The following is a 228,579-nucleotide window of genomic DNA, read 5'->3' on the forward strand; positions in this document are numbered from 1 at the left end:
CGGCATCGAATACTCTGCCATGATCCCCGCGACCCGCAGGTAACATTTCACATCAGCAAGACTACTACCACCAAACTTGTGCAGCTGGCGACCCTTCGCCCCTGCCTGCGCTATCACACTCATGATTACCCCTTGGCTGCGATCCGGAAGCCATTTTCCAGATCGGCAATTAAATCTTCACAATCTTCAATACCGGTTGAGATACGCAACAGCGTCTCGGAGATCCCGGCGGCGGCACGCGCTTCTGGCGCCATGCCCGCGTGCGTCATGGTGGCGGCGTGGGAGATCAAACTTTCAACCCCACCTAAAGATTCCGCCAGCGTAAACAGTGACAGCCCGCTCAGGAAGCGACGTAGCGTCTGCTCATCGCCATCCAGCTCAAAACTTAACATCGCGCCAAAACCCTTTTGTTGACGCGCAGCAATCTCGTGTCCCTGATTCTCCGGCAGCGACGGGTGATAGAGCTTTTTCACCAGCGGCTGGGTCTTCAGGAAATCGACAATCGCCTGGGCATTACGCTGCGCCACATCCATACGCGGCGACAGGGTACGCAGACCACGCAGCAGCAGATAGCTGTCGAACGCGCTGCCGGTGACGCCGATGTTATTCGCCCACCATGCCAGTTCAGTGACAACCTCTGGATCTTTCGCAATCACCACCCCGGCAACCACGTCCGAGTGGCCGTTCAAATATTTGGTGCATGAATGCAATACCAGGTCTGCTCCCAGTGCCAGCGGGTTCTGTAGCGCCGGACTGAGGAACGTATTATCCACTACACTTATCGCTCCCGCATCCCTTGCAAGCTGACAAATTTTTGCAATGTCCACGACGCGCAGCAATGGATTGCTCGGACTTTCGATTAATACCAGCTTCGGTTTTTCTGCCAGCGCCTGTTTCAGCGCCTGCTCATCACCCTGATCGACAAACAGCACGCGATAGCAGCCACGCTTCGCCAGGCTGTCAAACAGGCGGTAGCTGCCGCCGTAACAGTCGTGTGGGGCCACCAGCAGATCGCCAGGTTTCAGGAACACCGTGGTCACCAGGTGAATAGCCGACATGCCGGTATTGGTCATCACCGCACCTGCGCCACCTTCCAGCTCCGCCAGCGCGCGCTGGGTGACATCACGCGTAGGGTTACCACGGCGCGAGTAGTCATGGGCGCGTGGTTCATTAAATCCGGTGAAGTTATAGGTACTGGAGAGGTGAATCGGCGGGACAACGCAGCCGTACTGTTCGTCATCATTCAATCCGCTACGCACTGCGATGGTGGCCTGTTTACGCGTCATGGTGAAGGCTTCCTGGCTTAATGGATGAAAAGTCAGGCACCAGAGTAAACATTGATTATATGGACGTCAATACATCTGGACATCTAAACCTCTTTGCGTATAGATTGAGCAATGCGCAAATAGCCGTTAAAATTATATGCTTTAGCGCATACCGCAGAGGCAATATCCGTGTCACAACGGCATCTCTACGGTAAACTACGCGCGATTATGGCTAGAACCCCGGCGTATCGCTGCGGTGTCAGCCTCATATTAATGACAGAGAGGATTAAAGGTATCTCATGGCTGAATGGAGCGGCGAATATATCAGCCCATACGCTGAGCACGGTAAGAAGAGTGAACAAGTAAAAAAAATTACGGTTTCCATTCCTCTGAAGGTGTTAAAGATCCTCACCGATGAACGCACGCGTCGTCAGGTGAATAACCTGCGTCACGCTACCAACAGCGAACTGCTGTGCGAAGCGTTCCTGCACGCGTTTACCGGTCAACCGTTGCCGAACGATGAAGACCTGCGCAAAGAGCGTAGCGATGAAATTCCGGAAGAGGCAAAGGTGATCATGCGTGAGCTGGGTATCGACCCGGAGACGTGGGAATACTGATTTACAGATACAAAAAAAGCGCCTTGCGGCGCTTTTTTTTCGGGAAACTTACTTGGAACCCGGGATGCTGAAACGCTTGTTGAAGCGGTCAACACGGCCACCGGTTGCAACGTCACGCTGCTTACCAGTGTAGAACGGGTGGCACTGGCCGCACACGTCCAGGTTCAGATCGTGACCCACGGTGGAGCGGATCTGGATAGAGTTACCGCAAGAGCAGTTTGCAGTAATCATTTCGTATTTAGGATGGATATCTTTTTTCATGGGAGAACCTCAGTTAAGGCCGCGTCGCTCTTCCAGCCCTAACGCCAGACACCACGCGATGTTGAATGTAAGTTCTTTGATGCAAAGTGCACCAAAGGCGGCGAATCATACAGAATTTAACCAGGGTATGCAAACTGATCCGCACGCCGCCTTTCACTAATGTGTATACTAACGCGCCACTTTTCAAGTCAGGAAGATTCGATGCCCGTTGCTCACGTTGCCCTGCCCGTTCCGCTTCCCCGTACCTTTGACTACCTGCTGCCAGACAACATGCAGGCTGAGGCGGGCTGTCGCGTGAATGTGCCGTTTGGCAAACAGCAGCGGGTGGGTATTGTCGTCTCCGTAAGCCAGCACAGCGAGTTGCCTCTCAGTGAACTCAAAAGCGTGGTCGAGGTGCTGGACAGCGAGCCGGTCTTTTCCGCCAGCGTCTGGCGACTGCTGCTGTGGGCGGCCGACTATTATCATCATCCCATTGGCGATGTGCTGTTTCACGCCTTACCCATTCTGCTGCGACAGGGCAAAAGCGCCAGCCATGCGCCGATGTGGTACTGGTTTGCCACCGAGCAGGGCCAGGCGGTAGATATTAATAGCCTGAAACGTTCCCCGAAACAGCAGCAGGCGCTGGCGGCGTTACGCCAGGGCAGGATCTGGCGGCATCAGGTTGAGAGCCTCGACTTTAACGACGCGGCGTTGCAGAGCTTACGTAAAAAAGGGCTGAGCGAACTGGCCTGCGAAGCCCCAGCGCTTATCGACTGGCGCGACGGTTTTAGCGTCGCGGGCGACCGTCTGCGGCTCAATACCGAACAGGCGACCGCCGTTGGGGCGATCCACAGCGCGTCCGATCGCTTTTCAGCCTGGCTGCTGGCGGGCGTGACCGGTTCCGGTAAAACTGAAGTCTATCTGAGCGTACTGGAAAATGTGCTGGCTCAGGGCAAGCAGGCGCTGGTGATGGTGCCGGAAATCGGTCTGACCCCGCAGACCATCGCCCGTTTTCGCGAGCGCTTCAACGCCCCGGTCGAGGTGCTGCACTCCGGCTTAAATGACAGCGAGCGCCTGAGCGCCTGGCTGAAAGCGAAAAATGGCGAAGCAGCAATCGTGATTGGCACCCGCTCATCCCTGTTTACACCCTTTAAAAATCTCGGGGTGATCGTCATCGACGAAGAGCACGACAGCTCTTATAAACAGCAGGAAGGCTGGCGCTATCACGCCCGCGACCTGGCGGTCTATCGCGCCCACAGCGAACAGATCCCAATCATTCTCGGCTCCGCGACCCCTGCGCTGGAGACGCTGCATAATGTGCGCCAGCGAAAATACCATCTATTACGCCTGACGCGGCGGGCGGGTAATGCCCGTCCTGCCATGCAGCACGTACTGGATCTGAAAGGTCAGCCGGTGCAGGCCGGGCTAGCCCCGGCGCTGATCGCCCGCATGCGCCAGCATCTGCAGGCCGACAACCAGGTGATTCTGTTTCTCAACCGTCGCGGCTTTGCCCCGGCGCTGCTGTGCCACGACTGCGGCTGGATCGCTGAATGCCCGCGCTGCGATCACTACTATACCCTGCATCAGGCCCAGCACCATTTGCGCTGTCACCACTGCGACAGCCAGCGACCGGTGCCGCGCCAGTGTCCTTCCTGCGGCTCGACCCATATGGTGCCGGTCGGTCTGGGCACCGAGCAGCTGGAGCAGGCGCTGGCCCCCTTCTTCCCGGGCGTGGCTATCTCACGTATCGATCGCGACACCACCAGCCGCAAAGGTGCCCTTGAGCAACAGCTGGCGGAAGTGCATCGCGGCGGGGCGCGTATTCTGATCGGTACCCAGATGCTGGCCAAAGGACACCACTTCCCGGACGTGACCCTGGTGGCGCTGCTGGATGTCGACGGGGCGCTCTTCTCGGCTGATTTCCGCTCCGCGGAGCGCTTTGCCCAGCTCTATACCCAGGTGGCAGGCCGTGCCGGGCGCGCCGGTAAACAGGGCGAGGTGGTGCTACAAACCCACCACCCCGAGCATCCGCTGCTGCAAACCCTGCTGCATAAAGGCTACGACGCCTTCGCCGAACAGGCGCTGGCGGAGCGTCAGACCCTGCAACTCCCACCGTGGACAAGCCATGTGATTATCCGCGCCGAGGATCACAACAACCAGCAGGCGCCACTGTTCCTCCAGCAGCTGCGCAACCTGCTGCAGGCCAGCCCGCTGGTGGATAATCAGCTGTGGATTTTAGGTCCGGTTCCGGCCCTGGCCCCCAAGCGCGGCGGACGCTATCGCTGGCAAATCCTGCTGCAACACCCTTCCCGGGTGCGGCTACAGCATATCGTCAGCGGCACGCTGGCGTTGATTAATACCCTGCCGGAAGCGCGTAAAGTGAAGTGGGTCCTGGACGTTGATCCTATCGAAAGCTAAAAAAGGGTGGGAGGCGGATCGAAAAATTAAACACGACTCACACTTTTTATGAAAATTCTGTAACCGCTTCCATTCGCAATCTGATAAAACTGACACAGTCAGAAGTGCGGTGATACGCCTGCGAGGAGAAGAAGTTGAAGTCCAGGAAAGAGGTTGCCTCGGCGACCATGAAAGATGTTGCCCTGAAAGCAAAAGTCTCAACGGCAACGGTATCCCGAGCATTAATGAATCCCGACAAAGTCTCTCAGAGCACGCGTAACCGTGTTGAGCAGGCTGCGCTGGAGGTGGGTTATCTGCCCCAGGCTATGGGCCGTAACGTCAAACGGAACGAATCCCGCACCATTCTGGTCATTGTGCCCGACATCTGCGATCCCTTTTTCAGCGAAATTATCCGCGGTATCGAAGTGACCGCCGCCGCGCAGGGCTACCTGGTGCTGATTGGCGACTGCGCGCATCAGAATCAGCAGGAAAAGACCTTCATTGACCTGATTATCACCAAGCAGATCGACGGTATGCTGCTGCTCGGTTCGCGCCTGCCCTTTGATGCCAGCATTGAAGAGCAACGCAATCTGCCGCCGATGGTGATGGCCAACGAGTTTGCCCCTGAGCTGGAACTGCCTACCGTCCATATTGATAACCTCACCGCCGCCTTTAACGCCGTGAATTATCTCCAGGAGCTGGGCCACAAACGTATCGGCTGTATCGCCGGACCGGAAGAGATGCCGCTGTGCCACTATCGCCTGCAGGGCTATGTTCAGGCGCTGCGCCGCACCGGCGCGACGGTGGATCCGCACTATATCGCCCGGGGCGATTTTACCTATGCCGCAGGCGGCCTGGCGCTGGAAAAACTGCTGTCGTTGCCGCAGCCGCCGACCGCGGTGTTCTGTCACAGCGACGTGATGGCGCTGGGCGCGCTCTCCTATGCCAAACGGCGCGGTCTGAAAGTGCCGAAAGACCTCTCAATCATCGGCTTCGATAATATTTCTCTGTCTGAATTTTGCGATCCTCCGCTCTCGACGGTGGCACAACCCCGCTATGATATTGGCCGGGAAGCGATGCTGCTGTTACTGGATCAGCTGAACGGACAAACAGTTAGCAGCGGCTCCCGTTTACTGGACTGTGAATTGATCGTCAGAGGTTCAACCCAGGCCCTGACTTAAAGTAAACGCCTTTCAGACGTCCTCATCTGGTCAAAGGCCCGTCGCTTAAGTAACATGACGGGCTGACAAACGAAAAAATACAGCGAAACGATAGTGGCACAACGAGATTATGTACGTCGCGGCCAGCCGGCACCTTCGCGACGCAAAAAGAGTAGCTCACGGAAACCGCAACGCAGCAGCCTGCCCGCAGTCTCACCGGCTATGGTGGCGATCGCGGCGGCGGTCCTGGTGGCATTTATCGGCGGCCTCTGGTTCATTACGCACCATAAAAAAGAAGAAGCAGAAGCGCTGCAGGGCAATAAAGTGGTCGGCAATGGCTTGCCCCCTAAACCGGAAGAGCGCTGGCGCTATATTAAAGAGCTTGAGAGCCGCCAGCCGGGCGTGCGTGCGCCTACCGAACCCTCTGCGGGTGGCGAAGTGGTGGATCCTAACCAGTTAACCAACGAACAACGTCAGCTGCTGGCACAGATGCAGGCCGATATGCGCCAGCAGCCTACCCAGCTCAACGAAGTGCCGTGGAATGAGCAGACGCCAGCACAGCGTCAGCAAACGCTGCAGCGCCAGCGCCAGGCGCAGCAACAAATTCAGCAGCAACAGCAGCAGCAGTGGGCGCAGTCCCAGACGGTACAGCAGCCGAAAACACAGCAGCGGGTGACGGAACAACCGTACCAGCAGCCTAAGGTGGCACAGACGCAACCGGCGCAACCGGCGCAACAGCCGAAGACGCAGCCTGCGAAGCAAAATAGCAACACGCAGCCGTATCAGGATCTGCTGCAAACCCCTGCGCATACCACCGCGCAGCAGCCGAAAGCCGCGCCGGTCACCAAAGAGACCGAGGCGCCGAAGCAAACGGCTGAGAAGAAAGATGAACGTCACTGGATGGTGCAGTGCGGTTCCTTTAAAGGCGCAGAGCAGGCGGAAACCGTACGTGCTCAGCTGGCCTTTGAAGGCTTTGACTCACGCATTACCACCAATAACGGCTGGAATCGCGTAGTGATCGGCCCGGTTAAAGGCAAAGACAATGCCGATGGCACCATCAGCCGTCTGAAGATGGCAGGTCACACAAACTGCATTCGACTCGCTTCCGGGGGTTGAAACCCCCAAAATCCCCCCCATCTATCATTCTATTCAGCCCTGAGCACTGGCTCAGGGCCTCTATTTTCCGAATGTGTAACCAGGGGGTCTGCTCGTGACAACAATAGTAAGTGTACGCCGTAACGGCCAGGTGGTGATTGCCGGTGATGGCCAGGCCACGCTGGGTAATACCGTCATGAAAGGCAACGTGAAAAAAGTGCGTCGTCTGTATAACGACAAAGTGATCGCCGGTTTTGCGGGCGGTACTGCGGACGCCTTCACGCTGTTTGAGCTATTTGAACGTAAACTGGAAATGCATCAGGGCCATCTGGTGAAAGCTGCCGTTGAGCTGGCGAAAGACTGGCGTACCGACCGTATGCTGCGCAAGCTGGAAGCACTGCTGGCGGTGGCCGATGAAAATGCCTCGCTGATCATCACCGGTAACGGTGACGTGGTGCAGCCAGAAAATGACCTGATTGCTATCGGTTCCGGTGGCCCGTACGCCCAGGCCGCCGCCCGCGCGCTGTTGGAAAACTCCGATCTGGGCGCACGCGATATCGCTGTGAAGGCGTTGGATATTGCAGGTGATATCTGCATCTATACCAACCACTTCCACACCATCGAAGAATTGCCGTCTAAGGCGTAAGGATTTCTCATGTCTGAAATGACCCCACGCGAAATTGTCAGCGAACTGAACAAACACATCATCGGCCAGGATAACGCCAAGCGTTCTGTGGCAATTGCCCTGCGTAACCGCTGGCGTCGTATGCAGCTGGATGAAGTGCTGCGCCATGAAGTGACGCCAAAAAACATTCTGATGATCGGCCCAACCGGTGTTGGTAAAACCGAAATCGCCCGTCGTCTGGCTAAACTGGCCAACGCGCCATTCATCAAAGTCGAAGCGACTAAGTTCACCGAAGTGGGCTATGTCGGTAAAGAAGTGGACTCTATCATCCGCGATCTGACCGACTCTGCCATTAAGATGGTCCGCGTCCAGTCCATCGAAAAAAACCGCTATCGCGCTGAAGAGATGGCGGAAGAGCGCGTGCTGGATGTGCTGATCCCACCGGCGAAAAACAACTGGGGCCAGGCAGAACAGCCTGCTGAGCCATCCGCTGCGCGCCAGGCGTTCCGCAAAAAACTGCGTGAAGGCCAGCTGGATGACAAAGAGATTGAGATCGAGCTCGCCGCCGCGCCAATGGGCGTGGAAATTATGTCTCCGCCAGGTATGGAAGAGATGACCAGCCAGCTGCAGTCCATGTTCCAGAACCTGGGCGGGCAGAAGCAAAAGCCGCGTAAGCTGAAAATCAAAGACGCGATGAAGCTGCTGATTGAAGAAGAAGCGGCGAAGCTGGTAAACCCGGAAGAGCTGAAGCAGGACGCTATCGACGCGGTTGAACAGCACGGTATCGTGTTTATCGATGAGATCGATAAAATCTGTAAGCGCGGCGAATCCTCCGGCCCGGACGTTTCCCGTGAAGGCGTACAGCGCGATCTGCTGCCGCTGGTTGAAGGCTGCACCGTCTCCACCAAGCACGGCATGGTGAAAACCGATCACATTTTATTTATCGCCTCTGGCGCGTTCCAGGTTGCCAAGCCGTCGGATCTGATCCCGGAACTGCAGGGCCGTCTGCCGATCCGCGTTGAGCTACAGGCGCTGACCACCGAAGACTTCGAGCGCATCCTGACCGAACCAAACGCCTCCATCACCGTGCAGTACAAAGCGCTGATGGCGACCGAAGGGGTGAACATTGAGTTCACCGAAGACGGGATCAAGCGTATCGCCCAGGCCGCATGGCAGGTTAACGAAACCACCGAAAACATCGGTGCGCGTCGTCTGCATACCGTGCTGGAACGCCTGATGGAAGATATCTCTTATGATGCGAGCGACCTGAATGGTCAAAGCATTAAAATTGATGCCGACTATGTGAGTAAGCACCTTGATGCTTTAGTAGCAGATGAAGATCTGAGCCGTTTTATCCTATAATCGCGGCAATTGCATTTTCATCACAAATGATGGGGCTGAAAGGCCCCATTTTTATTGGCACATAATTACTATGACTGAAATCAGCCGTACGCAGGCCTGGCTGGAAAGCCTGCGTCCTAAAACGCTCCCTCTCGCTTTCGCCGCCATTATTGTTGGCACTACCCTCGCGTGGTGGCAGGGGCATTTCGACCCGCTGGTGGCTGCCCTGGCGCTGCTGACCGCCGGGCTTCTGCAAATCCTCTCTAACCTCGCTAACGATTACGGGGATGCCGTCAAGGGCAGCGATAAGCCCGACCGCATCGGGCCATTGCGCGGAATGCAGAAAGGGGTGATCACCCAGGAGGAGATGAAACGGGCGCTGATTATCACCGTCGCGCTGATCTGTCTTTCCGGGATTGCGCTGGTGCTGGTGGCCTGTAAAACCCCGGCGGATGCGGTCGGCTTCCTCGTGCTCGGTCTGCTGGCGATTGTCGCGGCCATCACCTATACCGTCGGCACCCGCCCTTACGGTTACATCGGGCTGGGGGATATCTCCGTGCTGGTCTTCTTCGGCTGGCTGAGCGTGATGGGCAGCTGGTATCTGCAGGCGCACTCGTTAATTCCTGCCCTGTTCCTGCCAGCCACCGCCTGCGGCATGTTGGCGACAGCGGTGCTGAATATCAACAACCTGCGCGATATCGACAGCGATCGTCAGAACGGTAAAAACACCCTGGCGGTGCGGTTAGGCGCGGTGAATGCGCGCCGTTACCATGCCTGCCTGCTGATGGGCGCCCTGCTCTGTCTGGCACTGTTTAACCTGCTTTCCCTGCACAGCCTGTGGGGCTGGCTGTTTGTACTCGCCACGCCGCTGCTGGTTAAACAGGCGCGCTACGTGATGCGCGAGCAGAGCGCCTCGGCCATGCCGCCAATGCTGGAACGCACGGTAAAAGGCGCACTGCTGACTAACCTGTTGTTCGTGATAGGGATTATTCTTAGTCAGACGCTAAATTAGCTGACAAATATCAATTAACAATTGATGATTTTGCCAACAATGCAATTCGCGCGATATACTGAAAACACTCGCAGCAACTGAACTTAAGCCTATGAAATACGATACCTCCGAGCTTTGTGACATCTACCAGGAAGATGTCAACGTCGTAGAACCGCTGTTTTCCAACTTTGGAGGACGGTCGTCGTTTGGCGGACAAATCATTACGGTGAAATGTTTTGAGGACAACGGGTTGCTGTACGATCTGCTCGAACAGAACGGCCGTGGACGCATTCTGCTGGTTGATGGCGGCGGCTCCGTGCGTCGCGCGTTAATCGATGCAGAACTTGCCCGTCTCGCCACCCAGAACGAGTGGGAAGGCATTGTGGTCTATGGCGCGGTGCGTCAGGTGGATGACCTCGAAGAGCTGGATATCGGCATTCAGGCGATTGCGGCCATTCCGGTTGGCGCAGCAGGTGATGGCATTGGCGAAAGCGACGTGCGCGTCAATTTCGGCGGGGTGACCTTCTTCTCCGGCGACCATCTCTATGCCGATAACACCGGCATTATCCTCTCTGAAGATCCGCTGGATATTGAGTAGAAAAAAAGGCCATCTGTTATGTAGATGGCCTTTTTTTAATTATCTTTATTCGTATCGTAATGAGTAATGCGGAGTTCAAACACCCCCTTCTTTTCCTCTACCGCTATGCTCATTGTTGCATGACGATCCGGATAGTTATCAATCCAGGTTTCAAGCTTTTCGTGCATCCTCTGAAGATCACTCTTTTGGATACCGGTGAAAGTGAGTGTACTGATCTGCAAACCACTCCCTTCAACGGTTTGCTTCGTGAAATACCAGTTTTCTGTGATCCTTGGTGCATCCTTGAGTGGTTTGGGCGTTAATAAGTAATATTGAATTAGATTGCCTTGTTTATAATATTCATCAGAAAAGATTCTGGTCATTATTACGCAATAGAGCACGGCCACCAGAACGAATAGAAAAATGATGACATGCCTACATTTCATATACGAACCTCCCTGACGACGGAAGGATCAGATACTGGCACAATAGAATCCATAAATGCAGGCAAATGGCCCGGGAATGGTTGGTGTTTTAGGCGCTTATCCTTAGGGTCTGGAAACAGTAAGGGAAGGACACTTTTATTTTTAAATTGCCCAACGGGGCCATAGTAGTCCCAGATGCGATAAGCTTTCTCTTTGGAACAAATGTCCAGGAAAGGTGTGTAATCTGCATAGTTAACGGCCTGGCAGAAACCAAAAAGATTAGAAACTAAATCTTCTGCGCTGTAACCGCTATCCGTAATCAGAATATAGGGCCAAAAACCCTGCAAGGATTCAAAGCTGTGAGAAGTACTCATAAAAATGGATAAGGCGACTCCTCTTAAGACCTCTTCGCTTAAGCCTCTCCGCACTAAAAAACGTCTGTATATCCCGGTTGTCGTATTTAATCCTGCGATGTTCCTGGACATGCTTTGATGATAATGGATTTCAAACCAGTCAGCGCCTCCTGCGCCAGGCATTATCATTTGTTGCCATAATCGTTCAGCACCGAAGGGATTTGCGTGCCCTAAGTCTATCCATCCCAGATTTTCTGTATAAATGAGGCCAGAGGGAGTATTACGGGTAATATATCGGTCAGAATTATCAATAATATCGCTTCGCTTTGTCATCTCGCATTCCTTATGAGTAACATGTTGAGCGATCTTATTCCTGCAAAATAAAAAAGGCATCCATTGTGGATGCCTTTTTCAGGAATTCGGAATCAGACCTCTTCCATGCGCCCGAGCAGAGCATGCAGACGATCCTGCCAGCCGTTCTGCTGTTCGCGCAGCTGGTGGTTTTCACGCTCCAGCTCTTCACGACCATGCTGAGCAGTCTGAATTTCCTGCGACAGCGCGTTGTTTTTTTCTTTCAGCTCTTCGATTTCCATCTGCAGCAGGGTGATGGTATCAATCGCCTGCTGTACTTTCGATTCCAGTTTCTCAAACACTTCTAACGACATAATGCTACCTCTCCTGAATTTGCAAGGCGACGCTTGACGTAAACGCGCACAACACCTGGTGTCGATTGTATGGAGCCCCGCCCTCCCTGTCCAGCGGCAGACCGCGCAGATTGCGGTTTGCAACACTTTTCAGTCTCCTCCTGGTGCATTCGCGCCATATACCCCTAAATTGTTAACACTTTAGTTAATAGAAAGCTTACTCCCCCTTTCGCTTACAGCAGTTCTCGCCCGCTTCATGGCGCGTTATCGCTCATTTTGTTGACGCGGCACACACATTTTAAGTTCGATATTTCTCGTTTTTGTTCGTTAACGATAAATTAACACTATGTCTACAGGACATCGTGCCGGTCATGGCGACCGTCGCGCCAACAATAACCATTAATCATTTTTCAGGATCCGATTATGAGTGAAACATCAACCTTAAAAGGCCAATGCATCGCAGAGTTCCTGGGTACTGGGTTGTTGATTTTCTTTGGCGTAGGATGTGTGGCTGCACTGAAAGTGGCGGGTGCCAGTTTCGGTCAGTGGGAAATCAGTGTGATCTGGGGTCTGGGCGTGGCGATGGCTATCTACCTGACGGCGGGTGTTTCGGGTGCGCACCTCAACCCTGCGGTCACCATCGCGCTGTGTCTGTTTGCCTGCTTCGACAAACGCAAGGTTGTGCCTTTTATTGTGGCGCAGTTTGCTGGTGCGTTTTGTGCAGCGGCGTTAGTTTACGGGCTCTATTACAATCTGTTTATCGACTTCGAGCAGACGCACCATATGGTGCGTGGCAGTACCGAAAGCCTTGAGCTGGCGGGGATCTTCTCCACCTATCCTAACCCGCACATTAACTTTGTGCAGGCCTTCGCGGTGGAGATGGTGATCACCGCCATCCTGATGGGTACCATCCTGGCGCTGACCGATGACGGCAACGGCATTCCGCGCGGTCCGCTGGCGCCGCTGTTGATTGGCCTGCTGATTGCGGTGATCGGCGCATCGATGGGACCGCTGACGGGCTTCGCCATGAACCCGGCCCGCGACATCGGACCGAAAGCTTTCGCCTTTATTGCCGGCTGGGGCGACGTTGCCTTCACCGGCGGCAAGGATATTCCTTACTTCCTGGTGCCGCTGTTCGGCCCTATTGTAGGTGCTGCGCTGGGAGCATTTGGCTATCGTAAGCTGATTGGCCGCCACCTGCCGTGCGACACCTGTGTCACAGAGGAGAAGGACGCCACCTCTGCCACACAACAAAACGCTTCGCTGTAATCTGACTACGGGACCACAACTATGACCGACAAAAAATATATCGTTGCGCTCGACCAGGGCACGACCAGCTCCCGCGCTGTCGTTATGGATCATGACGCGAACATCGTCAGCGTATCGCAGCGCGAATTCGAGCAAATCTATCCTCGTCCAGGCTGGGTTGAACACGACCCGATGGAGATCTGGGCCTCGCAAAGCTCGACGCTGGTTGAAGTGCTGGCGAAAGCCGATATCAGTTCCGATCAGATTGCGGCAATTGGCATCACCAACCAGCGTGAAACGGCCATCGTCTGGGAACGCGAAACCGGTAAACCGATTTACAACGCCATCGTCTGGCAGTGCCGCCGCACAGCGGACATCTGCGAGAAGCTCAAGCGCGACGGCATGGAAGAGTACGTGCGTAGCGCCACTGGCCTGGTGGTGGACCCCTACTTCTCCGGCACCAAGGTAAAATGGATCCTCGACCACGTCGAAGGCTCTCGTGAGCGTGCCAAACGCGGTGAACTGCTGTTCGGCACCGTGGACACCTGGCTTATCTGGAAGATGACCCAGGGGCGCGTCCACGTCACCGACTACACCAACGCCTCGCGCACCATGCTGTTCAACATCCACGATCTGGACTGGGATGACAAAATGCTGGACGCGCTGGACATCCCGCGCGCCATGCTGCCGCAGGTACGTAAGTCGTCTGAAGTGTACGGTCAGACCAACATCGGCGGTAAAGGCGGCACCCGTATTCCAATCGCCGGGATCGCCGGTGACCAGCAGGCGGCGCTGTTTGGCCAGCTGTGCGTGAAAGAAGGGATGGCGAAAAATACCTACGGCACCGGCTGCTTTATGCTGATGAACACCGGCGAGAAGGCAGTGAAATCGGAGCATGGCCTGCTGACGACTATCGCCTGCGGCCCGCGCGGCGAGGTGAATTACGCGCTTGAAGGCGCAGTGTTTATGGCCGGAGCCTCTATCCAGTGGCTGCGCGATGAGATGAAGCTTATCAGCGACGCCTTCGACTCGGAGTATTTCGCCACCAAGGTGAAAGACACCAACGGCGTGTACGTCGTGCCGGCCTTTACCGGGCTGGGCGCGCCCTACTGGGATCCCTATGCCCGCGGGGCGATTTTCGGCCTGACGCGTGGGGTAAACTCTAACCACATCATCCGCGCCACGCTGGAGTCGATTGCCTATCAGACCCGTGACGTGCTGGAAGCGATGCAGGCTGACTCCGGCATTCGTCTGCACGCCCTGCGCGTGGATGGCGGCGCAGTGGCAAACAACTTCCTGATGCAGTTCCAGTCCGACATTCTGGGTACCCGCGTGGAACGCCCGGAAGTGCGTGAAGTGACGGCGCTGGGTGCGGCCTATCTTGCCGGCCTGGCGGTTGGCTTCTGGCAGAACCTGGACGAACTGCAGGAGAAAGCGGTCATCGAGCGCGAATTCCGTCCGGGTATCGAAACCACCGAGCGTAACTACCGTTATAGCGGCTGGAAAAAAGCCGTGAAACGCGCGCTGGCCTGGGAAGAGCACGACGAGTCATAATACCTCCCCCTCACCCCGTCGGGGTGAGGGGTCCAAACCGCCTCTCCCACTCTGTGATAAACTTCGTGCAATTCCTTTTGATTGCACGAGTATCTGATGAAACGTGAACTTGCTATCGAGTTTTCCCGCGTAACCGAGGCCGCCGCTCTGGCAGGCTACAAGTGGCTTGGCCGTGGTGATAAAAATACTGCTGACGGCGCAGCCGTCCATGCCATGCGCATCATGCTTAACCAGGTCAACATCGATGGCACCATCGTGATTGGTGAAGGTGAGATCGACGAAGCCCCCATGCTATTCATCGGTGAAAAAGTCGGTACCGGTAACGGCGATGCGGTGGATATCGCGGTAGACCCCATTGAAGGCACCCGCATGACGGCCATGGGCCAGGCTAACGCCCTGGCAGTACTGGCGGTGGGCGATAAAGGCACCTTCCTCAACGCGCCCGATATGTATATGGAGAAGCTGATTGTCGGCCCAGGCGCAAAAGGGGTCATCGACCTCAATCTGCCGCTGGCGGAAAACCTGCGTAATATCGCCGCCGCGCTTAATAAGCCCCTTGGCGAACTGACGGTCACCATTCTGGCGAAACCGCGTCACGATGCGGTCATCGCCCAGATGCAGCAGTTAGGCGTGCGCGTCTTTGCTATCCCCGATGGCGACGTGGCGGCCTCCATCCTCACCTGCATGCCGGACAGCGAAGTCGACGTGCTGTACGGTATCGGCGGCGCACCGGAGGGGGTGGTTTCTGCCGCGGTGATCCGCGCCCTCGACGGCGATATGCATGGCCGTCTGCTGGCCCGTCATGACGTAAAAGGCGATAGCGAAGAGAACCGCCGCATCGGTGAGCAGGAGCTGGCCCGCTGCGCGGCGATGGGGATTGCAGCCAATACCGTGCTGCGTCTGGATGATATGGCGCGCAGCGATAACGTTATCTTCTCGGCGACCGGCATCACCAAAGGCGATCTACTGGACGGCATCAGCCGCAAAGGCAATATGGCAACCACCGAAACGCTGCTGATCCGCGGTAAATCACGCACCATTCGCCGCATCCAGTCGATTCACTATCTCGACCGTAAAGATCCGGACGTGCAGACCCACATTCTGTAAAACCGTTTGATCAATAGAGCTTTCCGGCCCGCCTGGGCTGGAAATCTCCCTCTCAGGTAAGGAAGATAGAACCCGAGATCAGTACAGGAGAACATCATGGCAGACTGGGTAACAGGTAAAGTCAAAAAGGTAGAGTTCTGGACCGATGCGCTATTTAGCCTCACCGTACATGCGCCCATCCAGCCTTTCACGGCCGGGCAATTTGCCAAGCTGGGGCTGGAGATCGACGGCGAACGCGTGCAGCGCGCCTACTCCTATGTCAACGCGCCGGATAACCCGGATCTCGAGTTCTACCTTGTCACCGTTCCCGATGGCAAACTCAGCCCGCGCCTGGCGGCACTGAAACCCGACGATGAGATCCAGATTGTCAGCGAAGCCGCAGGCTTCTTCGTGCTGGATGAAGTGCCAGACTGCGAAACGCTGTGGATGCTGGCAACCGGTACCGCCATCGGCCCTTACCTGTCGATCCTGCAATACGGGCAGGACCTGGATCGCTTTAAAAATATCGTTCTCGTGCATGCCGCGCGCTACGCCGCAGACCTGAGCTACCTGCCGCTGATGCAGGAACTGCAGAAGCGTTATGAAGGGAAAGTGAAAATCCAGACGGTAGTGAGCCGTGAAACGGTGCCGGGGTCACTCCACGGGCGCGTACCGGCCCTGATTGAAAATGGCGAGCTGGAAGCCGCCGTGGGTCTGAAGATGGAGGCCGACACCAGCCACGTGATGCTGTGTGGCAACCCGCAAATGGTGCGTGATACCCAACAGCTCCTGAAAGAGACCCGGCAAATGACCAAGCATTTACGCCGTCGGCCGGGCCATATGACCGCAGAACACTACTGGTAATTAGCGGTACTTTACGTCGATCGTATCTTTACCATATTTATTCTCGCCCTGGGTGCCCACAAACGCGCCCAGGTCGACAATGATCATCACAAAAATAATGGTAGGGATCAGCCTGCCCACTACCCACGGCAGCATGGAGGGCAGCATCGACCAGTTGCCGGCCAGCAGCATCCACGCCAGTATCACCAGTAGCGCCCACAACCCTGAACGCCCACGATCGTGCAGCCGTTTTACTAACACCGCCGCGGTCGGCCACAGCAGCGACACCAGCGCGAAGGCCGCCGTCTGGGTGCTCAGCCAGGCGTTATTGGCAGAAATAAACAGAGCCAGCATGGCGACAATCCATACGCCAATCCAGATCCAGAAATCACGGCGTCCAATACGCCCTTTGAATGAAAACAACCACTGCTGTATGGTCATGTCAGGTTCCTAAAAGTCATCGCGGCGCGTAGTTTACCCTGGAGTCGCCTCCTTTTGACAAGCCAGCCGGATCCCGTTTTAATCGTGGGCAGTAACATTCAGAGACTTTATTGATGAAGATGTGGTTTCACCTTATTTGGCTGGGTTTAACACTGTTGGGTGCAAGCGCACCTCTGCATGCTGCTGAGACTTCCGTATCGGCTACCGCACCCTATGTGATGCCGGGCGCGCCGACCTTTGATCAGTCTATCAGCCTGTTCCGTGAAGCTTTCAATCAGGATAATCCAAAGCTGCCGCTCAATGAGTTTCGCTCCATTGATGGCACCCGCGACACCCCGAACCTGACCCGGGCTGCCAGCAAAATTAATGAGAATTTGTACGCCTCGACGGCGCTTGAGCGCGGAACCCTCAAAATCAAGAGTATGCAGATTACCTGGCTGCCGATTCAGGGGCCGGAGCAGAAAGCCGCCAAAGCTAAAGCGCTGGAGTATATGAGCGCCATTTTACGCGCCTTTACCCCTGCCCTGACCAAAGCCCAAAGCCAGCAAAAGCTGCAAAAGCTCCTCACAGCTGGTAAAAACAAGCGCTATTACGCCGAAACGGAAGGCGCGGTTCGCTATGTCGTGGCAGATAACGGCGAAAAGGGGCTGACCTTCGCTGTTGAACCGATTAAGCTGGCGCTATCTGAGGCACTCGGCGGGTCGAATTAATGACAAAAAGCAAAGCCTTTCGAGGGAAAATCTCTATACTGATTCACAGACCATGCTGCCCTGTTGGGCGGCCATATTCCTTAATTCGCTCTTGAGCGTGGAGAATTGAAATGCGACATCCTTTAGTGATGGGTAACTGGAAACTGAACGGCAGCCGCCACATGGTAAACGAGCTGGTAGCTAACCTGCGTAAAGAGCTGGCTGGTGTGACTGGCTGTGCTGTTGCTATCGCTCCGCCGGATATGTACCTGGATATGGCTAAGAAAGCGGCTGACGGCAGCCACATCGTTCTGGGTGCCCAGAACGTTGACGTTAACCTGTCTGGCGCGTTCACCGGTGAAACCTCCGCTGAAATGCTGAAAGATATCGGCGCAAAATACATCATCATCGGCCACTCTGAGCGTCGTACCTACCACAAAGAGTCCGACGAGTTCATCGCCAAGAAATTCGCTGTGCTGAAAGAGCAGGGTCTGATCCCGGTTCTGTGCATCGGTGAAACCGAAGCAGAAAACGAAGCGGGCAAAACCGAAGAAGTCTGTGCACGTCAGATCGACGCAGTCCTGACCACTCAGGGCGCAAGCGCGTTCGAAGGTGCGGTCATTGCTTACGAGCCAGTATGGGCGATCGGTACCGGCAAATCTGCCACCCCAGCACAGGCTCAGGCCGTTCACAAATTCATCCGTGACCACATTGCGAAAGCAGACGCGAAAGTTGCTGAGCAAGTGATCATCCAGTACGGCGGTTCCGTAAACGCATCTAACGCAGCAGAACTGTTCACCCAGCCGGACATCGACGGCGCGCTGGTTGGCGGCGCATCCCTGAAAGCAGACGCTTTCGCGGTGATCGTTAAAGCAGCAGAAGCAGCGAAACAGGCGTAAGAGCATCTGTGGCGGGTGGCGCTTCGCTGACCCGCCCTACGATACTCCAGGCCCGGTAAGCGCCAGCGCTACCGGGCTTTTTTACAGCCGTCCCAGCAGGCTAAACCACAGATAATCCAGCGGCAATAGCACCAGATAGGTTGCCACCGCCAGCGCCAGACAGAGCAGCATCCCCGCCCGCGCAGGCACTCTTCCCAGCCCCATCGCCACCACAATCGGCGACGCCTGATACGGCAGCAGCGGCGTGGAATACCCCAGCACCTGAATCATAATCACCGACAGCAGCGGAAAGCCGGTGGCGTCCGAGAAGCTTTGCGCCAGGGTGGTATACAGCGCCGGTACGCCGTTGGCGGTCATAATGAAATTCAGGGCGGTGGTGATGCCGGTCAGGGCCAGGAAACTGGTGAACGGCGCATCGGCATCCAGGGGCATTACCCGCATCAGTGCCTCGCCCACGGCACTGCCAATACCGGTTTGCGTCACGGTGATCGCCAGCCCGAGAATACCCGCCACATAAATACAGGTGCGCATATTCACCCCCGCCGAGAATTCATCCCCGGTGATAAAGCCAACCCGCGGCAGCATCACCACAATCGACGCCGCAAGCCCGGTCCATGCCGGTCCAATGCCGTGCCAGCTTTCGGTTACCCACATCACCAGCACCACCGCCAGCAGCCAGGCGAGGCGCTTTTCGTCGCGGCCCATCGGCTCTGGCGGGGTCAAATCCTTCACCGGTTTTGGCGCGCCGGGGAACAGCCAGCAGATCAGGCCGATCAGGACCAGACCCTTGAGAATACCCAGCACCGGAGTATGCAGCAGCAGGTACGGAACATAGTTAAGATGGATGCCGTAAGAGCCTTCCGCCGCCCCGCTCATCACCAGGTTAGGAACGTTGGCCGGAAGGATGGTGGCCGAAAGCTGGAAGGTGCCAAACCCCACCGCCAGCGCCAGGCCGAACCACGCCCGGGAGCCGTCGGCAATGCCCGCCCGCTTCGCCATCGCCGCCACGATGGGCATCAGCAGCGCAATACGCCCCATATTGGAGGGCATCACAAACGCCAGCGCATAGGTGAGCAGCACTACGCTTGCCACCATCAGCGGCCAGGAGTCGGTCAGCCTGGCCGACAGCGCCCGCGCCGCCCTGTCCGCCAGCCCGGTTTTGCGGATCGCCACCCCCAGCACAAATCCGCTGAACACCAGCCAGAACGCTGACGAGGCAAAACCGCCAAAAATCACCTCCGGCGGGGCGATACGCGCGATCATCGCCGCGGTAAAGAACAGCAGCGCAGTGAGGAATTCCGGCAACAGCGAGGTGGCCCACAGGATGATGGTGACGACGATAATCAGCGAGGGCAGAAACAGCGGGTGAGTGAACCAGAGCGACATGCCTGTCTCCTGTAGAATTTTTCAGCAAGTCTACGGCGACAGGCAGGGCGAGTAAACGCTATTTATGGTGGGGTTCATTCAGGATAGTGCATTGATGATCCTGCAATTCCTCAGCAGAAGCGCGGTTAAGCGCCAGCAAATTGCGCGCCGTTGCCAGTAATACAAACGATCCGTCCGCCTGCTGCGCCATCGCCAGCGCAAAACGCCCCATATGGTCGCGCGCTTCCGGCAGCTCTTCTGCCAGCATCATAAACGGGCTGCGTTTCACCAGCTCCGCTTCCGTCACCCGACGCGCCAGGTATTCATGCCCCTCCAGCCCACCGGGGAACGGCAGCCACTGGGTGCTGATTTGCCCCTGACTAACATTGAGCTTCTCGCGCACGTCCGGGCGCAGGCAGGAGATATGGATATGAAAATGGTTTTGCGTGCGGCCGGTCGGGGAGTTGATGGTCAGTGAAACTGCACTGTCGGGCACGTTGCTCCCCCGCTTCATGCTCATAAAGTGGCGCGACTGCCACGCCAGCCAGAAGAAATTGGGCGTATGAGCCTCGGTCAGGAGCGGGCTTTCGGTACCGTTGATGCGGTACGTGGGCATCAGCAGATATTGCAGCGGCCCGTTGCGATCTTTAAACACCACATATCCCGCATCCGTTTTTACCAGCGCACAGGGCGCCGGGTTACGGTTCTGCATCTGACCAGGCACACACTGGTCGAGAACGATATGCCGCAGCGCGTTTGGGTTACCCGCTTTCAGCCAGAACCCGCCACCTGCCGCGAGCGCAATCACAACCAGTACCAACACGATTATTTTTTTCACAGCGCATTCCCTGTATCCACCTGACGCCAAAGAGTAACGCATAAAAGTGACCAAATAAAAAAACCGGTGGATTTCTCACACCGGGTCCCGTGTCGTTCTTCAAAAAAATGCTTAACGCTTGCTGATCTGATCGAAGGTGCCGCCATTCGAGAAGTGATCTTTCTGCGCTTTCGTCCAGCCGCCGAAGACCTCATCGATAGTGAAGAGCTTCAGTTTCGGGAATGTGTTCTCATATTTTTTCGCCACCGCCTCATCACGTGGCCGGTAGAAATTCTTCGCGGCAATCTCCTGGCCTTCCGGGGAGTAAAGGTATTTCAGGTAGGCTTCCGCCACGGCCTGGGTGCCTTTCTTATCCGCCACTTTATCGACCACAGAGACGGTTGGCTCAGCCAGAATGGATTCGCTTGGGGTGACAATTTCAAATTTGTCTTTACCCAGCTCGTTCGCCGCCAGCAGCGCTTCGTTTTCCCAGGCAATCAGCACGTCACCAATGCCGCGTTCAACGAAGGTGTTGGTTGCGCCGCGTGCGCCGGAATCCAGCACTTCGACGTTTTTAAACAGCGCTTTCACGAAATCCTGCGCTTTAGCCTGATCGCCATTGTTCTGGTGCAGGGCGTAACCCCAGGCTGCCAGGTAGTTCCAGCGTGCGCCGCCAGAGCTTTTTGGGTTTGGAGTGATGACCGATACGCCCGGCTTAACCAGATCGTTCCAGTCATGGATCTGTTTCGGGTTACCTTTGCGAACCAGGAAAACGATGGTGGAGGTATACGGCGCGGAGTTATCCGGCAGGCGTTTGATCCAGTTTTTATCGATACGGCCGCGTTCCGCGATGGCGTCCACGTCATACGCCAGCGCCAGGGTCACGACGTCGGCTTCAATGCCGTTAATCACCGAGGTCGCCTGCTTGCCGGAGCCACCGTGGGACTGGCGGATCACGACGTTATCGCCGGTTTCCTGTTTCCAGTGTGCGGCAAACGCTTTGTTGTACTGCTCGTACAGTTCACGCGTCGGATCGTAAGACACGTTCAGTAGCTGAATATCCTTTGCCAGAACGCTGGTCGATGCCAGCAATAACGTTAAACCCACGCCCCATTTATTCATCGCCCAACTCTCTTAATGTTGTGTTTGATGAGTGCAGGGTGCCAGAAAGCGAACCAATGATTAAAGAATAAAAAAAGATTGGCTATAACACAGGGGAATAAAAAGAGGGTGTGAGCGCACAAAAAAGCCGGGTGGCAGCTACGCCTTACCCGGCCCACGAACCATGCTTTTGTAGGCCCGGTCAGCACAGCGCCACCGGGCAACAGCCGCCGATCAGTACAGCTTTTTCGCGCACTCCAGCCAGTCACCTTTGAACGGACGCTTCATGTTTTCAATAGCGTCGATGATGTCATGGTGAACCAGTTTTTCGTTCTGAATACCGACGCAACGACCGCCAAAGCCCTGCTGCAGCAGTTCAATCGCGTAAGCGCCCATACGGGATGCCAGGATACGGTCGTAAGGACCCGGAGAGCCGCCACGCTGGATGTGACCGAGAACGGTCGCGCGGGTTTCGCGTTTGGTTTCGGCTTCAATGTACTTCGCCAGCTCGTCAACGTCACAGATGTGCTCGGTGATGGCTACGATGGCGTGTTTTTTACCTTTAGCGATACCGGCTTTGATCTCGTTAACCAGATCTTCACGGCTGAATTCCACTTCCGGCACCACGATAAACTCACAGCCGCCGGCAATCGCCGCCGCCAGGGTCAGGTCGCCACAGTAGCGGCCCATCACTTCGACGATGGAGATACGCTGGTGAGAAGAAGAGGTGTCGCGCAGACGGTCAATCGCCTCTACCACGGTGCCCAGCGCAGTGAAGTAACCGATGGTGTAGTCGGTACCTTTGATGTCGTTGTCGATGGTGCCTGGCAGACCGATGCATGGGAAGCCCATTTCGGTCAGGCGTTTTGCCCCCATGTAGGAACCGTCACCGCCGATAACAACCAGCGCGTCCAGGCCGCGTTTTTTCATGTTCTCGATAGCCACTTCACGGATGCGCTCATCGCGGAATTCCGGGAAACGCGCGGAGCCCAGGAAGGTACCGCCACGGTTAATCATGTCGGACACGCTGTAGCGGTCGAGCTGCACCATGCGATCTTCATACAGGCCCAGATAACCGTCATAGATACCAAAAACTTCCAGACCTTCCGTCAACGCTGCGCGCACTACACCACGAATTGCTGCGTTCATGCCGGGCGCATCACCGCCGCTTGTCAACACACCGATTTTCTTAATCATGACTACCTCTGAACTTAGGAATGCAAAAATGAAATCTGTTGCCGGAAGACGTCCTATCGACCAACGAATAGTGCAAATAGTATATCAATCACTTCCCGCTGAATTGATTCAGGTCAGACCAAATGGCGGTTATTTTTCCACAAAATGCTGCCCCGGTTCACTTTTTTACAACGAATTACGAAAGCTCAAAATGTCCATTACCTGGCTTAGGTACGACTGAGCAGGGATCCTGGTGAATAATGACATCTGACCCCGGGAAACGCTGCAAAATCGCCTGCTCAACCTGTTCCGCCACCAGATGGGCCTGAACGAGCGGCAGGTTATCTTCCATTTCTAAATGAATCTGAATAAAGCGGGTCGGCCCTGACTGCCGCGTGCGAAGATCGTGAGCGCCGCTGACACCGGGCCAGGAGGTCACAATTTCAAAGATTTCATGCCGTTCTGCGTCTGGCAGTGCGCGATCGAGCAGGGATTGCACTGCATCGTACCCCATACGCAACGCACTGTATAAAATATAGAATCCAATCCCTAACGCAAATAACGCATCGGCCCGGTGCCAGCCATACCAGGCCAGACCGAGCGCAATAAGAATCGCACCGTTCATCATAACATCAGACTGATAATGAAGCATATCCGCCCGTACCGCCTGGCTCTGCGTTTTACGCACCACCCAGCGCTGGAACGTTACCAGAATTAATGTGCTTATAAGTGCAATAACGGTAACGACCACGCCGACGCCGGGATCTTTCATCGGCGACGGGGTATACAGGTGCTGAATGCCAGTCAAAAAGAGGAACAGCGCCGAACCGGAAATAAACATGCTTTGCGCCAGCGCCGCCAGCGACTCCGCTTTGCCATGACCAAAGGTATGCTCTTCGTCCGCCGGCTGTAACGAGTAACGCACCACCCACAGGTTCGTCACCGAGGCGGCAATATCCACAAGGGAGTCCACCAGCGCCGCCAGAATACTGACCGAACCGGTATACCACCACGCGAAGATTTTAATGACTAACAGGCACGACGCCATGACCGTCGCGGCGATTGCCGCCCGGCTCACCAGCCGTCCATAGGATTGATTCATAAACACTCCTGTCACGCTATGCCGCTAGTATAACGGATGCGGAGGAGTCAATAAGATGAATAAACGGTTAACGCATTTTAATGATGGGCAAAAAAAACCCCCACATCATGTGGGGGAAGACAGGGATGGTGTCTATGGCAAGGAAAACAGGGTTTACTGGTTACTACGGGTGTTGCTACTAAAAAGCGTCGATTCAGCGTTCTTCTGCATCCGGGCAACCTCGCGCAACTGGTCCATACGTTGCTGGTGTTTCTGGTTCAAAACCGCTTGCTGCTCTGGCGTTAGCAGGTGAAACATCTGGTTGCGGACCCGGGCCATTTCGACCTGGCGGGCAACCTGTTCCTGCGCCATTTTGTTTGCCTGAGCGCGCACAGCGTTTTCGTCAAAATTTTCTGCGGTGACAAGGCGGTGCATTGTCTCCATTTCGCTAACATTAACAGGGGGCTGGTCATGACGAGCCCGCTGCATCAGATCTCGCATCTGTTGACGCTGATGTTCGGTTAAACTTATGCCGTCAAACATGTGGCCCTGGCCGTTTTGCTGCGCAATGCCCTCTGCTGAGGAACGGTTATCGCCGGTGATAGCTCCAGCAGCCTGGCTAAATGCACTAAACGCCAGCGTTGAGGCCATGACGGCAGCGGTAACTATGCGCATCACTTACTCCCAAAATCTTTCGTGTCGCGATTCAACGAGAGACAGTCTACGATTCAGGCTGCAAACATGCGTCAGGGGGTGTAAAACAACGTAAAGTCATGGATTAGATAGCCTTGATGACGTAATTTCTGCCTCGGAGGTATTTAAACAATGAATAAAATCCTGTTAGTTGATGATGACCGAGAGCTGACATCCCTTTTAAAGGAGTTGCTCGACATGGAAGGCTTTGACGTGTCGGTTGCCCATGATGGGGAGCAGGCGCTGAGTCTACTCGACGATAGCATCGACTTGCTTTTGCTCGACGTCATGATGCCGAAGAAAAACGGTATCGACACCCTTAAAGAGCTGCGCCAGACACACCAGACCCCCGTTATTATGCTGACCGCGCGCGGCAGCGAACTTGACCGCGTACTCGGCCTTGAGCTGGGCGCTGATGACTATCTGCCAAAACCGTTTAACGACCGCGAGCTGGTGGCGCGTATTCGGGCGATCCTGCGCCGTTCCCACTGGAGCGAGCAGCAGCAAAACACCGACAACGGTTCACCGACGCTGGAAGTCGACTCCCTGAGCCTCAATCCAGGCCGCCAGGAAGCGAGCTTTGACGGCCAGGCGCTGGAGCTGACCGGCACCGAATTCACCCTGCTTTATCTGCTGGCGCAGCATCTGGGCCAGGTGGTGTCGCGTGAACATCTGAGCCAGGAAGTGTTGGGTAAACGCCTGACGCCGTTCGACCGCGCCATCGATATGCACATCTCGAACCTGCGCCGTAAGCTGCCGGAGCGCAAAGATGGTCACCCGTGGTTTAAAACCCTGCGTGGACGCGGCTATCTGATGGTTTCCGCTTCATGATAGGTAGCTTAACCGCCCGCATCTTCGCCATTTTCTGGCTGACGCTGGCACTGGTTTTAATGCTGGTATTGATGTTGCCAAAACTCGACTCACGCCAGATGACGGAGCTCCTCGACAGCGAGCAACGTCAGGGTGTGATGATCGAGCAACACGTAGAAGCAGAGCTGGCCACCGATCCGCCCAATGATTTGATGTGGTGGCGCAGGCTGTTTCGCGCTATCGAAAAATGGGCGCCTCCCGGACAACGCCTGCTGCTGGTGACCAGCGAAGGTCGCGTGATTGGTGCGGACCGCAATGAAATGCAGATCATCCGTAACTTCATTGGCCAGGCGGATAACGCCGATCACCCGCAAAAGAAAAAATATGGTCGGGTGGAGATGGTGGGGCCGTTCTCCGTCAATGACGGGGAGGATAATTACCAGCTCTACCTGATCCGCCCGGCGAGCAGCTCCCAGTCCGACTTTATCAACCTGCTGTTTGACCGCCCGCTGCTACTGCTGATTGTCACCATGCTGGTGAGTTCACCGCTGTTGTTGTGGCTCGCATGGAGCCTGGCGAAGCCGGCGCGCAAACTGAAAAACGCCGCGGATGAAGTGGCGCAGGGCAACCTGCGACAGCACCCGGAACTGGAAGCCGGGCCGCAGGAGTTCCTGGCGGCAGGGGCCAGCTTCAACCAGATGGTGACGGCGCTGGAGCGGATGATGACGACCCAGCAGCGTCTGCTCTCTGATATCTCGCACGAGCTGCGTACCCCGCTGACGCGCCTGCAGCTGGGCACCGCCCTGCTGCGCCGCCGCAGTGGTGAGAGCAAGGAGCTGGAGCGTATCGAAACAGAAGCCCACCGTCTGGACAGCATGATCAACGACCTGCTGGTGATGTCACGCAATCAGCAGAAAAACGCGCTGGTCAGCGAAACGATGAAGGCTAACCACCTCTGGGGCGAAGTGCTAGATAACGCCGCCTTCGAAGCGGAGCAGATGGGTAAATCGTTCACCGTTAATTTCCCGCCGGGCCCGTGGCCGCTGTACGGTAACCCGAATGCGCTGGAAAGCGCGCTGGAGAATATCGTCCGTAACGCCCTGCGCTACTCGCATACCAAAATCGAGGTGGCGTTCTCGGTGGATAAAGACGGCATCACTATTAACGTGGATGACGATGGTCCTGGCGTCAGCCCGGAAGATCGCGAGCAGATTTTCCGTCCGTTCTACCGTACTGACGAAGCCCGCGACCGTGAATCTGGCGGCACCGGACTGGGTCTGGCGATTGTCGAAACCGCCATTCAGCAGCATCGCGGCTGGGTGAAAGCGGACGACAGCCCGCTGGGTGGATTGCGTTTAACCCTCTGGCTGCCGTTGTATAAACGTTCGTAGTTGTCGCCTGTTATGCCGGGTGGCGGCTTCGCCTTACCCGGCCTGGTTTCCCCACAATCTGCGGGAATTATTCTCGATCTTCCCGCTTAAACGCCGTTTCTGCATGGTTCTGGTCCAGCTTGTTGACAGGCCCGCCGCCGCCAGCAGACGCTGATACTGTTCGTCGTCAAACGGCATATGCCAGGCGATAGCGCAGGCGTCATGTACCGATACGTCGCTCAGGCGTGACACCAGCTTCAGGGGCGCATCCGCCGATACCTGCCCTGCCAGCACCACCCGATAGAGCCAGCCGGTTTTCGCCGCGTTCTGCATCTGCGTAGCCATATCGCTGATGCCGAAATGGAAGTTGAGTTTGAAGCACGGCGAGCGCGGCTGGGTCACCTGGATCAGGGCATCCCCCCAGCGAAAGATGTCGCCGATAAAGACGTTCTCCTCCGTCAGCCCCTCGGTTGAGAGGTTTTCGCCAAACGCCGGGGCGACAAACAGATCGGCCTGAGCGGGAAATTCCCTTGCCCAGTGCTGATAGTGCTCCCGCGGATAGTGGCACAACGCGCGGTCGGGCCCGCCGTGGATCTTCTTTTCCGCCTGCTCGTCACCTGCCAGTCCAAGGTCGGTTAAGGTCAGCTCACCGTCGACCTGCACTTTAGCAATTGCGCTCGGGCGGCTGCCGTCGTAGTCCCTTACCTTGCCTGTAAACACATTCACCGGGTAATGCATCTCTACTCCTTCAGATACAAAAAAAGCGAGTCATCAGACTCGCTTCTCACAGAAGGCTTTGCAACCTTATTTTTTAGCAGCGAAACGTGCCGCAGCTTCGTCCCAGTTGACGACGTCCCAGAAGGCTTTGATGTAGTCCGGACGACGGTTCTGGAATTTCAGGTAGTAAGCGTGTTCCCACACGTCCAGACCCAGGATTGGGAAACCGGATGCGCCAGAGATCGCTTCACCCATCAGCGGGGAGTCCTGGTTAGCCGTAGAGACTACCGCCAGTTTGTCGCCTTTCAGAACCAGCCACGCCCAGCCGGAGCCGAAACGGGTAGCAGCCGCTTTTTCAAACTCAGCTTTGAAGTTCTCAACGGAGCCGAAGTCGCGCTCAATAGCGGATTTCAGGTCGCCCTGCAGAGTAGTACCGGTTTTCAGGCCTTTCCAGAACAGGCTGTGGTTAGCATGGCCGCCCGCGTTGTTGCGCAGTACGGTTTTCTTGTCGGCTGGCAGCTGATCCAGTTTGGTGATCAGCTCTTCAACCGGCAGGCTCGCGAATTCTGGCAGGCTTTCCAGCGCCGCGTTGGCGTTGTTAACGTAAGTCTGGTGGTGTTTGGTGTGATGGATTTCCATCGTCTGCTTGTCGAAATGCGGCTCCAGGGCGTCGTAAGCGTACGGCAGGGATGGCAGGGTATAGCTCATAATCATCTCCATTATTGTCGGGCGGCAAACGTGTTAATGCCGCGTAAGCAGTTGGTTCATTATAGTTAATTAAATGATATTGAAAATGTTTATCAATGCCGTAGTTTTAATAAGGTTATAACTTTTCGTTATGTCACTGATCTGGCGGGGGCTGCGGAGAAGTCAGGGGTAGAGCCGGGATTCTATTACGCGGCGTTATGGCTGCGGTGGCGCCACTGAACCGGGGTCATCCCCACTTCGCGGTTAAACACCACCGAGAAGTAGTTGCTGTCCTCAAAGCCGCACTGCATCGCCACTTCGCTCACCATCAGCTCGGTATGCTGCAGCAGATACTGGGCGTGGCAGATCCGCAGCTGACGCAGATAGTGGTTCACCGTCATGCCGGTCTGGGTTCGGAACTGCTGGCGCAGGGCGCGCTCGCTGCACTGCTCCTGCTCGCAAAACTTCTCCAGCACAAAGCTGCGGTTCAGGCTGCCAGACAGCGCGGTGATGAGCTTATCCAGCAGCGCTTCCGGCTCGCTGGCGGTCGGGTTGTCCGGGGCGTAGCGGTAGCGTTTGAGCATGATCACCAGCTGGGCAAACAGCAGCTCCGCCAGGTCATAGCCGTGGGGATCGTCCTTCAGGCTCTCCTGCTCCAGTTGGGCAATGATCTGGCGCACCTGAGTCATACCGTTGCTGCCAAGCCGCCAGTGCGGTGCTCCGCGGGCGTTCATAAAGCCGGGGATGTTGGCTCCCCAGTCCACGTTGAGCTTCAGCCGGTCGGGGCAGTAGATGATGTTCTGCAGCACCAGATCGTTCACCGAGGCGTAGGCGTGTTTGTCTTCCGCGCGGATGTAAAACAGGTCACCGCGGGTAATACGGTAGGGGCGATCGTTGAGGATATGCAGGCCGTTGCCGCGCCACACCAGCACCAGCTCGCAGAAGTCGTGGGTATGTTCGGCAAAGACATTCTGCGGATAGCGGTCCGCCACCGCGACGGCCTGAGCAGCGGATGCAAAAAAATCGGCTCTGCGAAGAATCAACTGTCCTGCCACGTCACAACCTCACCGGGGAATAACCTGACATTATTACCCGCTTTGCGGCAATAAAACGGTGATTTTCCTCGCGTTACTGAAGTGAAGCATCCCGGCCCTGGCGAATATCGCGCGGCGACCAGCTAAATTCCCGGCGAAACAGGGTCGAAAAGTGGTTACTGTCGCCGAAACCGCAGCGATAGGCGATATCCGTGACGCTATCATCGGTATGGCGCAGCAGATGCCGCGCTTTAATCAGCCGCAGACGGTTCAGGTAGCGCTGCGGCGTCTGTCCGGTGTGCTGTTTGAGCTGGCGATGCAGGGTGCGCAGCGAGAGAGAAAAGTTATCCGCCAGCGTCTCCCAGCAGACATCCTCCGCGTAGTGATCTTCCAGCCAGGCCATCAGCTGGTTGAGGCGGGCGTCGTTATCCGCCGCCCCTTCGACCAGGCTGCCGCGGCGCAGCAGCACCAGCAGCTGCATAAAGAGGATTTCACGGCTGGCGAGGGCGTGGGTCTCCTGCCCCTCTTCAGCCTGCTCCATCTGGCTCACCAGCTGGCGCACCTGTTGCAGCGTGGCCTGGTTCACCCGCCAGTGCGACGGATAGTGCCCGTCCAGCTCCTGGGGCAGGAGCTGGTTCAACCCCGACAAAAACTGGAACGCCTCCGGGGAGCGATAGAGCACGTTGGTCAGGCACAGGTTATCGGTATGTTCATACATGTGCCGGTCATGATCGCGCACGAAGCAGACCGTTCCGCCGCTGATGGTGTACGGCTGGCCGTTGAAGACGTGGATACCCGTACCGTGCTCCACGATCACAATCTCATGAAAATCATGATGATGTTCCGGAAAGGCAGCCTGGGGCAGCCGCGGCTCAATCGCCACAGGCGAGTGGCCTGAAGGAAAAAAATCCACGCTGTGCAGTACGGTCATAACGGGTCACCAGATGATAAGAGTTCTCAAAATAGTAATTTAGGGTTCCCCGCCTCACCTTAAATTTTCGACAGCAAATGGCGCAAACCCTGTCGCTTTTTCAAGAAGCGGCGGGAAAGATCTGGAAATGCGGTCACCGTCACATCGCCTGCAAGTGCCGTTAAAAACGGAAAATGTGAACTCTCTCACGTTCATCTTTGCTTTCTTGCCAGCGCCTGAAATGCGCTGTCAGTAGCAAGAAGGTCGCCTTCCCTTCCCTTTTTTACACTGTCCGGCAATGACTTCAGGAAGGACCGGACCATGACTTTTCGCCATTGTGTGGCTGTCGATTTAGGCGCATCCAGCGGCCGGGTGATGCTGGCAAGCTACCACCGCGAGGCGCGCACGCTTCAGCTTCGCGAAATCCACCGTTTCGTTAACTGTCTGCAAAAGCGGGACGGCTTTGACTGCTGGGATATCGACACCCTGGAAGCGGAGATCCGCACCGGGCTGAATAAGGTTTGTGAAGAAGGCATTCGCATCGACAGCATCGGGATTGATACCTGGGGCGTGGATTATGTGCTGCTGGACAGCAACGGCCAGCGTGTGGGCCTGCCGGTCTCCTACCGCGACAGCCGCACCGACGGGGTAATGGCGCACGCGCTGGCGCAGCTGGGCAAAGCGGAGATCTATGGCCGCAGCGGCATCCAGTTCCTGCCGTTTAATACCCTCTATCAGCTGCGTGCCCTGGTTGAACAGCAGCCGGAGCTGGTGGCGAAGGTCGCCCACGCCCTGCTGATCCCGGACTACTTCAGCTACCGCCTTACCGGCCAGATGAACTGGGAATATACCAACGCCACCACCACCCAGCTGGTGAACATCAATTCCGATACCTGGGACGAGAACCTGCTCAACTGGACCGGCGCGCCGCGCGACTGGTTTGGCACGCCGACCCATCCGGGCAATGTAATCGGTCACTGGATTTGCCCCCGGGAGAATGCCATCCCGGTGGTGGCCGTCGCCAGCCATGACACCGCCAGCGCGGTGATCGCCGCCCCGCTGGCCTCAAAGGATGCAGCGTATCTCTCCTCCGGCACCTGGTCGCTGATGGGCTTTGAGAGCAAAACCCCCTACACCAGCGATAGCGCGCTGGCGGCCAACATCACCAACGAGGGCGGCGCAGAGGGCCGCTACCGGGTGCTGAAAAACATTATGGGGCTGTGGCTGCTACAGCGGGTGCTGAAGGAAAAAGGTATCAGCGACCTGGCTGCCCTGATCGCTGAGACGGAAATCCTGCCGTCGTGCCGCGTCCTGATCAACCCCAATGACGACCGCTTTATCAATCCGGCCAATATGAGCGCCGAGATCCAGGCCGCCTGCCGCGAAAGCGCGCAGCCGGTGCCGGAGAGCGCCGCCGAGCTGGCGCGCTGCATCTTCGACAGCCTCGCCCTGCTCTATGCCGAGGTGCTGCACGAGCTGGCCACCCTGCGCGGGATGCCGTTCAGCCAGCTGCACATCGTGGGCGGCGGCTGCCAGAACCAGCTGCTCAACCAGCTGTGCGCCAACGCCTGCGGCATCACGGTGTTAGCCGGGCCGGTCGAGGCCTCCACCCTCGGCAATATTGGCATTCAGCTGATGACCCTCGACGAACTGAACAACGTCGACCAGTTCCGCCAGGTGGTGACCGGCAACTATGGCCTGACCACCTTTACCCCTCATCCCGATCATGAGATTGCCCGCTACCGAGCGCAGTTTCAGCAACAACGACCGACAAAGGAGCTTTGCGCATGACCACTCAACTTGAACAAGCCTGGGAACTGGCTAAACAGCGTTTCGCCGCCGTGGGCGTGGATGTCGAGGAGGCTCTGCGTCAGCTCGACCGTCTGCCGGTCTCTATGCACTGCTGGCAGGGTGATGACGTCGCCGGTTTTGAGAACCCGGGCGGGGCGCTGACCGGCGGTATTCAGGCCACCGGTAACTATCCGGGCAAGGCGCGTAACGCCGCCGAACTGCGGGCCGATCTGGAGCTGGCCCTGAGCCTGATCCCGGGCCCTAAGCGCCTTAACCTGCACGCCATCTATCTGGAATCCGACGAGCCCGTCGAGCGTAACGCCATCAAACCAGAACATTTTAAAAACTGGGTCGAGTGGGCGAAAGCCAACAAGCTGGGGCTGGATTTTAACCCCTCCTGCTTCTCGCATCCGCTGAGCGCCGACGGCTTTACCCTCGCCCATGCCGACGACGAGATCCGCCAGTTCTGGATCGACCACGTGAAGGCCAGCCGTCGCGTGTCGGCGTACTTTGGCGAGCAGCTTGGCACCCCATCGGTGATGAATATCTGGATCCCGGACGGGATGAAAGACATCACCGTGGACCGCCTCGCCCCACGTCAGCGCCTGCTGGCGGCGCTGGATGAAGCCATCAGTGAAAAGCTCGACCCGGCGCACCACATCGATGCCGTGGAGAGCAAGCTGTTCGGCATTGGCGCCGAGAGCTACACCGTGGGCTCCAACGAGTTCTACATGGGTTACGCCACCAGCCGCCAGACCGCGCTGTGTCTGGACGCGGGTCACTTCCATCCGACTGAAGTCATCTCCGACAAGATCTCCGCCGCGATGCTCTATGTGCCGCACCTGCTGCTGCACGTCAGCCGTCCGGTGCGCTGGGACAGCGACCACGTGGTGCTGCTGGATGACGAAACCCAGGCCATCGCCAGCGAAATTATCCGCCATGACCTGTTTGACCGGGTACATATCGGCCTCGACTTCTTTGATGCCTCCATCAACCGCATCGCGGCGTGGGTGATCGGCACCCGCAACATGAAGAAAGCCCTGCTGCGCGCTCTGCTGGAGCCCACCGCCGAGCTGCGCGCGCTGGAAGCCGCGGGGGATTACACCGCGCGTCTGGCCCTGCTGGAAGAGCAAAAATCACTGCCGTGGCAGGCGGTATGGGAGATGTACTGCCAGCGCAACGACGCCCCGGCGGGCAGCCAGTGGCTGGATAACGTCCGGGCGTATGAGCAGGACGTATTAGCCAGTCGCACGTAAATAACATTGCCGGGTGGCGCTTCGCTTACCCGGCCTACGTTTAGCTGTAGGCCCGGCAAGCGAAGCGCCGCCGGGCGTTTTCAAAGGAATCAAAAAATGCAGACCATCACCCAATCCTGGTTCGTCCAGGGCATGATCAAAGCCACCTCCGACGCCTGGCTGAAAGGCTGGGACGAGCGCAACGGCGGCAACCTGACGCTGCGCCTGGATGACGCGGATATCGCCCCGTTTGAAGCGGATTTCCACGCCAAACCGCGCTATATCGCCCTGAGCCAGCCGATGCCGCTGCTCGCCAACACGCCGTTTATCGTCACCGGTTCCGGCAAATTCTTCCGCAACGTACAGCTCGATCCCACCGCCAATTTAGGGGTGGTAAAAGTGGACAGCGACGGCGCGGGCTACCACATTCTTTGGGGGCTGACTGACGAAGCGGTGCCAACATCTGAACTGCCGGCCCACTTCCTCTCCCACTGCGAGCGCATCAAAGCCACGGGGGGAAAAGACCGCGTGATCATGCACTGCCACGCCACCAACCTGATCGCCCTGACCTTTGTGCTGGAGAACAACTCAGACGTCATCACCCGCCAGCTGTGGGAAGGCAGCACCGAGTGCCTGGTGGTGTTCCCGGATGGCGTGGGCATTCTGCCGTGGATGGTGCCGGGTACCGACGAAATCGGCAGCGCCACGGCGGTGGAGATGCAAAAACATTCGCTGGTGCTGTGGCCATTCCACGGCGTGTTCGGCAGCGGCCCGACGCTGGACGAAACCTTTGGCCTGATCGATACCGCCGAGAAATCGGCGGAAGTGCTGGTAAAAGTTTATTCAATGGGTGGCATGAAGCAGACCATCACCCGGGAAGAACTGATTGCGCTGGGTAAACGCTTTGGCGTTAATCCTGTGCAGTCAGCGTTAGATCTCTACAAATAAGAACATCGCGCCCCGCTCATTGAGACGGGGCGAATCTACACCTGCAAACCCTACAAAACTCAATTAAGTGGAGTAAAAGCAATGAAAATAAAGACAAGCTTGATCCTCACCGTTGCCGCCCTGGCGTTGTCCGGTTCTGCTTTAGCTGAAGTGAAAATCGCCCTGGTGGCGAAATCCTTAGGTAACGGCTTCTTTGAAGCGGCAAACGTGGGTGCCCAGGAGGCAGCTAAAGAGTTGGGGGATGTCAAAGTCATCTATACCGGGCCGACCACCACCACCGCCGAAGCCCAGATCGAAGTCCTCAACGGGTTGATCGCTCAGGGTGTCGATGCGATCGCTATCTCCGCCAACGATCCTGACGCCGTGGTGCCGGTGCTGAAAAAAGCGATGCAGCGCGGGATCAAAGTGGTCTCCTGGGATTCCGGCGTGGCGAAAGCCGGGCGCCAGATCCACCTCAACCCTTCTAATAACGCGCTGATTGGCGAGACCAACGTCAAGCTGGCGGCCGACGCGCTGAAAGCGCTGAATGTGGAGAAAGGCGACGTGGCGGTGCTGAGCGCTACCCCTACCTCTACTAACCAGAACACCTGGATTGCCGAGATGAAAAAGGTGCTGCCGCAGTACCCGTCCGTCAATCTGGTGACCGTGGCCTATGGCGACGATCTCTCTGACAAGAGCTACCGCGAAGCGGTTGGCCTGCTTAAAACCTACCCGGATCTGAAAGTGATCGTCTCCCCGTCGTCAGTCGGTATCGTGGCGGCGGCGCAGGCGGTGAAAGATCAGGGCAAGATCGGCAAAGTGTACGTCACCGGCTTAGGGTTGCCGTCTGAAATGGCGGGCGCGGTGAAATCCGGCGCCAGCAAGAGCTTCGCCATCTGGAACCCGATTGACCTCGGTTATGCCGCGACTTACTTAGCGGATGATCTGGTGAAAGGCACGGCGACCAAAGACGAAGCCAGCATGGGCAAACTGGGCAAAGTGAAACTGGATGCCGACGGCAACGGCGCGATGGCTGAGCCGTTCGTTTACGATGCCAGCAACATTGATAAGTTCTCGAAAATCTTCTGATGCGTTTTGTAGGCCGGATAAGCGTAGCGCCATCCGGCCTACAAAATCCCCTATGGTGGAGAACTATCATGACCCCATTACTGGCACTCAACGGCATCACCAAGGTTTTCCCTGGCGTGCGTGCCCTTGAAAACGTGCAGCTTGAACTCTGGCCCGGCAAAGTCACCGCCCTGATCGGTGAAAACGGCGCGGGCAAATCGACGCTGGTGAAAGTGATGACCGGCATCTACCAGCCCGACGAGGGCGAAATCCTCTATAAAGCGATCCCCATCCAGCTGCCGACCCCTGACGCGGCGCACAAGGTGGGTATTACCGCCATCCACCAGGAGACCGTGCTGTTCGATGAGCTGTCGGTCACCGAAAATATTTTTGTCGGTCAGTATCTCTATAAAGGCTTTTTCAAAAAGCTCGACTGGCCGGAGATGCACCGCCGGGCGCAGGCGATCCTCGCCCGTCTGGAGGTGCAGATTGACCCGCGCGCGACGCTGAAAACCCTGAGCATCGCCCAGCGGCATATGGTGGCGATTGCCCGTGCGCTGTCGTTTGATGCCCAGGTGGTGATCCTCGATGAGCCCACCGCCGCCCTGTCACAGCATGAAATTCTCGAGTTCTATCAGATTGTCGAACGCTTAAAGCAGGAGGGAAAAGCCATCCTCTTTATCTCCCACAAGTTCGACGAGATTTTTGAGCTGGCGGATCACTACACCATCCTGCGCGACGGCGTATTTGTCGGCGCCGGGGCCATCAACGACATCACCGAAGAGCGGATGGTGGCGATGATGGTGGGGCGCGCCATTACCCAAACCTTCCCGAAGGTGGAATGCGAAAAAGGCGACACGGTGCTGGAGGTGAAAAATCTCTGCCACCCGACCGAGTTCGCCAATATTTCCTTTACCCTGCGCAAAGGCGAAATCCTCGGCTTCTATGGCCTGGTAGGCGCCGGGCGTACCGAGCTGATGCAGGCGCTCTCCGGCGTCTCGCGCCCCTCCTCCGGCAGCATTGTGCTGAACGGCAAAGCGCAGCATTTCCGCCAGCCGGCGGACGCCATCAGAGCCGGGATCGTCTGCGTGCCGGAAGAGCGCCAGAAGCAGGGGGCGATTATCGAGCTGTCGATTGCCCAGAACATCAGCCTGCCCCAGCTTGGCAAACTCAACGCCAGCGGCGTGCTGAACGACGCGCGCGAGTGGCAGCTGGCGGATGAATATGCAAAGCGGCTGCAGGTGAAAGCCTTTAGCTGGAAACAGGCGGTGGAAACCCTCTCTGGCGGCAACCAGCAGAAAGTGGTGATTGGCAAATGGCTGGCGACCCATCCTGACGTCATCATTCTGGATGAACCGACCAAAGGGATCGATATCGGCTCCAAAGCGGCGGTGCATCAGTTTATGTCCGAGCTGGTCGGTCAGGGGCTGGCGGTGATCATGGTCTCCTCTGAACTACCGGAAGTGATGGGCATGGCCGACAGGATCATCGTCATGCATGAAGGGTTAATGGTGGCGGAGTATCAGGCGGGGGGCGCGACGGCGGAAACCATCGTCAGCGCCGCCAGCGGTGCCAGACAGGAGGCCGCATAATGGTGCAACAACTGCTTAAACACCGCGAGGCGCTGCTGGCGGCGGTGATTGTGCTGATGGTGATCGCCATCGGCACCCGCGTCCCGTCGTTTATCGCGCCGGGCAACCTGGTGGAGATGTTTAACGACACCTCGATTCTGATCATCCTCGCCCTCGGCCAGATGATGGTGCTGCTCACCAAAGGCATCGACCTGTCGATGGCGGCGAACCTGGCGCTGACCGGGATGATTGTCGCCCTGATTAACTTTCATTACCCCGAGGTGCCGGTCTGGGTGCTGCTCATTCTGGCGACGGCCCTGGGCCTGCTGATGGGCGTTATCAACGGTCTGCTGGTGTGGAAGATGGGCATCCCGGCGATTGTGGTAACGCTCGGCACCATGAGCATCTACCGCGGGATTATCTTCTTGCTCTCCGGCGGGGGCTGGGTCAACTCCAACCAGATGGGGGCGGATTTCCTCGGCCTGCCGCGTGCGTCGGTGCTGGGTTTACCGGTGCTGAGCTGGTGCGCCATCGCCGCCCTGCTGCTGGTGGGCTATTTCCTGCGCTACAGCCGCACCGGGCGGGCGCTCTACACCGCAGGCGGTAACGCCACGGCGGCGTACTACACCGGGATCAACGCCGGCAAAATGCAGTTTGTCAGCTTCTGCCTCTCCGGGGCGCTGGCCGGGTTCTGCGGCTATCTGTGGATCTCGCGCTTCGCGGTGGCCTATGTCGATGTGGCGAACGGCTTTGAACTCCAGGTAGTGGCGGCCTGCGTGATCGGCGGCATCAGTACCATGGGCGGCACTGGCCGGGTGTTAGGTTGCCTGTGCGGAGCGCTCTTCCTCGGCGTCATCAACAATGCCCTGCCGGTGATCGGCGTATCGCCGTTCTGGCAGATGGCGATTTCCGGGACGGTGATTGTGATTGCGGTGCTGCTCAATGAACGCGGCAACAAGCGCAAAGGACGGCTGATCCTGCGCGATGCGGCGCTGGCACGTCAGAAACAGGCGGTAAGATCATGAGTAAAGTGATGACCTCTGAAGAGATGAAAAATACCCCGGCTCCGGCGGGCATTTTCCAGCGCCTGCTGTGCTGGGAGGGTTTTCTGCTGGCGGTCACCCTGGCGGTGTTCGTGGGCAATGCCCTGGCCTCCCCGTACTTCCTGAATATCTGGAACCTGTCGGATGCGACCTTCAACTTCACCGAAAAGGCGATCATCGTGCTGCCGATGGCGATGCTGATTATCGCCCGGGAGATTGACCTGTCGGTGGCCTCCACTATCGCCCTGAGCTCCACGGTGATGGGCTTCTGCGCGGCGGCGGGGCTGGATACACCGTGGCTGGTCTGCGTGGGGTTAGGGGTTGGCCTGCTGTGCGGGCTGTTCAACGGCCTGCTGGTGACCCGCTTTAACCTGTCGTCGATTGTGATCACCATCGGCACCATGAGCCTCTACCGCGGCATCACCTACATTCTGCTGGGTGACCAGGCGCTTAATACCTGGCCGGAGAGCTTCGCCTGGTTCGGCCAGGGATACGTCTGGGGTGCGCTGTCGTTTGAGTTCGCGCTGTTTATGGTGCTGGCGGTGGTGTTTGCCTTCGTGCTGCACAAAACCAACTTCGGGCGTCGTACCTACGCCATCGGCAATAACCCCACCGGGGCATGGTATTCCGGCATCAACGTCAAGCGTCACAATCTGATCCTCTTCGCCCTGGTGGGGCTGATGGCCGGGCTGGCCTCGGTGCTGCTCACCTCGCGTCTGGGCAGTACCCGCCCGACGATTGCGATGGGCTGGGAGCTGGCGGTGGTGACCATGGCGGTGCTTGGCGGGGTCAATATTCTCGGCGGTTCCGGCAGCATGGTAGGCGTGATTATCGCCGCCTTCCTGATGGGGCTGGTCACCTTCGGCCTGAGCCTGCTCAACGTGCCGGGCATCGTGATGTCGGTAATTATCGGCGCGATGCTGATTGTGGTGATCTCCCTGCCGATCATCACCCGCCGCGTGATGCAGCGAAGACGGATCTAGTGCCGGGTGGCGCTGTGTACAAGCGCAGCGCCGCCGGGCATAAAAATCACCGTAATTAAGGAGAATTATCATGAGCTTTATGTTGGCGCTGCCGAAAATCAGCCTGCACGGCGCAGGCGCAATCGGCGATATGGTTAAGCTGGTGGCAAACAAACAGTGGGGCACCGCGCTGATTGTCACCGACGGTCAGCTGGTAAAAATGGGCCTGCTCGACAGCCTGTTTACCGCCCTCGACGCAGAGCAGATGTCGTATCATCTGTTTGACGCGGTCTTCCCGAATCCGACGGAAGAACTGGTGCAGCAGGGCTTTGCCGCTTTCCAGGATGCGCAGTGCGATTACATCATTGCCTTCGGGGGCGGCAGCCCGATCGACACCGCCAAAGCGATTAAAATTCTCACCGCCAATCCTGGCCCGTCTACCGCTTATTCCGGCGTCGGCAAAGTGCTCAACCCCGGCGTGCCGCTGGTGGCCATCAACACCACCGCAGGTACGGCGGCAGAGATGACCAGCAATGCGGTGATCATCGACTCTGCCCGTCAGGTCAAAGAGGTGATTATCGACCCGAACATCATCCCGGACATTGCCGTGGATGACGCCAGCGTGATGCTCGATATTCCGGCCTCCGTCACCGCCGCCACCGGGATGGACGCCCTGACCCACGCCATCGAAGCCTATGTCTCCGTCGGCGCTCACCCCCTCACCGATGCCAACGCGCTGGAGGCGATTCGCCTGATCGCCCACTGGCTACCGGAGGCGGTCGACAACGGACATAACCTGGAGGCGCGCGAGCAGATGGCCTACGGCCAGTATCTGGCAGGTATGGCCTTTAACAGCGCCGGACTGGGACTGGTGCATGCCCTGGCCCACCAACCGGGGGCCACGCACAACCTGCCGCACGGCGTGTGCAACGCCATCCTGCTGCCGATCATCGAAAACTTTAACCGCCCGAACGCCGTGGAACGCTTTGCCCGCGTGGCCCAGGCGATGGGCGTGGATACCCGCGAGATGAGCGACGAAGCGGCCAGCATGGCGGCGATCAACGCCATCCGCACCCTGAGCAGTCGCGTCGGTATTCCATCCGGCTTCAGCAAGCTGGGCGTCACCAAAGCCGACATCGAAGGCTGGCTCGACAAAGCCCTCGCCGACCCCTGCGCCCCCTGCAACCCACGCAGCGCCAGCCGCGACGAGGTGCGCGAACTCTATCTGGAGGCATTATGATCCGCAAAGCCTTTGTGATGCAGGTGAACCCTGACGCACACGAGGAGTATGAACGTCGCCACAACCCCATCTGGCCCGAGCTGGAAGCGGTGCTGAAAGACCACGGCGCCCACCATTACGCCATTTATCTCGATAAAGAACGTCACCTGCTGTTTGCCACGGTGGAGATCGAATCGGAAGAGCGCTGGAACGCGGTGGCGAATACCGATGTCTGCCAGCGCTGGTGGAAATATATGGGGGAGGTGATGCCCGCTAACCCGGACAACAGCCCGGTGAGCACCGGGCTGAAAGAGGTGTTTTACCTGGCCTGATGTGTTAACGCTGCCGCGCTCGCGGCAGCGATCTCCCGCTTACTGCTCAACGTAAACGCCGACAACACCGTCACCGCCAGCACAAAACAGCCCAGCATCAGGTAGGTATCCTGGAAGCCGATCCGGTCATACATATTCCCGGCAAAGGCGGAGAGAAAAATCGCCGCCAGCTGTTTGGCGAAGTTGAAGCCAATCAGGTAGATGGTTGCGGACAGCCGGGTATCGAACACCCCCGTGATGTACTTGAACGCCCCCACCAGCAGGAACGGGACTTCCAGCGCGTGGAGCATCTTCAGGGCCACCACTTCGACGGCGGTGGTGGCAAATGACGAACCGATAATACGCGTCGCCATGATCACCCCGGCAATCAGCAGCGTATTTTTCGCGCCAATGCGGTTTATGATCCACGGTGAGCAGAACATGATGATGGCGTTGCAAATCTCTCCGGCAGTGGTCGCAAAACCGAACGCACGCGTGCCCTCCTCCGGCGTGGCGAAGAAGGTTTTAAAGAAGGTGGCGAACTGCTGATCGAAGACGTCATAGACGCAGGCCACGCCAATCACGTACAGAATAAACATCCACATTTTGCGCTGGCGGAACAGGTTGATGACGGTTTTGACGGTGATCTGCGGCTGGTTCGCGCCAAGGGCATTCATCACCTGCGCGGTCTGGTTCGGCTTCGGTTTAGCCACCACCAGCAGCAGCATCAGGACCAGCGCCGCGGCGGAGCCCATCCAGAAGACATACGACGGATCGATGCCAAACAGGATGCCGCCCGTCGAGGCGCACAGCCCCCAGCCGAGGCAGCCAAACATGCGCGCCTTGCCGTACTCAAAGAAGCTGTTGCGGCTTACGCGCTCAATATAGGCCTCAATGGCGCCCGATCCCGCCGAGAAGACAAAGCCGATATAGACCCCACCGCTCAGCGCCCCGAGCCAGATGTTGGTCTTCAGCAGCGGGGCGAAGACGTAGAGGAAAAAGGGCGCGAAGAGAAACAGCAGGACCGCGATGATCCACAGCAGATGTTTTTTCAGCCCCAGCTTGTCCGACACCACCCCCAGCACCGGCTGGAATGAGATGGCAAACAGCGAGATGCAGGAGAAGACGATCCCGGTATGGGTTTTATTCAGACCAATGATATCCGACAGCCAGATCGGCAGGAACGGAAAGCAGGTGGCCATGATGAAGAAGTAGAGAAAGAAGAACGACCCGAAGATCCAGAAGTTCGGATTGTCTTTATGGGTACAGGCAGTCGTGTTCATTATTTTTATCCTCAACTCAGGGCCGGTTGCCCGGCCCGTTACCCTTATACGCGTTCAACGCCAATCAGAATGGCGGTTTCCGGATCCAGAACCGGCAGGGCCAGCCCCGCCTGCATCAACCATTCGCCGCTCACCGTTTGCGGCGTCTCCATCCAGGCCGGCAGCTTGCGCATGGTGTGCCCTCCCTCCCCGGTCAGGCGGATATTGGGGTGATCGAGCAGCGTGATGCGGTACCGGGCGTTGGCCGCCAGCCCCGGCATACGCAGCGGCATCATCAGGGTGTAGTCCGGCATCGCCATCTGGCTGACAATAAACAGCCCCTGACGCTGATCCGCGCTCACAATTCCCTGCGCCAGGGTGGTGCTGTCCGGCATATCCACCCGCCACTGGGTGCCGTGGTGGATCACCTCGCGCCACTGCTTATGCAGGGCCGCGTAGTGCCGGTAGCCTTCACGCTCCTGCTCATCCACGGCGAGGGGATCCAGCTCCAGCCCCATATGGCCGAACAGCGCCGTCAGGCCCCGGAAGGCGATGCTGTGCTGGCGGAAAGTGGCGTGACATTTATGATGACCGATGTGCGCGCCCATCACCTCCGGCGGGAAGAAGTAGCTCATGCCACGCTGGATAGTATTACGTTCCAGCGCGTCGTTGTTATCCGAGGCCCAGAAGCGATGGCAGCGGGTCAGCACTTCATAGTCAATACGCCCGCCACCCGAGGAGCAGGATTCAAACTCCACGTGCGGGAAGCGCTCGCCCAGGATATCCAGCAGGCGGTAGAACCGGCGGGTCTGGGCATCGGCCGCGGCCTTACCGTTATGGCCCGGCTGCACCAGCTCGCGGTTCATGTCCCACTTCACATAGTCAACCTGATGCTCACCCAGCAGCCAGCTCATGCGCTCCAGCAGGTAGTCGAAAGCGGCAGGAATGTTGAGGTTCAGCACCCACTGGTGGCGGCCGGTGGCCTGTTCATACCCCGGCAGGGCCAGCACCCAGTCCGGGTGGGCGCGACAGAGATCGGAGTTCGGGTTAATCATCTCCGGCTCAACCCAGATGCCAAACTCCATCCCGAGATCTTTGACGTGGTTGATCACCGGCGTCAGGCCGTTGGGGTATTTCTGCTCGTCGAGATACCAGTCCCCCAGCGCGGCATGGTCGTCGTTGCGGCCTTTGAACCAGCCGTCGTCGATGATAAAGCGCTCCACCCCCAGCGAGGCCGCTTCATCCGCCATCCGCATGATGTATTCCGGGTCGTGGTTAAAGTAGATCCCCTCCCAGGTGTTGAGATGCACCGGGCGCGGTTTGTTCTCCGGAAAGCGGATGATGTTGGCGCGCAGATAGCGGTGGAACTGCTGGCTCATGCCGTTCAGCCCGTGCGCGGAGTAGCTGGCATAAAGGCGTGGCGTCCACAGGGTTTCCCCCTCCTCCACCGCCATTTCCCCCGGCAGGTAGAGCGCTTCGGCCTGCAGATAACGGCGGCCATCGGTTTTGGCCTCCACGCGCAGGCGGTGGTTGCCGCTCCAGCCCAGATGCACGCCCCAGACGTCACCCTGCATTTCGCTAAAGCCCGGCGTGCCGCCGATCAGCGCCGGGAAATGCTCGTGGGAGCTGCGGCCCCGGCGGTTCTCAATCACAAAGCTGTCATGCTCCAGCAGCAGGCGATGCGGCTGAAATTCGCGGATCCAGCGGCCATGAAAGGCCATCACTTCGCGGGCACGCTCCGCCAGCGGCAGGGTGACGGCCAGGCGCTCCACCTGCCACGGCTGGCTTTTGAGGTTAGTCAGGCCGTGACGAACCGCCAGCACGCCGCTGTCATCAAGGGCTATCTCGCTGGTCAGACGCAGGCCAGCGATCTCATCTTCGGCGGTGAGGATCAGACTTTGCCCCTGCTGCGCGACTGCCACGGTCCGAAACCGTGGCGAACCATCCAGACCCTGACGGTGGCCTTCAATGCCCGGCGCGCCAAACAGGCCGTGGGCAAGCTCCGCCATCAGCGTCACCGGCGAGTCAACGTCAAGCCGGCCGTTAGCAATCGGGCGGGAAAGCGTGGCCGCATCCTGCGGCGAAAAGTGGCGAAGGTGTGGCCCCCAGTAAAGAATTTCGGCGAACGGATGGGTTTTGATCACCACATCCACCGTTTCGCTCGCGAGTCGTAAAATAGCCTCTTGCATCGGACATCTCCTGTCATCGGGATATCCTGAGTGTTGATCCGAAACGTTTCGGATACAAACCAAAACGTTTCGGATTTGTGATCGGGTTTAGAAATTAGGGAGAATTATGCCGTCTGGCCCGGAGAGAATTCCGGTTGCCATAACACCTGAAGCTGGCTTATTTCGCTGCCATTAATCAGTTGCAGCACCATATCGGCGATCTGCTTACCCACGCCCTGACGGGTGGACTGGATCACCGCCGCCACGTCGATATCGACAATGCTGTCCTGCGGCAGGCCGTCATACACCACCAGCGACACGGCATGCTCGCCGGTTAAGCGTCCCATCTGCGCCAGCGCCATCGCCGCACCGTCACCGTGAGTGTTGCAATCGGTGACGATCGCTGTCGGGGGCGCATCCAGCGCCAGCAGTTGTTGGGTAGTGGTATAGCCTGCGCGGCGTGAAGGCGGCATGGTGCGCAGCCATTCGCTGGAGAGTCCGGCCTCTTTCAGGGCGTCAAGATAGCCCTGACGGCGCTGAGTGATAAAAGCCTGATTGTGGCTTTCGCCCAGGTACGCGATGCGTTGATGCCCGCGCGCAATCAGGTGCTGGGTGGCAGTATGCGTGCCCGCATAGTTATCAAAGTCGAACCAGGCATAGGGCTTTGGCAGATGGCTGCGCCCGAGCGCCAGGAAGGGGAACCCGGCGGCCTGCAACTGCTCCAGACGCGGATCGTTATCCAGCGTATGGGCCACAATCAGCGCATCCACACGACGGCTCTGCACCATCCGCATATAGCTGTGTTTATCAGCCAGATCGTCATCGGCAATGAGCAGTAAGTCGATCTCATGACGCGCTAATTGGTGGCTAATTTCGCCGACCATGTCCATAAAGACGCTGTTATTGAGCGGAACAGGATGAACCGGAAAGACCAGCCCCACGGCGTCGATCTTGCCCATCTTCAGACGCCGGGCAAAAGTGTTCGGGCGATAGCCGCGCCGCTGCGCTTCAGCCTCCACGCGGGCCCGCGTCTCGCTGGAAACGTCATAATAGCCGTTGAGGGCGCGGCTTACCGTCGTTACCGACAGTCCCAGTTCTTTAGCAATGGCTTTAAGCGACATGATTATCCGTGTCTTTGGGTTAGTTTTGTTCCGCCACCATGAGCGCATACGTATCGGGCTCAAGGGCTTTGAAGAGATGCGGCTGGTCGGCAGGATAGCAAATATAGTCCCCTGGCCCCAGCTCCTCGGGCGATTCGGTCAGGCCAATCAGCGCCCGCCCCTTCATCACAATAATATGCTCAACCGAACCCGGCGGGTGCGGATGGGAGATACGATCCGCGCCGGGCTGGGCCATCAAAATATAGATATCGCGTCGGGCGCCCGGCGGGCATGCCGCCAGTAAAATGGCCTCATAGTTTGCCTGTTCCGCCACCACTTTTGTGCCTTCACCCAGGCGGATCACCTGGGTGGCAGGCTGCTGCGGTTCAAGCAGGCGGGCAAACGGAATATCCAGCGCCACACAGAGCGACCATAACGTTTCGAGGCTGGGGTTGCCGTTACCGGACTCCAGCTGGGAGAGCGTGGATTTGGCGATCCCGGCACGGCGGGCGATCTCCGCCAGTGAAAGCCCGGTCCGCGTGCGCTCTCGCACCAGACTTTTGGCGATCACGCTAATTGGCTGCGTCATAAAACGATCTCACACACTGTTAAAACGAACGAATCGTTCATCTTGATAAACGATCTTATTGCGTTCATTATAATGGATACTCGTTCGATATGGCTAAATTTGTATGAAGCACACATTCTCTTGTCTCAATGGCGACACGGTCAAAGCCATCATCCTGGTCTGTCTGGCGGTGGGCGTCGTGGGGATGTCCTACGGCTCGCTGGCGATGGCGTACGGTTTTCCGCTGTGGGTGCCGTTTGTTCTCTCCATTTCGGTGCTGGCGGGCGCCTCGGAATTTATGTTTATCGGCATTGTCGCCAGCGGCGGTAATCCCCTTGCCGCGGCCGCCGCCGGGCTGCTGGTCAATGCCCGCCACGTACCATTTGGCGTAACGGTGCGTGAGCTGGTGGGCAAACGCGGCGCCAGCTTGCTGGGCTGTCACATTATGAATGACGAAAGCGTGGTCTTTGGCCTGTCGCAAAAAACGCCGGAACAGCGTAAAGCCGCCTACTGGCTCTGCGGCCTGGGGGTGGCCATCATCTGGCCGCTGGGCACCCTGCTGGGAGCGATGGTCGGCAAACTGCTGCCGGAGCCGGAGACCATCGGGCTGGATGCGGTCTTCCCGGCCATTTTGCTGGCCTTAGTCGTGCCCGCCTTTAAAAACCGCACCACGCTGATTCGCGCCTGTAGCGGGGCGGCGTTGTCCCTGGCCGCGGTGCCGTTTGCGCCGGTGGGGCTGCCGGTGCTGCTCTCCCTGCTTGGCCTCGCGGCGAGGAAGAAATAATGGAAAATATAACCGTCTTTATTCTCGGCATCGCCCTGCTTTCCGCAGGCACCTACCTGATGCGTCTCGGCGGGGCGAAACTGGGCAGCCGGTTAGCGCTGTCTGAACGCTCCCAGGCGCTGCTCTCGGATGCGGCAACGGTGTTGCTCTTTTCGGTGGCGCTGGCGACCACCTTCTATGAAGGAGAACATTTCGCCGGGATGGCGCGGGTGTTGGGTGTGGCCTTTGCGGTGTTCCTCGCCTGGCGCAAGGTGCCGTTGATTTTCGTGATTGTCGCGGCGGCGGTGGTTACGGCGCTATTACGTCTGGCGGGCATAAACTAAAAAAGCGCCCCGGGGGCGCTCTTTCGACAGATGCTGTGTGCTTATTTGTTCAGTTCAGCGGTCATGTGTACACGGTTACCGGAGAAGGCCTGGGTAATGGTGTAAGAGGAAGCGCCTGCCTGCTCAGCCTGAGCGGCAATTTTCGCTTCCGCGCCATCAATGGTGCTGGCGGATGCGGTGACGGACTGGGCAGCGAAAGAACCGAAAGAAGTAGCCAGAGCGATAACAGCGACAAAAATTTTGATGCTTTTCATGATAGTGACCCTTTCAATAAGTTGTTGGTGTAAGGCGTCGTGCCTTGATGTGATAAATAATAGGCCTCATCACCAACAACTGATAGCGGAAGGATTTGCTTACTTAATTCAAAATTACTGATTTAAATACCTGCTTTTAATCCCACACAAAATTCCCGGCGATCGGGATCACATTCCAGCCAAAACAGGGTTTCATTTTCGTGTCACGACGGGGAAAGTAATCAGTGTCGAATCATAAAGTTAGTGTCTAGTGTCTAACTACTTTCGACACTTTTTTCTACTCTACGCAGGACAATAACTGATGGCTCTGTCAGCGAAAGAAAAGCTATTCCATAAAATTTTAACGCATTATGCTGCCAGCCCTTCTGGTTTCACGGCTCAGGACTGTGCTGACTTTATGCCAGTTAACCGCAGCGTACTTAGCCATTACCTGAACAGGCTTTGCGATGATGGTCAGTTAAGTAAGGAAAATACCCGCCCCGTCCGCTTCTATGTCCGCCAGAACAACACCGAAACGCTATCATCTTCTCATTTAGTGTCGAAAAGAGAGGACGTCTTTCAGACGCTGATTGGCGCAAAAGGAAGTCTGGCAGAGGCGGTGGCACTCTGTCGTTCCGCAGTGGATTACCCAGGCGAAGGTTTGCCGGTACTGATCTCCGGTGAAAGCGGCGTGGGGAAAAGCCATCTGGCGATGCTTATTCACCGCTATGCGGTGGAGCGTGGCGTCGTGGCTGCGGAGAAACCTTTTGTTGAGCTGAACTGCGCCGATTACGCCAACAACCCTGAACTGCTGTCAGCCACCCTTTTTGGCTATACCCGTGGCGCCTTTACGGGGGCCGATCGTGAAAAGCGCGGTGCTTTTGATGAGGCCGATGGCGGTTTTCTGTTTCTGGATGAAGTTCATCGTCTGTCGGCGGAGAATCAGGAGAAACTCTTCCTGTTTATGGACAAAGGCTATTTCTACCGTCTGGGGGATAACCGAACCCGTCACCCTGCCTCGCTGCGCTTTATCTTCGCCACCACGGAAAATATCGAGACGGTATTACTTAACACCTTTCGCCGACGGATCCCGGTCCGCGTGACGCTGCCCAACTATTTATCGCGTTCGCTAACCGAACGCGTTGCTCACGTCAGCCATTTTCTCCAGCAGGAAGCGCGCAGCTTGCGGCGGGACATTCACCTCGACAATTTGCTTATGCACCAGCTGGTGACCTCTCCGGTGCGCGGCAATATTGGCGAACTTAAAAACCAGATCAAAGTCATGTGTGCCAGCGCGTGGAGCGATCGCCGCGATGCGGCGGTCATCTTGCTACGGAGCGCGCAGACCAGCGGTGAAACCCTGGTGATTTCTGCACGCCAGCCTGGCGATACGCCCGATGCCAGCATAGTCATCCCAAAGGCGATGCACGATGCAGTGATCTTCCGTGAGTTCTGCCATAGCGGCAACGTCCTGCTACTGAACCGTAAGATGGAGCAGCTGCTGACCTCAGTGAGTGGCATCATGGCTCCGGAAGCCATTTATAGCGGCTATCTGTGGCAAAACACCATGCACGCGATAAATGAACTCGAGATCCAGACCGGTGTTCCCTGTGGGCAGGAGATCCGTAAAGCGGTCTGGCTCTGTCTGAACTATGCGTTGAATACACCTCAACAACCAGACGCGGTTAGTGAGTTGCAAAACATCTCAGATTACGTCTCCGGCAAAGCCCGGCTGCTGGCGGAAGAGTGCCTCGCGCTGCTGGCAAAGCACGTGGTTAACCAGCCCCTGCCCTTGCTTATGCCGCTGCTGAGCTGCGCGTTTCACACCCAGGCCGGAGAAGATGATCTTATCCAGGGCATCATTGTCTCGCATGGCCGCTCTACCGCCTCCAGCATTGCTGGCATCGCCAACCAGCTGACCGGCGGCTATTACTTCAAAGCCTTCGATATGCCCAATGCGACATCCACCCGGGAAATTATCGATTTACTGATTACGCATCTTTCCCGCCTCAGACAAGGTGCCGGATTAATCATCCTGGTGGATATGGGGTCGCTAAAGGAGATCTACGAAGAGATTAAGCTTCATCTGCACGGCGAGCTGCTGGTGATTAACAATGTCAGCACCGCGATGGCGCTGGATATTGCCTCCAGAATTCAGGAACAGCAGTCGATGGAGGCCATCATCGAAGGCACCAAAGGCGCTTATGAGGTGGAAGCACGCTACTACGCGGGGATGCAGCCCGGCAATAAAATCATTATCTCCTGCATCTCTGGTGAAGGCATCTCACGAAAGTTGAAAGATATCGTTCAGCGTTACCTTGCCCAGGAAAGCATCGACATCATTACGATGGAATATGACGATCTGAAATGGAAAATTACCCGCGCCGACCCTGCCCTGAACGGTACGCGTCTCATCATCACCACCACCGATCTGGAGGCGGGCTATATACCGCTGATTAGCGTCGAGCAGTTGATTAAAGAGAAAACTCAAATCCTGAAACGTGACTACTTCCACGGGCTGCTGACGGACGGCGGCCTGGAGCCGATGGTGGAAGAGGTAGTGAAACTCTTCACCGTAGAAGGCGTTGCCAGCCGCCTGAACTTCCTCAATCCGGTGGTCATCATCGATGAAGTGGAAGCGGTGATTAAACAGTACGAAGCATTCTATAAAATCCATTTCGAGAGCTACCTGCGCATCAATCTCTTTATGCACATTGCGCTGATGATTGAACGGGTAATGGTGAATAACGGCGTGCGCCAGCGCGAAGAGGCGCAACTTACACCCGAGCAGACGGCCTTCGTTGCCGTACATGACACCTTTTTCCAGGCGCTAAATCGCAAATACAACATCACTCTCCCTCTCACTGAAGTGTTGATGATTTACGAAATTATGGAGCCGTGGATTGCCACTGATGCCCTTTCGTAATCCGTGACGCCAGCGCAGGCTGGCGCACGCTTCGACACTGCATAAACGCCCTTCCCGACACTAAAATCAGCGTCCAGAATTACCAATTAAATCAATAAAATCAAACCATTAAAAACATGGCACGGGCTTTGCAAATTATCGTCAGACACCCAGAAAAGCGTAAGGAATACCCCATGCGAGAGATGTATGTCGCAACCCATGGCCGCTATGCCGAAGGCATTATTTCGGCCCTGAATTTATTAATTGGCGAGGATCACGGCGTCACGCCCGTTTGTGCTTACTGCGGCGAGATCGGCTCCACAGCAGAGCTGGGCGTTCGCTTTGATGCTATGGCCAGGGAGGCAGCCAGTCGGGGAAATGAGCTGGTGCTGTTTACCGATATGCCTGGTGGAAGCGTCAATAACACGGCCATACAGATGATGGTCAGATACCCCCACGTGCATGTTGTCAGCGGGGCAAACCTGATCATGCTGATGGAATTCTGTATGTCCGAACATGACGAAACGGCTCTGCGCCTTCAGGACGCGATAGCGGCGGCCAGCGGGGCAATGCAATACATGAACGTCTTACCTGAGATTGCGTCGGCTCGTCAGCCACAACATGCTGATAGCCGGGATGGCGTCGACGATTTCTTTACCCTGGAGGATAGCCAGTGAAGATCGCCCTCGAAACCCTGGATGCTCGCTATAGCCTGCCGCACGCCGGGCTGGATGCCCGCTGGTTGCAGGAGGCTATCGCAAAAGTCATTCGCCAGATCGACGCCATGCTGCCACGATTTACCACCACCTTCCCGGCAGCCAGCGCCACCGAAGGCCGCTATCCGGCGGTCGAAAAGGTCGACTGGACAGAAGGGTTCTGGACCGGAATGCTGTGGCTGGCCTGGGAAGTGACCGGCGATAACAAATATCGTGCGGTGGCAGAAAGCCTCCTCGACAGCTTTGAGGAGCGCCTCGATAGCAGAATCAAGGTCGATACCCACGACCTGGGTTTCCTTTACTTGCTCTCCTGCGTAAATGCCTGGAAGCTCACCGGCAATACCCGCGCCCGCAGCCTGGCATTACGCGCCGCAGAGTTGCTGTATCAGCGCTTTAACGCCACGGCAGGCGTGATTCAGGCATGGGGCGATCTGAGCGACCCCGCGCGTCAGGGGCGAATGATTATTGACTGCAACCTCAACGTTCCCCTGCTGTTCTGGGCTGCCGATGAGACGGGCAACCAGACCTGGCGTGAAGCAGCTACCCGGCATCTGGCGCAGGCGGCACGCTACCTGGTGCGTGATGACGCGTCAACATTTCACACTTTTTATATGGATATCCACAGCGGCAAACCGCTGCGCGGGGATACCCATCAGGGCTTTAGCGACAGCTCATGCTGGGCCCGCGGCCAGGCGTGGGGCATTTACGGTTTTGCTCTGAGCTTCACCCACACGGGAGACGCCACCCAGCCTGAGCTTTCTCGCCGTCTGGCCCACTATTTCCTTAACCGCTTGCCCGAAGATTATGTCTGCTACTGGGATCTTATCTTCACGCCCGAGGATAAAGCCTGGCGCGATACCTCAGCGGCAGCGATTGCCGTTTGCGGGCTGGCAGAGCTGCTTAAACAGCTGCCGCTGACTGACCCACTACGCCCTGCTTATGGCAATGCCATCGCACTGATTATGCAAAATTTGCATCAACACTACTTCGCGGATCCGCAAGACGGCCTGCTTCGCGAAGGCGTTTATAACTTTGGCCGCAACATGGGGATTAACGAACCCAATTTGTGGGGCGACTACTTCTATTTTGAAGCCCTGGTTCGCCTTTCCCGCGTCTGGACACCCTACTTCTGCTAACCGGAGCTACACCATGATTTCTTTAGTTCGTATTGATGATCGTTTGATTCACGGCCAGGTCGCCGTGGTCTGGACCAAACATCTGGGCGTGAACCGCATTCTCGTCGCTAACGACCAGATCGTGAATAACGACGTGCAGAAAATGTCGCTACGCATGGCGGCACCCGACACGGCTAAATGCGCCATTATGGCGGTCAAAGACGCTGGCGATGTGCTGAATGACCCGCGTTCAGAAAGCATGAAAATAATGGTGATTGTGAATAACGCAGTGGATGCGTGTCGTCTGGTAGAGCAGGTTCCGGGCATTAAAACCCTGAACGTCGCCAACTTTGGGCGCATTACCGACAATCTTGCGGCAAAAACCCGTATCAGCGATACCGTCTATGTCACACCGGAAGATGTGGCAGACCTCCAGGCCATCGCCGCACGCCATGTCGCCGTTGAATATCAGGTTCTGCCCTCTCATCCGGTGAAAAACCTGATTGAGATGCTGGCAAGCGCCGTCAATTAATCGAGGTCGCTATGTTAACGTCCGCATTTCTTGTCGCGTTGATTATGTTCCTGGTGAAAACCGCTGACCATACGCTGGGCCAGCCTCTTATTGAGCGTCCTCTTGTCTGTGGCGCGCTGGTCGGTCTGGTGCTGGGCGACCTTGAACAGGGCATTATTATCGGGGCCACGCTGGAGCTGATTTTCCTCGGCACCATCACCATCGGAGGCTCCGTTCCGGCCGATCTGGCGGTGGGCTCCGTACTGGCGACGGCCTTTACCATCCTGACCCACGCCGAACCCCCGATCGCCGTGGCGCTGGCATTACCTATCAGTCTGCTGGCGGTCTTCGTTTATCAGGTGCTGAAGCTGGTCTACACCGGTCTGGTCGAAAAATATGACGCCCTTCTCGATCAAGGTCGGGACCGTGCCGCCCTGGCTCTAACGCTGGGCATGACGTTGTTCTACGGCGTTCCCTTCGCCCTGATTGCCTTCTTTGGCGTGCTGTTTGGCACCGATGTCATCCGTAGCCTGGTCGAAAGCATTCCTGGCACCGTAATGCGCGGTATGACGGCCGTCGGCGGCATTTTGCCTGCACTGGGCTTTGCCATTTTGTTGAAAGCGCTGTGGAATCGAAATATTGCCGCCTTCTTCTTTATTGGTTTCGCCATGGCGGCCTATTTAAAACTGCCGATTATGGGCATCGCGATTATTGCCGCCTCGGTCGCGGTCTATCTCTGCTTCAACGAGTTCAACCAGCTGAAAGCTAACAAACAGGCAGGGGCAGCCGCGCCAGCTTCTGTTGATGATAAGGATGGGTTCTTCAATGACTGATATCCAGATGAAAGACGTTACGCTAAGTCGCGAAGACAGAGGCGAAAAAAGATTATTCCGTCAGCTTTTTATTCGTCAGTTCCCGCTGCTGGGCACCATGAACTTCACCCGTATGGAGGGTCTGAGCTACGGGTGGGCGCTGGCACCGATGTTAAAAAAAATCTATGCCAACGATCCGCATCGCTATCTTGAAGCGCTTAAACGCAACAGTCAGTTTTTCAATACCAACCAGCATTTCGCGCCCTTTATTATGGGCCTGACGCTGTCGATGGAAAAAGAGAACGCGACCAACCCGAACTTCGATACCTCCAGTATTAACGGGATTAAAGTTGCGCTGATGGGGCCGTTTGCTGGCGTCGGTGATTCGTTTTTCTATGGCGTACTGCGTATTATCGCCACCGGTATCGCCATAGGTCTGGCATCGCAGGGTAACCCATTGGGCCCTCTGTTATTCCTGCTGATTTATAATATCCCCAGTTATCTTCTGCGTTATTATGGTGGTGTGATGGGTTATCGCCTCGGCTCAAAATATATTGCCGAAGCCACGCAGTCTGGATTATTAAGCTGCATTACCAAAGCGTCGTCGATAATGGGTTTAATGATGGTGGGCGCCATGAGCGCCAGTATGGTGAAGTTCACCACCACTTTCCAGACCACTATTGCCGGGCAGCCTTTTGTATTACAGGATATTCTCGATAAAATTTGCGTGGGTTTAATACCACTGGTACTGGTATTAGGATGTCTTAAGCTCCTCAATAAAAAAGTCAGCCCAAATAAAGTGCTGCTGCTGTTAATTGCCCTTGGCTTTGCGGCTGCGGGTATTGGAATAGTCTAAACTTCTCCGCCCCTTCCTCTGGAAGGGGCTATTTCTCTGGAGTGAAAATGACCTGGCAAGCCGCGTGTTTTTCTAATCAGCCTGATAAGTTTCATCAGGTTTTCCTTCCTCTTCATCTCGATCACATCCGCTCCCGTATTAATCTTTTCCCGGACATTATTTCAACAGATAACATCGACACTTTTTTGCCTGGGCTGAAATCGATTGAAGTGATATTTGCAACATGGGGGATGTTAAGTTTATCTGAGGAGCAGCTTGACCAACTGCCCAACCTGAAGGTGATATTTTACGCCGCAGGTTCTACGGATTATTTTTCTGCGCCTTATCTCGGCCGGGGCGTAAAGATTGTCAGCGCTTGGCAAGCCAATGCCATTCCGGTGGCAGAATTCTGTCTCGCGCACATACTGCTGGGGTGTAAAGGCTATTTCCGGAATCAGCGGGAATATACGGCACCCGATCGTTTGTCTCTCTCTCCCAACATCACCCTGCGCCCGGCAATTATCAGGAGTGCGTGGCGCTGATTGGCGCAGGGGCCATTTCGCAAGCGTTACAGCGCCTGCTGCAACCCTTTTATCTTGATGTTCTTGTTGTACCTTCACGGCCAGAAAGAAGAACATTGACGCTCGAAGAGGCCTTCTCACGCGCCTGGGTCGTCAGTAATCATCTTCCTGCCCGGCCAGATAACCAGGGTATTCTTAACGGCGAACTTTTTTATCGAATGCGAGAGGGTGCCGTATTTATCAACACTGGGCGCGGTTTGCAGGTCAACGAACCCGAGCTTATTGAGGTGTTACTCGCGCGTCCTGACCTGACGGCAATACTGGACGTCACTAAACCAGAACCGCCCGTCGCAGGTTCGCTTCTTTATACGCTACCGAATGTACAACTTACCAGCCACATTGCAGGTTCGTTGAATAATGAAACGCGTCGCCTGGTCAATTATATTCTTGACCAGTTTCAACAGTGGCTAAAAGCCCCTGAGTGCTTTAATTCAGGCACGAAATAATGTGATGGCATTCTCAGCCAGTGTATACATTGCGTCTAAAAAAACGAAATTATCGCCTTTATTTATAAAGTGTCGAACTGCCTGATGGTAACCCCTTATAATTTATAGACATTATTTCTGGCATACTCCTTGCTATTTATAAAGGGTCTCACCCTATTTTTAAATTATGACAGGATTAACAATGAAAAAATTACATGCATTACTGCTCGGATTTCCGCTTGCCTGTTTTTCACTGAACACGCTGGCCGCCGCCACCTGGATTGATAATCGTTATGCCCATACAACCGCTTCTGAAAAGAATCAATATAAAATCGGCCTTGGGCATATATTTGATAATGGTGCAGGGGTATTAGCCTCCGCGATGTACGATTTAGGTCAGGATTTCGACCAAATGAAGAGCACCTTTCAGGAGTTTGAAGGCTGGTATCCTGTTCCTTTAGATGAAAAATGGTCCGTAACACCAGGCGGCTTGACGGATATTGATTCAAACGGAACCAAGCTGGCGCCCTATATCAGTCTGGATTATAAATTCAGTAAACAGTTAAGTTTTAGCAGTCGTTATCGTTATAACCATATGACCCATAAAGAGCGAGATTATAACGGTGAGATGGATTATAACGACAGCCACCAGTTCGATTTATTTATGAACTATCAGGCAACAGAAAAATTATGGTTACAACTCAACCCTGAGTTTTTTGTTAATACCAGTGATTTTAATGCAGCCAACGGCAGAAAAACCCACTGGGAGCCGAGTATCGTTGCCCGCTACCGCGTAGATAAACACTGGCTACCTTACGCAGAAATTGCCTGGCTGGATCAGGACCAAAATCATGACGATCAGGTTCGCTTCCGACTTGGTATTCGTTACTACCTGGACTAAGTGCTTTGGGGCAGCAACGCTGCCCCTGTTTCAATGCGTAGCGACCGTAAAGCGGGAAAAGCGCACATAGCCAGGGTGATCGCTATTCTGACCGCGGGCGTAAATCCCCATCCTGGCACCAATCCATTTTCCAGCTCCTGCTGAAAACTGCGGGGCAATGTTATGCCATTCCTCGCCGGGAAGTTGATAACCAAAATGGACGATGCCGTCGTAATCTACCCGCAAACCGAGCACCACCTGCTTTTCATCAAACAGATCGACAACAGGTAGCGACGTCAGATTCAGCTCGCCTCGATCGTCTATCCAGCCGTGATCCAGACAGAGTTGTGCCCCCGTATTGCCCTGAACGGCGCGCAAGGCAGCAAAGCGCTGACCATACACCACCAGCCCGCCCTCCTCTTTAGCATGACGAAACGCAAGTGAAAGAGGAGTACGAACCGTAAAGCGTTCGGCCGGGAAGTTCTGTAATAAAAGCTGGGGCAGATGATAAATAGCATGTTTGTTTTCTGCCGGTGAACAGGTTAAATGCAGGCCTGTCTCCCCCTCGGTTAACCATTCTTTTTGCGGATTCCCCTGCCATTGCCACTGTAACCCGGGTTTCCCGTTGGCAAAGTCATCACTGGTTTGTGGCGCACAGGGCGACAGGGGAAGTTGCGGCAGCGGATGAACCGAAACGGGCTGTCCTTTATGCGTGCCATGAAGAGATTCCCCAATGTGTGGCCAGCCGTCGCTCATCCAGCGCAGCGGCTGAAGATGAATAATGCGCCCATAAACGCCTTTATCCTGAAAGTGGAAAAACCAGTTTTCGCCATTTTCCAGTTCTATCCAGGCTCCCTGATGTGGGCCATTGACGGCAGTGTTCCCCTGGTGCAGCACATCCCTACTTTGCCACGGCCCGTTCAGGGTGGTAGCACGGAGTACCGTTTGCCAGCCGCGTTTAACTCCCCCCGCCGGGGCAAAAATCCAGTATTCACCGTGACGTTTATACAGTTTCGGCCCTTCTAAAGTAGGATGCGTAGGCGTGCCATCAAAAATAATGCGGCCATTGTCGAGTAGTCGGGTGGCATCGGGTGACATTTCGAAAAGCTGCAGCTTGTTTTTCACGCCGCTGCGGCTAAAAGCAAAAGCGTGAATCAGCCACGCGCGGCCATCATCGTCCCAGAACGGACAGGGATCTATCCAGCCAGGTTCCGCTTTAAGGCAGTAGGGTTCACTCCACTCACCCAGCGGATCATCGGCATGAGAAACGTAAATCCCTTCATCCGGTAAACTGTAAAACACCCAATAGCGGCCATTATGGAAACGGATCGCCGGGGCCCAGACACCTTTGCCCGGCTGGGGAGTATCGTATTCAGGTGATGGGAGGGTTTTTACGATGTGGTTGACGATTTTCCAGTGAACGAGATCGCGGGAATGGAGCAGCGGTAAACCGGGTAACAGATGAAAACTGGACGCCACCATCCAGAAGTCGTCACCCTGTCGAATGACATCAGGATCGGCAAAGTCAGCATGGATAATCGGGTTTTGGTAGAGCAGGGGCATATCAGGAGCCTTATGTTATTAAACTCTCCCTGCGCTGCAATTTTTAGACCACTCAAAAAAAGCGATAATAAACAAACAAGTAAAAGTTTTTTAGACACAAAAAAAGCGCCCCGGGGGCGCTCTTTCGACAGATGCTTTGTGCTTATTTGTTCAGTTCAGCAGTCATGTGGACACGGTTGCCGGAGAAGGCCTGAGTAATGGTGTAAGAGGAGGCGCCTGCCTGCTCAGCCTGAGCGGCAATTTTCGCTTCCGCGCCATCAATGGTGCTGGCGGATGCGGTGACGGACTGGGCAGCGAAAGAACCGAAAGAAGTAGCCAGAGCGATAACAGCGACAAAAGTTTTGATGCTTTTCATGATAGTGACCCTTTCAATAAGTTGTTGGTGTAAGGCGCCGTGCCTTGATGTGATAAATAATAGGCCTCATCACCAACAACTGATAGCGGAAGGATTTGCATACTTCATTCAAAATTACTGATCAACAATCAACCGCTGCGGATGGGTATAGACCGTGGCTCTTCCCGGCTTGCAGAATCCCACCAGCGTCAGGTTGCAACGCTCTGCCACCTCAACCGCCAGCGTGGTGGCTGCGGATACCGCAAAGAGGATCTCTACGCCGCACATCGCCGCTTTTTGCACCATCTCGTAGCTGGCCCGGCTGGAGACCAGCGCGGCCCCCTGCTGCCAGGCGACGCTTTCTCCCGCCCGGCGGCCCAGCAGTTTATCCAGCGCCACATGGCGTCCGACATCTTCATGCCCGCCAGCAATCTCACCCGACGGCAGAACCCAGGCGGCGGCGTGCGTACATCCACTCAGATTGCCCACCGGCTGTACCGAGTTGAGATTTTGCAGCGCGATATCGAGGTTCGCCAGGGTGAAAGTCTGGCTGAAGGGCAGCGGCGTGATGGGCTTACCGATGTCGTTCAGCTGCTCCACGCCGCATACGCCGCAGCCGGTGCGCCCGGCCAGCGCGCGACGGCGCTCTTTAAGAGCCATAAAGCGTCGGCTGGAGAGTTCAATCTGCACTTCGAGACCATTGCACACAGATATCACCTCCATGCCGTAGATCTCACGCGGGTGCTCAATGATGCCTTCAGACAGCGAAAAGCCGATGGCAAACAGCGCCAGATCTTTGGGGGAGGCCATCATCACCACATGGGAGATACCGTTATAAACCAGCGCGACGGGCACCTCTTCCGCCAGAAAATCGGGAGTCGGGAGGCTAATCTGAGGGGGTCTGTGTACCCGGCGTTCTGCCACACCGGCAGGCAGTGACGTAAGGTGGGTATCACCATTTTGTTTCAACACAACGCATTTCCTGAGCAACCACGTGGGGAGGCCTGCTATTGCACCATACTTTTCCGGCCTGGCGCATAGTATGGATCAATTTTTACCGCTCTGTCCGCGCAACTTTACCTGAGGGACAAACCCGACGCATGAACAGGTTTGTAACAGTTCGGGGGCACCATGTGATCAATATCACATTTTATAATCATCACCGTGATAATACGTTCACTTTGTTTTAACGCCGTTGGAACAAGCGTACCGACATTGTGGTATTCTGGCATACCCCTCGTGGAAATGAGGGTTTAACGCAAATTTTCAACTTTGCGGTCAAAAAATCAACCGTGAAGTAAAACAATAATGACCCCAAATAATTCGCGCAGGCGTGAAGAGTGAAGGGTAGCAATGTCGAAACAAGGAGTGACCCATGCAGGTCAGCAGAAGGCAGTTCTTTAAGATCTGCGCTGGCGGTATGGCAGGCACCACGGCAGCAGCACTGGGCTTTGCGCCCGGCGTCGCGCTGGCGGAAACGCGGCAGTATAAACTGCTGCGCACCCGCGAAACCCGTAATACCTGTACATACTGCTCCGTCGGCTGTGGGCTGTTAATGTATAGCCTCGGCGACGGCGCGAAAAACGCCAAAGCATCTATTTTCCATATTGAAGGGGACCCGGATCATCCGGTTAACCGCGGCGCGCTCTGCCCGAAAGGGGCCGGTCTGGTGGACTTTATTCACTCCGAAAGCCGCCTGAAATATCCTGAGTATCGCGCGCCAGGTTCAGATAAATGGCAGCAAATCAGCTGGGAAGAGGCATTTGACCGCATCGCCACACTGATTAAAAAAGATCGCGATGCCAACTTTATTGCCCAGAATGCAGATGGTGTAACGGTAAACCGCTGGCTCTCCACCGGCATGCTGTGCGCCTCGGCCTCCAGCAACGAAACCGGCTATTTAACCCAGAAATTTACGCGCGCACTCGGTATGCTCGCGGTCGACAACCAGGCGCGTGTCTGACACGGACCAACGGTAGCAAGTCTTGCTCCAACATTTGGTCGCGGTGCGATGACCAACCACTGGGTCGACATCAAAAACGCCAACCTTATTGTGGTGATGGGCGGTAACGCCGCTGAAGCGCACCCTGTTGGGTTCCGCTGGGCGATGGAAGCCAAAATCCACAACGGTGCGAAACTGATTGTGATCGATCCCCGCTTTACGCGTACAGCGTCGGTGGCGGATTTCTACACCCCTATTCGTTCAGGTACTGACATCACTTTCCTGTCAGGCGTACTGCTGTACCTGATGACCAACGAAAAATATAACCGCGAATACACCGAAGCCTATACCAACGCCAGCCTGATCGTGCGTGAGGATTACCACTTCGAAGATGGCCTGTTCAGCGGTTATGACGCCGAAAAACGCAAGTACGACAAGACCAGCTGGAACTACGAGCTGGACGAGAATGGCTTTGCGAAGCGCGACACCACCCTGCAACACCCGCGCTGCGTGTGGAACCTGCTGAAAGAGCACGTTTCCCGCTATACGCCGGAGGTTGTCGAAAACATCTGCGGGACGCCGAAAGCGGACTTCCTGAAGGTGTGCGAGATGATCGCTGAAACCAGCGTTCACGATAAAACCGCGTCGTTCCTGTATGCCCTCGGCTGGACGCAACACTCCATCGGCGCGCAGAACATTCGTACCATGGCGATGGTTCAGCTGCTGCTCGGCAACATGGGGATGGCAGGCGGCGGCGTGAACGCCCTGCGCGGCCACTCCAACATTCAGGGTCTGACCGACCTCGGCCTGCTGTCGCAGAGCCTGACCGGTTACATGAGCCTGCCAAGCGAAAAACAGACCGACCTGCAAACCTACCTGACGGCCAGCACCCCGAAACCGCTGCTTGAAGGCCAGGTGAACTACTGGAGCAACTATCCGAAGTTCTTCGTCTCGATGATGAAAGCCTTCTTCGGTGACAAGGCGACGGCGGAAAACAGCTGGGGCTTTGACTGGCTGCCGAAGTGGGACAAAGGCTACGACGTACTCCAGTACTTCGAGATGATGCACCAGGGCCAGGTCAACGGCTATATCTGCCAGGGCTTTAACCCGGTGGCATCCTTCCCGAACAAGAACAAGGTTGTGGCATCCCTGTCGAAACTGAAGTTCCTGGTCACCATTGACCCGCTCAATACCGAGACCTCGACCTTCTGGCAGAACCACGGCGAATCGAACGACGTCGATCCGTCGACGATTCAGACCGAAGTGTTCCGTCTGCCATCCACCTGCTTCGCGGAAGAGAACGGCTCTATCGTTAACTCCGGTCGCTGGCTGCAGTGGCACTGGAAGGGTGCAGACGCCCCGGGCATCGCCATGAACGACGGCGAGATCCTGGCCGGTATCTTCTTACGTCTGCGTAAGATGTACGCGGCTGAAGGCGGCGCGAACCCGGAACCGGTGCTGAACATGACCTGGAACTACTCGACGCCGGAGAATCCATCCCCGGAAGAGGTGGCGATGGAGAGCAACGGTAAGGCGCTGGCAGACGTTATCGACCCGGCCACCGGGGCGGTGCTGGCGAAGAAAGGCGATCAGCTGAGTACCTTTGCCCATCTGCGCGACGACGGCACCACCTCCAGCGGCTGCTGGATCTTTGCCGGTAGCTGGACGCCGAAAGGCAACCAGATGGCTAACCGCGATAACGCCGACCCGTCGGGCCTCGGCAATACGCTGGGCTGGGCATGGTCGTGGCCGCTGAACCGCCGCATTCTCTATAACCGTGCCTCTGCTGACCCGCAGGGCAACCCGTGGGATCCGAAGCGTCAGCTGCTGAAGTGGGACGGCGCGAAGTGGGGCGGCGTGGATATTCCGGACTACAGCACCGCGCCTCCGGGCAGCGATGTCGGGCCGTTTATCATGCAGCCTGAAGGGATGGGACGCCTGTTTGCTATCGATAAGATGGCGGAAGGGCCATTCCCGGAACACTACGAGCCGTTTGAGACGCCGCTGGGCACTAACCCGCTGCACCCGAACGTGGTCTCTAACCCGGCCGCCCGTATCTTTAAGAGCGATTTCGAGGCGTTGGGCAAAAAAGACAAGTTCCCGTATGTGGGCACCACTTACCGTCTGACCGAGCACTTCCACTACTGGACCAAGCACGCGCTGCTGAACGCCATCGCGCAGCCGGAGCAGTTTGTGGAGATCGGCGAGAAGCTGGCGAACAAGCTCGGCATCGCCCATGGCGATACCGTGAAGGTCTCCTCTAACCGCGGCTACATCAAGGCCAAGGCAGTGGTGACCAAGCGTATTCGCACGCTGAACGTTCACGGTCAGGAGGTGGATACCATCGGTATTCCGATTCACTGGGGTTATGAGGGCGTGGCGAAGAAAGGGTTTATTGCCAACACCCTGACGCCGTTCGTCGGCGATGCGAACACGCAGACGCCGGAGTTTAAGGCCTTCCTCGTGAACGTGGAAAAGGTGTAACGGAGACGACTTATGGCTTATCAATCGCAAGACATCATTCGTCGTTCCGCGACTAACGGGTTCACCCCCGCGCCCCAGGCGCGGGACCACCAGCAGGAAGTGGCGAAGCTTATCGACGTAACCACCTGTATCGGCTGTAAAGCCTGTCAGGTGGCCTGTTCAGAGTGGAACGACATCCGTGACGAAGTGGGTCACAACGTCGGGGTTTATGATAACCCCGCCGACCTGACCGCCAAGTCCTGGACGGTAATGCGCTTCTCGGAAGTGGAGCAGAACGACAAACTGGAGTGGCTGATCCGCAAAGATGGCTGTATGCACTGTGCGGATCCGGGCTGCCTTAAGGCGTGTCCGTCGGAAGGAGCGATCATTCAGTATGCCAACGGCATCGTCGACTTCCAGTCCGAGCAGTGCATCGGCTGCGGCTACTGCATCGCCGGCTGCCCGTTCGACGTGCCGCGCATGAACCCGGAAGACAACCGCGTCTACAAATGCACGCTGTGCGTTGACCGCGTGAACGTCGGCCAGGAGCCGGCGTGCGTGAAGACCTGCCCGACCGGCGCTATCCACTTTGGCTCCAAAGAGGATATGAAAACCCTGGCGGGTGAGCGCGTAGCCGAGCTGAAAACCCGCGGCTACGACAACGCGGGCCTGTACGATCCGGCCGGTGTTGGCGGCACGCACGTCATGTACGTGCTGCACCACGCCGACAAGCCGAATCTGTACCATGGCCTGCCGGAGAACCCGGAGATCAGCGCCACCGTGAAGTTCTGGAAAGGTATCTGGAAGCCGCTGGCAGCGGTGGGCTTTGCTGCCACCTTCGCCGCGAGCATCTTCCACTACGTGGGTGTCGGTCCGAACCGTGCGGAAGAGGAAGAGGACAACCTGGATGAAGAGAAAGACGAGGTGCGCAAATGAAAAGACGTGACACCATCGTGCGCTACACGGCACCGGAACGTATCAACCACTGGGTCACCGCCTTCTGCTTCATGCTGGCGGCGATAAGCGGGCTGGGGTTCTTCTTCCCCTCCTTCAACTGGCTGATGCAGATCCTGGGTACGCCGCAGCTGGCGCGCATCCTGCACCCGTTCGTGGGTGTGGTGATGTTTGCCTCGTTCATCATCATGTTTTTCCGTTACTGGCACCATAACCTAATCAATCGGGATGATATCTTTTGGGCGAAGAATATTCGTAAGATCGTCGTCAACGAGGAAGTGGGTGACACCGGGCGTTATAACTTCGGCCAGAAGTGCGTATTCTGGGCGGCGATTATCTTCCTGGTCCTGTTGCTGGTGAGCGGCGTGATCATCTGGCGTCCGTACTTTGCGCCTGCTTTCTCAATCCCGGTAATCCGATTTGCGTTAATGCTGCATTCATTTGCCGCAGTGGCGTTAATTGTGGTTATCATGGTGCATATCTACGCCGCCCTCTGGGTGAAAGGCACCATTACCGCGATGGTGGAGGGCTGGGTTACCAAAACGTGGGCGAAGAAACATCACCCGCGCTGGTACCGCGAAGTCCGAAAGACAACGGAAAAGAAAACTGAATGAGTATTCGCATAATCCCGCAAGATGAGCTGGGTTCGAGCGAGAAACGCACGGCGGAAGTGATTCCGCCGTTACTGTTCCCCAGACTAAAAAACCTCTACAACCGCCGCGCGGAACGCCTGCGTGAGCTGGCTGAGAGCAACCCGCTTGGCGACTATCTGCGCTTTGCGGCGCTGATCGCCCACGCCCAGGAAGTGGTGCTGTACGACCATCCGCTGCAGATGGATCTGACCGCGCGCATTAAAGAGGCGAACGAGCAGGGCAAACCGCCGCTGGATATCCACGTTCTGCCGCGCGACAAGCACTGGCATAAGCTGCTGCACTCCCTGATTGCCGAGCTGAAGCCTGAGATGAGCGGCCCGGCGCTGGCGGTGATCGAGAATCTTGAGAAAGCCTCCGAGCAGGAGCTGGAGCAGATGGCGAGCGCGCTGTTTGCCTCTGATTTTGCCTCGGTCAGCAGTGATAAAGCCCCGTTCATCTGGGCTGCCCTGTCGCTCTACTGGGCGCAAATGGCGAGCCTCATCCCGGGTAAAGCCCGCGCTGAATATGGTGAAGCCCGCCAGTTCTGCCCGGTGTGCGGTTCAATGCCGGTCTCCAGCATGGTGCAAATTGGAACCACTCAGGGGTTGCGCTACCTGCACTGCAACCTGTGTGAAACCGAGTGGCACGTGGTGCGCGTGAAGTGCAGCAACTGTGAACAGACCCGCGATCTGCACTACTGGTCGCTGGAAAATGAACAGTCCGCGGTGAAAGCCGAGAGCTGCGGCGATTGCGGCACCTACCTGAAGATTTTGTATCAGGAAAAAGACCCGAAAGTGGAAGCCGTCGCTGACGATCTCGCAACGCTGATCCTGGACGCAAAAATGGAGCAGGAGAGCTTTGCCCGCAGCTCTATTAACCCGTTCCTGTTCCCGGGTGAAGGGGAGTAATCTCCTGTGAGAGTGCCGGGCGGCGCAAGCTTGCCCGGCCTACAGTTGATAGGGCGAAACCACCCCTGCTATACCTGCAAAATCTTTGGTATTGCGTGAAATTAACGGGCAGTTTCTGCTCTGAGCTGTGGCCAGAATAATGGCATCAGGAAGTTTCATCCCATGCTTCTCGCGGAGCAATACACTTCTTTCAGCAATCTCACGCGTAATATCGATAATCTCGAAAGCGCCCATAACTGCCGCCGTTTTCGCCTCATGGCCGTGCCTGCGAGTCCCAACCATGACTTCCATCCAGGTGATGAGGCTAATTGTCCGGTGCGACGCAGCACTTTCAATGGCATTTGCAGCCTCAATGCGATTATGAAAGAGATCGATGAGAATATTGGTATCAAACACTGCCATGTGTTCCACTGTTACCACTCCTCGCGTAGCTTACGCTCATACTCAAGGCCGTCTTCTTGCTGGTTACCCCACAGACCCAACGCATCACGAATGATCGAGACACTCTGTTGATCGAGATACTGCTCTATTGCTTCTCGTAGTAATTCAGCGCGCGGCTGATTTCTGAGTTTCTTTAGATTATCAAGACGTTGAATAACGTCATCCGATAAATCGATCAGTATTCTGCCCATTGCAAGGTTCGCCAATAAAGCCATATATCGCTCCAGCATATCACCTTTGGTTAATTTTCAGGCAACTTACACCGTCTCATCCTGGGGTTAAAGTAAATTGTCAAAGCCGCGAACACTTTTTCGAGCCGCTTTCCAGAGGCGTTTCTCACCACAGGGGAAATCCTCTTCATGTAGCCAGAATATTGATGACTGGAGGGCGGGTTACATTGCCAGTACGGTGCTTGCTGGCGAGCGGATGCTGTGTCGGCGGAAAGAGAATGAATTAAGAAATCCCACATTGGTGATAAAGCAATTAAGGTTTGCACCCGCAAAGCTAGCAACGCAAAATAAATCGCCCAAGGCAGTGTGATAAAGGGAAAATAATCTTCACGCTCCCCTCTTACCATCATTATTAAATATTTAGTTTCTTTGATTAATGGATTACATCAATGAATAAAAGCGCTCTGGTAATTTTACTGGCTGCCTCTCTGACCAGCAGCCTGGCCTTTGCAAATCATCACACCTTTTCTTTAGGCTACGCGCACAGCGACGTAAAAGATTTTGACAACCTGAACGGCGTTAACGTCCAGTATCGCTATGAATTTGATTCACCGATCGGCCTTCTTGGCTCTTTTACCTGGATGAAAACGCACACTAAACAAGATTATTTAGCAACCCGCGACATTGTTCACAATGATATAGACGTAAATTACTACTCTTTGCTGGCAGGACCGGCGTACCGCATTAATGACTATGTTTCACTCTATGCCCTCGGCGGTACCGCATGGGTAAAAGCGTCCGGGAATACCCGCTGGGTGAATTATGGTCATAATGAAGTGCACCATGACGGTATTTCCGAGCGATCAGCGTCTTTCGCCTGGGGAGTGGGAATGGTGATGAACCCGGTCGATAATCTCTCCATTAATCTCGGCTATGAAGGCACAAAAGCCAGTATGGATCGCGACTATTCAATTAATGGTTTTAACGTGGGCATGGGCTATCGTTTTTAAGTCATTAGCCTGACGATATGAAAATGAGAGTTACCTCTTTTACCACCGGTAACTCTCGAACCCGGACACTACTCCTCCTCGTTCCCGCCCTCTTCATACGCGCCATACGGCTTCGCAGGAAGAACGATATAGGTCCCTTCAAACACCGCGCCCGGTGTTTCATCGCCGAACAGTTCGACCTGCATCTGCACACGTGCCTTGCGGCCTCGCGCCAGGCGGTCGAGATCGCCACCCAGGGCACCCAGGTCGGCGACTGCGCTCGGCTTGCCGCTGATTGGCGCGCTGTAGCGAATATGGGCGTCGGCCAGAATGATGGTGCCACCAAGATGGCGCTCGCGCAGCATGAGCCAGATAAGCCCCCAACCGGTGAGCGTCGCCAGCGAGAAGAGGCTGCCGGCAAACAGGGTGTGGTGCGGGTTCTGGTTGCCGATCTCCGGCATGGTGGTGATAAATTTTTGCCCGGTGTACTGCTGAATGCGCACCCCCATCTTTTCGCTCAGGGGGATGTGCTGATACCAGGCCTGCTGTAGCTGACCACACCAGTCGGCGCGGTGCAGAATATCATCCAGCGAGGCGATGGGTTTGATCATCAAAAAATGACGAATCGGGGTGGTTTGCGGGGTGGTGATTTCGCCCTGGTTTATGAAACCCAGCTTGGCAAAAAACTCTACCGCGTCTTCGCGCGCGCTACAGGTGACGCGCTTAACACCCTCCTGGCGGGCTACGGACTCCAGCGTCATCGCCATTAATGTGCCCAGACCTTTATCCTGTACGGAAGGGTGCACCGCCATAAAGCGGATAGAGGCTTCATTATCGGCATTGATATAGAGCCGCCCAACCGCGACAAGATTGCCCTCTTCATCCATCACCATCTGGTGATGCGCCATCGCGTCCCAGGCGTCGCGTTCCGACCCTTTCGGCTGATGTAATGGCTTACGTAACATCTCCCAGCGGAACTGGTAGTAAAGCGCTAACTCTTCTTCCGTTTGCGGTACTCGAAGGTGATACATAGCTGTACTCTCTCTGGTTACCCGCGGCCATACCGTCAGCTCACTCATATCTGGAGCCAGAAAGTGACAGGGCCATCATTTACCAGCGAAACCTGCATATCCGCAGCGAATCGTCCGGTCTGTGTATGCATCTCTTGCTGGCGGCAACGCTCAACAAAGTATTCATAGAGCGCTTCTGCCCGATCCGGCGCCGCCCCTTTAGAAAAGCTGGGGCGCATGCCGCGCTCGGTATCAGCCGCCAGCGTAAACTGTGACACCACCAGCACGCTGCCACCCGCCTGCTGGACGTTAAGGTTCATCTTGCCATCCGCATCGCTGAAGATGCGGTAACCCAACACGCGTTCACATAAGCGGTTGGCTTTTTGCTCGTCGTCATCCCTTTCGACACCTAACAGGACTAAAAGTCCCGGACCAATTTCACCCGTCACTTCCCCCTCCACGGTGACGCTGGCACGGGTTACGCGCTGAATCAATGCAATCATGGTTGGTCTGCTTCTCGTTGTTTTTCGGCTTCTGCTGCTTTTTTTAGCTCGCGGTATACCCCGAGAGTGACAGTAATTTCCGCGCCAAGCAAGACGATACACCACGTCCAGTAAACCCAGAGGAACAAAATGGGGATCACCGCCAGCACGCCATAAATCAGTTGATAGGAGGGGAACATGGTGATGTAAAGCGCGAATCCTTTCTTGCCCAGTTCAAACAGCAGAGCGGCAACCAGCGCGCCCACCATCGCATCCCGGTTAGGCACGCGCGTCGTAGGCACAATACTGTATAGCAGCCAGAAAGCGAGCCAGGAGAGGAACAGCGGAAAGATCCGCAGCACATCGTCAATCAAGCTGTTGAGATCGCTGGCCCAACGCAAAGAGAGCAGATAGGAACTGATCGCCAGACTGGCTCCAGCCAGTAATGGCCCCAGGGTCAGGATCATCCAGTAGACCGCAAACGAGTAAACTTTAGGCCGTGCGCGGGTGCTGCGCCAGATAGTGTTCAGGGCACTATCAATGGCATACATCAGCAACAGCGCAGTGACAATAAGGCCCACCGCCCCGACCGCCGTCATCTTGCTGGAGTTAGCAACAAACTGCTCAATGTAGTTCTGGATGACATCCCCGGTTGCCGGCATAAAGTTGGCAAAGACAAAATGCCGCAACTGCAGGCTAACGTCCGAAAACATCGGAAAGGCGGCGAAAAGCGCAAAGATGACCGCTACCAGCGGCACCAGAGAGAGCAACGACACATAGGCAAGGTTACCTGCCAGCGTGGTCATGTTGTCCTCATCGATGCGGTGCCAGAGAAGTTTTAGCCACGCACGCAGCGGCCTGGTGTGGTGGCTGGCTTTTTGATGAACGTTTTTTAGCATAACTGCTTCGCAAAGTAGTTCGGTATCGTCTCTTTTCCGGTCACCAGAATTGACGTGATACCTGCCTGGTTAGCTCCCTCTATATTATCGACGTTATCGTCAAAAAAGACGGCATCGGCGGCAGAGAATCCTTCCGCCTGCAGGACGGCCTGATAGATACGCGCCTCCGGCTTACGCATTCCCATCTCCTGAGAGAGATAGATCTTGTCCGCAGCCGCTTTCACTTCGGGATACTCTTCTGGCCAGAAGGTGGTGTGCAGACGATTGGTGTTGGAAAGTATCACCACCCGATGCCCCTGCTCGCGCAGTTTGTGCATGATGGCAATCACTTCAGGGCGGATACCGACAAAGACCGCCTGCCATCCATGGGAAAATTGCTCGTAACTGAGGGGGAGGGCCATCTCATGGCAGAGCTTTTCGGCAAAAACTTCATCCGAAATCTCACCGCGCTCATGCTGATGAAAAGCCTCGCCCATCGTAAAACTTTGTTTAAGCGTCGCCAGCGGCACGCGACTGAAATTACTCCAGGCGCCCAGCACGCGATTGAAGTCGATATCGACAATTACGTTTCCTAAATCAAAGATATAGAGCATTTCTCTCTCCTTGTTTGCCGTGAAAAGTAACTGTAGCGGGAAAGGAGATGTTTGGCTATGCGCCAGCTTCAGCTTAAAGAAAGGAACGGCCCGACGCTCACCGTCGGACCGGAAGAGGGTTAACCCGCCTGCTGTTCGTCGTTTGAATTGACTTCAATGACTTCAACTTTGCTCGATTTAAGGTGCGTTTGCAGCGCGGAGCCGGGTAGCTCGTCAGTAAAGAGTGCCGTCGCCTGCGCCACGTTACCAATTTCAACCGCAGCAGAGGCGTGATATTTCGTATGATCGGCCGCCAGTAAAATATGTCTGGCATGAGCCATCATCGTTTTCACCACGCTGGCTTCATTGACGTCAAACTCCATCATCGCGCCGTCGTGTTCAATCGCCCCCACGCTGGTCACCAGATAATCCGCCCGAAAGCCAGACACGAACGCCGTCGCTGCCGGACCGATAATGCCGCCGTTATGTGGACGCAGCGTACCGCCGGGCACCATCACCTCAAAACGCGGATTTTTATAGAGGATGTGTGCCACCCGCAGACTGTTAGTGATGATACGCAGATGGTTATGGTTGAGCAGCGCACGGGCCACGTGCTCCACGGTCGTGCCAATGGTAATGAAAATAGTCGAACCATCAGGAATATAGTCTGCAATCGCTTCGGCAATCGCCCGCTTCTCTTCAGTCAGCGACACTTCGCGCTGCTCAAAGGCCGTGTTCACCACGCTGGATGCCCTGCCCGCACCGCCATGATGTCGCGTAATCAGTCCCTGTTCGCTCAGCTTGCGGATATCCCGGCGCACGGTTTGCGTCGAGACGTCCAGCAGTTGCGCCAGTTCATCAATGTTCATATATCCGCGATCGGCTATCAGCGTCAGCAGCTGATCGTGACGCGGGTTGCCGGTCAGTTCGGTAAGGCTCATGGGCTGTCCTCTGAAAACCATCACGCCCCGCATTTTATACAAAAAGTGACAAAAAAGAGCGGGTTTGATCACAGTCGGGTATACCTGCGCGACCGCCGGGCAGAGTACATTTCAGCGCGGCGACAGCGCTGGCGAAACGCACGGCTTGCGCTGGAGATAACCGTTGCGCCAGGCTGACCGCCAGGGCACCGTGGAAAACATCCCCCGCCCCGGTGGTATCAACCACCTCGACCTCAAAGCCCGGCTGATGGCACAGGGCACCGTTCTCCAGCCAAAAGCAGCCGTCCCGGCCCTGCGTGACATAGACGTGTCCATTTGTGAGCGTTTGTGCTTTTTTAAGCGCACCTTCCGTTTCCTCAAGATGGCTTACCCGACGCAGCCCCGGCGCGGAAAAGGCAGCATGATCGCTGAGGGCGATAAGTTCCGCGATGTCCTGAGGGGTTGTATCCGCATCGAGCAACGTTGTGACGCCTTGCTGACGGGCAAGGGTAAACGCCTGCTTCGCCCCTTCATGCCAACGCACATCGGCTAAAACAATATCCCATTGCGAGAAGTCGATACCCTGCAGCCAGTCTGCCGCAGCGGGAAGATCGGGGCTGGGATAGTTCGCGATGATGCGTTCCCCTCTGCCGTCCACCAGCACCGCCGATTGTGACGAGCGGGCATCTTTCACTATGCGCGTGTAGCGGGTGTTCACCCCCAGGGATTCCAGCTCCGCAAGCAGCCTTCTGCCGGTATCGTCGTCACCCACCCGGCCAATAAAATCCACGGATGCCCCCAGTTTTGCCGCCGCCACCGCCGCGGTTGCTGCCGGGCCGCCGCCCACTTCCGTATAATTTTTTGCGACATATTTCCCACCTTCCTTTGGTAAATCATCGAGATACCAGATGCGATCCAGCACGGTGATGCCAACACAAACGATGCGAGTCATGGTGATTCCTTCTGCGTTTTCTGTTGCGCTCATTTTAATTTCACCAAATGTTTAAAAAGTGACCCATGTCTATTTTTTGACTATAAATTACAAATACGATCAAAAACAGACAACATAGACGCGCAAAAATTGACACGATATGACAGGAGAGAGGCATGTCAGCAATCGCATTTATCGGTTTAGGGCAGATGGGCGCGCCAATGGCGAAGAATCTGTTGAAGCAAGGCCACCAGCTTCATGTCTTTGATGTGAACCCCCAGGCGGTTCAGACGCTGGTTGCAAGCGGTGCCCAGGCAGCAACTACGCCCGCGCAGGCTGCAATGGACGCCGAATTCGTTATCACCATGCTGCCCAACGGTGATCTGGTGCGCAGCGTACTGTTCGGCGAGCACGGCGTGTGCGAAGGGTTATCCCGCAATGCGCTGGTGATCGATATGTCCACCATTCATCCCCTGCAAACCGACGCCCTGATCCGCGACATGGCTGAACGCGGCTTCAGCCTGATGGATGTGCCCGTCGGGCGCACCTCTGACCACGCCATCGCCGGCACGCTGCTCCTGCTGGCAGGCGGTACGGCGCAGCAGGTTGAGCGCGCTACCCCCGTCTTAATGGCGATGGGCAATGAGCTGATTAACGCCAGCGGGCCGGGCATGGGCATCCGCGTGAAGCTCATCAATAACTACATGAGTATCGCCCTGAACGCCCTCTCTGCCGAGGCGGCCGTGCTGTGTGAAGCCCTCGGCCTCTCTTTCGAGGTGGCGCTGAAGGTGATGAGCGTCACCCCTGCGGGCAAAGGCCACTTCACCACCTCCTGGCCGAACAAGGTGCTGAAAGGGGATCTTTCTCCCGCCTTTATGATCGACCTTGCACATAAAGATCTGGGGATCGCTCTGGACGTGGCCAACCAGCTCCACGTTCCGATGCCGCTGGGCGCCGCCTCCCGCGAAGTTTACAACCAGGCCCGCGCCGCCGGGCGTGGGCGCGAAGACTGGACAGCCATTCTCGAACAGGTTCGCGCATCCGCCGGGCTGAAAAAATCACACTGATACGAAAGGACTGAGGAATGACGATGTACACCCTGAAAGATATCACCCGACCTTCCGGCGGTTTTGCCATGCTGGCCGTCGATCAGCGCGAAGCGATGCGCCTGATGTTTGCTGCGGCAGGCGCGCCGGTGCCGGTCACGGACCAGCATCTGACGGATTTTAAGGTCAACGCGGCGAAAATTCTGTCGCCATACGCCTCCGCGATCCTCGTCGACCAGCAGTTCTGCTATCGCCAGATCGTGGAGCAGCACGCGGTTGCGAAAAGCTGCGCGATGATTGTGGCCGCTGACGAGTTTATTCCGGGGAACGGTATTCCTGTCGACAGCGTGGTGATCGACAAGAATGTCGACGCGCAGGCGGTCAAACGCGATGGCGGCAAGGCGCTGAAGCTGCTGGTGCTGTGGCGCAGCGACGAAGATCCGCAGCAGCGTCTGGAGATGGTGAAGGCGTTCAACACGCTGTGTCACGACAACGGTCTGTTGAGCATTATCGAGCCGGTGGTGCGTCCGCCGCGCCGCGGTGCCGCGTTTAACCGCGAGCAGGCGATTATCGACGCGGCCAAAGAGCTGGGAGACAGCGGTGCCGATCTCTACAAAGTGGAGATGCCGCTGTTTGGCAAAGGCACGCAGCAGGCGCTGCTGGCGGCCTCGCAGAAGCTCAACGAACAGATCAACATGCCCTGGGTCATCCTCTCCTCCGGCGTGGACGACAAGCTCTTCCCGCGCGCCGTAAGCGTGGCGATGCAGGCGGGCGCGTCAGGCTTTTTAGCTGGTCGCGCCGTCTGGTCATCAGTGATTGGCCTGCCGGACACCGGGCTGATGCTCCGCGATATTTCTGTACCAAAACTACAGCGTCTGGGCGAGATCGTCGACGAAATGATGGCCCGCCGTTAAGAGAGGACCCGAATATGAAATGGTTTAACACCCTGAACCATAACCGCTGGCTCGAACAAGAGACCGACCGCATTCTCGACTTCGGCAAAAACGCCGCCGTTCCCACCGGCTTTGGCTGGCTGGGCAATAACGGCCAGGTTCGCAGCGATATGGGCACGCATCTGTGGATCACCGCCCGTATGCTGCACGTCTACGCGGTGGCCGCCAATATGGGGCGCCCGGGTGCATACGCCCTGGTTGAGCATGGCATCAATGCCCTGAACGGCCCGCTGCGCGACAAACAGCATGGCGGCTGGTACGCCTGCGTTAACGATGAAGGGGTGATGGATGCCTCCAAGCAGGGCTATCAGCACTTCTTCGTGCTGCTCGGCGCGGCGAGCGCCGTTACCACCGGACATCCGCAGGCGCGCAAGCTGCTGGACGACGCCATCGAGGTGATTGAGCGCTACTTCTGGAGCGAACAGGAGCAAATGTGCCTGGAATCCTGGGACGAAGCCTTCAGCAAAACGGAAGATTACCGTGGCGGCAATGCCAATATGCACGCTGTGGAAGCCTTCCTCATCGTCTATGACGTCACCCACGATCGCAAATGGCTCGACCGCGCCCTGCGCATCGCCTCGGTGATTATTCACGACGTGGCGCGCAAGGGTGAGTATCGCGTTAACGAGCATTTTGACACCAACTGGAACCCGATCCGCGACTACAACATCGATAACCCTGCCCACCGTTTCCGCGCCTACGGCGGTACGCCGGGACACTGGATTGAGTGGGGCCGTCTGATGTTGCATCTGCGCGCCGCACTGGAAGCCCGCTTTGAAACCCCGCCAGCGTGGCTGCTGGAAGACGCAAAAGGACTGTTCCACGCCACCATCCGCGATGCCTGGGCGCCGGACGGGGCCGACGGCTTCGTCTACTCCGTCGGCTGGGATGGTAAGCCTATTGTGCGCGAACGCGTGCGCTGGCCGATCGTCGAAGCGATGGGCACGGCCTATGCCCTCTATACCGTGACCGGCGAGGCGCAGTACGAAGCCTGGTATCAGAAATGGTGGGATTACTGCATCAAATACCTGATGGATTACGAGAACGGCTCCTGGTGGCAGGAGCTGGACACCAACAACGAAGTGACCACCAAAGTCTGGGACGGCAAGCAGGATATTTACCACCTGCTGCACTGCCTGGTGATCCCCCGCCTGCCGCTGGCCCCGGGCTTAGCCCCTGCCGTAGCCGCCGGATTACTGGATAGCCAGGCCAAATAATAAAGACGGAGTTTTCTATGCGTACCCTACACAATATTGATCTGAAAAATAACGAACATGGCTTCACCCTGCGCTGGCAGGACCGTCTGATTTTATCCCACTCCACCGATGAACCTTGCCTGTGGATCGGCGCGGGCGTTGCCGATATCGAAATGTTTCGCGGCAACTTCAGCATCAAAGACAAGCTCAACGAAAAAATCGCCCTGACGGACGCGACCGTTACACAGCAAAGCGCAGGCTGGGCGATCCGCTTCACCCGTGGCGATGCGGTAAGCGCCACGCTGCTGGTGGATCTTGATACGGAAGGCCGCCTGACGTTAAAGCTCAAAAACGATGCCACCCGCCATAACCGCATCTGGCTGCGGCTGGCGGCCCAGCCTGAAGATCATATCTACGGCTGCGGGGAGCAGTTCTCCTACTTCGACCTGCGCGGCAAGCCGTTCCCGCTGTGGACCAGCGAACAGGGGGTGGGCCGCAATAAGCAGACTTACGTGACCTGGCAGGCCGACTGCAAAGAGAACGCGGGCGGGGATTACTACTGGACCTTCTTCCCGCAACCCACCTTTGTGAGCACCCAGAAGTACTACTGCCACGTGGATAACAGCTGCTACATGAACTTCGACTTCAGTGCGCCAGACTTCCACGAGCTGGCGTTCTGGGAAGATAACGCCACGCTGCGCTTCGACTGCGCAGAAACCTATGTCGATCTGCTGGAAAAACTCACCGGCCTGCTGGGGCGTCAGCCGGAGCTGCCGGACTGGGTTTACGACGGGGTGACGCTGGGTATTCAGGGCGGCACCGACGTGTGCCAGCAGAAGCTCGACCTCATGCGCGAAGGCGGCGTGAAGGTGAACGGCATCTGGGCGCAGGACTGGTCCGGCATCCGCATGACCTCCTTTGGCAAACGCGTGATGTGGAACTGGAAGTGGAACAGCGAGCTCTATCCGCAGCTTGATGAGCGTATTGCACAGTGGAAACAGGAAGGCGTGCAGTTCCTCTCCTATATCAACCCGTACGTCGCCAGCGACAAAGATCTCTGTGAAGAGGCGGCAAAACGCGGCTATCTGACCAAAAATGCCGACGGCAAGGAGTACCACGTCGAGTTCGGCGAGTTCTACGCGGGCGTCATCGACCTGACCAACCCGGAAGCCTACGGCTGGTACAAAGAGGTGATCAAAAAGAACCTGATCGAGCTGGGTTGCGGCGGCTGGATGGCCGATTTTGGCGAATATCTGCCAACCGATACCTTCCTGCACAACGGCGTCAGCGCGGAGATCATGCATAACGCCTGGCCTGCCCTGTGGGCGAAATGTAACTACGAGGCGCTGGAAGAGACCGGCAAGCTCGGCGAGATCCTGTTCTTCATGCGCGCGGGTTATACCGGCAGCCAGAAGCACTCGGTGATGATGTGGGCGGGAGATCAGAACGTCGACTGGAGCCTGGACGACGGTCTGGCGTCCGTCGTACCTGCTGCGCTGTCTCTGGCGATGACCGGTCACGGGCTGCACCACAGCGACATCGGCGGCTATACCACCCTGTTCGAGATGAAACGCACCAAAGAGCTGCTGCTGCGCTGGTGCGATTTCAGCGCCTTTACGCCGATGATGCGTACCCACGAAGGCAACCGTCCTGGCGACAACTGGCAGTTCGATGGCGACGCCGAAACCATCGCTCACTTTGCGCGTATGACCACCGTCTTCACCACCCTGAAACCGTATATCAAAGCTGCCGTCGCGCAGAACGCGAAAAGCGGCCTGCCGGTGATGCGCCCGCTGTTCCTGCACTATGAAGAGGACGCGCGCGCCTACACGCTGAAATACCAGTATCTGTTTGGCCGCGATCTGCTGGTGGCGCCCGTGTATGAAGAGGGCCGCCATGACTGGTCGCTCTATCTGCCGCAGGACAGCTGGGTGAATGCGTGGACGGGTGAAACCTGCCAGGGCGGTGACATAACCGTTGAGGCCCCACTCGGCAAACCGCCGGTCTTCTATCGCCAGCAAAGCGAATGGGCAGATCTGTTTAGCACCTTACGTCATATCTGATAAGGCTCGCCCGCGGGGAGACCTGCGGGCAGACGGAGAACAATAATGAGTCAACATACTTCTGATCCGGCAACCCTACGCCTGCCGTTTAAAGAAAAACTCGCCTACGGGATGGGCGATCTCGGCTCTAACATCCTGCTGGATATCGGCACGCTCTATCTGCTGAAGTTCTACACCGATGTGCTGGGCCTGCCGGGGACCTACGGCGGGATCATCTTCCTGATTGCCAAGTTCTTTACCGCCTTCACCGATATGGGCACCGGGATCATGCTCGACGCCCGGCGCAAGATCGGCCCGAAAGGAAAATTCCGCCCGTTCGTACTGTATGCCGCCTTCCCGGTGACGCTGCTGGCGATTGCCAACTTCGTCGGCACGCCGTTTGAAATCACCGGTAAAACGGTGATGGCGACGGTGCTCTTCATGCTGTACGGCCTGTTCTTCAGCATGATGAACTGCTCTTACGGCGCGATGGTGCCCGCCATTACCAAAAACCCGGACGAGCGCGCCTCGCTGGCCGCCTGGCGTCAGGGCGGTGCCACGCTTGGCCTGCTGCTCTGTACCGTCGGTTTTGTCCCGGTAATGAACCTGATTGAGGGCAATGACCAGCTTGGCTATATCTTTGCCGCCACCCTTTTCTCGCTGTTCGGGCTGTTCTTTATGTGGTGGTGCTATAAGGGCGTGACCGAGCGTTACGTCGAAACGCAGCCTGCTAATCCGGCGCAAAAACCGGGACTGTTGCAGTCGTTTCGCGCCATCGCCGGGAACCGTCCGCTGTTTATTCTCTGCATCGCCAACCTCTGCACGCTGGGTGCCTTTAACGTCAAGCTCGCCATTCAGGTTTACTACACGCAGTACGTGCTGAACGACCCGATCCTGCTGTCATACATGGGCTTCTTCAGCATGGGCTGTATTTTTATCGGCGTCTTTATGATGCCCGGCGCGGTGCGGCGCTTCGGCAAGAAAAAGGTCTATATCAGCGGGCTGATGATTTGGGTGGCGGGCGATCTGCTCAACTACTTCTTCGGCGGTGGCTCGGTGAGCTTTGTGGCGTTCTCCTGTCTGGCCTTCTTTGGCTCCGCATTTGTGAACAGCCTGAACTGGGCGCTGGTGTCCGATACCGTGGAATATGGCGAGTGGCGCACCGGCGTGCGCTCTGAGGGGACGGTTTACACCGGCTTTACCTTCTTCAGGAAGGTATCCCAGGCACTGGCGGGCTTCTTCCCGGGGATGATGCTTACGCAGATCGGCTATGTGCCCAACGTGGTGCAATCCGCCGGGACCGTTGAAGGGCTGCGGCAGCTGATATTTATCTACCCCAGCCTGCTGGCAGTCATCACCATTGTGGCGATGGGCTGTTTCTACAACCTCAACGAAAAGATGTATGTGCGCATCGTGGAAGAGATCGAACTGCGTAAACGTACCGCATAAATGACGAGATGGAGCGCCCTATGGGCGCTCTGAGGATCGACCATGACACATAACACTGATCCGTTAACCCTGAAATTGAGCCTGCGAGAGAAGTGCGCCTACGGGATGGGCGATTTTGGCTCGAATCTGATGCTCTGTATCGGCACGCTCTATTTGCTGAAGTTTTACACCGACGAACTGGGCATGCCCGCGTTCTATGGCGGCATTATTTTTTTGGTGGCGAAGTTCTTTACCGCCTTTACCGACATGCTGACCGGCGTGCTGGTGGACTCCCGGCGAAATATCGGCGCACGGGGAAAATTCCGGCCCTTTATTCTCTATGCTTCGGTACCCGTTGCGCTGGTTGCTGCGGCGCAGTTTATGGCTAACGACTTTAGCCTGACGGTGAAAACGGCTATCGCCACCGTGCTCTTTATGATGTTCGGCCTCTGCTATAGCCTGATGAACTGCGCCTACGGTGCGATGGTCCCGGCCATCACCAAAAACCCGAACGAGCGCGCGCAGCTGGCGGCGTGGCGTCAGGGCGGCGCAACGGTGGGGTTGTTGCTCTGCACCGTCGGCTTTATGCCCATTCAGGCGCTGTTCGTCAGCCAGCCCTCCCTCGGCTATCTGGTTGCCGCTCTGGTGTTTGTCACCGGCGGGCTGTTCTGCATGTGGTGGTGCTATAGCGGCGTGAAAGAGCGCTATGTGGAAGTCACACCCGATCACCATAAACCCGGCATTCTGAAATCGTTCTGCGCGATTTTCCGCAACCCGCCGCTGCTGGTCTTATGCATCGCCAACCTCTGTACCCTTGCCGCCTTTAACATCAAGCTGGCGATTCAGGTCTATTACACCCAGTACGTGCTGAACGATCTGCACCTGCTGTCGTGGATGGGCTTTTTCAGCATGGGCTGTATTCTGGTCGGCGTGTTTCTGGTGCCCGGCGCGGTTAAGCGTTTCGGCAAAAAACCGGTTTACCTGGGCGGGCTGACGCTATGGGCGGTGGGCGACGTGCTGAACTTCTTCTGGGGGAGCAACTCCCTGCTGTTTGTGCTCTTTTCCTGTATGGCCTTTTTCGGCACCGCTTTCGTCAACAGCCTGAACTGGGCCCTGGTGCCGGATACCGTTGATTATGGCGAGTGGAAAACCGGCATTCGCGCCGAAGGGTCGGTTTATACCGGCTATACCTTCTCGCGCAAAATCTCCGCGGCCCTCGCCGGTTTCTTGCCTGGCATTATGCTGACCCAGATCGGTTACGTGCCCCATGCGGTGCAGAGCGCAGGCACGCTGCTGGGGCTGCGCCAGCTTATTTTTCTCTGGCCCTGCGGCCTGGCGATTATCGCCGCCATCACGATGGGACTCTTTTATAAACTCAACGAAGCGCGCTTCGCCTTTATTATTGAGGAGATTGCAAAACGAAAAAAACCATCAGCGAATACCCCTGAGATAACCACCAACGATAAAGCGTCAGCAGTCACTTTATAACAATAAATCCGGCCATTAATCCCTTCCCTCTCTATGGGAGGGGTGGCCTTTCTTTATCTGTTACATGGATAAGTTATGAAAAGAATCATTACTGTACTGATCGTGTCGTCTGTCTCCTGCCCGGTATTTGCCGGGGCGTATGTCGAAACACGAGAAGCATACAATACGGCCTCCGAGCTACATGAGGTGATCCTGCGAGCCGGCTATAACTTCGATATGGGCGCGGGGCTGATGTTCACCAACGCTTATAACGTGGGGAAATGGGATGAGCTTAAGCACAGCTATAACGAAATAGAGGGGTGGTATCCGCTCTTTAAACCCACCGACAAACTCACTTTCCAGCCGGGCGGTTTAATTAACGACAGCAGCGCAGGGTCGGGCGGCGCTGTTTATTTAGATACCAACTACAAATTTACGGATGGGTTCAATCTGACGTTCCGCTATCGCTATAACCACAACAATTACGATACGCCGGACTATAACGGGCAGATGGATAAGAACGACACGCACGAGTTTGCTAACTACTGGAATTTTAAAGTGACGGATGCGTTTTTCTACACCTTTGAGCCGCACTTTTTCCAGCGGGTAAATGATTACCACAGTAAGAATGGCAAAGATCACCACTGGGAAATAACGAACAAGTTCAGCTATAAAATCGACAGAAACTGGCTGCCGTACCTCGAACTCCAGTGGCTGGACAGATGGAATGATTACAACCGCGAGCAGTACCGAATCCGTCTGGGCGTGCGGTACGCGTTCTAATAAAAAAGCCGCTGATCGCTCAGCGGCTTTTTACCTGCCGGGAGGCGCATGCGCTTACCCGGCCTACAGACTGACTGTATTAATCTTCTTTTGAACCGCGCATTGCACGTTTACGATCGTTTTCAGTCAGGTGACGTTTACGGATACGGATAGACTGTGGTGTTACTTCTACCAGTTCGTCGTCATCGATGAATTCCAGAGCCTGCTCCAGCGTCATCTTAACCGGTGGAACCAGAACCGTTGCTTCGTCAGTACCGGACGCACGCATGTTGGTCAGTTTCTTACCGGTCAGGCAGTTTACCGTCAGGTCGTTAGAACGGCTGTGAATACCGATGATCTGGCCTTCGTAAACTTCTGCACCGTGACCCAGGAACAGCTTACCGCGATCCTGCAGGCTGAACAGGGCGAACGCAACCGCTTTACCCTGACCGTTGGAGATCAGAACGCCGTTGTTACGCTGGCCCACTTCGCCCGGACGGACGTCGTCGTAGTGGCTGAAGGTGGAGTACAGCAGACCGGTACCGGAAGTCATGGTCATGAACTCAGAACGGAAGCCGATCAGGCCACGGCTTGGGATGACGTAGTCGAGACGTACGCGGCCTTTGCCATCTGGATTCATGTTTTTCAGGTCGCCTTTACGCTCACCCAGAGCCTGCATTACAGAACCCTGATGCTGCTCTTCAACGTCCAGCGTCACGTTCTCGAATGGCTCTTGTTTACGGCCATCGATTTCACGGAAGATAACTTTCGGACGGGAAACCGCCATTTCGAAACCTTCACGACGCATGTTTTCGATCAGAACAGACAGGTGCAGCTCACCACGACCAGAAACGCGGAATGCATCAGCGTCTTCGGTTTCTTCAACGCGCAGCGCAACGTTGTGCACCAGCTCTTTGTTCAGGCGGTCAAGGATCTGACGAGAGGTAACGAACTTACCTTCTTTACCACAGAACGGAGAGGTGTTGACGTTGAAGAACATGGTTACGGTCGGCTCATCAACAGACAGCGCTGGCAGCGCTTCCACATTCTGCGGGTCGCAGATGGTGTCAGAGATGTTCAGCTCGCCCAGACCGGTGATAGCGATGATGTCGCCAGCTTCCGCAATGTCGCTCTCGATACGCTCAAGGCCCAGGTGAGTCAGCACTTTACCGACTTTACCGTTACGGGTTTTACCTTCGCTATCGATGATAGTGACCTGCTGGTTTGGCTTCACTTTACCGCGCTTGATACGACCAATGCCGATTACACCAACGTAGTTGTTGTAGTCCAGCTGAGAGATCTGCATCTGCAGGGTACCGTCGAGATCGACGTTTGGTGCCGGAACATGGTCAACAATCGCCTGGTACAGCGGGGTCATGTCTTCAGCCATGTCTTCGTGGTCCAGACCAGCGATACCGTTCAGCGCAGACGCATAAACGATCGGGAAGTCCAGCTGTTCGTCGGTCGCATCCAGGTTAACGAACAGGTCGAAGACCTGATCAACAACCCAGTCAGGACGCGCGCCAGGACGGTCAACTTTGTTGATTACCACGATTGGCTTCAGGCCATGGGCGAATGCTTTTTTGGTTACGAAGCGCGTCTGCGGCATTGGGCCGTCAAATGCGTCAACCACCAGCAGCACGGAATCCACCATGGACATCACGCGCTCAACTTCACCACCGAAGTCGGCGTGCCCTGGGGTATCAACGATGTTGATACGGTAGTCATTCCATTTGATCGCGGTGTTTTTAGCGAGGATGGTAATCCCACGCTCTTTCTCCAAATCGTTGGAGTCCATCACGCGTTCTTGAGTTTCGGCACGCGCATCGAACGTACCGGATTGCTGCAGCAGCTTATCAACCAGGGTAGTTTTACCATGGTCAACGTGCGCGATGATGGCGATATTACGCAGATTTTCGATCACAACTTTGCCTCAGGCATTAGAAATAGCGCGTTATTGTACACGGATTAATCGCACTACAAAACAGGATCACAAACATCCCCCGCAAACAAGTATCGCAGAGATGCTTTGTGATCGCTTTCACGGAGCGGTAAAAGGGCACTTTAACGTAAATTGCACCAATATGGTGCTCAATGTTCACATTGAAGCACTATAATGGTGCAACAAAACCACCGTGGTGCAGCCCTTTTGCACTACGGTGCGCATGATAGCGCCTTTTTGGGGTGTTTTAAAAGTTGGCACAGATTTCGCTTTATAAAAAATACGGCAACAAAAGGCACCACCGCCTGCCTTATACAGAATTTGAAGACCTCGTTACCACGACGACAATGACCAATCTGGAGAGTTAAGTATGTCCGCTGAACACGTTTTGACGATGCTGAACGAACATGAAGTGAAGTTTGTTGATCTGCGCTTCACCGATACCAAAGGTAAAGAACAGCACGTCACTATTCCTGCTCATCAGGTGAATGCCGAATTCTTTGAAGAAGGCAAAATGTTTGACGGCTCCTCCATTGGTGGCTGGAAAGGTATCAACGAATCCGACATGGTTCTGATGCCTGACGCATCTACTGCCCTCATTGACCCGTTCTTCGAAGAGTCTACCCTGATCATCCGTTGCGATATTCTTGAGCCAGGCACCCTGCAGGGTTACGACCGCGACCCACGCTCTATCGCTAAACGCGCTGAAGAGTATCTGCGCTCCACCGGCATCGCAGACACCGTTCTGTTCGGGCCAGAGCCAGAGTTCTTCCTGTTCGACGACATCCGTTTTGGTGCGACCACTTCCGGTTCCCACGTTGCTATCGATGATATCGAAGGCGCATGGAACTCCTCCACCAAATACGAAGGCGGTAACAAAGGTCACCGTCCAGCCGTTAAAGGCGGTTACTTCCCGGTTCCACCGGTTGACTCTTCCCAGGACATCCGTTCTACCATGTGTCTGATTATGGAAGAGATGGGTCTGGTTGTTGAAGCCCATCACCATGAAGTTGCAACTGCTGGCCAGAACGAAATCGCCACCCGTTTCAACACCATGACCAAGAAAGCGGACGAAATTCAGATCTACAAATACGTTGTTCACAACGTTGCGCACCGCTTCGGTAAAACCGCGACCTTCATGCCAAAACCAATGTTTGGCGACAACGGTTCCGGTATGCACTGCCACATGTCCCTGTCCAAGAACGGGACTAACCTGTTCGCTGGCGACAAGTATGCGGGTCTGTCCGAGCAGGCACTGCACTACATTGGTGGGGTTATCAAACACGCTAAAGCGATCAACGCCCTGGCGAACCCAACCACTAACTCCTACAAGCGTCTGGTCCCAGGCTACGAAGCGCCAGTAATGCTGGCCTACTCTGCCCGTAACCGTTCTGCTTCTATCCGTATTCCGGTGGTAGCTTCTCCGAAAGCACGTCGTATCGAAGTGCGCTTCCCGGACCCAGCTGCTAACCCATACCTGTGCTTCGCAGCACTGCTGATGGCGGGTCTGGACGGTATCAAGAACAAGATCCACCCGGGCGAAGCAATGGACAAAAACCTGTACGACCTGCCGCCAGAAGAAGCGAAAGAGATCCCACAGGTTGCCGGTTCTCTTGAAGAAGCCCTGCTGGCGCTGGACGCAGACCGCGAGTTCCTGACTGCGGGCGGCGTGTTCACTGACGAAGCGATCGATGCTTACATCGCACTGCGTATGGAAGAGAACGACCGCGTTCGCATGACGCCGCACCCGGTTGAGTTCGAACTGTACTACAGCGTCTAATCTTCAATCCCTGTCGCGCGGCCTTTTCCGCGCGAGATTGATAGCCGTTTTTTTTGTTGCCGTGGAAACTTTTCAGCCCATCTTCGGATGGGCTTTTTTCACCGCCAACAAGCTGATCTGACGCGTTTTTCGCCGTAAAAACGCTATACTGCACTAAAATAGTGCAAACAACTCCAGGAGACTGCTGAATGGCAACTGGCACGCTGCCCGATGCTGGGCAGATCCTCAATTCTCTTATCAACAGCATTTTACTGGTCGATGACGATCTGGCGGTGCATTACGCCAATCCCGCGGCCCAGCAGTTACTGGCGCAAAGTTCACGCAAACTGTTTGGCGCGCCGCTGCCCGAGCTGTTGAGTTATTTTTCCCTGAATATCGGCCTGATGCAGGAGAGTCTGCAGGCGGGGCAAGGTTTTACCGATAACGAAGTGACGCTGGTGATCGACGGACGCTCGCATATTCTGTCGCTGACCGCGCAGCGGCTGCCGGAAGGGCTCATTCTGCTGGAGATGGCGCCGATGGATAACCAGCGTCGCCTGAGTCAGGAGCAGCTCCAGCATGCTCAGCAGATTGCCGCCCGCGATCTGGTGCGCGGCCTCGCCCATGAGATCAAAAATCCGCTCGGCGGCCTGCGCGGCGCGGCGCAGCTGCTCACCAAAGCCCTGCCCGACCCGGCGCTGGCGGAATACACCAACGTCATCATTGAACAGGCCGACCGCCTGCGGAACCTGGTGGATCGCCTGCTGGGACCGCAGCAACCCGGGATGCATGTCACCGAAAGCATTCACAAAGTGGCGGAGCGCGTCGTCAAGCTGGTGTCGATGGAACTGCCGGATAACGTCAGGTTAATTCGGGATTACGATCCCAGCCTGCCGGAACTGCCGCACGATCCCGACCAGATTGAACAAGTTTTACTGAATATCGTGCGCAACGCCCTGCAGGCATTAGGGGCGGAAGGCGGAGAGATTATTCTGCGTACCCGCACCGCCTTTCAGCTCACCCTGCACGGCACACGCTACCGTCTGGCGGCCCGCATTGATGTGGAAGATAACGGCCCGGGCATTCCTTCCCATTTACAGGACACGCTGTTTTACCCGATGGTCAGCGGCCGTGAAGGCGGGACCGGGCTTGGCTTATCGATTGCCCGTAATTTGATAGATCAGCATTCCGGCAAAATTGAATTTACCAGTTGGCCGGGTCATACCGAGTTTTCGGTTTACCTGCCAATCAGGAAATAGAGGGTTAGGTTATGCAACGAGGGATAGTCTGGGTAGTTGATGACGATAGCTCCATCCGCTGGGTGCTTGAACGGGCGCTTACCGGAGCAGGTTTAAGCTGCACCGCTTTTGAGAGCGGTGCCGATGTGCTTGATGCACTCACCACCAAAACCCCGGATGTGCTGCTGTCCGATATCCGTATGCCGGGAATGGATGGGCTCGCGCTGTTAAAACAGATCAAGCAGCGTCATCCGATGCTTCCGGTCATCATAATGACCGCCCACTCCGATCTGGACGCCGCCGTCAGCGCTTACCAGCAGGGGGCGTTCGATTATCTGCCAAAACCGTTCGATATTGACGAAGCGGTGGCGCTGGTTGAACGCGCCATTAGCCACTATCAGGAACAGCAGCAGCCGCGTAATGCCCCGGTTTTCGGGCCTACCACCGATATCATTGGTGAAGCGCCGGCGATGCAGGATGTGTTTCGCATCATTGGTCGCCTGTCACGCTCCTCCATCAGCGTGCTGATTAACGGCGAGTCAGGCACAGGAAAAGAGCTGGTCGCGCATGCCCTGCATCGCCACAGCCCGCGCGTCAAAGCCCCGTTTATCGCCCTGAATATGGCGGCGATCCCCAAGGATTTGATTGAGTCCGAGCTGTTCGGCCATGAAAAAGGGGCCTTTACCGGCGCTAACACCATCCGTCAGGGTCGCTTTGAGCAGGCCGACGGCGGGACGCTGTTCCTGGATGAGATCGGTGATATGCCTCTCGACGTTCAGACACGTCTGCTGCGCGTGCTGGCGGACGGCCAGTTTTACCGCGTGGGCGGCTACGCCCCGGTCAAAGTGGATGTGCGTATTATCGCCGCCACCCACCAGAACCTGGAGCTGCGCGTCCAGGAGGGCAAATTCCGTGAAGACCTGTTCCACCGCCTGAACGTCATTCGCGTACACCTGCCGCCGCTGCGTGAGCGCCGGGAAGATATCCCGCGCCTGGCGCGTCATTTCCTGCAGGATGCCGCCCGGGAACTGGGCGTGGAAGCCAAGCTGCTGCACCCGGAAACCGAAGCGGCGCTGACGCGTCTGGCCTGGCCGGGTAACGTGCGTCAGCTGGAAAATACCTGCCGCTGGCTGACGGTGATGGCTGCCGGCCAGGAGGTGTTGATTCAGGATCTGCCGCCCGAGCTTTTCGAAACCCACGTTCCGGAAAGCAGCACCGGCCAGAGCCTGCCCGACAGCTGGGCGACACTGCTGGCGCAATGGGCCGATCGCGCGTTGCGCTCCGGTCATCAGGACCTGCTCTCCGAGGCGCAGCCCGAAATGGAGCGCACGCTGCTGACCACCGCGCTGCGCCATACCCAGGGCCACAAGCAGGAGGCGGCACGCCTGCTCGGCTGGGGGCGCAATACCCTGACGCGTAAGTTAAAAGAACTGGGGATGGAGTGATCGCCTCCCCCCTGTGTAAAGAGAGTTAATTAAGCGCAAAGTGATGCTATTTTGCGCTTTACTGTACTGATGAGTTGAGTATGATCTTGCCCGGAAAATGGGGGGGTCATCATGCTGGAATCGATCGTGAATTTGTTGTCTGGCGGCCTTGAAGCCAGCGCAGCAGCGGGACATACACCACAAACGGCCATTGCAGCTGTGCTGTGTGCGGCGCTGGTGGGGTTGTTTAGCTAGCACTTCGCTTACCCGGCCTACGAAAGCGCGAAATGTAGGCCGGGTAAGGCGAAGCCGCCACCCGGTAATGCGGCTTAAATCACCCGCGAGAACTGCTGCATACGGGCTTTCTGCCGCAGATAGGCATCGAAGCACATACAGATATTACGAATCAACAAACGCCCTTTCGGCGTAACTTCAATCGCATTCTCCGTCACCTCCACCAGCCCATCTTTCGCCAGCGGCGCCAGCAGCTTTATATCTTCCGCAAAGTAATCTTTAAAAACGAGATCCCACTGCGCTTCCACCGTGCGGAAGTCGAGACGGAAGTTACAGATTAGCGCCTTGATCACGTCCCGGCGAATACAGTCGTCGCGGGTTAACGCGATGCCGCGCCACAGTGCGTTGCCGGTCTCATCCACCTGCTGATAGTAGAGCTTCAGCTCTTTCTGGTTTTGCGCATAACAGTCGCCAATCATGCTGATGGCCGACACGCCCATCCCCAGCAGGTCCGTATCGCCCTGGGTGGTGTAACCCTGGAAGTTACGATGCAGAACGCCTTCTCGCTGGGCAATCGCCAGCTCGTCATCCGGTCGGGCAAAGTGATCCATGCCGATGAACTGGTAGCCGGTCTGGGTTAACGATGTGATGGTTTCCTGCAGGATATCCAGTTTTTGCTGCGCGGATGGCAGATCGGCATCTTTGATTTTGCGTTGGGCAGCAAACAGCGTCGGCAGATGCGCATAGTTGAAGACGCTCAGGCGGTCCGGGTTGAGTTCCGCCACGCGCTTCAACGTGTAGGCGAAACTTTCTGGCGTCTGCTTCGGCAGGCCATAAATCAGATCGATATTGGTGGAGGTGAAGCCAATCTCCCGGGCATGATTTAACAGAGCGAAGATGAACTCTTCATCCTGCTCACGGTTAACCAGCCGCTGGACCTCTTTATTAAAGTCCTGCACGCCCATACTCAGCCGGTTAAACCCTTCGGCACGCAGATGATCGAGCACATCCAGCTCGATTTCCCGCGGGTCTACTTCGATAGAGATTTCAGCATCGCCATTGAAGCGGAAGTTATTCCGCAGCAGGGTCATCAGACGGCTGATCTGCGCTTTATTCAGGTAGGTCGGCGTACCGCCGCCCCAGTGGAGCTGGCTGACGTGACGACCGGCGAACTGCGGCGCGCGGTGCAGGATCTCCTGCTCAAGCGCATCCAGATAGTGATCCGCCTTGTGCTGCTGGCGGGTCACAATTTTGTTGCAGCCACAGAAATAGCAGAGCTTGTGGCAGAACGGGATATGAACATACAGAGAGAGCGGGCGGTCAGGATAACGCGCTACCGCCTGCTGAAACTGGGTTTGACCGAACGCGTCGGAAAACTCCAGCGCAGTGGGATACGAGGTATAACGCGGCCCGGAATAGTTATATTTCTGGATCAGGGCCAGATCCCAGTCGATGGTTGCTACAGACATGCTCACTCCTTCCGTTGGTGTCGCGTTCGTATACGGCGGCCCGTTCTGCCCCCTGTGCGGGCCATGAATCGGGTGCGCAGCCACTTCTGTCGCCGCGACAACCGCCGTAGTTTAACGAATAACCACACCAGATAACATATAACCGGAAGGGTTATTAGCAGGACAATAGAACCTGCCGGGTGCAAATGTTAGTTTCCACCTTTCAACAGGCGCATCATGTCTTCCTGTTTCTCTTCTTCTTCCTCTTCGTCTTCATCGTCGTAAGAGAGGCCAAGCTTCTGCATCAGTTCATCGATGCGATCCAGTTTGGCATCTACCCATGACTGCTCTTCGGCATTCAGGGTTTCGCCCTCTTCAAGACGTTCCAGCAGCGCGTCCAGGCGCTCATCATTCTCCAGCAAATCCAGCTCAGCCTGCGGTGAAAGCATAGGTTTCTCGCTCTTCGGTTTGTGCTGCCTGGTGACCGGGGCATCGGTCACGCCTAATGGAACCGGTTTTTTACTGCCGATACGCGGGTCTTTCTGCTGCTTGTTATTCGCAGACGCGCCCGAAGTACCGCCACTCGCGCGGCTACCCGCAGCATGACCACGATGTTTTTTCTCGCGTTTGCGATCGCGCGCTTCCTGATTCAGTTCTTCGCGCGTTTTGCGGCGTGCTTTAGCAGGACGTTTAGCGCCTGCAGCGGAGGTCGGTTTTTTCATGTGTTTTGTCTTAAAGTCGTTTTCTTGAGTATAGAATTGCGGCGAAATCTAGCAGAAAGCAAGCAAAGAAAAAAGGCGACAGAGCAATCTGTCGCCTTTTTTCCTGACTCACAACCCATTACGGGTCTGACAATCCCTGTTTGCTTACGACTCACCCTGTCTATCCATTAGCAGGTACCGTCCGTGATAGGTTCCATTTCCCTTTGTAACGCCTCCAAGGCGTACGTCTTCCTGACTTTCCTGTGTCTTCGCCTCCTGGCGCTCCTGACCCTAATCCTTAAGTCTGGCTCCTGTCGGCATCCTCGCCGTTGAACGCTACTTTACCGTTTCCGGCTAAACGCACAAGCCACAAACGCACTTTTACCGAGTATTTCAGACTAAGACTAAAAGTTAATAGGTTGATTTTAATCGTTTTGATTTTTTAATGCGCTGCGATTTTTCTTAAATATCCCATAGTAAAAATGGCAGACCTCTCACAAAGCTCAGGGTTTTTACTTACAGCCGGGTTGCCGATGGGAAAAGCCTTTTCTCTCTGTTCAGGTATAATCCCCCCAACGTTACGAATTTCTGGAGACAACCACGTGACCAACCTGAATTATCACCAGACGCATTTTCTCCTCAGTGCGCCTGATATTCGCCATTTACCCGCCGATACGGGTCTTGAAGTGGCATTTGCTGGCCGGTCCAACGCGGGGAAATCCAGCGCTCTGAATACCCTGACCAATCAGAAAAGCCTGGCGCGTACCTCTAAAACGCCTGGCCGCACCCAGCTGATTAACCTGTTTGAAGTCGCACCGGGCAAGCGCCTGGTGGATTTACCAGGCTACGGCTATGCAGAAGTTCCGGAAGAGATGAAACTCAAGTGGCAGCGCGCGCTGGGGGAATATCTTGAAAAACGTCTGTGTCTGAAGGGCCTGGTCGTCCTGATGGATATTCGTCATCCGCTTAAAGATCTCGATCAGCAGATGATCCACTGGGCCGTAGAGAGCGGGATCCAGGTGCTGGTACTGCTCACTAAAGCCGACAAGCTGGCCAGCGGCGCGCGTAAAGCGCAGGTGAATATGGTGCGTGAAGCCGTGCTGGCGTTTAACGGCGACATCCAGGTAGAGGCGTTTTCTTCGCTGAAGAAGCAAGGCGTGGACAAACTGCGTGAGAAACTGGATATCTGGTACAGCGAGCTGGAACCCGCGTCAGAAGCGGATGAGTAAAGATGAGCGCGGCGATGTCCGCGCTTTTTTTTGCGCTGACCTTATCTTTGACGCAATAAAAAACGCCCCAGTCATTACTGACTGGGGCGGCTAAAATATTCAGCCAAATCCGATTACGTGAAGTAAAAGGTCTGAAAGATAGAACATCTTACCTCTGTACCCTACGTGGATAACTCTACCCTTTTTTGAACTACAGACAAAGCACTTTTTGTAGTTTTTTTTCATTCTTTACATAGGGAATTCTAATGATCGTCACAAAACGTTCATGGATATGTTGCTTACTTACAGAAAGTGTTCATATCCCAGAAAGCGTTAGTGAGCCTGATCCCAGTTTTCTCCCTGGCCGACTTCTACCAGCAACGGCACATCCAGTTTGACGCTGTTCTCCATCAGTTCATGGATCTTTTTCGAGACCGGCTCCAGATCGTCTTTATGCACCTCAAACACCAGTTCATCGTGTACCTGCATGATCATCCGCACCCGCGGCTGCTCTTTCTCCAGCCAGGCGTCAACGGCGATCATTGCACGTTTGATGATATCTGCCGCCGTCCCCTGCATCGGGGCGTTGATTGCCGCACGTTCGGCACCGGCACGGCGGGCCGCATTACTGGATTTGATGTCCGGCAGATAGAGGCGACGCCCTTCCAGGGTTTCGACATAGCCTTTTTCTTTTGCCTGGGCGCGCGTGTTCTCCATATATTGCAGCACGCCCGGGTAGCGCTCGAAATAGAGATCCATATACTTCTGCGACTCTTTGCGCGGAATATTGAGCTGGCGGGAGAGGCCAAAGGCGCTCATGCCGTAGATAAGGCCAAAGTTGATCGCCTTCGCGCTGCGGCGCTGTTCCCCGGTGACGCTCTCCAGTGGCATACCAAACACTTCGGCTGCCGTGGCCCGGTGAATATCCTGCCCTTCAGCAAAGGCGGTCAACAGCCCTTTATCCCGGGAGAGGTGCGCCATGATGCGCAGCTCAATCTGTGAATAGTCAGCAGAGACGATGACGTAATCCTCTGGCGCAATAAACGCCTGACGGATACGGCGCCCTTCTTCATTACGCACCGGAATGTTTTGCAGGTTAGGATCGGTTGAGGAGAGTCGCCCGGTAGCCGCTACCGCCTGATGGTAAGAGGTGTGTACACGGCCCGTTTTTGGGTTGATCATCAACGGCAGCTTATCGGTGTAGGTCGATTTTAGCTTTGCCAGCCCACGATACTGAAGGATCACTTTTGGCAGAGGATAGTCCAGCGCCAGCTCCTCAAGCACCTCTTCAGAGGTGGACGGCGCCCCGCCCGGCGTTTTCTTCAGCGGCTTGATACCCTGCTTTTCAAACAGGATGGTCTGCAGCTGTTTAGTGGACGAGAGATTAAACGGCTCGCCGGCGATCTCATGCGCTTTTTGTTCCAGCTCGTGCAGACGCAGGGCGATCTCTTCTGAGTGCTTGTGCAACACAGCCGGATCGATTTTCACGCCATTGCGCTCGATGCGGGACAGAACCGGCACCAGCGGCATCTCGATATTCTGGAACACGTTCAGTGGCCCGGCGTGTTTTTGCAGCTTCGGCCACATCTTTAAATGCAGTTGCAGCGTGACGTCAGCGTCTTCTGCCGCATAGTGCCCCGCCTCTTCCAGGGCGATCTGGTTAAAGGTCAGCTGATTCTTGCCCTTACCGGCGATCTGCTCAAAGGTGACGGTTTTATGCTTCAGCCAGCGGTCGGAGAGCGAATCCATATCGTGACGACCGGCGACGCTGTCGAGGATATAGGACTCCAGCATGGTATCGAACGCAATGCCGCGCAGTTCGATACCGTAGTTTTGCAGGATACCGCGATCGAACTTCAGGTTTTGCCCTACCTTCAGCGCTTTTTCATCTTCAAGGATCGGCTTAAGGAGTTCGAGCACGCGCTCACGGGTAAGCTGCTCTGGCGCGTCCAGATAGTCGTGGGCAACCGGCACATAGGCGGCAACGCCCGGCTCTGTGGCAAATGACAGCCCCACCATATTGGCGGAGACATTATCGAGGCTGTCGGTTTCGGTATCGAAAGCGAATACCGGTGCCTGGTGTAACTTTTCAATCCAGCGTTGCAGCTGCGCTTCATCCAGAATGGTTTCGTAATGCTCAGAAGAGAGCACGCTGGCTTCTTCTTCCGGCTCCTCTTCTGCATCGATCACCAGGGTCTCTTTTGGCTTAGCTACTGGTTTAGCCCCTTTCGCCTGCAGCCATTTCCCCGCTTCGACATCGGTTATCCAGCGTTTGAACTCGTACTGCTTAAACAGGCCTAGCAGCTCTTCAACGGCAGGTTGCTGCACTTCAAGCTGTTCACAGGTCAGATCCAGCTCGACGTCTGTTTTGATGGTTGCCAGCTGATAAGAGAGGTAGGCCACCTCTTTGTTCTGCTCAAGCTTAGCGGCCATGGTTTTGGCACCGCGGAAGGTCAGCCCGGCGATTTTATCCTGCTCGCTATACAGCGTATCCAGCCCGCCCAGACCTTGCAGCAGCGCCTGGGCCGTCTTTTCGCCCACGCCCGGTACGCCAGGAATGTTATCGGAGGAGTCACCCATCAGCGCGAGGAAGTCGATGATCAGTTCCGGCGGCACGCCATACTTAGCGACGACCTCTTCCGGCCCAAGAATGGTATTGGTCATGGTGTTAATCAGGGTGATCCCCGGCGTGACCAGCTGAGCCATGTCTTTATCGCCGGTGCTGATCAGGACCGGGCGGCCCATTTTCTCTGCTTCACGCGCCAGCGTACCGATAACATCGTCCGCTTCAACGCCCGAGACGGCCATCAAAGGCAGCCCCATCGCTTTTACCATCTTATGCAGAGGCTCAATTTGCGCGCGCAGATCGTCCGGCATCGGCGGACGATGAGATTTGTAATGCTCGAACAGCTCATCCCGGAAAGTTTTGCCTTTCGCATCGAAGACCACGGCGGCATGGCTTGGCTGATACTGCATGATCAGGCTACGCAGCATGTTCAGCACACCATACATTGCGCCCGTAGGCTCTCCTGCGCTGTTGGTCAGCGGAGGAAATGCGTGATATGCCCGATAGAGGTAAGACGAGCCGTCGACGAGAATAAGCGGATTTTCGGGGATCTGAACCATAATGTCCGTGCCTTTAAGTAATTTATGAATAAAGGATGCCACAGAAGGATGAAAACATCAGTTTTTCACGGCCAATACAGCCAAAGATTTTGTGATCCTGAGGATCGCTCGCAAATTAAAACTGTGGATAAGTTTGTGAATATTTTCTGTAACCTGGATTAAATGTGCTTAATGAGGATCGATGAGATAATTATTAAACTTATTAATCAATAACTTGTGATTTGATCACGATCTCATATTTTCGGTTGATGACAATTTACTCCATGTGGATATAAGCCACGCAGGATCGGCATAACAGGATTTTTCTCCACAGCGCATACAAATCAGCTTGCCCGCCAAGTTAAAGCGCCATCCTTTAACCGTTTTCTGGTAAAATCAGCGCCCGGTGCCTGTTTATCAGGCGCCATCCATAGCTAACTACCTGAAAACATTCATCATGTCTAGACTCCTGGCTGCGATCACCCTCTTCTTAAGTATCGCATTAACTATTCTGGTCACCATCGCCTGTTCTGTGCCGATCATCATCGCCGGAATAATTAAACTGCTATTACCGATCCCCGTTGTCTGGCGTGCCGTATCTGCATTCTGTAACGTTATGATGTACTGCTGGTGTGAAGGCCTGGCGGTGCTTCTGCGTCTTAATCCACATCTGAAATGGGATGTTCAGGGTCTGGAAGGACTTAACAAGAAAAACTGGTATTTGCTTATCTGCAACCACCATAGCTGGGCCGATATCGTGGTGTTATGCGTACTGTTCCGCAAACACATTCCCATGAATAAGTACTTCCTTAAACAGCAGCTCGCCTGGGTACCCTTTATTGGGCTGGCCTGTTGGGCGCTGGATATGCCGTTTATGAAGCGCTATTCCCGTAGCTATCTGATCCGCCATCCTGAACGCCGCGGCAAAGATGTTGAAACGACACGCCGCTCCTGCGAGAAGTTTCGCGCGCACCCCACCACCATCGTCAATTTTGTGGAAGGCTCTCGCTTTACCGAAGAGAAAAAGCAGCAAACCCGCTCACCGTACAGCAACCTGCTGCCGCCAAAAGCGGCGGGGATCGCCATGGCGCTTAACGTACTGGGCCAACAGTTCGACAAATTACTGGACGTGACGCTCTGTTATCCGGAGAACGACAAGACGCCGTTTTACGATATGCTCAGCGGCAAGTTAACCCGGATTGTGGTGCGTATTAATCTGGTGCCTGTGGCGGAGGAATTACACGGGGACTATGTCAGCGATAAGAACTTTAAGCGACGCTTCCAGCTCTGGCTGAATACGCTGTGGACGGAAAAAGACGTGCTAATCGACAGGATTAAAGCCCAATACAACAACGCCGGTCATTGACCGGCGTTTTCTTTATTACTTCTTCTCAACCAGATACTTCACGGTGTCGGCATACTGCTGCACGAAGATGTCCATGCTGCTGGTATCCATCCCCTGCATATTCAGCTGGTACTTACCGTTAACATACATGGCTGGAACACCACGCAGTTGCAGATCGGCGGCCGCTTTTTCCTGCTGTGCCACGAGAGATTTCACGACAAAGCTGTTCCAGGCTGCATCGTATTCTTCACCCTTAACGCCTGCATCAACGAATACCTTACGGATATCAGCAGTGGTCTGTACAGACTGGGTTTTCTGCACGGCTTCAAACATCGGTGCAGTGATTTTGTCTTCCACGCCCAGGGCCATAGCGACTGCCCACGCCTGCGTTAAGTCTTTGCCCAGCGGGCCAAGGAACTCAACGTGATACTTGGTCATTTTGGTGCCTTCAGGCAGCTTCTTCTTCACGTTCTCGGAAACATGCAGAACCTGCTCGAACTCATAGCAGTGCGGGCAATAGAATGAGAAGAACTCCAGTACCTGAGGTTCTCCAGCTACAGGTTTGTCGAGGGTAATATACTGTTTACCATCGGTGAACTGTGCAGCCGAAGCGCTAAATGCCAGAATCATACCTGCCAGCGCCAGCCATATTTTTTTCATGATCAACTCTCTCCTGGATGTGTTCGATTAATACATTGGCGTTAATTGCAAAGGGGGTTCCTGCAGAACCTTTACCTGTTCAATAAATGTGGATATCTGGTTACGCCAGTAATCTTCTCCGGTAAGCCACGGGAAGTTTCTGGGAAACGCGGGGTCGTCCCAACGCCTGATTAACCATGCAAGATAATAAACAAAACGCATGGCGCGTAAAGGTTCGATTAATGCAATTTCGTCTGAATTAAAAGGGGTGAACTCCTCATAGGCTTCGATAATCGTCTCAAGCTGCATCCGCTGCTCAGCCTTATCGCCATTCAGCAGCATCCAGAGATCCTGAATCGCCGGTCCCATTCTCGCATCATCGAGGTCGACAAATAATGGTCCGTCACGCCAGAGGATATTTCCGGCATGGCAATCACCGTGCAGGCGCAGCGTTTTGACGTTGTTATCCCAGCGCGCTGTGACGGCGTTAATTAAATTATCCGTTGCGGCCAGAAATTCAGCTTTCAGCCCTGAGGGGATGAGCGTGGAGGTTTCAAATACCTGACGCGGTTCGAGCAGATATTCCGCAATGCCGATTGTGGGACGCGAAGTAAAGGCGCTTTTCTTACCCGTCTGATGTATGCGCCCTAAATAACGGGCAACCCATTCCATCTGATCGATATTATCGGCTTCAAATTGCCGGCCACCGAGGCTTGGGAAAACGGCAAAATAAAAACCCTGGTGCGACAGTAGCGTCTGACCATTGAACTGAAGAGGTGCGGCAACGGGAACGTCATCGGCTACCAGGTCGAGGGCGAACTGATGCTCTTCCTGGATCTGATCGACTGACCAGCGCTGCGGGCGATAAAATTTCACGACGAAGCGCTGACGATCCTCATCCTGAAACTGGTAGACGCGGTTTTCATAGCTGTTTAATGGGGTCAGACCTGAGTCCACCCGGATGCCCTGCTCAAACAGAGCATCCATAATGGTATCCGGGTGTAAGGTCTGGAAAGTAAAGGCCTGGTCGTTCATCCGATTATCCGGAAATTATACGAATGATTGAGGATATCATTTAACGGCGATTACGGTGGCGCCTCTTACAAGCTTTTACTCTTTAATTACGCCACGTGCGCGCAGCAGGGCTGTTTTGAAATCCTCTTCGTAATCTTTCTGAATACCGGGAATGACAGCATCTTTACCAGAATCGCGCATTTTCAGGTGATAGATCAGGATGTCATCGGAAAGGTCGGCCAGTTCGCCTTCATAACCTGACTCCTGCGCCAGTTTCTGTAAGAATTGCACGAGGTTAAGCTCTGGCTCTTTTTGCCAGGCTGGCTGGAGAAGTTCAATAACTTCATTCAGACGTTTACATTTCATGGTAATACTCCTTTCATTGAGAGTGACACGTTAGCAGGGTCAATCCCACAATAAAAGAGGCGATATTGTTGAGCCAGATAAGCACGATCACGGGTGTGGTGTTAGCCGGCGGCAAGGCATCCCGCATGGGGGGAGTCGATAAGGGCCTGCAGACGTTGAACGGCACACCGTTATGGCAGCACGTGGCACACACGCTGAGTAAACAAGTTAGTACGCTAGCCATCAGTGCTAACAAAAACCTCGCCGTTTATCGGGAAAGTGGACACCCCGTCTATCCCGACTCGCTGGCTGATTACCCGGGGCCGCTGGCGGGGATGCTTTCTGTTATGCAGCAGTGCGATGCCGAGTGGTTTCTGTTTTGCCCCTGCGATACACCGTTTATCCCCTATTGTCTGGCTGAGCGCTTTGTTAAACACAGGGAAACGTCAGCGGTTGTCTGGGCGCATGACGGCGAACGCGATCATCCAACCATTGCGCTAATGCACCGTCAGCTGATGCCGGAATTAAAGAACTACCTGGCGGCGGGAGAGCGTCGGGTGATGGTCTTTATGCGACAAGCTGGCGGACATTCTGTCGATTTTAGCGATATGAAACAGGCGTTTATTAACATCAATACTCTCGAACAGATAGACACTATGCAGAGGCACAAATGATACCTGTTTTAGCGATCGCCGCCTGGAGCGGTACGGGGAAAACCACCCTGTTAAAAGCCATTATCCCGGCGCTCTGCGCCAGAGGTGTACGCCCCGGGCTTATCAAACACACTCATCACAATATGGATGTCGATATTCCTGGTAAGGACAGCTATGAACTGCGCAGAGCTGGCGCGGCACAAACCATTGTTGCCAGCAGTAAACGTTGGGCCTTAATGACCGAGACACCGGACGCAAACGACCTTGATCTGCCTTACCTTATCAGCCGGATGGATCATTCGACGCTGGATCTGGTCCTGGTAGAGGGTTTTAAGCATGAACCGGTGGCAAAGATCCTGCTGTTTCGCAGCGATACCGGACATGAGGTTAATGAGTTAACGCTTGATGAGCATGTTATCGCGGTGGCCAGTGATATTTCACTGTCGCTTCAGGTACCGGTCCTGGATATCAATAATGCGGAGGAGATCGTCGGGTTCATTCAACAATGGATGAGGTCAAAGTAGGCCGGGTAAGGCGAAGCCGCCACCCGGCTTTTTTAACGCCCAACGCAAAAAGCCCATCCGTGAGGATGGGCTTTCGGCTTTAATTGATGCCTGGCAGTTCCCTACTCTCGCATGGGGAGACCCCACACTACCATCGGCGCTACGGCGTTTCACTTCTGAGTTCGGCATGGGGTCAGGTGGGACCACCGCGCTACAGCCGCCAGGCAAATTCTTGGTGCTCTGTACGCAATACTTTATCGCATCAGCCGCGTTGGCCGCGCTCGTAAAGTCAGTCACATACTTCAGTATGCTCCTTCCTTTCCTTCGCTTGCCGCCTTGCTGCTGCGCAAACTATTGTGTACTTAACTCTGAATCAATGCTGAAAATCTCTCAAATCCACCGAAACAGCTTCGGCGTTGTAAGGTTAAGCCTCACGGTTCATTAGTACCGGTTAGCTCAACGCATCGCTGCGCTTACACACCCGGCCTATCAACGTCGTCGTCTTCAACGTTCCTTCAGGACCCTCAAAGGGTCAGGGAGAACTCATCTCGGGGCAAGTTTCGTGCTTAGATGCTTTCAGCACTTATCTCTTCCGCATTTAGCTACCGGGCAGTGCCATTGGCATGACAACCCGAACACCAGTGATGCGTCCACTCCGGTCCTCTCGTACTAGGAGCAGCCCCCCTCAATTCTCCAGCGCCCACGGCAGATAGGGACCGAACTGTCTCACGACGTTCTAAACCCAGCTCGCGTACCACTTTAAATGGCGAACAGCCATACCCTTGGGACCTACTTCAGCCCCAGGATGTGATGAGCCGACATCGAGGTGCCAAACACCGCCGTCGATATGAACTCTTGGGCGGTATCAGCCTGTTATCCCCGGAGTACCTTTTATCCGTTGAGCGATGGCCCTTCCATACAGAACCACCGGATCACTATGACCTGCTTTCGCACCTGCTCGAGCCGTCACTCTCGCAGTCAAGCCAGCTTATGCCATTGCACTAACCTCCTGATGTCCGACCAGGATTAGCTGACCTTCGTGCTCCTCCGTTACTCTTTAGGAGGAGACCGCCCCAGTCAAACTACCCACCAGACACTGTCCGCAACCCGGATTACGGGTCTACGTTAGAACACCAGCCATTAAAGGGTGGTATTTCAAGGACGGCTCCACGCAGACTGGCGTCCACGCTTCAAAGCCTCCCACCTATCCTACACATCAAGGACCAGTGTTCAGTGTCAAGCTATAGTAAAGGTTCACGGGGTCTTTCCGTCTTGCCGCGGGTACACTGCATCTTCACAGCGATTTCAATTTCACTGAGTCTCGGGTGGAGACAGCCTGGCCATCATTACGCCATTCGTGCAGGTCGGAACTTACCCGACAAGGAATTTCGCTACCTTAGGACCGTTATAGTTACGGCCGCCGTTTACCGGGGCTTCGATCAAGAGCTTCGCGTTGCCGCTGACCCCATCAATTAACCTTCCGGCACCGGGCAGGCGTCACACCGTATACGTCCACTTTCGTGTTTGCACAGTGCTGTGTTTTTAATAAACAGTTGCAGCCAGCTGGTATCTTCGACTGATTTCAGCTCCACCCGCAGGGGCTTCACCTACATATCAGCGTGCCTTCTCCCGAAGTTACGGCACCATTTTGCCTAGTTCCTTCACCCGAGTTCTCTCAAGCGCCTTGGTATTCTCTACCTGACCACCTGTGTCGGTTTGGGGTACGATTTGGTGTTACCTGATGCTTAGAGGCTTTTCCTGGAAGCAGGGCATTTGTTGCTTCAGCACCGTAGTGCCTCGTCATCACACCTCAGCGTTAAAAAGGTACCGGATTTACCTGGAACCTCCGCCTACATGCTTAAACCGGGACAACCGTCGCCCGGCCAACATAGCCTTCTCCGTCCCCCCTTCGCAGTAACACCGAGTACAGGAATATTAACCTGTTTCCCATCGACTACGCCTTTCGGCCTCGCCTTAGGGGTCGACTCACCCTGCCCCGATTAACGTTGGACAGGAACCCTTGGTCTTCCGGCGAGCGGGCTTTTCACCCGCTTTATCGTTACTTATGTCAGCATTCGCACTTCTGATACCTCCAGCATGCCTCACAGCACACCTTCGCAGGCTTACAGAACGCTCCCCTACCCAACAACACATAGTGTCGCTGCCGCAGCTTCGGTGCATGGTTTAGCCCCGTTACATCTTCCGCGCAGGCCGACTCGACCAGTGAGCTATTACGCTTTCTTTAAATGATGGCTGCTTCTAAGCCAACATCCTGGCTGTCTGTGCCTTCCCACATCGTTTCCCACTTAACCATGACTTTGGGACCTTAGCTGGCGGTCTGGGTTGTTTCCCTCTTCACGACGGACGTTAGCACCCGCCGTGTGTCTCCCGTGATAACATTCCCCGGTATTCGCAGTTTGCATCGGGTTGGTAAGCCGGGATGGCCCCCTAGCCGAAACAGTGCTCTACCCCCGAGGATGAGTTCACGAGGCGCTACCTAAATAGCTTTCGGGGAGAACCAGCTATCTCCCGGTTTGATTGGCCTTTCACCCCCAGCCACAGGTCATCCGCTAATTTTTCAACATTAGTCGGTTCGGTCCTCCAGTTAGTGTTACCCAACCTTCAACCTGCCCATGGCTAGATCACCGGGTTTCGGGTCTATACCCTGCAACTTAACGCCCAGTTAAGACTCGGTTTCCCTTCGGCTCCCCTATACGGTTAACCTTGCTACAGAATATAAGTCGCTGACCCATTATACAAAAGGTACGCAGTCACACCCCGAAGGATGCTCCCACTGCTTGTACGTACACGGTTTCAGGTTCTTTTTCACTCCCCTCGCCGGGGTTCTTTTCGCCTTTCCCTCACGGTACTGGTTCACTATCGGTCAGTCAGGAGTATTTAGCCTTGGAGGATGGTCCCCCCATATTCAGACAGGATACCACGTGTCCCGCCCTACTCTTCGAGTTCACAGCAAGTGTGCTTTCGTGTACGGGAGTATCACCCTGTACCCTGCGACTTTCCAGACGCTTCCACTAACACACAAGCTGATTCAGACTCCGGGCTGCTCCCCGTTCGCTCGCCGCTACTGGGGGAATCTCGGTTGATTTCTTTTCCTCGGGGTACTTAGATGTTTCAGTTCCCCCGGTTCGCCTCGTTAGCCTATGTATTCAGCTAACGATAGTGCAACGAATTGCACTGGGTTTCCCCATTCGGACATCGCCGGGTCAAGGGTTCATATCACCTCGCCGGCGCTTTTCGCAGATTAGCACGTCCTTCATCGCCTCTGACTGCCAGGGCATCCACCGTGTACGCTTAGTCGCTTAACCTCACAACCCGAAGCTGTTTCACTTCGTGTTGTGAAAATTTGAGAGACTCGAACACACCTTTATCTGTTCTTATTACGGAGAACAGACACAGTGTGTCGTTTCAATTTTCAGCTTGATCCAGATTTTTAAAGAGCAAAACTTCGCAGCGCACCTTCGCAGGTACACTCTGAAGTTTTCAGGTTTTCGCAGTAAAGATGGTGGAGCTATGCGGGATCGAACCGCAGACCTCCTGCGTGCAAGGCAGGCGCTCTCCCAGCTGAGCTATAGCCCCATCGTGGTATCTCTGTACCGCCAATTTTTTCTGAGGCAAGGCGTGGTGACACGAAGCATACTGAAGTATGTGAGTGTCGCCGCAACGCAGCATCAGTAAAAATTTGGTAGGCCTGAGTGGACTTGAACCACCGACCTCACCCTTATCAGGGGTGCGCTCTAACCACCTGAGCTACAAGCCTGCAGAGATTTTTTACTGCTAATTTTCATCAGACAATCTGTGTGGACACTACAAAGGCAGGTTCTTTAAGGTAAGGAGGTGATCCAACCGCAGGTTCCCCTACGGTTACCTTGTTACGACTTCACCCCAGTCATGAATCACAAAGTGGTAAGCGCCCTCCCGAAGGTTAAGCTACCTACTTCTTTTGCAACCCACTCCCATGGTGTGACGGGCGGTGTGTACAAGGCCCGGGAACGTATTCACCGTAGCATTCTGATCTACGATTACTAGCGATTCCGACTTCATGGAGTCGAGTTGCAGACTCCAATCCGGACTACGACGCACTTTATGAGGTCCGCTTGCTCTCGCGAGGTCGCTTCTCTTTGTATGCGCCATTGTAGCACGTGTGTAGCCCTACTCGTAAGGGCCATGATGACTTGACGTCATCCCCACCTTCCTCCAGTTTATCACTGGCAGTCTCCTTTGAGTTCCCGGCCGGACCGCTGGCAACAAAGGATAAGGGTTGCGCTCGTTGCGGGACTTAACCCAACATTTCACAACACGAGCTGACGACAGCCATGCAGCACCTGTCTCAGAGTTCCCGAAGGCACCAAGCCATCTCTGGCAAGTTCTCTGGATGTCAAGAGTAGGTAAGGTTCTTCGCGTTGCATCGAATTAAACCACATGCTCCACCGCTTGTGCGGGCCCCCGTCAATTCATTTGAGTTTTAACCTTGCGGCCGTACTCCCCAGGCGGTCGACTTAACGCGTTAGCTCCGGAAGCCACGCCTCAAGGGCACAACCTCCAAGTCGACATCGTTTACGGCGTGGACTACCAGGGTATCTAATCCTGTTTGCTCCCCACGCTTTCGCACCTGAGCGTCAGTCTTTGTCCAGGGGGCCGCCTTCGCCACCGGTATTCCTCCAGATCTCTACGCATTTCACCGCTACACCTGGAATTCTACCCCCCTCTACAAGACTCAAGCCTGCCAGTTTCAAATGCAGTTCCCAGGTTGAGCCCGGGGATTTCACATCTGACTTAACAGACCGCCTGCGTGCGCTTTACGCCCAGTAATTCCGATTAACGCTTGCACCCTCCGTATTACCGCGGCTGCTGGCACGGAGTTAGCCGGTGCTTCTTCTGCGAGTAACGTCAATCACTGTGGTTATTAACCACAATGCCTTCCTCCTCGCTGAAAGTACTTTACAACCCGAAGGCCTTCTTCATACACGCGGCATGGCTGCATCAGGCTTGCGCCCATTGTGCAATATTCCCCACTGCTGCCTCCCGTAGGAGTCTGGACCGTGTCTCAGTTCCAGTGTGGCTGGTCATCCTCTCAGACCAGCTAGGGATCGTCGCCTAGGTGAGCCATTACCCCACCTACTAGCTAATCCCATCTGGGCACATCCGATGGCAAGAGGCCCGAAGGTCCCCCTCTTTGGTCTTGCGACATTATGCGGTATTAGCTACCGTTTCCAGTAGTTATCCCCCTCCATCAGGCAGTTTCCCAGACATTACTCACCCGTCCGCCACTCGTCACCCGAGAGCAAGCTCTCTGTGCTACCGTTCGACTTGCATGTGTTAGGCCTGCCGCCAGCGTTCAATCTGAGCCATGATCAAACTCTTCAATTTAAGTTTGATGCTCGTGAATTAAACTTCGTAATGAATTACGTGTTCACTCAGAGACTTGGTATTCATTTTTCGTCCGAGGACGTTAAGAATCCATGTCACTTTGAGTGCCCACACAGATTGTCTGATAAATTGTTAAAGAGCAGTGCAACGCGGCTTTCGCTCACCGTTGCGAGGTCCCGTATATTACGTTTTCCTCATTCAGAGTCAAGCGATTATTTTCCCTTTTCTCTGCCGGGCATTCATCGCTGAACCCCGCTGACCCGGCGGCTTGCGTGCCGTTGTTCCGTGTCAGTGGAGGCGCATTATAGGGAGTTCTTCGGCGCTGACAAGCGTAAAATTAAAAAAAACTACCAACCGTGTTTTTTTTCGCCAAAAGCCTCATCTTTTAGCCAGAAACGGTGCTAATTGCTGTTTTCGTCACCACAACCCGCCTGCAGGTGGCATACTTACTGGCATCAAGATTTAAGGAATATGCTTTATGCCTTTAAGCGCGCAACAGCTGGCGGCACAAAAAAACCTTTCCTATGTGCTGGCAGAAAAACTGGCACAGCGGATCCTGGCAGGTGTTTACATGCCTGGCAGCATCCTGCCGGGCGAACTGGAACTGGGGGAACAGTTTGGCGTGAGCCGAACGGCCGTTCGTGAAGCTGTGAAAACGTTAACCGCGAAAGGAATGGTGCTGCCCCGTCCGCGCATCGGTACGCGCGTGATGCCTCAGGGCAACTGGAACTTCCTCGATCAGGAGCTGCTCTCCTGGTGGATGACGGAAGATAACTTCCAGCAGGTTATTGATCACTTCCTTGTTATGCGCAGTAGCCTGGAGCCGCAGGCCTGCCTGCTGGCCGCAACGATCGGAACGGCAGAGCAAAAGGCCCGACTAAACACCCTGATGGATGAGATAGTTCATCTGAAGAAAAACTTTAACCGGGAACGCTGGATAGATGTGGATATGGCCTGGCACGAGCATATCTATGAGATGAGCGGTAATCCGTTCCTGACCTCTTTTGCCTCGCTCTTTCACTCTGTCTATCACACCTACTTTACCTCTATTACCCAGGATGAAGTGGTTAAGCTGGATTTACATCAGGCTATTGTCGATGCCATTCAGGACAGTGACGGGCCACGCGCCATGGCAGCCAGCCAGGCGCTGCTTGCCCCACCAGCACGGTAGCCATAACAACAGGAACTCGAATGACAGTAAAAAAAGCACGCAGTATGGCGGGCCTGCCGTGGATAGCGGCAATGGCCTTCTTTATGCAGGCCCTGGATGCGACCATCCTTAATACTGCCCTTCCCGCAATAGCCCAAAGCCTGAACCGTTCTCCGCTGGCCATGCAGTCGGCCATCATCAGTTATACCCTGACCGTTGCGATGCTGATCCCGGTGAGCGGCTGGCTGGCCGATCGCTTCGGCACCCGCCGTGTCTTTATGCTGGCGGTAACGTTGTTTACGCTGGGCTCGCTGGCTTGCGCACTCTCCAGTTCTCTGGGAGAGCTGGTTGTCTTCCGGGTAATCCAGGGGATAGGCGGCGCGATGATGATGCCGGTTGCGCGCCTGGCCCTGTTACGGGCCTACCCGCGCAGCGAGCTGTTGCCGGTGCTTAACTTTGTCACCATGCCGGGCCTGGTCGGGCCGATCCTCGGACCGGTACTGGGTGGCGTGCTGGTCACCTGGGCCAGCTGGCACTGGATATTCCTCATTAATATTCCGATTGGGATCGCCGGGCTTTTCTATGCCCGCAAATTTATGCCGAACTTCACCACCCCACGGCGTAAATTTGATATGGGCGGGTTTTTCCTGTTTGGCCTGAGCCTGGTGCTGTTTTCAAGCGGTATGGAGCTGTTCGGTGAGAAAGTGGTGGCGACCTGGCTGGCTATCTCCATCATTTTCAGCGGCATCGTTCTCTTCCTTCTTTATATCCGTCACGCGCGCCGTCATCCGACGCCGCTTATTTCGCTGTCGCTGTTTAATACTCGAACTTTCTCGGTGGGTATTGCCGGCAACATTGCCTCACGGTTGGGTACCGGTTGTGTTCCTTTCCTTATGCCGCTGATGCTACAGGTCGGGTTTGGTTACCCGGCACTGATTGCGGGCTGCATGATGGCGCCTACGGCGGTGGGCTCGATCCTCGCCAAATCCGGCGTGACGCAATTGCTGCGCCGGCTGGGCTACCGCAGGACGCTGGTTGGCGTGACAATATTTATCGGTGTGATGATTGCACAGTTCTCACTGCAGTCGGCGGCGTTGCCGGTATGGCTGCTGATCCTGCCGCTGTTTGTGCTGGGGATGGCGATGTCCATCCAGTTCACGTCGATGAACACCATTACCCTTGCCGATCTCAACGACGAGAATGCCAGCGGCGGTAACAGCGTGCTGGCGGTGACACAACAGCTGTCGATCAGTCTGGGGGTGGCGGTAAGTGCGGCAGTACTGCGTTTTTATGAAGGGTTCGACAACACAAATACTGTCGAACAGTTTCACTTCACCTTTATCACCATGGGCGTGCTGACGGTGATCTCGGCGCTGGTCTTTATGCTGCTAAAACCGAAGGATGGTCGTAATCTTATTAAAGATCGGCACAAACCTAAACAGACCCCCGTTCCATCAGAACAGGAGTAAGCTGCAGCCGCTGTTGTTGCAGAGCGGGCTGGGCGATACGGTGGATCAGGACATCAACCGCCAGCTCGCCCAGTTCATCTTTTGGCTGATGGATGGTGGTGAGCGGCGGCGTCATATACTGCGCCAGTTCGATATCGTCATACCCCACCACGGCGATATCGTCCGGGATACGCAGTCCCGCCTGATAAAGCGCCTTGTAAGCCCCTACCGCCATCGCATCATTACCAATAAAGACCGCCTGCGGGCGCTCCTTCTGGGCCAGTAGAGCCTGCATCGCCTCAAACCCGCCGCTAAATTCAAAGTCACCGGTGATTTGATAGCCCTCAGGCACCGGCAAACCGGCACGCGCCATCGCCACCAGGAACCCTTCCAGCCGCAGGCGGGCGGGGGTTTTATCCAGCGGACCGGTAATACAGGCGATGCGGGTGTGGCCTTTATCAATCAGATGCTGTGTCGCCATGTCCCCGCCCAGCAACGAGTTATCCTGGATGAGATCGCTGGTACCGTCGAACGGCGCCCAGTCCATCATCACCGTGGGAACGGAGGGGTAGCGCTGCATAATCTCGGGGGAGGGTTGGTGCGTTTCGGTGCACAGCAATAGCAATCCGTCGACGCGCTTTTGCATCAGCGTCTCCAGATTGCGGTTCATCCGCTGTTCGTCGCCTTCGGTATTGCATAACACCAGGCTGTAGCCACGCTCAAAACAGCTGCGCTCAACGCCGCGCACCAGTTCAGAATAAAAGGGGTTGGTACTGGCCGTAATGAGCATGCCAATGGTACGCGTCTGGTTGAGTTTCAGACTGCGCGCCAGGGCGGAAGGCGCATAATTGAGGGATTTAACGGCAGCCTCGACCTTCTCCCGAATCGCGTCGCTGACGAAGCGATCGTTATTGATGACGTGGGAGACCGTCGAAGTAGAGACGCCCGCCATGCGGGCGACATCTTTCATTGTGGCCAAGCGTTACCTCTGCTGACTTAAAAATTCATCGATCTCATTACGCCATGGTACAGAAGGCTGTGCACCTGGACGGGTCACCGCAATGGCCGCCGCCGCATGGGCAAAGCGGATTGCGTCATCCAGGTGTTCGCCTTCCAGCAGCGCCGTCACCAGCGCACCATTAAAGGTGTCGCCCGCAGCGATGGTATCGACAGCTTTCACCTTAAAGCCAGGAATGCGACGCCCTTCTCCCTCAACGCTGGCCCATACGCCGCGGCTGCCAAGAGTAATGATGACCGTGTGGATGCCTTTGTCGTGCAGGGCTTTCGCCGCGCGCGCCGCATCCTCATCGTTTTCAACGCGAATGCCCGTCAGCTTTTCGGCCTCGGTTTCATTCGGGGTAATAATGTCCACCAGCGCCAGAAGCTCGTCTGATAATACACGGGCTGGCGCGGGATTTAGTACGACAGTGGTATGATTTTCATGAGCAATTTTCGCTGCCGCCAGCACGCTTTCTACCGGGGATTCCAGCTGCATCAGCAGGGCGTCGGCACTGGCGATAAGCGCATGTTGCGCCGCCACTCGTTCAGGTATCAGCGCCGCGTTTGCCCCCGCATGAATACCGATGACATTCTCACCTTCTCCGTTGACAAAAATCAGCGCCACGCCGGTTGATTCACCGTCCACCACGCTCACTGGCGCAATATCGATGTTGTCGCTTTCCAGCTGCTGGCGAACGCGATCCCCGGTATCGTCATCGCCGGTACAGGCGATAAAGGCGATGTTCGCCCCGCTACGTCCGGCAGCGACCGCCTGGTTCGCGCCCTTGCCGCCAAAGGCGACCTGGTAGCGATGACCCGTTACGGTTTCGCCCGGTGTCGGGAAAGCGTCAAGGTTAAGAATGTGATCGGCATTAATACTGCCAAGGACGACGAGCTTACCTGCGGTTTTCATAGTTGAAGTGTCCATCAGAGAGTGCCACCGGGATGCCCCGGTGGCGTATGCCACTCTTTTCTTTATATGTTGTCCCTCAGGCAGCCTGCGACTGCCTGAATCGCATATTACTGCTTGATGACCAGTTTCAGGTCAACAGGGTATTTGGCCTGAACTTTCTCGCCCTTCAGCACTTTGTCAGCAGTCTGCACGCCAGTGGCGCCGATCTGCTCTGGCAGCTGAGCGATGGTCGCAGCCAGTTTGCCATCGTTTACCGCTTTTTCACCATCAGGCGTGCCGTCAAATCCAACCACCATCACATCAGATTTACCCGCAGTCTGCAGCGCACGCAGCGCGCCCAGCGCCATTTCATCGTTCTGTGCGAATACCGCTTTAACGTCCGGGTGCGCGGTCAGCAGGTTCTGCATGACGTTCAGGCCCTTAGTACGGTCGAAGTCTGCCGGCTGGCTGGCCAGTACGTTGAATTTGTGGGCAGCAACCGCCTGCTGGAAGCCTTCGCCACGCTCACGCGCTGCGGAAGTCCCGGCGATACCCTGCAGTTCGATAACCTTGGCGCCCTCGCCTGCTTTTTTGGCGATGTAGTCACCGGCGATTTTGCCGCCCAGCACGTTATCAGAGGCAATGTGGCTGACCACTTCGCCTTTAGATGCCTGACGGTCCAGGGTGATCACCGGGATGTTAGCCTGGTTTGCCATCTTCACGGCGTTACCTACCGCATCGGAATCGGTCGGGTTGATCAGCAGAATTTTGGTGCCGCGAACGGTTAAGTCCTGCACGTTAGCCAGCTCTTTTGCCGGGTTGTTCTGGGAGTCGAGGATCACCAGGTTGTAGCCCAGTTTGTCGGCCTCTTTCTGCGCGCCATCCTTCAGGGAGACGAAGAACGGGTTGTTCAGGGTAGAAACCACCAGCGCGATGGTATCTTTCGCCATGGCGTTTGCACTCACGGTTGCGCTCAGCGCGACAGCAGAAACCAGGGTAGCCAGTTTTTTCATGTTCATATCAAAGATGTCCTGTAGTGTCGTCAGTTACTGTTTTTTGTTGTCTACCAGTACCGCCAGCAAAATCACTACCGCTTTGACGATCATCTGGTAATAGGAAGAAACACCTAACAAATTCAATCCATTATTCAGGAAGCCGAGGATCAGCGCACCGATCAGCGTACCGACGATGCGGCCTTTCCCCCCGGCCAGGCTGGTGCCGCCCAGCACGACCGCGGCGATGGCATCCAGCTCATAGCCCGTACCGGCGGTCGGTTGCGCAGACGAGAGACGCGCCACTTCGATAATCCCCGCCAGCGAAGCCAGCAGGCCGCTCAGGGAGTAGACGATAACTTTGACTTTATTGACGCTGATACCGGACAGACGCGTCGCCGCTTCGTTCCCCCCCAGGGCATAGATATAGCGGCCCAGGCGGGTGTGATGCAACATGTACCACGCCGCGAGGAAGACTAACCCCATGATCCAGACCGGCGTCGGGATACCCAGCGGGCGGCCAATACCGAACCAGCCAAACAGATCGGCGTTGTCGGTAAAGCCGGTGTTAACCGGGCTGCCGTTGGTGTAAACCATGGTCACACCGCGCAGCAACAGCATCATCACCAGGGTAGCAATAAACGCCTGAACACGACCTTTCGCCACAATAACACCGGTAACAGCCCCAATAGCCGCACCCAGCGCCAGCGCCGCTGCAACGGCCACCAGCGCGTTGACTTCAATCCCTACAATTGAAGCAGCAACCGCGCCGGTGAGCGCCAGCAGGGAACCGACGGACAGATCGATACCCGAGGTCAGAATCACCAGCGTCATGCCCACCGCCATAATGGCGTTCACGGACGTCTGCTGGAGAATGTTGAACAGGTTATTAACGGTAAAAAAGTTCGGGCTCATGGTAGAGACAATCGCGATCAGCACCAGCAGGGCAATCAGCGATTTTTGTTCCATCAACCATGCCTTCGTGAAATAACGGCGTCCAGAAACAGCCTGGGTAGTCATCTTCTTACTCCTGATCCACGCGATTAAGCTTGCCCACAGCGGCAGCCATCAGAATTTCCTGGGTGGCCTGCTCGCGACTGAATTCACCGCCGAGATGCCCTTCATGCATGACGATAATGCGATCGCTCATGCCTAATACCTCTGGCATCTCGGAAGAGACCAGAATGATGCTTAGCCCGTCAGCCTTAAACTGGTTAATGAGCTGGTAAATCTCTTTTTTGGCGCCAACGTCCACGCCGCGCGTCGGTTCATCAAGAATCAGCACCTTCGGACGGGTCATCAGACCGCGGGCAATCGCCACTTTCTGCTGATTCCCGCCGGAGAGCAGCCCGATAGCCTGTTCCATCGACGGGGTTTTAACATTAAAGAGGCGGATAAAATCGCTGACTGCCTGCTGCTCGTCTTTATGCTTCAGACCACCGCCGCTGCGGCTGAAGTAGCGTAGCGCGGTTAAGGACATGTTCTCTTTCACCGACATGCCCAGTACCAGGCCATCGCGCTTACGGTCTTCGGAGATATAGACGATACCGTTCGCCAGGCCATCCTGCGGAGAACGGGTGACAACTTCATGACCATCAAGGGTGACATAGCCGCTGGTGCGCGGGTTGGCGCCATACAGCACCTTCATCAGCTCGGTACGCCCGGCGCCCATCAGCCCGGCCACGCCGAGGATCTCCCCCTGACGCAGGGTAAAGCTGACATCATGCACCCCAGGGCCAGACAAATTGTCGACCTTCAGGCGGATCTCGCCCGGCGCTTTATCGATACGTGGATACTGGTCTTCCAGCTTACGTCCCACCATCATCTCAATCAGCGTATCTTCGGTGAGGGTCACCACTTCACGCTCGGCAATAAACTGCCCGTCGCGGAAGACGGTGACGTCATCGCAAATCTCGAAGATCTCTTTCATACGGTGGGAGATATAGACAATGCCGCGCCCCTGCGCTTTCAGCTCGCGGATCACGCGGAACAGGGAGTCGGTTTCGGTATCGGTGAGGGCGTCGGTCGGTTCATCCATCACGATAACCCGGGATTCGAAACTCAGGACCTTGGCGATTTCGACCATCTGCTGATCGCCGATAGAGAGTTCGCCCACCAGACGATCGCTCTTAAAGCGCAGATTCAGCTTCGCCAGCAGTTTGTCGGCTTCGGCATACATCTGTTTCCAGTCGATTTTGCCAAAGCGGTTAACAAACTCACGCCCCAGGAAGATGTTCTCCGCGATGGAGAGCTGCGGGATGAGGTTCAGCTCCTGGTGGATGATGCCTATCCCGGCTTCCTGGGAGGATTTCGGGCCGTTGAAGGTGGTCTCTTTTCCCAGCCACAGCAGCGAACCGGCATCGCGTTGATAGATCCCGGTCAGCACTTTCATCATGGTGGATTTGCCAGCGCCGTTTTCGCCCACCAGCGCCATCACGCGCCCGGCGTAAACATTCAGCGCGGCCCCGGAGAGGGCTTTGACGCCCGGGAACGATTTATCGATCCCTTTCAGTTGCAGTAGTGCGTCCATGATGGCCTCAGAAGGTGACGCCAGCACAGAGAATGATATTCGCATACGGGGAACACTCCCCGCTGCGAATCACCGCCTGGCTGTCAGCGGTATTTTTCTTGAACTGCTCGTGCGTTATGTAACTTATTTTTATGGTGTTTCCCTGGTGTTGTTGCAGTTGCTTGATGTGGCCAAGCAACGTTTCGTGGAGCTGCGGATTATGTTGTTTGATTTCCGTTGCGAGAATGGCTTCCTCAACCTGCATCTCGGTTGTCACCACATCCAGCACCTGCATAAACGTGGGCACGCCCTGCGTTAATGCCAGATCAATACGCGTTGTGCTGTGGGGAATGGGTAAACCCGCATCACAAACTACCAGCGTATCGGTATGCCCGAGACGGGAGATGACCGATGAGACTTCAGAGTTGAGTACCGTGCCTTTCTTCATTTTCTTGCTCCACTAGCGAAACGTTTCGCTGACATCAGTTTTATCTTACCGATGCGCAGAAAACCACCATGACGTAACAGATTTGTGATCGTTGTCGAAACGTTTCGCTAAGTGAAATGGGGAGATAAATATGGCGGTCAGGCATGGGTTTTGTAGGCCGGGTAAGCGAAGCGCCACCCGGCATTTTCAGGAGGGATTAAATCTCGACTTGCGTCCCCAGCTCAATCACGCGGTTAGGCGGGATCTCGAACTGGTCAGGCGCGCGCAGGGCGTTACGCTGGAGAATAAGATAGAGCTTCCCACGCAGGCGCAGATACCACGGGCGTTTGCCGATGATCAGCGACTCGTGGGACATAAAGAACGAGGTCTCCATCATCCGGCAGCTTAAACCCTCCAGACCGCAGCGGTGGAACACCTCTTCCACGTTCGGGGTTTCACGCCAGCCGTAGCTGGCCACCACCCGCCAGAAGGTGGGCGACAGCTGCTCTATCTGCACCCGGCGGACGTTATGCACATAGGGCGCATCCTCGGTACGCAGGGTCAACAGGATCACCCGCTCGTGCAGCACTTTGTTGTGCTTGAGGTTGTGCATCAGGGCAAACGGGATCACGTTCAGCGCGCGCGACATATAGACCGCAGTGCCGGGTACGCGCACCGGCGGAGATTTCTCCAGCGAGGCAATCATCGCCTCCAGAGAATTACCGTGTTCATGCATCCGGCGCAGCAGGCGGAAACGCTCGCTCTTCCAGGTGGTCATCACAATGAACATCACCAGACCCAGCGTCAGCGGCAGCCAGCCGCCGGAGACAATCTTGTCGAGGTTCGCGGAGAACAGCGGCACGTCAATACAGAGGAAGCCGACCAGAATCATCCCCACAAGGAATTTATTCCAGTGCCAATTCCGGTACGCCACCGTGGTAGAGAGGATCGAGGTCAGCACCATCGTACCGGTAACGGCAATACCGTAGGCCGCCGCCAGGTTACTGGAGTGCTCGAAGCTGACGATAACAATTACCACCGCGACATAAAGCAGCCAGTTAACGAAAGGAATGTAGATCTGGCCCGACTCCATCTCGGAGGTATGGATGATACGCATTGGCGAAAGATAGCCCAGACGTACCGCCTGGCGGGTCAGGGAGAAGACGCCGGAAATCACCGCCTGAGAAGCAATCACCGTCGCCAGCGTCGCCAGGATCAGCATCGGCACCAGCGCCCAGTCAGGTGCCAGCAGGAAGAACGGGTTTTTAATCGCCTCCGGATGTTTGAGCAGCAGCGCCCCCTGGCCGAAGTAGTTCAGCACCAGCGACGGCAGCACCACTAAAAACCAGGCCACGCGAATAGGCAACTTACCGAAGTGGCCCATATCGGCATAGAGCGCTTCAACACCGGTAATAGAGAGCACCACCGCGCCCAGCGCGATAAACGACACGGTTTTGTATTCGAGGAAGAAATGCACTGCCCACATCGGATTCAGGGCATGCAGCACTTCCGGGTTAGCAATGATGCTGCGTAACCCCAGCGCCGCCAGGATCAGGAACCAGGAGAGCATAATCGGCGCGAAGAGTTTGCCCACCAGCCCGGTACCGTGTTTCTGAATAACAAACAGCAGGGTCAAAACAAGTATGGCCAGCGGGACAACCCACTCATCAAGATGCGGCGCGATAATCTCAAGCCCCTCTATCGCCGACAGCACCGAGATAGCAGGGGTGATCACCACTTCACCATAGAAGAAGCTGCCACCCACCAGGCCAATGATGACCAGGAACGAGGTCATTCTGGCGGACGTATTGCGTCCGGCAAGCGACATCAGGGTCAGGATCCCACCTTCACCGGCGTTATCTGCACGCATCACGAAGGAGAGATATTTAACAGAAACCACCAGGATCAGCAGCCAGAAGATCAGGGACAGAAAACCAAACACAGCGTCGCGTTCAACGCCAAATCCAAACTGACCGGACAAACATTCGCGCAGCGTATAAAGCGGGCTGGTGCCGATATCACCGTAGACAACGCCGATCGCCGCGAGCGTAATTGCGGGTAATGATTGCTTATTATCAGTGCTCATAGACTAGTCTTTTCGTTTAAATAACAAATGTGTGCTTAGTCCCTTGGCCCACAAAAAGCGCACAGTATGCACGATTAATCTTAGAATCGTACCCCTAAATGCCACCTCATTAACGTAGCGCAAAGAAAATAGCACCGTGGTTCAGTCTATTACCAGCCCGGAACGAAACGTCTATACTCGCTTCAATTAGCCGGGGGTACGGCGAAAGGATGCAAAAACAATTATGGCTCACACTCATTTATTAGCAGAAAGAATTTCCCGTCTCAGCGGTGCACTGGAGAAAGGGCTCTATGAACGTAGCCACGCCATTCGCCTCTGTTTACTGGCGGCGTTGAGCGGCGAAAGCGTATTTCTGCTGGGGCCGCCCGGCATCGCAAAAAGCCTGATTGCCCGCAGGCTGAAGTTCGCTTTTCAGCACGCCAGGGCGTTTGAATACCTGATGACCCGCTTTTCCACGCCGGAAGAGGTCTTTGGTCCGCTCTCCATTCAGGCGTTAAAAGATGAAGGGCGGTACGAACGGTTAACCACCGGCTATCTGCCGGAAGCGGAAATTGTCTTTCTCGATGAGATCTGGAAAGCCGGCCCGGCGATCCTGAATACCCTGCTTACCGCCATTAACGAACGCCGGTTTCGCAACGGCGCGCATGAGGAGAAAATTCCGATGCGCCTGCTGGTGGCAGCATCCAACGAACTGCCCGAAGCCGACAGCAGCCTCGAAGCCCTGTATGACCGTATGCTGATCCGCCTGTGGCTCGATAAGGTGCAGGACAAAGCGAACTTCCGCTCGCTGCTGACCAGCCAGCAGGATGAAAACGATAACCCGGTGCCTGCCGCATTGCAGGTGACGGACGAGGAGTATCAGCAGTGGCAGCAGGACATTGGCAAAATCACCCTGCCTGATGCGGTGTTCGACTTGGTCTTTATGCTGCGCCAGCAGCTTGATGCCCTGCCGGGGGCGCCTTACGTCTCCGATCGCCGCTGGAAGAAAGCCATCCGCCTGCTGCAGGCCAGCGCGCTGTTCAGCGGTCGCGATGCGGTGGCGCCAATCGATCTGATCCTGCTGAAGGATTGCCTCTGGCACGACGCCAGCGGCATGAATCTGATGCAGCAGCAGCTGGAAATATTGATGACCGGACACGCGTGGGGACAGCAGGAGATGTTGAACCAGCTCGGGGCCATTACCCAGCGCCGCCTTCAGCTTCAGCAGCAGCAGAGCGACAAAACCGCCCTGCGCGTTATCCGTCAGAGCGGCATGTTCGCCCGTCGCCCACACTATGAATTACCGGCAGAACTGAGTGATACCACCCTGACGCTGCTCCTCCAGCAGCCGCTCAAGCTCCACGATATGCAGGTAATTCACATCACCCTCGAGCGGGAAACGCTGGCGCAGTGGCTGACCAAAGGCGGCGAGATCCGCGGCAAACTCAACGGCATTGGTTTCGCCCAGCCGCTCAACATGGAAGTGGACGGCAGCCTGCATCTGGTGATCCGCGACGTCAGTTTGCAGGGATCGCGTCTTGCGCTGCCCGGAACCGCGTCGGAAAGCGTGCCGGAAGAGATCAAACAGCAGCTGGAAGCGCTGGATAATCAGTGGCACCTCCAGCACACGCGCTTCAGCGAGCAGCAAAAATGTCTGTTCATCCACAGCGACTGGCTGGGGCGGATTGAAGCCAGCCTGCAGGATGTGAGCGCGCAGATCAAACAGGCGCGTCAATGCTGACGCTGGATACCCTCAACGTCATGCTTGCCGTCGGCGAGGAGGGCATGATCGAAGAGATCATCCTCACTCTGCTGGCCTCGCCGCAGCTGGCGATCTTTTTCGAAAAATTCCCGCGCCTTAAAACCGCCATTACCGACGATCTTCCTCGTTGGCGGGAAAATCTCCGTAAAAGGCTGAAAGATACCCGCGTCCCGCCGGAACTCACCGAAGAGGTGATGTGTTATCAGCAGAGCCAGTTACTCTCTACCCCCCAGCTTATCGTCCAGCTGCCGCAGATTTTAACCCTGCTGGACAAGGTTCACTCCCCCTTTGCCGGCCAGGCGCGGCAGCTGGTGGTGGATAACGCCACCTTTACCCCCGCCCTGCATACCCTCTTTTTACAGCGCTGGCGGCTGAGCCTGGTGGTGCAGGCCACCTCCCTGAATCAGCAGTTACTGGAAGAGGAGCGCGAACAGCTGCTCAGCGAAGTACAGGAGCGGATGACCCTGGCCGGGGCGCTGGAGCCGGTACTGGTGGAGAATGAAAATTCCGCCGGTCGCCTCTGGGATATGAGCGCCGGTCAGCTCAAGCGGGGGGATCATCAGCTTATCGTTCGCTACGGCGATTTTCTGGCACAGCAGCCGGAGCTGATGCAACTGGCGGAACAGCTGGGCCGTTCGCGGGAGGCGAAGTCGGTGCCAAAAAAGGATGCCCCGCTGGAAACCTTCCGCACCCTGGTGCGCGAACCGGCGACGGTGCCGGAGCAGGTGGACGGACTGCAGCAGAGCGATGACATTCTGCGCCTGCTGCCGCCAGAGCTGGCGACCCTCGGCATCACAGAACTTGAGTACGAATTTTACCGTCGGCTGGTGGAGAAGCAGCTCCTCACTTACCGTCTGCAAGGCGATGCCTGGCGGGAGAAGGTGAGCCAGCGCCCGGCAGTGCATCAGGATTTCGACGAACAACCCCGCGGGCCGTTTATCGTCTGCGTGGATACGTCCGGTTCGATGGGAGGATTCAACGAGCAGTGCGCCAAAGCCTTCTGTCTGGCTCTGATGCGCGTGGCGCTCGCCGACAGACGACGTTGCATTATCATGCTGTTTTCCAGCGAGGTGGTGGGCTACGAACTCTCGGGCCAGCACGGTCTGGAGCAGGCGATCCGTTTCTTAAGCCAGCGCTTTCGCGGCGGTACCGATCTCGCCAGCTGTTTTCGCGCCATTATTGAGCGGATGCAGGGCGGCGAGTGGTATGACGCCGACGCGGTGGTGATTTCAGACTTTATTGCCCAGCGGCTGCCGGAAGAGGTGGTGAGTAAGGTGAAGGTACTGCAGCAGGTCCACCAGCATCGTTTTCATGCCGTGGCGATGTCCACACATGGAAAACCCGGCATCATGCGCATCTTCGATCATATCTGGCGCTTTGATACCGGGTTGCGTAGCCGCCTGCTGCGGCGCTGGAAACGCTAATTACAGCAGGGCGTCGACGCTGTCACGAACCTGCTGCGGCCATACGCCACACTGAACCTGGCCGATATGGGAGAGTTGCAGCAGTAACATGGTCAGACGAGACTGGCCGATACCGCCGCCGATGGTCTGCGGCATCTCGCCACGCAGCAGCGCCTGGTGCCACTCCAGCTTAAGGCGATCTTCATCACCGGTAATAGCCAGCTGGCGCTTCAGCGCCTCGGCATCCACGCGGATCCCCATGGAAGAGAGTTCAAACGCATCTTCCAGCACCGGGTTCCAGACCAGAATATCGCCGTTCAGGCCCGCCAGGCCGCTCTCGCCTTCGCTGCTCCAGTCATCATAATCCGGCGCACGTACATCGTGACGCTGACCATGAGACAGCTTGCCGCCGATCCCGATCAGGAATACGGCCCCTAACTCTTTGGCGATCGCACGCTCACGCCCTTTGGCATCCAGATCCGGGAAGCGGCTCAGCAGCTCCTGGCTGTGAACAAAGTGGATCGTCTCCGGCAGGAACGGGGTCAGGCCAAACTCTTTGCTGACCGCCGCCTCGGTGGCTTTGATCCCGGCATAAATGGCTTCTACCGTCGCTTTCAGCGTACCGGTATGACGTTCGCCATCACCCATAACGCGTTCCCAGTCCCACTGGTCAACGTAAACAGAGTGAATCGCGGTAAGACGGTCTTCATCGGGGCGAAGGGCTTTCATGTGCGTGTAAAGCCCTTCGCCCGCGCTGAAGTCGTGTTGTCCCAGGGTTTGACGCTTCCACTTCGCAAGGGAATGGACCACTTCGAACTGGGCGTCTGGCAGTGTTTTCACTTTCACCTGAACCGCTTTTTCGCAACCAGACAGGTTGTCCTGCGTCCCGTCGCCCACGCGGCTTAAGATAGGTGCCTGGACTTCAACCAGGCCCAGCTTCTCTTCCAGCTGGCGGGAAAAGTGGGATTTAACGAAACTGATCTGGCGTTGTTGTGCGATGTAAGCGGTTTTCATTATTTATACTCCTGCGTCCTGTTGGCATTGATTAAGCAACAAAAAAGAGCCTCTTTCAATAATCCAACAATAAAACTCCCAACTCACTTTTAAATCGCTAAAATTACCCGCTAAAATAGAGTGATTCATTAATCTTCATAAGAAAAAGCTATGGAAAATTATCAGATCGACAATCTGGACCGCGGCATTCTCGAGGCGCTGATGGCTAACGCACGTACCGCCTACGCAGAACTGGCAAAACAGTTTGGCGTCAGCCCGGGGACCATTCACGTGCGCGTAGAGAAGATGAAACAGGCGGGGATCATTACCGGCGCCCATATTGACGTCAGTCCGAAACAGCTGGGGTATGACGTCTGCTGTTTTATCGGCATCATCCTTAAGAGCGCTAAAGACTACCCTTCAGCGCTGGCAAAACTGAATGCGCTGGATGAAGTGACCGAGGCCTACTACACCACCGGCCACTACAGCATCTTTATTAAGGTGATGTGCCGATCGATCGACGCTTTGCAACAGGTACTTATCAACAAGATCCAAACAATCGATGAAATTCAGTCCACCGAGACGTTGATCTCCCTGCAGAACCCGATCATGCGTACCATCCGCCCGTAGCCGGGCAAAATAATTACCACATTTTCCACAGGTAGATCCCAGCTCGTTCACAGCGTACAATGTCCTCCTGTTTATCTGAGCGAGCGATCAATGGCGGACATTACTCTTATTAGCGGCAGCACCCTTGGCGGCGCTGAATATGTCGCGGAACACCTGGCCGAAAAGCTGGAAGACGCGGGCTTTTCTACTGAAACGCTGCATGGACCGTTATTAGAGGATCTCCAGCTCGACGGGATCTGGCTGTTGATCACCTCCACCCACGGTGCGGGGGATCTTCCGGATAACCTTCTTCCTTTATATGAAGAGTTAAAAGAGCAGCAGCCCGACCTGACGAACGTCCGGTTTGGTGCCATTGGTATTGGCAGCCGGGAGTACGACACCTTCTGCGGCGCCGTTGAGAAGGTCGAGACCGAACTGAAGTCCTGCGGGGCACAACAGATCGGTGAAACGCTGAAGATCAACATCCTCGATCATGATATTCCGGAAGATCCAGCCGAACTTTGGCTGGCGGAATGGAAAAATTTACTCAAAACAGATTAAAGATCGTGCGATCAGATGTGGATAACTCTGGTTAAAAGCTTGGATCAACCGGTAGTTATACAAAGAACAACCCGTGATGACTTTTTGTGCTGTGCATAACATCACGATCTGATCCCAGCTTATACGTCACAGGATCACCGATCATTCACAGCAAACGATCCTCTCTAAGCACATGATCTTCTTTGGGAGATCCGGCTTATCCACAGAAACCCGCGATCCTAATAAGAGATCACAATAAAACAGATCTCTAAATAAAAAGATCTTCTTTTTAATAGCCAGGATCCCAGTGCTTTCTCGAACGACTAAAGTTGAGTAGAATCCACGGCCCGGGCTTCAATCCATTTTCTTACCGCTTTACGCGAGGCAGACCACCATGTTTTATCAGGATCCTTTTGACGTCATTATCATTGGCGGGGGTCATGCAGGCACCGAGGCCGCAATGGCCGCGGCGCGAATGGGTCAGCAGACCCTGCTTTTGACACACAATATCGACACGCTAGGACAGATGTCCTGTAATCCGGCGATTGGCGGCATTGGGAAAGGACACCTGGTAAAAGAAGTGGATGCACTTGGCGGCCTGATGGCAACCGCGATCGATCATGCGGGTATCCAGTTTAGGATACTAAACGCGAGCAAAGGCCCCGCCGTTCGGGCGACCCGTGCTCAGGCGGACCGCGTGCTCTACCGCCAGGCCGTACGCACCGCGCTGGAGAATCAGCCGAACCTGATGATCTTCCAGCAGGCGGTTGAGGATCTGATTGTGGAAAACGATCGTGTCGTTGGCGCCGTGACCCAGATGGGTCTGAAGTTCCGTGCCAAAGCCGTCGTGCTGACCGTCGGGACCTTCCTTGACGGCAAAATTCATATCGGACTGGACAACTACAGCGGTGGCCGTGCTGGCGATCCGCCGTCCATTCCCCTTTCACGCCGTCTGCGCGAGCTGCCGCTGCGCGTCAGCCGCCTGAAAACCGGTACGCCACCGCGTATCGACGCCCGCACCATTGATTTCAGCGTGCTGGCCCAACAGCACGGCGATAACCCGATGCCGGTCTTCTCGTTCATGGGTAGCGTGGATCAACATCCGCGCCAGGTGCCGTGCTATGTCACGCACACTAACGAGAAAACACATGACGTGATCCGCAGTAACCTCGATCGCAGCCCGATGTATGCCGGTGTGATCGAAGGGATCGGCCCACGCTACTGCCCGTCGATCGAAGACAAGGTAATGCGCTTCGCCGATCGTAACCAGCACCAGATCTTCCTGGAGCCTGAAGGGCTGACCTCCAACGAGATCTACCCGAACGGTATCTCCACCAGCCTGCCTTTCGACGTGCAGATGCAGATCGTCCGTTCCATGCAGGGGATGGAGAATGCGAAGATCGTCCGTCCGGGCTATGCCATTGAGTATGACTTCTTCGATCCACGTGACCTGAAGCCAACCCTGGAGAGCAAATTTATCCAGGGGCTCTTCTTCGCCGGTCAGATCAACGGCACAACCGGTTACGAAGAGGCTGCCGCTCAGGGGCTGCTGGCTGGTCTGAACGCCGCGCGCTTCTCGGCCGAAAAAGAGGGCTGGGCGCCGGGTCGTTCTCAGGCTTATCTGGGCGTACTGGTGGACGACCTCTGCACCCTCGGCACCAAAGAGCCGTACCGCATGTTTACCTCCCGCGCGGAATACCGTCTGATGCTGCGTGAAGACAACGCCGACCTGCGCCTGACCGAAATCGGTCGTGAGCTGGGGCTGGTGGATGATGCACGCTGGGCGCGCTTCAACGAGAAGCTGGAGAACATCGAGCGTGAACGTCAGCGCCTCAAATCGACCTGGGTCAACCCAACAGCCGAGTCTGTAGACGAAGTGAATGCTCACCTGTCTGCGCCGCTCTCCCGTGAAGCCAGCGGGGAAGATCTGCTCCGCCGTCCGGAGATGACCTACGACCAGCTAATCCAGATGACGCCGTTTGCGCCGGGTCTGGAGGATGTCCAGGCTGCTGAACAGGTCGAAATCCAGGTGAAATACGAAGGCTATATCGCCCGTCAGCAGGATGAGATCGAGAAACAGCAGCGTAACGAGAGTACGATCCTGCCCGCCACGCTGGATTACCGTCTGGTTAACGGCCTCTCCAACGAGGTGATCGCCAAGCTGAATGACCATAAACCGTCGTCTATCGGCCAGGCATCGCGTATTTCAGGCGTCACGCCTGCGGCCATCTCCATTCTGCTGGTGTGGCTGAAAAAACAGGGTATGCTGCGCCGCAGCGCTTAATTGTAAGAACTGCCCGGTGGCGCTGCGCTTACCGGGCCTACAGAATTCCGTAGGGCGGGCTCGCGTAGCGCCACCCGCCCACACCTATCTCAACAGGTATTCGCCGTGCTCAACAAACTCACTCGTCTGCTGGAACAAGCCGGTATTTCGCTCACCGATCACCAGAAAAATCAGCTGGTGGGGTATGTCGACATGCTGAACAAATGGAACAAGGCCTATAATCTCACCTCGGTTCGCGATCCGAACGAGATGCTGATTCGTCACATCCTCGACAGCATCGTGGTGGCGCCGCATCTCAAAGGAGAGCGTTTTATCGACGTGGGAACGGGGCCGGGTCTGCCAGGTATTCCACTCTCTATCGTTCGTCCCGAGAGCCATTTCACGCTGCTGGACAGCCTGGGCAAGCGCGTACGCTTCCTGCGTCAGGTTCAGCATGAACTGAAGCTGGAAAACATTTATCCGGTGCAGAGTAGGGTAGAGGCGTTCCCCGCCGAGCCGCCATTTGATGGTGTGATCAGCCGGGCCTTTGCCTCGCTCAATGACATGATCGACTGGTGTAAGCATCTGCCTGCGGAAAATGGCCGCTTCTATGCCCTGAAAGGGGTGCTGCCGGAAGACGAAATCGCGCAGATGCCTGAAGGTTTTGAGGTGGAAGAGGCGATTAAATTGCATGTTCCCCAGCTGGAAGGCGAGCGTCATCTGGTGATCGTTAAGCCAAAATATTTTTAAAAATATAATAAAAAATGTGGAATTTGTGCTGTTCTTAGGATGTTAAAAATTACGCGACAGGCTAAGAAATAGACAAGGTTAATTTAACCACTTTTTTACTGGGGATTTTCTTTGGGTTAACCTGGACATGTAGTTAACCCAAAAGATAATAAACACCGAAAATATCAGCTTGCTAAAAGTAGGGAAGAGTAATCAGATTGTAATGTTAAATATTTATTAAAAATGTCAATAAAAGGTTTTTGTTGTATACAGGGCTGTTTTGAGAATAGTTGCTGAAATTAATCTTTAATATCATAAAGATGAAATATAACGTTTTACCGCTTTAATTTATTCGACCTTATCGTAAATGTGTATTTTGTGATCTCGTGCACGCTTTATCGTCAACGTTTCCGCGTTGTTTGCAGTTTTGACGCGCCATTCATAGTTTGACGAAAAGTTAAGAAATAGCGCCGGGGAAAAATATTTAAACATTTATTCACCTTTTCGCTACTTATTGTTTGAAATCACGGGGACGCACCGTATAATTTGTCCGCTTTTTGCTGCTTGACTCTGAGCCTTAAAGAACGTTTTATACGACACGCGACATACCTCGAAGTGAGCAGGAGTAAAAACGTGATATCAGTGTCGCTCTTGAGTCGAAACGTTGCTCGTAAGCTTCTGTTCATTCAGTTTCTGGCGGTGATGGCAAGTGGATTGCTGTTCTGCCTCAAAGACCCCTTCTGGGGCATCTCTGCGGTAAGCGGAGGTTTGGCAGTGGTTGTGCCAAACATGTTGTTTATGATTTTTGCCTGGCGTCATCAGGCGCATACACCTGCCAAAGGCCGCATGGCCTGGTCCTTCGCCCTCGGCGAAGTGTGTAAGGTGTTGCTGACCTTTGCCCTCCTGGTGGTGGCGCTGGCGGTTTTTAAAGTGGTATTTTTGCCGCTGATAGTGACGTGGGTTTTGGTGCTGGTGGTACAAATTCTGGCGCCAGCTGTAATCAATAACAAAGGGTAAAAGGCATCATGGCTTCAGAAAATATGACGCCGCAGGATTACATAGGTCACCATCTGAACAACCTTCAGTTGGACTTACGTACATTCTCGCTGGTGGATCCGCATAACCCCCCAGCCACCTTCTGGACGATTAATATCGACTCCATGTTCTTCTCGGTGGTACTGGGTCTGTTGTTCCTGGCCATTTTCCGCGGCGTTGCGAAACGTGCGACCAGCGGCGTTCCAGGGAAATTCCAGACGTTTATCGAAATGATCATTGGCTTTGTCCACGGTAGCGTCAAAGACATGTACCACGGTAAGAGCAAGGTAATTGCACCGCTGGCGCTGACCGTATTTGTCTGGGTCTTCCTGATGAACCTGATGGACCTGCTGCCGATCGACCTGCTGCCGTTTATCGGCGAGCATATCTTCGGTCTGCCTGCGCTGCGTGTGGTGCCGTCTGCTGACGTGAACATCACCCTGTCTATGGCGCTGGGCGTATTCATCCTGATTCTTTTCTACAGCATCAAAATGAAAGGTGTAGGCGGTTTCGTGAAAGAGCTTACCCTGCAGCCGTTCAACCACTGGGCGTTTATTCCGATCAACCTGATTCTGGAAGGCGTTAGCCTGCTGTCCAAACCGATTTCCCTCGGTCTGCGACTGTTCGGCAACATGTATGCGGGTGAGCTGATTTTCATTCTGATCGCGGGTCTTCTGCCGTGGTGGTCACAGTGGGTTCTGAATGTGCCGTGGGCCATTTTCCACATCCTGATCATTACGCTGCAAGCCTTTATCTTCATGGTTCTGACGATCGTCTATCTGTCGATGGCGTCTGAAGAGCACTGATTCTTTACCAACACTACTACGTTTTAACTGAAACAAACTGGAGACTGTCATGGAAAACCTGAATATGGATCTGCTGTACATGGCTGCCGCTGTGATGATGGGTCTGGCGGCTATCGGTGCTGCGATCGGTATCGGCATCCTCGGGGGTAAATTCCTGGAAGGCGCAGCGCGTCAGCCAGATCTGATTCCTCTGCTGCGTACTCAGTTCTTTATCGTTATGGGTCTGGTGGATGCTATCCCGATGATCGCTGTAGGTCTGGGTCTGTACGTGATGTTTGCTGTCGCGTAGTAAGTCGTTTAAACCCTAAGCCACAGTTGTAAATTTAAAGAGGTATTGTGCTGTGAACATGAACGCAACAATCCTCGGCCAGGCCATCGCGTTTGTTATCTTTGTCTGGTTCTGCATGAAGTATGTATGGCCGCCTTTAATGGCTGCCATCGAAAAACGTCAGAAAGAAATTTCTGACGGCCTGGCTTCTGCAGAACGCGCTAAGAAAGATTTGGACCTTGCACAGGCCAACGCGACCGACCAGCTGAAAAAAGCGAAAGCGGAAGCCCAGGTAATCATCGAGCAGGCGAACAAACGTCGTTCTCAGATCCTGGACGAAGCGAAAGCTGAAGCAGAACAGGAACGTACTAAAATCGTGACACAAGCGCAGGCAGAAATTGATGCCGAGCGTAAACGTGCTCGCGAAGAGCTGCGTAAGCAGGTCGCGATTCTGGCTGTTGCTGGCGCCGAGAAGATCATCGAACGTTCCGTGGATGAAGCTGCTAACAGCGACATCGTGGACAAACTTGTCGCTGAACTGTAAGGAGGGAGGGGCTGATGTCTGAATTTGTTACGGTAGCTCGCCCCTACGCCAAAGCAGCTTTTGACTTTGCTATCGAACACCAAAATGTCGATCGCTGGCAGAACATGCTGGCGTTTGCCGCTGAGGTAACGAAAAACGAACATATGGCTGAGATGCTTTCTGGCGCCCTGGCGCCTGAAACCCTCGCCGATTCGTTCATCGCCATTTGCGGTGAGCAGCTGGACGCCAACGGCCAGAACCTGATTCGGGTAATGGCAGAAAATGGTCGTCTGAAAGCGCTCCCGGATGTTCTCGAGCAGTTTGAGCACTTGCGTGCCCTCAGTGAAGCCACTGTTGAAGTTCACGTAACTTCTGCGACTGAACTGAGTAACGAACAGCTTGCGAAAATCACCGCCGCGATGGAAAAACGTCTGTCACGCAAAGTGAAGCTGAATTGCAATATCGATAAGTCTGTAATGGCAGGCGTAATCATCCGTGCGGGTGATATGGTCATTGATGGCAGCGTACGCGGCCGTCTTGAGCGCCTTGCAGACGTCTTGCAGTCTTAAGGGGACTGGAGCATGCAACTGAATTCCACCGAAATCAGCGAACTGATCAAGCAGCGCATTGCTCAGTTCAGTGTTGTGAGTGAAGCTCACAACGAAGGTACTATTGTTTCTGTAAGCGACGGTGTTATCCGCATCCACGGCCTGGCCGATTGTATGCAGGGTGAAATGATCTCCCTGCCGGGTAACCGTTACGCTATCGCACTGAACCTGGAGCGCGACTCCGTAGGTGCAGTTGTGATGGGTCCTTACGCTGACCTCGCCGAAGGCATGAAGGTTAAGTGTACTGGCCGTATTCTTGAAGTTCCAGTTGGCCGCGGCCTGCTGGGTCGCGTGGTGAACACCCTGGGTGCGCCAATCGACGGTAAAGGTCCGGTTGAGCACGATGGCTTCTCCCCAATCGAAGTTATCGCACCGGGCGTAATCGATCGTCAGTCCGTCGACCAGCCGGTACAGACCGGTTATAAATCCGTTGACGCCATGATCCCAATCGGCCGTGGCCAGCGTGAGCTGATCATCGGTGACCGTCAGACCGGTAAAACCGCGATGGCAATCGATGCGATCATCAACCAGCGCGATTCCGGCATCAAATGTGTGTACGTAGCTATTGGCCAGAAAGCGTCCACCATCTCTAACGTGGTGCGTAAACTGGAAGAGCACGGCGCGCTGTCCAACACCATCGTTGTTGTGGCGACCGCTTCTGAATCTGCTGCACTGCAATACCTGGCACCGTATGCCGGTTGCGCAATGGGCGAATACTTCCGTGACCGCGGTGAAGATGCACTGATCGTATACGATGACCTGTCTAAACAGGCTGTTGCTTACCGTCAGGTTTCCCTGCTGCTCCGTCGTCCACCTGGACGTGAAGCATTCCCGGGCGACGTATTCTATCTGCACTCCCGTCTGCTGGAGCGTGCATCCCGCGTTAACGCGGAATACGTTGAGAACTTCACCAAAGGTGAAGTGAAGGGTAAAACGGGCTCTCTGACCGCTCTGCCGATCATTGAAACCCAGGCGGGTGACGTTTCTGCGTTCGTTCCGACCAACGTAATCTCCATTACCGATGGTCAGATCTTCCTGGAAACCAACCTGTTTAACTCCGGTATTCGTCCGGCGGTTAACCCGGGTATCTCCGTATCCCGTGTGGGTGGTGCAGCGCAGACCAAGATCATCAAGAAACTGTCCGGTGGTATCCGTACCGCACTGGCACAGTATCGTGAACTGGCAGCGTTCTCCCAGTTTGCATCCGATCTTGACGATGCAACCCGTAAACAGCTTGACCACGGTCAGAAAGTGACCGAGCTGCTGAAACAGAAACAGTATGCCCCTATGTCAGTCGCACAGCAGGGCCTGGTACTGTTCGCAGCAGAACGTGGTTATCTGGGGGATGTAGAACTGGCGAAAATCGGTAGCTTTGAAGCCGCACTGCTGGCTTACGCTGACCGTGACCATGCTCCACTGATGCAAGAGATCAACCAGTCCGGTGGCTATAACGACGAAATCGAAGGCAAGCTGAAGAGCCTGCTCGATTCCTTCAAAGCAACCCAGTCCTGGTAACGTCTGGCGGTCTGTCTTAGGACAGACCGCAAGGCATTGAGGAGAAGCTCATGGCCGGCGCAAAAGAGATACGTAGTAAGATCGCAAGCGTCCAGAACACGCAAAAGATCACTAAAGCGATGGAGATGGTCGCCGCTTCCAAAATGCGTAAATCGCAGGAACGTATGGCGGCCAGCCGTCCTTATGCAGATACCATGCGCAAAGTGATTGGTCACCTTGCGAGCGGTAATCTGGAATATAAGCACCCTTACCTGGAAGAACGCGACGTTAAGCGCGTGGGCTACCTGGTGGTGTCTACCGACCGTGGTTTGTGTGGCGGCTTGAACATTAACCTGTTCAAAAAACTGCTGGCGGATATGAAAGCATGGTCCGATAAAGGCGTTCAAAGCGATATCGCGATGATCGGCTCTAAGGGCGTCTCTTTCTTTAATTCCGTAGGCGGCAATATCGTCGCCCAGGTGACCGGTATGGGTGATAACCCGTCCCTGTCCGAACTGATCGGTCCGGTTAAAGTGATGTTGCAGGCCTATGATGAAGGCCGTCTGGACAGGCTGTACGTTGTAAACAACAAATTTATTAACACCATGTCACAGGTTCCGACCCTCACTCAGCTGCTGCCGTTACCGGCATCAGAAGATGAAGAGTTACAGCATAAAGCCTGGGATTACCTGTATGAACCGGATCCAAAACCGCTGCTGGATACCTTGCTGCGTCGTTATGTTGAATCTCAGGTTTATCAGGGCGTGGTAGAAAACCTGGCTAGCGAGCAGGCCGCACGTATGGTGGCGATGAAAGCCGCTACCGATAATGGTGGCAGCCTGATCAAAGAGCTGCAGTTGGTATACAACAAAGCTCGTCAGGCCAGCATTACTCAGGAACTCACCGAGATCGTCTCGGGGGCCGCCGCGGTTTAACCAGGTTTACGAATTACGTAGAGGATTCAAGATGGCTACTGGAAAGATTGTCCAGGTAATCGGCGCCGTAGTTGACGTCGAATTCCCTCAGGATGCCGTACCGCGCGTGTACGATGCTCTTGAGGTTCAGAATGGTAACGAAAATCTGGTGCTGGAAGTTCAGCAGCAGCTCGGTGGCGGTATCGTGCGTACCATCGCCATGGGTTCTTCCGACGGTCTGCGTCGTGGTCTGGAAGTAAAAGACCTTGAGCACCCAATTGAAGTACCAGTAGGTAAAGCAACCCTGGGTCGTATCATGAACGTCCTGGGTCAGCCGATCGACATGAAAGGCGATATCGGCGAAGAAGAGCGTTGGGCTATCCACCGTTCAGCACCTTCCTATGAAGAGCTGTCCAGCTCTCAGGAACTGCTGGAAACCGGCATCAAAGTTATCGACCTGATGTGTCCGTTTGCGAAGGGCGGTAAAGTTGGTCTGTTCGGTGGTGCGGGTGTAGGTAAAACCGTAAACATGATGGAGCTGATCCGTAACATCGCGATCGAGCACTCCGGTTACTCCGTGTTTGCGGGCGTAGGTGAGCGTACTCGTGAGGGTAACGACTTCTACCACGAAATGACCGACTCTAACGTTCTGGATAAAGTATCCCTGGTTTACGGTCAGATGAACGAGCCACCTGGAAACCGTCTGCGCGTTGCGCTGACCGGTCTGACCATGGCTGAGAAATTCCGTGACGAAGGTCGTGACGTACTGCTGTTCGTCGACAACATCTACCGTTACACCCTGGCCGGTACGGAAGTATCCGCACTGCTGGGTCGTATGCCATCAGCGGTAGGCTACCAGCCGACCCTGGCGGAAGAGATGGGTGTTCTGCAGGAACGTATCACCTCAACCAAAACCGGTTCTATTACCTCCGTTCAGGCGGTATACGTACCTGCGGATGACTTGACTGACCCATCCCCAGCAACCACCTTTGCGCACTTAGACGCAACCGTGGTACTGAGCCGTCAGATCGCGTCTCTGGGTATCTACCCGGCCGTTGACCCGCTGGACTCCACCAGCCGTCAGCTGGATCCACTGGTAGTAGGTCAGGAACACTACGACACCGCGCGTGGCGTACAGTCCCTGCTGCAGCGTTATCAGGAACTGAAAGACATCATTGCCATCCTGGGTATGGATGAACTGTCTGAAGAAGACAAACTGGTGGTAGCACGTGCGCGTAAGATCCAGCGCTTCCTGTCCCAGCCGTTCTTCGTAGCAGAAGTATTTACCGGTTCTCCGGGCAAATACGTTGCGCTGAAAGACACCATCCGTGGCTTTAAAGGCATCATGGAAGGCGAATACGATCACCTGCCGGAGCAGGCGTTCTATATGGTGGGTTCCATCGACGAAGCCGTAGAAAAAGCCAAAAAACTTTAACGCCTTAATCGGAGGGTGATATGGCAATGACTTACCACCTGGACGTCGTCAGCGCAGAGCAACAAATGTTCTCTGGTCTGGTCGAGAAAATCCAGGTAACGGGTAGCGAAGGTGAACTGGGTATTTTCCCGGGTCACGCCCCGCTGCTCACCGCCATTAAGCCTGGTATGATCCGCATCGTTAAACAGTTCGGTCATGAAGAGTTTATCTATCTGTCTGGCGGCATTATTGAAGTGCAGCCTGGTAGCGTGACCGTACTGGCTGATACCGCAATTCGTGGCCAGGATCTCGACGAAGCACGAGCTCTGGAATCGAAGCGTAAAGCAGAAGAGCACATTAAGAGCTCTCATGGCGACGTGGATTACGCTCAGGCGTCTGCAGAGCTGGCCAAAGCGATCGCGAAACTGCGCGTTATCGAGTTGACCAAAAAAGCGATGTAACACCGGCTTGAAAGCACGAAAGCCAGTCTGGTCTTCAGACTGGCTTTTTTTATGGATCTGTTTCAGTAAATCTGAAACTAAAACGATGTTTTATTATTTTGTGATTTATCTCACAAAAAGATTGATCGGCAGAATTGTCAGGAGTAGACTTCGTTTTGTGATGAATGTCACATAACTGAACTCCAAAAATATCAGGATGCCATCATGAAAACGATCAACAAAATCATCGCCCTTTTCAGCAACATGAACGTCTCTTTCGGTACGTTCAACCACTAAGTGCTGATATGCCGGGTGGCGCCACGCTTACCGTAGTGTGATAAGCGAAGCGCCTCTCTGGTACCTACATTTTTACCTGCGTTTTATCCAGTTCCTTCCCTTCACTGTTCGCGCTTCTGCCCTTCGCGATAAAGTAGTTCGTGTTATCAACGTTTCCTGTCACCGCATCGTCGTACTCGCCTGGCTGATTACGGATCGATACGTTGCCGGTAAAGGTTCCCTGAGTTGTCACATCGCCGTATGGGCTTGGACGGAAGATGTAGTTAAAGCGCTGGTTATCTACCGCGATATTGTTCTCCACCACCAGCCTGCCGGGGTTAAAGTTATCGGTGAAGCCGTCCAGGTGATTGCCCGTGGCTTTGCTGTTGCGGATCTGATGCGCCACAGGCTGCCCTTCTCCGCCGAGCTTAAAGCCGTTACTGGTATTGTTGCTGGCAACCGAGTTCTCGATCACGACCACGCCGTTTGCGCCATCTTCAATCTTGTTGAACAGGTCAAAACCGTCGTCGATATTGTCATGAGAATAGCAACGCTCCAGCCGGTTACCTTCCCCTACCCGCATTTTCACCGCGAAGCCATCGGCGTTAATCTTGCCGGGATCTTCATTGCCGTAAGATTCAGAATCCACAACCCGGTTATAGCTTGCCCATAATGGCCGGCCAATCTTATCCGGGGAGGAGATCTGGATCCCGGTATCGTCATTGCGGTAGGCCGTGACGCGCTCGATCAGGTTATGGCTACCCTGAACGCGCAGACTTTTGCCGGTCACGTCGATACCGTTGATATGCCAGTAGCTGGCATCAAGCAACAGGCCGTGGATCACCACTTTCCCGTCTGCCTGCAAGGTTTTGAGTTTATCGCTGCTGCCGCTGGCAGCGACGGGGATCTCACTCTGCGGGTAATCGCCGCTTTTCAGCACCAGCTTGCCGCCGGGCGCCAGCAGGGCGATGGCGGTGGCGAGATCCAGTGGCGCATCGGCAGTGCCTTGTGCATCCGCTTTTCCGTCCGGAGCGGCATACAGGTGCGTCGTATCTCTGTCTGCAATGCGTTCGACGGTGAGCTGCTGGTTCACTGGCGTGCCATGAGCAGGCGTAAAGGTCACCGTGAAGGTGCTGGTCTGCTCCAGGCGGGCTGGCAGGGTGTACATCTCGCCTGCTTTCACCGCTTTCTCATTACCGATCACCACTTCGTTTTGTCTTACGCTAAATACCCCGTCCTCATTAGCGCGCGCCTGCAGCAGGTAATCTGGCGAAGCGCTGACCGTACCGGACGCCAGCTGCACCACGACCGGCAGTGGCTCTGCCTGCCAGGGCTCCGAAGGCACGGTATGGGCGCTGGTGGTGATGAGCGAGGCGTTAGTGACCGTAATTTTGGCATTGCGGGAGGCAAAAAAGCCGACGTAATAGTGGTCCTTGTTCTGTACCGAAATCAGGTCAGCGCGCGGCACGCGCTTGCTCACCCAGGTGTCGCTGTCCAGCGGGGCCCAGGCGGTAATAAAGCCGTCGTCGGTGCGCTGGAGTTTCAGGCGAAATTCCGGCGTCTGGCTCAGATCCACCTCTTCCTTGTAACTCTGTTTTTTAATGGCGGCTCCGGCATCACCCCACGGATGGCTGATCCCCTCCCGGGTGATAGCCTGCATTTTTACCCGCTGATGGTCTTTTTTATCCTGGGTCATGATGGCGTTCATCACCTGATTCGATGCCGCCGGAAACTCTTCATAACCCATTTTTAGCGGTTGCTGGCGCGGGTTGCCGAGGACATCACGTACCAGCAGTCCGGCGCCCTCCTGCGCGGCAGGTTTCGCGCCATTCTCCGGCCCAAACTGGTCGACCCGGACAGTGGCCTGCAAAACAAAATTTTCTCCCGTCGGCAGCTCGGTATAGAAAAACGTTAAGCCGTCGTGAGAGTTGGCGATTTTGCCGCCCCGGCTTTCCAGGGTGATGGCTTTTGCCAGGTCAGCGCTCTCCTGGGGCGAGAGCTTTTTCCCGTCGATGGTCACATCATTGACGCCGATTTTCTCGGGCAGCACGTTGGAGGAAAAATTCAGATCCGTTGATTGCCCAAAGGCAATGGCTTTCCAGACATGAGGTTGTTCTGTTGCCATAGCGGAAAAGGCGCTAAACATCATCAGGGCCAGAGGTATTTTAGACTTCATCTTATTCTCCTGAGTAATAATTGAGCGCTATTATCATCAGAATAAAACAGTGTTTCTTTTTTGTGTGTCACACATTCAGATAATTAAAACAGTGTTTTGCTTATAACAGGCTTTATTAATAGAGCGAAAAAATAGCTAACATGTTGGGAGGGCTGGAGAGTTCGCTAAAGGGCGCTATATTTCACAGGCAAAGCCCTTTAATCTGCGGTAAAAAGGACCTTTAAGTTGCCCGAAACAGGCAACGTTGTGCGTTTTACCGCCACTCCATTTTTTGGCGCAAAATATGTAGAATTTTCAACGCCAAAGGGTTTTACTTTTCACTCAAATTACAGTCAGGACGTGTATGTTGAACACAGCAATGAGCGTGGTCATCCTTGCCGCAGGCAAAGGCACCCGCATGTATTCCGATCTTCCTAAAGTGCTGCACACCCTTGCAGGGAAAGCGATGGTGCAGCATGTCATTGACGCCGCTAACGATCTTGGCGCCAGCCAGGTGCATCTGGTCTACGGTCACGGCGGCGATCTGCTGAAGCAGACGCTACGCGATGACAAACTCAACTGGGTTCTGCAGGCAGAACAGCTGGGCACCGGCCACGCCATGCAGCAGGCCTCCCCGTTCTTCTCTGACGACGAAGACATCCTGATGCTCTACGGCGACGTGCCGTTGATCTCCGTTGAGACGCTGACCCGCCTGCGTGCTGCAAAACCGCAGGGCGGGATCGGTCTGCTGACCGTTAAGCTGGACGATCCAACCGGTTATGGCCGTATCACCCGTGATAACGGCAAGGTGACGGGCATCGTTGAGCACAAAGATGCCACCGAGGCACAGCGTGAAATTCAGGAAATTAACACCGGCATTCTGATCGCCAACGGCGCGGACATGAAGCGCTGGCTGTCACAGCTGAACAACAATAACGCCCAGGGCGAATTCTACATTACCGATATCATCGCGATGGCGTATCAGGAAGGCCGCGAGATCGCTGCCGTTCATCCGGATCGCTTAAGCGAAGTGGAAGGGGTGAACAACCGTCTTCAGCTGTCCCGTCTGGAGCGCGTATATCAGTCCGAGCAGGCTGAAAAGCTGCTGCTGGCGGGCGTGATGCTGCGCGATCCAGCGCGTTTCGATCTGCGTGGGGTGCTGAGCCACGGGCGCGACGTCGAAATCGATACTAACGTTATTCTGGAAGGCAACGTAACGCTGGGTAACCGCGTCAAAATTGGCGCCGGTTGTGTGATTAAAAACAGCGTCATTGGCGACGACTGCGAAATCAGCCCTTATAGCGTGGTTGAAGATGCTCATCTCTCCGCCGCCTGCACTATCGGGCCGTTCGCCCGTCTGCGTCCGGGCGCTGAGCTGCTGGAAGGCGCACATGTCGGCAACTTCGTCGAAATGAAAAAGGCGCGTCTGGGCAAAGGCTCGAAAGCTGGCCATCTGACCTATCTGGGCGATGCGGAGATTGGCGATAACGTGAATATCGGCGCCGGGACTATCACCTGTAACTATGACGGTGCGAACAAGTTTAAAACCATTATTGGTGACGACGTGTTTGTGGGATCGGATTCACAGCTGGTGGCGCCAGTGACGATTGGTAAAGGCGTAACCATTGCGGCGGGCACGACCGTTACCCGCAATGTGGCGGAGAACGAGCTGGTGTTAAGCCGTGTGCCGCAGGTGCATAAGCAGGGCTGGAAACGCCCGGTGAAGAAAAAGTAAGTGGATTATTTCCTCTCCCCCTCCGGGAGAGGGTTCGGGATGAGGGGATAACATAATCCCCCGCCCATCAGCAGTACCCATAAATATAACCCCACTCTCTACAAGGCTCGGGGCGCCCGGAAAGGGCAAAACAGGTCAGCGACAACGCAGGCGAAAGCCTCTATTCGGAATCTAAAACTATGTGTGGAATTGTTGGCGCAGTCGCGCAGCGTGATATTGCTGAAATCCTTCTCGAAGGTTTACGTCGTCTGGAATACCGTGGTTATGACTCTGCCGGTCTGGCAGTGGTGGATGCAGAAGGGAATATGACCCGTCTGCGTCGCCTCGGTAAAGTAAACATGCTGGCACAGGCCGCGGAAGAGAACCCGCTGCACGGTGGCACAGGTATTGCCCATACCCGCTGGGCGACCCACGGTGAACCTTCGGAAGGCAACGCGCACCCGCACGTCTCTGAACACATTGTGGTGGTGCATAACGGCATCATCGAAAACCATGAACCGCTGCGTGAAGAGCTTATCGCGCGTGGTTACACCTTCGTCTCTGAAACCGACACCGAAGTGATTGCCCACCTGGTTCACTGGGAGCTGGAGCAGGGCGGTACGCTGCGTGAGGCCGTACTGCGTGCGATCCCACAGCTGCGCGGCGCCTACGGCACCGTGATCATGGACAGCCGCGACCCGTCTACCCTGCTGGCAGCCCGCTCTGGCAGCCCGATGGTGATTGGCCTGGGGATGGGGGAGAACTTTATCGCCTCCGATCAGCTGGCGCTGCTGCCGGTGACCCGTCGCTTTATCTTCATGGAAGAGGGCGATATTGCAGAAGTGACCCGCCGTGACGTCAAAATCTTTGATAAATCTGGCGAGCCGGTAAAACGTCAGGATATCGAATCCAACCTGCAGTACGACGCGGGTGATAAAGGCGCTTACCGTCACTACATGCAGAAAGAGATCTACGAGCAGCCGAACGCCATCAAAAACACCCTGACCGGGCGTATCAGCCACGGCGAAGTGGATTTGAGCGAACTGGGGGCTAACGCCAACGAAATGCTGGCAAAAGTTGAGCACATTCAGATCGTGGCCTGCGGCACCTCTTACAACTCCGGTATGGTTTCCCGCTACTGGTTTGAAGCGCTGGCAGGCGTGCCGTGCGACGTGGAGATCGCCTCCGAGTTCCGCTATCGCAAATCAGCCGTGCGTCGTAACAGCCTGATGATCACCCTGTCTCAGTCCGGCGAAACCGCTGATACCCTGGCGGCGCTGCGTCTCTCCAAAGAGCTGGGCTATCTGGGCTCGCTGGCCATCTGCAACGTACCGGGCTCCTCGCTGGTGCGTGAGTCTGACCTGGCGCTGATGACCAAAGCCGGTACCGAAATCGGCGTGGCCTCCACCAAAGCGTTCACCACTCAGCTGACGGTCCTGCTGATGCTGGTGGCGAAACTGGCCCGTCTGAAAGGTCAGGATGCGGCGATTGAGCACGATATTGTGCACGGTCTGCAGGCGCTGCCGAGCCGTATTGAGCAGATGCTCTCCCAGGACAAGCGCATTGAAGCGCTGGCGGAAGATTTCTCCGACAAGCATCACGCCCTGTTCCTGGGTCGTGGCGATCAGTATCCGATTGCTCTGGAAGGCGCCCTGAAGCTCAAAGAGATCTCCTATATCCACGCTGAAGCCTACGCGGCAGGTGAGCTGAAACACGGCCCACTGGCGCTGATCGATGCGGATATGCCGGTTATCGTGGTGGCACCGAACAACGAACTGCTGGAAAAACTGAAGTCCAACATCGAAGAAGTCCGCGCCCGTGGCGGCGTGCTCTATGTCTTCGCGGATCAGGATGCCGGCTTTACCAGCAGCGACAACATGCACATCATCGAGATGCCGCATGTGGAAGAGGTCATTGCTCCTATCTTCTATACCGTTCCGCTGCAGCTGCTGGCTTACCACGTCGCCCTGATCAAAGGCACCGACGTCGACCAGCCGCGTAACCTGGCGAAGTCCGTTACCGTAGAGTAATCCTCTCAGGCTCCACCTTCGGGTGGAGCTTTTTTTATCCTTCCTGCCCGTTTTTTCGCCTGCTTTTTTGCCCTGCGTTCTATGACAATCTGTCATCTTCGGCTATTTTTTTTAGTGTCACAGAAAGAAAATTTTTCTGAAATCAATGCGTCATATTTCACTTTAACTTATTGATAAAGATGCTTTAATTTGCTTAATTTTCTGCGCAATTTTCGTTGTCATAAAACTGTCATAATTCGTACATTTATCTGTCACCTCTTTGTCCTATTTTGCTCATCGTAGCCACTAAACAACGATTTACGAAAATCTTGCAGGAGACATTATGAAAGTTATGCGTACCACTGTCGCAACTGTTGTCGCCGCGACCTTATCGATGAGCGCGTTCTCTGTATTTGCAGAGGCAAGCCTGACTGGCGCTGGTGCAACCTTCCCTGCGCCGGTGTATGCCAAATGGGCTGATACTTACCAGAAAGAGACTGGTAACAAGGTGAACTACCAGGGTATCGGCTCCTCCGGTGGCGTTAAACAAATTACCGCAAATACCGTTGATTTCGGCGCATCCGACGCTCCGCTGTCTGATGAAAAACTGACGCAGGAAGGCTTGTTCCAGTTCCCGACCGTTATCGGTGGTGTTGTGCTGGCGGTAAATATCCCTGGCCTGAAGTCCGGCGAGCTGGTGCTGGATGGTAAAACCCTGGGTGATATCTACCTCGGCAAAATCAAAAAATGGGATGACGAAGCCATCACTAAACTGAACCCGGGCGTGAAACTGCCTTCGCAGAACATCGCTGTGGTTCGTCGTGCTGACGGCTCCGGTACCTCCTTCGTCTTCACCAGCTACCTGGCGAAAGTGAACGAAGAGTGGAAATCCAAAGTCGGTTCCGGCTCTACCGTTAACTGGCCGACCGGTCTGGGCGGTAAAGGTAACGACGGTATCGCCGCGTTCGTACAGCGTCTGCCAGGCTCAATCGGCTACGTAGAATACGCTTACGCCAAGCAGAACAACCTGGCGTACACCAAACTGGTTTCTGCCGACGGCAAACCGGTCAGCCCAACTGAAGAGAACTTTGCTAACGCGGCTAAAGGCGCTGACTGGAGCAAATCTTTCGCTCAGGATCTGACCAACCAGAAAGGCGACAATGCATGGCCAATCACCTCTACCACCTTCATCCTGGTCCACAAGGATCAGAAGAAGCCAGAGCAGGGTGCTGAAGTGCTGAAGTTCTTCGACTGGGCATACAAAAATGGCGGCAAACAGGCTAACGACCTGGATTACGCCAGCCTGCCGGACAGCGTGGTTGAGCAGATTCGTGCTGCATGGAAAACCAACGTGAAAGACAGCAGCGGTAAAGCGCTGTACTAACAGGATATTTTTGACGAAGATGGCGGGTGGCGCTAGCGCTAACCCGCTCTACGGTTCCGACTGTAGGCCCGGCAAGCATAAGCGTCACCGGGCATATTCGTAAGACGTCTCAAACAGAAGAGTAATTTATGGCTGCAACCAAGCCTGCATTTAACCCTCCGGGTAAAAAAGGTGACATGATTTTCAGCGCGCTGGTAAAACTGGCTGCGCTGATTGTGCTATTGCTGCTGGGCGGCATTATCGTGTCCCTGATTTTCTCCTCCTGGCCGAGCATCCAGAAATTTGGTTTCTCCTTCCTGTGGACCAAAGAGTGGGATGCGCCGAACGATATCTACGGTGCGCTGGTGCCTATCTACGGCACGCTGGTGACCTCGTTTATCGCGCTGCTGATTGCGGTGCCGGTGAGCTTCGGTATCGCCCTGTTCCTGACCGAACTGGCGCCAAACTGGCTGCGACGCCCGCTGGGTATTGCCATTGAACTACTGGCGGCCATTCCAAGTATCGTTTACGGCATGTGGGGTCTGTTTATCTTCGCTCCGCTGTTCGCGACCTATTTTCAGGAGCCGGTAGGTAACGTCCTTTCCGCCATCCCGTTTGTGGGCGCGCTATTCTCCGGTCCGGCTTTCGGTATCGGCATCCTGGCGGCTGGCGTGATCCTCGCCATCATGATTATTCCGTACATTGCGGCGGTCATGCGCGATGTCTTCGAACAGACCCCGGTGATGATGAAAGAGTCGGCCTACGGTATCGGCTGCACCACCTGGGAAGTTATCTGGCGTATCGTCCTGCCGTTCACCAAAAATGGGGTAATCGGCGGCATTATGCTGGGTCTGGGTCGTGCGCTGGGTGAAACCATGGCAGTGACCTTTATCATCGGTAACACCTACCAGCTCGACAGCGCCTCGCTCTATATGCCGGGTAACAGCATTACCTCGGCGCTGGCAAACGAATTCGCTGAAGCGGAGTCGGGCCTGCACGTAGCCGCGCTGATGGAACTGGGCTTAATTCTGTTTGTTATCACCTTCATTGTTCTGGCGATCTCCAAACTGATGATCATGCGCCTGGCGAAAAATGAGGGGGCACGCTAATGGCTACGCTCGAAATGCAAAATACCGCGGAGCTGGCGGAATCCCGCCGCAAAATGCAGGCGAAACGCCGCATGAAAAACCGCCTCGCCCTGACGCTCTCCATGGCGACCATGGCGTTTGGTCTGTTCTGGCTGATCTGGATCCTGTTCTCCACGGTGGCGCGTGGTATCGACGGCATGTCGTGGGCGTTGTTTACCGAAATGACACCGCCGCCAAATACGGCAGGTGGTGGTCTGGCGAACGCCCTGGCGGGCAGCGGCCTGCTGATCCTCTGGGCGACCGTCTTCGGCACGCCACTTGGCATCATGGCGGGCATTTACCTGGCGGAGTATGGCCGTAAATCCTGGATTGCTGAAGTGATTCGCTTCATTAACGACATCCTGCTCTCTGCCCCATCGATTGTGGTCGGCCTGTTCGTCTACACCATCGTGGTGGCGCAGATGGAACACTTCTCCGGCTGGGCGGGTGTGATTGCGCTGGCGCTGCTGCAGGTGCCTATCGTTATTCGTACCACCGAGAACATGCTGAAACTGGTGCCGGACAGCCTGCGTGAAGCGGCCTACGCACTGGGTACGCCAAAGTGGAAGATGATTTCTGCCATCACCCTGAAAGCCTCCATCTCGGGGATCCTGACAGGTGTGCTGCTGGCCGTTGCCCGTATCGCCGGTGAAACGGCACCGCTGCTCTTTACCGCGCTCTCAAACCAGTTCTGGAGCACGGACATGATGCAGCCGATCGCCAACCTGCCGGTGACGATCTTTAAATTTGCGATGAGCCCGTTTGCCGAATGGCAGTCACTGGCCTGGGCCGGGGTACTGATTATTACCCTGTGCGTACTGTTACTGAACATTCTGGCGCGCGTTATTTTCGCGAAGAAGAAACACGGTTAATTATTGACGGCGTGGCACGCTGCGGCGCCGGATGAGGAAATGAGTCAATGAGTATGGTGAATACTGCTCCGGGTAAACTTTCGGTTCGTGACCTGAACTTCTACTACGGTAAGTTCCATGCCCTGAAGAACATCAACCTGGATATTGCTAAAAACCAGGTTACCGCGTTCATCGGTCCGTCTGGCTGCGGTAAGTCCACGCTGCTGCGTACCTTTAACAAAATGTATTCGCTTTATCCGGAGCAGCGCGCCGAAGGCGAGATCCTGCTGGATGGCGACAACATTCTGACCAATACCCAGGATATCGCTCTGCTGCGCGCGAAAGTGGGTATGGTGTTCCAGAAGCCTACGCCATTCCCGATGTCGATTTATGACAACATCGCCTTTGGCGTGCGCCTGTTCGAGAAGCTCTCCCGCGCCGATATGGATGAACGCGTGCAGTGGGCTTTGACCAAGGCCGCATTGTGGAACGAAACCAAAGATAAACTTCACCAGAGCGGGTACTCTCTCTCCGGTGGTCAGCAGCAGCGTCTGTGCATTGCGCGCGGTATCGCCATTCGCCCGGAAGTGTTGCTGCTGGATGAGCCGTGCTCAGCGCTGGACCCGATCTCCACCGGGCGTATTGAAGAGCTGATCACCGAGCTGAAGGCGGATTACACCGTGGTGATCGTGACCCACAACATGCAGCAGGCTGCCCGTTGTTCCGACCACACAGCATTTATGTACCTGGGCGAGTTGATTGAGTTCAGTAAAACGGACGACCTGTTCACCAAGCCTGCGAAGAAACAAACAGAAGACTACATCACCGGACGCTACGGCTGATTCAGGAGTGCGCAATGGATAATCTCAATCTTAATAAACATATTTCCGGCCAGTTTAACGCAGAGCTGGAGAGTATCCGCACCCAGGTGATGACCATGGGCGGTATGGTAGAGCAGCAGCTTTCTGACGCGATCACCGCAATGCATAACCAGGACAGCGAGCTGGCGAAGCGCGTGGTGGAAGGCGACAAACACGTCAACATGATGGAAGTGGCGATCGATGAAGCCTGCGTGCGCATTATCGCCAAGCGTCAGCCGACAGCGAGCGACCTGCGTCTGGTGATGGCGATCATCAAAACTATCGCCGAGCTGGAACGTATTGGCGACGTGGCGGACAAAATCTGCCGCACCGCGCTGGAGAAATTCTCCCAGCAACACCAGCCGCTGCTGGTGAGCCTGGAGTCGCTGGGGCGTCACACCGTGCAGATGCTGCATGATGTGCTGGATGCCTTTGCGCGTATGGATCTGGATGAAGCGGTACGTATTTATCGGGAAGATAAGAAAGTCGACCAGGAGTACGAAGGCATCGTGCGCCAGCTGATGACCTACATGATGGAAGATACGCGAACCATTCCAAGTGTACTGACCGCGCTGTTCTGCGCCCGTTCTATCGAGCGTATCGGTGACCGTTGCCAGAACATTTGCGAATACATCTTCTACTTCGTGAAGGGCCAGGATTTCCGCCATGTGGGTGGAGACGAGCTGGACAAGATGCTGGCGGGTAAAGATCCGAAAGAGTAATAACCTCCTTTCATCACGCCAGTACTTACTGGCGTGATTATTTCTGGTGCAATCACATTATTTGCCTTCATCCGTTGCCTGACGACCGAAACGCGCTAACGTGGGACGAAAAACAGCAAAGGATGGAACATGAAAAAATCATTAGCATGCCTGGCTATGGCAATCAGTATTGGAATAAGTACTGGAATGCCGGTTAACGCCGCCCCCTTTCCTGCCACACCCGATCCGGCGATGCCGGTTAGCCACTATGTCACGCAGGTTAATACGGATAAAAGTATTACCTTTCGCCTGTTTGCGCCTGCTGCGAAGCGGGTCTCCGTGGTGACGGGATCGATGCCGGAAACCTGGGTTTCCCATGATATGACGAAAGATAAAAATGGCGTCTGGTCATGGAAAAGCGAGCCTATGGCACCGAACCTGTATGAATATTTCTACGATATTGACGGTTTTCGCTCCAGCGACACGGGCAGCCGCTATCCAAAACCCCAGCGCCAGGTCAATACCAGCCTGATTCTGGTCCCCGGCAGCATTCTGGACGATCGTCCGGTTCCCCATGGCGATCTGACCACCCTGACCTGGCATTCACGGGCGCTCAACGCTGAACGCCGCGTCTATGTCTGGACCCCGCCGGGATATAACGGTAAAGGCGAACCGTTACCGGTTCTCTATTTCTATCATGGGTTTGGGGATACCGGCCTTTCAGCCATCGATCAGGGCCGCCTGCCGCAAATCATGGATAACCTGATGGCCGAGGGTAAAATCAAACCTATGCTGGTGGTCGTGCCCGACACGGAGACTGACATTCCGGAGGCGATTCCTGAAAACTTCCCGCCTGCCGAAAGACGTAAAACCTTTTATCACCTCAACGCTAAAGCGGCAGATCAAGAGCTGATGAGCGAGATAGTTCCGCTGATTGATACCCGCTTCAACGTGCGTAAAGAGGCGGAGGGCCGCGCGCTGGCGGGTCTGTCGCAGGGGGGATATCAGGCGCTGGTGTCCGGAATGAATCACCTGGACAGCTTTGGCTGGCTGGGAACCTTCAGTGGCGTTACCACAACTACCGTACCTGACGAGGGCGTAGCCGCAAGATTTAAGCAGCCCGATGTTATCAACGGACAGCTGCATAATTTTACGGTAGTGGTAGGAGAGCATGATTCGGTTACCGGAAAAGATATCGCCGGGCTGAAAGCGGAGCTGGAAAAGCAGGGCATCAAATTTGACTACAAGCTGTATCCCGGACTGAATCACGAAATGGACGTCTGGCGTCCGGCCTATGCGGAATTTGTACAAAAACTCTTTAAGTAAAAATATCAGCCCTCCCCGTTCGGGGAGGGCATTTGCTTAGCGGGTAATATTCCAGCCGCGTGCCTTCCAGAGTGCCGGCAGCTGCGCCAGATCGGTAAAGGTCGTGACTTTCGGATGGTCGAGCGGCGGGTTATGCGGATCGGCGCAGAAGTAGAACACCTCCATGCCCGCGGCGATCCCCGCCTGCGCGCCTGCGCTGGAGTCATCCACCAGGATGCAGTTCTCCACGTTGACGTTCATCGCTTTCGCCGCATGGAACATCATGGCCGGATCGGGCTTCCAGCGCTGAATATCGTAGCCGCTGAACAGTTTTTCCGGGAAATGGTGCAGCATCTGTAACTTGCCAAGGGAGTGCTGCATTTTGCTCACCGGGCCGTTAGAGACCACGCACATCGGCACCGCCATGGCATCCAGCAGGGCGCTGGCCCCGGCGATCGCTTCCAGTTCCGAGTCGAAAAGGCGTGCGACCTCGGCGCGGTAAACAGGCTCCAGATCCGCTTTCGCGAGGCTGACGCCGTGTTCGGCATTAATGATGTCGATGATCTCGTAGAGCTTCACGCCCTTAAAGCGTTTGAAGGTCTCTTCGAGATCGAGCGTGATACCAAATTCCTGGAACATGGTGACATACGCCCGGGAACAGATGACTTCACTGTCGACCAGCGTACCGTCGCAGTCGAAAAATACCGCATCAATCTGAGACATGCCTTTCCCTTTCTTAACAAGTTTAACGTTTACGTAATGCATAACGGTGTGACGCAATCGTTGCCGTATAAGCAGATGCAATGAAAAAAAGTACCTCACAACCGCCCTTATTGTCGCATTTTGGTATAGGATAGCGACGGATTTTCCCTCCCTGTTCGGAAATAGATAATGAGTCAACAACACACTACCCAGTCTTCTGGCGCGGGTTTGCTTGAGCGCGTGTTTAAACTGCGCGAGCACGGCACGACGGCACGCACCGAAGTGATCGCCGGTTTCACTACCTTCCTGACGATGGTCTATATCGTTTTCGTGAACCCACAAATTCTGGGCGTTGCTGGCATGGACACCAGCGCCGTCTTCGTTACGACCTGTCTTATCGCCGCCTTCGGCAGCATCCTGATGGGGCTGTTCGCTAACCTGCCGGTTGCCCTGGCACCGGCGATGGGCCTCAACGCTTTCTTCGCCTTCGTCGTGGTTCAGGCGATGGGCCTGCCGTGGCAGGTGGGCATGGGCGCCATCTTCTGGGGCGCGGTCGGTCTGCTGCTGCTGACCATTTTCCGCGTGCGTTACTGGATGATTGCTAATATCCCGGTCAGTCTGCGCGTAGGTATCACCAGCGGTATCGGCCTGTTTATTGGCATGATGGGGCTGAAAAACGCCGGCGTGATCGTGGCGAACCCGGAGACCCTGGTCAGCATCGGTAAACTCACCTCCCACAGCGTGCTGCTGGGTGTGCTGGGCTTCTTCATCATCGCGATTCTGGCCTCACGCAATATCCATGCGGCGGTGCTGGTGTCGATTATTGTCACTACCCTGCTGGGCTGGATGCTGGGCGACGTACATTACAACGGTATCGTCTCCGCGCCGCCGAGCGTCTCCACGGTGATTGGCCACGTCGATCTGGCGGGCTCGCTGAACCTGGGTCTGGCCGGGGTGATCTTCTCCTTCATGCTGGTGAACCTGTTTGACTCCTCCGGGACGCTGATTGGCGTGACCGACAAGGCCGGTCTGGCGGATGAGAAGGGCAAATTCCCGCGCATGAAGCAGGCGCTGTTTGTGGACAGCATCTCCTCCGTCACCGGCTCCTTTATCGGTACCTCCTCTGTGACCGCCTACATCGAATCCTCTTCCGGGGTCTCCGTGGGTGGCCGTACCGGCCTGACCGCTGTCGTCGTCGGCCTGCTGTTCCTGCTGGTGATCTTCCTCTCTCCGCTGGCCGGTATGGTGCCGCCCTACGCTGCCGCAGGCGCGCTGATTTACGTGGGTGTGCTGATGACCTCCAGCCTGGCGCGCGTGAAGTGGGATGACCTGACCGAAGCGGTGCCAGCGTTTATCACTGCGGTGATGATGCCGTTCAGTTTCTCCATCACCGAAGGCATTGCGCTGGGCTTTATCTCTTACTGTGTCATGAAGGCGGGGACCGGGCGCTGGCGTGAAATCAGCCCGTGCGTGATGGTCGTTGCGCTGCTGTTCATTCTGAAGATTGCGTTTATCGACGCGTAATAAAAAAAGCCCTTTTCTGAGAAAAGGGCTTTAATTTTTGTCCGTTCTTTTACGCTTTAACCCGCTGAATATACTTCCCGAACGCGCTCAGCTGTCCGCTCAGGTGATCCAGCGTGCTCTGGTCAATCACTTCACCCGTCTGCGGATCGACCTTGTTCTGAATCACGCCACCCATAAATTCCGGCTTGTTCATTACCATCGCATCCAGGAAGACCAGGATCTGGCGCAGATGATACTGGCAGCGCGCACCGCCAATCGCCCCCATTGAGCTGGTCTGGATCAGCACCGGCTTGCCTGCCAGCGGCTGCTCCGGCAGACGAGAAAGCCAGTCGATAGCATTCTTTAAGCCACCCGGCACGGAGTAGTTATATTCCGGAGTCACAATCACCACGCCGTCTGCCTGGCGGATCTGTTCTGCCAGCGCTTCTACGGCAGCAGGGAATCCCTCTTCCTGCTGTATATCGGCGTCGTACAGCGGGATATCGCCGATCGACGGCAGGGCGCTAATTGCCATCCCCTCAGGCGCCAGCTTCGGCAGAGTGCGGGCAACCATGCCGTTAAATGAACCTTTGCGCAGGCTTCCCAGTAACGTAACAACATTCAACGTATCAGACATCACTACTCCTTCTTCATCATGATGGCCCTGCTGAAGGGTCAGGTAAGGGTAATTGCTTTCTCCGCCGGTAAACTGGTGAGTCGCATCAGGCGTGCTGCCGGCTCGTTGGCGCGGGCAGGAACATCCGGCAGACCGTTCCATCCAAGGCGGCTATCGAATGCCCAGATTTTTAACCGTTCAATAACCGGGGTGACGGCAACAGACCAGATCAGCACATCTTCGGCATCGCTTAAGGCTTCCACCTGCGCGGCTCTGGATGCCCGTAGACGACCTGAGCCCGGTAACAGTTGCAGCAGGCTGGCGCAGTCGCTGGCGTCGCCTGACAGTTTACGAATGCTCTGGCGCAGGGTAATGAGCTGTGCTCTGGCTTCGTTGGGGTCGTTCTGATTACGCACCCATAAGTTCTCGTTGCTGGACAAGGGGTAGGTGTCGTGAGCGTGGGTACCATCCATGCTGCGAATGGTCCGCTGCAGCTCCATATCCAGGCCGCAGTCGCCCTCAGTGGTCAGCGCCAGACCCACGATATTGCCGGCGTAGGCAATGGAAAAACGGGGAAGCGCAGGATCGGCAAAAACCGGGCGACCCTCAGGTTCGGTAATTACGTCCGGCAGCTCGCTGGTGCCGTAAAGCATAAACATCAGTTCAGCAAGCAGCGATCGGGAAGCCAAAAATCGCGCCCGACGATGTTCCGGAAGCTTCCGCGCTTCGATATGACAGGATGGAGAGAGTCTGGTCGAAACCAGCCGCCCCTCGGTCAGCGTCCCTCTTGCAAAATGCGTTGCCATTTTTCGCTCCATGATAATGGTCAGTAGACGGGTTAAACGTTTACATCATTATCGCTTAACTGATCTACTGTTTTAATGGCTAAATGGGGGTAAGGGAAGTTTTGCAGCGGAACTTTACACTTTCTTAGCCAAAAACCGGACCGTTAGCGCAATGGAGAACCATACAGCGCCTTAATGGTTTCTCTCAGCCAGAGGATTTTAGGGTTGTGGCTGTTACGCTTATGCCAGATCAGGGTGAAGGGAACGGTGAGCTTTTGCGCCTGCGCTTCATCGATGGGGATTGGCAGGGTAACCAGCTTCCGCTGGTGGAGCTGATTATAGTGATGGCAGTAGTGCGGCGCGGTGGCAATATAATTATGGCCCGGCTGCGCCGCCATAAACATCGACTGCTCGAATCCAGGCAGGCTCATGGCGATATTACGCGTACGTCCCATCTCTCTCAGCACCTCATCCAGCGCCCAGGTGTCGCTTCGCTCCCAGAAGATGCTGATATGCGGATAGCGCAGGAAGGTCTCCAGATCCCACGTCTCCTGGAGAGCGGGATGGTCCTCACGCAGATAGACGCACGGACGGTCGCTGAAGAGAATTTCGTAGTCGATAAACCACGGCATCAGCTTCAGTAACTCCCGGGAGCGCGGGTGCGTTTCGCGCCCGGTAAAACCGAGATCGACCTCTCCCCGGGTAATGGCGTCCAGCGAATCGTAATCCCAGTGGCGCATCTTCACGGTCGCCTGTGGGTAACGCTGATTCACCTGTTCCAGCAGGGCGTTAAAGCGGATCAGCATCAGCGGCGTTTCCGCCGCCAGCTCAAAGGTCAGGCCGCCGGGAGAGTCATGGTGGAATTTATCGAGGATCTGGTTGCCAATCTGCATCCAGTCGGCCAGATTCTGTTCCAGACTCATCGTCAGCGGAGTAGGCAGCAGCCCCAGAGGGGTCTTTACAAACAGCGGATCGTCGAACCAGTCGCGCAGCTTCGCCAGTGATTTACTCACCGCGGACGGGGTAACGTTCATCCGTTTCGCGGCTTTGGTGACGCTGCGTTCCTGCAGCAAAAGCTGCAGGCACAACAACAGGTTAAGATCGAGACTGCTGAGGTGCTTCTTCATGATGTGCTGCGGGCCGGATGACCATAAGTAGGGTGATGCTGAGCATGCTACAGCCAATCAGAACCCCGATCAGCATATTCAGTGCATTCAGCCCGATTATCGCCGCCAGCCAAATCCACAGCGACGAGCCGCAGACCTGAGTAATACCCAGCACCGAGCTTGCCACTCCCGCTCGCAGCGCAAACGGCCCTAATGCCTGGCTCATTGCCACGCCAAACCCCATTGAGAACCCGGCGCAAACCAGGGTAATACCGGCCAGCATCAGGGCAGGAGAGCTGGCTGTCGCCAGCACCACGCCCGCCGCCAGGAACAGTACCTGCGAGGTCAGTATCAGCGTGCGCTGGCGGAAGATATTCAGTGCAAACGGCGCCGAAAAGGAGACGACCATGCTGACCAGCGCGGTTAACGCCATCACTGTGGAATACTCGCCTCGATCGAAACCCATGATTTCCATTAATAACACCGGGGAAGCGTTTACATAGGTCAGGATCACCGCCACGCTCAGGGTGGTGATCAGCAGCCGGCTAATGAAGAAGCGGTTAAGCAGCGTCTCCTCCGGCGGAACCGACGCCGTGTGACCAGGGTTTTGCGCTCCCGGATGGGTCTCTTTCAGCACCGCGATAGAGAGGATAAAAACCAGCATTCCCATCGCCGCCATGGCCCAGAAGAGGCTCTGCCACGGGAATTGCAGCATGATCAGGTAGCCCACCACCGGTGCCAGCACCGGAATAATACAGGTGATACCGTTTATCATGGAGAGCACCTTGGCGCGTCGCTGGGTGCTTAAGGTGTCACGCAAAATCGCAAACGCCACCACGTAGCAGCCGCCCGCGCCGATGCCCTGGATAAAGCGCCCGGCCAGAAACAGCGTACTCTCCTGCGCCAGAGAGCAGAGCACCGATGCCAGGGCAAAAATTACCGCCCCGGTAATGGCGACGGGCTGCCGTCCGGCTTTATCGGCAATCTTTCCGGCAAACACCATCGATGACGCCATCCCCGCGAGGTAGGCTGAAAACGCGATATGCAGCTGCGCTTCGCTGGCGCCCAGATCGCGGGCGATGTGCGGCAGCCCCACCAGATACATATCAATGCCCGATGGATAAAGCAGCACCAGCGCAAAACTACAAAACAGAAAACGAGCCATAAATCCCCCATAAATGCAGGCATGAAGCATAGGGGGAGAAGGAAGGTTTAGCGAGTTGCCATTTGGACAAAGGTGATTTCCTGGCAGGAAAGCCACCTCAGCGTGAGGTGGCTTACAGGAACGCAGGCAGGATCAACCGAAGCGCGGCAGGAAATTAAAGGTATTACCGAACCAGCAAAAAATGACCACGACCCCGAAGAGGATCACCAGAGAAGGGATCGCCATCCCTCCCCAGACGGTGAAGATCTTATCCGGGAATTTCTGTCTCGCTTTCAACGCCAGCAGGGCCGGGACAATGACCGCCCATAGGGTTGCACACAGCCCGGCACCGCCAATTCCGTAGATAAAGCCGTTCGGGAAGATAAGGTAGAGCAAAGTGGGCGGCAGGAAGGTCAGCATGATTGTCTTCAGACGACCGGAGGGGGAATTATCCAGTTTAAAGAGGTCGGCAAGGTAATCGAACAAGCCTAGCGTGACGCCAAAGAAGGAGCTGGCGACGGCTAAATTGGAGAACACCAGTAAGCAAAATTCGATGACCCCGTGCTGGCGGGTGCCAAGGAAAGATTTCACCAGCGAATCGACGTTGCCCCCGGATGAGATGATCTCGTTGAAGCTGTCGCGGGTGATATTCCCCATCGTGCAATACAACCAGAACAGATAGATAAAAAGCGCCAGCAGCGAGCCAAACACAAGGCTTTTTATCAGTTTATCTTTCCGCTTCCCATAGCAGATGATCAGGCTGGGAATATTGCCATGAAAACCAAACGACGCCAGGCAGACGGGCAGGGCCATAAAGATATAGGGGAAGTAGCTGGTATTGCTGGCAGAGATAACGTTGCTGTCTCTTAATATCGAGTAATCAACCTGAAAGAAAAATGACCCAAAAACAACGATAAAGGCGATGATCTTAATGCCTAAAAACAGCGAGGTAATCCTGCTGGCGGCTAATGAGCTGAACCACAACACCGCCGCGACAAAGAGCGCCGTACTGACACCCACAATGCGCGGGTTCACATGCGTGCCCTGATTCATGGCGATGGTTTCACTTATGATTGCGCCATTGGCCGAGATATAGGCATAGGTCAGGATATAAAGCACAAAGGCGACCGTGAAACCACTTACGATATTCCATTTATTGCCAAGCAGATCTTTGGTGACCGTATTAAAACTTGAGCCGACAGGATAGTTCAAATTTGCTTCCAGCAATAATAACCCGGAGTGAAGCATTGAAAACCAGGCAATAATTAAAATAAAGGCACCCCAAAAAAACCATGCCCCTGCCAAATCCACGGGTAAAGCAAACATTCCCCCGCCAATAACGGTACCTGCTATAACCATGACACCCCAAACCGAAGAGTGTTTAGTCTCTAATTCTAAAGCGTTATCCATGGTGCCCCCATCAATTATGGTAAGCCTGATGTTATTGATATATTTACTTTGTGGGTGGCTAACATTATTTAGCCACCCGGGGACAGAAGGTTAAACTTCTTTGAGTTTTGCAGTGAAGTGGCGTAATACTTTAGGTTCGTAAGTGAAGGTTAACCCTTTTATATTCTTCGCATTTTCTTTAACGTGTTTAAAGGCTTCGACGATGAAATCCATATGCGATTGCGTATACGTGGCCCGCGGAATCGTTAAACGCAGCAGCTCTGCCGGGCAAGGTAATTGTTTACCTGTTTTCGGATCGCGGCCTAATAAGAACGAACCGATCTCAACTGCGCGGATACCTGCTACTTTATAGAGCTCACAGGCCAGCGCCTGCGCCGGGAACTGTTCTGCTGGAATGTGCGGCAATAACTTACCCGCATCCACGAAGGCAGCATGGCCCCCCGCCTGCTGGCAAACCACCCCGATGGCTTCCAGGCCGTCAACCAGGTACTGCACCTGATTAATCCGGTAGGCCAGCCAGTCCTGGCCCATGCCATCATGCAGGCCGACAGCCAGACGCTCCATCGCGCCACCTTCAAGGCCACCGTAAGTCGGGAACCCTTCCTGAACGACGCACAACGTTCTGCACTCGGTGTAGACGTCGAAGTAGTCATCGTTCTTGATGCACAGCAACCCGCCCATGGGCACCATGGCATCTTTCTTGGCGGACATCGCCAGCATATCCGCGTACTTATAGGTTTCCCGGGTTATTTCCGCGATAGTCCAGTCTTTATATTCCGCTTCACGTTTCTGAATAAACCAGGCGTTTTCTGCGAAGCGCGCCGAATCCATGACGACCGGGATATCGTATTTTCTGGCAATCGCATACATCGCTTTCAGATTCGCCAGCGACACCGGCTGTCCACCGGCGGAGTTGCTGGTGATGGTTGCGACAATATAAGGCACGTTACTCGGCCCCACCTCTTCAATGCCGTTTTCCAGGCCCTGCAGGTCAAAATTGCCTTTAAAATCGTAACGGACGCCGGTATCGAATGCTTCCTTAATATAGACGTTGCGCACGGTGCAGCCATTTATCTGGCTATGACCCTGTGTGGTATCAAAGAAGTAGTTCGAGAAGGCGACCATTTTCGAGCGGTCTAACCCCTTCTCCTGCTCGCGTTTTTTGATTAACACAGGAATATAAATCTGCTCGGCGCCGCGCCCCTGATGGGTCGGGATAGTATATTGATAGCCGAAAATTTCTTTCACCGCGTCGGACAGCGCATAGTAACTCCGGCTTCCGCTATAGGCTTCGTCACCGCGCAGCATGGCGGCCTGCATATTTTGTGTGACAGCGCCAGTGCCGCTGTCGGTCAGTAAATCAATAAACACGTCTTCGCTATCCAGCAGGAAAGGGTTCATCCCGGATTTAATAATAGCGTTTTCGCGATGCTCCCTTGTGGTGCGTTTAACTGGCTCAATAACTCTGATGCGAAATGGCTCTGGTAAATGTTTGAAGTTTTCCATTATATCATTCCTGTTTTTATTGCAGCGGTGCTGGTGGCTATTTTAATAACCATTAATACAGGCATGCCTGGGCCTGCCATACCGCTACGCAACCGGGAGAATATATTTCACCGACAGAGACGTGCAGAGGCACAATTGCAGCCTTATGGGCGCAATGATTTCAGGCATACCGGATAAATAGAGTGTTAATCTATTCAGGTTGCATAGAGAATGAGAAGCGAAGGGAGATTAAGGATGGTGATTGACAATTTTATTGTCAATATTGAACCACTTAGAAGTGATATATGTATTTAAGATAATCATCATTGATTTATCCTCATTAGACACGCTACTACACTATTCGAATGAGAATATTTGTCTATGCGCGGTGATATTAATTGTGATTGTAATCACAGAGAATATAACAGGCGTATTTGGTATTTATTCAGGTAATATGAGAAAAGAAAAAGCCGCAATAACAGCGATGCTATTGCGGCTTTTTTGCAGTTAACTGCAACGGGTTTATTTCCCGATGCAGAAGCTGGAGAAGATGCGACCCAGCAGATCGTCCGAGGTAAACTCCCCGGTGATCTCGCTTAACGCCTGCTGCGCCAGACGCAGCTCTTCTGCCAGCAACTCTCCGGCCCAGGCGCCGAGCAGCTGCGCTTTACCCTGATCCAGATGCTGTGCCGCCTCTTCCAGTGCCTGCAGATGGCGACGACGGGCGAGGAAGCCGCCCTCCATGCTGGTATCAAAGCCCATGCTCTGCTTCAGATGGTTGCGCAGCTCATCCACACCCTCGCCGGTGCGCGCCGACAGACGGATAAGTGAGTGACCATTCACATCGCTGATACCCAGCGTTTCGCCGGTGACGTCCGCTTTGTTACGCACCACGGTGATCGGCAGTTTTGCCGGCAGGCGGGCGATAAAGTCTGGCCAGATCTCGGCCGGGTCAACGGCGGCGGTGGTAGTCCCGTCGACCATAAACAGCACCCGGTCGGCCTGCTCGATCTCCTGCCAGGCGCGCTCGATACCGATGCGCTCCACTTCGTCACTGGCATCGCGTAAGCCCGCGGTGTCGATGATATGCAGCGGCATACCATCGATATGAATATGTTCCCGCAGCACGTCGCGGGTGGTACCAGCAATGTCGGTAACAATTGCCGCTTCGCGCCCCGCCAGGGCATTCAGCAGGCTCGATTTCCCGGCATTAGGGCGACCAGCAATCACCACCTTCATCCCTTCGCGCAGCAGGCTGCCCTGACGCGCCTCGGCACGTACCGCGTCGAGATCGTTCATCACCGCGTTAAGCTGGGCTTCGATTTTGCCATCGGAGAGGAAGTCGATCTCCTCATCCGGGAAATCAATGGCTGCTTCCACGTAGATGCGCAGGTGAGTAAGTGCTTCCACCAGATGGTTAACGCGCGCGGAAAAGGCGCCCTGCAGCGAGTTCAGCGCCGAGCGCGCGGCCTGCTCGGAGCTGGCGTCGATCAGGTCGGCAATCGCTTCTGCCTGGGCCAGATCCAGCTTGTCGTTCAGAAACGCCCGCTCGGAGAACTCGCCCGGTTTAGCGATGCGTACGCCCGGCAGGGTCAGAATGCGTTTCAGCAGCAGGTCGAGGATCACCGGCCCGCCGTGGCCCTGCAGTTCGAGCACATCTTCGCCGGTAAAGGAGTTCGGGCCCGGGAACCAGAGTGCGATGCCCTGGTCCAGCGCCGTTCCGTCGCTATCTTTAAAGGGCAGATAATCGGCATAGCGTGGCTTTGGCAGTTTACCCAGCACCGCTTCTGCTACCTCGCGCGCCTTCAGGCCGGAGATACGCAGAATGCCCACACCACCGCGTCCCGGTGGGGTTGCCTGGGCGACGATAGTGTCGTTATGGCTCATGGTTTGTCTCTTCTTAACGCAATAAAAAAGGCGGTCTGATGACCGCCTTTATTTTAGCTACAGCCTACTTGGGATCAGGAGCTTTTCTTTTCGCGGCTATGCAGGCCACGTTTTTCCAGACCACGGTAGATCAGCTGTTGCTGAAGGATGGTTACCAGGTTGCTGACGATATAGTACAGCACCAGACCTGACGGGAACCACAGGAAGAACACGGTGAAGATGACCGGCATAAAGGTCATGATCTTCTGCTGCATCGGGTCGGTCACGGTGGTCGGCGACATCTTCTGGATGAAGAACATCGTCACGCCCATCAGGATCGGCAGGATGTAGTACGGGTCCTGTGCGGAGAGGTCATGGATCCACAGCGCGAACGGCGCGTGGCGCAGCTCAACGGAGCCCATCAGCATGTAGTAGAGCGCAAGGAAGATAGGCATCTGGATCAGCAGCGGGAAGCAGCCACCCAGCGGGTTCACTTTCTCGGCTTTGTACAGGGCCATCATCTCCTGGCTCTGACGCTGCTTGTCATCGCCCAGACGCTCACGCATCGCCTGAATCTTCGGCTGTAGCATACGCATCTTCGCCATGGAGGTGTACTGCGCTTTGGTCAGCGGGTACATGATGCCACGAACGATAAAGGTGATAACGATGATGGAGAAGCCCCAGTTACCCAGGAAGCTGTGGATCCACTTCAGCAGCTTGAACAGCGGCTGAGAGATGAACCACAACCAACCGTAGTCTACGGTCAGGTCCAGGTGCGGCGCCACGGCAGCCATTTTGTCCTGGATTTCCGGGCCGACCCACAGGGTGCTGGCCAGCGTACCGGTTTGACCCGGCTGAACCAGAACCGGCTGAGACTTATAGCCGATAGCGGCAACACCGTTACCCAGGTTCGCGGTATAGAAGTTGTTGGTACCGTCGTTATTCGGGATCCACGCGGTAGCGAAATACTGCTGCAGCATCGCAACCCAGCCGCCTTTGGAGCTGACGTTCAGGTTTTCGTTATCGGCGATGGTGTCGAACTTGTATTTCTCGTATTTCGCGTCTGGCGTAGAGTACGCTGCGCCGCGGAAGGTGTGCAGCGCGAAGTTGCTGCTTCCGGTGTCGCGGTGCGACGGCAGATTGATGGACTGCTTCAGCTGACCAAAGGTCGACACTTCCAGCGGCTTCGCTCCGGCGTTCTGTACGTTATAGCCCACGTTTACCGCAAACTCACCGCGTTTCAGGGTGAAGGTTTTGGTGAAGGTGTTACCCGCGGCGTCGGTGTAGGTCAGCGGAATGGTGATTTCGTTCTGACCATCGGCCAGCACAAAGGTATCGCTGTCTACGTTATACAGCGGACGCGCACCGTTAGCCGGGTTATCCGGGCCATCACGACCGGTCAGGCCGCTCTGTGCCTGATAGATAAACTCAGGCGTGGTTTCCAGCAGCTGGAAAGGTTCGGAAGACTTCAGCTCTTTCGGGTAGGTCAACAGCAGCGCCTGCTCAATATCACCACCACGGGTGTTGATAGTCAGCTCAAGCACATCGGTCTTAACCGTAATCTGTTTCCCCTGGCCACTGGCCGGTACGCCCTGGTCGGCGGCGCTACCCGCTGCGGTGGTCGTTGTCTGCGTGACCTGCTGCTGAGGTTGAGGATTTTTGTCCTGCTCCCAAGCCTGGAAGATCATGAAAGACACGAACAACAAAGCGATGATAAGAAGATTGCGTTGCGAATCCATCGTTAGTGTTCTCTGGTATCAAAAGGTCCTGGAGGGACGGGGTCGTCTCCACCTGGGTGTAAAGGGTGGCATTTTAATACGCGTTTCACCGTCAACCAACTGCCTTTTATCACTCCAAACCTGCGCAATGCCTCAATTCCGTATTGCGAACAGGTCGGTCTGAAACGGCAGTGTGGCCCGAGTAGCGGACTAATCAGGCGTTGATAGACCCGGATAAGGCCGATCAGGACCCGTGAGCCAGGCGACAGTGGCGGCGCCATAATTTTTCCAACGCTTCCGAGAGAGCACGGTTATCGAGGTCGGCAACCCCTTTTTTAGCCACCACCACGAAATCCATAGAAGGCAGTTCATGTTGACGTAAACGGAAGCTTTCACGCGTCAGACGTTTAATCCGATTGCGTTCATGCGCACGCTTAACGTTTTTCTTGGCGACAGTGAGACCGATACGGGGATGCCCCAGCGAATTTTGGCGGCCGAGAATGGTGATTTGCGGCGTGCCAGCCCGTTGTGGCTGCTGGAAGACGAAAGTGAAATGAGTGGGAGTTAACAAACGTAACTCCCTGGGAAATGCTAGCTTAACCACTCAGGGGTTAGCTTAATTACTTGGAAACGGTCAGACGTGAACGGCCTTTAGCACGACGACGTGCCAGAACCTGACGACCATTTTTAGTAGCCATACGAGCACGGAAGCCGTGAGAACGGTTGCGCTTCAGTACAGACGGTTGAAAAGTGCGTTTCATGGCGATTTCTACCTAAACTTGAATAAATTCAATGACTTTTTGTGGAGTCCGAACGAATAACGAACGATGGACGCCGAAGCCATGGGTGATTAAAGAGGCCGGATTGTAATAATTGTACACTCCGGAGTCAATTCTCTTTCCTTATTTCCCGCGTCTTTCCGCACGTTTTTAGCGTGCAAATTGAGCAGCGTCAGACGCAGGAAATCGAGTCCCACGCGCCGGGTGGGGAATTATACGGGCTCCCGGGCAAATCGCAAGGATCGTCCAGGATCTTCGTTAGATCATTTAAGCAAAAATTTGTCGCTACTCATTAATTTTTCCAATATGCGGCCTAAATCGCGGGGTCGCTTCGCCAGGATCGTTTACACTTACCCCGTTTCGATCCTCCTGTGGATAAATCGGGAAGAAACTGTGAGAAACAGAAGATCTCTGGCTCAGTTTAGGCTATGATCCGCGGTCCTGATCGCGATCCCAGGATCCAGAGCAGGTAAAAAAAACCGCAGACAGCGGTTCGCACGTCCCCCTAAACGCCGGGTTCTTTCGACGTGTGTCTACAATCATGACTATTCAATAGCTTTCTTTTTTGTTCGAGTGGAGTCCGCCGTGTCACTTTCGCTTTGGCAGCAGTGTCTTGCCCGATTGCAGGATGAGTTACCAGCCACAGAATTCAGTATGTGGATCCGCCCGTTGCAGGCGGAACTGAGCGATAACACGCTGGCTTTGTATGCGCCAAACCGTTTTGTGCTCGATTGGGTCAGGGACAAATACCTCAATAACATCAACGGACTGCTAAACGAATTTTGCGGTGCCGATGCCCCACAGCTGCGTTTTGAAGTGGGCACTAAACCGGTCACCCAAACCCTCAAAGAGACCGTTAACGTCGCCGCTGCGCCCGCGCAGACCGCGCAGGTTCAGATGCCGCGCGTCGCGCCTGCGCCGCGTGCGGGCTGGGATAACGTCCCGGCACCGGCAGAGCCAACCTACCGCTCTAACGTTAACGTCAAACACACCTTTGATAACTTCGTCGAAGGTAAATCGAACCAGCTGGCCCGCGCGGCGGCGCGCCAGGTGGCGGATAACCCGGGCGGCGCCTATAACCCGCTGTTCCTTTATGGCGGTACCGGTCTGGGTAAAACGCACCTGCTGCATGCGGTAGGCAATGGCATTATGGCGCGTAAGCCCAATGCCAAAGTGGTGTATATGCACTCCGAGCGCTTCGTTCAGGATATGGTAAAAGCCCTGCAAAACAATGCGATCGAAGAGTTTAAACGCTATTACCGTTCCGTTGATGCGCTGCTGATCGATGACATCCAGTTCTTTGCCAATAAAGAACGATCCCAGGAAGAGTTTTTCCACACCTTCAATGCGCTGCTGGAAGGCAATCAGCAGATCATTTTGACCTCGGATCGCTATCCAAAAGAGATCAACGGGGTTGAAGATCGTCTGAAATCGCGCTTCGGCTGGGGCCTGACCGTGGCGATCGAGCCACCGGAGCTGGAAACCCGCGTGGCGATCCTGATGAAAAAGGCCGACGAGAACGACATTCGTCTGCCGGGTGAGGTGGCGTTCTTTATCGCCAAGCGTCTGCGTTCCAACGTTCGTGAGCTTGAGGGCGCACTGAACCGCGTTATTGCTAACGCCAACTTTACCGGACGGGCGATCACCATCGATTTCGTGCGTGAGGCGCTGCGCGATCTGCTGGCGCTGCAGGAAAAACTGGTCACCATCGACAATATTCAGAAGACGGTGGCGGAGTACTACAAAATTAAAGTGGCAGATTTGCTGTCTAAACGTCGTTCCCGCTCGGTGGCGAGACCGCGTCAGATGGCGATGGCGCTGGCAAAGGAATTAACCAACCACAGTCTGCCGGAGATCGGCGATGCGTTTGGTGGCCGTGACCATACCACCGTGCTGCACGCCTGCCGTAAGATCGAGCAGCTGCGTGAAGAAAGCCACGACATAAAAGAAGACTTCTCCAATTTAATCAGAACATTATCATCGTGATGCTATGAAATTTACCGTTGAACGTGAACATTTATTAAAACCGCTGCAACAGGTGAGTGGCCCATTAGGCGGCCGCCCGACGCTGCCTATTCTTGGTAACCTGCTGCTGCAGGTGGCAGACGGCACGCTGTCGCTGACCGGGACCGATCTCGAGATGGAAATGGTCGCACGTGTGACGCTTTCTCAGCCTCACGAAGCGGGCGCAACCACCGTTCCGGCGCGTAAGTTCTTTGATATCTGCCGCGGACTGCCTGAAGGGGCAGAGATTGCCGTGCAGCTGGAAGGCGACCGTATGCTGGTGCGCTCTGGCCGCAGCCGTTTTTCGCTCTCTACGCTGCCTGCTGCTGACTTCCCGAACCTGGACGACTGGCAGAGTGAAGTCGAATTCACCCTGCCACAGGCCACCATGAAACGCCTGATTGAAGCTACCCAGTTCTCTATGGCGCATCAGGACGTTCGCTACTACTTAAACGGTATGCTGTTCGAAACCGAAGGGGAAGAGCTGCGTACCGTTGCCACCGACGGTCACCGCCTGGCGGTCTGCTCCATGCCGGTTGGCGTGACGCTGCCGAACCATTCGGTGATCGTACCGCGTAAAGGCGTGATTGAACTGATGCGTATGCTCGACGGCGGTGAAACCCCGCTGCGCGTGCAGATTGGCAGCAACAATATCCGCGCTCACGTGGGCGACTTCATCTTTACCTCCAAGCTGGTAGATGGCCGTTTCCCGGACTATCGCCGCGTATTGCCGAAGAACCCGGACAAAACGCTGGAAGCGGGCTGCGATATCCTCAAGCAGGCCTTTGCCCGCGCGGCAATCCTCTCCAACGAGAAGTTCCGCGGCGTGCGTCTGTATGTGAGCGAAAACCAGCTGAAGATCACGGCCAACAACCCGGAACAGGAAGAGGCCGAAGAGATTCTGGATGTCACCTATGCCGCAGGCACCGAGATGGAAATCGGCTTTAACGTCAGTTACGTGCTGGATGTGCTGAACGCGCTGAAGTGCGAGAACGTGCGTATTCTGCTGACCGACTCCGTGTCGAGCGTACAAATTGAAGATGCTGCCAGCCAGAGTGCGGCTTATGTTGTCATGCCAATGAGACTGTAATGTCGCTCACCCGCCTGTTGATCCGCGACTTTCGCAATATCGAAAGCGCGGATCTTGCTTTATCCCCCGGCTTTAACTTCCTGGTTGGCGCCAACGGCAGCGGCAAAACCAGCGTGCTGGAAGCCATCTATACGCTCGGCCATGGCCGGGCGTTTCGCAGTTTGCAGATTGGCCGCGTCATTCGCCACGAGCAGGACGCGTTTGTGCTTCATGGCCGTTTACGGGGCGAAGAGCACGAGACCGCCATCGGCCTGACCAAAGACAAGCACGGTGACAGCAAGGTACGCATCGACGGCACCGACGGGCACAAAGTGGCCGAGCTGGCGCTGCTGATGCCCATGCAGCTAATCACCCCCGAGGGGTTTACTTTACTCAACGGCGGCCCCAAATACAGAAGAGCCTTCCTCGACTGGGGATGCTTCCATAACGAAGCGGGCTTTTTTACCGCCTGGAGTAACCTCAAGCGGCTGCTGAAACAGCGCAATGCCGCGCTGCGCCAGGTGACCCGCTACGCCCAACTGCGGGCGTGGGATAAAGAGCTGATCCCGCTGGCGGAGCAGATTAGCCGCTGGCGTGCGGAGTACAGCGCCGGGATCGCGGAAGACATGGCGGACACCTGCCAGCAGTTTTTACCCGAGTTCTCCCTGAGCTTCTCCTTCCAGCGCGGCTGGGAGAAAGAGACAGATTATGCCGAGGTGCTGGAGCGAAGCTTCGAGCGCGATCGCATGCTGACCTACACCGCGCATGGCCCGCACAAGGCGGATTTCCGCATTCGTGCCGATGGCGCGCCGGTGGAAGACACCTTATCACGCGGGCAGCTTAAACTTCTGATGTGCGCCCTGCGCCTGGCGCAGGGCGAGTACTTAACCCGTGAGAGCGGGCGACGCTGTCTGTATCTGATTGATGATTTTGCCTCGGAACTTGACGACGCGCGGCGCGGGCTGCTTGCCAGCCGCTTAAAAGCCACGCAGTCGCAGGTTTTCGTCAGTGCGATTAGCGCTGAACACGTAATAGACATGTCGGACGAAAATTCGAAGATGTTTAACGTGGAAAAGGGTAAAATAACGGATTAACCCAAGAATAAATGAGCGAGAAACGTTGATGTCGAATTCTTATGACTCCTCCAGTATCAAAGTCCTGAAAGGGCTGGATGCGGTGCGTAAGCGCCCGGGTATGTATATCGGCGACACGGATGACGGCACCGGTCTGCACCACATGGTATTCGAGGTGGTAGATAACGCTATCGACGAAGCGCTCGCGGGTCACTGTAAAGACATTATCGTCACCATCCACGCCGATAACTCTGTTTCCGTACAGGATGATGGCCGTGGCATTCCGACCGGCATCCACCCGGAAGAGGGCGTCTCTGCGGCGGAAGTGATCATGACCGTTCTGCACGCGGGCGGTAAGTTCGATGATAACTCCTATAAAGTGTCCGGCGGTCTGCACGGCGTGGGCGTCTCTGTCGTTAACGCCCTGTCGCAGAAGCTGGAGCTGGTGATCAACCGCGAAGGTAAAATTCACCGTCAGGTCTATACCCACGGCGTGCCGCAGGCACCGCTGGCGGTAACGGGCGAGACGGAGAAAACCGGTACCACGGTCCGTTTCTGGCCGAGCCTCGAAACCTTCTCCAACGTGACCGAGTTCGAATATGACATCCTGGCGAAGCGTCTGCGCGAGCTGTCATTCCTGAACTCCGGCGTCTCGATTCGCCTGCGCGACAAGCGCGACGGCAAAGAAGACCACTTCCATTACGAAGGTGGTATCAAGGCGTTCGTTGAGTATCTGAACAAGAACAAAACGCCAATTCACCCAAATATCTTCTATTTCTCCACCGAAAAAGATGGTATCGGCGTGGAAGTGGCGTTGCAGTGGAACGACGGTTTCCAGGAAAACATCTACTGCTTCACCAATAACATTCCGCAGCGCGACGGCGGTACGCACCTGGTCGGCTTCCGTACGGCGATGACCCGTACCCTGAACGCCTACATGGACAAAGAAGGCTACAGCAAAAAAGCGAAAGTCAGCGCCACCGGTGACGATGCCCGTGAAGGCCTGATTGCCGTTGTCTCCGTGAAGGTACCGGATCCGAAGTTCTCCTCCCAGACCAAAGACAAGCTGGTCTCCTCTGAGGTGAAATCGGCGGTTGAACAGCAGATGAACGAGCTGCTGAGCGACTACCTGCAGGAAAACCCGTCCGACGCCAAAATCGTCGTCGGTAAAATTATCGATGCGGCGCGTGCCCGTGAAGCGGCGCGTAAAGCCCGTGAAATGACCCGTCGTAAAGGCGCGCTGGACTTAGCAGGCCTGCCGGGCAAACTGGCGGACTGCCAGGAACGCGACCCGGCGCTGTCCGAACTGTACCTTGTGGAAGGGGACTCTGCGGGCGGTTCTGCGAAGCAGGGCCGTAACCGTAAGAACCAGGCGATCCTGCCGCTGAAGGGTAAAATCCTCAACGTTGAGAAAGCGCGCTTCGACAAGATGCTCTCCTCTCAGGAAGTAGCAACCCTGATCACCGCCCTGGGCTGCGGTATTGGCCGCGACGAGTACAACCCGGACAAGCTGCGCTATCACAGCATCATCATCATGACCGATGCGGACGTCGACGGCTCGCACATTCGTACCCTGCTGCTGACCTTCTTCTACCGTCAGATGCCGGAGATCGTTGAGCGTGGCCACGTCTACATTGCCCAGCCGCCGCTCTACAAGGTGAAAAAAGGCAAGCAGGAGCAGTATATCAAAGATGACGAGGCGATGGATCAGTACCAGATCGCTATTGCTCTTGATGGCGCCACCCTGCACGCCAACTCAAGCGCCCCGGCGCTGGCGGGCGAGCCGCTGGAGCGTCTGGTCTCCGAGTACAACGCCACCCAGAAGATGATTGGCCGCATGGAGCGCCGTTATCCAAAAGCGCTGCTGAAGGCGCTGGTTTACCAGCCGACCCTGAACGAAGCCGATCTCGATAACGAGCAGGCGGTGACCCGCTGGGTAAATACCCTGGTCAGCGAGCTGAACGAGAACGAGCAGCACGGCAGCCAGTGGAAGTTCGATATTCAGCAGAACGCCGCCCAGCAGTTCGAGCCGGTGATCCGCGTGCGTACCCACGGCGTGGATACTGACTATCCGCTGGAGCATGAGTTCGTGACCGGCGCGGAATACCGTCGTATCTGCACCCTCGGCGAGAAGCTGCGTGGCCTGATTGAAGACGATGCGTTCATCGAACGTGGCGAACGCCGTCAGCCGGTTGCCAGCTTCGAGCAGGCGCTGGAGTGGCTGGTGAAAGAGTCCCGTCGTGGCCTCTCCATTCAGCGCTATAAAGGTCTGGGCGAAATGAACCCGGATCAGCTGTGGGAAACGACCATGGATCCGGAAAGCCGCCGCATGCTGCGGGTTACCGTTAAGGACGCGATTGCTGCCGACCAGCTGTTCACTACCCTGATGGGCGATGCGGTTGAACCCCGTCGCGCCTTCATCGAAGAGAACGCCCTGAAAGCGGCGAATATTGACATCTAAGCCGTTTGTTCCCCGGTGGCGCTGCGCTTACCGGGGCTACAGGTTTCGTAGGCCCGGTACGCGTCAGCGTCACCGGGCTTTTCTTTAGATGCAAAAGAGGAATTTCCTCTCCAGACCCCATCCCCTTTCTTACCGTGTTTTTTGAGCGGAATCGCGCTAGCATGAGGAAAGACTCATTCCAACCGGGGATCTCATGGCTATCAAACTCATTGCAATCGATATGGACGGCACGCTGCTGCTGCCAGACCACACCATCTCTCCTGCCGTTAAAAATGCGATTGCCGCAGCCCGGGAGAAGGGCGTGAACGTGGTGCTTTGCACCGGTCGCCCATATGCGGGGGTGCATAACTACCTGAAAGAGCTGCACATGAACGAGCCAGGAGATTACTGCATTACCTACAACGGTGCGCTGGTGCAGAAAGCGGCCGATGGCAGCACGGTGGCGCAGACGGCGCTGAGCTATGAAGACTATCGCTATCTGGAACAACTCTCCCGCGAGGTAGGCTCGCACTTCCACGCCCTCGACCGCACCACGCTGTACACCGCGAACCGCGACATCAGCTACTACACGGTACATGAATCCTACGTCGCCACCATCCCGCTGGTGTTCTGCGAAGCGGAAAAAATGGATCCCGAAACCCAGTTCCTGAAGGTTATGATGATCGATGAGCCCGCCATTCTCGACCAGGCCATCGCCCGCATTCCGGATGAGGTAAAAGAGAAGTACACCGTGCTGAAAAGTGCGCCGTACTTCCTCGAAATCCTCGATAAACGCGTCAATAAAGGCACCAGCGTGAAGTCGCTGGCCGAAACGCTGGGGATCAAGCCGGAAGAGATCATGACGCTCGGCGATCAGGAAAACGACATTGCGATGCTGGAATATGCTGGCTTAGGCGTGGCGATGGAGAACGCGATCCCGTCGGTGAAAGAGGTGGCTAACTTCGTCACTAAATCTAACCTCGAAGATGGCGTGGCCTACGCGATTGAGAAGTTTGTGCTGAATTAAAGCCTGGCAAAATACGCGCTCCCGAACCCGCACTCGTTGCGGGTTTTTTTATCCCCTCAAGAACCTTTCTTTAACATTCCTTTCACTGATTGCTCTTTTTGTGATCTGGATTGTAGTACAACACAATGTGATTGTACTACATTACGACCACAGCAATGACGAATGGCATCACGTTTGTACTGCAAAATTGAGGCGAAATTCAGCGGTCGCGGTAAAGTAGGGGCGGACCTACAGAGCACAAGGACTCTCCATGACTCTCAATAAAACCGATCGCATCGTCATCACGCTGGGCACTCAAATCGTGGGTGGCAAGTACGTTCCTGGGTCACCGCTGCCCGCCGAGGCAGAGCTGTGTGAGGAGTTTGAAACCTCACGCAACATCATCCGGGAAGTGTTCCGTTCGCTGATGGCGAAGCGGCTGATTGAAATGAAGCGTTATCGCGGCGCCTTTGTTGCCCCGCGTAACCAGTGGAACTACCTCGATACCGAGGTTTTGCAGTGGGTGCTGGAAAACGACTACGACCCACGGCTGATTGGCGCGATGAGCGAGGTGCGAAACCTGGTGGAGCCGGCAATAGCCCGCTGGGCGGCGGAACGCGCAACCTCTGGCGACCTCGCGCAAATTGAGGCGGCCCTGAACGATATGATCGCCAATAACCAGGATCGGGACGCCTTTAACGAGGCGGATATTCGCTACCACGAGGCGGTGTTGCAGTCGGTGCATAACCCGGTGCTACAGCAGCTTAGCGTGGCGATCAGCTCGTTACAGCGAGCAGTTTTTGAACGAACCTGGATGGGTGATGAGGCCAACATGCCGAAGACGCTCCAGGAACATAAAGCGCTGTTCGATGCGATACGCCATCAGGACAGCGATGCGGCAGAGCAGGCGGCGCTCACCATGATCGCCAGCTCGACACGAAGGCTGAAGGAAATCACATGACATCTCGCTACATCGCAATTGACTGGGGATCGACCAATCTGCGCGCCTGGCTCTACCAGGGCGAGCAGTGCCTGGAGAGCAGGCAATCAGAAGCAGGCGTCACGCGCCTGAACGGTAAATCTCCTGAAGCGGTGTTAGCAGAGGTGACACAAAACTGGCGCGACGGCGCCACGCCGGTGGTAATGGCAGGCATGGTTGGCAGCAACGTGGGTTGGAAGGTTGCACCATATCTGCCGGTTCCTGCCTGTTTCTCCGCTATTGGCGAACAGTTAACGTCTGTTGGCGACAATATCTGGATAATTCCGGGGCTATGCGTCTCCTGCGACGATAATCACAATGTGATGCGCGGTGAAGAAACCCAACTCCTCGGCGCGCGCACGCTCTCTCCTTCTTCTGTCTATGTCATGCCCGGTACGCACTGCAAATGGGTGCAAGCCGATGCTGAGCAGATCGCTGATTTTCGCACCGTGATGACCGGCGAATTACACCATTTACTGCTGAAGCATTCGCTGGTGGGGGCGGGGCTGCCGGAGCAGACAGCCTCGCCGGAAGCATTTGCCGCCGGGCTTGAGCGTGGGATCGCTTCCCCCGCCGTTTTGCCGCAGCTTTTTGAGGTTCGCGCCTCGCACGTGCTGGGAACCCTTCCCCGCGAGCATGTGAGCGAATTTTTATCGGGCCTGCTGATTGGCGCAGAAGTCGCCACCCTGAGCGAACAGTTCGCCGGGCAGCAGTCCATCACCCTCGTCGCGGGTTCATCGCTGACCGCTCGTTACCGCCAGGCGTTCCACGCCATCGGGCGTGACGTGGCGGCGGTGGAGGGCGACACGGCATTTCAGGCAGGAATAAGGAGCATCGCTCATGCAGTGGCAAACTAATCTTCCCCTTATCGCGATTCTGCGCGGCATCACCCCTGACGAGGCCATTGCCCACGTTGGTGCGGTGATCGACGCCGGGTTCGACGCGGTGGAAATCCCGCTCAACTCCCTGGAATGGGAAAAAAGCATTCCGGCGGTCGTGGATGCGTTTGGTGACAAAGCGCTGATCGGCGCGGGGACCGTATTACAGCCGGAGCAGGTGGACAGCCTGGCGAAGATGGGCTGTAAGCTCATTGTGACGCCCAATATCAACCCTGAGGTGATCCGCCGCGCTGTGGGCTACGGCATGACGGTTTGTCCCGGATGCGCCACGGCGACAGAAGCCTTTACCGCTCTCGATGCGGGCGCACAGTCGCTCAAAATCTTCCCGTCGTCGGCCTTTGGCCCGGATTACATCAAAGCGCTGAAAGCGGTGTTGCCCGCCAGCGTACCGGTCTTTGCCGTGGGCGGCGTCACGCCCGAAAACCTGGCCCAGTGGATGAACGCGGGCTGTGTAGGGGCCGGTCTGGGTAGCGATCTCTATCGCGCCGGGCAGTCCATTGAGCGTACCGCACAGCAGGCGGCAGCATTTGTAAAAGCGTATCGAGAGGCAATGCAATGAAAATAACCAAACTCACCACCTACCGTTTACCGCCGCGTTGGATGTTCCTGAAAATCGAAACCGACGAAGGGGTGGTTGGCTGGGGCGAGCCGGTGATTGAAGGCCGTGCGCGCACCGTTGAAGCGGCGGTGCATGAGCTGGGCGAATATCTGATTGGTCAGGATCCGGCGCGTATTAACGACCTGTGGCAGGTGATGTACCGTGCGGGCTTCTACCGCGGCGGCCCAATCCTGATGAGCGCCATCGCCGGTATCGACCAGGCGCTGTGGGATATCAAAGGCAAAGTGCTGAACGCCCCGGTCTGGCAGCTGATGGGGGGCCTGGTACGCGACAAAATCAAAGCCTACAGCTGGGTGGGCGGTGACCGTCCGGCGGAAGTGATCGACGGCATTAGCAAGCTGCGCAGCATCGGTTTCGACACCTTCAAACTTAACGGCTGCGAAGAGATGGGCGTGATTGATAACTCGCGGGCGGTGGATCGCGCGGTAAATACCGTGGCGCAAATCCGTGAAGCCTTCGGCAACGAGATTGAGTTTGGTCTCGATTTCCACGGTCGCGTCAGCGCGCCGATGGCGAAACTGCTGATCAAAGAACTGGAGCCGTACCGTCCGCTGTTTATCGAGGAGCCGGTGCTGGCCGAGCAGGCCGAGTACTACCCGAAACTGGCGGAGCAGACGCACATTCCGATCGCGGCGGGCGAACGCATGTTCTCGCGCTTCGAGTTTAAACGCGTGCTGGAAGCGGGCGGGATTGCGATCCTGCAACCGGACCTCTCCCACGCGGGCGGCATCACCGAATGCTACAAAATTGCCGGGATGGCAGAAGCCTATGACGTGGCCCTGGCACCGCACTGCCCGCTGGGCCCGATTGCGCTGGCAGCCTGTCTGCACGTGGACTTTGTCTCGCGCAACGCGGTATTCCAGGAGCAGAGTATGGGCATTCACTATAACAAGGGCGCGGAACTGCTCGACTTTGTGAAGAATAAAGAAGACTTCAGCATGGAAGGCGGTTTCTTCAAACCGTTAACGAAGCCGGGCCTTGGCGTGGAGATCGACGAAGCCAAAGTCATTGAGCTGAGTAAAAATGCGCCGGACTGGCGTAATCCGTTATGGCGTCACGAGGACGGCAGCGTAGCGGAATGGTGATCACCACGCCGTAGGCCCGGTAAGCGCAGCGCCACCGGGCAACAATCTCACAGACAAAAATATAACCCTCTGTAAATTACAGGGCATGGTGAGCGGCCTCGCTATGCCCAAAATCTGGAGACAGATTGCGATGGATATTCCAGTTACAGCTACCAAAACCGGGCGTCGCCGCTACCTGACGCTGATGATGATCTTTATTACCGTGGTCATCTGTTATGTCGACCGCGCCAACCTTGCCGTGGCTTCGGCCCATATTCAGGAGGAGTTCGGCATTACCAAAGCGGAGATGGGCTACGTCTTCTCGGCGTTTGCCTGGCTCTATACGCTATGCCAGATCCCGGGCGGTTGGTTCCTCGACCGCATCGGCTCGCGCCTGACCTACTTTATCGCTATTTTCGGCTGGTCCGTGGCGACCCTGTTCCAGGGTTTTGCTACTGGCTTAATGTCGCTGATTGGCCTGCGCGCGATCACCGGTATTTTCGAAGCGCCAGCATTCCCGACCAATAACCGCATGGTCACCAGCTGGTTCCCTGAACATGAGCGCGCCTCTGCCGTCGGGTTCTATACCTCCGGGCAGTTTGTTGGTCTGGCGTTCCTGACCCCGCTGCTGATCTAGATCCAGGAGCTGCTGAGTTGGCACTGGGTGTTCATCGTCACCGGCGGGATCGGCATCATCTGGTCGTTTATCTGGATTAAGGTCTATCAGCCGCCGCGCCTGACCAAAAGCATCAGCAAAGCCGAGCTGGATTATATTCGCGATGGCGGCGGTCTGGTGGATGGCGATGCGCCAGTGAAAAAAGAGGCGCGCCAGCCGCTGACCAAAGCTGACTGGAAGCTGGTCTTCCACCGTAAGCTGGTGGGCGTTTACCTTGGCCAGTTTGCGGTGACCTCCACGCTGTGGTTCTTCCTGACCTGGTTCCCGAACTACCTGACCCAGGAGAAAGGCATCACCGCGCTGAAGGCGGGCTTTATGACCACCGTGCCGTTCCTGGCGGCCTTCTTTGGCGTGCTGCTCTCCGGCTGGCTGGCGGATAAGCTGGTGAAAAAAGGGTTCTCCCTCGGCGTGGCGCGTAAAACGCCGATCATCTGCGGGCTGCTGATCTCCACCTGCATCATGGGCGCAAACTACACCAACGATCCGGTATGGATTATGACCCTGATGGCGGTGGCCTTCTTTGGGAATGGCTTTGCCTCCATCACCTGGTCGCTGGTGTCGTCGCTGGCCCCGATGCGTCTGATTGGTCTGACCGGCGGGGTGTTTAACTTCGTTGGCGGCCTGGGCGGGATCACCGTTCCACTGGTGATTGGCTACCTGGCGCAGGACTACGGTTTTGGCCCGGCACTGGTCTATATCTCCGCGGTGGCCCTGATTGGCGCGCTCTCCTACATCCTGCTGGTGGGCGATGTTAAACGGGTAGGCTAATCTCCTGCAATGCTATACCCTGATGCGACATCCGCGCATCAGGGTATCCTCATGAAACAAATCACTTTCGCTCCCCGCAACCATCAGCTCACCAATACCCGTACCTGGACCGCAGACAGCCAGTGGCTGGCTTTTGACGTCCGGCCTTCCGGGGCGTCGTTTACCGGCGAAACCATTGAACGAGTGAATGTTAAAACCGGCGACGTCGAGGTGATCTATCGCGCCAGCAACGGTGCGCATGTGGGGGTTGTCACCGTCCATCCGACGGCTGATAAATACGTTTTTATCCACGGCCCGCAACATCCCGACGCCCACTGGCAGTACGACTTCCATCACCGTCAGGGGGTGGTTGCAGAGCGCGGGCAGGTGAGCAATCTTGATGCGATGGATATCACCCCGCCTTTCACCTCCGGCGCGCTGCGCGGTGGCAGTCATGTTCATGTGTATAGCCCGGACGGGCAGTTCGTCAGCTTTACCTATAACGACCATGTGTTGCACACGCTCGATCCGACGCTGGATTTACGTAACGTGGGCGTGGCCGCGCCTTATGGCCCGGTGACCCCTGCGGGCCACCATCCGCGGGAGTATGCCGGTACGCACTGGAGCGTGCTGGTCAGCCGTACCACCCCCGCGCCACAGCCGGGCAGCGATGAGATCAACCGTGCCTACGAAGAGGGCTGGGTCGGTAATCATCAACTGGCTTTTATCGGCGATACCCTTACCGCCAGCGGCAAGAAGGTGCCGGAGCTGTTTATCGTTGACCTGCCGAAAGAGGAACAGGGCTGGAAACAGGCGGGCGATCTACCGCTTCAGGGCACGGCAGATCGCATGCCCGCCCCGCCTGCCGGGGTCATGCAGCGCCGTTTAACCTTTACTCACGGCAACCGCTATCCGGGGCTGGTGAACGTGCCGCGCCACTGGGTGCGCAGCAACCCCCAGGCGACACAAATCGCGTTCCTGATGCGGGATGATAACGGCGTGGTGCAGCTGTGGCTGATCGCCCCTGAAGGGGGTGAACCCCGTCAGCTTACCCATAACCCAAGCGATATTCAGTCGGCCTTTAACTGGCATCCGGCGGGCCATTCACTGGGATTTGTGCTGGAGGATCGCATTGCAACCTGTGATGCGGCGTCTGGTGCTGTGACGTTTTTGACGTCCGATCACGGCAATCCGCCGTCGGGTGATGCGGTGAATTACTCTCCGGATGGGCACACCATTGCCTGGATGGAGGAGATCGACGGATTCCGGCAGCTGTGGGTGACAGAGACCGGACGCTAATCAGCGAGAGGGCATCCCGGCGGGCGGGATCACGGCGTTGGTCGCCAGGGTCTCTTGCTCGCTTTGCTCCACGCGGGAGCGAACGGATTTATCGGTGCGGAAGAGGTCCCACGGCAGCAGCAGGGTATCGACCACCGCGGTAAATGGCATATCGAGCACCACCAGCGATTTCGTTCCCCAGTGGGTATCGTCGTCAGCCAGCATAGTCGCGCTGGCTCGCGTGCCGGGATAGGTTCCTTCTTTACCGCCGGTGTGAGACATCACGCTCGAACACCCGCAAAGCACAACCACTGCGCTGAACGTCGTCAGTTTTATCAGAACATTTTTCATCATCAGTTAGTCATCATCAATGGCACGGCATAAACCTGCTACCGGGTTTATAACGGGCCATTCTCAAAATGAATAGTTGAAAAGTACCGCTCTGTGGCACCTATCGCATTTTAACCTTACGTGCTGTAGACCCAGTCTATTCCAGTACCCGTAAAGTGCAAAAAATTCTCGCAACGGCATGCTTGAAAAGATCGCAAACGGACCCATTTTAAGGATGTATCGATGAACAAACGTGCCTGAGGGGCGTTTGGGATACTCCTGCCTGTCCATGGTGGAAGGCGACAATTCTTGCTGATTTCAGGAGTTTTAACTGTATGCGTAACTTTGATCTTTCTCCGCTTTATCGTTCAGCCATTGGCTTCGATCGTCTGTTCAACCATTTAGAAAACAACCAAAGCCAGAGCAATGGCTACCCTCCATACAATGTTGAACTGGTTGACGAAAACCATTATCGCATTGCGATTGCCGTGGCCGGTTTCGCTGAAAGCGAACTGGAGATCACCGCTCAGGATAACCTGCTGGTGGTGAAAGGCGCTCATGCGGGCGAGCAGAAAGAACGTACCTACCTCTATCAGGGCATCGCGGAACGTAACTTTGAACGTAAATTCCAGTTAGCTGAGAACATCCACGTTCATGGCGCGAACCTGGTTAACGGTCTGCTCTATATCGATCTGGAACGAGTTATCCCGGAAGCGAAAAAACCGCGCCGTATCGAAATTAATTAATTGTCCGGGTCGCTTTCGCGGCCCAAATATAAATGCTTGCCGATATCGGGAGCATATGTGAATCCATAAGGATTTGCAGGAACAAGTGTGTACAAAAATAAATTGTACCGAACTCGCTTCTCAGAAGGAGATTTAGTATGCGTAATTACGATTTATCCCCGCTGCTGCGTCAGTGGATCGGTTTTGACAAACTGGCCTCCGCGCTGCAAAGCACCACCGAAAGCCAGACCTTCCCGCCGTATAACATCGAAAAGAGCGACGATAACCACTATCGCATTACGCTCGCAGTGGCCGGCTTCAGCCAGCAGAACCTCGATATTCAGCTGGAAGGCACACGCCTGACGGTAAAAGGCACCCCGGAAAAACCAGCAACCGAAACCAAATGGCTGCACCAGGGGCTGGTGACCCAGCCGTTCAGCCTGAGCTTTACCCTGGCTGAACATATGGAGGTGACGGGCGCCACCTTCACCAACGGGCTGCTGCATATCGACATCACCCGCAACGTGCCGGAAGCGATTGCTCCGCAGCGGATCGCCATCAGTGAACGTCCGGCGTTGAACAGTTAATAGACTGTGTCGGGGGGCGCTACGCTTACCCGACCTACAAGACCCGCAGGCTCGCGCAAGCGAAGCGTCGCCGGGCAAAATCAAAGCCCCGCCCCGGCGGGGCTTTTTTGTGCGCCATCGCCCATACAACCCGCCTGCGCTCTGCGAAAATCCCTGCTAATTATATTGTTATTCACAGGGATGCTGTCATGAGTGATATAGCGTTAACGGTCAGTATTCTGGCGTTGGTTGCGGTGGTCGGGCTGTGGATAGGCAATGTCAAAATCCGCGGCGTCGGGTTCGGCATTGGCGGCGTGCTCTTTGGCGGGATTTTTGTCGGCCATTTTGCCGACCAGCTTGGCATTACGCTCAGCGCGGAAATGCTGCACTTCATTCAGGAATTTGGCCTGATCCTCTTCGTTTACACTATCGGCATCCAGGTCGGGCCCGGCTTTTTCGCCTCGCTGCGCGTCTCTGGCCTGCGGCTTAATCTTTTTGCGATGGGGATTGTGGTGATGGGTGGGCTGGTCACCGCCCTGCTGCATAAACTCTTCGCCATTCCGCTGCCGGTGGTGTTGGGCATTTTCTCCGGGGCGGTAACCAATACTCCCGCGCTGGGTGCCGGGCAGCAAATCCTGCGCGATCTGGGCATCGCCCCCGACATCGTCGATCAGATGGGGATGAGCTACGCCATGGCCTACCCGTTCGGCATCTGCGGCATCCTGCTCACCATGTGGCTGATGCGTATCCTGTTTCGCGTTAACGTTGAACAGGAAGCCCGGGAGCATGAATCTACCCTTACGAACGGACAGGCGCTGATTAAGACCATCAACATCCGCGTCGACAACCCCAATCTGAACAATCTGCCAATTCAGGATGTGCCGATCCTTAACAGCGCCAATATTATCTGCTCCCGCCTGAAGCGTGAGGAAACCCTGATGGTGCCGCTGCCCGGCACGGTGATCCAGATAGGCGACCTGCTGCATCTGGTGGGGCAACCGGCGGACCTGCATAACGCCCAACTGGTGATTGGCCAGGAGGTGGATACCTCCCTTTCTACCCGCGGCACCGATATGCGCGTCGAGCGCGTGGTGGTGACCAACGAGAAGGTATTAGGCAAGAAAATCCGCGAACTGCAGGTAAAAGAGCGCTACGACGTGGTGATCTCTCGCCTGAACCGCGCCGGGATCGAGCTGGTGGCCAGCCCGGACGCCAGCCTGCAGTTTGGCGACATCCTTAACCTCGTCGGGCGCCCGGCCTCCATTGACGCCGTCGCCAATATGGTAGGCAACGCGCAACAAAAACTGCAGCAGGTGCAGATGCTACCGGTGTTTATCGGTATCGGACTCGGCGTCCTGCTCGGCTCTATCCCCCTCTATGTACCGGGGTTCCCGGTGGCGCTCAAGCTGGGGCTGGCAGGCGGGCCGTTGATTATGGCACTGATCCTCGGTCGTATCGGCTGTGTCGGTAAGCTCTACTGGTTTATGCCTCCGAGCGCCAACCTTGCCCTGCGTGAGCTGGGGATCGTGCTGTTTCTGGCGGTGGTGGGGCTGAAATCTGGCGGGGATTTCGTCGAGACGCTCGCCCGCGGTGACGGCGTCAGCTGGATTGGTTACGGCATCCTCATTACCGCCGTCCCGCTGATCACGATGGGCATTCTGGCGCGGCTACTGGCGAAGATGAACTACCTCACCCTCTGCGGCATGCTGGCCGGTTCGATGACCGATCCCCCGGCGCTGGCCTTTGCCAACAACCTGCACGCCACCAGCGGGGCGGCGGCGCTCTCCTACGCCACGGTCTATCCGCTGGTGATGTTTATGCGCATTATCACACCGCAGCTACTGGCGGTGCTGTTCTGGGGGATAGGTTAAACCTCTAACCCCAGCCTGGTGAACTGCTCTGCCGGGGCGTCGCTCTCATGTAGCAGACGCACCAGCAGGGCAATCATCCGCGCTTCGATGGCTTTATCTTCTATCGGGCACTGCTGGTGCGGGTCGGTGTGTAAATCGAACAGTAGATTACCGACGCGGTTCACCCCGGGGTATTTTTCCTGAGCCGGAATACGCAGCGTTTTGACCCCTTTGGTAAAGCGGAAGGGGGGCGCCAGCGCGATCGCCTCCAGCTCATCCGGGGTAAAGCGGGTATTCATCTTGATGGGCATCAGGGTGTAGTTGGCGATGTCATTCTCACGGCCAGGCAGTGCGGCGCGCATATAGACATAGCGCCCGTCCGTGACGTTGACGTGGCCGCTGAAGACCCCAAACAGCGCAGCGTCACGCACCGGGGTATCATCTTCAAGAATGCGGGCTAACGGACGGCCCTGAACGTCGGGCGGGATGGGCTGGTTGAAGAACTCCAGCAGCGTCGGCGCCCAGTCAATCATCTGCACCAGCGCATCTCGCTGCACCCCCTGATGACCGCTGCGCGGATCCCAGATAAATAGCGGGTTATTCGCCACTTCGTTGTAATAGGGCATCTGGTTTTTCGCCCACCAGCCATGCTCCCCGAGCAAAAAGCCGTGATCGGTGCCGACGATGAGCATCGTATCGCGCCACAGATCGTGGCGGTCCATCAGGTCCAGAATGCGCCCCAGGTTGCGATCGCACATGGAGACCAGGGCGCGATAGCGGCAGCGAATATGCTCTACCGCCTCCGGGCTCTCTTCCACTTTGCCGCGGGGCCAGTCGTAGTGCGGGCCGTTCCAGGCATCCTGGTATAACGAGAGGTACGCCTCGGTGGTATAAAACGGCTCGTGGGGGTCGAAGGTTTCCACCTGCAATAGCCAGCTATCCTGGTGATGGTTCTTGTCGATAAACTCGCACCCGGCGTTAAAGACCTGGGTTTGCGGGAAGTCCGCCTCCTGCTGAATGTAGTCGCGGTTGACCCAGTCGTGTCGCCAGAGCCCGGAGACCCCGCCCCCGGTTTGTTTCTGGGGCACGCGCAGCACCTCCGGGATGGCCGGGTCGGCGACGCTGGCCTTCCAGTGATCCCCCTCCTGGCCACGGATAATTTCCCATGAGCTGTAGCGGTTATGGTAGTTGCCGCCGCCATCCTCCCAGTAGTGCAGGTGGTCGCTGATCAGGTGGGTATAGATGCCCGCTTTTTTCAGTAGCTCCGGCATGGAGTCGTCGAACGGCTCCAGCGGCCCCCATTCCCGGTGCAAAAAATTATACCGGCCAGTATGTAACTCGCGACGTGCGGGCATGCAGGGCATACTGCCAACATAGCTGTTGTTGAAGGTGGCGCAGCGGGCCGCCAGACGCTGGAAATTTGGCGCCTGGGTGATCATATCCCCGTAAGGCGGCAGATAGTGCTTATTCAGGCTGTCGAAGAGCAGAATGATCGCTTTCATCGTCGCTCCTTAACGGGCCTTTACCAGATGCGGGAAATGCTCTTCAACCACGGCGTAGATCTGCTTCCCGATGGTCTCTCCGTCCATAATATTTTCGATGGGGATCAGATACTGCCCGTGCCGCGGATCGAGGCTTACCACATCAATCAGTTTTTTCGAAATGGCATAGATATCGGCCCATTCGGTGAACCCACCGACTTCGCCGGCGGCGGTGTGCTCCATGGCGAAATCAATGTCATATTTAGCTAACGCTTTTTTTACCACCGTCTGCAACATCACGCTGCTGCCGACACCGTAGCCGCAAACAAACAGAATATTAATTTTGTCTTTCATAACGATATCCTTTTCACAATGAGATGAGTTAGCCCGCATAAGGCCCAAGATGGAACGTTAAGGCAATAAACTTAAGTACTTCGCAAATCGCTGGCCATAAGGTCGCCCAGTCGAAAATACCGGTCCAGCCCACCCCTTCCGCAGCGAGGCCAGTTAAGGGAATTGCCCATACGGTGCCGAAGGTTTGAATAATTCCCAGCAGGAAAGTACAAATAATAACGGCGCGGTAACCGCCCAGCCGGTTGGCTAATACGCCGATCGGGCCGCCCGCAAAAAATAGCGGCACAAAACCGGGCAATACCATAATCGGACTATGGGTAAGCAGCAGGATCCCCATCGAAAAAATCGTGCCGAAGGTACAGAAAATAAAACCAAGGGTGGCGGCATTCGGGGAGAAGGGAAGTAATGCTGCAACATCGACAGCGGGAATCGCGTCGGGAATTAAACGATCCTGCCAGCCTTTAAACGAGGCGTTAATTTCCCCGACCATCATACGAACGCCCTGGAGCAGGATCACCATATACATGGAGAACTGCAGGCCGAGATTAATAATGTAGATATACCAGGGCTTACCTTTTGCCATGACCTGAACGTTATCGATGCCGGTCGTCAACAGGAACCCGCCGACGAACACGGTCATGACAATGGCGATGGAGGTAACGTTATGGTTAAAAATCGCCAGCCAGCCGGGTAGCTTCATATTCTCGGCATCCTGCTTCTCGGCGTCGCCAAAGAGGTGGGCGAATTTCGAGAAAAACCAGATCCCCAGCATCTGGTTATGGGCTATGGTAAAGCCGGCATTATTGGTGATTTTCGCCACCGGTTTGGCTATCAGGGTAGTCGCAAACGCCCAGAATACGCCGGTTAAAATCCCGGCGATAATAATCGACGGCACCCAGCCAAAGCCCAGCCAGAAGACGATCAACCACAGCACTGCCTGAGAGTGAGACACCCCGGTATTGCCGGTGAGGAAAATGCCTTTCACCTTTGTGTAGCGGCCAAGTAAGACCAGCACCAGGTTGGTAAAAAAGGCCAGCACAAACACATAACCTACAAAACCGAAATTATCGCCGAGTGCAATCTGGGTTGCTGCTTTCATGGCATAGGAATCCATTAAATAGCCATGAATGCCATAAGATTTACTGACCGCATCGGCAACGGGTTTAAATGTGGCTGAGAACTGAAATCCGCCAAAGAGCACCATCATTAATCCCACCATGGCGCTAACCATACCGGTAATAATTTTGATCGGCGATTTCCTGTCGAGGGCATAACCCAGCCCTACCAGCAACCCAATTAAAATAGCGGGTTCAGTTAAAAAAGATTGTATTACTGAAATGAAGTCTGAAAACATAATGCAGTCAACCTCCGTGATATTCGCTTCCAGATTAATAAAATCCACTTTTTTGTTGCTTCTTATTTAATAACGGAACGACTAGTGGTGATAAAGGCAAACATTTTTGGCAGCAAATGCACTTTAATAATCATATTTAGTCATTAGAAGATTGATTTTGATTTTTTGTGATTCTATTTGCAAAATTACTGATGTATTACTTTCGATTATTTAAATTTCTATTCGATAAGCTTTTTATATATACAATGGATTTGTGAATAAGCCGGGATGCCCTTATTGGATGATTCAATATATAAACGGTCAATAATTTAACCTTAATTATTGAGGTGGGAAGTGTTTTGAAGATATATTTAGTAAATTAAAGGCGACGATTTTATTTTGCGGGCTCAGCCACAAAATTATATTAAACCGAAGTATAAGTTAGCTTTCGCACGGCCAAGTAATTTTCCAATCATTATTAAACAAAGGAATGAAAAAATGAACGCAACCTATACTGTTAATCTGAATCCCTACGATAAAAACAAACTGTGCGCATTAATTTCTATTGCTAGTACCGAGGCGGTACGCTTTGACTACTCCGTCAAGGGTAAAACGGTGAACACCAGTTTTCATTACGGCACCGATCAATACAGCGTTAATCCAGAGATTGTCGTGGTGGGGTTGTATGCCAATTATTTAAATTCGGTCACGTTGAATCTTTATACCGCTGACAATGCCGTAGAAACCCTCCTTATATCGATATCAACAGAGGGACAGGACTATGGCGAAGTGCCCCTGTCGCTGGCAATCAATATTGCTGACGGCACGATGGCAGAGAATACCTTAGGGCAGGGTTGGTTTGTCACCAGCGCGTGGAATGGCTATGACATCAATGGCGATCTGCGTATTACCGGCCTGTTCCCCTGGATGTACGGCAACCTAAAAATTATTGAAAACTCGCTCTGGTCAGCCGAAGCCAGTGAAACCTGGGATCCCGACAAGCATGCTTTTGCGCCAACACTGTACCGCTTTAACCTTGCCGGTAAGGTCACGCAAACCTACTCTGCTCCAGCGGGTTACGGTTTTCATCACGACATCACTACTGACGGGCAAGGCAATCTCTGGGTGTTAGGCTCGCTGCTGGATGGTTGGAGTGACGAGCAAAAACTGGAGTGCATCCTCTATAAATACGACATCAACAGCGGGGCGTTGCTCTGGCAACGTGATTATTCCCGGGAATTTATGGGTGCCACGGTGCTGGATAATACCGACACCAACGACGTGCATTTCAATAGTCTGGAATATGTCGCAGAGACCGGGCAACTGATGATCAATTCCCGCTCCAGTTGTACTGTGCTGGGACTTAATAGTGCCTCCGGGGATCCGGAGTGGATTATTGATAACCCAGCTTTTCCTGTGCTGAATAGCGCCCTGAATCTGCAGGTGGTGGATGAGGATAACTTCAGCTATCCCAACGGCGAGCATGCCGTCTTTGTCACACACAACAGCCGGTACCAGGCGTGGCGGGGTGAAAACAAGTTCGTTGTCTCCCTGTTCAATAACAACTCCTGCGCAGATGAACAGGGCAAGGAACTGGTCCGGACGATTGAATCGGACCCGGTTACTTATACCGCTGCCGCACTGGATTCCTTACCTACCATTCTTGCCATAGATTTAACCGCCTCGACGGTTCAGCGCCTGGATCAGTTTCATTTCCCAGGCCAGCGCAGCGAACTCACATCATCGGTATTTGATGTCGGGAACGAATATTACAATGTTTATTTTGGTGCCGAACAATCTTTCTTCGTTTTTGATACCGATAATAATATTGGTGTGTCGGTTTACAATATTGATACCGGCTTAGGCTATCGCGGCAGAATATTTACTTACGATGAGCTGCGCTCATTAATCTAAAATTAACCTTAGCGGCAAGATAAGGCTTGGTGTTACTTGCCGCCTTTACACCACCTGTAACCCGTTCCCCTGGCTGTGGTTATACGGCTGTCACCACCGGATCCTGCGGGTGGGAATGACTTCTCTGTATACGTTACTATTGCCTGAGTTTTATTCGATGAGCAGCCAGACAGGAGTAGTTATGAAAATTTCCCGCCTCGGCGAAGCGCCGGATTATCGCTTCTCGCTGGCAAACGAGCGCACCTTTCTGGCCTGGATCCGTACCGCCCTGGGCTTTCTGGCAGCCGGTGTCGGCCTTGACCAGCTGGCACCCGACTTTGCCACGCCGGTGATCCGCCAGCTGCTGGCGCTGCTGCTGTGCCTTTTTTCCGGAGGGCTGGCGATCTACGGCTACCTGCGCTGGCTGCGCAATGAAAAGGCGATGCGCCTGAAAGAAGACCTGCCCTATACCCACAGCCTGCTGATTATCAGCCTGATCCTGATGGTGGTGGCGGTGATTGTCATGGGACTGGTGCTCTATGGCGGATAATCGCAAAGCCCGCCGCCTGGCCGATCCGGGACTGCAGCCGGAGCGGACCTCGCTCGCCTGGCTGCGCACCCTGCTGGGCTACGGCGCCCTGATGGTGCTGGCGGTTAAACACAACTGGCAGCAGGCAGGGCAGCTGTTCTGGGTGGCGCTGGGTGTACTGGCAATCGCGGCGCTGATCCTCTGGTATTACACCCGCAGCAGGGCGCAAATGGATGTTTCTCTGTATGATTTTTCATCATCCCGACCGGTGCATATTAAATTTTTGATCGCCCTCGCAGTGTTATCCCTCGCATTACTGTTTGCTGCTAGCCATGTCCACCATCTCATTACTTTTATCAGGGGTATTACATGACAGGATGTCAGGTTATGGCCAAGCCAGCCAGCTCACGATGCAACCTGAATTGCCGCTACTGTTTTTATATCGATAAGCCTCAACAGGCGATCATGGATGACGCCACCCTGGAAACCTTTATTCAACAGCATATCGCCGCCCAGCCCGGACCAGAGGTACAGTTCGCCTGGCAGGGCGGGGAACCGACCCTGTGCGGGCTGGATTTCTTTCGTCGTGTCGTGGAACTGCAACAGCGGCATGGCGCAGGAAAACGTATCCACAACGCTTTTCAGACCAACGGCATCCTGCTCAATGACGCCTGGTGTATCTTTTTTCGTGAACAGGGCTGGCTGGTGGGTATCTCTCTCGATGGGCCTGCGGCGCTGCATGATGCTTACCGCGTCAGCCGCAGCGGCAACCCTACTCATCATAAGGTGCTGGCGGCGATAGAGAAGCTGCGAGCGCATCAGGTGTCGTTTAATCTTCTGACGGTCATCAACCGGCAGAACAGCGGCCAGCCGGAGCGCATGTATCGCTATTTGCGCGCGCTGGGCACGCCGTATCTGCAGTTTCTTCCCCTGCTGGAGCACGACAACCCGGAATCAGTCAGCGATGCGCAGTGGGGAGCATTCCTGTCGTCGGTGTTTGATATCTGGGTGCGGGAGGATATTGGTCGCATCTTTGTGCAGCTTTTCGACTCGACGTTAGGGGTCTGGTGCGGCTATCCGTCGCAGATCTGTTCCCTCGCCGTCACCTGCGGCCACGCCTTCGCGCTGGAGGCGCAGGGCGATCTCTATCAATGCGATCACTATGTCTACCCCGAGTACCGGCTGGGTAACATCCACCAGACGCCGCTGGCAGAGCTTAATAACAGTGAGGCGGCCATCGCCTTTGGCCAGCGTAAAAAAACCACTTTACCCGGTGAGTGCCAGGCCTGCCCGGCGCTTTACCTGTGCAACGGCGACTGCCCGAAACACCGGGTGGAGGGCAAAAGCGCGCTGTGCGCGGGGTATCTGGCGTTCTTTCGCCATTGTGCCCCGCATATGCGGGTGATGCGCGATCTTATCCGCCATCACCGTTCGCCCATCGAGTTAATGACCCTGTTACGCCAGAGCCAGTAAGTTACCGCCCTTTTGCCAGATACTTCGCCATCTCCTCGTCCGGCACCATGCCGCCGCCGGTGGCCCACACCAGGTGGGTGGCGTTGTCCAGCGCATAGTGCCCGGCAGTGGCAAGACGTACCGGCCCGGCCATTCCCGCCAGCGCGGAGGGCTCAAGAAGAATCTGCTCCCCCTGCGCCAGCCAGCTCAGCATGTCATACATGCTCTGATCGGAGAGGGTATAGAACCCGTCGAGCAGGCGCTCCATGGCACGGCCAACAAAACCGGACGCGCGGCCTACCGCCAGGCCATCGGCCGCGGTGAGGTTATCGATCCCCAGATCCTGCACGGCAATCTGGTCATGTAGCCCGGTATAAACCCCCAGCAGCATGCACGGCGAATGAGTAGGTTCGGCAAAGAAGCAGTGCACATGGTCGCCAAAGGCCAGCTTCAGCCCAAACGCCACGCCGCCAGGGCCGCCGCCGACGCCGCATGGCAGATAGACAAACAGGGGATGATCCCTGTCCACCACCCGGCCCTGGTCAGCAAACTGCGCTTTCAGTCGTGCGCCTGCCACGGCATAGCCTAAAAACAGGGTACGGGAGTTTTCATCGTCAATGAAGAAACAGTTCGGATCGCTTTCGGCCGCTTTGCGGCCTTGCTCCACCGCCACGCCGTAGTCCTGCTCATATTCCACCACCGTCACGCCGTGGCTGCGCAGTTTCGCTTTTTTCCATTCCCGGGCATCGGCGGACATATGGACCGTCACCTTAAAGCCGATGCGGGCGCTCATGATGCCGATGGACATCCCCAGGTTGCCGGTCGACCCCACGGCGATGCTGTACTGGCTGAAGAAATCTTTGAAGCGCGGCTCCAGCAGGATGCTGTAATCCTCCTCCGGCGTTAACAGGCCCGCGGCGAGGGCCAGTTTTTCCGCGTGGGTGAGCACCTCATAGATGCCGCCACGGGCTTTGATGGAGCCGGAGATCGGCAGATGACTGTCTTTTTTCAACAGCAACGTGCCGGGAAGGGTGATATCGAACGCCGTCTCCAGCCGCTTGTGCATCCCCGGTATGGCGACCAGCTCCGATTCGATAATCCCGTTTGTGGCCGCCGTTTCCGGGAACGCTTTCGCCAGGTACGGCGCAAACCGCGCCAGGCGCGCGTGGGCATCATCCACGTCGGCCTGGGTCAGGCCAACGTGCGGCAACCCTTCGGCCAGCGTGGTGGCTTTGGGGTTAAGCCAGGTGGTCTCTTTCAGGGCGATCAGCGCATTGAGCAGGGGATATTGCGCGATTAATGTCTGGGTCTGTGGCGTCATAGGTTCCTCGCAGGCGTTATCCCCTTAAGAAAACAGGAAACGGACGCGAGGGCAAGTGAACGCTACACCGCCTGCTGGTGATGTGAGGCGCGGGAGGCCAGCGGCAGCCAGCACAGCACAATCAGCAGCCCCATTAAGGTCATCAGCAGACCAAGGCTGGCCTGTCCGTTTTGCGGCATCATCGCCGAGAGCCAGGCCAGCGCGCCGGAGCCGATATTCTGCAACCCTCCCACCAGCGCCCCGGCGGTGCCCGCGAGGAACGGGAAGGGCTCCATCGCGCCGCTGGTCGCCAGCGGGAAGAGCATCCCCGCGCCAAAGAAGAAGAGCGCAGCCGGGATCAGCAGGGTCCAGACATTCATCACCCCGAACAGCCCCGGGATCCACATCATCAGCCCCGCCAGCAGGCAGCTTGCCACCGACTGCCACATCAGGGTGGTAAAGCGTTTATTGGCGCGTCCGGCAAACCATGCGCCGAAGAACGCCGCCGGGATCGGCAGAATAAACAGAATACTCACCACCATACTGCTGAGACCCAGCCCGGCGCCCAACAGCACGCCCGAACTGGCTTCGAATACGGCGATACCCGCCAGGCCGCCAATCAGCATCAGCACGTAGCAGTTAAACGCCCCATTGCCGAAAAGGATTTTGTAGCTGGTGAGCAGTCTGGTGCGAGGCGCCTCAGCGGGCCGGGTTTCCGGCATCCAGCGCGCCATGCTGAAGGTGACGATGGCGCACAGCACCAGCAGGAAGCCATAGCAGGCCCGCCAGGACCAGACGGTATCCAGCAGGCCGCCAATCAGCGGCGCCAGCAGCGGGCTCACCAGGATGCCCATGTTCAGCAGGCTATTGGCGTGACGCAGCTGGCTCCCCTGATACATATCCCGCGGCAGCGTGCGTGCCATCACCCCGCCGACGCCGGTGCCGACGCCCTGCAACGCGCTGGCGGCAATCAGCACGCTCAGGCTGTGGGTGGTCATGGCGATGACCGTCGCGATCATAAAAATCGTCATGCCGACCAGGATCACCGGGCGGCGACCCACGCGGTCCGAAAGCGGGCCGTAGACGAGCTGCGATACCCCATAGGTCAACAGATAGGCGCCCATCACGCTCTGGATTGCCCCTTCGCGCACCTGGAGTGCCTTCGCCATGCCCGCGATGGCCGGGATATAGATGGTTTGCGCCATCTGACCGACGGCGACCAGCAAGATCAACATCAAGAGTAAATTAACGTTCCGCTGTTTTTTCATGTCGCTGAATACTTTTGCCAAAAGTGAGAAATAAAGAATAAGTGACTACGCATTCCCATAAATGCGCGAGGAATCTACCACAGGAAAATGACAAGTTAAGTACCCGGCTGAAGAACGGGAAGGGGCAAGAAGGCAGGATTTTTAAACGACAGCGGCAACGAATGTTGCCAGCGTTAATTCATTTGCTTAAACCGCACAGAATAGTCGATGCGTGATGCGCGGTTCATCCATCACCAGCGTAAAACCAGCGCGCTGATAGAAGGTCCAGGCGGCCTGCGGCGCATGGGTATTGAGAAAATCGAACCAGATGCTGGCATCGGCCATCACCACATCGAGCAGCTGCCTGCCGATACCCTGCCCGCGACACTTTTCGCTGATATAGAGATGGCGGATGCGACCGGCCCGCGGCTGCTGGCTGAACGGATCGCGGTTTAGTCCGCAAATTCCTACCAGCTTGCCATTGAGAAACGCACCCAGCAGCTTTTCGCCGGGGGCATTGAAGCGGTTTTCGCCGCGCTGCCAGTTCTCTTCCAGCCTGCGCAGCATGTTGAAATTAAGCGCGACGCTCTCGGCCTTAAGCGCGATATACCCCGGTTCGTCCGGCGTAACGGGTTCAATTAGCAAACGCGACATAGCATTCCCTCGTTATTATCGTTGTTAAAGAGGGGCGGTTTCCCGCCCCTCTTCGGTGCGACTTGAACCTGAATTACTTCACGTATTTCAGGACAGCATCAAGCAGTTGCAGTGCTGCAACAATGAGTTTGAGGATAAGTACAACCATATCCACTACGCTCATACGCGTCTCCTCTGGTTAAGGAGCACGATGCTGGCGTACCTTTCCGCCGCCTGTGACCAGCACCTTTGTTGACGTAACACAGTGTGCTCAGTTGGGGAGTGGAGGCGCTGACGGCACCACCCGTTTCAGCCAGGACTTCGTTGCGCCGGTGTACTACGAGCGGCTCCCCTCACACCCTGTGAACACCACCAGTATAGATAAATACTGTATATATGAACAGTAATTTATGGACAAAACGTGAAGGGCGATCCATACTCAAATGCGTCAAAATCCGTGCCCCAAATTGCGCGTTCCTGTGCGATCGCGTATACTTCGGGCGTTGACGTAACACAGTGTGCTCTGCGGTCACCAGCCGCAAACGCTGTAAAAAAACCTCGCTCCGGCGGGGTTTTTTGTTTTCATCACCTAATAAACGAAACGTGATCCCTGACGCATTTTTGCGCAGATGAAAATATTTCCATTGTCACGCCTGAAAACCTGTGTTTGTATAAATTCTATCAATGATTCCAGAGACAGGTTCCTAATGACCTCTTCCATGCTGACCTCGACCCTACTAAAAACTGCGCAACCAGCCGCAGTGGTCGTCGTGCGTGTGGTGGTCGTCGTCGGCAATGCGCCGTAGGGACTGGATCAACACACGATTCCAAACCCCGCCGGCGCAAACCGGCGGGGTTTTTCGTTTAAAGCCCCCCGGAAAGTCGGCTCAGATCACAATAAGAGGACTGGAGCATGGCAAGTTCGGGCACAACATCACACAAGACGCGTTTCACAGGCGCGCAGTTAATCGTTCATCTGCTGGAACGTCAGGGCATTACCACGGTTGCGGGTATCCCTGGCGGAACGGTACTCCCGCTGTATGACGCCTTAAGCCAGAGTACGCAGATCCGTCACGTGCTGGCGCGACACGAACAGGGCGCAGGCTTTATCGCCCAGGGCATGGCGCGTACCCAGGGCAAACCGGCGGTTTGCATGGCCTGTAGCGGGCCGGGGGCCACCAACCTGGTGACCGCCATCGCCGACGCGCGTCTCGACTCCATTCCGTTAGTCTGCATTACCGGCCAGGTGCCTGCCTCGATGATCGGCACCGATGCGTTTCAGGAAGTGGACACCTACGGCATCTCTATCCCCATCACCAAGCACAACTATTTAGTGCGCGATATCAGCGAATTACCGCAGGTTATCAGCGATGCGTTCCGTATCGCCCAGTCCGGTCGTCCGGGTCCGGTGTGGATAGACATTCCTAAGGATGTGCAGACCGCTGAAATTGAGATCGAGGTACTGCCAGAGCCAGGCACCCGTGCGCCATCGCCGGCATTCAGCGCGGAGAGCGTGCGCGAGGCGGCGGCGATGATTAACGCCGCCCAGCGTCCGGTGCTCTATCTGGGCGGCGGGGTGATCGACGCGCCTGATGCGGTGCGTACCCTGGCAGAAAAGGCCAACCTGCCAACCACCATGACCCTGATGGCGCTGGGCATGCTGCCCAAAGCGCACCCGCTGTCGCTGGGCATGCTCGGGATGCATGGCGCGCGCAGCACCAACTTTATTCTGCAGGAAGCTGACCTGCTGATCGTTCTCGGGGCACGTTTTGATGACCGGGCGATCGGCAAAACCGAGCAGTTCTGCCCGAACGCCAAAATCATTCACGTGGATATCGACCGCGCCGAGCTGGGCAAAATCAAGCAGCCGCACGTGGCGATCCAGGGCGATGTTAACGAGGTGCTGGCGCAGCTGCTGCCGCACATCGATGCCACCCCGCGCACCGCGTGGCGTGAGCAGGTCACCGGTCTGCAGCAGGAGTTCCCGGGCGCTATCCCGACCGGCGGCGATCCGCTGAGCCACTACGGGCTGATTAACGCCGTGGCCGCCTGCGTGGACGACAGCGCCATTATCACCACCGACGTGGGACAGCATCAGATGTGGACCGCCCAGGCCTATCCACTGAACCGTCCGCGTCAGTGGCTGACCTCCGGCGGGCTGGGGACCATGGGCTTTGGCCTGCCTGCGGCAGTGGGCGCGGCGCTGGCGAATCCGGACCGCAAGGTGATCTGCTTCTCAGGCGACGGCAGCCTGATGATGAACATCCAGGAGATGGCCACCGCGGCGGAAAATCAGCTGGATGTGAAAATCATTCTGATGAACAACGAAGCGCTGGGCCTGGTGCATCAGCAGCAGAGCCTGTTCTACAAGCAGGGCGTCTTTGCCGCCACCTATCCGGGGATGATTAACTTTATGCAGATTGCCGCCGGGTTTGGCCTGCACACCTGCGATCTGAATGCCGAAGAGGATGCGCAGGCCGCACTTCAGGCGGCGATCTCGCGCCCAGGCCCGGCACTGATCCACGTGCGTATCGATCCACAACAAAAAGTTTATCCGATGGTACCGCCGGGTGCGGCCAATACAGAAATGGTGGGGGAATAAGCCATGCAGAAGCAAAATGATAATGTCATTCTGGAACTCACCGTCCGCAACCACCCAGGCGTCATGACCCACGTCTGCGGGCTGTTTGCCCGCCGGGCGTTCAACGTGGAAGGCATCCTCTGTTTACCAATCCAGGGCAGCGAGCACAGCCGTATCTGGCTACTGGTGAATGATGACCAGCGTCTGGAGCAGATGATGGCCCAGATCGACAAGCTGGAAGATGTGGTGAAAGTGGTGCGTAACCAGTCCGATCCGACCATGTTTAACAAAATTGCGGTGTTCTTCGAGTAACTTACTCCCCGGCGGCGTCCGGGGTGATGATTTTCACAAAGCCGTTCCGGCAGTGGGCCGGGTAGTCTGCCGGAAGCGGGCGGTCGCTGATCAGCACATCAAATGCCGACAGCGGCCCGATGCTGGCGGGGGCCACTTCATCAAACAGGGCGTAACGGGCCAGCAGGATCTTGCGGATGCCATGTTGCATGGCTTTGCGCTTGGTGGCGAGATCGTCAAGGTTAAACCAGGTAACCCCATAGTGCTCATGCACGCCGCTGGCGGAGATAAACACCTTGCGCGGGTTCAGGGAGTCCAGTATCGACGGGTTGCTGGTGTCATAAAACGCATCGCTTTTTGCCCGGTAGGTGCCGCCACACAAAATGGCGGTGGCGTTGGGCTTCTCATTAAGCGCCATAAATACGCGATGGGAATAGCAGATGCCGGTAAAGGTAATGTCGTCGGGGATCATGCTAATCACCAGCGGCATCTCCGGGCCATTATCAAAAAAGACCAGGTCGTTTTCCGCCACCATGCCCGCCGCCAGAATGGCGATAGGCAGATCGTCGGGGTGGTGAGTCTGGCTGCGTACCACCGGTGCGGCAGGCGCGGTGGCCGGTTTATTAACCATCACGATATAGCCGCCCAGCAGGGTCAGGGGCAGCACGGTCTCATGGTTATCCGGGCTGAGATCGCGACGGATAGTCATAACGGAGACTTCAAGCATCCGGGCGGCATCTTTCAGATGGATGCGGTCGGTTTTTTTTAACAGCTCCACCAGACGCCGGATTCGTTCTTTTTGCTTCGTCTCCATTCACCCTCTCCGCACAGTAGGATGTTCCTTTAAACACATGCATGATGCGTCAGGAACATTTTTGTTGCGTCATACTATACTGCCGCCCGGCCGGAAAGAAAAGCCGCTTCTGAAACTGTCATTATCATCCAATCTGTTGTAATTAATGAGTTAATTTTAAATTCCCGACATTGCTTTTCACTTTTAACTCCGCGCGAAGATTAAACATTAACCGACGTCAATGGATCCGCTAATCGCGATCGCAGTCACAAATGATACGGAAATAACATGATAATGTTACGATAATATCATTGTTGAGTGATTGTTTCAGAGAGGTAGTAAACATGGATATCGCGGTTATCGGCTCCAACATGGTGGATCTCATCACCTATATCAATCAGATGCCGAAAGAGGGCGAAACCCTTGAAGCCCCGGCGTTTAAAATTGGCTGTGGCGGCAAAGGCGCGAATCAGGCGGTGGCGGCGGCCAAGCTCAATTCGAAGGTGATGATGCTGACCAAAGTCGGTGATGATATTTTTGCCGATAACACCATCCGCAATCTGGAGTCCTGGGGCATCAACACCACCTATGTGGAAAAAGTGCCATGCACCAGCAGCGGCGTGGCGCCCATCTTTGTGAACGCCAACTCCAGCAACAGCATTCTGATTGTGAAAGGCGCCAATAAATTCCTCTCGCCGGAAGATATCGACCGCGCGGCAGAGGATCTGAAAAAGTGTCAGCTGATTGTTTTACAGCTTGAAGTGCAGCTGGAGACGGTTTATCACGCCATCGAGTTTGGTAAAAAACACGGTATTCAGGTGTTATTAAATCCGGCCCCGGCATTACGTGAATTAGATATGTCCTATGCCTGCAAATGTGATTTCTTTGTGCCGAATGAAACCGAACTGGAAATTCTGACCGGCATGCCGGTAAATACCTACGAAAATATCTGCCTCGCGGCGCGTTCGCTGGTAGATAAAGGGCTGAATAATATTATTGTCACCATGGGTGAAAAAGGGGCGCTATGGATGACGCGCGACCGGGAAGTTAAAGTCCCGGCCTTTAAAGTAAATGCCGTCGATACCAGCGGGGCCGGTGATGCCTTTATCGGCTGCTTCGCCCACTACTATGTCCAGAGCGGCGACGTTGAAGCCGCCATGAAAAAAGCCTCCCTCTTTGCCGCCTTCAGCGTCACCGGGAAAGGCACCCAGTCTTCTTACCCCAGCATCGAACAATTCAATGAGTTTCTGGCATTGAACGAATAATAAAACCCTGCGAAATAAAAGGTAGCACTATGAACGATAAAAACATCATTCAGATGCCTGACGGCTATCTGAATAAAACCCCTCTGTTCCAGTTTATTTTGTTATCCTGCTTATTCCCATTATGGGGATGCGCTGCTGCTTTAAATGATATTTTAATTACGCAGTTTAAAAGCGTCTTTGCACTCAGCAATTTTGCCTCGGCGCTGGTGCAAAGCGCATTTTATGGCGGTTATTTCCTGATAGCTATTCCGGCCTCGCTGGTAATTAAAAAGACCAGCTATAAAGTGGCGATCTTAATCGGATTAACGCTCTATATCGTAGGCTGTACGCTCTTTTTCCCGGCCTCGCACATGGCAACCTACACCATGTTCCTGGCGGCCATCTTTGCCATCGCGATTGGTCTGAGCTTCCTCGAAACGGCGGCTAATACCTACAGCTCAATGATCGGCTCGAAAGCCTATGCCACGCTGCGCCTGAACGTTAGCCAGACCTTCTACCCGATTGGCGCTGCCGCAGGCATCCTGCTGGGTAAATATCTGGTCTTCTCCGAAGGCGACAGCCTGGAAAAACAGATGGCAGGCATGAACGCCGAGCAGATCCACAACTTTAAGATCCTGATGCTGGAGAACACGCTGGAGCCTTACAAGTATATGATTATGGTTCTGGTGGTGGTGATGGTTCTGTTTCTGTTAACCCGTTTCCCCACCTGCAAAGTGGCGCAAACCACGGAGCGTAAGCGCCCGTCGGCGATGGATACCCTGCGCTACCTCGCCACCAATGCCCGCTTCCGTCGCGGTATTGTGGCGCAGTTCCTCTATGTGGGCATGCAGGTGGCGGTGTGGTCATTCACCATCCGTCTGGCGCTGGAGCTGGGCGATATCAACGAACGCGACGCCTCCAACTTTATGGTCTACAGCTTTGCCTGCTTCTTCATCGGCAAGTTCATCGCCAACGTTCTGATGACCCGCTTTAACCCGGCGAAGGTGCTCATTATGTACTCGGTGGTCGGCGCGCTGTTCCTGGCCTATGTGGCGCTGGCGCCAGGCTTTAGCGCGGTTTACGTTGCGGTGTTGGTCAGTATTCTCTTCGGGCCATGCTGGGCCACTATCTACGCCGGAACCCTGGATACCGTGGACAACGAACATACCGAAATGGCGGGCGCGGTGATCGTGATGGCGATTGTGGGTGCGGCAGTCGTGCCTGCGGTGCAGGGCTATGTCGCCGATCTGTTCCACTCGCTGCAGGCCTCTTTCCTGGTCTCGATGCTGTGCTTTGTCTACGTGGGCGTCTATTTCTGGCGTGAGAGCAAAGTGCGCCGTGAACTGACCGAAGCCACCGCTTCCTGAGGAGAAACACCATGACGCAACTTCCCCTGTGGCGCGCGCTCTTTACCGAACAGCCGCGCACCCTGCTGCAAAACGATGACTTCACGGTGACGGCGTTTCGCTACGCCAGCGGCGTGGAGGGGCTGCGGGTGCAAAACAGCCGCGGCCACCTGGTGATCCTCCCCTGGCTGGGGCAGATGATCTGGGATGCGGAGTTTGATGGCCGCGACCTGACGATGCGCAATATGTTCCGCCAGCCCAAAGCGGCAAAAGAGGTGGTGGAAACCTATGGCTGTTTTGCCTTCCACTCGGGCCTGCTGGCAAACGGCTGCCCGTCCCCGGAAGATACCCATCCGCTGCACGGCGAAATGCCCTGCGCGCCAATGGATGAAGCCTGGCTGGAGCTGAAGGGCGACAGCCTGACGGTGACCGGACGCTATGAATATGTGATGGGCTTCGGTCATCATTATCAGGCGCAGCCGGCGGTGACGTTACGTAAAGCCAGCGCCCTGTTTGAGATCACCATGGCGGTAACCAACCTGGCGACGGTGCCCATGCCGCTCCAGTACATGTGCCATATGAACTATGCGTATGTTGAGGGGGCCACCTTCAGCCAGAACGTCCCGGATGAAGCCATTCAGCTGCGCGAGTCGATCCCGGCGCACGTTAAACCTACCGAACAGTGGCTGGCGTTCAACCAGCGTGTACAGCAGGGCGAAGCGACCCTGAAGACCCTCTCTGAACCGCAATTTTACGATCCGGAGATTGTCTTCTTCACCGACCAGCTCGATCGTTATACGGATAGCCCGGAATTCCGCATGATCGCCCCGGATGGCGTCACCTTTGTTACGCGTTTTGCCAGCGCCGAACTGAACTACGCCACCCGCTGGATACTCTACAACGGCGATCAGCAGGTGGCGGCGTTCGTGCTTCCGGCCACCTGCCGCCCGGAAGGGTTCCTGGCGGCACAGCACAGCGGCAGCCTGATTTCGCTGGCTCCGGCCGAAACCCGCCGCTTTACGGTGACCACAGGCATCCTCTGACGGCACGAATCGTTCATCGCTTGAACAGTAACGCGCTTATCGCTAAGGTAAGCGCGTTTTTTAATCCCGCCAGGAATGCACCATGACCACCATCGCCCTTATCGACGATCACCTTATCGTCCGCTCCGGATTTGCCCAGCTGCTGAGCCTGGAGCCCGATTTTCAGGTGGTGGCCGAGTTCGGCTCCGGCCGCGAGGCGCTGGCCGGCCTGCCGGGATGCGGGGTGCAGGTCTGTATCTGCGATATCTCAATGCCGGACCTCTCCGGGCTGGGGCTGCTGAGCCAGCTGCCGAAAGGAATAACGACCATCATGCTCTCGGTTCACGACAGTCCGGCGCTGGTAGAGCAGGCGCTGAACGCGGGCGCGCGCGGGTTTCTCTCCAAACGCTGCAGCCCGGACGAGCTGATTGCCGCCGTGCGCACCGTCGCCACCGGCGGTTGCTACCTGACGCCAGATATTGCCCTCAAGCTGGCGGCCGGACGCCAGGACCCGCTTACCCGACGCGAACGCCAGGTGGCGGAAAAGCTGGCTCAGGGAATGGCGGTGAAAGAGATCGCCCTTGAGCTTGGCCTGTCGCCAAAAACCGTACACGTTCACCGCGCCAACCTGATGGAAAAACTGGGCGTCAGCAATGACGTTGAGCTGGCGCGCCGCATGTTTGACGGCTGGTAATGCACGCCTTTTTCTCCCGGCTGGTGGCGGTGGTCGCCAGCTTCTTTATCTTCTCCGCCGCCTGGTTCTGCCTGTGGAGCATCAGCCTGCACCTGGTAGAACGCCCGGAGCTGGCGGTGTTGCTGTTCCCTTTCGGCCTGCGGCTGGGGCTGATGCTGCAATGCCCGCGCGGCTACTGGCCGGTTTTATTGGGTGCAGAGTGGCTGATGCTGATCTGGTTGTCGCAGGAAGTCGCCCTCGCGTATCTGCCCTTATTGATGACCGGAAGCCTGCTCACGCTCCTCCCGGTTGCGCTTATTTCCCGCTATCGTCACCAGCGCGACTGGCGCACCCTGCTGCGCCAGGGGGCGGCGCTGATCGCCGCCGCGCTGTTGCAGTCCCTGCCGTGGGTGGGCGAAAAGGAGATGCTGAACACCCTGCTGCTGACCCTGACCGGCGGCCTGACCCTGGCCCCGACCTGCCTCGTCATCTGGCATTACCTCACCAGCACCGTCTGGCAGCCCCTTGGCCCGGCGTTGGTTTCTCAGCCCGTCAACTGGCGCGCCCGGCATCTCATCTGGTATCTGCTGCTGTTTGTGGTGAGCCTGTGGTTGCAGCTTGGCCTGCCCGCAGAGCTGTCGCGCTTTACGCCGTTTTGTCTGGCGCTGCCGATCATCGCACTCGCCTGGCATTACGGCTGGCAGGGGGCGTTGATCGCCACGCTGATGAACGCCATCGCGCTGATTGCCAGCCAGACCTGGCACGATCACCCGGTGGATCTGCTGCTCTCTCTGCTGGCCCAGAGCCTGACCGGGCTGCTGCTCGGCGCGGGCATTCAGCGTCTGCGTGAGCTGAACCAGTCCCTGCAAACCGAGCTGTCGCGCAATCGCCGCCTGGCAGAACGCCTGCTGGAGACCGAAGAGAGCGTGCGCCAGGAGGTGGCGCGTGAACTGCACGACGACATCGGCCAGACCATTACCGCCATTCGTACCCAGGCGGGTATCGTCCAGCGTCTGGCGGCGGACAACGCCGGGGTGAAGCAGGGCGGGGCGCATATCGAACAGCTCTCGCTGGGCGTGTATGACTCGGTGCGTCGCCTGCTGGGCAGGCTGCGTCCGCGCCAGCTGGACGATCTGACCCTGGAACAGGCGGTGCGCTCCCTGATGCGTGAGATGGAGCTGGAGAGCCGCGGCATCGTCAGCCATCTCGACTGGTGCATTGATGAATCATTGCTGAGTGAAGGCCAGCGCGTCACGCTGTTTCGCGTCTGTCAGGAAGGGCTGAACAATATCGTCAAACACGCCAACGCCAGCGCGGTGACGCTGCAGGGCTGGCAGCAGGATGAAAGCCTCAGGCTGGTGATTGAAGACGATGGCTGCGGCCTGCCGCCGGGCTCAGGGCAACAAGGCTTTGGCCTGGCGGGGATGCGCGAACGCGTGAAGGCGCTGGGCGGCACGCTGACTATCTCCTGCACACACGGGACGCGCGTCAGCGTCAGTTTACCGCTTCGGAGTCACCATGTTTAAACCCCCTGTCGATGCAGTCCCGATAAGCGATAAGGCGGAAATCGACGCCCGCTATCGTTACTGGCGACGCCATATTCTGATCACCCTCTGGCTCGGCTACGCGCTGTTCTACTTCACCCGCAAAAGCTTTAACGCCGCCGCGCCGGAGATCCTCGCCAGCGGGGTGATGACCCGCACCGATATCGGCCTGCTGGCGACGCTGTTTTACATCACCTATGGCCTGTCGAAGTTCTTCTCCGGCATCGTCAGCGACCGCTCCAACGCCCGCTACTTTATGGGTTTTGGCCTGATCGCCACCGGGGTGGTGAACATCCTGTTCGGCTTCTCCACCTCGCTGTGGGCCTTCGCCCTGCTGTGGGCGCTGAACGCCTTTTTCCAGGGCTGGGGCGCGCCGGTCTGTGCCCGCCTGCTCACCGCCTGGTATTCGCGCAACGAGCGCGGCGGCTGGTGGGCGATCTGGAACACCGCCCATAACGTCGGCGGGGCGCTGATCCCGATGGTGGTCGGTGCCGCAGCGCTGCACTACGGCTGGCGCGCGGGGATGATGATTGCCGGTTGTCTCGCGATCCTCGCCGGGCTGTTTCTCTGCTGGCGTCTGCGCGATCGGCCGCAAACCGTGGGTCTGCCGGCGGTGGGCGACTGGCGGCACGACGCGCTGGAGATTGCCCAGCAGCAGGAGGGGGCCGGGCTGTCCCGCCAGGCGATCCTCACCCGATATGTGCTGAAAAACCCCTATATCTGGCTGCTGTCGCTCTGCTACGTGCTGGTCTACGTGGTGCGCGCGGCGATCAATGACTGGGGCAATCTGTACATGTCCGAGACGCTGGGTGTGGATCTGGTCACCGCCAACTCCGCGGTGACGATGTTTGAGCTGGGCGGGTTTATCGGCGCGCTGGTGGCGGGCTGGGGCTCGGATAAGCTCTTCAACGGCAACCGTGGTCCAATGAACCTGATTTTTGCCGCCGGGATTTTGCTCTCGGTCGGTTCCCTGTGGCTGATGCCGTTTGCCAGCTACGTGATGCAGGCGGCGTGCTTCTTTACCATCGGCTTCTTTGTGTTTGGCCCGCAGATGCTGATCGGCATGGCGGCGGCGGAGTGCTCCCACAAGGACGCGGCAGGGGCGGCGACCGGTTTTGTCGGGCTGTTCGCCTATCTCGGGGCATCGCTTTCCGGCTGGCCGCTGGCTAGGGTGATCGACACCTGGCACTGGAGCGGGTTCTTCGCGGTGATCGCCATCGCGGCGGGGATTTCGGCCCTGCTGCTGCTGCCGTTCCTTAACGCCCAGGCCCCGCGTGAAGCCAGTGTGATGTGATGCGCCTCACCTTTTCACCGCGAGTGGCGCGAAACTAAGAAATTTTCCCGGTTCCGCCTGGACGCTGTCTCAGGCATCTCTCCTGGCTGATTTTTACAATGCCTGCCATTCGCAGGTAAAAATCAGCTCAGGAGCAAACCATGCTGGCCTTCCTCAATCAGGTGCGCAAGCCGACCCTGGATCTGCCGCTCGATGTGCGGCGCAAAATGTGGTTCAAACCCTTCATGCAGTCCTACCTGGTGGTCTTTATCGGCTACCTGACCATGTATCTGATCCGCAAAAACTTTAACATCGCGCAGAACGACATGATCTCGACCTACGGGCTGAGCATGACCCAGTTGGGGATGATTGGCCTCGGTTTCTCCATCACCTACGGGGTGGGGAAAACCGTTGTCTCGTACTATGCGGACGGCAAAAACACCAAGCAGTTCCTGCCGTTTATGCTGATCCTCTCCGCCATCTGTATGCTCGGCTTCAGCGCCAGCATGGGCGCGGGCTCCGTCAGCCTGTTCCTGATGATCGCCTTCTACGCCCTGAGCGGTTTCTTCCAGAGTACCGGCGGGTCGTGCAGCTACTCCACCATCACCAAATGGACCCCGCGCCGCAAGCGGGGCTCGTACCTCGGCATGTGGAACATCTCCCACAACCTCGGCGGGGCGGGTGCGGCAGGGGTGGCGCTGTTCGGCGCGAACTACCTCTTCGACGGCCACGTGATCGGCATGTTTATCTTCCCGTCGATTATCGCCCTGATCGTCGGCTTTATCGGCCTGCGCTTCGGCAGTGACTCTCCGGAATCATACGGTCTGGGTAAAGCCGAAGAGCTGTTTAATGAAGAGATCAGCGAAGAGGACAAAGAGACTGAAGAGAACGAGATGACCAAATGGCAGATCTTTGTTGAGTACGTGCTGAAAAACAAAGTGATCTGGCTGCTCTGCTTCTCCAATATCTTCCTCTACGTGGTGCGCATCGGTATCGACCAGTGGTCGACCGTGTATGCCTTCCAGGAGCTGAAGCTCTCCAAAGAGGTGGCGATCCAGGGCTTCACCCTGTTTGAAGTAGGCGCGCTGGTCGGCACCCTGCTGTGGGGCTGGCTCTCGGATCTCGCCAATGGCCGTCGTGCGCTGGTGGCCTGCGTCGCGCTGGCGCTGATTATCGCCACGCTGGGTATTTATCAGCATGCAAGCAACCAGTACGTCTATCTCGCCTCCCTGTTCGCGCTCGGCTTCCTGGTCTTTGGTCCGCAGCTGTTGATCGGCGTGGCGGCGGTAGGTTTTGTGCCGAAAAAAGCGATCGGCGCTGCCGATGGGATTAAAGGCACCTTCGCTTACCTGATCGGCGACAGCTTCGCCAAGCTCGGTTTGGGGATGATTGCCGACGGCACGCCGATCTTCGGCCTCACCGGCTGGGCAGGCACTTTTGCCGCGCTGGATGCGGCAGCCATCGGCTGTATCGTCCTGATGGCGATGGTTGCGGTGTTGGAAGAGCGCAAGATCCGCCGCGAAAAACGCGTACAACGTTTGAAAGCAGCCTGAGTATGCAGGTCACTTTTTGCCCGGCGTGATGCCGGGCTTTTTTACATTCTCACCCCGATTACCTTACCCCGCTTTACACATCCGCTCCGTCCTATGCTCTACAGTTTTAGTTTGCTGCCGCCTTTCGCGCAGCCTCAGCCCTTTTGCTAACGGAGAGCTTGCATGTTGACCCGACGATTGTCCTGCCTTGCGCTGCTGGTGGCGCTGGCCTCACCCGCGATGGCGGCCGATACCCCCACCTACGGCGAAAAGCTGGAAGGTTTTGACTACGCCTGGCCGGTAAAACACTTCACCTTCACCTCGCAAGAACAGTCTCTGGATATGGCCTATCTGGACGTGAAGCCGGAAAACGCCAACGGCCGGACCGTGGTGCTGATGCACGGTAAAAACTTCTGCGCCGGCACCTGGGATGGCACCATCCGCGCCCTCACCGCCAGCGGCTATCGCGTGGTGGCACCCGATCAGGTGGGCTTCTGCAAATCCACCAAGCCGGAGCGCTATCAATACACCTTCCAGCAGCTGGCGGATAACACCCATGCCCTGCTGAAAGAGCTGGGGATCGATCGCGTTACCGTTATTGGTCACTCCACCGGCGGCATGCTGGCGACCCGCTACGCGCTGATGTGGCCCCAGGAGGTGGAACAGCTGGTGATGGTCAACCCGATTGGGCTGGAGGACTGGAAGGCGCGCGGCGTGCCGCACATTACGGTCGACCAGTGGTATCAGCGCGAGCTAAAAACCAGCGCCGACGGCATCCGCCAGTACGAAAAAAACACCTACTACGCCGGAGAGTGGAAGCCGGAGTACGAGCGTTGGGTCACCATGCTCGCCGGACTGAACAACGGGCCGGGAAAAGAACGTGTGGCCTGGAACTCGGCGCTGCTCTACGACATGATCTACACCCAGCCGGTGATCTACGAATTTAGTGAACTGAAGATGCCGGTATTATTGATGATCGGCACGAAGGACAACACCGCCATCGGCAAAGATCTCGCCCCGCAGGAGATCCGTAAAACGCTCGGCAACTATGCGGTACTGGGGAAGGAGACGGCGAAACGTATCCCACACGCCACGCTGGTGGAGTTTGACGATATGGGCCATGCCCCGCAGATGCAGGATCCGCAGCGTTTCCATGAGGCGCTGCTGAAAGGGCTTCAGGCGCGCTGACTGGTCTTAAGCATTAGCTCGCGCAACCAGGCCTGCGCGGGATTGCGGTGCGTTCTGCCGTGCCAGGCCATGCTTTTGGTAAAGCCTGGCACGGAAACGGGTGTCTCGCAGACGAACATCTCCGTCTGATTTTCGGCGATGCGTGATGGTACGGTGGCAATCATATCGCTGAGAGCCAGCACGTCCGGTAGTACTAAAAAATGGCTCACCGAAAGTCCCACACGCCGCATTCGACCAATTTTCTCCAGCACGCTATCGGTCACCCCGCGAAAACCGTCTCCCTCGTAAGAGACCAGCACATGCTCTAGGGCGCAAAAACGTGCCAGCGAAAGCGGTTTGCCCGCGTCCGGATGGTCGGCACGCATCATGCAAACGTACCGTTCATCATAAAGTGCGCGACTATGCAATTCGGCCGGCGTGGTGTGTGGAGTGATCAGCGCCACGTCAACGCTGCCCCGCTCAAGCTGGCTGACCAGACGGTCGGATTCCACCGGTACCACCCGCACGCGGATGGCGGGCGCTCGTATCTTAAGGGCTGCGATAAAGGGCACCATTACTGCCCGCAATGCGTAGTCGGTGGCGGCAACGGTAAAGGTCATGCTGGCGCTCAGGGGATCGAAGCCGGTGGGCTGCAGCAGCACGTCGATATCCGCCAGAATACGTTTTACCGGGGCGGCCAGCTCTTCGGCGCGCGTGGTTGGCACTATGCCGTGCGGGGCGCGGATAAACAGCGGATCGTCAAAGTAATCGCGCAGGCGGTTGAGCATGCCGCTGACCGCGGGCTGGGTCAGGGATAAGCGTGATGCCGCGCGGGTGACGCTGCGCTCATCCATCAGAGCATCCAGAGTTTTCAAAAGATTCAAATCCAGCGTGCGGATATCCGTTTTCATAGTCCTCTACTACCTGTTTTCAGTACATTAATACGACGTTGTCCGCTGTCGACGCGCTGCGTTTCCCGATATTATGCTCGACTAACCGTAAGGAGAATTCATGGTCTGGATAATGCTGGCTACGCTTGCCGTGGTATTTGTGGTGGGCTTTCGCGTCATGACGTCGGGCTCCCGGCGCGCCATTCGTCGTCTCAGCGAACGGCTGGGGATCGCCCCTGTGCCGCTGGAGTCGATGATCGATCAGTTTGGCAAAAGCGCCGGCAATGAGTTTATCCGCTACCTTGAACGTCCTGACGAGGCGCATCTGCTCAATGCCGCGCAGGTGCTGCTGATCTGGCAGGTGTGCATCGTCGACAGCAGTGAAAACAACCTGCAGAACTGGTATCGCCTGCTGCGCAAGGCGCGTCTTGCCGCGCCGATCACCGATGCGCAGGTTCGCCTGGCGCTTGGCTTTATGCGCGATATGGAGCCGGATCCGTACGAACTGAATGCCTTCCAGCTGCGTTATAACCAACTCTTCCTGCCGGAAGAGGGGGTCTTCTTCCTGCACTGATATCACGCCTCGTGATGAGGATTATAAATCATCGTCATTAGATTTATACCACTAACCGGCGCACCATCACCCCATTAACAAACGATGAGGTGAACCATGAATCAATCCGCCATTATCTGGCCGCAGGAGTACCTGCCGGGCACTACCGATAATTTTGCATCCAACGAAATCATCGTCGCTGGGCTGACCGCGCAGGCCGTCTGGGACCAGCTGAACGACACCCGTCTGTGGCCGGAGTATTACAGCAATGCCGAGGATATTCGCTTTCACGACGGCAGCGGCCCGCTGCTCAGCGACGGCGCGCGCTTCCGTTTCACAACCTTCGGCTTTCCGGTAGAAGCGCAGGTTACGGAATATGTGCCGCCGGTCGCAGGCCAAGCCGCGCGCATCGCCTGGCACGGCTGGGTAGAGGGCGATGCCAGCTCACGTCTGGATGTGATCCACGCCTGGCTGTTTGAAGATTTACCGGGAAATCGCGTGCGCATCCTGACCCAGGAGTCGCAGAAAGGCGTTCCTGCACAAGAGCTGGCGCGCACCGTGCCGAATCCAATGATTAACGGGCATCAGGAGTGGATCGTCGGGCTGGCGAAGGCGGCAATGCAAGAAAAGTTGTCGAAACGTTAAATATGTCACACTTTTGATGATAAACTGCGCGACTTTTCCGCACGTTTTTATCTCAGGTGATGCCATGACAGAACATATCCAGCCCACGATTCAACCGCAGGCCAAAACGGTTTCTCGCCCGAACTGGTCGGCGGTTTTTTCCGTGGCGTTTTGCGTCGCCTGCCTGATTACCGTGGAGTTTTTGCCGGTCAGCCTGCTGACGCCGATGGCGCAGGATCTGGGCATATCTGAAGGGCTGGCGGGCCAGTCGGTTACCGTTACTGCGTTTGTGGCGATGTTTGCCAGCCTGTTTATCACCCAGGCGATCGGCACCGTTGACCGTCGCAAAGTGGTGATCCTGTTCAGCGTGCTGCTGACCCTCTCCTGCCTGCTGGTCTCTTTTGCTGATAGTTTCACCCTGTTGCTGTTAGGGCGCGCCTGCCTCGGGCTGGGACTCGGCGGCTTCTGGGCGATGTCCGCCTCGCTCACCATGCGACTGGTGCCGGCGCGCACCGTGCCGAAAGCGCTGTCGGTGATCTTCGGTGCGGTCTCCATCGCGCTGGTGATTGCCGCGCCGCTCGGCAGCTTCCTCGGGGGGATCATCGGCTGGCGCAACGTCTTTAACGGTGCTGCGGTGATGGGCGTGCTCTGTATTCTGTGGGTCTGGAAAGCGCTGCCGTCGCTGCCGGGCGAAGCCGCGCACCACAAGCAGAACATGTTCAGCCTGCTGAAACGCCCGAGTGTGCTGGCGGGGATGACCGCCATCTTTATGGCCTTCGCCGGACAGTTCGCCTTCTTCACCTATATCCGCCCGGTGTTTATGACCATGGCCGGGTTTGACGTCGATGGCCTGACGCTGGTGCTGTTAAGCTTCGGTATCGCCAGCTTTGTCGGCACCTCGCTGTCGGCGCAGTTCCTGAAACGCTCCCTGAAGGTGGCGCTGGCGGGGGCGCCGCTGGTGCTGGCGGTCAGCGCGCTTGTACTGATTCTGTGGGGCAGCGACAAATGGGTTGCCTCGGCGATCGCGATTATCTGGGGCTTTGCCTTTGCGCTGATTCCGGTGGGCTGGTCGACCTGGATCACCCGCTCGCTGGCCGATCAGGCGGAAAAAGCCGGGTCCATTCAGGTGGCGGTGATCCAGCTGGCGAATACCTGCGGTGCGGCGTTGGGCGGCCTGGCGCTGGATAATTTAGGGCTCACCTCACCGGTGGTGATTTCCGGCACCCTGATGCTGCTGACGGCGCTGCTGGTGGCCGGGAAGGTGAAGGCGCAGTAAGTTTTTGGCCCTCTCCCCGCCGGGAGAGGGCATCAGGCTACGACGATGTCTGAGCCCTTCTTCTCGAATCCATCGAAATCAGCACCACCGACGACACAATCAGCAGCGTGCCCAGCCAGTCTGGCAGGGTAAACGCCACCCCCAGTAAAATCACCGACAGCAGGGCGCTGCTCAGCGGCTCGGCGCAGCTCAGAATGCTCGCCTTTGGCCCGCCAATCATCTGCGCGCCTTTCAGATAGAGGCTGAAGGTCACCGACGTGCCGATCACCACCAGATAGAAGAAGGCCAGCAGCAGGCTGCCGTCGACCACGAAGGTGGTGTCGCGCCCGGCATAGAACGGCGTCAGCATTAACCCGGCCAGCAGCATACTCCAGCCGACAATCGGCAGGGTGCCGTAGCGGGCAATCAGCGCCGAGGGGTAGGTGGTATAGAACGCCGCGGAGAAGGCGGAGGCGATGCCCCAGCAGAGCGCGGCAGGGGAGATGGTCAGCGAAGTCGGATCCCCGTGAGTGACCAGTAAAAAGGTGCCGATGAGCGAGGTCATGATCGCCGCCAGCACGAAAATCCCCGGGCGCTTTTTACGCGCCAGCGCAAACCACGCCACGATAATGGTCGGGGAGAGGAACTGCAGCACGGTGGCGGTGGCGGCGTTGGATTTTTCAATCGTCACCAGGAAGGTGAGCTGGACGATCAGCGCCCCGAAGAGCGAGAAAATCAGCAGGCTGAGGGCATCTTTGCGATTTTTGATGACCGAGAAAATCTTGTCGCCGTGAACGAATGAGAGTGTCAGCAGGATCACGCCGGCAAACAGCAGGCGAACCATGGTGAGGTAAGGCGAGGAAATATGACTTTTCTCCATGATGTACTGCGCGCAAACCCCTGAGCTGCCCCATAAAATGGCGGCGATCAGGACGTTCAGCATCCCTTTACGTGTGGAACCCATGTTCTCCCCTGCGATATTGGCTTTTCAAAGGCCAGCAGCATAACACGGGGCCTGCCGGGTGGCGCTACGCTTACCCTGCCTACAAAACTTTGTAGGCCCGTGCAAGCGCAGCGCCGCCGGGCGCAGCAGGGGTTAGAACCAGGCTTCCCACATTGCGCCGACGTTGAAGTCGTCGAGCGTTTCGTCTTTGGTGTTGTTCACGCGGGCGGTGCGTTCGTTATCCACCTTGCCGCCGGTGACGTAGAAGCGCAGCATCGGACGGAATTCCGGGCCCATAGCGATAGACATGTTCTGCGACAGGGTCAGCTTCCAGCCTTTGTTATCGCCGCCGTTGTCGTAATCAACGTGCTGCCAGCCCGCTTCCAGCCAGGTGGAGTGAACGTCGTTCCACCAGTGCATTGGACGCACGATGGCGTTGTAGTTCTTACGGTTGTCGGTGTTGTCACGGCTGTTGTCATAGTCGTGGAAGGCCAGAATGTACTCCACCTGGGTCGCCGGGGTGAACTTGTGCAGCCCTTCGAAGCTGGCGTACACCGTGGTCAGATCCTCAGTTTTGTTGAACACGCTGTTATCAGAGTTATCAGAGTAACGGGCGATCACTTTGTTCACGCCGCTGTCGTTGGTGTGGCTCAGCACCACGCCGCCCTGCCAGGCGTTGGTGCGCTCTTCGGTGTCGATGGCTTTGGAGTCAAAGCCGTAGTTGGCGTACAGCTCCAGATCGATCGGGCCGAGCTTCATGCCGTGAATTTTGGAGGTGGCCGCGTAGTTGCCCTTGTCGCCCGTGCCGGAGCCGCCGGTACAGGTGATGCGCGACGGGTTCGCTTCATCGTCCATCACTTCCGGACTACAGGATTCCACTGCCGCCACGGTGGCCACGTCAAACTGCACGCCACCGATGTCGAAGTTCTTCACCCCGGCGCCCTGGCCGTCGTGGTTCATCCAGAAGTAATCGTTGATGCCCTGCTGCGGACGCTGGTGGAAGTCACGACCCGCCCAGATATAGGCGTTCGGGTTGGATTCCAGAATATTGGTCACGCCGGCGTAGGCTTTTTTCAGGTTAACTTCGTCGCCCCAGTGGTCAATCATCACGTTGACGTCCCAGATGGCGCCGTTGTCACCCTTGAAGGCTTTGGAAAGCTGGAACTCGCCGCCGTTGCTTTCGTTACCCAGACGACCAATCGCCGAGGCGCCGTTATAGGAGCCATCTACGGCAACGTATTTCTGATCGGCGGCCTGGAAGTGGGCGCCGTAACGGGCATAACCGGTAAATTTAATGCCGAACGGGATCGCCATATCCGGAGACTGCGCGGCGCTTTGCGGTTCGTTGATGACGTCGGCTTTTTTCGCTACCGCGGCATCCATTTTTGCCTGGCGTTCTGCCAGGGCTTTATCCACCGCTTTGGCCACAATGGCGTCGATTTGCTCCTGCGTAAATTCTTGTGCGAGTACCGTCATTGGGCAAAGCGCGGCGATAACCGCCATTGTTAATGGAAGTTTTTTAATCATATTCATGGTTATCTCAATATATATTTAAATTTTATTCAGACAATAACCATCCCGTTCCGCATTGACAAAATATGTCGCTATCATCAGAACAAGTTGATTTTATTTTTTCGGGCACAGAGGGTTTACACTATTATCGTAAAGCTATCTCCATCACTGATATTTAAATATTAGCGCTGGTATAAATGAATAATCTCTTCGGATAATTCACGGGCCAGCAGCGAGTTCATTAAATGATCCTGAGCATGCACCATAATTAAGGTCATCGGCTGACGGGCTTCGCCTGCGTCCTGTTCGATGAGTTTGGTCTGCATATGGTGCGCCTGGCGCGCGTAGCCATCGGCTTCGCGCAGCAGGCTTTTTGCTTCGTCAAAGTTGCCCTGCCGCGCAGCATGCAGTGCTTCAAAGCACAGGCTGCGCGACTGACCAGCATTGACGATGATTTCCATTACTGCTTCTTCTAAGGCAATCATCATCTTCCACTCTATTTATCGAAACTATTATTCAGAGAGGTTTCGGCAAACCATTCTCCGCTCTTTTTAATGGTGCGTTGCTGCGTTTCTAAATCGAGCTGGACAAAGCCATATCGGTTTTTATACGCATTGCACCACGACCAGTTATCAATAAATGTCCACATATGGTAGCCAAGACAATTACAGCCTTCGCTAATGCCTTTATGCAGCCATTTAAGATGTTCAGAAATAAACTCGATACGATATTGGTCGTTAATCTGACCGTTCTCAATAAAACGCTGCTCGTTTTCAACTCCCATACCATTTTCAGAAATAAAACAGCGTGGGTTGCCGTAATTATCGCGCAGGTTAATAAGAATATCGTAAATACCTGGCTCGTAGATTTCCCAGCCGCGATGCGGGTTCATTTTGCGGCCCGGCATCTCGTAGCTGTCGAAGAACCACTCCGGCATAAACGGCGCGTTGGGATTAATGGCCGTATCACGGCACTTCACCCGACGCGGCTGGTAGTAGTTAATGCCCAGCAGGTCGATTTTACCGTCGGCAATCAGCGCGCTGTCCTCTGGCAGACAGGCAGGCAACTGATCGTGCGCTTTCAGCATCGCCACCAGATCTGCCGGGTATTCACCGCACAGCACCGGGTCGAGGAAGCTGCGGTTAAACAGCAGATCGCAATGGTGCGCAGCTTTCACGTCCGCCGGGTTCTGCGAACGCGGATAGGACGGCGTCAGGTTCAGTACGATGCCAATCTCACCGGCATAATGCCCGGCGCGGAAGGCGCGAACCGCCTGCGCATGGGCCAGCACGGTGTGATAAGCCACGGTGGCGGCGCGACGGAAATCGACCACGTTCGGGTAGTGGAAGTCATACAGATACCCGCCCTCTACCGGCACAATCGGCTCGTTAAAGGTAAACCAGTGCATTACCCGATCACCAAAAAGCTCAAAGCAGGTTTCTGCGTAGCGGGCATAGGCCGCGACCACATCGCGGTTTTCCCAGCCGCCAATCTCCTGCATCGCCATCGGCATGTCGAAGTGGAACAGGGTGATGAATGGCGTAATGCCCTGGGCGATCAGTTCGTCGATCACCTGGTTGTAAAACGCCACCGCTTCCTGGTTCACTTCACCGGTACCTTCCGGGATCAGGCGCGCCCAGCTTATCGAGGTGCGAAAGCTATTGTGGTTCAGCTGCTTTAACAGCTGAATGTCGGCTTTCCAGTGCTGATAAAAAGTGGAGGTATTCTGCGGCCCTACCCCGTTGTGAAAGCGATTTGGCTGTGTGGCGAACCAGTGATCCCAGGTGGTTAATCCTTTGCCGCCGCCCTGGCTTTCCCCTTCGGTTTGCAGTGCAGAACAGGCGCTACCCCACCAGAAGTTTTCGGGAAATGCATATTTCATAAAACGTCCTCTTTGACTTAATTGCCGACGGTCTCTGCTGCACCTACGGACGCCTGCGCTTTCTGCTCTTCGGTTTTCACCAGGGAGCGCTCATAAGCACGCAGGAACGGTAAATACATCAGCGCCGACATCACCATACAAATGACGCACATCACCACCGGACTCAGGGCCCAGTTTGCCGCCCAGGAGGCGCCAATCGGAGCCGGCGTCGTCCACGGCGTCAGCGACACAACCTGTGCCAGCCAGCCGAGTTTGGTGGCGGTATACGCCAGACAAGCGTTGATCATCGGAACGAACACGAACGGAATAAACAGCATCGGGTTCATGATGATCGGCGCACCGAACAGAATCGGTTCGTTGATATTAAAGAAGCTTGGCACGATGCCCATTTTGCCGATGGTGCGCAGGTGCGTTGCACGGCTACGCAGCAGCAGGAAGGCCAGCGGCAGGGTAGAGCCCACGCCGCCAATCAGCAGGTAGTGATCCCAGAAGCCCTGCAGATAGACGTGCGGCAGTGCTGCGCCGGCAGCCAGTGCGGCCTGGTTGGCAGAAAGGTTAGCCATCCAGAACGGGTTCATGATGCCGGTGACAATCAGCGCGCCGTGGATGCCGGCAAACCAGAAGATCTGGCACAGCAGCACAGAGAGCAGAATGGCAGGCAGGGAGTCAGAGGCGGAAACCAGCGGCTCCAGCAGGTGCATAATCGCCTGCGGAATGATCATCCCGGTTTGCGCTTCGATAAACAGGTTCAGCGGGTGCAACGTACCGATTATCACCACCACCGGGATCAGGATCTCAAACGAGCGCGCCACGCCGGTCGGCACTTCCTTCGGCAGGCGAATAGTGACGTTATGATCCTTCAGCCAGGCGTAGACGCGGGTGGCATAGATAGAGGTGATCAGCGCGGTGAAGATCCCCTGGCCCGACAGATACTGGGTGGAGATTTTACCGTCGGCATACGGCGCGGCGACCAGCAGGAATGCCATAAAGGCCAGCAGGCCGGACATTACCGGGTCGAGATTAAACTGGCGGCCCAGGCTGGCGCCAATCCCTACCGAGATAAAGAAGGTCATCACGCCCATGCTGAGGTTAAACGGCAACATCAGCTGGTCGCGGTAGGTTTCAGAGAAGTCCAGCCAGCCGCGGGCAAAGCTGTTGGTGGTATCCGCGGAGAACGGCGGGAAGATGAACACCAGCATAAACGAGCCGATGATCATAAACGGCAGCGCGGCGGTAAATCCGTCGCGGATGGCAATCACGTACTTCTGCTGGCCCAGCTTGCCTGCCAGCGGCGCGATGGACTGCTCAATGACGGCAACCATAGATTGATATAACGAACTCATGAGAACACCTTCTTAGTGTGCCGCTTCGATGAGCGACAGAGCATAGTCCAGCACTTTATCGCCACGTTGCATACCGTAATCCATTGTATCGATGGACTGAACGGGTATGCCCTGAGTGGCAGCCTTATCTGAGAGCGTTTTTAACATGTATTTGACTTGCGGTCCGAGAAGCACGACCTGATATTGCGGAAACTGTGTATCAAATTCTGAAACACCGTACGCATCGATTTTGACGGGGAGTCCGCGTTCTTCCGCGGCTTCGACCATTTTCCGTACCAGCAGACTGGTGGACATCCCGGCAGAACAGCACAGCATAATCTTGAACATCGACAACCATCCTCAAAATGTAAATAGTTATTGCGGAGATGATTGGATAACATATGGAAACCGGTTTCCATGCATATAAGACAGAAGTGTGACAGCCATCAAGATCCATTACTTATAGGGGCTGTTTATCGGATTTGGGTCACATATTTTGGCTGCTTTTACATCACTAAGAGTGGAAACGGAAAATCGGTTTCCATAGAAAACGGAAACAGATATACTCCTGAGTGGCTATAATATGAGCCGAAGTGGAATCAGGAATTACAGGGGCCTGGAGAGACCTGTCAGGGGATAAAGATGTCTACAATCAACGATGTATCACGTCTGGCCGGGGTGTCCAAAGCCACGGTATCACGGGTGTTGAGCGGGTCGCGCGGCGTGAAGGAAGCCAGCCGTCAGGCCGTACTAAAAGCAGTTGAAGAGCTGAACTACCGGCCAAACGTGATTGCCCAGTCGCTGCTGAGCCAGACAACCGGTTGTATCGGCGTGATTTGCGCCCACGACAACATCAACCAGACTACGGGTTACCTTTACGCGCTGGAAAAACACCTTAGCCAGCACCAGAAGCACCTGCTGCTTCGCTTCGCCAACACCAAAGCCGAAGTCATGGGCGCGCTGGATGAACTCTCCTGCGGGCTATGCGATGACATTCTGATTATCGGCGCCCGTTTTCCACTGCATATCGATCAGGAGAATGTCATCCTGGTGGACTGCATGGAAACCGGTAACGTCAACAGTATCCAGTATGACCACGCTTTCGCCGCGGAAACCGCCTGTAATTTCCTCGCCAGCCAGGGGCGACGCCAGATTGCCCTGATCCATCCGTACGGCAGTGGTTTTGCCGATCAGGTGCTGCTGGGCTACAAGCATGGGCTGGAAAAGAACTTCCTGCCGTTTAATCGCAACCTGGTCTTTATGGAAGCCACCTCATCCTCCGTGGCCCTGCAGGAGCTGCTCAATAACGCCTCTACGCTCAATTTCAACGCCTTACTGGTGGCCGACGAGCAGGAAGCGCAGCGGGTGATCCCCCAGCTCCAGGCGTTTAACCGATCGGTACCGGGCGACATCATGGTCTTCAGTCTGGCGGGTTCACTGCATCTGCCGGGTATTCCAACCATTCCGGCGATTGAGTACTCAATGGATGCCATGGCGGCACGGATCGTCAGCTGGCTGAATGAGAAGACCCAGATGCTGGGTTCGTATGTGCTGCGCGGGGATTTAATTATTCCGGATGTGCGTCGCTAAAAAATTAAGGGGGCTGCATGGCCCCTTTATGCGTAATCAGTAATCCTCCATGCAGTCCACCTGACTGACGGCATCCCAGTAACCTTCCTGATTGTTCCGCTCCATCGCCACCACCGCGTTTTTGACCAGCATCTGATTCGCCTCAGACGCCATAATCATCGCCTGCCACTCTTTATCGGTTTGCTTGCGTTGCGGGGCACAGGCTTTTTTCACATCCTTTAAAACCGCCTGTTTCATCTGCTCTAGCTTTGCCGGATCGTTCATCTCCTGAGCATGAACGAAGGCGGCGAAAAGCAGGCAGACGATGAGGCAAAACAGGTGCGCTGACTTCATGGAAACCTCCGGAAAAAAACACACACGTTTATGAAATATATCGTTACATCCGCCGTTGCGACCCAAGCCGAAAGTATTAATTTTGCCAATAGTTGCGCAGGGGTACGACTAAGCGTAGCCGCAGAATTTGCCGGAGAGGGAAGCGCAGAAGAAAAATGTGTGACGGCTGGCGGGTGACAGGTAACAAGGGGTGATAGTGCTCGCAAAGGCAATTTTTCGTTGATTTCAGTTACATTTTTTAACCCATACAGGACCAGAATTTGGCGTTTGTATCCCAGGCGGAGTATGCGATAGTCGATCTGCAACGTAACGGGGGATTGATATGCAACTGAGTATTACCGACACCATTACCGAACACGAGCAGGAAGAGTTACTCCAGCTACTGCGGATCTATAACAGCCAGTTTATTGATTTTTCCCGCGTGGGGAGCGATCTCGCCGTCTATGCCCGCGATGACAGCGGCAACATGCGCGGCGGACTCATCGGCAATCGCCAGGGCGAGTGGTTGAATATCAAATACCTGTGGGTATCCGATGAATTGCGTGGAAGCGGGCTTGGCAGCCAGTTGATGCATGCCGCTGAAGAGGAGGCCCGGAAGCAGGGGTGCCGACATGCACTGGTGGACACTTTCAGTTTCCAGGCGCGTCCGTTTTATGAAAAGCAGGGCTATAAGCTGGAAATGACGCTCAACGATTTTCCCTACCCGGGAATACAACGACATTACCTGTCGAAGGCGCTTTAACCGCCAATACCACTGCCCATCACCGCCAGAGCATGGCGCACAATACGTTCCGGCGAGAGGGCGCTTAACCTCTCGTCATTGCGCATGCGTGAAAAGGGCACCAGCACCAGGCTCAACAGCGTGGTGAATAAAAGCTCCGGCGCCAGATCGCGGTTCAGTTTACCCTCCTGCTGCCAGCGGGCAACGGTATCCAGCGTCCCCTGATATTTCTCATCGCCAAAGCGGGCCTGCAGATGCGCGCGCAGTACCGGCATTTCACCGATCACCTCCTGCATCCACAGCGGCGCGAACCAGTGATGCTTTACGGCCAGTTCCGCCAGCTTTTCCACCATCAACCTCAGGGCGGTAACCGGATCGTCCGGGTGAGCGCTGAAAAGCGTCGCGATGGCGCTGCGAAGCGGCAGAAAACGCTCCTCGATCATCGCATCAAGCAGTTGTTCCCGGGAGTTGAAGTAGTAGTGCAGCATCGCCGGCGTCACGCCCGCTTCTTTGGCAATGGCATTAAGCGAGGTGCGGGCAATACCCTGGCGCGCAAAGAGATCGAGGGCGATATCCAGCAGCTGTTCCCGGCTGGTGGCGGTGGGTTTACTTCCGCGTGGGCGTCCGGGACGGCGAGCCTGTGGCGTAGGGTCGGAATTATCTTTATGTGCTGACATGCGCGGAGGATCCCTTGACCTGATTCATAACTTCATTAAATATTAATTATCCAATTAATTAATTTCAAGCGGTGTTTTATGGTCTCCGATTCAACAACGCAAACCAAAAACGCGCCCCCGGTGCGGCTGCTCTTCAGCGCGCTCCTGCTGGTGATGCTGCTCTCGGCTCTCGATCAGACCATCGTCTCCACGGCGCTGCCCACCATTGTGGGCGAGCTGGGCGGCCTGGATAAACTCTCCTGGGTCGTGACGGCCTATATTCTGAGCTCCACGATTGTGGTGCCGCTGTACGGTAAGTTTGGCGATCTCTTTGGCCGCAAAATCGTGCTGCAAATCGCGATTGTTCTTTTTCTGGTGGGCTCCGCCCTGTGCGGGCTGGCGCAGAATATGACCCAACTGGTACTGATGCGCGCCCTGCAAGGGCTGGGCGGCGGGGGGCTGATGGTGATCAGCATGGCGGCGGTGGCCGACGTTATTCCCCCCGCGGAGCGTGGCCGCTATCAGGGCTTATTCGGCGGGGTCTTTGGGCTCGCGACGGTGATTGGTCCGCTGGTCGGTGGTTTTCTGGTGCAGCACGCCTCCTGGCGCTGGATTTTCTACATCAATCTGCCGCTGGGCCTGTTTGCCCTGCTGGTGATTGGCGCGGTCTTCCGCGGCAGCGCGAAGCGCAACAAACATGAGATCGACTATCTGGGGGCGATTTACCTTAGCATGGCCCTGCTGTGCATCATTCTGTTTACCAGCGAAGGGGGCACGGTACGCGAGTGGAGTGACCCGCAGCTGTGGTGCATTCTGGCCTTTGGCCTGACGGGTATCGCCGGGTTTATCTACGAGGAGCGTCTGGCGTGGGAGCCGATTATTCCCCTGTCGCTTTTCCGGGATCGCAGCTTTCTGCTGTGCAGCCTGATTGGCTTTATTATCGGTATGTCGCTGTTTGGCTCGGTCACCTTCCTGCCGCTCTATCTGCAGATTGTCAAAGAGGCGACCCCGACTGAAGCCGGTTTACAGCTGATCCCGCTGATGGGCGGACTGCTGCTGACCTCAATTATCAGCGGGCGCATTATCAGCCGCACCGGGAAATACCGCCTGTTCCCCATCCTCGGTACCCTGCTGGGTGTGGTCGGTATGGCCCTGCTCACGCGGATCACCATCGAATCACCGATCTGGCAGCTTTACCTGTTTACCGGCGTGCTGGGGGCGGGGCTGGGTCTGGTGATGCAGGTGCTGGTGCTGGCGGTACAGAACAGCGTCTCATCCAGCCAGTACGGTGTGGCCACTTCAGGCGTAACGTTGTTCCGCTCCATCGGCGGGGCGATTGGCGTGGCGCTGTTTGGCGCGGTCTTCACCCACGTATTGCAGTCGGGCCTGATGGCGCGGATCCCCGAGGGGACCGAACTGCCGCGGGAGATGAACCCCACCGCCATTCATCACCTGCCGGATGCCCTGCGCCTGGACTACCTGGACGCCTTTGGCTCCGCCATTCATGCGGTGTTTTTGATGGCTGCCGCGATCATGGTGCTGGCCTTTGTCCTGTCGTGGTTCCTGCGTGAGGCGCCGCTGCGCAAGCGGGAGACGTAAAGTTAACGGGTCAGCTATTTGTTGCGAGTCGCTTTCCGAATTTTGACGCTCTGGCTTGTCATTCCCGACGCTGCTGGCGCATGCTTTGTCCTGGTTAATAAATCAGCAGAGGTTGCGATGGAACGTAAAGCAAAACTGTTCAAAAAAGGGCGAAACCAGGCGGTTTTACTGCCTGCTGAGTTCGCGTTTGACTCAGAGAATGTCTGGATCCGGCGGGATGAAGAGGGGAATGTTGTGTTGAGGGCTATGTCAGAGAAGGAACGGCACAGGGAAAATTTTTTGCGTTTACTGAAGCAGACTCATGTCCCTGATTCTTTCCTGAGTAAAGAGGAACGCAATCAGAGCTATACGACAAGAGATCCTTTTGAAGGATTATAGAAAATGCTGCATATGCTGGACACTAACATAGTAAGCCATCTCGTGAGGCAGCATCCAGGAGTGGTAAATCACTATTCCCGGTTGGCGCCAGAAGATATGTGTATTTCAAGCGTAACGGAGGCTGAGCTGCTTTACGGCGTTGCCAAAAAGCAAAGTCTTAGATTGCACGAAACCATCTCGGAATTTCTTAAAACTATCACCGTTTGCGACTGGGACAGTGACGCCGCGGCAATATACGGCAAGCTGCGCGCCGAAATGGAAAAGCGCGGGAAAGTCATGGGCGATCTCGATCAGTTGATCGCAGCGCACGCAATCAGCCGGGGCACAACGATTGTGACTAACGATCAGGCTTTCGCCATGGTGCAGGAACTGACAGTCGAAGACTGGACTACCGCAGCCTGACTCCCCCCACCCGGTGGCGCGACGCTTACCGGGCCTGCGACAGTTCTCCGTCTCAGCACGTAGGCCGGGCAAGCGCAGCGCCGCCCGGCAAAACCCGCATATAACTTATCCTTCTTATTGATTCCTTTTCGTTTTTTAACCTGCCGCTGGGTTGCCGATATAGTCGATAAAACATTTCTCAAAAGGACTGACCGGTGAAACTTCGATTGGGTGCTCTTCTTCTTGCTGGCCTGCTGCTGGCGGGCTGCGACCAAAGCGGCAGCGATGCTAAACACATTAAGGTCGGCGTGATCAACGGCGCCGAGCAGGACGTGGCGGAAGTCGCCAAAAAAGTGGCGAAAGAGAAGTTCGGCCTCGACGTTGAGCTGGTGGGCTTTAGCGGCTCGCTGCTGCCAAACGACGCCACTAACCACGGTGAGCTGGACGCCAACGTCTTCCAGCATCGCCCATTCCTGGCGGAAGACAACAAAGCACACGGCTACAAGCTAGTGGCAGTGGGGAACACCTTTGTCTTCCCGATGGCGGGTTATTCCCGCAAGATCAAATCGGTCTCTGAACTCAAAGATGACGCAACCATCGCCATTCCGAACGACCCCACCAACCTGGGCCGTGCGCTGTTGCTGCTGCAAAACGAAAAGCTGATCGCCCTGAAACCGGACGTTGGTTTACTGCCGACGGCGCTGGATATCACCGCCAACCCAAAAAACCTGAAAATCATGGAGCTGGAGGGGGCGCAACTGCCGCGCGTGCTGGACGATCCGAAAGTGGATGTGGCGATTATCAGCACCACCTATCTCCAGCAAACCGGGCTGTCGCCGGTGCATGACAGCGTCTTTATCGAAGATAAAAACTCGCCTTACGTGAACATTGTGGTGACGCGGGAAGATAATAAAGATGCCCAGAAGGTGAAGGAGTTTATCCAGGCGTACCAGTCGCCAGAGGTCGCGAAGGCGGCAGAGTCCATCTTTAACGGCGGGGCAGTGCCGGGCTGGGAATAAATCATCATGCCGCTCACTGCGGCATGAAGATAAGTTGGCCCAATCCCATCGTTGAATGCCCTTTAGCCCACATTCTGCCGTTCCTCCTCCGGCTATTCTTTCTGCAATACAGACCGGAGGAGAGCTCATGAACATCACCCACATTCGTAACGCGACACAGCTTATCACCTATGCCGGAAGGCGCTTTCTGGTTGACCCGATGCTGGCACCTAAAGAGACTTACCCCGGCTTTCCGGGCACTGCCCGGGAGGCGATCCGCAACCCGATGGTGGAACTGCCCTGTCCGATTGAAACCCTGCTGGATGTCGATGCCGTTATCGTAACCCATACCCACCCCGATCACTGGGATCAGTACGCCATCGAGCGGATCGCCAAAGACAAACCGATCTTCGTGCAGAACGAAGATGACGCGCAGCTGCTGCGCAGCCAGGGCTTCACCCAACTCAGCGTGCTGACGGACAACAGCCCGTTTGGCGATATCCAGCTAAGTAAAACCGACGGCGGCCAGCACGGTACCGATCGCGCCTATGCGGTGCCGGAGCTGGCGGAGCGGCTGGGCGAAGCCTGCGGCGTGGTGTTTCGTCATCCTGACGAAAAGACGCTCTGCATTGTTGGGGATACGATCTGGCGCGAGGCGGTAGCAACCGACCTGCAAAAACATCAGCCGGATGTGGTGGTCATCAACGCCGGTTATGCCCACGTGATCGGGTTTGGGCCGATCATCATGGGTCAGGAGGATGTGCTGAATATCCACTTCCTGCTACCGCAGGCGAAAATTGTGGCGGTCCATATGGAGGCCATCAACCACTGCCTGCTGACCCGCAGCGCGTTGCGCCAGTATGCAGAGGATAATCAGGTCAGCGACGTGCTGAGCATTCCTCAGGACGGTGAATCCGTTATATTCTGAGGCAATCAGGGGAAAGGAGAGATCAATGCCGCTTACTCACGTTGCCATTGTCGCCGTGGACGGGTTCAGCCCGTTCCACTACTCCGTCCCCTGCATTCTGTTTGGGGATACCGTTTCCGGTAAAAAGCGTTTTAATGTGACGATCTGCGCCGAAAAGCCCGGACTCCTGACCTCGCCTGACGGCTTCGCGCTCAACGCAACGCAGGATTATTCTGCCATCGGGCAGGCCGATATCGTGGTGGTGCCTTACTGGCAACACGTACTGGCGCGTCCCCCGCAGGCGCTGCTCGACAGCCTGGTGCAGGCCAAAGACCACGGGGCGGAGATCGTCGGGCTCTGTCTGGGGTCATTTGTTCTCGGCTATGCCGGTATCCTGGACGGCAAACGCGCGGCAACCCACTGGGAGTTCGAACGCCAGTTTCAGACGCTTTTCCCGAACGTGCAGCTCGATATCAACGCGCTGTACGTTGATGACGACCGCATCATCACCTCTGCCGGTACCGCCGCCGCGCTGGACTGCTGCCTGTACATTATCCGTCAGCGCTTTGGCGGCGTGGTGGCCAACCAGATTGCCCGGCGGATGATCGTGCCGCCCCACCGCGAGGGCGGGCAGGCGCAGTTTATCGCCCAGCCGGTGCCGGAAACCACCCGCGATGCGCGGATCAATAACCTGATCGACTATCTCCAGCGTAACATCAGCCAGCCGCTCAGCCTGGATGCGCTGGCAGAGAGCGTGGCGATGAGTCGCCGCACCCTGACCCGCCATTTTATGAAAGCCACCGGGATGAGTGTGGCCTCGTGGATCACCGCCGAACGCCTGCGGCGTAGCCAGCTGTTGCTGGAGAGCAGCAATCTGCCGATAGAGGCGGTGGCAGAGCAGGTGGGCTATCTCTCAGCCGTAACCTGGCGTCAGCAGTTTAAGGCCCGCTTTGGCGTCAGCCCGGCGGAGTGGCGCAAAACCTTCCGCACGCAGGCCCAGGCCGGATAAGCGTAGCGCCATCCGGCATTTACCCCAGCCGCGCCATTCTCGTCTCGCCTTCCACCATCGACAGCTGATACAGCGAAAACGATCGATGCTTCTCAATGAGGTTCGCCAGCTCCGGCGAGTGGCTGGTGAGCCAGATCTGCGAATAGCGGCTGGCCTCAGCAATCAGGCTAGCCAGAGCAGGCAGCATCTGCGGATGCAGGCTGTTTTCCGGTTCGTTGAGGGCGATAAAAGCGGGCGGGCGCGGGCTGAGCAGGGCCACCGCCAGACAGAGAAAACGCAGCGTGCCGTCGGAAAACTCTGCGGGCTCCAGCGGCCGGCTTAAGCCTTCGCGCTGCATCATCATCCGGAAACGTCCGCCCGTATTGTCGCTGTAAAAGACGCAGCCGGGGAAAGCCTGGTCGAGAATACGCATCAGCAGCATCTCGTCACCAATCTCGACGATGGTCTGAAACGCGGCCGCCAGGTTTGCGCCGTTGCTGGCCAGCACTGGCGAACGGAACCCCACCTGCGGGGCGCGCATCGCCGAACCGGATGAAACAGAAAACTCATGATAAAAACGCCAGTTACGCAGGGATTCGCGCATCTGCGACACCTCGGGGTAGAGGTGCGGCTCGCCGAGCTGGCCGAAGACCGATTCGTTCTCATACAGGGTGCCGCTGTGGGTCACCTTCTCGTGATGAACATTATTCAGAAACACGGTCTGGTTTTTGCGCTGCATCAGGCGTGCGGAGGGACGCCGCTGATGGCCGCTCAGCCAGATGGACTCCTCTTTGATGACCGGATCGAGCTGAAACTGCGAGGGATAAGGCAGCTTTTCGACAAAACCCACCTGCAGTTCATACTCGTAAGTTTCGGTTTCCACCGCCAGATTCATCCGCCGCAGCTGGTCGCTGCGGGTTTTGCCTGCCCAGAACACCTTCAGAATGCCGCCTTCATTCGCCAGCGCCTGGGAAAACTGCCCCTGCGCCGCGCTGTGCATCAGGTGGATGGCTTTATAGATATTCGATTTTCCGCTGCCGTTCGGGCCGAAAACGATATTGAGCTGCTCCAGATCCAGCGACATGTCGCGAATCGAACGGTAGTTTTGAATGTGCAGGGTGTTGATCATGGGCGGACCCTTTTGCGGCTTAAACCTGTATAAAGTTACAGTATTTTAAGCAAACTGCAAAAAAAAGACGACAGTGAGGGTGTCGTCTAAACGGGGTACTGCTTTGGGCCTCTCGGGGTCAATGGGGCCTTCGCATTGTGAATTTCAGGCTACAGCGAGACGCAGACCTAAATCATCCGGGTAGGGATCAAAGTAGTTTTGCGTCATCAGGTACTGGTCAGGATATTCCGCCAGATAGTGTTTTAGCAGCGTGAGCGGGGCGAGAATAGGCAGTAATCCGTCACGGTAATGCAGGATCACGTCGCGCAGTTCGCCGCGCTGGCGGCTGTTAAGCTGGTTACGGAAATAGCCCTGAATATGCATCAGGACGTTAGTGTGGTTTTTGCGCGAGGCGGGTTGCTTCAGGATCGCCATCAGCTTTTCGCGGTACGCCTCGAAGAAAGCGTTCAGATCTTCCCACTCGTGCAGCGAAGCGACAAACGGGCCAATCTCCCGGTAGCCTGCCTGATGATGGGCCAGCAGCTGGAGTTTGTAACGACTGTGGAAGTCCAGCAGCGCGCGGCGCGTCAGGCCATTGGCGCGCAGGGTGTTCAGTTCGTGAAGGGCAAAGACGCGCTCAACAAAATTCTCCCGCAGTACCGGATCGTGCAGGCGTCCATCCTCCTCCACCGGTAGCCATGGCCAGGTTTCAAGGAGCGCAGCGGTGAACAGCCCGACACCCTCCTTGCGGCCCCGGTTGCCGTTTTCATCATAAAGCCGCACGCGTTCCATGCCGCAGCTGGGGGATTTGGCACAGACGATAAAGCCAGCAAGATCGCCGATTTTTGGCAGATAACCCGCCGCAAAATCGGCCATCTTCTGCGTAACGTCTTCGTGAGGCGCTTTGCTGAACCGCATCTGCGTCTCACCGCTGTCGGTCAGGACCAGGCGCAGCGCCGGACGAGGCGTCGGCAGACCAATAGCCATTTCCGGACAGACGGGCCTGAAGTTGACCCACTGGGCCAGCTCATCCATGACAAAGCCCATACGCTTATGACCGCCGTCGAAGCGAACGGCGGAACCGGTTAAACATCCGCTAATACCCAGTACAGGTTTCGTTGTCATGGTGTGTACCTCCAGAGCCTATATCTAAAAGTTACACAACTTGACTATTTTGTCCAAGTATTGGCGAAACTATTTTTTAATGTGTATATATATCAACGATTTTTAGCTGCCCTTATAGGTCGAGTAACCGTACTGGCTGAGCAGCAGAGGGATGTGCAGCTTCTCGTTGGTGCGGGTCACGGTAAACAGCACCGGGATCTCGGGGAAGAATGACTGCAGCTTATTCGCCTGGAAGTACTCTGCGGTTTTAAACGTCACTTTATAGACGCCAGGTTGCATGTCCTGATCGTCTGGATAGAGCGACTTGATGCGGCCATCCTGGTCGGTTTTGCCGCTGGCAACAGGGGTTCATTTGTCCTGCTGCTGTTTTTCCAGCGTGACGCTGACGCCCGGCGGCGGCGTACCGGTTTGCTGGTCAAGAATATGCACGCTCAGCGTACCGACAGGGGCGCTAAAGGCGACAGGAGCAAAGGCCATAGAGGCCAGGATCAGCAGAGGGGCACTTTTTTTCATTGGGTTTTCCTGTGGAGTAGTAAGTCACAGGAAAACGTTAGCATTTGCCGCGCGGGAAAATATTCAACTTTTCGTGACAATTCCCGCAGGAGAAAATCATCGCAGGATAATCACCTCAAGGGAAACCTGCTGCTGCCATTGCTCAACCTGCCTTTTGCGCGCGGCATTGAGCTTACCGCTGGTGACCAACAGCCATTTGCGGTCCGGGAAGATCTCCGGTGCCAGAGCGGCAGGGGGAATGGGCAGGAGGTTGATACGGTGGCCCTGGCCGGTGCGCGCTAAGGCTTCGAGCCAGATTTCGCACGGGTCGTTCAGGTGCCAGCCGCTGAGTAGAAGGTTGTCGCCCGGCGCTTTTTTGTCGCTCTCAAGGCAAAACGAGGTATAGGCGATGATAATGCCGTCGAGGATCTCGCGCAGGGTCATGGCGGCGGGAACGTTCGCCGAGACCTGGCTACGCAGGGGGCGTAACACCTTCGCGACCAGCTCTGGCCGGGGGTACTCGCGGCCGGCATCGTAAATCATCTGGCGCAGGGATTCGATTTTGCCCGCCTGCAGACGGTCCAGCATGTTCTGTTGCAGCGTTTGCCAGTTATTGGTACGGCTCGGAGCAGGACGTTCCAGCAGCGGCTTCACCTGGCCAATCGGGACGCCTTTTTTCACCCAGTCGAGGATTTTCAGCGCCTGTTGGACATCCTCCTCGCTGTACTGGCGATGGCCGCCCTCCGTGCGCTGCGGCTTGAGTAAACCGTAGCGGCGCTGCCACGCCCGCAGGGTGGTGGCGGTGATCCCGCTGAGTCTGGCGAATTCGCCGATGGAGTAGGCCATGTCTGCGTCCGAAGGAAAGGATTAATCTCAATATACTACGAATATTTGCCTGCGGGATGAAGCACCAGAGCGGTGCACTACACTTTACATCCAGACGCGCAAATGAAAGGAGCTCTCATGAAACTATGGCCTGTTGTGACCGGTGTCGCCATTGCGCTGACCCTGGTTGCCTGTAAATCCCCTACGCCGCCGAAAGGCGTGCAGCCGATAACCAACTTTGACGCCAGCCGCTATCTCGGCAAGTGGTACGAAGTTGCCCGCCTGGAAAACCGCTTCGAACGTGGTCTGGAGCAGGTTACCGCCACCTACGGCAAGCGCAGCGACGGGCAGATCAGCGTTATCAACCGCGGATACGATCCGGTGAAACGCAAGTGGAACGAGAGCGAGGGGAGAGCCTCTTTCACCGGCGCGCCTACTACCGCCGCGCTGAAGGTCTCTTTCTTCGGCCCGTTCTACGGCGGGTATAACGTCATCAAGCTGGACGATAATTACCAGTACGCGCTGGTCAGCGGCCCGAACCGCGACTACCTGTGGCTGCTGTCGCGCACCCCGACCATTCCCGATGCGGTGAAAGAGGATTACCTCAATACCGCACGCAGCCTGGGCTTCCGGGTCGATCAGCTGGTATGGGTGAAGCAGTAAATATCGTGCTTACCGGGGCGGTAAAAGCGGACCCGCAGATGCCGCCCTCTCCTGTGGGGAGAGGGATAAAAAGGACTGGCTCGCCAGGAATTGACTAAATGTGAAACGCCACGCGTTTTCCGTTCGGGAGTTCAACATCCAGGCTTAGTTTACCGCCCATCGCCTCGATATAGCGTTTTAGCGTGGTGATTTTCAGTTCATTGCCACGCTGCTCAAGTTGGGTGATAGCGGGCTGGCTGATGCCCATCACTTCCGCAACGTGTTTTTGCGATAATTTCAGTTCCTCGCGCATCATTTGCAGGCCCGTTTCCAGAATCATTTCGTCGGCCATTTCTTTGATGCGTTTTTGGCTTTCAGGGGAACGCGAAGCGATCGCTTCATTCAAGGTTTTCAATTTCTTGTCTCCATTGCTGCCAGGTGAGCCGAAAATTCATCATCTGCAATACGAATGAGTCGTTCATAGAATTTTTTGTCATGACTTTTATCGCCTGCGCAAAGCACAATAGCCTGACGCACGGGATCGAAAGCAAAAAATGCACGAATCGGACGGCCATAATATTGAATACGTAATTCTTTCATATTGTTATGTCGCGAGCCTCTGACTGTATCGGCATAGGGACGTGGAAGGCGGGGACCATAGGTTTGCAGGTTTATGAGAGCTGCAAATACCTTTTCCTGAACGCCTTGTTCTTGATCTTCCAGCCACGCTTCAAACACTTCTCCTAAGATTACCGTCCACATGTTGTCATCCTTGATAAGTTGTAGCTTATACTAAGGAATGTATAAGCTACAACTTATAAATGCACGTGCTGTTGCTTGATGTAGATTCGTTTTTCGACCATGCTCGCATCATGAAAATCGAATCCGCATTCCCCTCACAATTTGACCGTCTTGTCGCGATCTGGGAGTCTTCCGTTCGCGCCACTCACCACTTTTTGCAGGAGAGCGATATCGCGACATTACGCCCGTTATTGCTTAACGCCTATTTACCGAACTTAACCGTTGTTATTGCGCGGGATGAAACCGTCGTCATTCATGGCTTTTTAGGTGTGGATGAGAACCGCATTGAAATGCTGTTTGTTGATGATGCGAGCCGGGGGAAAGGCGTCGGCACGCTGCTGCTGAGGCACGCCATTGAACACTTTGGCGCCAATGAAGTGGATGTGAATGAGCAGAACCCGCAGGGGGTTGGGTTTTATCGCTATATGGGGTTTGAGCAGGTCGGGCGAACGGAGCGGGACGGGCAGGGGAATCCGTTTCCGCTGCTGCATATGCGCTATAAGGGTTAATTAAAGCGCGTACTACCCCTTCGCCCCTATGGGGGGAGGGGAAATAACCCCTTAACCCTTTCCTGAAGCCGATCAGTTACTCGTAATTTGCCCCACGATCACGCCACGCACTTTCTCACCGTCGAAGGAATAAGAGACGGTATTGCTTTGGGTAAATCCCTCCTGAACGGGGGTATCCTGATAGAAAAGAACAGCCTCCTTTTTTATAACCTCATTATTTCCAAATGACTGAGCGATATCCTGACGAGTGGTATCAAGCAAAGATATCTTCCCTATGGAAACGCGAATGGATTCTGGCGATGCCACACACTCTTTATGATTGCCGTCTTTAGCTATCGCAATAGCAGTGAGTAACCCCCTCCCCATTTCATTATCGGAAATAAACCAATAATTTATACCCTCTTTTGAATGCAGGCAGAGCCAGCGAGCAGAGCTGTCTGTCTGAATAGGTATGTCAGCAATATCCGTCAGGGAAGTCGTCTCCATCTGAATAGCTTTGGTGCCGATAGTAATGGTGGGAGAGATAGGCTGTTGTGATACAACTTCTTGGGAAGAGAGGTCATCCCGGTAATATTGCTCCGCAAAGCCTGTCATTTTGGCCGCGAAAGCGTGATGGCAGGCTGAAAGTAATATAAGAGTCAGGAACGATAAGCATTTAATTTTGACATTAGCTATTGTTTTCATGTCTGGCACTCATTCTGATTTGTATCGTCGTGAGTATACCGGGCTATTTACTGGCCGCTTGCCAGTCTTTTTTTGTAAAATTCTGATTTTTGCATGGTGATGAGTGTGAGATGAGGGTTACGGGCCGCGGCAGTTGTTCGGTTTTGCTGAACAACTGCATATCTGCTTTGGTTTCGCGTCTGCCGAAACTGTAAGCCTGACTTACAGGTTAAGTAAGAATCAGGTGATCAGCCTGTGATTACACCATGGACAGCGCCCCTTCAATCCCTTTCAGCTTCTGCTGCGCCTGCTTTAATTCAGCGAGAAGTGCCTTCTCATGCGGGTTGTGCGCCATCACAACGATGCAGCCATCCATGACTTTCACTGTGACTTTATCTCCGGTATCAAATCCCGCCGCACGCAGCCATTTGCCGGAAAGGATCAGATTTGGCGTACTGCGATCGAGACCTTGCGGGCGATATCCCACAATTAATGTACGCTCAGTTCCGGTTGCGGTAGTGTCTGGGGTAGAATGCGAATCAGCCATAATCAACTCCTTGATAGTTGGTGAGGTTAGACGCCCATTAGTGCTGTAACACTGCTGGGCGTTGCTTGAAATGTGAATCCATGTGGTAGGTACCACGTGGTGATAAACTAACCGAAATGGTACCTACCATGCAAGAGAAAAAGAAGCCAAATTTTGACCGCACCAAAAGCACGATGAAGAACATCCGGTTTGAGGATGAGCTTTTGGAACAGATTGAGAAAGCTGCGGGGAAAGGGAATTTTAGTAAGTGGGTGAAAGAAGCCTGTTTAATAAGATTACAATCATCTAGCGGATTAGATAAAAAATGATTTGATTCGCAAATATTATATCGCAGAATTTAATTAATCTTATCAAACATAGATTTTACTATGCCGTCGTATCCGGGGAATATTTTTGCAGAGTTATAACCCAAGCTACTGATGCTGTCAAAGATTTGATATGCTTCACTGCAAGATATTCTAATTCTTTTAAATATATTCGTTTTATCGTTATTAAGCATTTGTGATCTAATTAACTGATCTAAAGGTGCGAAGTTAGTCATTATTTGCGGAAGATTGTTAGTGACTGACATATGCATAGAAGGATTTTCAACTGACCAATGTGTAAACAACCCTTTTTGGGAGTTAATATTATCATTTTCTGAGTAGCGGGGAGTATAAAACTCTACATTGATTCTATTAGTCGTAGGCCATAAAAAACTTAGATACATCTTGTTAATTGCCCATATTTCCATATGCCCAGTATTGTTACGTGCATCTCTGCTAGCAAAGTAAATCGCAACAAAAGGATCATATGTCCAATCAAGGAAGCGGGTTGGCACTCCATAATGTTGTGCTAAAGCAGCAACTTCGTATAATTCCTCATCTATCCAATTTTCACTTCCAAAGTTTAACAAAGATGAGAAATCATCTGCATCGGAAAGAACATTTTTAAATTTATTGGTTAATGGTATTTTGAGTCCATTTTTATTGCTTAAGTGATAAAATTGCTTTATCAAGGATTTTTCTAAGTGTACTTGCCAGTGTTGCCAAAGATATTGATCGGAAATAGGTTTTCCACCTGCTATTATCCAACATTTATCAATAGTTTCTTTTCTAAGTATAGATGGCACTAGTTGAAACGATGAATCTGCATGGCCTCTAAATACATATCCTTGAAACTTATCAGCGTTATTCCAAGGTAAAAATAAATTTAAGAATTCACTAGCTGATTCACAATTAATAATTTCATAAAAATTATCATTTTCCATGAGATTTCATTAACCTAAATATTTAGAGGCAATACAATGATGGAAATTTTGGCGGAAGATCACAGGAGTCGAACCTGCCCAGGACCGCTGGCGGCCCCAACTGGATTTGAAGTCCAGCCACCTCACCGGAGATGACGATCTTCCGCGCCTCGATTGCTACATGGAGGCGGGGCGCATTATAGCTACTTTCAATCATTTACCCCATCTTTTCCCTCACTTATTTCACCCCTTTTTTGACCTGCGTTATCCCTCCAGCGTAAACCTTAAGAAAATCCTCAGCTTACATTTTCCGCCCCCGCACTTTTACCGCGATCACAAAAAACAAGAAACGTAAAAAAGTAACCAGAAAACGCAATACCTGCCCGTGGGTGAATGGTTTACAAAAAATGTAACCGGTCTCAGCGCCCTACGCGTGAAGGAAAAACAATGAAAAGCGAAGTCTTATCCGTCAAAGAGAAAATTGGTTACGGCATGGGTGACGCCGCAAGTCACATCATTTTCGACAACGTTATGCTCTACATGATGTTTTTCTATACCGATATCTTCGGTATCCCCGCCGGGTTTGTCGGCACCATGTTCCTGCTGGCGCGTGCGCTGGATGCTGTCTCCGACCCCTGCATGGGGCTGATAGCCGACCGCACCCGCAGCCGTTGGGGTAAGTTCCGCCCGTGGATACTATTCGGGGCGATCCCGTTTGGTCTGGTCTGCGTGCTGGCCTACACCACACCGGACCTCAGCCTGAACGGCAAAATGATCTACGCTGCTGTCACTTACACCCTGCTGACCGTGCTCTATACCGTGGTCAACATCCCGTACTGCGCCCTGGGTGGGGTGATCACCAACGACCCGACGCAGCGTATCTCCCTCCAGTCCTGGCGCTTTGTGCTGGCGACGGCGGGCGGCATGCTCTCCACGGTACTGATGATGCCGCTGGTGAATATGATTGGTGGCGAGAATAAAGCGCTCGGCTTCCAGGGCGGTATCGCGGTGCTGTCGGTGGTAGCGTTCCTGATGCTGGCGTTCTGCTTCTTCACCACCAAAGAGCGCATCCAGGTGCCACCGAGCACCACCTCCATGCGCGAAGATCTGCGCGACATCTGGAAGAACGACCAGTGGCGCATCGTCGGGCTGCTTACCATCCTCAACATTCTGGCGGTCTGCGTGCGCGGCGGGGCGATGATGTATTACGTCACCTGGATCATGGGCTCGCCAGAACTGTTCGTCGCCTTCCTTACCACCTACTGCGTCGGCAACCTGATTGGCTCCGCGCTGGCGAAACCGCTCACCGACTGGAAATGCAAAGTCAGCGTCTTCTGGTGGACCAATGCCCTGCTGGCGGTGGCGAGCGTGGCGATGTTCTTCGTGCCGATGCAGGCCAGCATCACTATGTTCGGCTTTATCTTCGTGATTGGCGTGCTGCACCAGTTGGTGACGCCGATCCAGTGGGTAATGATGTCCGACACCGTCGATTACGGCGAGTGGACCAACGGCAAACGCCTCACCGGCATCAGCTTTGCGGGCACGCTGTTCGTGCTCAAGCTGGGCCTCGCGCTGGGCGGGGCGTTAATCGGCTGGATGCTGGCTGGCGGCGGCTACGATGCCGCAGCAAAAACCCAGAACAGCGCCACCATCAGCATTATCATCGCCCTGTTTACCCTGGTACCCGCCGCTTGCTACCTGCTGAGCGCGGTGATTGCCAAACGCTACTACAGCCTGAAGACGCCATTCCTGGTCAAAATCATGAACGATCTGGCGCAGGGCGCGCGACGTAACGAGCAGGAATTTAACATCCTGCCGGTCAGCAAAGAATTGCAGAACTAAGAGGACGAAAGCATGAAAATCAGTGATGGAAACTGGCTAATTCAACCGGGTCTGAACGTGACCTATCCGGTTCAGGTATTCGATGTGGAGCAGCAGGGCAACGACCTGGTGGTCTATGTGGCGCCACGCGACGTGCGCGAGCGCACCTGGCAGCTCGACACCCTGATGTTCACCGTGCGCCTGTTTGCGCCGCAGGAGGGGATTGTCGGGGTGCGTATCGAGCACTTCCAGGGGGCGCTGAATAACGGCCCGCACTACCCGCTCAACGTCCTGAAAGACGTTAACGTGCAGATTGAAAACGACGCGGAGTTTGCTGAGCTGAAAAGCGGCAACATCAGCGTGCGCGTCACCAAAGGCGAGTTCTGGTCGCTGGATTTCTTCCGCAACGGACAACGCATCACCGGCAGCCAGTTGAAAAATAACGGCTACGTGCAGGACGGCAATACCGATCGCAACTACATGTTTGAGCGTCTGGATCTGGGCGTGGGTGAAACCGTCTATGGCCTGGGCGAGCGCTTTACCGCCCTGGTGCGCAACGGCCAGACGGTCGAAACCTGGAACCGCGACGGCGGCACCAGCACCGAGCAGTCGTACAAAAATATCCCGTTCTACCTCACCAACCGCGGCTACGGCGTGCTGGTGAATCACCCGGAAAACGTCTCCTTTGAAATCGGCTCCGAGAAGGTGTCGAAAGTGCAGTTTAGCGTCGAGGGTGAATATCTGGAGTACTTCGTCATCGACGGCCCGACGCCGAAAGAGGTGCTCAATCGCTATACGCAGTTCACCGGGCGTCCGGCGCTGCCGCCAGCGTGGTCGTTCGGGCTGTGGCTCACCACCTCGTTCACCACCAACTACGACGAAGCGACGGTGAACAGCTTTATCGACGGCATGGCGGAGCGCGACCTGCCCCTGCACGTCTTCCACTTCGACTGCTTCTGGATGAAGGCCTTCCAGTGGTGCGACTTTGAGTGGGACCCGGTTACCTTCCCGGACCCGGAAGGGATGATCCGCCGCCTGAAGGAGAAAGGGCTCAAGGTCTGCGTGTGGATCAACCCCTACATCGGGCAGAAATCCCCGGTATTTAAAGAACTGAAAGAGAAGGGCTATCTGCTGAAACGTCCGGATGGCTCCCTGTGGCAGTGGGATAAATGGCAGCCGGGGTTGGCGATCTACGACTTCACCAATCCGGAGGCTTGTGCCTGGTACGCCGACAAGCTGAAAGGCCTGGTGGATATCGGCGTCGACTGCTTTAAAACCGACTTTGGCGAGCGCATTCCGACCGACGTGCAGTGGTTCGACGGTTCCGATCCGCAGAAAATGCACAACCATTACGCCTACATCTATAACGAACTGGTGTGGAACGTGCTGAAAGAGACGGTGGGCGAGGAAGAGGCGGTGCTGTTTGCTCGCTCGGCCTCGGTGGGGGCGCAACAGTTCCCGGTTCACTGGGGCGGCGACTGCTACGCCAACTATGAATCGATGGCCGAAAGCCTGCGCGGCGGGCTGTCGATCGGGCTCTCCGGATTCGGGTTCTGGAGCCACGATATCGGCGGGTTCGAAAACACCGCCCCGGCGCACGTCTACAAACGCTGGTGCGCGTTCGGGCTGCTCTCCAGCCACAGCCGCCTGCATGGCAGCAAATCCTACCGGGTGCCGTGGGCGTATGATGACGAGTCCTGCGATGTGGTGCGCCACTTTACTCAACTGAAATGCCGGATGATGCCGTACCTCTATCGCCAGGCGGCGCTGGCCCGCGAGTTCGGCACGCCAATGCTGCGGGCGATGATGCTCGAGTTCCCGGACGATCCGGCCTGCGACTATCTCGACCGCCAGTATATGCTGGGCGATGCGGTGATGGTGGCGCCGGTATTCAGCGAGGCGGGCGATGTGCAGTTTTACCTGCCGGAAGGGTGCTGGACGCACCTGTGGCATAACGACGAATTGCAGGGCAGCCGCTGGCACAAACAGCAGCACGATTTCAAGAGCCTGCCGGTCTACGTGCGCGACAACACCCTGCTGGCGCTGGGTAACAACGACCAGAAACCGGACTACGCCTGGAACGAAGGCACCGCCTTCCAGCTGTTTAACCTGGCCGATGGCGCCACGGCGGTAAGCGAAGTCCCTGCGGCGAACGGTGATGTGGCCTTTACCCTGACCGCGACGCGCAGCGGCGATGCCGTCACCCTGAAAGGGAGCGGCGAGGCGCGGAACTGGACGGTCTGCCTGCGCAATGTGCCGCAGATTAGCGGCGTGAAAGGCGCATCTCACATCGGTAGCGAGTGGGGCGTGGTGGTGAAAGCCGAAGGGGATGAGGTGGTGGTTCACCTCTGAGTTGTCTGGAAAAGCCCGGCGGCGCGTTGCTTGCCGGGCCTACGGATCGCGCAGGCTGTGGGTTTTGTAGGCCGGGTAAGGCGAAGCCGCCACCCGGCAATGCCGTGCGGTCTGATGCCCGGTGGCGCTGCGCTTACCGGGCCTACGGGTTGTGCATGCTGTGGGTTGTGTAGGCCGGGTAAGGCGAAGCCGCCACCCGGCAATGCAGTGCGGTCTGATGCCCGGCGGCGCGTTGCTTGCCGGGCCTACGGATCGCGCAGGCTGTAGGTTGTGTAGGCCGGGTAAGGCGAAGCCGCCATCCGGCAATGCAGCGTGGTCTGATGCCCGGTGGCGCTGCGCTTACCAAGCCTACGGATCGTGCAGGCTGTGGGTTTTGTAGGCCGGGTAAGGCGAAGCCGTCACCCGGCAATGCAGTGCGGTCTGATGCCCGGCGGCGCTGCGCTTACCGGGCCCACATTATGGTGCGGGTGGTGGTGCCACCGTATTTACCGCCCCGCCCGTCATCGTCTGGGTCACCTGTTGCTTATCCATATTTACCGCATTCAGCCTGCCGTTGACCGTCGGTTTCAGCGGGGAATCTTTCTGCACATTGCCGCTGGCGGTGAGCTGAAGATTGCCGTCGCCGGACACCGGCAGCGCTGGCCAGCCCCACTGCTGGATGATGTTCAACGGCACGCCGCGCCCGGTCAGATTGACGGTGGTCTGGCGCACCGGGGTCTGCGATACGCTGGCCTTCGCTTCCAGGATCCCTTTCTCGGTAAAGGCGCTCAGTTCATTGATGGCAATCGTCGAGGCGTTGGCGGTAAGCGACAGCGACGGACGGCGCACGTCCACGCGATTAAAGGTGGCGGCCGCGCCGTTCAGGGTGGCGGTGCCTGACCAGACCCCCCACTCGCGATCTTTCGCCAGTTGCAGGTTGGTGCCATAGCCATCGAGAGCGGTGATCTGCCACGGGAAGGTGGAGTCGACATCGATCACCAGGTTGCGGCTCAGGCCAAATTTGCGCAGCGTGACGCTGTGCAGCCATTCCGGCAGGGTCGTCATCCACTGCGTTTTCCAGTTCTCCGGCAGGGTGTATTCCAGCCCGGCGACGGCGACATCATCCAGCACCAGTGCTTTACCGCTGCGCAACCAGTTGCCGGAGGTGCGCACCATTCCGCCTTCCCAGCGTGAGGTGAACTGGCGCAGGGCGATCCCCTGCGGGGAGAATTCGGCGTTGAGGATCGGGTCGAACAGATGCAGTGAACCGTAGATAAACTCGCTGGCGTTCATCGACAGGCGGCCATCCTCGCTCTGCCAGTCGCCCTGGCTCAGGGTCAGGTTGCGCAGGCTTAAATCGAGATCGGTCACCGCCCAGTCCGGCCCCTGCAGACGGGCGTCGGTCACCTCGAGGCGGCCAATCTGCAACGATGGCAGGGTAGTAATCGGGGCAAAAAAGTCGGCAAGGGATTTATCACTCTGCAGGCGGATCTCATTCAGGCGCATGTTGTCCACCTTCCAGCCGCCGTTGGCGTCGCGACGCGCGGTGCCGGTGAGCGAGCCCCGGGCCATGTCTGCGCCGATGGTGGTCAGCACCACCTCTTTACCATTCAGTTCGCCTTCAATCAGCACGTTGCTGGCCGGGACGCCATTCAGCGTCAGCGACCCGGCGCTGATCTGGATGTTGGCCTTTTTACCCAGCACATTGCCCGCTTCAGGGTCCCACGGGCGCACGCCGCCGGTCACCTTCTGGGCGCTCAGATCCCACGCGGTATTGGGGCTGTTAAACGCCATGTTGTTTAACAGCAGGCGATCGGCCTGGAAGGGAAGAGGAGCGGTCTGCGGCGAGAGGTTCAGCGTGCCGTCAAACAGGGTGATGGTATCCATGTGCAGCGGATCGGTGAGCTGACGGCTGCTCACGCCGATATCCACCATTTTGGCGACCAGCGTCGCGGGTTGGCCGTCGCGCCCGAATGTGACGTTTTTCAGCACCAGGTGCGTGGGCGACGAGAAACGGTGATCCATCAGGTCGAAATTGAGTTCGTAATCGGTGTTTACCGTGATCCAGCTGCTGACCTGCGCTGCGCCCCAGCGCGTTTGTACAAGGATATAGAGCGCGAGGATCGCAATAAGCAGAACGGCCAGAATACCGACGAGAAGCTTTCCAATAAATTTCATGGTCTTCCATCACGTAAAACGAACATAAAGGAGTTATGCACGATTTATACGCAATGCTCAAGGCGGGAATGGTGTAATTACGTGTCACGGCAGCAGTTGCCTGCTGCCGTAAAGGGAGATCAGTTCTTTTCTGGCGGGAAAATCAGGTTCAGGACGATAGCGGTGATCCCACCGGCGGCGATGCCGGAAGAGAGCAGGTTCTTCACCCAGTCCGGGGCAAACTGCAGGATCAGCGGCTGCTGAGAAACACCCAGACCCACCGCCAGCGACAGGGCGATGATCATGATAGCGCGGCGGTTCAGCGGCTCGCGGGAGACGATACGCACCCCCGATGCCGCGATGGTGCCAAACATCACCAGCGTTGCGCCGCCCAGGACCGGCTCAGGAATGTGCTGCACAAAGCCGCTCACCGCAGGGAACAGGCCCAGTAAAACCAGCATCAGCGCCACGACAAAGCCCACGTAGCGGCTGGCAACGCCGGTCAGCTGGATCACGCCGTTGTTCTGGCCGAAGCAGGAGTTCGGGAAGGTGTTGAACACGGCGGAGACAAACGAGTTCAGACCGTTTGCCAGCACGCCGCCTTTCAGGCGCTTCATATACAGCGGGCCAGAGACCGGCTGCTCAGAGACGTCAGAGGTCGCGGTAATGTCGCCTATGGTTTCCAGCGAGGTGATCATAAACACCAGCATCAGCGGCAGCAGCAGGCTCCAGTCAATGCCCAGGCCGTAGTAGAGCGGCGTCGGCACCATGATCAGCGGGCTGTCGGTCGGCGCAACAGACTGCGGCAGCATGCCCATCGTCCAGGCGGCCAGGTAGCCAGCCGCCATGGCGATCACCAGCGAGGCGACGCGCAGGTACGGGTTACGCTGACGGTTAAGCAGAATAATGATTGCCAGCACAATGCCCGCCAGCAGCAGGTTTTTAGGTGCGCCGAAGGTGTGGTCGTTCATCGCCGCGTAGCCGCCGCCGATGGAGGTCAGACCCACCTGAATCAGCGACAGGCCGATAATCATCACCACTACGCCGGAGACCAGCGGGGTAATAATGCGGCGCGCCAGGTGCAGAACGCGGGAGATCACCATCTCGGTGCAGCTTGCCAGCATCAGGGTGCCGAACAGCGCCGCCATCATGGTAGGTACATCCGCGCCGCCGGTTTTCAGTGCCGTACCGCCCATGATCAGCGGGGCAACAAAGTTAAAGCTGGTACCCTGAATCGACAGCAGACCGGAGCCCACCGGCCCCCAGGCTTTAATCTGAATGATGGAGGCCACGCCCGAGGCAAACAGTGACATGCTGATAATGTGCTGGGTGTCCTGCGCCGGTAAACCGAGAGCCTGGCAGATCAGCAGAGCGGGGGTAA

At 55.8% G+C, this 228,579-nt stretch carries 218 protein-coding genes, 3 tRNA genes, 3 rRNA genes, 3 pseudogenes and 1 other annotated feature (2 of these 228 only partly in view); of the genes and pseudogenes, 129 read left to right on the plus strand and 98 right to left on the minus strand.

Translation table 11 applies throughout. The features are described 5' to 3' along the window. Together C2U54_RS04100 and metB are read right to left on the minus strand one after the other, a co-directional pair. Positions 1 to 123 carry the 5' end (the start) of a bifunctional aspartate kinase/homoserine dehydrogenase II gene (locus C2U54_RS04100; RefSeq protein WP_103177498.1) on the minus strand. It extends 2,310 nt beyond the left edge of the window, so the window shows 123 of its 2,433 coding nt (coding positions 1-123); its start codon is at positions 121 to 123; the stop codon falls past the left edge of the window. A gap of 2 nt (positions 124 to 125) precedes the next feature. Further along, entirely contained in the window at positions 126 to 1,286 is a 1,161-nt protein-coding gene (metB, locus tag C2U54_RS04105) for a cystathionine gamma-synthase (RefSeq protein WP_103177499.1), read from the minus strand. Positions 1,287 to 1,564: 278 nt separating this feature from the next. Here metB and metJ point away from each other — a divergent pair, with 278 nt between their 5' ends. After that, on the plus strand, positions 1,565 to 1,882 hold the full coding sequence (gene metJ, locus C2U54_RS04110; RefSeq protein ID WP_015966498.1) for a met regulon transcriptional regulator MetJ: 318 nt from the start codon (positions 1,565 to 1,567) through the stop codon (positions 1,880 to 1,882). 48 nt (positions 1,883 to 1,930) lie between these two features. Here the strand turns inward: metJ and rpmE are convergent, their stop codons facing one another. Beyond that, positions 1,931 to 2,143 (minus strand): 50S ribosomal protein L31, encoded by a 213-nt coding sequence (gene rpmE / locus C2U54_RS04115; RefSeq protein WP_103177500.1) that lies wholly within the window; start codon positions 2,141 to 2,143, stop codon positions 1,931 to 1,933. A gap of 201 nt (positions 2,144 to 2,344) precedes the next feature. Here rpmE and priA point away from each other — a divergent pair, with 201 nt between their 5' ends. The 7 genes from priA to rraA all read left to right on the plus strand — a co-directional run bounded on the left by priA (position 2,345) and on the right by rraA (position 10,329). Beyond that, positions 2,345 to 4,540, plus strand: a complete 2,196-nt coding sequence (gene priA, locus C2U54_RS04120) for a primosomal protein N' (RefSeq protein WP_103177501.1) — start codon at positions 2,345 to 2,347, stop codon at positions 4,538 to 4,540. 134 nt (positions 4,541 to 4,674) lie between these two features. Beyond that, complete coding sequence (cytR, locus tag C2U54_RS04125; RefSeq protein ID WP_103177502.1) at positions 4,675 to 5,700, plus strand: DNA-binding transcriptional regulator CytR; 1,026 nt, start codon at positions 4,675 to 4,677, stop codon at positions 5,698 to 5,700. Positions 5,701 to 5,793: 93 nt separating this feature from the next. Next, positions 5,794 to 6,795 carry a cell division protein FtsN gene (ftsN, locus tag C2U54_RS04130; protein WP_103177503.1) on the plus strand — a complete coding sequence of 334 codons (1,002 nt, stop codon included), beginning with the start codon at positions 5,794 to 5,796 and terminating at the stop codon, positions 6,793 to 6,795. Positions 6,796 to 6,889: 94 nt separating this feature from the next. Beyond that, positions 6,890 to 7,420 carry an ATP-dependent protease subunit HslV gene (gene hslV / locus C2U54_RS04135; protein WP_032615282.1) on the plus strand — a complete coding sequence of 177 codons (531 nt, stop codon included), beginning with the start codon at positions 6,890 to 6,892 and terminating at the stop codon, positions 7,418 to 7,420. 9 nt (positions 7,421 to 7,429) lie between these two features. Next, positions 7,430 to 8,761 carry an HslU--HslV peptidase ATPase subunit gene (gene hslU / locus C2U54_RS04140; protein ID WP_103177504.1) on the plus strand — a complete coding sequence of 444 codons (1,332 nt, stop codon included), beginning with the start codon at positions 7,430 to 7,432 and terminating at the stop codon, positions 8,759 to 8,761. Between the two features lie 64 nt (positions 8,762 to 8,825). Then, a complete protein-coding gene (gene menA / locus C2U54_RS04145) occupies positions 8,826 to 9,752 on the plus strand; it encodes a 1,4-dihydroxy-2-naphthoate polyprenyltransferase (protein ID WP_103177505.1) in 927 nt (308 codons plus the stop codon). Positions 9,753 to 9,843: 91 nt separating this feature from the next. Beyond that, on the plus strand, positions 9,844 to 10,329 hold the full coding sequence (gene rraA / locus C2U54_RS04150) for a ribonuclease E activity regulator RraA (RefSeq protein WP_103177506.1): 486 nt from the start codon (positions 9,844 to 9,846) through the stop codon (positions 10,327 to 10,329). 35 nt (positions 10,330 to 10,364) lie between these two features. On the opposite strand, the gene C2U54_RS04155 is transcribed toward rraA, so the two are convergent. From C2U54_RS04155 to zapB, 3 genes are all read right to left on the minus strand, one after another. After that, entirely contained in the window at positions 10,365 to 10,754 is a 390-nt protein-coding gene (locus C2U54_RS04155) for a hypothetical protein (protein WP_103177507.1), read from the minus strand. Further along, entirely contained in the window at positions 10,751 to 11,419 is a 669-nt protein-coding gene (locus C2U54_RS04160; protein ID WP_103177508.1) for a hypothetical protein, read from the minus strand. Before C2U54_RS04160 ends, C2U54_RS04155 begins: the two co-directional genes overlap by 4 nt. Positions 11,420 to 11,511: 92 nt before the next feature. Further along, positions 11,512 to 11,751, minus strand: coding sequence for a septal ring assembly protein ZapB (zapB, locus tag C2U54_RS04165; protein WP_103177509.1), 240 nt, complete (start codon positions 11,749 to 11,751; stop codon positions 11,512 to 11,514). A gap of 402 nt (positions 11,752 to 12,153) precedes the next feature. Here zapB and C2U54_RS04170 point away from each other — a divergent pair, with 402 nt between their 5' ends. The 4 genes from C2U54_RS04170 (at position 12,154) to fpr (ending at position 16,482) form a co-directional block, all read left to right on the plus strand. Continuing rightward, on the plus strand, positions 12,154 to 12,999 hold the full coding sequence (locus C2U54_RS04170; RefSeq protein WP_103177510.1) for an MIP/aquaporin family protein: 846 nt from the start codon (positions 12,154 to 12,156) through the stop codon (positions 12,997 to 12,999). Between the two features lie 21 nt (positions 13,000 to 13,020). Then, positions 13,021 to 14,532 carry a glycerol kinase GlpK gene (gene glpK, locus C2U54_RS04175; RefSeq protein ID WP_103177511.1) on the plus strand — a complete coding sequence of 504 codons (1,512 nt, stop codon included), beginning with the start codon at positions 13,021 to 13,023 and terminating at the stop codon, positions 14,530 to 14,532. A gap of 96 nt (positions 14,533 to 14,628) precedes the next feature. Then, positions 14,629 to 15,639 (plus strand): class II fructose-bisphosphatase, encoded by a 1,011-nt coding sequence (gene glpX, locus C2U54_RS04180; protein WP_103177512.1) that lies wholly within the window; start codon positions 14,629 to 14,631, stop codon positions 15,637 to 15,639. A 96-nt stretch (positions 15,640 to 15,735) separates the two neighbouring features. Further along, positions 15,736 to 16,482: a ferredoxin--NADP(+) reductase gene (fpr, locus tag C2U54_RS04185; protein WP_103177513.1), complete on the plus strand. Its 747-nt coding sequence runs from the start codon at positions 15,736 to 15,738 to the stop codon at positions 16,480 to 16,482. Here the strand turns inward: fpr and C2U54_RS04190 are convergent, their stop codons facing one another. Continuing rightward, a complete protein-coding gene (locus C2U54_RS04190; RefSeq protein ID WP_103177514.1) occupies positions 16,483 to 16,902 on the minus strand; it encodes a DUF805 domain-containing protein in 420 nt (139 codons plus the stop codon). A gap of 113 nt (positions 16,903 to 17,015) precedes the next feature. On the opposite strand from C2U54_RS04190, the gene C2U54_RS04195 reads away from it, so the two are divergent. Together C2U54_RS04195 and tpiA are read left to right on the plus strand one after the other, a co-directional pair. Next, positions 17,016 to 17,612, plus strand: a complete 597-nt coding sequence (locus C2U54_RS04195; protein ID WP_103177515.1) for a DUF1454 family protein — start codon at positions 17,016 to 17,018, stop codon at positions 17,610 to 17,612. Between the two features lie 110 nt (positions 17,613 to 17,722). After that, entirely contained in the window at positions 17,723 to 18,490 is a 768-nt protein-coding gene (gene tpiA / locus C2U54_RS04200) for a triose-phosphate isomerase (protein WP_103177516.1), read from the plus strand. Positions 18,491 to 18,571: 81 nt separating this feature from the next. Here tpiA and C2U54_RS04205 read toward each other — a convergent pair whose 3' ends face one another. The 6 genes from C2U54_RS04205 to cpxP form a co-directional block, all read right to left on the minus strand. Beyond that, positions 18,572 to 19,876 (minus strand): SLC13 family permease, encoded by a 1,305-nt coding sequence (locus C2U54_RS04205; protein WP_103177517.1) that lies wholly within the window; start codon positions 19,874 to 19,876, stop codon positions 18,572 to 18,574. A gap of 58 nt (positions 19,877 to 19,934) precedes the next feature. Beyond that, entirely contained in the window at positions 19,935 to 20,693 is a 759-nt protein-coding gene (locus tag C2U54_RS04210) for a CDP-diacylglycerol diphosphatase (RefSeq protein ID WP_103177518.1), read from the minus strand. Positions 20,694 to 20,804: 111 nt separating this feature from the next. After that, a complete protein-coding gene (locus C2U54_RS04215) occupies positions 20,805 to 21,794 on the minus strand; it encodes a sulfate ABC transporter substrate-binding protein (protein ID WP_103177519.1) in 990 nt (329 codons plus the stop codon). A 213-nt stretch (positions 21,795 to 22,007) separates the two neighbouring features. Next, entirely contained in the window at positions 22,008 to 22,970 is a 963-nt protein-coding gene (gene pfkA / locus C2U54_RS04220) for a 6-phosphofructokinase (protein WP_103177520.1), read from the minus strand. 175 nt (positions 22,971 to 23,145) lie between these two features. Further along, positions 23,146 to 24,051: a CDF family cation-efflux transporter FieF gene (fieF, locus tag C2U54_RS04225; RefSeq protein WP_103177521.1), complete on the minus strand. Its 906-nt coding sequence runs from the start codon at positions 24,049 to 24,051 to the stop codon at positions 23,146 to 23,148. A 153-nt stretch (positions 24,052 to 24,204) separates the two neighbouring features. Then, positions 24,205 to 24,705, minus strand: a complete 501-nt coding sequence (gene cpxP / locus C2U54_RS04235) for a cell-envelope stress modulator CpxP (RefSeq protein WP_103177522.1) — start codon at positions 24,703 to 24,705, stop codon at positions 24,205 to 24,207. Between the two features lie 150 nt (positions 24,706 to 24,855). On the opposite strand from cpxP, the gene cpxR reads away from it, so the two are divergent. Both cpxR and cpxA read left to right on the plus strand, forming a co-directional pair. Next, complete coding sequence (gene cpxR, locus C2U54_RS04240) at positions 24,856 to 25,554, plus strand: envelope stress response regulator transcription factor CpxR (RefSeq protein WP_039032144.1); 699 nt, start codon at positions 24,856 to 24,858, stop codon at positions 25,552 to 25,554. Continuing rightward, positions 25,551 to 26,924 carry an envelope stress sensor histidine kinase CpxA gene (gene cpxA / locus C2U54_RS04245; protein ID WP_103177523.1) on the plus strand — a complete coding sequence of 458 codons (1,374 nt, stop codon included), beginning with the start codon at positions 25,551 to 25,553 and terminating at the stop codon, positions 26,922 to 26,924. Before cpxR ends, cpxA begins: the two co-directional genes overlap by 4 nt. 33 nt (positions 26,925 to 26,957) lie before the next feature. Here cpxA and yiiM read toward each other — a convergent pair whose 3' ends face one another. From yiiM to rhaS (C2U54_RS04265), 4 genes are all read right to left on the minus strand, one after another. Next, on the minus strand, positions 26,958 to 27,641 hold the full coding sequence (yiiM, locus tag C2U54_RS04250) for a 6-hydroxyaminopurine reductase (RefSeq protein WP_103177524.1): 684 nt from the start codon (positions 27,639 to 27,641) through the stop codon (positions 26,958 to 26,960). A 66-nt stretch (positions 27,642 to 27,707) separates the two neighbouring features. Next, positions 27,708 to 28,328: a superoxide dismutase [Mn] gene (gene sodA, locus C2U54_RS04255; RefSeq protein ID WP_103177525.1), complete on the minus strand. Its 621-nt coding sequence runs from the start codon at positions 28,326 to 28,328 to the stop codon at positions 27,708 to 27,710. A gap of 185 nt (positions 28,329 to 28,513) precedes the next feature. After that, complete coding sequence (rhaR, locus tag C2U54_RS04260) at positions 28,514 to 29,362, minus strand: HTH-type transcriptional activator RhaR (RefSeq protein ID WP_103177526.1); 849 nt, start codon at positions 29,360 to 29,362, stop codon at positions 28,514 to 28,516. 73 nt (positions 29,363 to 29,435) lie between these two features. Next, the gene (rhaS, locus tag C2U54_RS04265; RefSeq protein WP_103177527.1) at positions 29,436 to 30,272 is read right to left on the minus strand and encodes an HTH-type transcriptional activator RhaS; all 837 of its coding nucleotides are present in this window, start codon (positions 30,270 to 30,272) and stop codon (positions 29,436 to 29,438) included. Between the two features lie 300 nt (positions 30,273 to 30,572). Here rhaS (C2U54_RS04265) and rhaB point away from each other — a divergent pair, with 300 nt between their 5' ends. From rhaB to rhaM, 9 genes are all read left to right on the plus strand, one after another. After that, complete coding sequence (gene rhaB / locus C2U54_RS04270) at positions 30,573 to 32,042, plus strand: rhamnulokinase (RefSeq protein ID WP_103177528.1); 1,470 nt, start codon at positions 30,573 to 30,575, stop codon at positions 32,040 to 32,042. Continuing rightward, complete coding sequence (rhaA, locus tag C2U54_RS04275) at positions 32,039 to 33,298, plus strand: L-rhamnose isomerase (protein WP_103177529.1); 1,260 nt, start codon at positions 32,039 to 32,041, stop codon at positions 33,296 to 33,298. Before rhaB ends, rhaA begins: the two co-directional genes overlap by 4 nt. A gap of 96 nt (positions 33,299 to 33,394) precedes the next feature. Further along, entirely contained in the window at positions 33,395 to 34,225 is an 831-nt protein-coding gene (gene rhaD / locus C2U54_RS04280; protein ID WP_103177530.1) for a rhamnulose-1-phosphate aldolase, read from the plus strand. Between the two features lie 81 nt (positions 34,226 to 34,306). Beyond that, positions 34,307 to 35,293, plus strand: coding sequence for a rhamnose ABC transporter substrate-binding protein (rhaS, locus tag C2U54_RS04285; RefSeq protein ID WP_103177531.1), 987 nt, complete (start codon positions 34,307 to 34,309; stop codon positions 35,291 to 35,293). Between the two features lie 68 nt (positions 35,294 to 35,361). After that, on the plus strand, positions 35,362 to 36,864 hold the full coding sequence (locus tag C2U54_RS04290) for a sugar ABC transporter ATP-binding protein (RefSeq protein WP_103177532.1): 1,503 nt from the start codon (positions 35,362 to 35,364) through the stop codon (positions 36,862 to 36,864). Then, on the plus strand, positions 36,864 to 37,868 hold the full coding sequence (locus tag C2U54_RS04295) for an ABC transporter permease (protein WP_103177533.1): 1,005 nt from the start codon (positions 36,864 to 36,866) through the stop codon (positions 37,866 to 37,868). The genes C2U54_RS04290 and C2U54_RS04295 overlap by 1 nt, the downstream gene beginning before the upstream one ends. Then, entirely contained in the window at positions 37,865 to 38,869 is a 1,005-nt protein-coding gene (locus C2U54_RS04300) for an ABC transporter permease (RefSeq protein WP_103177534.1), read from the plus strand. The genes C2U54_RS04295 and C2U54_RS04300 overlap by 4 nt, the downstream gene beginning before the upstream one ends. A gap of 70 nt (positions 38,870 to 38,939) precedes the next feature. Further along, positions 38,940 to 40,088 (plus strand): lactaldehyde reductase, encoded by a 1,149-nt coding sequence (gene fucO, locus C2U54_RS04305; RefSeq protein WP_103177535.1) that lies wholly within the window; start codon positions 38,940 to 38,942, stop codon positions 40,086 to 40,088. Continuing rightward, positions 40,085 to 40,399: an L-rhamnose mutarotase gene (rhaM, locus tag C2U54_RS04310; protein ID WP_103177536.1), complete on the plus strand. Its 315-nt coding sequence runs from the start codon at positions 40,085 to 40,087 to the stop codon at positions 40,397 to 40,399. Before fucO ends, rhaM begins: the two co-directional genes overlap by 4 nt. Here rhaM and C2U54_RS04315 read toward each other — a convergent pair. The 4 genes from C2U54_RS04315 to C2U54_RS04330 all read right to left on the minus strand — a co-directional run bounded on the left by C2U54_RS04315 (position 40,387) and on the right by C2U54_RS04330 (position 45,497). After that, complete coding sequence (locus C2U54_RS04315; RefSeq protein WP_103177537.1) at positions 40,387 to 41,661, minus strand: MFS transporter; 1,275 nt, start codon at positions 41,659 to 41,661, stop codon at positions 40,387 to 40,389. The two genes, rhaM and C2U54_RS04315, sit on opposite strands and share 13 nt — an antisense overlap. A gap of 44 nt (positions 41,662 to 41,705) precedes the next feature. Continuing rightward, complete coding sequence (locus C2U54_RS04320) at positions 41,706 to 43,829, minus strand: alpha-galactosidase (protein WP_103177538.1); 2,124 nt, start codon at positions 43,827 to 43,829, stop codon at positions 41,706 to 41,708. 104 nt (positions 43,830 to 43,933) lie between these two features. Next, positions 43,934 to 44,929: a LacI family DNA-binding transcriptional regulator gene (locus tag C2U54_RS04325; RefSeq protein WP_103177539.1), complete on the minus strand. Its 996-nt coding sequence runs from the start codon at positions 44,927 to 44,929 to the stop codon at positions 43,934 to 43,936. A 19-nt stretch (positions 44,930 to 44,948) separates the two neighbouring features. Next, entirely contained in the window at positions 44,949 to 45,497 is a 549-nt protein-coding gene (locus C2U54_RS04330; protein WP_103177540.1) for a helix-turn-helix domain-containing protein, read from the minus strand. A gap of 103 nt (positions 45,498 to 45,600) precedes the next feature. On the opposite strand from C2U54_RS04330, the gene C2U54_RS04335 reads away from it, so the two are divergent. Both C2U54_RS04335 and C2U54_RS04340 read left to right on the plus strand, forming a co-directional pair. Further along, positions 45,601 to 46,260, plus strand: coding sequence for an AzlC family ABC transporter permease (locus C2U54_RS04335; protein ID WP_103177541.1), 660 nt, complete (start codon positions 45,601 to 45,603; stop codon positions 46,258 to 46,260). After that, a complete protein-coding gene (locus C2U54_RS04340; RefSeq protein ID WP_103177542.1) occupies positions 46,260 to 46,583 on the plus strand; it encodes an AzlD domain-containing protein in 324 nt (107 codons plus the stop codon). The genes C2U54_RS04335 and C2U54_RS04340 overlap by 1 nt, the downstream gene beginning before the upstream one ends. A 41-nt stretch (positions 46,584 to 46,624) precedes the next feature. Here C2U54_RS04340 and C2U54_RS04345 read toward each other — a convergent pair whose 3' ends face one another. Continuing rightward, positions 46,625 to 46,837: a DUF1471 domain-containing protein gene (locus C2U54_RS04345; protein WP_103177543.1), complete on the minus strand. Its 213-nt coding sequence runs from the start codon at positions 46,835 to 46,837 to the stop codon at positions 46,625 to 46,627. A 301-nt stretch (positions 46,838 to 47,138) separates the two neighbouring features. On the opposite strand from C2U54_RS04345, the gene C2U54_RS04350 reads away from it, so the two are divergent. The 9 genes from C2U54_RS04350 to C2U54_RS04385 all read left to right on the plus strand — a co-directional run bounded on the left by C2U54_RS04350 (position 47,139) and on the right by C2U54_RS04385 (position 55,617). Further along, complete coding sequence (locus C2U54_RS04350; protein ID WP_103177544.1) at positions 47,139 to 49,742, plus strand: sigma 54-interacting transcriptional regulator; 2,604 nt, start codon at positions 47,139 to 47,141, stop codon at positions 49,740 to 49,742. 173 nt (positions 49,743 to 49,915) lie between these two features. Further along, positions 49,916 to 50,398: a PTS sugar transporter subunit IIA gene (locus C2U54_RS04355; RefSeq protein ID WP_103177545.1), complete on the plus strand. Its 483-nt coding sequence runs from the start codon at positions 49,916 to 49,918 to the stop codon at positions 50,396 to 50,398. After that, the gene (locus C2U54_RS04360) at positions 50,395 to 51,573 is read left to right on the plus strand and encodes a glycoside hydrolase family 88 protein (protein WP_103177546.1); all 1,179 of its coding nucleotides are present in this window, start codon (positions 50,395 to 50,397) and stop codon (positions 51,571 to 51,573) included. The genes C2U54_RS04355 and C2U54_RS04360 overlap by 4 nt, the downstream gene beginning before the upstream one ends. Positions 51,574 to 51,586: 13 nt before the next feature. After that, positions 51,587 to 52,084 carry a PTS system mannose/fructose/N-acetylgalactosamine-transporter subunit IIB gene (locus C2U54_RS04365; RefSeq protein WP_103177547.1) on the plus strand — a complete coding sequence of 166 codons (498 nt, stop codon included), beginning with the start codon at positions 51,587 to 51,589 and terminating at the stop codon, positions 52,082 to 52,084. An 11-nt stretch (positions 52,085 to 52,095) separates the two neighbouring features. Further along, positions 52,096 to 52,896 (plus strand): PTS mannose/fructose/sorbose/N-acetylgalactosamine transporter subunit IIC, encoded by an 801-nt coding sequence (locus C2U54_RS04370; protein WP_103177548.1) that lies wholly within the window; start codon positions 52,096 to 52,098, stop codon positions 52,894 to 52,896. After that, entirely contained in the window at positions 52,889 to 53,731 is an 843-nt protein-coding gene (locus tag C2U54_RS04375) for a PTS system mannose/fructose/sorbose family transporter subunit IID (protein ID WP_103177549.1), read from the plus strand. Before C2U54_RS04370 ends, C2U54_RS04375 begins: the two co-directional genes overlap by 8 nt. Positions 53,732 to 53,778: 47 nt before the next feature. After that, the gene (locus C2U54_RS27685; RefSeq protein ID WP_233210508.1) at positions 53,779 to 54,252 is read left to right on the plus strand and encodes a hypothetical protein; all 474 of its coding nucleotides are present in this window, start codon (positions 53,779 to 53,781) and stop codon (positions 54,250 to 54,252) included. Then, positions 54,243 to 54,737: an NAD(P)-dependent oxidoreductase gene (locus C2U54_RS27690; RefSeq protein WP_233210509.1), complete on the plus strand. Its 495-nt coding sequence runs from the start codon at positions 54,243 to 54,245 to the stop codon at positions 54,735 to 54,737. Before C2U54_RS27685 ends, C2U54_RS27690 begins: the two co-directional genes overlap by 10 nt. A 181-nt stretch (positions 54,738 to 54,918) precedes the next feature. Beyond that, on the plus strand, positions 54,919 to 55,617 hold the full coding sequence (locus C2U54_RS04385) for an oligogalacturonate-specific porin KdgM family protein (protein ID WP_103177550.1): 699 nt from the start codon (positions 54,919 to 54,921) through the stop codon (positions 55,615 to 55,617). A gap of 30 nt (positions 55,618 to 55,647) precedes the next feature. Here C2U54_RS04385 and C2U54_RS04390 read toward each other — a convergent pair whose 3' ends face one another. The 3 genes from C2U54_RS04390 to fdhD form a co-directional block, all read right to left on the minus strand. Next, complete coding sequence (locus tag C2U54_RS04390; RefSeq protein ID WP_103177551.1) at positions 55,648 to 57,159, minus strand: glycoside hydrolase family 43 protein; 1,512 nt, start codon at positions 57,157 to 57,159, stop codon at positions 55,648 to 55,650. A gap of 142 nt (positions 57,160 to 57,301) precedes the next feature. Continuing rightward, the gene (locus C2U54_RS04395; RefSeq protein ID WP_103177552.1) at positions 57,302 to 57,514 is read right to left on the minus strand and encodes a DUF1471 domain-containing protein; all 213 of its coding nucleotides are present in this window, start codon (positions 57,512 to 57,514) and stop codon (positions 57,302 to 57,304) included. Between the two features lie 114 nt (positions 57,515 to 57,628). Then, positions 57,629 to 58,429 (minus strand): formate dehydrogenase accessory sulfurtransferase FdhD, encoded by an 801-nt coding sequence (gene fdhD, locus C2U54_RS04400; RefSeq protein ID WP_270094519.1) that lies wholly within the window; start codon positions 58,427 to 58,429, stop codon positions 57,629 to 57,631. 439 nt (positions 58,430 to 58,868) lie between these two features. Between fdhD and fdnG the strand changes: the two genes are divergently transcribed. The 4 genes from fdnG to fdhE are packed head-to-tail and all read left to right on the plus strand — an operon-like array spanning position 58,869 to position 64,392. After that, the gene (fdnG, locus tag C2U54_RS04410; protein WP_139156309.1) at positions 58,869 to 61,919 is read left to right on the plus strand and encodes a formate dehydrogenase-N subunit alpha; all 3,051 of its coding nucleotides are present in this window, start codon (positions 58,869 to 58,871) and stop codon (positions 61,917 to 61,919) included. Between the two features lie 12 nt (positions 61,920 to 61,931). Then, positions 61,932 to 62,834 carry a formate dehydrogenase subunit beta gene (fdxH, locus tag C2U54_RS04415; RefSeq protein ID WP_103177556.1) on the plus strand — a complete coding sequence of 301 codons (903 nt, stop codon included), beginning with the start codon at positions 61,932 to 61,934 and terminating at the stop codon, positions 62,832 to 62,834. Continuing rightward, a complete protein-coding gene (gene fdoI, locus C2U54_RS04420; RefSeq protein WP_103177557.1) occupies positions 62,831 to 63,466 on the plus strand; it encodes a formate dehydrogenase cytochrome b556 subunit in 636 nt (211 codons plus the stop codon). The genes fdxH and fdoI overlap by 4 nt, the downstream gene beginning before the upstream one ends. Continuing rightward, the gene (gene fdhE, locus C2U54_RS04425; protein ID WP_103177558.1) at positions 63,463 to 64,392 is read left to right on the plus strand and encodes a formate dehydrogenase accessory protein FdhE; all 930 of its coding nucleotides are present in this window, start codon (positions 63,463 to 63,465) and stop codon (positions 64,390 to 64,392) included. The genes fdoI and fdhE overlap by 4 nt, the downstream gene beginning before the upstream one ends. 39 nt (positions 64,393 to 64,431) lie before the next feature. On the opposite strand, the gene C2U54_RS04430 is transcribed toward fdhE, so the two are convergent. Continuing rightward, complete coding sequence (locus tag C2U54_RS04430; RefSeq protein WP_103177559.1) at positions 64,432 to 64,803, minus strand: PIN domain-containing protein; 372 nt, start codon at positions 64,801 to 64,803, stop codon at positions 64,432 to 64,434. 2 nt (positions 64,804 to 64,805) lie between these two features. Then, positions 64,806 to 65,048 carry a CopG family transcriptional regulator gene (locus tag C2U54_RS04435; RefSeq protein WP_103177560.1) on the minus strand — a complete coding sequence of 81 codons (243 nt, stop codon included), beginning with the start codon at positions 65,046 to 65,048 and terminating at the stop codon, positions 64,806 to 64,808. Positions 65,049 to 65,121: 73 nt separating this feature from the next. Between C2U54_RS04435 and C2U54_RS27695 the strand changes: the two are divergent. Then, positions 65,122 to 65,256, plus strand: a pseudogene (locus C2U54_RS27695) (hypothetical protein); the annotation flags it as partial. 196 nt (positions 65,257 to 65,452) lie between these two features. Continuing rightward, positions 65,453 to 66,013: an Ail/Lom family outer membrane beta-barrel protein gene (locus C2U54_RS04445; protein WP_103177562.1), complete on the plus strand. Its 561-nt coding sequence runs from the start codon at positions 65,453 to 65,455 to the stop codon at positions 66,011 to 66,013. Positions 66,014 to 66,081: 68 nt separating this feature from the next. Here C2U54_RS04445 and fabY read toward each other — a convergent pair whose 3' ends face one another. The 6 genes from fabY to C2U54_RS04475 form a co-directional block, all read right to left on the minus strand. Beyond that, positions 66,082 to 67,023, minus strand: a complete 942-nt coding sequence (gene fabY, locus C2U54_RS04450; protein ID WP_032615389.1) for a fatty acid biosynthesis protein FabY — start codon at positions 67,021 to 67,023, stop codon at positions 66,082 to 66,084. Positions 67,024 to 67,067: 44 nt separating this feature from the next. Then, entirely contained in the window at positions 67,068 to 67,505 is a 438-nt protein-coding gene (gene dtd / locus C2U54_RS04455; RefSeq protein WP_103177564.1) for a D-aminoacyl-tRNA deacylase, read from the minus strand. Then, positions 67,502 to 68,383 (minus strand): virulence factor BrkB family protein, encoded by an 882-nt coding sequence (locus C2U54_RS04460; protein ID WP_103177565.1) that lies wholly within the window; start codon positions 68,381 to 68,383, stop codon positions 67,502 to 67,504. Before C2U54_RS04460 ends, dtd begins: the two co-directional genes overlap by 4 nt. Then, positions 68,377 to 68,976 carry a glucose-1-phosphatase gene (gene yihX, locus C2U54_RS04465; protein WP_103177566.1) on the minus strand — a complete coding sequence of 200 codons (600 nt, stop codon included), beginning with the start codon at positions 68,974 to 68,976 and terminating at the stop codon, positions 68,377 to 68,379. The genes C2U54_RS04460 and yihX overlap by 7 nt, the downstream gene beginning before the upstream one ends. Positions 68,977 to 69,095: 119 nt before the next feature. Continuing rightward, a complete protein-coding gene (locus tag C2U54_RS04470; protein ID WP_103177567.1) occupies positions 69,096 to 69,896 on the minus strand; it encodes a DeoR/GlpR family DNA-binding transcription regulator in 801 nt (266 codons plus the stop codon). A gap of 34 nt (positions 69,897 to 69,930) precedes the next feature. Continuing rightward, entirely contained in the window at positions 69,931 to 70,827 is an 897-nt protein-coding gene (locus tag C2U54_RS04475) for a sugar kinase (RefSeq protein ID WP_103177568.1), read from the minus strand. Positions 70,828 to 70,982: 155 nt separating this feature from the next. Here C2U54_RS04475 and yihU point away from each other — a divergent pair, with 155 nt between their 5' ends. From yihU to ompL, 7 genes are all read left to right on the plus strand, one after another. Next, positions 70,983 to 71,873 carry a sulfolactaldehyde 3-reductase gene (gene yihU / locus C2U54_RS04480; protein WP_103177569.1) on the plus strand — a complete coding sequence of 297 codons (891 nt, stop codon included), beginning with the start codon at positions 70,983 to 70,985 and terminating at the stop codon, positions 71,871 to 71,873. 17 nt (positions 71,874 to 71,890) lie between these two features. After that, positions 71,891 to 72,766 carry a sulfofructosephosphate aldolase gene (gene yihT, locus C2U54_RS04485; protein ID WP_103177570.1) on the plus strand — a complete coding sequence of 292 codons (876 nt, stop codon included), beginning with the start codon at positions 71,891 to 71,893 and terminating at the stop codon, positions 72,764 to 72,766. A gap of 14 nt (positions 72,767 to 72,780) precedes the next feature. Then, positions 72,781 to 74,022, plus strand: a complete 1,242-nt coding sequence (yihS, locus tag C2U54_RS04490) for a sulfoquinovose isomerase (protein WP_103177571.1) — start codon at positions 72,781 to 72,783, stop codon at positions 74,020 to 74,022. Positions 74,023 to 74,039: 17 nt separating this feature from the next. Further along, entirely contained in the window at positions 74,040 to 76,064 is a 2,025-nt protein-coding gene (locus tag C2U54_RS04495; protein ID WP_103177572.1) for an alpha-glucosidase, read from the plus strand. A gap of 45 nt (positions 76,065 to 76,109) precedes the next feature. Then, a complete protein-coding gene (locus C2U54_RS04500) occupies positions 76,110 to 77,492 on the plus strand; it encodes an MFS transporter (RefSeq protein ID WP_103177573.1) in 1,383 nt (460 codons plus the stop codon). Positions 77,493 to 77,534: 42 nt separating this feature from the next. Beyond that, positions 77,535 to 78,959 (plus strand): MFS transporter, encoded by a 1,425-nt coding sequence (locus tag C2U54_RS04505; RefSeq protein WP_103177574.1) that lies wholly within the window; start codon positions 77,535 to 77,537, stop codon positions 78,957 to 78,959. Positions 78,960 to 79,034: 75 nt separating this feature from the next. Next, complete coding sequence (gene ompL, locus C2U54_RS04510) at positions 79,035 to 79,721, plus strand: porin OmpL (protein WP_103177575.1); 687 nt, start codon at positions 79,035 to 79,037, stop codon at positions 79,719 to 79,721. Between the two features lie 79 nt (positions 79,722 to 79,800). Here the strand turns inward: ompL and typA are convergent, their stop codons facing one another. Continuing rightward, complete coding sequence (gene typA / locus C2U54_RS04515; RefSeq protein ID WP_103177576.1) at positions 79,801 to 81,624, minus strand: ribosome-dependent GTPase TypA; 1,824 nt, start codon at positions 81,622 to 81,624, stop codon at positions 79,801 to 79,803. 388 nt (positions 81,625 to 82,012) lie between these two features. Here typA and glnA point away from each other — a divergent pair, with 388 nt between their 5' ends. The 4 genes from glnA (at position 82,013) to C2U54_RS27150 (ending at position 86,318) form a co-directional block, all read left to right on the plus strand. After that, positions 82,013 to 83,422: a glutamate--ammonia ligase gene (gene glnA / locus C2U54_RS04525; protein ID WP_103177577.1), complete on the plus strand. Its 1,410-nt coding sequence runs from the start codon at positions 82,013 to 82,015 to the stop codon at positions 83,420 to 83,422. 188 nt (positions 83,423 to 83,610) lie between these two features. Continuing rightward, positions 83,611 to 84,660 (plus strand): nitrogen regulation protein NR(II), encoded by a 1,050-nt coding sequence (gene glnL, locus C2U54_RS04530; RefSeq protein WP_103177578.1) that lies wholly within the window; start codon positions 83,611 to 83,613, stop codon positions 84,658 to 84,660. An 11-nt stretch (positions 84,661 to 84,671) separates the two neighbouring features. Beyond that, positions 84,672 to 86,084, plus strand: a complete 1,413-nt coding sequence (gene glnG, locus C2U54_RS04535; protein WP_103177579.1) for a nitrogen regulation protein NR(I) — start codon at positions 84,672 to 84,674, stop codon at positions 86,082 to 86,084. 111 nt (positions 86,085 to 86,195) lie between these two features. Further along, the gene (locus tag C2U54_RS27150; RefSeq protein ID WP_139156310.1) at positions 86,196 to 86,318 is read left to right on the plus strand and encodes a YshB family small membrane protein; all 123 of its coding nucleotides are present in this window, start codon (positions 86,196 to 86,198) and stop codon (positions 86,316 to 86,318) included. 74 nt (positions 86,319 to 86,392) lie between these two features. Here the strand turns inward: C2U54_RS27150 and hemN are convergent, their stop codons facing one another. Continuing rightward, positions 86,393 to 87,766, minus strand: coding sequence for an oxygen-independent coproporphyrinogen III oxidase (hemN, locus tag C2U54_RS04540; protein WP_103177580.1), 1,374 nt, complete (start codon positions 87,764 to 87,766; stop codon positions 86,393 to 86,395). 188 nt (positions 87,767 to 87,954) lie between these two features. Beyond that, a complete protein-coding gene (yihI, locus tag C2U54_RS04550) occupies positions 87,955 to 88,467 on the minus strand; it encodes a Der GTPase-activating protein YihI (RefSeq protein ID WP_103177582.1) in 513 nt (170 codons plus the stop codon). A gap of 581 nt (positions 88,468 to 89,048) precedes the next feature. On the opposite strand from yihI, the gene yihA reads away from it, so the two are divergent. Next, positions 89,049 to 89,675: a ribosome biogenesis GTP-binding protein YihA/YsxC gene (gene yihA, locus C2U54_RS04555; protein WP_103177583.1), complete on the plus strand. Its 627-nt coding sequence runs from the start codon at positions 89,049 to 89,051 to the stop codon at positions 89,673 to 89,675. Positions 89,676 to 89,774: 99 nt separating this feature from the next. On the opposite strand, the gene C2U54_RS28055 is transcribed toward yihA, so the two are convergent. Beyond that, positions 89,775 to 89,822: a spot 42 RNA, inhibition of DNA synthesis gene (locus C2U54_RS28055; protein WP_071892919.1), complete on the minus strand. Its 48-nt coding sequence runs from the start codon at positions 89,820 to 89,822 to the stop codon at positions 89,775 to 89,777. Between the two features lie 165 nt (positions 89,823 to 89,987). Beyond that, positions 89,988 to 92,780, minus strand: a complete 2,793-nt coding sequence (gene polA / locus C2U54_RS04560) for a DNA polymerase I (RefSeq protein WP_103177584.1) — start codon at positions 92,778 to 92,780, stop codon at positions 89,988 to 89,990. Between the two features lie 436 nt (positions 92,781 to 93,216). On the opposite strand from polA, the gene C2U54_RS04565 reads away from it, so the two are divergent. Next, positions 93,217 to 94,125 (plus strand): acyltransferase, encoded by a 909-nt coding sequence (locus C2U54_RS04565; protein ID WP_103177585.1) that lies wholly within the window; start codon positions 93,217 to 93,219, stop codon positions 94,123 to 94,125. 15 nt (positions 94,126 to 94,140) lie between these two features. On the opposite strand, the gene dsbA is transcribed toward C2U54_RS04565, so the two are convergent. From dsbA to C2U54_RS04580, 3 genes are all read right to left on the minus strand, one after another. Continuing rightward, on the minus strand, positions 94,141 to 94,764 hold the full coding sequence (gene dsbA, locus C2U54_RS04570) for a thiol:disulfide interchange protein DsbA (RefSeq protein WP_103177586.1): 624 nt from the start codon (positions 94,762 to 94,764) through the stop codon (positions 94,141 to 94,143). 27 nt (positions 94,765 to 94,791) lie between these two features. Next, positions 94,792 to 95,778, minus strand: coding sequence for a serine/threonine protein kinase (locus C2U54_RS04575; protein WP_103177587.1), 987 nt, complete (start codon positions 95,776 to 95,778; stop codon positions 94,792 to 94,794). Between the two features lie 75 nt (positions 95,779 to 95,853). After that, positions 95,854 to 96,123, minus strand: a complete 270-nt coding sequence (locus C2U54_RS04580) for a YihD family protein (protein ID WP_039032193.1) — start codon at positions 96,121 to 96,123, stop codon at positions 95,854 to 95,856. Between the two features lie 68 nt (positions 96,124 to 96,191). Between C2U54_RS04580 and mobA the strand changes: the two genes are divergently transcribed. After that, positions 96,192 to 96,776, plus strand: a complete 585-nt coding sequence (gene mobA, locus C2U54_RS04585; RefSeq protein ID WP_103177588.1) for a molybdenum cofactor guanylyltransferase MobA — start codon at positions 96,192 to 96,194, stop codon at positions 96,774 to 96,776. Next, complete coding sequence (mobB, locus tag C2U54_RS04590; protein ID WP_103177589.1) at positions 96,773 to 97,279, plus strand: molybdopterin-guanine dinucleotide biosynthesis protein MobB; 507 nt, start codon at positions 96,773 to 96,775, stop codon at positions 97,277 to 97,279. The genes mobA and mobB overlap by 4 nt, the downstream gene beginning before the upstream one ends. An 88-nt stretch (positions 97,280 to 97,367) precedes the next feature. Here mobB and rrf read toward each other — a convergent pair. The 5 genes from rrf to C2U54_RS04615 all read right to left on the minus strand — a co-directional run bounded on the left by rrf (position 97,368) and on the right by C2U54_RS04615 (position 102,646). Continuing rightward, positions 97,368 to 97,483, minus strand: a 5S ribosomal RNA gene (gene rrf, locus C2U54_RS04595). 195 nt (positions 97,484 to 97,678) lie between these two features. Next, a 23S ribosomal RNA gene (locus C2U54_RS04600) occupies positions 97,679 to 100,584 on the minus strand. Positions 100,585 to 100,779: 195 nt separating this feature from the next. Next, a tRNA-Ala gene (locus C2U54_RS04605) sits at positions 100,780 to 100,855 on the minus strand. 104 nt (positions 100,856 to 100,959) lie between these two features. Beyond that, positions 100,960 to 101,036 (minus strand) — tRNA-Ile (locus C2U54_RS04610). Positions 101,037 to 101,106: 70 nt separating this feature from the next. Continuing rightward, a 16S ribosomal RNA gene (locus C2U54_RS04615) occupies positions 101,107 to 102,646 on the minus strand. The 16S, 23S and 5S rRNA genes sit together here with 2 tRNA genes alongside, the layout of an rRNA operon. Positions 102,647 to 103,124: 478 nt before the next feature. On the opposite strand from C2U54_RS04615, the gene C2U54_RS04625 reads away from it, so the two are divergent. Beyond that, positions 103,125 to 103,817 (plus strand): FadR/GntR family transcriptional regulator, encoded by a 693-nt coding sequence (locus tag C2U54_RS04625; protein WP_103177591.1) that lies wholly within the window; start codon positions 103,125 to 103,127, stop codon positions 103,815 to 103,817. Positions 103,818 to 103,837: 20 nt separating this feature from the next. Then, positions 103,838 to 105,265 (plus strand): multidrug transporter subunit MdtD, encoded by a 1,428-nt coding sequence (mdtD, locus tag C2U54_RS04630; protein ID WP_103177592.1) that lies wholly within the window; start codon positions 103,838 to 103,840, stop codon positions 105,263 to 105,265. Here the strand turns inward: mdtD and rbsR are convergent. The 7 genes from rbsR to kup all read right to left on the minus strand — a co-directional run bounded on the left by rbsR (position 105,231) and on the right by kup (position 113,149). Beyond that, positions 105,231 to 106,223 (minus strand): ribose operon transcriptional repressor RbsR, encoded by a 993-nt coding sequence (gene rbsR / locus C2U54_RS04635; protein WP_103177593.1) that lies wholly within the window; start codon positions 106,221 to 106,223, stop codon positions 105,231 to 105,233. The genes mdtD and rbsR overlap by 35 nt on opposite strands. A gap of 3 nt (positions 106,224 to 106,226) precedes the next feature. Beyond that, positions 106,227 to 107,156: a ribokinase gene (rbsK, locus tag C2U54_RS04640; protein ID WP_103177594.1), complete on the minus strand. Its 930-nt coding sequence runs from the start codon at positions 107,154 to 107,156 to the stop codon at positions 106,227 to 106,229. Positions 107,157 to 107,263: 107 nt separating this feature from the next. Continuing rightward, positions 107,264 to 108,154: a ribose ABC transporter substrate-binding protein RbsB gene (rbsB, locus tag C2U54_RS04645; RefSeq protein WP_032615470.1), complete on the minus strand. Its 891-nt coding sequence runs from the start codon at positions 108,152 to 108,154 to the stop codon at positions 107,264 to 107,266. A gap of 27 nt (positions 108,155 to 108,181) precedes the next feature. Further along, on the minus strand, positions 108,182 to 109,147 hold the full coding sequence (gene rbsC / locus C2U54_RS04650; RefSeq protein WP_103177595.1) for a ribose ABC transporter permease: 966 nt from the start codon (positions 109,145 to 109,147) through the stop codon (positions 108,182 to 108,184). Positions 109,148 to 109,151: 4 nt separating this feature from the next. Then, complete coding sequence (gene rbsA, locus C2U54_RS04655) at positions 109,152 to 110,657, minus strand: ribose ABC transporter ATP-binding protein RbsA (protein WP_103177596.1); 1,506 nt, start codon at positions 110,655 to 110,657, stop codon at positions 109,152 to 109,154. A gap of 7 nt (positions 110,658 to 110,664) precedes the next feature. Then, positions 110,665 to 111,084 carry a D-ribose pyranase gene (rbsD, locus tag C2U54_RS04660; protein WP_103177597.1) on the minus strand — a complete coding sequence of 140 codons (420 nt, stop codon included), beginning with the start codon at positions 111,082 to 111,084 and terminating at the stop codon, positions 110,665 to 110,667. Positions 111,085 to 111,280: 196 nt separating this feature from the next. Then, a complete protein-coding gene (gene kup, locus C2U54_RS04665) occupies positions 111,281 to 113,149 on the minus strand; it encodes a low affinity potassium transporter Kup (RefSeq protein WP_103177598.1) in 1,869 nt (622 codons plus the stop codon). Between the two features lie 223 nt (positions 113,150 to 113,372). Here kup and ravA point away from each other — a divergent pair, with 223 nt between their 5' ends. Both ravA and viaA read left to right on the plus strand, forming a co-directional pair. After that, on the plus strand, positions 113,373 to 114,869 hold the full coding sequence (ravA, locus tag C2U54_RS04670) for an ATPase RavA (protein WP_103177599.1): 1,497 nt from the start codon (positions 113,373 to 113,375) through the stop codon (positions 114,867 to 114,869). Then, positions 114,863 to 116,314 (plus strand): ATPase RavA stimulator ViaA, encoded by a 1,452-nt coding sequence (gene viaA, locus C2U54_RS04675; RefSeq protein ID WP_103177600.1) that lies wholly within the window; start codon positions 114,863 to 114,865, stop codon positions 116,312 to 116,314. Before ravA ends, viaA begins: the two co-directional genes overlap by 7 nt. On the opposite strand, the gene asnA is transcribed toward viaA, so the two are convergent. Further along, on the minus strand, positions 116,315 to 117,307 hold the full coding sequence (asnA, locus tag C2U54_RS04680; protein WP_103177601.1) for an aspartate--ammonia ligase: 993 nt from the start codon (positions 117,305 to 117,307) through the stop codon (positions 116,315 to 116,317). Positions 117,308 to 117,457: 150 nt separating this feature from the next. Between asnA and asnC the strand changes: the two genes are divergently transcribed. From asnC to C2U54_RS04745, 13 genes are all read left to right on the plus strand, one after another. Continuing rightward, on the plus strand, positions 117,458 to 117,916 hold the full coding sequence (gene asnC, locus C2U54_RS04685) for a transcriptional regulator AsnC (RefSeq protein WP_032615488.1): 459 nt from the start codon (positions 117,458 to 117,460) through the stop codon (positions 117,914 to 117,916). A gap of 90 nt (positions 117,917 to 118,006) precedes the next feature. Further along, positions 118,007 to 118,456 carry an FMN-binding protein MioC gene (gene mioC, locus C2U54_RS04690; RefSeq protein WP_103177602.1) on the plus strand — a complete coding sequence of 150 codons (450 nt, stop codon included), beginning with the start codon at positions 118,007 to 118,009 and terminating at the stop codon, positions 118,454 to 118,456. A gap of 373 nt (positions 118,457 to 118,829) precedes the next feature. Beyond that, positions 118,830 to 120,719 (plus strand): tRNA uridine-5-carboxymethylaminomethyl(34) synthesis enzyme MnmG, encoded by a 1,890-nt coding sequence (gene mnmG / locus C2U54_RS04695; RefSeq protein WP_103177603.1) that lies wholly within the window; start codon positions 118,830 to 118,832, stop codon positions 120,717 to 120,719. Positions 120,720 to 120,824: 105 nt separating this feature from the next. Continuing rightward, complete coding sequence (rsmG, locus tag C2U54_RS04700; RefSeq protein ID WP_103177604.1) at positions 120,825 to 121,448, plus strand: 16S rRNA (guanine(527)-N(7))-methyltransferase RsmG; 624 nt, start codon at positions 120,825 to 120,827, stop codon at positions 121,446 to 121,448. Positions 121,449 to 122,063: 615 nt separating this feature from the next. Next, a complete protein-coding gene (gene atpI / locus C2U54_RS04705) occupies positions 122,064 to 122,444 on the plus strand; it encodes a F0F1 ATP synthase subunit I (protein ID WP_103181004.1) in 381 nt (126 codons plus the stop codon). Between the two features lie 8 nt (positions 122,445 to 122,452). Continuing rightward, entirely contained in the window at positions 122,453 to 123,268 is an 816-nt protein-coding gene (atpB, locus tag C2U54_RS04710; protein WP_103177605.1) for a F0F1 ATP synthase subunit A, read from the plus strand. 49 nt (positions 123,269 to 123,317) lie between these two features. Continuing rightward, the gene (gene atpE, locus C2U54_RS04715; RefSeq protein WP_000429386.1) at positions 123,318 to 123,557 is read left to right on the plus strand and encodes a F0F1 ATP synthase subunit C; all 240 of its coding nucleotides are present in this window, start codon (positions 123,318 to 123,320) and stop codon (positions 123,555 to 123,557) included. 52 nt (positions 123,558 to 123,609) lie between these two features. Further along, positions 123,610 to 124,080 carry a F0F1 ATP synthase subunit B gene (atpF, locus tag C2U54_RS04720; protein ID WP_032615498.1) on the plus strand — a complete coding sequence of 157 codons (471 nt, stop codon included), beginning with the start codon at positions 123,610 to 123,612 and terminating at the stop codon, positions 124,078 to 124,080. A gap of 14 nt (positions 124,081 to 124,094) precedes the next feature. Then, the gene (atpH, locus tag C2U54_RS04725; protein ID WP_103177606.1) at positions 124,095 to 124,628 is read left to right on the plus strand and encodes a F0F1 ATP synthase subunit delta; all 534 of its coding nucleotides are present in this window, start codon (positions 124,095 to 124,097) and stop codon (positions 124,626 to 124,628) included. Between the two features lie 12 nt (positions 124,629 to 124,640). Next, on the plus strand, positions 124,641 to 126,182 hold the full coding sequence (atpA, locus tag C2U54_RS04730; RefSeq protein WP_103177607.1) for a F0F1 ATP synthase subunit alpha: 1,542 nt from the start codon (positions 124,641 to 124,643) through the stop codon (positions 126,180 to 126,182). Positions 126,183 to 126,232: 50 nt separating this feature from the next. Then, on the plus strand, positions 126,233 to 127,096 hold the full coding sequence (atpG, locus tag C2U54_RS04735; RefSeq protein ID WP_103177608.1) for a F0F1 ATP synthase subunit gamma: 864 nt from the start codon (positions 126,233 to 126,235) through the stop codon (positions 127,094 to 127,096). 31 nt (positions 127,097 to 127,127) lie between these two features. Beyond that, positions 127,128 to 128,510 carry a F0F1 ATP synthase subunit beta gene (atpD, locus tag C2U54_RS04740; RefSeq protein WP_103177609.1) on the plus strand — a complete coding sequence of 461 codons (1,383 nt, stop codon included), beginning with the start codon at positions 127,128 to 127,130 and terminating at the stop codon, positions 128,508 to 128,510. A 20-nt stretch (positions 128,511 to 128,530) separates the two neighbouring features. After that, a complete protein-coding gene (locus C2U54_RS04745; RefSeq protein ID WP_039032217.1) occupies positions 128,531 to 128,950 on the plus strand; it encodes a F0F1 ATP synthase subunit epsilon in 420 nt (139 codons plus the stop codon). A gap of 340 nt (positions 128,951 to 129,290) precedes the next feature. On the opposite strand, the gene C2U54_RS04750 is transcribed toward C2U54_RS04745, so the two are convergent. Next, positions 129,291 to 131,381, minus strand: a complete 2,091-nt coding sequence (locus C2U54_RS04750; RefSeq protein WP_103177610.1) for a right-handed parallel beta-helix repeat-containing protein — start codon at positions 131,379 to 131,381, stop codon at positions 129,291 to 129,293. Between the two features lie 343 nt (positions 131,382 to 131,724). On the opposite strand from C2U54_RS04750, the gene glmU reads away from it, so the two are divergent. The 8 genes from glmU to C2U54_RS04790 all read left to right on the plus strand — a co-directional run bounded on the left by glmU (position 131,725) and on the right by C2U54_RS04790 (position 141,311). Further along, complete coding sequence (gene glmU, locus C2U54_RS04755) at positions 131,725 to 133,095, plus strand: bifunctional UDP-N-acetylglucosamine diphosphorylase/glucosamine-1-phosphate N-acetyltransferase GlmU (RefSeq protein WP_103177611.1); 1,371 nt, start codon at positions 131,725 to 131,727, stop codon at positions 133,093 to 133,095. Between the two features lie 179 nt (positions 133,096 to 133,274). Then, positions 133,275 to 135,104, plus strand: coding sequence for a glutamine--fructose-6-phosphate transaminase (isomerizing) (glmS, locus tag C2U54_RS04760; protein WP_103177612.1), 1,830 nt, complete (start codon positions 133,275 to 133,277; stop codon positions 135,102 to 135,104). 322 nt (positions 135,105 to 135,426) lie between these two features. Further along, complete coding sequence (gene pstS, locus C2U54_RS04765) at positions 135,427 to 136,467, plus strand: phosphate ABC transporter substrate-binding protein PstS (RefSeq protein ID WP_103177613.1); 1,041 nt, start codon at positions 135,427 to 135,429, stop codon at positions 136,465 to 136,467. Positions 136,468 to 136,595: 128 nt separating this feature from the next. Further along, the gene (pstC, locus tag C2U54_RS04770) at positions 136,596 to 137,555 is read left to right on the plus strand and encodes a phosphate ABC transporter permease PstC (protein ID WP_103177614.1); all 960 of its coding nucleotides are present in this window, start codon (positions 136,596 to 136,598) and stop codon (positions 137,553 to 137,555) included. After that, positions 137,555 to 138,445 carry a phosphate ABC transporter permease PstA gene (pstA, locus tag C2U54_RS04775; RefSeq protein ID WP_103177615.1) on the plus strand — a complete coding sequence of 297 codons (891 nt, stop codon included), beginning with the start codon at positions 137,555 to 137,557 and terminating at the stop codon, positions 138,443 to 138,445. Before pstC ends, pstA begins: the two co-directional genes overlap by 1 nt. 47 nt (positions 138,446 to 138,492) lie before the next feature. Next, positions 138,493 to 139,266, plus strand: coding sequence for a phosphate ABC transporter ATP-binding protein PstB (gene pstB, locus C2U54_RS04780; protein ID WP_103177616.1), 774 nt, complete (start codon positions 138,493 to 138,495; stop codon positions 139,264 to 139,266). Positions 139,267 to 139,280: 14 nt separating this feature from the next. Then, the gene (gene phoU, locus C2U54_RS04785) at positions 139,281 to 140,006 is read left to right on the plus strand and encodes a phosphate signaling complex protein PhoU (protein WP_103177617.1); all 726 of its coding nucleotides are present in this window, start codon (positions 139,281 to 139,283) and stop codon (positions 140,004 to 140,006) included. Between the two features lie 156 nt (positions 140,007 to 140,162). Continuing rightward, positions 140,163 to 141,311: an esterase gene (locus tag C2U54_RS04790; RefSeq protein WP_371816564.1), complete on the plus strand. Its 1,149-nt coding sequence runs from the start codon at positions 140,163 to 140,165 to the stop codon at positions 141,309 to 141,311. 36 nt (positions 141,312 to 141,347) lie between these two features. On the opposite strand, the gene yieH is transcribed toward C2U54_RS04790, so the two are convergent. Further along, positions 141,348 to 142,013, minus strand: coding sequence for a 6-phosphogluconate phosphatase (gene yieH, locus C2U54_RS04795; protein ID WP_103177619.1), 666 nt, complete (start codon positions 142,011 to 142,013; stop codon positions 141,348 to 141,350). A 168-nt stretch (positions 142,014 to 142,181) separates the two neighbouring features. On the opposite strand from yieH, the gene adeP reads away from it, so the two are divergent. Next, the gene (gene adeP / locus C2U54_RS04800) at positions 142,182 to 143,516 is read left to right on the plus strand and encodes an adenine permease AdeP (RefSeq protein ID WP_139156311.1); all 1,335 of its coding nucleotides are present in this window, start codon (positions 142,182 to 142,184) and stop codon (positions 143,514 to 143,516) included. Positions 143,517 to 143,565: 49 nt separating this feature from the next. Here adeP and C2U54_RS04805 read toward each other — a convergent pair whose 3' ends face one another. From C2U54_RS04805 to tnaA, 6 genes are all read right to left on the minus strand, one after another. Then, positions 143,566 to 144,132 carry an NADPH-dependent FMN reductase gene (locus C2U54_RS04805; protein WP_103177621.1) on the minus strand — a complete coding sequence of 189 codons (567 nt, stop codon included), beginning with the start codon at positions 144,130 to 144,132 and terminating at the stop codon, positions 143,566 to 143,568. Positions 144,133 to 144,170: 38 nt separating this feature from the next. Next, positions 144,171 to 144,917 (minus strand): 4'-phosphopantetheinyl transferase family protein, encoded by a 747-nt coding sequence (locus C2U54_RS04810; RefSeq protein WP_103177622.1) that lies wholly within the window; start codon positions 144,915 to 144,917, stop codon positions 144,171 to 144,173. Positions 144,918 to 145,060: 143 nt separating this feature from the next. Beyond that, the gene (yidZ, locus tag C2U54_RS04815; protein WP_103177623.1) at positions 145,061 to 146,023 is read right to left on the minus strand and encodes an HTH-type transcriptional regulator YidZ; all 963 of its coding nucleotides are present in this window, start codon (positions 146,021 to 146,023) and stop codon (positions 145,061 to 145,063) included. Continuing rightward, positions 145,992 to 147,167 (minus strand): MFS transporter, encoded by a 1,176-nt coding sequence (locus C2U54_RS04820; RefSeq protein WP_103177624.1) that lies wholly within the window; start codon positions 147,165 to 147,167, stop codon positions 145,992 to 145,994. Before C2U54_RS04820 ends, yidZ begins: the two co-directional genes overlap by 32 nt. A 132-nt stretch (positions 147,168 to 147,299) precedes the next feature. Next, positions 147,300 to 148,556: a low affinity tryptophan permease TnaB gene (gene tnaB / locus C2U54_RS04825; protein ID WP_103177625.1), complete on the minus strand. Its 1,257-nt coding sequence runs from the start codon at positions 148,554 to 148,556 to the stop codon at positions 147,300 to 147,302. 90 nt (positions 148,557 to 148,646) lie between these two features. Continuing rightward, on the minus strand, positions 148,647 to 150,062 hold the full coding sequence (gene tnaA, locus C2U54_RS04830) for a tryptophanase (RefSeq protein WP_103177626.1): 1,416 nt from the start codon (positions 150,060 to 150,062) through the stop codon (positions 148,647 to 148,649). Here tnaA and C2U54_RS27155 point away from each other — a divergent pair. Then, complete coding sequence (locus C2U54_RS27155; RefSeq protein WP_139156312.1) at positions 150,045 to 150,239, plus strand: hypothetical protein; 195 nt, start codon at positions 150,045 to 150,047, stop codon at positions 150,237 to 150,239. The genes tnaA and C2U54_RS27155 overlap by 18 nt on opposite strands. 51 nt (positions 150,240 to 150,290) lie before the next feature. On the opposite strand, the gene tnaC is transcribed toward C2U54_RS27155, so the two are convergent. The 6 genes from tnaC to rpmH form a co-directional block, all read right to left on the minus strand. Beyond that, entirely contained in the window at positions 150,291 to 150,368 is a 78-nt protein-coding gene (gene tnaC / locus C2U54_RS28060) for a tryptophanase leader peptide (protein ID WP_350028380.1), read from the minus strand. Positions 150,369 to 150,563: 195 nt separating this feature from the next. Further along, positions 150,564 to 151,928 carry a tRNA uridine-5-carboxymethylaminomethyl(34) synthesis GTPase MnmE gene (gene mnmE, locus C2U54_RS04840; protein WP_103177627.1) on the minus strand — a complete coding sequence of 455 codons (1,365 nt, stop codon included), beginning with the start codon at positions 151,926 to 151,928 and terminating at the stop codon, positions 150,564 to 150,566. A gap of 74 nt (positions 151,929 to 152,002) precedes the next feature. After that, complete coding sequence (yidC, locus tag C2U54_RS04845) at positions 152,003 to 153,646, minus strand: membrane protein insertase YidC (RefSeq protein ID WP_103177628.1); 1,644 nt, start codon at positions 153,644 to 153,646, stop codon at positions 152,003 to 152,005. Between the two features lie 2 nt (positions 153,647 to 153,648). Beyond that, on the minus strand, positions 153,649 to 153,906 hold the full coding sequence (gene yidD, locus C2U54_RS04850; RefSeq protein ID WP_072036746.1) for a membrane protein insertion efficiency factor YidD: 258 nt from the start codon (positions 153,904 to 153,906) through the stop codon (positions 153,649 to 153,651). Beyond that, positions 153,870 to 154,229, minus strand: a complete 360-nt coding sequence (gene rnpA, locus C2U54_RS04855; RefSeq protein WP_014072458.1) for a ribonuclease P protein component — start codon at positions 154,227 to 154,229, stop codon at positions 153,870 to 153,872. The genes yidD and rnpA overlap by 37 nt, the downstream gene beginning before the upstream one ends. A gap of 16 nt (positions 154,230 to 154,245) precedes the next feature. Further along, a complete protein-coding gene (rpmH, locus tag C2U54_RS04860) occupies positions 154,246 to 154,386 on the minus strand; it encodes a 50S ribosomal protein L34 (RefSeq protein WP_003849659.1) in 141 nt (46 codons plus the stop codon). 603 nt (positions 154,387 to 154,989) lie between these two features. On the opposite strand from rpmH, the gene dnaA reads away from it, so the two are divergent. From dnaA to C2U54_RS04920, 11 genes and pseudogenes are all read left to right on the plus strand, one after another. Then, positions 154,990 to 156,390: a chromosomal replication initiator protein DnaA gene (gene dnaA / locus C2U54_RS04870; RefSeq protein WP_103177629.1), complete on the plus strand. Its 1,401-nt coding sequence runs from the start codon at positions 154,990 to 154,992 to the stop codon at positions 156,388 to 156,390. A gap of 4 nt (positions 156,391 to 156,394) precedes the next feature. Next, positions 156,395 to 157,498, plus strand: coding sequence for a DNA polymerase III subunit beta (gene dnaN, locus C2U54_RS04875; protein ID WP_103177630.1), 1,104 nt, complete (start codon positions 156,395 to 156,397; stop codon positions 157,496 to 157,498). Beyond that, entirely contained in the window at positions 157,498 to 158,571 is a 1,074-nt protein-coding gene (gene recF / locus C2U54_RS04880; RefSeq protein WP_103177631.1) for a DNA replication/repair protein RecF, read from the plus strand. The genes dnaN and recF overlap by 1 nt, the downstream gene beginning before the upstream one ends. Before the next feature lie 28 nt (positions 158,572 to 158,599). Further along, entirely contained in the window at positions 158,600 to 161,011 is a 2,412-nt protein-coding gene (gene gyrB, locus C2U54_RS04885) for a DNA topoisomerase (ATP-hydrolyzing) subunit B (protein ID WP_103177632.1), read from the plus strand. A gap of 193 nt (positions 161,012 to 161,204) precedes the next feature. Continuing rightward, positions 161,205 to 162,017, plus strand: coding sequence for a sugar-phosphatase (gene yidA, locus C2U54_RS04890; RefSeq protein ID WP_103177633.1), 813 nt, complete (start codon positions 161,205 to 161,207; stop codon positions 162,015 to 162,017). Positions 162,018 to 162,267: 250 nt separating this feature from the next. Next, entirely contained in the window at positions 162,268 to 162,957 is a 690-nt protein-coding gene (gene dgoR, locus C2U54_RS04895; RefSeq protein WP_103177634.1) for a D-galactonate utilization transcriptional regulator DgoR, read from the plus strand. Continuing rightward, positions 162,954 to 163,832 carry a 2-dehydro-3-deoxygalactonokinase gene (locus C2U54_RS04900; RefSeq protein ID WP_103177635.1) on the plus strand — a complete coding sequence of 293 codons (879 nt, stop codon included), beginning with the start codon at positions 162,954 to 162,956 and terminating at the stop codon, positions 163,830 to 163,832. The genes dgoR and C2U54_RS04900 overlap by 4 nt, the downstream gene beginning before the upstream one ends. Then, positions 163,816 to 164,433 carry a 2-dehydro-3-deoxy-6-phosphogalactonate aldolase gene (locus C2U54_RS04905; protein WP_103177636.1) on the plus strand — a complete coding sequence of 206 codons (618 nt, stop codon included), beginning with the start codon at positions 163,816 to 163,818 and terminating at the stop codon, positions 164,431 to 164,433. Before C2U54_RS04900 ends, C2U54_RS04905 begins: the two co-directional genes overlap by 17 nt. Beyond that, complete coding sequence (dgoD, locus tag C2U54_RS04910) at positions 164,430 to 165,578, plus strand: galactonate dehydratase (RefSeq protein ID WP_103177637.1); 1,149 nt, start codon at positions 164,430 to 164,432, stop codon at positions 165,576 to 165,578. The genes C2U54_RS04905 and dgoD overlap by 4 nt, the downstream gene beginning before the upstream one ends. A gap of 85 nt (positions 165,579 to 165,663) precedes the next feature. After that, positions 165,664 to 167,001 (plus strand): annotated as a pseudogene (locus C2U54_RS04915) (MFS transporter). Between the two features lie 51 nt (positions 167,002 to 167,052). Further along, the gene (locus C2U54_RS04920) at positions 167,053 to 168,279 is read left to right on the plus strand and encodes a DUF3748 domain-containing protein (RefSeq protein ID WP_199184426.1); all 1,227 of its coding nucleotides are present in this window, start codon (positions 167,053 to 167,055) and stop codon (positions 168,277 to 168,279) included. Here the strand turns inward: C2U54_RS04920 and C2U54_RS04925 are convergent, their stop codons facing one another. Continuing rightward, positions 168,280 to 168,612 carry a YceK/YidQ family lipoprotein gene (locus tag C2U54_RS04925; RefSeq protein ID WP_103177639.1) on the minus strand — a complete coding sequence of 111 codons (333 nt, stop codon included), beginning with the start codon at positions 168,610 to 168,612 and terminating at the stop codon, positions 168,280 to 168,282. It lies immediately after the preceding gene. A gap of 244 nt (positions 168,613 to 168,856) precedes the next feature. Continuing rightward, positions 168,857 to 168,930 (plus strand) — a sequence feature (ROSE (Repression Of Heat Shock gene Expression) occurs in the 5'-region of heat shock genes and acts as an RNA thermometer to modulate expression.). Here C2U54_RS04925 and ibpA point away from each other — a divergent pair. The 3 genes from ibpA (at position 168,924) to C2U54_RS04940 (ending at position 171,750) form a co-directional block, all read left to right on the plus strand. After that, positions 168,924 to 169,334, plus strand: coding sequence for a small heat shock chaperone IbpA (ibpA, locus tag C2U54_RS04930; RefSeq protein WP_032615564.1), 411 nt, complete (start codon positions 168,924 to 168,926; stop codon positions 169,332 to 169,334). It overlaps the preceding feature by 7 nt. A gap of 137 nt (positions 169,335 to 169,471) precedes the next feature. Then, entirely contained in the window at positions 169,472 to 169,900 is a 429-nt protein-coding gene (gene ibpB, locus C2U54_RS04935; RefSeq protein WP_103177640.1) for a small heat shock chaperone IbpB, read from the plus strand. A gap of 188 nt (positions 169,901 to 170,088) precedes the next feature. Continuing rightward, positions 170,089 to 171,750 carry a putative transporter gene (locus tag C2U54_RS04940; protein WP_103177641.1) on the plus strand — a complete coding sequence of 554 codons (1,662 nt, stop codon included), beginning with the start codon at positions 170,089 to 170,091 and terminating at the stop codon, positions 171,748 to 171,750. On the opposite strand, the gene C2U54_RS04945 is transcribed toward C2U54_RS04940, so the two are convergent. The 3 genes from C2U54_RS04945 to C2U54_RS04955 are packed head-to-tail and all read right to left on the minus strand — an operon-like array spanning position 171,747 to position 174,918. Next, positions 171,747 to 173,231: a sulfatase gene (locus tag C2U54_RS04945; protein WP_103177642.1), complete on the minus strand. Its 1,485-nt coding sequence runs from the start codon at positions 173,229 to 173,231 to the stop codon at positions 171,747 to 171,749. The genes C2U54_RS04940 and C2U54_RS04945 overlap by 4 nt on opposite strands. 9 nt (positions 173,232 to 173,240) lie before the next feature. Further along, positions 173,241 to 173,564, minus strand: a complete 324-nt coding sequence (locus C2U54_RS04950; RefSeq protein WP_103177643.1) for a PTS sugar transporter subunit IIB — start codon at positions 173,562 to 173,564, stop codon at positions 173,241 to 173,243. A 28-nt stretch (positions 173,565 to 173,592) separates the two neighbouring features. Further along, positions 173,593 to 174,918, minus strand: a complete 1,326-nt coding sequence (locus C2U54_RS04955) for a PTS sugar transporter subunit IIC (RefSeq protein ID WP_103181006.1) — start codon at positions 174,916 to 174,918, stop codon at positions 173,593 to 173,595. Between the two features lie 477 nt (positions 174,919 to 175,395). Between C2U54_RS04955 and C2U54_RS04960 the strand changes: the two genes are divergently transcribed. The 4 genes from C2U54_RS04960 to C2U54_RS04975 all read left to right on the plus strand — a co-directional run bounded on the left by C2U54_RS04960 (position 175,396) and on the right by C2U54_RS04975 (position 178,792). Continuing rightward, positions 175,396 to 176,811, plus strand: coding sequence for an aryl-sulfate sulfotransferase (locus tag C2U54_RS04960; protein WP_103177644.1), 1,416 nt, complete (start codon positions 175,396 to 175,398; stop codon positions 176,809 to 176,811). A 181-nt stretch (positions 176,812 to 176,992) separates the two neighbouring features. Beyond that, positions 176,993 to 177,340 carry a YidH family protein gene (locus C2U54_RS04965; protein ID WP_103177645.1) on the plus strand — a complete coding sequence of 116 codons (348 nt, stop codon included), beginning with the start codon at positions 176,993 to 176,995 and terminating at the stop codon, positions 177,338 to 177,340. After that, entirely contained in the window at positions 177,330 to 177,692 is a 363-nt protein-coding gene (locus C2U54_RS04970; RefSeq protein ID WP_103177646.1) for a DUF202 domain-containing protein, read from the plus strand. The genes C2U54_RS04965 and C2U54_RS04970 overlap by 11 nt, the downstream gene beginning before the upstream one ends. After that, complete coding sequence (locus C2U54_RS04975; RefSeq protein WP_158251040.1) at positions 177,689 to 178,792, plus strand: anaerobic sulfatase maturase; 1,104 nt, start codon at positions 177,689 to 177,691, stop codon at positions 178,790 to 178,792. Before C2U54_RS04970 ends, C2U54_RS04975 begins: the two co-directional genes overlap by 4 nt. Position 178,793: 1 nt before the next feature. Here C2U54_RS04975 and dsdA read toward each other — a convergent pair whose 3' ends face one another. The 4 genes from dsdA to tisB form a co-directional block, all read right to left on the minus strand. Further along, on the minus strand, positions 178,794 to 180,092 hold the full coding sequence (gene dsdA / locus C2U54_RS04980; protein WP_103177648.1) for a D-serine ammonia-lyase: 1,299 nt from the start codon (positions 180,090 to 180,092) through the stop codon (positions 178,794 to 178,796). Positions 180,093 to 180,154: 62 nt separating this feature from the next. After that, positions 180,155 to 181,339, minus strand: a complete 1,185-nt coding sequence (gene emrD, locus C2U54_RS04985; RefSeq protein WP_103181007.1) for a multidrug efflux MFS transporter EmrD — start codon at positions 181,337 to 181,339, stop codon at positions 180,155 to 180,157. Positions 181,340 to 181,525: 186 nt separating this feature from the next. Continuing rightward, positions 181,526 to 181,972, minus strand: coding sequence for a GNAT family N-acetyltransferase (locus tag C2U54_RS04990; RefSeq protein ID WP_103177649.1), 447 nt, complete (start codon positions 181,970 to 181,972; stop codon positions 181,526 to 181,528). 73 nt (positions 181,973 to 182,045) lie between these two features. After that, positions 182,046 to 182,135 (minus strand): type I toxin-antitoxin system toxin TisB, encoded by a 90-nt coding sequence (gene tisB, locus C2U54_RS04995; RefSeq protein WP_039032257.1) that lies wholly within the window; start codon positions 182,133 to 182,135, stop codon positions 182,046 to 182,048. Between the two features lie 523 nt (positions 182,136 to 182,658). Between tisB and ivbL the strand changes: the two genes are divergently transcribed. The 3 genes from ivbL to ilvN all read left to right on the plus strand — a co-directional run bounded on the left by ivbL (position 182,659) and on the right by ilvN (position 184,844). Beyond that, a complete protein-coding gene (gene ivbL, locus C2U54_RS05005) occupies positions 182,659 to 182,757 on the plus strand; it encodes an ilvB operon leader peptide IvbL (RefSeq protein ID WP_103177650.1) in 99 nt (32 codons plus the stop codon). Positions 182,758 to 182,864: 107 nt separating this feature from the next. Continuing rightward, complete coding sequence (gene ilvB, locus C2U54_RS05010) at positions 182,865 to 184,553, plus strand: acetolactate synthase large subunit (RefSeq protein WP_103177651.1); 1,689 nt, start codon at positions 182,865 to 182,867, stop codon at positions 184,551 to 184,553. 3 nt (positions 184,554 to 184,556) lie between these two features. Further along, the gene (ilvN, locus tag C2U54_RS05015) at positions 184,557 to 184,844 is read left to right on the plus strand and encodes an acetolactate synthase small subunit (protein ID WP_039032259.1); all 288 of its coding nucleotides are present in this window, start codon (positions 184,557 to 184,559) and stop codon (positions 184,842 to 184,844) included. A gap of 1 nt (position 184,845) precedes the next feature. On the opposite strand, the gene C2U54_RS05020 is transcribed toward ilvN, so the two are convergent. After that, positions 184,846 to 185,637: a DeoR family transcriptional regulator gene (locus tag C2U54_RS05020; protein ID WP_103177652.1), complete on the minus strand. Its 792-nt coding sequence runs from the start codon at positions 185,635 to 185,637 to the stop codon at positions 184,846 to 184,848. Positions 185,638 to 185,960: 323 nt separating this feature from the next. On the opposite strand from C2U54_RS05020, the gene rbsK (C2U54_RS05025) reads away from it, so the two are divergent. The 8 genes from rbsK (C2U54_RS05025) (at position 185,961) to C2U54_RS05060 (ending at position 195,438) form a co-directional block, all read left to right on the plus strand. Next, on the plus strand, positions 185,961 to 186,881 hold the full coding sequence (gene rbsK / locus C2U54_RS05025; protein ID WP_103177653.1) for a ribokinase: 921 nt from the start codon (positions 185,961 to 185,963) through the stop codon (positions 186,879 to 186,881). Between the two features lie 29 nt (positions 186,882 to 186,910). Next, positions 186,911 to 188,227, plus strand: a complete 1,317-nt coding sequence (gene fucP, locus C2U54_RS05030; RefSeq protein ID WP_103177654.1) for an L-fucose:H+ symporter permease — start codon at positions 186,911 to 186,913, stop codon at positions 188,225 to 188,227. A gap of 11 nt (positions 188,228 to 188,238) precedes the next feature. Further along, positions 188,239 to 189,249 carry an aldose 1-epimerase family protein gene (locus tag C2U54_RS05035; RefSeq protein WP_103177655.1) on the plus strand — a complete coding sequence of 337 codons (1,011 nt, stop codon included), beginning with the start codon at positions 188,239 to 188,241 and terminating at the stop codon, positions 189,247 to 189,249. Positions 189,250 to 189,331: 82 nt separating this feature from the next. After that, entirely contained in the window at positions 189,332 to 189,922 is a 591-nt protein-coding gene (uhpA, locus tag C2U54_RS05040) for a transcriptional regulator UhpA (protein WP_103177656.1), read from the plus strand. Further along, on the plus strand, positions 189,922 to 191,427 hold the full coding sequence (gene uhpB, locus C2U54_RS05045; protein ID WP_103177657.1) for a signal transduction histidine-protein kinase/phosphatase UhpB: 1,506 nt from the start codon (positions 189,922 to 189,924) through the stop codon (positions 191,425 to 191,427). Before uhpA ends, uhpB begins: the two co-directional genes overlap by 1 nt. Then, a complete protein-coding gene (locus tag C2U54_RS05050) occupies positions 191,420 to 192,739 on the plus strand; it encodes an MFS transporter (RefSeq protein WP_103177658.1) in 1,320 nt (439 codons plus the stop codon). Before uhpB ends, C2U54_RS05050 begins: the two co-directional genes overlap by 8 nt. Before the next feature lie 140 nt (positions 192,740 to 192,879). Continuing rightward, on the plus strand, positions 192,880 to 194,271 hold the full coding sequence (uhpT, locus tag C2U54_RS05055) for a hexose-6-phosphate:phosphate antiporter (RefSeq protein WP_103177659.1): 1,392 nt from the start codon (positions 192,880 to 192,882) through the stop codon (positions 194,269 to 194,271). A 162-nt stretch (positions 194,272 to 194,433) separates the two neighbouring features. Continuing rightward, the gene (locus C2U54_RS05060) at positions 194,434 to 195,438 is read left to right on the plus strand and encodes an alpha/beta fold hydrolase (RefSeq protein WP_103177660.1); all 1,005 of its coding nucleotides are present in this window, start codon (positions 194,434 to 194,436) and stop codon (positions 195,436 to 195,438) included. Here C2U54_RS05060 and C2U54_RS05065 read toward each other — a convergent pair. Further along, positions 195,426 to 196,328 carry a LysR family transcriptional regulator gene (locus tag C2U54_RS05065; RefSeq protein ID WP_103177661.1) on the minus strand — a complete coding sequence of 301 codons (903 nt, stop codon included), beginning with the start codon at positions 196,326 to 196,328 and terminating at the stop codon, positions 195,426 to 195,428. The two genes, C2U54_RS05060 and C2U54_RS05065, sit on opposite strands and share 13 nt — an antisense overlap. A 100-nt stretch (positions 196,329 to 196,428) precedes the next feature. On the opposite strand from C2U54_RS05065, the gene C2U54_RS05070 reads away from it, so the two are divergent. The 3 genes from C2U54_RS05070 (at position 196,429) to nepI (ending at position 198,760) form a co-directional block, all read left to right on the plus strand. Then, positions 196,429 to 196,881, plus strand: a complete 453-nt coding sequence (locus C2U54_RS05070) for a DUF1198 domain-containing protein (RefSeq protein ID WP_103177662.1) — start codon at positions 196,429 to 196,431, stop codon at positions 196,879 to 196,881. Positions 196,882 to 196,977: 96 nt separating this feature from the next. Further along, positions 196,978 to 197,505 (plus strand): SRPBCC domain-containing protein, encoded by a 528-nt coding sequence (locus tag C2U54_RS05075; protein ID WP_103177663.1) that lies wholly within the window; start codon positions 196,978 to 196,980, stop codon positions 197,503 to 197,505. A gap of 64 nt (positions 197,506 to 197,569) precedes the next feature. Beyond that, on the plus strand, positions 197,570 to 198,760 hold the full coding sequence (nepI, locus tag C2U54_RS05080; protein WP_103177664.1) for a purine ribonucleoside efflux pump NepI: 1,191 nt from the start codon (positions 197,570 to 197,572) through the stop codon (positions 198,758 to 198,760). 37 nt (positions 198,761 to 198,797) lie between these two features. On the opposite strand, the gene C2U54_RS05085 is transcribed toward nepI, so the two are convergent. The 6 genes from C2U54_RS05085 to C2U54_RS05110 form a co-directional block, all read right to left on the minus strand. Further along, entirely contained in the window at positions 198,798 to 199,703 is a 906-nt protein-coding gene (locus tag C2U54_RS05085) for a DMT family transporter (protein ID WP_103177665.1), read from the minus strand. A gap of 132 nt (positions 199,704 to 199,835) precedes the next feature. Further along, entirely contained in the window at positions 199,836 to 201,215 is a 1,380-nt protein-coding gene (locus C2U54_RS05090) for a carbohydrate porin (RefSeq protein WP_103177666.1), read from the minus strand. Between the two features lie 161 nt (positions 201,216 to 201,376). Next, the gene (locus tag C2U54_RS05095; protein WP_072250852.1) at positions 201,377 to 201,679 is read right to left on the minus strand and encodes a PTS lactose/cellobiose transporter subunit IIA; all 303 of its coding nucleotides are present in this window, start codon (positions 201,677 to 201,679) and stop codon (positions 201,377 to 201,379) included. Positions 201,680 to 201,690: 11 nt separating this feature from the next. After that, positions 201,691 to 203,076 carry a glycoside hydrolase family 1 protein gene (locus tag C2U54_RS05100; protein ID WP_103177667.1) on the minus strand — a complete coding sequence of 462 codons (1,386 nt, stop codon included), beginning with the start codon at positions 203,074 to 203,076 and terminating at the stop codon, positions 201,691 to 201,693. Positions 203,077 to 203,093: 17 nt separating this feature from the next. Next, positions 203,094 to 204,419 carry a PTS sugar transporter subunit IIC gene (locus C2U54_RS05105; RefSeq protein ID WP_103177668.1) on the minus strand — a complete coding sequence of 442 codons (1,326 nt, stop codon included), beginning with the start codon at positions 204,417 to 204,419 and terminating at the stop codon, positions 203,094 to 203,096. Between the two features lie 12 nt (positions 204,420 to 204,431). Beyond that, the gene (locus C2U54_RS05110; RefSeq protein WP_103177669.1) at positions 204,432 to 204,746 is read right to left on the minus strand and encodes a PTS sugar transporter subunit IIB; all 315 of its coding nucleotides are present in this window, start codon (positions 204,744 to 204,746) and stop codon (positions 204,432 to 204,434) included. Between the two features lie 294 nt (positions 204,747 to 205,040). Here C2U54_RS05110 and C2U54_RS05115 point away from each other — a divergent pair, with 294 nt between their 5' ends. Further along, positions 205,041 to 205,988: a LacI family DNA-binding transcriptional regulator gene (locus C2U54_RS05115; RefSeq protein WP_103177670.1), complete on the plus strand. Its 948-nt coding sequence runs from the start codon at positions 205,041 to 205,043 to the stop codon at positions 205,986 to 205,988. Between the two features lie 36 nt (positions 205,989 to 206,024). Here C2U54_RS05115 and C2U54_RS05120 read toward each other — a convergent pair whose 3' ends face one another. Beyond that, a complete protein-coding gene (locus C2U54_RS05120) occupies positions 206,025 to 206,321 on the minus strand; it encodes a YicS family protein (protein ID WP_103177671.1) in 297 nt (98 codons plus the stop codon). Between the two features lie 322 nt (positions 206,322 to 206,643). Here C2U54_RS05120 and C2U54_RS05125 point away from each other — a divergent pair, with 322 nt between their 5' ends. Then, positions 206,644 to 207,063 (plus strand): GNAT family N-acetyltransferase, encoded by a 420-nt coding sequence (locus tag C2U54_RS05125; RefSeq protein ID WP_103177672.1) that lies wholly within the window; start codon positions 206,644 to 206,646, stop codon positions 207,061 to 207,063. Here C2U54_RS05125 and C2U54_RS05130 read toward each other — a convergent pair. Further along, complete coding sequence (locus tag C2U54_RS05130; protein ID WP_103177673.1) at positions 207,060 to 207,719, minus strand: TetR/AcrR family transcriptional regulator; 660 nt, start codon at positions 207,717 to 207,719, stop codon at positions 207,060 to 207,062. The genes C2U54_RS05125 and C2U54_RS05130 overlap by 4 nt on opposite strands. Before the next feature lie 78 nt (positions 207,720 to 207,797). On the opposite strand from C2U54_RS05130, the gene C2U54_RS05135 reads away from it, so the two are divergent. The 6 genes from C2U54_RS05135 to C2U54_RS05160 all read left to right on the plus strand — a co-directional run bounded on the left by C2U54_RS05135 (position 207,798) and on the right by C2U54_RS05160 (position 212,970). Next, positions 207,798 to 209,297, plus strand: a complete 1,500-nt coding sequence (locus tag C2U54_RS05135) for an MDR family MFS transporter (protein ID WP_103177674.1) — start codon at positions 207,798 to 207,800, stop codon at positions 209,295 to 209,297. A 117-nt stretch (positions 209,298 to 209,414) separates the two neighbouring features. After that, positions 209,415 to 209,675 (plus strand): antitoxin, encoded by a 261-nt coding sequence (locus tag C2U54_RS05140; RefSeq protein WP_103177675.1) that lies wholly within the window; start codon positions 209,415 to 209,417, stop codon positions 209,673 to 209,675. A gap of 3 nt (positions 209,676 to 209,678) precedes the next feature. Continuing rightward, complete coding sequence (locus tag C2U54_RS05145) at positions 209,679 to 210,077, plus strand: type II toxin-antitoxin system VapC family toxin (RefSeq protein WP_103177676.1); 399 nt, start codon at positions 209,679 to 209,681, stop codon at positions 210,075 to 210,077. A gap of 194 nt (positions 210,078 to 210,271) precedes the next feature. After that, the gene (gene nlpA, locus C2U54_RS05150) at positions 210,272 to 211,075 is read left to right on the plus strand and encodes a lipoprotein NlpA (protein WP_103177677.1); all 804 of its coding nucleotides are present in this window, start codon (positions 210,272 to 210,274) and stop codon (positions 211,073 to 211,075) included. A 127-nt stretch (positions 211,076 to 211,202) separates the two neighbouring features. Continuing rightward, the gene (locus C2U54_RS05155; protein WP_103177678.1) at positions 211,203 to 211,982 is read left to right on the plus strand and encodes an MBL fold metallo-hydrolase; all 780 of its coding nucleotides are present in this window, start codon (positions 211,203 to 211,205) and stop codon (positions 211,980 to 211,982) included. 25 nt (positions 211,983 to 212,007) lie between these two features. Next, positions 212,008 to 212,970 (plus strand): GlxA family transcriptional regulator, encoded by a 963-nt coding sequence (locus tag C2U54_RS05160; RefSeq protein ID WP_103177679.1) that lies wholly within the window; start codon positions 212,008 to 212,010, stop codon positions 212,968 to 212,970. Between the two features lie 19 nt (positions 212,971 to 212,989). Here the strand turns inward: C2U54_RS05160 and C2U54_RS05165 are convergent, their stop codons facing one another. The 4 genes and pseudogenes from C2U54_RS05165 to C2U54_RS05180 form a co-directional block, all read right to left on the minus strand. Continuing rightward, positions 212,990 to 214,078, minus strand: coding sequence for an AAA family ATPase (locus tag C2U54_RS05165; protein ID WP_103177680.1), 1,089 nt, complete (start codon positions 214,076 to 214,078; stop codon positions 212,990 to 212,992). Positions 214,079 to 214,222: 144 nt separating this feature from the next. Then, entirely contained in the window at positions 214,223 to 215,182 is a 960-nt protein-coding gene (locus tag C2U54_RS05170; RefSeq protein ID WP_103177681.1) for a YbgA family protein, read from the minus strand. Positions 215,183 to 215,284: 102 nt separating this feature from the next. Further along, positions 215,285 to 215,695 (minus strand): annotated as a pseudogene (gene uraH / locus C2U54_RS05175) (hydroxyisourate hydrolase). A 96-nt stretch (positions 215,696 to 215,791) separates the two neighbouring features. Continuing rightward, complete coding sequence (locus C2U54_RS05180; protein ID WP_103177682.1) at positions 215,792 to 216,520, minus strand: MerR family transcriptional regulator; 729 nt, start codon at positions 216,518 to 216,520, stop codon at positions 215,792 to 215,794. Between the two features lie 117 nt (positions 216,521 to 216,637). On the opposite strand from C2U54_RS05180, the gene C2U54_RS05185 reads away from it, so the two are divergent. Continuing rightward, positions 216,638 to 217,162 (plus strand): lipocalin family protein, encoded by a 525-nt coding sequence (locus C2U54_RS05185; protein ID WP_103177683.1) that lies wholly within the window; start codon positions 216,638 to 216,640, stop codon positions 217,160 to 217,162. A gap of 94 nt (positions 217,163 to 217,256) precedes the next feature. Here the strand turns inward: C2U54_RS05185 and C2U54_RS05190 are convergent, their stop codons facing one another. Together C2U54_RS05190 and C2U54_RS05195 are read right to left on the minus strand one after the other, a co-directional pair. Beyond that, on the minus strand, positions 217,257 to 217,556 hold the full coding sequence (locus C2U54_RS05190; RefSeq protein ID WP_103177684.1) for a helix-turn-helix domain-containing protein: 300 nt from the start codon (positions 217,554 to 217,556) through the stop codon (positions 217,257 to 217,259). Further along, positions 217,553 to 217,903, minus strand: a complete 351-nt coding sequence (locus C2U54_RS05195) for a type II toxin-antitoxin system RelE/ParE family toxin (RefSeq protein ID WP_103177685.1) — start codon at positions 217,901 to 217,903, stop codon at positions 217,553 to 217,555. Before C2U54_RS05195 ends, C2U54_RS05190 begins: the two co-directional genes overlap by 4 nt. A gap of 110 nt (positions 217,904 to 218,013) precedes the next feature. Between C2U54_RS05195 and C2U54_RS05200 the strand changes: the two genes are divergently transcribed. Continuing rightward, positions 218,014 to 218,451, plus strand: a complete 438-nt coding sequence (locus tag C2U54_RS05200; protein ID WP_103181008.1) for an acetyltransferase — start codon at positions 218,014 to 218,016, stop codon at positions 218,449 to 218,451. A gap of 72 nt (positions 218,452 to 218,523) precedes the next feature. Here C2U54_RS05200 and C2U54_RS05205 read toward each other — a convergent pair whose 3' ends face one another. Together C2U54_RS05205 and C2U54_RS05210 are read right to left on the minus strand one after the other, a co-directional pair. Next, positions 218,524 to 219,135, minus strand: coding sequence for a hypothetical protein (locus tag C2U54_RS05205; RefSeq protein WP_231736573.1), 612 nt, complete (start codon positions 219,133 to 219,135; stop codon positions 218,524 to 218,526). 238 nt (positions 219,136 to 219,373) lie between these two features. Further along, a complete protein-coding gene (locus C2U54_RS05210) occupies positions 219,374 to 219,661 on the minus strand; it encodes a SymE family type I addiction module toxin (protein ID WP_103177686.1) in 288 nt (95 codons plus the stop codon). 128 nt (positions 219,662 to 219,789) lie between these two features. Between C2U54_RS05210 and C2U54_RS05215 the strand changes: the two genes are divergently transcribed. After that, on the plus strand, positions 219,790 to 219,969 hold the full coding sequence (locus tag C2U54_RS05215) for a YlcI/YnfO family protein (RefSeq protein ID WP_103177687.1): 180 nt from the start codon (positions 219,790 to 219,792) through the stop codon (positions 219,967 to 219,969). Between the two features lie 29 nt (positions 219,970 to 219,998). Here the strand turns inward: C2U54_RS05215 and C2U54_RS05220 are convergent, their stop codons facing one another. Then, a complete protein-coding gene (locus C2U54_RS05220) occupies positions 219,999 to 220,910 on the minus strand; it encodes an FRG domain-containing protein (RefSeq protein ID WP_103177688.1) in 912 nt (303 codons plus the stop codon). A gap of 49 nt (positions 220,911 to 220,959) precedes the next feature. Then, positions 220,960 to 221,054: transfer RNA gene (locus C2U54_RS05225), tRNA-Sec, on the minus strand. A 282-nt stretch (positions 221,055 to 221,336) separates the two neighbouring features. On the opposite strand from C2U54_RS05225, the gene C2U54_RS05230 reads away from it, so the two are divergent. Beyond that, the gene (locus C2U54_RS05230; protein ID WP_103177689.1) at positions 221,337 to 222,731 is read left to right on the plus strand and encodes a glycoside-pentoside-hexuronide family transporter; all 1,395 of its coding nucleotides are present in this window, start codon (positions 221,337 to 221,339) and stop codon (positions 222,729 to 222,731) included. A gap of 12 nt (positions 222,732 to 222,743) precedes the next feature. Beyond that, entirely contained in the window at positions 222,744 to 225,062 is a 2,319-nt protein-coding gene (yicI, locus tag C2U54_RS05235) for an alpha-xylosidase (protein WP_103177690.1), read from the plus strand. 456 nt (positions 225,063 to 225,518) lie between these two features. Here yicI and C2U54_RS05240 read toward each other — a convergent pair whose 3' ends face one another. Beyond that, positions 225,519 to 227,219 (minus strand): AsmA family protein, encoded by a 1,701-nt coding sequence (locus C2U54_RS05240; RefSeq protein WP_103177691.1) that lies wholly within the window; start codon positions 227,217 to 227,219, stop codon positions 225,519 to 225,521. 119 nt (positions 227,220 to 227,338) lie between these two features. Continuing rightward, positions 227,339 to 228,579 carry the 3' portion of a nucleobase:cation symporter-2 family protein gene (locus C2U54_RS05245; RefSeq protein WP_103177692.1) on the minus strand. Its footprint extends 151 nt past the window's final position, so the window shows 1,241 of its 1,392 coding nt (coding positions 152-1,392); its start codon lies off the right edge, out of view; its stop codon occupies positions 227,339 to 227,341.

It is taken from the genome of Leclercia sp. LSNIH1, assembly GCF_002902985.1.
GTDB lineage: Bacteria > Pseudomonadota > Gammaproteobacteria > Enterobacterales > Enterobacteriaceae > Enterobacter.

Bases quoted from the DNA above. Each gene is read 5' to 3' on its own strand.
- C2U54_RS04820 (WP_103177624.1), bottom strand. From the start codon at position 147,167: ATGGCTCGTTTTCTGTTTTGTAGTTTTGCGCTGGTGCTGCTTTATCCA.
- fdoI (WP_103177557.1), top strand. From the start codon at position 62,831: ATGAAAAGACGTGACACCATCGTGCGCTACACGGCACCGGAACGTATC.
- C2U54_RS04370 (WP_103177548.1), top strand. From the start codon at position 52,096: ATGTTAACGTCCGCATTTCTTGTCGCGTTGATTATGTTCCTGGTGAAA.
- C2U54_RS05115 (WP_103177670.1), top strand. From the start codon at position 205,041: ATGTCTACAATCAACGATGTATCACGTCTGGCCGGGGTGTCCAAAGCC.
- C2U54_RS04805 (WP_103177621.1), bottom strand. From the start codon at position 144,132: ATGTCTGATACGTTGAATGTTGTTACGTTACTGGGAAGCCTGCGCAAA.
- C2U54_RS04575 (WP_103177587.1), bottom strand. From the start codon at position 95,778: ATGAACGACCAGGCCTTTACTTTCCAGACCTTACACCCGGATACCATT.
- C2U54_RS04350 (WP_103177544.1), top strand. From the start codon at position 47,139: ATGGCTCTGTCAGCGAAAGAAAAGCTATTCCATAAAATTTTAACGCAT.
- tpiA (WP_103177516.1), top strand. From the start codon at position 17,723: ATGCGACATCCTTTAGTGATGGGTAACTGGAAACTGAACGGCAGCCGC.
- atpE (WP_000429386.1), top strand. From the start codon at position 123,318: ATGGAAAACCTGAATATGGATCTGCTGTACATGGCTGCCGCTGTGATG.
- C2U54_RS04470 (WP_103177567.1), bottom strand. From the start codon at position 69,896: ATGAGCCTTACCGAACTGACCGGCAACCCGCGTCACGATCAGCTGCTG.
- C2U54_RS05200 (WP_103181008.1), top strand. From the start codon at position 218,014: ATGAAAATCGAATCCGCATTCCCCTCACAATTTGACCGTCTTGTCGCG.
- C2U54_RS05110 (WP_103177669.1), bottom strand. From the start codon at position 204,746: ATGTTCAAGATTATGCTGTGCTGTTCTGCCGGGATGTCCACCAGTCTG.
- adeP (WP_139156311.1), top strand. From the start codon at position 142,182: ATGAGTCAACAACACACTACCCAGTCTTCTGGCGCGGGTTTGCTTGAG.
- rpmH (WP_003849659.1), bottom strand. From the start codon at position 154,386: ATGAAACGCACTTTTCAACCGTCTGTACTGAAGCGCAACCGTTCTCAC.
- tnaC (WP_350028380.1), bottom strand. From the start codon at position 150,368: ATGATGATTATCTTAAATACATATATCACTTCTAAGTGGTTCAATATT.
- mdtD (WP_103177592.1), top strand. From the start codon at position 103,838: ATGACAGTAAAAAAAGCACGCAGTATGGCGGGCCTGCCGTGGATAGCG.
- fdxH (WP_103177556.1), top strand. From the start codon at position 61,932: ATGGCTTATCAATCGCAAGACATCATTCGTCGTTCCGCGACTAACGGG.
- fucO (WP_103177535.1), top strand. From the start codon at position 38,940: ATGAGCTTTATGTTGGCGCTGCCGAAAATCAGCCTGCACGGCGCAGGC.
- C2U54_RS04975 (WP_158251040.1), top strand. From the start codon at position 177,689: ATGACAGGATGTCAGGTTATGGCCAAGCCAGCCAGCTCACGATGCAAC.
- C2U54_RS04300 (WP_103177534.1), top strand. From the start codon at position 37,865: ATGAGTAAAGTGATGACCTCTGAAGAGATGAAAAATACCCCGGCTCCG.
- C2U54_RS04395 (WP_103177552.1), bottom strand. From the start codon at position 57,514: ATGAAAAGCATCAAAACTTTTGTCGCTGTTATCGCTCTGGCTACTTCT.
- mnmG (WP_103177603.1), top strand. From the start codon at position 118,830: ATGTTTTATCAGGATCCTTTTGACGTCATTATCATTGGCGGGGGTCAT.
- yihT (WP_103177570.1), top strand. From the start codon at position 71,891: ATGACGATGTACACCCTGAAAGATATCACCCGACCTTCCGGCGGTTTT.
- fdhE (WP_103177558.1), top strand. From the start codon at position 63,463: ATGAGTATTCGCATAATCCCGCAAGATGAGCTGGGTTCGAGCGAGAAA.
- rpmE (WP_103177500.1), bottom strand. From the start codon at position 2,143: ATGAAAAAAGATATCCATCCTAAATACGAAATGATTACTGCAAACTGC.
- gyrB (WP_103177632.1), top strand. From the start codon at position 158,600: ATGTCGAATTCTTATGACTCCTCCAGTATCAAAGTCCTGAAAGGGCTG.
- C2U54_RS04345 (WP_103177543.1), bottom strand. From the start codon at position 46,837: ATGAAAAGCATCAAAATTTTTGTCGCTGTTATCGCTCTGGCTACTTCT.
- C2U54_RS04900 (WP_103177635.1), top strand. From the start codon at position 162,954: ATGACATCTCGCTACATCGCAATTGACTGGGGATCGACCAATCTGCGC.
- pstA (WP_103177615.1), top strand. From the start codon at position 137,555: ATGGCTACGCTCGAAATGCAAAATACCGCGGAGCTGGCGGAATCCCGC.
- C2U54_RS05120 (WP_103177671.1), bottom strand. From the start codon at position 206,321: ATGAAGTCAGCGCACCTGTTTTGCCTCATCGTCTGCCTGCTTTTCGCC.
- C2U54_RS05020 (WP_103177652.1), bottom strand. From the start codon at position 185,637: ATGGAGACGAAGCAAAAAGAACGAATCCGGCGTCTGGTGGAGCTGTTA.
- C2U54_RS04295 (WP_103177533.1), top strand. From the start codon at position 36,864: ATGGTGCAACAACTGCTTAAACACCGCGAGGCGCTGCTGGCGGCGGTG.
- C2U54_RS05230 (WP_103177689.1), top strand. From the start codon at position 221,337: ATGAAAAGCGAAGTCTTATCCGTCAAAGAGAAAATTGGTTACGGCATG.
- dtd (WP_103177564.1), bottom strand. From the start codon at position 67,505: ATGATTGCATTGATTCAGCGCGTAACCCGTGCCAGCGTCACCGTGGAG.
- C2U54_RS04945 (WP_103177642.1), bottom strand. From the start codon at position 173,231: ATGAAAGCGATCATTCTGCTCTTCGACAGCCTGAATAAGCACTATCTG.
- C2U54_RS04970 (WP_103177646.1), top strand. From the start codon at position 177,330: ATGGCGGATAATCGCAAAGCCCGCCGCCTGGCCGATCCGGGACTGCAG.
- rbsB (WP_032615470.1), bottom strand. From the start codon at position 108,154: ATGAACATGAAAAAACTGGCTACCCTGGTTTCTGCTGTCGCGCTGAGC.
- C2U54_RS05100 (WP_103177667.1), bottom strand. From the start codon at position 203,076: ATGAAATATGCATTTCCCGAAAACTTCTGGTGGGGTAGCGCCTGTTCT.
- yieH (WP_103177619.1), bottom strand. From the start codon at position 142,013: ATGTCTCAGATTGATGCGGTATTTTTCGACTGCGACGGTACGCTGGTC.
- C2U54_RS04905 (WP_103177636.1), top strand. From the start codon at position 163,816: ATGCAGTGGCAAACTAATCTTCCCCTTATCGCGATTCTGCGCGGCATC.
- mioC (WP_103177602.1), top strand. From the start codon at position 118,007: ATGGCGGACATTACTCTTATTAGCGGCAGCACCCTTGGCGGCGCTGAA.
- C2U54_RS04810 (WP_103177622.1), bottom strand. From the start codon at position 144,917: ATGGCAACGCATTTTGCAAGAGGGACGCTGACCGAGGGGCGGCTGGTT.
- phoU (WP_103177617.1), top strand. From the start codon at position 139,281: ATGGATAATCTCAATCTTAATAAACATATTTCCGGCCAGTTTAACGCA.
- metJ (WP_015966498.1), top strand. From the start codon at position 1,565: ATGGCTGAATGGAGCGGCGAATATATCAGCCCATACGCTGAGCACGGT.
- C2U54_RS05085 (WP_103177665.1), bottom strand. From the start codon at position 199,703: ATGGGTTCCACACGTAAAGGGATGCTGAACGTCCTGATCGCCGCCATT.
- ilvN (WP_039032259.1), top strand. From the start codon at position 184,557: ATGCAGAAGCAAAATGATAATGTCATTCTGGAACTCACCGTCCGCAAC.
- C2U54_RS05170 (WP_103177681.1), bottom strand. From the start codon at position 215,182: ATGACAACGAAACCTGTACTGGGTATTAGCGGATGTTTAACCGGTTCC.
- dgoD (WP_103177637.1), top strand. From the start codon at position 164,430: ATGAAAATAACCAAACTCACCACCTACCGTTTACCGCCGCGTTGGATG.
- atpH (WP_103177606.1), top strand. From the start codon at position 124,095: ATGTCTGAATTTGTTACGGTAGCTCGCCCCTACGCCAAAGCAGCTTTT.
- yicI (WP_103177690.1), top strand. From the start codon at position 222,744: ATGAAAATCAGTGATGGAAACTGGCTAATTCAACCGGGTCTGAACGTG.
- rhaM (WP_103177536.1), top strand. From the start codon at position 40,085: ATGATCCGCAAAGCCTTTGTGATGCAGGTGAACCCTGACGCACACGAG.
- C2U54_RS04925 (WP_103177639.1), bottom strand. From the start codon at position 168,612: ATGATGAAAAATGTTCTGATAAAACTGACGACGTTCAGCGCAGTGGTT.
- C2U54_RS04385 (WP_103177550.1), top strand. From the start codon at position 54,919: ATGAAAAAATTACATGCATTACTGCTCGGATTTCCGCTTGCCTGTTTT.
- ompL (WP_103177575.1), top strand. From the start codon at position 79,035: ATGAAAAGAATCATTACTGTACTGATCGTGTCGTCTGTCTCCTGCCCG.
- C2U54_RS04390 (WP_103177551.1), bottom strand. From the start codon at position 57,159: ATGCCCCTGCTCTACCAAAACCCGATTATCCATGCTGACTTTGCCGAT.
- rhaS (WP_103177527.1), bottom strand. From the start codon at position 30,272: ATGACCGTACTGCACAGCGTGGATTTTTTTCCTTCAGGCCACTCGCCT.
- ilvB (WP_103177651.1), top strand. From the start codon at position 182,865: ATGGCAAGTTCGGGCACAACATCACACAAGACGCGTTTCACAGGCGCG.
- cpxA (WP_103177523.1), top strand. From the start codon at position 25,551: ATGATAGGTAGCTTAACCGCCCGCATCTTCGCCATTTTCTGGCTGACG.
- yidA (WP_103177633.1), top strand. From the start codon at position 161,205: ATGGCTATCAAACTCATTGCAATCGATATGGACGGCACGCTGCTGCTG.
- cpxP (WP_103177522.1), bottom strand. From the start codon at position 24,705: ATGCGCATAGTTACCGCTGCCGTCATGGCCTCAACGCTGGCGTTTAGT.
- C2U54_RS04340 (WP_103177542.1), top strand. From the start codon at position 46,260: ATGGAAAATATAACCGTCTTTATTCTCGGCATCGCCCTGCTTTCCGCA.
- dsdA (WP_103177648.1), bottom strand. From the start codon at position 180,092: ATGACGCCACAGACCCAGACATTAATCGCGCAATATCCCCTGCTCAAT.
- pstB (WP_103177616.1), top strand. From the start codon at position 138,493: ATGAGTATGGTGAATACTGCTCCGGGTAAACTTTCGGTTCGTGACCTG.
- asnA (WP_103177601.1), bottom strand. From the start codon at position 117,307: ATGAAAACCGCTTACATCGCACAACAACGCCAGATCAGTTTCGTTAAA.
- dgoR (WP_103177634.1), top strand. From the start codon at position 162,268: ATGACTCTCAATAAAACCGATCGCATCGTCATCACGCTGGGCACTCAA.
- yidD (WP_072036746.1), bottom strand. From the start codon at position 153,906: ATGGCGCCGCCACTGTCGCCTGGCTCACGGGTCCTGATCGGCCTTATC.
- C2U54_RS04445 (WP_103177562.1), top strand. From the start codon at position 65,453: ATGAATAAAAGCGCTCTGGTAATTTTACTGGCTGCCTCTCTGACCAGC.
- tisB (WP_039032257.1), bottom strand. From the start codon at position 182,135: ATGAGCGTAGTGGATATGGTTGTACTTATCCTCAAACTCATTGTTGCA.
- nepI (WP_103177664.1), top strand. From the start codon at position 197,570: ATGACAGAACATATCCAGCCCACGATTCAACCGCAGGCCAAAACGGTT.
- dnaN (WP_103177630.1), top strand. From the start codon at position 156,395: ATGAAATTTACCGTTGAACGTGAACATTTATTAAAACCGCTGCAACAG.
- C2U54_RS04435 (WP_103177560.1), bottom strand. From the start codon at position 65,048: ATGGCTTTATTGGCGAACCTTGCAATGGGCAGAATACTGATCGATTTA.
- C2U54_RS04955 (WP_103181006.1), bottom strand. From the start codon at position 174,918: ATGTTTTCAGACTTCATTTCAGTAATACAATCTTTTTTAACTGAACCC.
- yihS (WP_103177571.1), top strand. From the start codon at position 72,781: ATGAAATGGTTTAACACCCTGAACCATAACCGCTGGCTCGAACAAGAG.
- rhaB (WP_103177528.1), top strand. From the start codon at position 30,573: ATGACTTTTCGCCATTGTGTGGCTGTCGATTTAGGCGCATCCAGCGGC.
- C2U54_RS04215 (WP_103177519.1), bottom strand. From the start codon at position 21,794: ATGAATAAATGGGGCGTGGGTTTAACGTTATTGCTGGCATCGACCAGC.
- C2U54_RS04160 (WP_103177508.1), bottom strand. From the start codon at position 11,419: ATGACAAAGCGAAGCGATATTATTGATAATTCTGACCGATATATTACC.
- C2U54_RS05210 (WP_103177686.1), bottom strand. From the start codon at position 219,661: ATGGCTGATTCGCATTCTACCCCAGACACTACCGCAACCGGAACTGAG.
- C2U54_RS04940 (WP_103177641.1), top strand. From the start codon at position 170,089: ATGAGTGATATAGCGTTAACGGTCAGTATTCTGGCGTTGGTTGCGGTG.
- dsbA (WP_103177586.1), bottom strand. From the start codon at position 94,764: ATGAAAAAAATATGGCTGGCGCTGGCAGGTATGATTCTGGCATTTAGC.
- C2U54_RS04920 (WP_199184426.1), top strand. From the start codon at position 167,053: ATGAAACAAATCACTTTCGCTCCCCGCAACCATCAGCTCACCAATACC.
- glnG (WP_103177579.1), top strand. From the start codon at position 84,672: ATGCAACGAGGGATAGTCTGGGTAGTTGATGACGATAGCTCCATCCGC.
- emrD (WP_103181007.1), bottom strand. From the start codon at position 181,339: ATGAAAAAACAGCGGAACGTTAATTTACTCTTGATGTTGATCTTGCTG.
- C2U54_RS04505 (WP_103177574.1), top strand. From the start codon at position 77,535: ATGACACATAACACTGATCCGTTAACCCTGAAATTGAGCCTGCGAGAG.
- glpK (WP_103177511.1), top strand. From the start codon at position 13,021: ATGACCGACAAAAAATATATCGTTGCGCTCGACCAGGGCACGACCAGC.
- C2U54_RS05220 (WP_103177688.1), bottom strand. From the start codon at position 220,910: ATGGAAAATGATAATTTTTATGAAATTATTAATTGTGAATCAGCTAGT.
- yidZ (WP_103177623.1), bottom strand. From the start codon at position 146,023: ATGAAGAAGCACCTCAGCAGTCTCGATCTTAACCTGTTGTTGTGCCTG.
- rbsA (WP_103177596.1), bottom strand. From the start codon at position 110,657: ATGGACGCACTACTGCAACTGAAAGGGATCGATAAATCGTTCCCGGGC.
- C2U54_RS04375 (WP_103177549.1), top strand. From the start codon at position 52,889: ATGACTGATATCCAGATGAAAGACGTTACGCTAAGTCGCGAAGACAGA.
- zapB (WP_103177509.1), bottom strand. From the start codon at position 11,751: ATGTCGTTAGAAGTGTTTGAGAAACTGGAATCGAAAGTACAGCAGGCG.
- tnaA (WP_103177626.1), bottom strand. From the start codon at position 150,062: ATGGAAAACTTCAAACATTTACCAGAGCCATTTCGCATCAGAGTTATT.
- C2U54_RS05215 (WP_103177687.1), top strand. From the start codon at position 219,790: ATGCAAGAGAAAAAGAAGCCAAATTTTGACCGCACCAAAAGCACGATG.
- sodA (WP_103177525.1), bottom strand. From the start codon at position 28,328: ATGAGCTATACCCTGCCATCCCTGCCGTACGCTTACGACGCCCTGGAG.
- C2U54_RS04965 (WP_103177645.1), top strand. From the start codon at position 176,993: ATGAAAATTTCCCGCCTCGGCGAAGCGCCGGATTATCGCTTCTCGCTG.
- C2U54_RS04950 (WP_103177643.1), bottom strand. From the start codon at position 173,564: ATGAAAGACAAAATTAATATTCTGTTTGTTTGCGGCTACGGTGTCGGC.
- C2U54_RS04495 (WP_103177572.1), top strand. From the start codon at position 74,040: ATGCGTACCCTACACAATATTGATCTGAAAAATAACGAACATGGCTTC.
- C2U54_RS04205 (WP_103177517.1), bottom strand. From the start codon at position 19,876: ATGTCGCTCTGGTTCACTCACCCGCTGTTTCTGCCCTCGCTGATTATC.
- uhpT (WP_103177659.1), top strand. From the start codon at position 192,880: ATGCTGGCCTTCCTCAATCAGGTGCGCAAGCCGACCCTGGATCTGCCG.
- C2U54_RS05050 (WP_103177658.1), top strand. From the start codon at position 191,420: ATGTTTAAACCCCCTGTCGATGCAGTCCCGATAAGCGATAAGGCGGAA.
- C2U54_RS04990 (WP_103177649.1), bottom strand. From the start codon at position 181,972: ATGTCGCGTTTGCTAATTGAACCCGTTACGCCGGACGAACCGGGGTAT.
- fabY (WP_032615389.1), bottom strand. From the start codon at position 67,023: ATGTATCACCTTCGAGTACCGCAAACGGAAGAAGAGTTAGCGCTTTAC.
- rhaS (WP_103177531.1), top strand. From the start codon at position 34,307: ATGAAAATAAAGACAAGCTTGATCCTCACCGTTGCCGCCCTGGCGTTG.
- C2U54_RS05090 (WP_103177666.1), bottom strand. From the start codon at position 201,215: ATGAATATGATTAAAAAACTTCCATTAACAATGGCGGTTATCGCCGCG.
- ibpB (WP_103177640.1), top strand. From the start codon at position 169,472: ATGCGTAATTACGATTTATCCCCGCTGCTGCGTCAGTGGATCGGTTTT.
- rbsD (WP_103177597.1), bottom strand. From the start codon at position 111,084: ATGAAGAAAGGCACGGTACTCAACTCTGAAGTCTCATCGGTCATCTCC.
- C2U54_RS05195 (WP_103177685.1), bottom strand. From the start codon at position 217,903: ATGTGGACGGTAATCTTAGGAGAAGTGTTTGAAGCGTGGCTGGAAGAT.
- C2U54_RS04580 (WP_039032193.1), bottom strand. From the start codon at position 96,123: ATGAAATGTAAACGTCTGAATGAAGTTATTGAACTTCTCCAGCCAGCC.
- C2U54_RS05075 (WP_103177663.1), top strand. From the start codon at position 196,978: ATGAATCAATCCGCCATTATCTGGCCGCAGGAGTACCTGCCGGGCACT.
- yihU (WP_103177569.1), top strand. From the start codon at position 70,983: ATGTCAGCAATCGCATTTATCGGTTTAGGGCAGATGGGCGCGCCAATG.
- C2U54_RS04745 (WP_039032217.1), top strand. From the start codon at position 128,531: ATGGCAATGACTTACCACCTGGACGTCGTCAGCGCAGAGCAACAAATG.
- C2U54_RS04790 (WP_371816564.1), top strand. From the start codon at position 140,163: ATGGCAATCAGTATTGGAATAAGTACTGGAATGCCGGTTAACGCCGCC.
- C2U54_RS04355 (WP_103177545.1), top strand. From the start codon at position 49,916: ATGCGAGAGATGTATGTCGCAACCCATGGCCGCTATGCCGAAGGCATT.
- C2U54_RS04170 (WP_103177510.1), top strand. From the start codon at position 12,154: ATGAGTGAAACATCAACCTTAAAAGGCCAATGCATCGCAGAGTTCCTG.
- rbsC (WP_103177595.1), bottom strand. From the start codon at position 109,147: ATGACTACCCAGGCTGTTTCTGGACGCCGTTATTTCACGAAGGCATGG.
- C2U54_RS04475 (WP_103177568.1), bottom strand. From the start codon at position 70,827: ATGACTCGCATCGTTTGTGTTGGCATCACCGTGCTGGATCGCATCTGG.
- C2U54_RS27150 (WP_139156310.1), top strand. From the start codon at position 86,196: ATGCTGGAATCGATCGTGAATTTGTTGTCTGGCGGCCTTGAAGCCAGC.
- atpB (WP_103177605.1), top strand. From the start codon at position 122,453: ATGGCTTCAGAAAATATGACGCCGCAGGATTACATAGGTCACCATCTG.
- glmU (WP_103177611.1), top strand. From the start codon at position 131,725: ATGTTGAACACAGCAATGAGCGTGGTCATCCTTGCCGCAGGCAAAGGC.
- C2U54_RS05065 (WP_103177661.1), bottom strand. From the start codon at position 196,328: ATGAAAACGGATATCCGCACGCTGGATTTGAATCTTTTGAAAACTCTG.
- rhaA (WP_103177529.1), top strand. From the start codon at position 32,039: ATGACCACTCAACTTGAACAAGCCTGGGAACTGGCTAAACAGCGTTTC.
- rhaD (WP_103177530.1), top strand. From the start codon at position 33,395: ATGCAGACCATCACCCAATCCTGGTTCGTCCAGGGCATGATCAAAGCC.
- pstC (WP_103177614.1), top strand. From the start codon at position 136,596: ATGGCTGCAACCAAGCCTGCATTTAACCCTCCGGGTAAAAAAGGTGAC.
- C2U54_RS27155 (WP_139156312.1), top strand. From the start codon at position 150,045: ATGTTTGAAGTTTTCCATTATATCATTCCTGTTTTTATTGCAGCGGTG.
- uhpB (WP_103177657.1), top strand. From the start codon at position 189,922: ATGCACGCCTTTTTCTCCCGGCTGGTGGCGGTGGTCGCCAGCTTCTTT.
- C2U54_RS05145 (WP_103177676.1), top strand. From the start codon at position 209,679: ATGCTGCATATGCTGGACACTAACATAGTAAGCCATCTCGTGAGGCAG.
- C2U54_RS05060 (WP_103177660.1), top strand. From the start codon at position 194,434: ATGTTGACCCGACGATTGTCCTGCCTTGCGCTGCTGGTGGCGCTGGCC.
- yidC (WP_103177628.1), bottom strand. From the start codon at position 153,646: ATGGATTCGCAACGCAATCTTCTTATCATCGCTTTGTTGTTCGTGTCT.
- C2U54_RS04190 (WP_103177514.1), bottom strand. From the start codon at position 16,902: ATGACCATACAGCAGTGGTTGTTTTCATTCAAAGGGCGTATTGGACGC.
- C2U54_RS05240 (WP_103177691.1), bottom strand. From the start codon at position 227,219: ATGAAATTTATTGGAAAGCTTCTCGTCGGTATTCTGGCCGTTCTGCTT.
- tnaB (WP_103177625.1), bottom strand. From the start codon at position 148,556: ATGGATAACGCTTTAGAATTAGAGACTAAACACTCTTCGGTTTGGGGT.
- C2U54_RS04315 (WP_103177537.1), bottom strand. From the start codon at position 41,661: ATGAACACGACTGCCTGTACCCATAAAGACAATCCGAACTTCTGGATC.
- C2U54_RS05125 (WP_103177672.1), top strand. From the start codon at position 206,644: ATGCAACTGAGTATTACCGACACCATTACCGAACACGAGCAGGAAGAG.
- C2U54_RS04155 (WP_103177507.1), bottom strand. From the start codon at position 10,754: ATGAAATGTAGGCATGTCATCATTTTTCTATTCGTTCTGGTGGCCGTG.
- rbsK (WP_103177594.1), bottom strand. From the start codon at position 107,156: ATGAAAACCGCAGGTAAGCTCGTCGTCCTTGGCAGTATTAATGCCGAT.
- mobB (WP_103177589.1), top strand. From the start codon at position 96,773: ATGATACCTGTTTTAGCGATCGCCGCCTGGAGCGGTACGGGGAAAACC.
- C2U54_RS05185 (WP_103177683.1), top strand. From the start codon at position 216,638: ATGAAACTATGGCCTGTTGTGACCGGTGTCGCCATTGCGCTGACCCTG.
- polA (WP_103177584.1), bottom strand. From the start codon at position 92,780: ATGGTTCAGATCCCCGAAAATCCGCTTATTCTCGTCGACGGCTCGTCT.
- fucP (WP_103177654.1), top strand. From the start codon at position 186,911: ATGAACGATAAAAACATCATTCAGATGCCTGACGGCTATCTGAATAAA.
- C2U54_RS04195 (WP_103177515.1), top strand. From the start codon at position 17,016: ATGAAGATGTGGTTTCACCTTATTTGGCTGGGTTTAACACTGTTGGGT.
- C2U54_RS05180 (WP_103177682.1), bottom strand. From the start codon at position 216,520: ATGGCCTACTCCATCGGCGAATTCGCCAGACTCAGCGGGATCACCGCC.
- C2U54_RS04960 (WP_103177644.1), top strand. From the start codon at position 175,396: ATGAACGCAACCTATACTGTTAATCTGAATCCCTACGATAAAAACAAA.
- yiiM (WP_103177524.1), bottom strand. From the start codon at position 27,641: ATGCATTACCCGGTGAATGTGTTTACAGGCAAGGTAAGGGACTACGAC.
- ivbL (WP_103177650.1), top strand. From the start codon at position 182,659: ATGACCTCTTCCATGCTGACCTCGACCCTACTAAAAACTGCGCAACCA.
- glnL (WP_103177578.1), top strand. From the start codon at position 83,611: ATGGCAACTGGCACGCTGCCCGATGCTGGGCAGATCCTCAATTCTCTT.
- C2U54_RS04335 (WP_103177541.1), top strand. From the start codon at position 45,601: ATGAAGCACACATTCTCTTGTCTCAATGGCGACACGGTCAAAGCCATC.
- C2U54_RS27685 (WP_233210508.1), top strand. From the start codon at position 53,779: ATGACCTGGCAAGCCGCGTGTTTTTCTAATCAGCCTGATAAGTTTCAT.
- recF (WP_103177631.1), top strand. From the start codon at position 157,498: ATGTCGCTCACCCGCCTGTTGATCCGCGACTTTCGCAATATCGAAAGC.
- kup (WP_103177598.1), bottom strand. From the start codon at position 113,149: ATGAGCACTGATAATAAGCAATCATTACCCGCAATTACGCTCGCGGCG.
- metB (WP_103177499.1), bottom strand. From the start codon at position 1,286: ATGACGCGTAAACAGGCCACCATCGCAGTGCGTAGCGGATTGAATGAT.
- C2U54_RS05105 (WP_103177668.1), bottom strand. From the start codon at position 204,419: ATGAGTTCGTTATATCAATCTATGGTTGCCGTCATTGAGCAGTCCATC.
- C2U54_RS04460 (WP_103177565.1), bottom strand. From the start codon at position 68,383: ATGCTAAAAAACGTTCATCAAAAAGCCAGCCACCACACCAGGCCGCTG.
- glpX (WP_103177512.1), top strand. From the start codon at position 14,629: ATGAAACGTGAACTTGCTATCGAGTTTTCCCGCGTAACCGAGGCCGCC.
- rbsK (WP_103177653.1), top strand. From the start codon at position 185,961: ATGGATATCGCGGTTATCGGCTCCAACATGGTGGATCTCATCACCTAT.
- atpA (WP_103177607.1), top strand. From the start codon at position 124,641: ATGCAACTGAATTCCACCGAAATCAGCGAACTGATCAAGCAGCGCATT.
- C2U54_RS05205 (WP_231736573.1), bottom strand. From the start codon at position 219,135: ATGAAAACAATAGCTAATGTCAAAATTAAATGCTTATCGTTCCTGACT.
- C2U54_RS04750 (WP_103177610.1), bottom strand. From the start codon at position 131,381: ATGAAGTCTAAAATACCTCTGGCCCTGATGATGTTTAGCGCCTTTTCC.
- C2U54_RS04320 (WP_103177538.1), bottom strand. From the start codon at position 43,829: ATGCAAGAGGCTATTTTACGACTCGCGAGCGAAACGGTGGATGTGGTG.
- pfkA (WP_103177520.1), bottom strand. From the start codon at position 22,970: ATGATTAAGAAAATCGGTGTGTTGACAAGCGGCGGTGATGCGCCCGGC.
- C2U54_RS05160 (WP_103177679.1), top strand. From the start codon at position 212,008: ATGCCGCTTACTCACGTTGCCATTGTCGCCGTGGACGGGTTCAGCCCG.
- cpxR (WP_039032144.1), top strand. From the start codon at position 24,856: ATGAATAAAATCCTGTTAGTTGATGATGACCGAGAGCTGACATCCCTT.
- priA (WP_103177501.1), top strand. From the start codon at position 2,345: ATGCCCGTTGCTCACGTTGCCCTGCCCGTTCCGCTTCCCCGTACCTTT.
- C2U54_RS05135 (WP_103177674.1), top strand. From the start codon at position 207,798: ATGGTCTCCGATTCAACAACGCAAACCAAAAACGCGCCCCCGGTGCGG.
- C2U54_RS04330 (WP_103177540.1), bottom strand. From the start codon at position 45,497: ATGACGCAGCCAATTAGCGTGATCGCCAAAAGTCTGGTGCGAGAGCGC.
- ibpA (WP_032615564.1), top strand. From the start codon at position 168,924: ATGCGTAACTTTGATCTTTCTCCGCTTTATCGTTCAGCCATTGGCTTC.
- hemN (WP_103177580.1), bottom strand. From the start codon at position 87,766: ATGTCTGTAGCAACCATCGACTGGGATCTGGCCCTGATCCAGAAATAT.
- glnA (WP_103177577.1), top strand. From the start codon at position 82,013: ATGTCCGCTGAACACGTTTTGACGATGCTGAACGAACATGAAGTGAAG.
- pstS (WP_103177613.1), top strand. From the start codon at position 135,427: ATGAAAGTTATGCGTACCACTGTCGCAACTGTTGTCGCCGCGACCTTA.
- uhpA (WP_103177656.1), top strand. From the start codon at position 189,332: ATGACCACCATCGCCCTTATCGACGATCACCTTATCGTCCGCTCCGGA.
- C2U54_RS04290 (WP_103177532.1), top strand. From the start codon at position 35,362: ATGACCCCATTACTGGCACTCAACGGCATCACCAAGGTTTTCCCTGGC.
- fieF (WP_103177521.1), bottom strand. From the start codon at position 24,051: ATGAATCAATCCTATGGACGGCTGGTGAGCCGGGCGGCAATCGCCGCG.
- asnC (WP_032615488.1), top strand. From the start codon at position 117,458: ATGGAAAATTATCAGATCGACAATCTGGACCGCGGCATTCTCGAGGCG.
- C2U54_RS05070 (WP_103177662.1), top strand. From the start codon at position 196,429: ATGGTCTGGATAATGCTGGCTACGCTTGCCGTGGTATTTGTGGTGGGC.
- glmS (WP_103177612.1), top strand. From the start codon at position 133,275: ATGTGTGGAATTGTTGGCGCAGTCGCGCAGCGTGATATTGCTGAAATC.
- C2U54_RS04365 (WP_103177547.1), top strand. From the start codon at position 51,587: ATGATTTCTTTAGTTCGTATTGATGATCGTTTGATTCACGGCCAGGTC.
- C2U54_RS04565 (WP_103177585.1), top strand. From the start codon at position 93,217: ATGTCTAGACTCCTGGCTGCGATCACCCTCTTCTTAAGTATCGCATTA.
- hslU (WP_103177504.1), top strand. From the start codon at position 7,430: ATGTCTGAAATGACCCCACGCGAAATTGTCAGCGAACTGAACAAACAC.
- yihX (WP_103177566.1), bottom strand. From the start codon at position 68,976: ATGCTCTATATCTTTGATTTAGGAAACGTAATTGTCGATATCGACTTC.
- C2U54_RS04325 (WP_103177539.1), bottom strand. From the start codon at position 44,929: ATGTCGCTTAAAGCCATTGCTAAAGAACTGGGACTGTCGGTAACGACG.
- viaA (WP_103177600.1), top strand. From the start codon at position 114,863: ATGCTGACGCTGGATACCCTCAACGTCATGCTTGCCGTCGGCGAGGAG.
- yihI (WP_103177582.1), bottom strand. From the start codon at position 88,467: ATGAAAAAACCGACCTCCGCTGCAGGCGCTAAACGTCCTGCTAAAGCA.
- C2U54_RS04500 (WP_103177573.1), top strand. From the start codon at position 76,110: ATGAGTCAACATACTTCTGATCCGGCAACCCTACGCCTGCCGTTTAAA.
- rraA (WP_103177506.1), top strand. From the start codon at position 9,844: ATGAAATACGATACCTCCGAGCTTTGTGACATCTACCAGGAAGATGTC.
- C2U54_RS05130 (WP_103177673.1), bottom strand. From the start codon at position 207,719: ATGTCAGCACATAAAGATAATTCCGACCCTACGCCACAGGCTCGCCGT.
- C2U54_RS05095 (WP_072250852.1), bottom strand. From the start codon at position 201,679: ATGATTGCCTTAGAAGAAGCAGTAATGGAAATCATCGTCAATGCTGGT.
- ravA (WP_103177599.1), top strand. From the start codon at position 113,373: ATGGCTCACACTCATTTATTAGCAGAAAGAATTTCCCGTCTCAGCGGT.
- mnmE (WP_103177627.1), bottom strand. From the start codon at position 151,928: ATGAGCCATAACGACACTATCGTCGCCCAGGCAACCCCACCGGGACGC.
- fpr (WP_103177513.1), top strand. From the start codon at position 15,736: ATGGCAGACTGGGTAACAGGTAAAGTCAAAAAGGTAGAGTTCTGGACC.
- atpD (WP_103177609.1), top strand. From the start codon at position 127,128: ATGGCTACTGGAAAGATTGTCCAGGTAATCGGCGCCGTAGTTGACGTC.
- C2U54_RS05035 (WP_103177655.1), top strand. From the start codon at position 188,239: ATGACGCAACTTCCCCTGTGGCGCGCGCTCTTTACCGAACAGCCGCGC.
- C2U54_RS05155 (WP_103177678.1), top strand. From the start codon at position 211,203: ATGAACATCACCCACATTCGTAACGCGACACAGCTTATCACCTATGCC.
- atpG (WP_103177608.1), top strand. From the start codon at position 126,233: ATGGCCGGCGCAAAAGAGATACGTAGTAAGATCGCAAGCGTCCAGAAC.
- C2U54_RS04625 (WP_103177591.1), top strand. From the start codon at position 103,125: ATGCCTTTAAGCGCGCAACAGCTGGCGGCACAAAAAAACCTTTCCTAT.
- C2U54_RS05165 (WP_103177680.1), bottom strand. From the start codon at position 214,078: ATGATCAACACCCTGCACATTCAAAACTACCGTTCGATTCGCGACATG.
- C2U54_RS05140 (WP_103177675.1), top strand. From the start codon at position 209,415: ATGGAACGTAAAGCAAAACTGTTCAAAAAAGGGCGAAACCAGGCGGTT.